The organism is Streptomyces sp. MAI_2237 (assembly GCF_054189285.1).
In genome coordinates this window covers 743,446-973,110 of the sequence record NZ_JAJPGQ010000003.1, presented here as the reverse complement: position 1 = coordinate 973,110, position 229,665 = coordinate 743,446, and the positions used below count along the sequence as shown (strand labels likewise).

Sequence of the window (229,665 nt, the reverse complement as noted above, 5' to 3'; positions counted from 1 at the left end):
AGTCGACGACCTGCACGTCGATCTTGGGCCCGTAGAAGGCGGCTTCGCCCGCGACGGCCTCGTACGGGACGTCGTCGGCGTCCAGCACCTCCCGCAGCAGCCCGGTGGCCCGCTCCCAAAGCCCCTCCCCGGCCACGTACTTGCCGCCCTCCCCGGGAAGCGAGAGCCGGAAGCGGGCCGCCCCGATGCCCAGATCGGCGTAGGCCCGCCGGATGAGCCGCAGAGCGTCCCGCGCCTCCTCGACGGCCTGATCCGGGGTGCAGAAGATATGGGCGTCGTTGAGCTGGATGGACCGCACCCGGGTGAGCCCGCCGAGCACGCCCGACAGCTCGGCGCGATACATGCCCCCCACCTCGGCCATCCGCAGCGGCAGTTCGCGATAACTGTGCGACCGGGACCGGTAGATCAGCGCGTGATGGGGACACAGACTGGGCCGCAGCACGACCTCCTCGCCGCCCAGCCGCATCGGCGGGAACATGTCGTCGCTGTAGTGGGACCAGTGCCCGGAGATCTCGTACAGCTCCCGCTTGCCCAGCACGGGCGAGTACACGTGCCGGTAGCCGGCGGCGCGCTCGACGCCGCGCACGTACTCCTCCAGCTCGTGCCGCACGATCGCCCCGTCGGGCAGCCAGTACGGCAGTCCCGCGCCCATCAACGGGTCGGTGTCGAACAGGTCCAGTTCACGGCCGAGACGGCGGTGGTCGTACATGGTCGCTCTCCTCACTTCAGCACGGGAGGGCGAGCGACCGGCCGACGAAGAAGCCCCGGGACTCACCCCGGGGCTTCGGACATCCGTATCAGCGCGCCGGGACTTTCTCCGGCGTCGTCGTGGAACACAAGGGGGCGCGCTGCATGAAAAAACGGTAGCGCCCACCGACAAGAGAACGCGAACCGTTTTGGAGGTAGCCCAGACGGACCGGCGCGCTGGTGGCACCGGCCACGGAGTGGTCCCTTGGAGAGGCAGCCGATCTTGTCCGCCCTCCCGGGAGGCCCCCGATGCCCCGCCCCCCCGCCCGCCTCCTCACCCCGTCCGCCCTGCCTGTGCTCTGCGCGGCCGCGCTGCTCACCGCGACCGCCTGCACGGCGGGCACCCCCACGGCACACAAGCCCCCCGCCTCCGCGCGACCGTCCGCCGCCACCTCGCCGCCGGCCCCCCGGGCCCTCACGCAGGCCGAGGCCCAGGCGGCCCTCGTCACCGCGACCGACCTCGGGGAGCCGTGGGCGCCGACGCAGGGGGCGGCGACCTGGCGGGACGGGCTGCTGAAGGCCACGACCGAGTCGCCCGCGTGCCGGCGCCTCCTGGACGCCCTGTACGCCGACGACCTGTTCGGCGGGGACGCGGGAACCCGGGCGGTGACGGGTCTGGACGACCCGCTGGACCAGACCCAGCTGCGCTATCAGGTCCTCGCCCTGAGCACTCCGGACGTGGACCGCACGCTGGGCTGGCTGCAGTCGGTGCCGCGCGACTGCGGGACGTTCACGGCGGTCACCGCCCACGGCGCCGTGCAGGGCGTGACCGTCAGGGAGGCCGACCTGCCGCGGCTCGGGGACGCCCGGCAGGGCTTGCGGGTGACGCTGAGCGGTGAGACGGCGGACGGCGACACGACGGTGCTCACGATGGACGTCGCCGCGGTCCGCGTCGGCGACGACACGATCGCGGTCAGCCTGGGCGGCCTGGGCGACGTCTCACCGGACGCGACACGAGCGGCGGTGGAGACGGGCGTACGCCGACTGGCGGAGGTCAGAAAGTCGGGCCGAGCACAAATCTAGTGACCCACCACCCACCACCCACCACCTAGCCCAGCCGATCCTAGAGACCGCCGTCGAACCTCGTCCTGCGCGCCACCACGTCCCGCGCCACTTCCAGGACCGTACGGCCGAGGACGAACGCGTGGCCGCGCAGCCGGTCCAGCGCCTCCGCCGCGTCGGCGCCGAGCTGCGCCATGATCATGCCGACGGCCTGGTTGATCTCGTCGTGGTCGGCGGCCAGCCCGCACACCCACGGCTCGTCGCCCCGCTCGGCGTTCTCCTTCCACGGGAGTGTCACCAGGGCCTCGGTGAGGAGCCCGGCCGCCCGGCGCGCGGTGCGCAGCTGCCGTTCGGTCAGCTCTCCGGGGGTGCCCCGGTAGAGCTCGAGCGTGCCGACGCACAGCGCGTCGACGCCCAGCGGAAGCGCGTACACGGCCGCGACCCCGGCGGCCGTCGCCTGGTGCGCGAACACCGGCCAGCGCTGTGCGTCGTGCCCGGCGGTGAGGTCGCAGGCGAGCACGGTGGCGCCGAGCCGGGCGGCCAGCATTCCCGGCCCCTCGCCGACGGTGGCCTGGAGTTCCGCGAGGTAGGAGGCCGCGTCGTCACTGGCGCTGATGCGTACGGGCAGCCCCTCGGACCGCAGGCAGACGCTCGCGCCGCTCACCGGCAGCAGGTCCACCAGCGCCGCGCACAGCCGGCCGGGGACCTCCTCGGGCCGGGCCCCGCGCAGCCCTTCGGCGATCACGGCCTCGGCCGGGGCGTGGTCGTCCCCGGGACCAGGAGCACCGCCGAAGAACCCTTCGCGGTCGTCGCCGGACCGCACGGCCACCGCCTCCTTCGGTCACAGCCGTACTGTGACCGTCCTCGTCTCGTCGCCTCTCGGCGGACGGGCCGAATCAGGGGCCCGGACTCTGGGCACGCCCGCGCGGGACTTTCCGCACTACCCGTGTGCGCACGCCCGAAACCCGGCCGCCCGTCCCCGCCAGGACCGCCGCACCGGCCCCACCCCGCACGACACCACCCACCCCCCCACGAGGCCACCCCGCGCAGGCCACCGCGGCCGTCGCACCGTCACAGCGGCGGCTGTGCGGGGGCCGGGCCGAGGGTGGTGGTGCCCGGCGCCGTACGGTGGCCCAGCCCGGTCCGGTAGGCGTCCAGGGCCGCCTCCACGCGCCCGGTCCGGCGCAGCAGGTCCCCCAGCAGCCGGCACAGGTCGGCCAGGTCGCCGGCCGCCCCGGCCCGCTCCAGCAGGCTGAGCGCCCGGACGTAGTGCTCCTCGGCGGTCTCGGTGTCGCGGGCGTCCTCGGCGATGATGCCGAGGAGGCGGTGGGCGGCGGCGGAGTGCAGCGCACCGCGTTCGGAGTTCAGGTCGTTCAGGGTGTCGTGGAGGAGGGCGGCGGCCTGCTCGGACTTGCCGCGGCGGTGCAGTACGTCGGCCAGCTCGACGGCGACCTGGCTGCTGTAGAGGGCGGCCCGCTTGGCGGTGAGCATCTCCAGGGCCTGCCGCAACTCCGCCTCGGCGCGCTCCAGTTCGCCGTTCTGGGCGCACACGTACCCGCGCATCCAGTGGCAGTTGGCGAGTTCGGTGCGGATCTGCAGGGTGCGGTACAGCTCGGACGCCTTGGCCAGCGAGGCGTCGGCCTCGGCGATACGGCCCTCGGCGAGCAGGGTGCGGGCGACCGAGCGGTGCATCCGGGCGACGAGGGCGGGGTCGCCGGACTGCGGCGCCAGGGCGAGGGCGAGTTCGGCGGCCCTGTGCGGCGCGGGCGTGGGCGCCCATGTCCATGTAGGGGCCGATGATGCCGGCGTAGAGCAGGAGCAGGGCGTCGGGGTCGTGCAGCCCGCCCCGGTTGAGTTCGTCGAGGGTGGACTCCAGCAGGTAGACGGCGTAGCGGAGCTCGCCCGCCAGGTAGTGGGAGACGGCGCGTCCGCGCAGGGCCGGGACGCGGGCGGGCAGCGGGGCGTCGGCGAGGGTCTTCTCCGCCCGCTCGAAGTACCGCCGGGCGTCGGTGAGTTCACCGGTGTCCAGGGCCGACTCGCCGAGCCCCAGCTGGGCGGCGGCCTGGACGTCGACGAGGTCGTGCCGCTCGGCCTCGGCGAGCAGCGCGGCGTACAGCTCGGCGGCCCGCTCGGCCTCGCCGCCGGCGAGCGTGCGCTGGGCCTCGGTGAGCCGGAGCCTGAGGTCGGTGGCGAGCCGGGCGGGGCGCCCGGTGGCCAGTTCCTCGTACGCCACCCCGAGCCGCTCGGCGATGTGCCGGAGCGCCTCGTCGGAGGCGCGCACCCGGCCGGCTTCGAGGGTGGAGATGTAGGCGGGGGTGTAGGCGGGCTCGGCGAGCTGCTTCTGCGTCAGTCCGCGGGCGGCCCGCAGCTGCTGCACCCGTCTGCCGATGACCTCCGGTTCGTCGCGGTCCGTCATCCCAACTCCCCCTGGCCCTCTTGCTGTTAGACCCCGTCCGCCCCTAGGTTAAGCCACGGATTAAACATGCTTAACCCGTTGCTGTAATCACCGCTGTCGCGAGGTCGCCGTGCAGGAACGCACCAGCCCCACCGAGCGCTACGCAAGAGGTTTCGCCGCCGCGCTGATCGCCGTGGCGACCCTGGTCCTGGCGGCGAACGCGGGACCGGCGAGAGCGGCGGACGATCAGCGGCCGGCGGCCCGGGTCCAGCAGGCCGCACACGCCGTCGCAAGGCCCTGACGCCGGCGGTCGCCGTGCGTACGCTGCGGGGATGACCTCTGCCGCCGCGCGCACCGCCCTCGACCTGACCGCCGACCTGCCGGTGACCGCCCTGGAGGACCTCTACCGGGACCTGCACCGCCACCCCGAGCTCTCGCTCCAGGAACACCGCACGGCAGGACGGCTCGCCGAGCGGCTGCGCGAGGCGGGCTACGAGACCGCCGAAGGCGTCGGCGGCACCGGAGTCGCCGGGCTGCTGCGCAACGGCGACGGGCCGACCGTGCTGCTGCGCGCCGACATGGACGCGCTGCCGGTCGTGGAGGACACCGGGCTGCCGTACGCCTCCGAGACCCCCGGCGTGATGCACGCCTGCGGGCACGACCTGCACGTCACCTGGCTCGCGGGCGCGGCCCGGGCGCTGGCGGCGGGGCGGGAGGCCTGGAACGGCACCCTGCTGGTGGTGGGACAGCCCGCCGAGGAGTCCGGGCAGGGCGCCGAGCGGATGATGGCGGACGGGCTCTACGAGCGGTTCGCGCGGCCCGACGTGCTGCTCGGGCAGCACGCGGCGCCGGGCCCGGTAGGGTTCTACGCCCACTCCCCCGGGCTGATCATGTCGGCGTCGACGGACGTCGACATCGTCGTGCACGGGCGGGGCGGGCACGGTTCGCGGCCCGAGACGACCGTCGACCCCGTCGTCACGGCCGCCCATCTCGTCACCCGGCTGCAGACTGTCGTCTCCCGCGAGATCCCCGCGAAGGACTCGGCGGTGCTGACCGTGGGCCGGATCGAGGCGGGCACCCGGCACAACATCATCCCGTCCGAGGCGCGCATCGCCCTGAACCTGCGCACCCAGTCCGAGGAGGTGCGGACGCGGATGCTCGCGGCGATCCGCCGTATCGCGGCCGGTGAGGCGCTGGCCGCCGGGTGTCCGCGGGAGCCGGAGATCACGGTGGGCGCGACCTTCCCGGTGACCGTGAACGACGCGGAGACCGACCGCCGGGTCGCGGCCGTGCACGAGGAGGTGCTCGGGGCGGGGACGGTCCTCGACTTCGGGCCGGTGATGGGCAGCGAGGACTTCTCGCACCTGGCGCAGGGCGACATCCCGTACGCGTACTGGTTCGTCACGACGACCCGGGCCGACGTGTGGGAGGCCGCCGAGGGGGCGGACCTGATGGAGAAGTTCCTCGCCGTCCCCAGCAACCACAGCCCCCACTTCGCCCCCGACCTCGCCACGGTCGCCCCGGGCGTGCGCACCCTGGTGTCGGGCGCCCTGGCCTGCCTGGAGGGGTAGCCCCTAGTCGGGCAGGGCCTTGCGCAGGGCCTCGTCGAGGGCGCTCGCGAGTTTCTCGTCGGTCGGCGGCCTGTCGCCGAACAGGGGGTCGAGCTGGGCGATGAAGGTCTGGGTGAAGGCGCCGTACAGGGGCGTGCGGGGGCGCTGGACGGCCTTCTGCAGGGCGGGCAGCAGAATCCCGCGGGCGTACTTCGGGCGGCCGTCGGCGTCGCGGGGCATCGGGTCGGTGCGCTCGCCCGTGGGCGAGGCGGAGGGCGCCGCGGTGCCCGTGGCGCAGTGCAGGCGGCGATCCCGGTAGGCGGAGGTGCGGGTGGCCGCGAACCCCGCGTCGAGCAGGCAGCGCTCGCTCTCGGCGCTGGTCAGGTAAGAGATCAGTTCGGCCGCCTTGTGCGCCCGCGGGGAGGAGGCGGTCACCGCGAGGTTCTGCCCGCCCAGCACCGCGGCACCCGGCAGCGGGGCCACGCCCAGCTGTTTCTCGGTGAAGGTCTGGAACAGGCTGCGGTAGCCGTAGGGCCAGAAGCGCAGGAACGCGGTGCGGCCGTCCGCGAAGTCGCTCATCGAGGCGGGCTCGTCGGAGTGCGCGGCGGCGGGCAGGAGGTAGGGCGAGGCGGTGCGCCGGCGCAGCTCCGCGATGCCCTGCGCCAGCTTGTCGACGTCACCGTCGTAGTGGCCCTCGGCGTCGGTGAGCCTCAGCTCGGGCACTTCCGTCGTGAACGCCTCGATCGCGTTGACGGTACGGCCCTCGTAGCCGGCGAGCTGTGTGGTCCAGCCCTTCTGGTAGCCCTTGGGGGCGAGGTCGTCGACGTCGCCGATCAGCGCGTCGATGTCCGTCCAGGAGGTGTTCGCGCTCAGGTCGGTCTCCTGGACACCGGCGTCGCGCAGCCAGTCGCGCCGGTAGAACAGCAGTCCGACGTCGCTGTTGAACGGCACCGCGTACACCTTGCCGTCCCAGCGGGCCGTGCTGGCGACGGAGTCGATGACGTCGTCGGGGATCAGTGAGCCGGGCAGCGGGCGCACCAGGTGGGCGGCGGCGAACTCCGGCACCCAGGTGACGTCCAGGTTCACCACGTCGTAGGAGGCGCTGCCGGACTGCAGGGCGCCGAGCAGCTGGCTGCGCTGCTCGTCGGCGCTGCCGGAGAGTTCGACCAGACGGGCGTGGTAGCCGGTCCCCGCCTTGTCCTGCGCGCGGTTCCAGGCCTCGATGAGCTGCTCGCGGATGCCGTTCTTGCCGGTCACGTCCCGGCCGCTGGCGATGACGATCTCGCCGGGCACCTCCTGCGAGGCGGACGCGCCGGTACCTCCCGTCCCGCCGGTGCAGGCGGTGAGCAGCAGCAGGGCGGCCGCGGCCGCCAGGCGCCGTAGAGCCATCAGTCCTCCCCCGTTCCGGTGCGCGCGACCTCGTCGGCCAGGCCCGTGCCGAGGTCGTCGTCGGCGTCCAGGCAACGGCCGCCGCTCGCCGCGGAGATCGCCGCGTCCGGCCTGCCGCGGTCGCAGCCGCCGCTGACCAGGGACACCATGGTCACCGGCACCCGCCCCTTGGCCGCGCGGGCCTTGTTCAGCACGTCGTCGAGGGCGGCGCCGGTCAGCCGGCCGTCGTCCTCGTCGTCGGTGATGAACACGATCAGCTCGGGACGGTTGTCGTCGGTGCCGCGGCGGTGCATCTCGTCGAGCGCGGCGGCCAGGGCGGCGTGCGGGTCGGCCTCGGCGTCCCGGACCCGCGCGCGGCCGACGGCCCGTTCGGCTTCCTTGCGCGTGTGGTGGCCATAGCGCAGGAGCGTGGTGTACGGCCGCTCGCCCAGTCCCGACACCGTCCACACGCCGAACTCGTCGCCGGAGCCGAGGCCGCCGAGCGACTGTCTCAGCAGTCCGGGGCCGCCGCTGGGGCCGTCCCAGAGGCCGCCCATGGAACCGGAGTCGTCGAGCAGGTAGAGCACGCGGCCGGGTCCGTTGGCGCCCCGGTACCGCTCCAGCGCCCGGTCCATCGCACCGCTCGCGGCGCCCTCGGTGTGCGGGGACGGGGCGTGCAGCACCCCGTCGGCGGCGTTCTCGCCGTCCAGCAGGGCCCGGTGGCGGGCGTCCCGGAACCCGTCGCGCGCGAACACCGCCCGGCCGCCGGGTCCGGCCAGCCAGGTGTGAAAGGCCTTCGTCGCCTCGTCGCGGGCGGCGCCGTCCCGGTCGCCGCGGTCCCAGCGCACCCGCACGAAGGTGGGCTCGACGGCGGGCACGTCGTCCGGGTACCGGGCGGTGCGCCGCTCGCGGGTCGTACGGTCGCAGCCGACGCCGGTCCTCAGCAGGAACTCCGGCACCAGGGCGGCGGTGGCGGCGTCCGCGGACGGGTCCTCCGGCAGCGCGCACAGCAGGTCGGCGGCGGTCCGGGAGGGCGGCCCCGCCTGGGCGACCAGTCGCTCGGCGCGGCCGGGGTCGGCCGGCTGCGCGGTGCCGGTGCCGTACAGGCCGGTCGTGGCCAGCAGCGCGGCGTCGGCGTACTCGGGGTCGGGCCGGCGCACCCGTAAGTCGGCGGTCCGGGCGGTCAGGGCGCCCAGCATCGCCGACAGCGGCCGCCCGGTGCGCGGTCCGGCGCCGGGGACGGAGTCGGGGACGGCGAGGACGACGGGCGAGTAGGCGAGCGGCCCGCCGGCCGGCACCAGGTGGGCCACGGCAGCGGTGTCCTGGCCCTCCTTGACGCGGTCGACGTCCGCGGGGGTGGCGGGGATCCACACGTCCGGCTGCGGTCCGACGTCCCGCTGCGGGTTGAGGTCCTCGTCGTGCGGCTCCCGCCAGTCCTCGGTCTGCCGCCGCAGTGCCGTGATCGCGTCGGCCGCGCCCGCGCCGTAGACGGTGATCCCGCTGCGCCGGCAGCCGTGGCCGTCGGTGTCGGCGTCCGAGGTGAGGTAGGCGTCGGCCGCCGCGGTGACCGTCGGCTCCAGGTCGGGGTCGGCCAGCACCCGCAGTTCGAGCGGCGGGGCGCAGGAGGCGGAGCCGCGCAGCAGGGCGGCGACGCCGACGGAGCCGGCGCCGAGGACGGCGAGCGCCAGGGCGAGGACGACGCCGGCCCGGGCGGGGCGGGACAGCCTTTTGAACCGGTCGAGGCCGCGCCGGGTCCGTGCGCGCAGGGCGGCGAGCGGGGCGGCGAGGGCGGTGCGGACGCGGTGGGGGAGCGGGCGGCGGCGGGCGGGCGGCAGCCGGGACTGGTCGTCGGAGGGGCCGGGGGTGTCCGTGGACGAGGTCGGGGCGCCGGGGCGGAGCGTGATCGGCAGCGTCGGCCGGGTGCCGGGCGGCTCCGCGGGGGCACCTCGCGCCGACAGCAGTACGTCCGCCTCGGCCTCCATCCTGCTGAACGGCCGCCACGGCCGGTCGCGCAGGGTCCGCAGGCCCAGGGCCTCCATCCGGGCGCGCACGTCCGCGGCGAGCCGGGCGAAGCCGACCTCGCCGTCCCGGCCGAGGAGGCGCACGAGTTCGGCGGTGAACGGGGTGGGGGTGGTGTCGTCGCCCGCGTCGATGCGGTGGTTGGGCTGCACGCTCATCAGCAGCAGCACGCGCCGGCGGTCCTCGAAGGGCTCCCACTGCTCCCAGACGTGGGAGGCGTTGCCCGCGTAGCAGCAGTCGAGGATCACCACGATCCGCTCGGCCCGGCTCGCGGCCAGCATGCCCAGGACCGTGTCGAAGGTCTCCGCGCCGGGGAAGACGGACGCCTCGCCGCGGTAGATCTCCGCTCCGCGCAGCTGCAGGAACAGCGGTTCGGCGGCGCTGGGCACGGCCGCGTGCCCGGCGAAGTACACCAGCAGCAGGCCCTCGGCGTCGTGCGCGGCCTCGCGCAGGGCGTTGTGGAAGGTGCCGAGGTCGGGCGAGGCCAGGGCGGTGACCTGATCGGCGCCGAACACCCGCCCGCCGCGCAGCGCCTCCTGAAGACCGGCCAGGTTGTGTGCCACGGCCGGCAGCGGCCCGGGCACGCCGTGCGGCGGATCGACGTGGTCGTACTCGGCGACGCCGACCAGCAGGGCCCGGTTCGCCTTGCCACGCGGGTCGAAGCGGTTCACGGCACTACCTGTCGTCGGCCGCACCGCCGACCTGTGCCTCGGGCGGATCGCCGGCCTCCACGCTGCGGCGGTTCTCCTGCCAGGCCACGACCGCGAGCCGCACCGCCACCATCAGTTCCTTGAAGGCGGCGGAGGCGGCCCCGCCGATCAGCACGACGACGACCTCCGTGCCGAAGCCCATCGGCGTACCGGGGTCCTCGTTCCTGCGGTCGCGCAGTTCGATCTGCAACTCGCCGCGCCGAAGGCCCTCGGCGAGCGGCTCCTCCCGCTCCAGCCACTGCCGCAGCGCCACCACGTCCCGGTCACCGGCGGTGCGGTCCAGGCGTACGCGTATCTCCTGGTCGGCCACTCCATCCCCCTCAGCCGTGAATCACCATCATGGCACCACGGTTGCTCAGAGGGGAGAGGTAGTCACCGTACGTCGCAAGGGAGTTGTCAGGTCTGCGTCTGCAACTGCCGCAGCTGGCGCTGCACATGGTCCAGCGCACCCTGCCGGCGCCCGGGCACCCGGGCGCGCAGACCGGCCAGCGCGGGCCCGATCCGGCGTGCCTCCTGCGCGTCGCGGATCTGCCCCCACTGGTGGTGCGCCCGGTCCACGGCCGCCTCGACGGCGGGCGCGTCCACGGGCTGCCCGGCCGACAGCCGGGCCAGCGCCACCAGCATCCAGGCCCGGCAGCTGCGCACCGGATCCCCGGCCAGCATGGCCAGGTCCGCGCGCACCTCCGCCCAGTGCAGGGCCTGTTCGGAGCCGGCTCCGTGGGCCTGTACCGCGGCCCGCTCGTGGTCGGCGGCGAGAGAGTCGGCGTCGGGGTGCCGGCCGGCCTGGACGGCGGCGGTGATGGCGGCGTGCGGGTCCGGGCGGGTCGCGGGGACCGGGGGGACGCTCACGACCGGTGGCCCCGCGGCCGTGAGGACGATGCCCGGACCCTCCTCGGCGATGCGTGCGAGGGCCTGCTGGTGCAGCTGCTCCACCGGCGGCCGCCATCCGCTGCGCAGGATGGTCGCCACGGCCTTCATGTACGTCGGCACCGCCACCGCCCGCCGCGCCGCGGGCGGCGCGACACGGCCGTAGACGGCGTTGTTGTGACCGGAGTCGAGGCGGTTCGCCGCCAGCCACGCCCAGGTCTCGGCGTCGGCGTGCAGGTCGGCGAAGAGCGTCGTCGAGCCGGCCGGGCGCAGGCGCAGCTCCTCCTTGAGCCAGTGCCAGGGAAGGCCGGTGTAGCGGACGGTGGAGGGGGTGGTGCGGGCCAGCGCCAGGTGCGGCAGCCGCTGGCGGCGGTCGAGCTGGAGCTGGCCGGTGACGAAGACGGTGAGCGGCCCGGGCGCGCCCGCGGCGGCCCGCAGCCGGGTCAGCACGGCCTGCGGTTCCAGGGGGTCGGCGAGCTCGACGACGTTCGCGGTGTCCGCGCCGGACAGGACGGCGGGCGGGACGGCCGCGAGGACGGGAAGCACGGACGCCGCGTCCACCAGACAGCCCCTGCCCGCCGGGGCGGCGGCGAGCAGCAGCACGGTTCCGGGCATCGTTCCCTCCCCATCCCCCGTCGATCACGTACGTCAGCACCGTAACCGCTGCGACCGCCGCGCGGTCACCGCAGGACCGCGAACCGTCCACTTCCTCCCCTCCCGCCGACTTGCCAGGGCCCTCGCCCAGGTGTGCCCTGGAAGGCAGGGGCGAGGAGAGAGAGGAGTCCTCTCATGGCTCATGCGGCACCCACGCGCGGCGGCGGAATGATGGGGAAGGTCCGCGCCAACCGGGCCGATCGGCCCACCCGCACACCCGACCTGTTCGACGAGCGCGTCCACACCGTGGGCCGGTACGCGATCCCCGTGGTGCTCGGGCTCGTCTACGGGTTCTGGGCGGCCTCCAACCGCCGCCACGGCGGCGAGGTCACCGGCTGGAACATTCTGTTCGGGTTCGTGACCGCGGCCGTGTTCATCGTGCTGTGCATCGCCGTCGCGACCTTCGCGCCGCTGCTGAAGCGGGAGTTGCACTCGCTGGTGAAGTCGGCCTTCGCCGGCGCGGCCGTCGGTTTCCTGTACAGCCAGACCGGGGACTCGATCATGCGGTCGGTGGCGCTGGGCGTCGGGGTGACGGCGGCCGTCTTCCTGGTGTTCTTCTACCGCTACTACACGCGCGAGGACGCCGAGGGGCACCGCATCCGCTGACGGGCGGACACGGACACGGGTGGGCCCCGGCCATGACGGCCGGGGCCCACCCGCTCCCTCACCTTCCGGTGGTCACGGTGACGGTGACGGTGGTGGTCACCGCCCAGGTGGCGCTCCAGCTCGGGTCGTTGTGGTCGGCGTTGGCCCAGTGCCCGTCCCGCCACCGCGGACAGGGGTCCGCGCAGGTCGGCACCCGGCGGCCGCCGGTGTCCACGAACTCGGCGCTGGCCCAGCCCCGCGCGCCGACGAGCCAGTACCAGTACGGATTGCGGTCGACGCTCTGCCCGCGGACCATGCACTGGACACGGTCCTGGCTGCCGGGCGAGAGCCGGTCGACGAGCGGCGAGTCGACGCTGGGTCCCGCCCGGACGTTCAGCGCGGTACGGGAGACGACGGTGCCCCAGATCGGACCGCCGCCGCCCCGTCCGTGCGAGTTCTGGGCCGCCGCTGACGTGCCCGTCGCGACGGCGACGAGGGTGCCACCGGCTAACAGAGCAGCGGTCAGGGTCCGCAGGGCCGGAGTGGTGCGCATGATCGGCCTCCTTCTCCCCAGCACCATGAGACACCCGTTCGGGTGAACCCTCCACCGGAGAGCGGAACCCCCAGTTCTGGCCTGCTTTCCCTCGCACAGCGCCCGTTCGGCCGCCCGCGTGCACCCGAATGCCGCGCTGATTCACCCGGATGCGGGCGCACCGCTCGCGCGCCGGGCCCGCCGGGCCTTGCCTGAGAGGGTGTCCATACGCCTCAGGAGCGCCCTGTCGGCCGCTCTCCTCGCCCTCGCCTGCCTCCTCGCGCCCTGCGGCGCGCTCGCGGCCTGGGCGGCGTACGACCTCGCCGACACCGGCCGCTACGTCAGCACCATGGCGCCGCTCGCCGGGGACCCGGCGGTGCAGGGCGCGGTCGCGGACACCGTGGGCGCCCAGGTCATGGACGAGGTCGGGGACCGCCCCGAGGTCCGCCCGATGCGCTCCGCCGTCGGCCCCTACGTGCACGACGCGGTCCGCTCCTTCACCCGCACCGAGACCTTCCGCGCGGCCTGGGACTCCGCCAACCGCGCCCTGCACGACGCCGTCCTGCACGCCCTGCGCGACGACCGCGAACGCGCGGTACGGGTGGACCTCGCGCCGGTCACCGCCCAGGTCAAGCGCCGTCTCACCGATCAGCACATGCCGCTCGCCGCCCGCATCCCGGTCGAGCACACGGCGGTCGACGTCCTCCCGGTCCAGGACCTGGACCGGCTCCGGAAAGGGTTCCACGTGCTGGAAGTCGCCGGTTTCTGGCTCCCCTTGGCGGCCGTGGTCTTCGCCGTCGCCGGGCTCGCGGTCGCCGCGTGCCGCCGCCGCGCGCTGACCGCGACCGGCCTCGGCACCGCGCTCGGCGGCGCGTGCCTCGCCGTCGCCGTCGCCGTCGGCCGCCGTCTCACCCTGGCCGACCTTCCCGAGGCGGCGCACCGCCCGGCCGCGGGCGCGGTCTACGACGCCCTCACCACGACCCTGCGCGAGGCCTCGTGGCTGCTGGTCACCGTCGGCCTGGCGGTGGCCCTCGCCGCCTGGCTCAGCCGCCACCTGCCCACGCGCCCGCGCAGACCCGGTCCGCCGACGGCCGTGTCACCGCTCCCCGACCTGAGCGCAGCCGATCGCCCGTCCGTGACGGGGATGAGCGCGCAAGCGTAGGCTCGGGACGCGTGGATCAACCAGCCCGTCCGGCGTTTGAGGACGAGGCCCGTTCAGGGCCGAAGCGGGGGCCCGGGGGCGGCAGCCCCCGGCGAGGCCCGCACGGACGCCGGGCTCCCGCCAGAAGGCTCGGTGCCTGGTCGGCCGGCGCGCTGCTGGCAGGCACCAGCACCGTCGTCGCCTGCCGCGCCGCTGGCACCGACGCCCTCACCCCCGTCACCCAGCTCCTGGCCTTCCTGCCCTGGCTGCTCGTCCCCACCGCGCTCGCCCTGCTCCTCGCCCTGCTCGCCCGCTGGCGGCCCGGCATGGTGTGGGCGCTGCTCGTCCTCGCGTTCCTGGCCTGGTTCATCGAGCCGTACGGCAGGGTCGACGAACCCGGCGGCGCCCCCCTCGCCGAGCTCACGGTGCTGACGTCGAACGTCGAGTTCGGGCGGGGCACGCCCGCCCTGGTCCCCGAGATCCGGCGGCACCGGCCGGACATCGTGTTCGTCGAGGAGTGCGAGTACACCTGCCAGGCCACGCTCCGCCGGGAGTTCGGCACCGGCTACCCCTACCGGCAGGCCGCCGTCGCGGGCGGCTCCGAGGGGTCGCTCGTCCTGAGCCGGCTGCCCCTGACCGGTACCGCCGGGGTGCGCGGCGAGATGGGCATGCCCGGCGCCGTCGCCGACGTGCGCGGCCACGCCGTACGGCTCCAGCTCGCGCACCCCATGCCCCCGCTGCCCGGCCAGGTCGGGGTGTGGCGCCGCGAACTCGGCCGGCTGCGCGAGGCGGCCGCCGCCCGCTCCGGTACGCCGATGATCCTGGCCGGCGACTTCAACGCCTCCCAGGACCACGCCGCCTTCCGCCGCATCCTGGACACCGGCCTGCGCGACACGGCCCGGCTCGCCGGCCACGACCGCACACCCAGCTGGCCGTCGCGCACCGCGCCCGCCTTCGGCACCCAGATCGACCACGTCCTCGTGACGAAGGACTTCTCCGTGAACGGCGCCCGCTTCCTGAAGCTCGCCGGCACCGACCATCGCGCGCTGCTCGTGAACATCACCCTGCACCGGCCCGGCTGAGGCGGGCCCCTGGGGGGACACAGAAACGGGTGCGGGCCGCCTCGTGCAGGAGAGGCGGCCCGCACCGTGTGGGGGGTGGGGTCAGGTCTCGGCGGAGGTCAGCCCTTGCTCAGGGCCTTGTCCAGGGCGGCGGCCAGGCCGTTCGCCCACAACTGGTTCACGCGGGCCCGCTCGTTGGCGTTCGGCTGGGAGTTGGTGCACGACGTCCCCGGGCCACCGCCCGACATCAGCTCGCTGCACGGGCCCGAGTAGTGGTCCGGCAGCCCCAGCACATGGCCGGTCTCGTGGGCGGTCACGCGCGTGGAGTCGTACTGCCGGTTCTGCGCGTAGTCGAGGAAGACGTAACCGCTGCCGTGGCCGTCCGTGGAGGCGTACGAGCCTCTGGAGTCGTTGCCCTCGCGGTAGCTGAAGTCGGCGTTCGACGACGAGCCCGACTGCAGCTTCACGTTCGACACCGCGCTGTTCCATATCTGGGCGCTGCGGGATATCTGCGCGCTGAACGACGGCGCGCGGGAGGCGTCGTAGACGACGGTGACGGCGGCGGCGCTGTCCGGCTGGGCGGCGCGCTTCTCGGCGACCGACTTCAGCACGGCGTCGAAGAAGGCGCGGTTCGCCTTCGCCTCGGCGGGGGAACCGGTGTAGCCGGAGTACGGGGCCGGGGCGGGGGCCGGTGCGGCGGAGGCCGGGACCGCCGTGCCGAGACCGAGGACCGCGAGGCCGAGGGCGGCCGCGGCCGCCGTACGGGAGAATGACAAAGTCATCGAGGACTCCTTGGTGGGGGGTGAGTCTCGATGTGAGTGTCGGCGCCTGTGGGGCGGCTGTGATGATGGCAACCGGCGATAGCACGGCCGTATCACCGCCCCGGTCCGGGCCCGATTCGCCTGTGCACGGCGGGATTTGTGTGTCTGGTGAAACCTTTGATTCCGCTTTACGCTCCGACGGCATGGAGCTTGAGGTGAGACACCTCCGCGCGCTGTGCGCCATAGCCGACACCGGCAGTCTGCACCGCGCCGCGCGCCAACTGGGCGTTGCCCAGCCGTCGTTGAGCACCCAACTGCGCCGCATCGAACAGGAGCTGGGCGGCACCCTGTTCGTCCGCGCCCGCACCGGCTGCCGGCCCACCCCGCTGGGCAGCCTGGTGCTCAGCCGCGCCCGCCCGCTGGTGGCCGAGATGCGCTCCCTGGTCACCGAGGCGAGGGCGGCGGCCACCGGCGGCCAGGAGTTCCGCGTCGGCTCCACCGCCAGCAAGGCCCTGGCGGGCTGGCTGCGCCGGCTGCGTGCCCGCGGCCAGGAGCCGACCCTGCACATGAACGTCTCGCCGAACGCCCTGCTGCGCATGGTCGCCGACGGACAACTCGACGTCGCCTTCGTGCACGAGGTCGAGGGCAGCCCGCTGCGCGTCCCCGACGGCCTGCGCGTACGCGTCCTCGTGGACCGCGAACCGCAGTTCGTCCTGCTGCCCGTCGACCACCCGGCCGCCGCCCGCCCGGCCGTCCACGTCGGCGAACTCGCCCACGACCGCTGGATGATCGACCCCACGGTGGACGGCGAGTGGGAGGCCGTGCAGCGCATGTTCCGCGCGGCCGGCATCAGCCCGCACGTCCTGCACGGCGACTACCACACGGCGGCCGCCCTGGTGGCGACCGGCGAGGTCGTCACCGTCTGCCAGCCGACCGCGCTCTCCCGCCCGGACATGGCGGTACGCCGCCTGCACGGCGACCCCCTCGGTGTACGGCTGCTCCTCGCGGCCCGCACCGAGACCGACCTCGACGGCGCCCTGCCCGCGCTGGAGGAGGCGTACCGGGAGGCGGCGCGGCAGGCGCCGGCGTACCGGGACTGGCTGGAACTGGAGGGTGCGGGGAGCACACCGCACCCCCGCACCCCGGTTCCCGCCCTGCCGTAGACGACTTCCGGCCGCCCGCGAAACGCTGGGGCGCCCCAGGTGCCCGAGGCGTCTCAGACGCCGATGTCGCGGCCGTCCCGGCGCCATACGGCGACCACGGCCGGCCGGGTGATCCTGCCGGGCCCGTCGGGCCAGGTGCTCGCGGGCTTCTCCACGGACGCCCCGTCGACCTCGCCCGGGTGCTGCACGGCGACGAGCACGCGCCGCTCCTGGATCACCGGCCCGCAGGTCTCCGCACCGGTCGGCACGGTGAGGAACTGCTTCAGCTCACCCCGCCGCTCGCCGCGCGTGGCGACGCCGAACAGACCGTCGTGCGAGCCGAGTTGGTTGCCGTCGGTGGAGATCCACAGGTTGCCGTGCGGATCGAAGGCGACGTTGTCCGGGCAGGAGATCGGGCTGACGGCGTCCTTGGGGAACCCGGCGAAGTAGGTGGCCGGGTCGTCGGGATCACCGGCGACGAGGAAGAGCGACCAGGCGAACTCGGCACTCTCCGGCCTGTTGTGACGCTCCGTCAGCTCCAGCACGTGGCCGTGCTTGTTGGCGTTGCGCGGATTGGCCTCGTCGGCCTTCGCGTTCGCGCCGACACCGCGGTTGGAGTTGTTGGTGAGGGCGACGTACACCTTGCCGGTGTGCGGGGAGGGCTGGATGTCCTCGGGCCGGTCCATCTTGGTGGCGCCGACCTTGTCCCCCGCGAGCCGGGTGAAGACGAACACCTCCTCGGCCGACATCCCCTCGACGTGCGAGACGGCGCCGTCCGCGGTGGCGGTGGCGAGCGGGATCCACCGGCCGCTGCCGTCGAACTCGCCGTCGGCGGGCAGCTTGCCGCTGCCGTCGATCTCGACCGCGGGGGAGTCACCGGTGAACCGGGCGACGTACAGCGTGCCCTCGTCGAGCAGGGACAGATTGTGCTCGCGCACGGCCCGGCCCGTCCCGTGCCGCATGCGCTTGCTGCCGACGAACTTGTAGAAGTAGTCGAACCGCTCGTCGTCGCCGGAGTACACGACGGGCCGCCCGTCGGCGGTGAGCCGCACGGTCGCCGCCTCGTGCTTGAACCGGCCGAGCGCGGTGTGCTTGCGCGGCGTGGAGGCCGGATCGTAGGGGTCGAACTCGACGACGTACCCGAAGCGATGGACCTCGTTGGGCTCCTGGGCGAGGTCGAACCGCTGGTCGAAGCGCTCCCACTTGCGCTCGGTCGCGCCCGTCGCGACGCCGTACCTCTTGTCCGTGGCCCGCGATCCGTTCGCGAAGTACTGGTTGAAGTTCTCCTCCCCGTGCAGGGTGGTCCCCCAGGGAGTGGTCCCGCCGGAGCAGTTGTTGAGGGTGCCGAGGACCCTGGTGCCGGTCGGGTCGGCGGACGTCCTGAGCAGCGGGCTGCCCGCGGCGGGCCCGGTGAGCCGGAAGGCGGTGGTGGCGGTGACGCGCCGGTTGAGGTGGTGCCGGGCCACGGCGGTCAGCCGCCCGGTCCTGCGGTCCTCCTCCACCACGACGGCGGACAGACCGTGCGCGGCCCAGGCGACCTCGACCTGCTCCCGGGTCGGGCGCTCGGCGTCGTAGCCGCGGAACATCAGGATCTCGTCCGTGTACTCGTGGTTGGCGACGAGCAACTGCCTCCCCCGCTCGCCCGGAAGGGGCAGCAGGGCGAGGAAGTCGTTGTTGTACCCGAACTGCCCGGCCTGCGCGGCGGCCGTCTGGTTCTCCGGGTCGAAGGCGGGGGCGCCGCGCAGGATGGGCTCGCCCCAGCGGATGACGACGTTCTGGGCGTAGCCGTCGGGCACGACGACGGCGTCCACCGTGTTGGGGGCGACGGCGCCGAACCGCAGCCCGCGGGCGCCCGCACCGCCCGGTTTCGGCTTCCCGTACGACCGCGCGTCCGCGGCGGCCGGGTCGGCGCCCGTGAGACCTGCCGTGCCGGCCGCGGCGGCGACGGTCACTACGGCGGCGGCCCGCATCAGCGAACGGCGGCCGATGGCGTCGGCGATGACATCGCCGACGTACGGGTTGGCGCTGGTGTTCGGCACCTCGTGGAAACAGGCGTCACCGCACCGGAACCGGCAGGTCAGGGCGGACCGCCCGCCCGGATGCGAGATGATCGGCAGCAGCTTGCGCACTTTGCTCTCCCCTTGCGATCCCTTGGTGTGATCGTGACGGTAGGGGTATACCCGCGCGGGGACGCTGCGACCGGGTGAACGAAGAGTGAACCCCGGGAAACCGAGAGGCCGTTGACAAAGACGGAAGCCCCGTCTAGTGCCCCTGCCCAAGATCGCCATGCGGGGCCGCTAACCTTACGTGTCCGTCCTGGCCAGTGATTGACGGTTTCAACTCACGCGAAGGGTTGCGCGCATGGGCATTCTCACTCTCCTTCGAAACGCATTCGGCAGGTCACGCAAGGGGCGTGCCGCCGAAGCAGAGGGTGCCGACCAGACCCCTTCGCAGCCGGCTCCCGAGCCGACGGCGTCCCCTCGGCTCCCGTCCCCCCGCACCGAATCGACCCCGGACGCTCCGCGCACCGACGAGCACGACCTGGTCGCGGCGGCCTTCGATAAGGTCTCGGTCCCCAAGCCCACGGACCCGACAGAGCCGGCCCCGGCCCCGGAGCCGAGGCAGGAAGTCCCGACCGAAGAGGCCCCGGCGAAACCGACCGAGGCGGAGACCGAGGTCAGCGCGGCCGAGCCGCAGGCCGAGGTCAGCGCGGCGGAGGCCTCGGCCGAGCCGGCGGCGGAGCCTGCCGTGACGGCGCCCGCCGAGCCGCGGGCCGATGAGCCTGCGGCGGAGGCCGCGACGGAAGAGGACGCCGAGGCCGAGAAGAAGGCCGAGGAGGCGGAGACCACCGCCCGGGAGGCCGCGGTGGCGGACGAGCCGGTTGCCGCGACGCAGCCCGAGCCGGTGGTGGAGGAGCAGGAGCCCGCCGCCCCGGTGGCCGAGACCGAGCCCGAGAACAGGCCAGCGACCGAGCGGCCGGTCGCGGAGGCCGTCACCGAGGACGAGCCGGCCCCGGCCCCGGAGAGCACCCCCGAGCCGGCGGCAGAGCCCGTCGCGGAGACGGCTCCCAAGCCGGAGCCCGAGCCCGTCACGGAGACGCCCGAGCCCGAGCCTGTCGCCGAGACCGCCCCCGCTTCCGAGACCGAGCCGGAGCCCGAGCCCGTCACGGAGACGGCTCCCGGGCCAAGGGCGGAGCCCGTCGCGGAGACGGCCGAGCCCGAGCCCGTCGCAGAGATCGCTGCTGAGCCGGAGACCGAGCCCGCCCCCGAGCCGGAGGCCGCCGTCGCCGACGAGCCCGTCGCCGACGCCGAGGCGAAGGACGAGCCGGAGGCGGAGCCCCTCGTGGAGACCGTCCCGGAGCCCGAGGCCGCCACGGACGTGGCCGCGGCCGCCGACGGCGAGGACACCCCACAGGAGGCACCCGCACCCGACGACGAGACCGTCACGGGTGGTGCGGGTGGGAACGACCAGCCCGCCGAAGGCGAAGCCGAGGCCGACACCACCCCCGCCTCCACCCCCGCCACCCCCGCCTCCACCGCCCTCGCCAAAGCCAACCTCACCGGCACCCGAGCGCAGCTCTACCTCGTCCTCGACCGCTCCGCGAGCATGCGCCCGTACTACAAGGACGGCTCCGCCCAGGCCCTCGCCGACCAGACCCTCGCCCTGGCGAAGCACCTCACGGACGACGAGTCCCCCACCGTCCACGTCGTCTTCTTCTCCACGGAAGTGGACGGCACCGTCGACCTCACCCCCGCCTCCCCCGAGAACGCGATCGACGAGGCACACGCGGGCCTCGGCCGCATGGGCCGTACCAGCTACCACGCCGCCGTCCAGGCCGTCCTCGCCCACTACGACGAGCACGTCACCCCCGGCACCCCCGCCCTGGTCGTCTTCCAGACCGACGGCGCCCCGGACGCGAAGACCCCCGCCACCCAGTCCCTCACCGACGCCGCGAAGTCCCACCCCTCGGTGTTCTTCTCCTTCGTCGCGTTCGGCGACCACGACAACAAGGCCTTCGACTACCTGCGCAAGCTGAAGACCGACAACACGGCCTTCTTCCACGCGGGTCCGACGCCCCTGGAGCTCACGGACGCCGAGCTCTACGACGGCGTACTGATCGACTGGCGCCCGTAGGCACCGCCGCCCCCACCGCAGCCCCCGTCATGCCGCCCGCTTCTCAACCAGCAGAACGAGGAGCGGGCGGCATACACATGTCGGCTACGATTTCAAGGTTCGCAATAGCAGCAACGAAACCGACCTGGGAGCAGCCCCCGATGGCTCGACACCTCATCACCAGCGCCCTTCCGTACATCAACGGAATCAAGCACCTGGGCAACATGGTGGGGTCCATGCTCCCGGCGGACGTGTACTCCCGCTACCTCCGCCAGCGCGGTCACGACGTCCTCTACATCTGCGCGACGGACGAGCACGGCACCCCCGCCGAGCTTGCGGCCAAGGAGCAGGGCCTGCCCGTCGCGGACTTCTGCGCGCAGGCGCACGACGCGCAGAAGGCGGTCTACGACGGTTTCGCGCTCGCCTTCGACTACTTCGGCCGCAGCTCCAGCGCGCAGAACGTCGAGATCACCCAGCACTTCGCCCGCCGCCTCAACGAGAACGGCTTCATCGAGGAGCGGGCGATCCGCCAGGTGTACAGCCCCACCGACGGCCGCTTCCTGCCGGACCGCTACGTGGAGGGCACCTGCCCGCACTGCGGCTACGACAAGGCCCGCGGCGACCAGTGCGAGAACTGCACCCGCGTCCTGGACCCGACCGACCTGATCAACCCGCGCTCGGCGATCTCCGGCTCCACCGACCTCGAGGTGAGGGAGACCAAGCACCTCTTCCTCCTGCAGTCCAAGCTGCAGCACGAGGTCGAGGCCTGGGTCGCCCGGCACGAGGACGACTGGCCGCAGCTGGCCTCCTCCATCGCCCGCAAGTGGCTGAACGAGGGCCTGCACGACCGCGCGATCACCCGTGACCTGGACTGGGGCGTGCCGGTCCCGGCGGACACCTGGCCGGAGCTGGCGGCCGAGGGCAAGGTCTTCTACGTGTGGTTCGACGCCCCGATCGAGTACATCGGCGCGACGAAGGAGTGGGCGGACCTCGACCCGGCGAACCGCGACTGGAAGTCGTGGTGGTACGACGTCGACACCGACGTCCGCTACACGGAGTTCATGGCGAAGGACAACGTCCCCTTCCACACCGTGATGTTCCCGGCCACCGAGCTGGGCGTGCGCGAGCCGTGGAAGAAGGTCGACTACGTCAAGGCCTTCAACTGGCTGACGTACTACGGCGGGAAGTTCTCCACCAGCCAGAAGCGCGGTGTCTTCACCGACCAGGCGCTGGAGATCCTCCCGGCCGACTACTGGCGCTACTTCCTCATCGCCAACGCCCCCGAGTCCGACGACTCGTCCTTCACGTGGGAGCACTTCACGGCGACCGTCAACAAGGACCTGGCCGACACCCTCGGCAACTTCGTCAACCGCGTGCTGTCCTTCTCCCGCAAGCGTTTCGGCGACGAGGTCCCCGCGGGCGGCCGGCCGGGCGAGGCGGAGACGAAGCTGGGCGGGCAGATCGCGGAGCTCCTCGCGGAGTACGAGACCCACATGGAGTCCCTGCAGTTCCGCAAGGCCGCCGCGGCCCTGCGCGCCCTGTGGTCGGCCGGCAACTCCTACCTGGAGGAGAAGGCCCCCTGGCTGGAGATCAAGACGGACAAGGACGGCGCGGCCCTCACCCTGCGCACCGCGATGAACCTGATCCACCTGTACGCGGTGGTCTCGGAGCCGTTCATCCCGGCGACGTCGGCCGCCATGCGCCAGGCGTTCTCCCTCGACGGCGACACCGCGTCCTGGGTCACCGCGGACGAGGCCCGTGCCCTCACCGCCGTCCCCGCCGGCACCCCGTTCACGGTCCCGCCGGTGCTGTTCGCCAAGCTCACGGACGAGGACCTCGAGGCCTACAAGGAGCGGTTCGGCGGCGAGCCGCAGCAGTAACACGCGGAGGAACCGTGGAAGAGGGGGCTCGGCAAGCCGAACAGCTTTCCGAGCCCCGTATTGTTCCGCCATGGCAGTGCCCGAAGTCGTCCCGATCGCCTACGAGCCCAGGAGCCGGACCGAGTCCATCGGCCGGTACTCCGAGGGGCAGTTCCTGGCGTCGCTCACGTACGCCTTCCCCGCCGGATTCCGTCTCGACCACGGCTGGGAAGAGCACAAACGTCTCTACACCGTCCTGCACACATTCGACTTCGAGGGCCGCTACCGCGACTCGGAGATCTGGTGTGCGGGCACCTGGGCCGAGCAGCTGCAGGATCCGGACGGTGACGCGTCGGTCCTCCAGCGCGCCCGCGTCCACCTGGCGAAACTCCTGCGCAGCCTGCCCCGCCGCTCCTACACGGACATCGCGATACGGCCGTTCCAGGTCACCGTCGACGACGTGGTGTTCGGCCTGGTGACCGGCGCGGACGAGGAGGGCAGCTGGGCCGAGCTCTACCCGGACCGCCTGTTCTTCTCCCCGCCCTGGGACGGCTCCTACGACACCTAGGACGGTGGTTCAGGCGGGCGTCCTCAGGCCCAGCGCCTCGCGGGCCGTCCGGACGTGGCGCAGGCCCTTCTGGGCCGTGCGGGTCGCCTGTTCGTACTGTGCGGTCGTCCGGGCCTCGGCCAGTTGGGAACGGGCGGTGCGGTGGCAGTCGGCGGCCTCGGTCAGCGCCCGGCCGGCCGTGTCGCCCGCGCTCGCCCAGCCCGTGGTGCCGGGCGGCATCAGGCTGCCGCCGAGCCGGAGCAGCCAGCGGTGGGCCTCGGCCTCGGCGTCCAGCCGGGAATCCTCGTGCCTGCGCCCGCGCCGCAGCAGGACGGCGGCGGCGACCGCCGCGGTGATCGGCAGCGCCGAGAGCGCGATCGCGTGGCCCATGGTTTCCTCCTCGCCCGGCGGCCCGCAGGGCGGCCTCTTCCTCGGGGTGACGTCCCCCATGAGACGGCAGGGTTCTGTGCGCCTCCTCCGGGGTCGCTGTGTGCCGCCGGTGAGGTTCCCCAGAGGGAGCGGGCAAGCGGAAGGGCCCGAGACCGGCGTCGGTCTCGAGCCCTTGGGGTCCGCTCGGGGTTACTTCGGCTGCGGCTTGCGCACCGACAGGTGCAGCTCCTTCAGCCGCGCCTCCTCCAGCTCCGTCGGCGCGCCCATCATCAGGTCCTGGGCGTTGCCGTTGAGCGGGAAGGCGATGGTCTCGCGGATGTTCGGCTCGTCCGCGAGGAGCATGACGATGCGGTCGACGCCGGGGGCGATGCCGCCGTGCGGCGGGGCGCCGAAGCGGAACGCGCGCAGCATACCGGCGAACTTCTCCTCGACGGTGTCGCGGTCGTAGCCCGCGATCTCGAAGGCCTTCAGCATGATCTCGGGCTCGTGGTTCCGGATCGCGCCGGAGGACAGCTCGACGCCGTTGCAGACGATGTCGTACTGCCAGCCCAGGATGTCCAGCGGGTCCTGGGTCTCCAGGGCCTCCAGGCCGCCCTGCGGCATGGAGAAGGGGTTGTGCGAGAAGTCGATCGCGCCGGTCTCCTCGTCCTTCTCGTACATCGGGAAGTCGACGATCCAGCAGAACCGGAAGACGCCCTCCTCGAAGTGCCCGGCGCGCTTGGCGGCCTCGACGCGGACCGCGCCCATGATCTTGGAGACCTCGTCGAACTCGCCCGCGCCGAAGAACACGGCGTGCCCGGCGGCCAGCGACAGGCGCTTGGTCAGCTCGGCGACGTTCTCCTCGGTGAGGAACTTCGCGATCGGGCCGGAGAGCGAACCGTCCTCGGCGACCCGCACCCAGGCCAGGCCCTTCGCGCCCTGCGAGACGGCGAAGTCACCGAGCTGGTCGAAGAACTTGCGGGGCTGCGCGGAGACGTCCGGCACCGGCAGCGCGCGCACGTGCTTGCCGGCGAAGGCCTTGAACTCCGAGCCCTCGAAGATGTCGGTGATGTCGACGAGCTCCAGCTGGGCGCGCAGGTCCGGCTTGTCGGAGCCGTACTTCAGCATCGCCTCGCGGAAGGGGATGCGGGGGAACGGCGAGGTGACGTGGCGGCCGTTGCCGAACTCCTCGAACAGCTCGGTCATCAGCTGCTCGATGGGGCGGAAGACGTCCTCCTGCTCCACGAAGCTCATCTCGACGTCGAGCTGGTAGAACTCGCCCGGCGAGCGGTCCGCGCGGGCGTCCTCGTCGCGGAAGCAGGGCGCGATCTGGAAGTAGCGGTCGAAGCCGGAGATCATCAGCAGCTGCTTGAACTGCTGCGGCGCCTGCGGCAGGGCGTAGAACTTGCCCGGGTTGAGGCGGGAGGGGACCACGAAGTCGCGGGCGCCCTCGGGGGAGGTCGCCGACAGGATCGGGGTGGCCATCTCGTTGAAGCCCAGCGCCGTCATCTTGTGCCGGATCGCCGAGATGACCGCCGTACGCAGCATGATGTTCTTGTGCATGCGCTCGCGGCGCAGGTCCAGGAAGCGGTACTCCAGGCGCCGCTCCTCGTTGACCCCGTCCTCGGCGTTGATCGTGAAGGGCAGCGGGGCGGCGGTGCCCAGCACCTCGACCTCGCCGACCTCGATCTCGATCTCGCCGGTGGGCAACTCGGCGTTCACGTTCTCGGTTCCACGTGAAACAACGCTGCCGTCGACGCGGACGACGGTCTCCTTGGAGAGCTTGTCCAGGGCCTCGTACGCGGGGGTGCCGGGACGGGCGACGAGCTGCGTGATGCCGTAGTGATCGCGCAGATCGATGAAGAGGATGCCGCCCAGGTCGCGCCGATTGTGCAGCCAGCCACTCAGCCGGACGTCGGTGCCGACGTCAGAGGAGCGGAGCTCGCCGCAGGTGTGGGACCTGTACCGATGCATCGTCGTTCATCGTCCTTCGTGGTGGGGTGGTGTGCGCCGGAAAGACCGCCGGCATGAACGGGCGCAGGGCCCGGACCTCCCAAGGGTACCGGCCGCCCCAAGCTCGGCTCCCCACCCTTTCGAGGCCGTCTTGACATACGCGTGACGCACGGCACTCCTCGGGCGGATCGGTGGCACTCCTCGATCACCTCTCCATAAAGTGGGGCAATGCGCACTGGCGAGCCCTTGCCGCCCGTGGGGGAGGTCCTCGCCACCCTCGCGACCGGCCTGTGGACCTGGGACACCGCCTCCGAGCTGGTCACGGTCGACGCCGAGGCGGCACGGCTGCTCGGGCTGCCCGCGGAGCAGACCACGCTCACGGAGGCGCAGGCCCGGGCCCGGCTGCACCCCGTCGACTGGAACGAGATCATCAGCGTGGTCGGTCTCGCCGTCGCCGAGGGCACCCTCGCCGAGGTCCGCATCCGGATCATGGACGAGTACGGCCGGGTGCTGCGCGTCGTCCGCTCCCGTTCCAAGCCGTCGTACGACAAGGAGCGGCACGCCTTCCAGCTCATCGGCACCCTGCAGGAGGTCACCGAGCCCACGCCGGGCACCCCGGCCGGCCGCAGCGCCGTCACCGGTGACTGGCGGCGCTCCCGGGAGGCGTTCCTGCTGGACGCGGGCCGGGCGCTGGCGGAGGCGCGGTCGACGGAGGAGGTGCTGCGGGTCGCGGCGGGCCTGTCGATGCCGGGCTTCTCCCCGGACGGCCTGGCGGTCTTCGGCACCGAGGGCGAGCGGGTGACCGTCATCGGCCTGCACGGCTACCAGCCCGGCGACGAGACCCCGTTCTCCGCGATGCCGCTGGACACGGACCATCCGGCGGCCGAGGTCATACGCACCGGCCGTGCCGTCTATCTGTCGACGCCGTCCGACTACAAGGCCCGCTACCCCGTGATGTGGCAGCTGGTGGAGAGCTTCGGCCGGCAGTCCTGGGCGTTCCTGCCGCTGATCGTCGCGGGCCGCACGATGGGCGCCTGGATGGCGTCCTTCGCCTACCCGGTCGCCTTCACCCCCGACGAGCGCTCGGTCCTGACCACCGTCGCCCGCATGCTCGCCCAGGCCCTCTCGCGCGCCGGCACCGCCGAGACCGAGCGCGCCCTCACCGACGGCCTGCAGCGCTCGATGCTGCCGACGCTCGGCCCGCAGATACCGGGCATGACCGTCGCCGCCCGCTACGTCCCCACCGGGGGCGGCCTCCAGGTCGGCGGCGACTGGTACGACATGATCCCGCTGCCGGGCGGCCGGTTCGCGCTGGCCATCGGAGACGTGCAGGGCCACGACGTGCGTGCCGCCGGGCTCATGGGCCAGCTCCGTATCGCCCTGCGGGCCTACGCCTCCGAGGGGCACCGCCCCGACGCGGTCCTCTCCCGCGCCTCCCGCTTCCTGCACGGCATGACGGACGGCGACGGCGAGCTGCTCGACCCGCGCTTCGCGACCTGCCTGTATGTCGAGGCCGACCCGGCCACCGGCACCCTCGACATCGCCCGGGCCGGCCACCCGGACCCGGCGATCCGGCTCGCCGACGGCACGGTGCTGGCCCGCCCGACCGCCGGCGGGCTGCCCCTCGGCATCGACCCGGACGCCGACTACCCCACCACCCGCTTCGCCCTCGAACCCGGCGAAACGATGCTGATCTGCACCGACGGCCTCATCGAGACCGGCGGACACGACCTGGACAGCGGCTGGCACCGCATCCGCGAGATCCTGGAGGACCACAAGGGGGACCTGGAGGAACTCGCCGACGCCCTGGTCCAAGGCGTGCACGGCCCGTCCTCGCACCACACCACGGGCCCGCTGGCCGACCGCCGCGAGGACGACATAGCGGTGGTGCTGCTGTGCCGGCCGGGGGAGGGCTGCGGCTTCCCGGTGCCGGCGGTGGCCCCGCAGGTCCGGCGCACGATGCTGTCCGTCGCCCAGGCCGAGCCGGAGCGGGTGGCGGTGGCGCGTCAGCATCTGCGCGAGCTGCTGCACGACTGGCGCTCGCAGGACCAGATCGACTCGGCGGTGCTGCTGCTGTCGGAGATGCTGACGAACGTGCTGGTCCACACCGACGCCGACGCCCTGCTGCTGGCCGAGGTCCGCGGCGAGGTGGGCAGCCGCCGGATGCGCGTGGAGGTCAACGACACCAGCGACGACCTGCCGCACAAGCGCCGCCCCGGGGAGCTGGCCTCCTCCGGCCGCGGACTGGTCCTGATGGAACTGCTCGCCCAGGCGTGGGGCGTCGACCCGCGGGGCGAGGGCAAGAGCATCTGGTTCGAGCTCTACGAGGCCGAGGAGGCGGTCACCCCGTAGGGTGTCCGCCTCCTCGGTGGCCGCCGTACCGGCTTTGCGGGCCGTGCGTCTTACAGGCCGCCCTCGGTCATCCCGTGCACGGCCGGGATGGTGCCCAGCCGCCCCTTCTGGAAGTCCTCGAAGGCCTGCTGCAGTTCCTCGCGGGTGTTCATGACGAACGGGCCGTAGTGGGCCATGGGCTCACGGATGGGCTGTCCGCCCAGCAGCACGACCTCCAGGTCCGGGGTGTGGCTGTCCTGCTTCTCGTCCGCGCGGACGGTGAGCGAGGAGCCGGCGCCGAAGACCGCCGTCTGGCCGAGGTGGACCGGACGCCGCTCGGTGCCGACCGTGCCCCGCCCGGCCAGGACGTACGCCAGGCCGTTGAAGTCCTCCCGCCACGGCAGGGTGAGCTCCGCACCCGGCGCGAGCGTCGCGTGGATCATCGTGATCGGCGTGTGGGTGATGCCGGGGCCCTGGTGGCCGTCCAGCTCACCGGCGATGACCCGCAGCAGCGCGCCGCCGTCGGGGGTGGTGAGCAGCTGGACGTTGCCGCCGCGGATGTCCTGGTAGCGCGGCGCCATCATCTTGTCCCTGGCCGGGAGGTTCACCCACAGCTGCAGACCGTGGAAGAGACCGCCGGACATCACCAGCGACTCCGGCGGGGCCTCGATGTGGAGCAGGCCGGAGCCGGCCGTCATCCACTGGGTGTCGCCGTTGGTGATGGTGCCGCCGCCGCCCTGGGAGTCCTGGTGGTCGAAGATCCCGTCGATGATGTAGGTGACGGTCTCGAAGCCGCGGTGCGGGTGCCAGGGGGTGCCCTTGGGCTCGCCCGGCGCGTACTCCACCTCGCCCATCTGGTCCATCATGATGAACGGGTCGAGGTGCTTGTAGTTGATCCCGGCGAACGCCCGGCGCACCGGGAAGCCCTCGCCCTCGAAACCGCTCGGCGCGGTCGTGACGGCGAGCACGGGACGCGCCACGGCGTCGGCCGGCGCGGCGACGCGGGGCAGGGTCAGCGGGTTCTCGACGGTCACTGCAGGCATGTCGGTACCTCCTTGTGCGGCCAGTTTAGTTGAGCGTTGAACTTTCTGCCACCCCACAACAGAAGGAGCCCGGAGGGCATTCCCTCCGGGCTCCACCCGTGCGCGGCGATCAGCCGTACATCCGTCTCATGGCGAACTCGACCATCTGCTCGACCGCCTTCGCGTCGAAGACCATCCGGTGCTCGCCCTCCATGTCCAGGACGAAGCCGTAGCCGGTCGGCAGGAGGTCGATCACCTCGGCGCCCGTGATCACGAAGTACTTGGACTCCTTGCCGGCGTACCGGCGCAGCTCCTTGAGGGAGGTGAACATCGGGATCACCGGCTGCTGGGTGTTGTGCAGGGCGAGGAAGCCGGGGTTGTCGCCGCGCGGGCAGTACACCTTGGACGTGGCGAAGACCTGCTGGAAGTCCTCCGCCGACATCTGGCCGGTGGTGAAGGCGCGCACCGCGTCCGCCAGGGAGGGCGGGGACGGCTCGGGGTACAGCGGCGGCTGCTGGCCGTACCCGCCCGGCATCTGCTGCTGCGGCGGGACGCCGTACTGCTGCTGGGCCCCAACGTTCTGGTCGTAGCCGTACATGCCCCACAGACTACTGACCCCGCACGAGGGCTCGGTCACAGATGTCCGGAACGGGGTTGCTTCTTATTACCGACGGGTAGCATCATCGGAGCTACTTGTTGGTACGTGAACTAGAAGCAGGCGCGAGGATCCACGTCAGTGCCTCGCCGATCTCTCTTACGGAGCTGTCGCCATGGGGCACTACAAGTCGAATCTCCGCGACATCGAGTTCAACCTGTTCGAAGTCCTCGGACGGGACCAGGTGTACGGCTCCGGCCCGTTCGCGGAGATGGACGCGGAGACCGCCAAGAGCATCCTCGAGGAGCTGACCCGGCTCGCGGAGAACGAGCTGGCGGAGTCCTTCGCGGACGCCGACCGCAACCCGCCGGTCTTCGACCCCGAGACGAACACCGCGCCCGTCCCGGCCTCCTTCAAGAAGAGCTACAACGCCTTCATGGAGTCCGAGTACTGGCGCCTCGGCCTGCCCGAGGAGATCGGCGGCACCACCTCGCCGCGCTCCCTGATCTGGGCCTACGCGGAGCTGCTGCTCGGCTCGAACCCGGCCGTGTGGATGTACGCCTCCGGCCCGGCGTTCGCCGGCATCCTCTTCGACGAGGGCAACGACGTGCAGAAGCACATCGCGAAGATCGCCGTGGACAAGCGGTGGGGCTCCACGATGGTGCTCACCGAGCCCGACGCCGGTTCGGACGTCGGCGCCGGCCGCACCAAGGCCGTGCAGCAGGAGGACGGCTCCTGGCACATCGAGGGCGTGAAGCGCTTCATCACCTCCGGTGAGCACGACATGGAGGAGAACATCCTCCACTACGTCCTCGCCCGCCCCGAGGGCGCCGGCCCCGGCACCAAGGGCCTGTCCCTCTTCCTCGTCCCGAAGTACCTCTTCGACTTCGAGACCGGCGAGCTGGGCGAGCGCAACGGCGTCTACGCCACGAACGTCGAGCACAAGATGGGCCTGAAGGCGTCCAACACCTGCGAGATGACGTTCGGCGACCGGCACCCCGCCAAGGGCTGGCTGATCGGCGACAAGCACGACGGCATCCGCCAGATGTTCCGGATCATCGAGTTCGCCCGCATGATGGTCGGCACGAAGGCCATCTCCACGCTGTCGACGGGCTACCTGAACGCGCTGGAGTACGCCAAGGAGCGCGTCCAGGGTCCGGACCTGGCGAACTTCATGGACAAGACCGCGCCCAAGGTCACCGTCACCCACCACCCCGACGTGCGCCGCTCGCTCATGACGCAGAAGGCGTACGCGGAGGGCATGCGCGCGCTCGTGATGTACACCGCCTCGATCCAGGACGCCATCCAGATCAAGGAGGCCAACGGCGAGGACGCCAAGACCGAGCACGCGCTCAACGACCTGCTCCTGCCGATCGTCAAGGGCTACGGCTCGGAGAAGGGCTACGAGCAGCTCGCCCAGTCGCTGCAGACCTTCGGCGGCTCCGGCTTCCTGCAGGAGTACCCGATCGAGCAGTACATCCGCGACGCCAAGATCGACACCCTGTACGAGGGCACGACCGCGATCCAGGGCCAGGACTTCTTCTTCCGGAAGATCGTCCGCAACCAGGGCGCGGCGCTGAACTCCCTCGCCGAGGACATCAAGAAGTTCCTGGCGCTCGGCACCGGCGGCGAGGAGCTGGCGGGCGCACGCGAGCACCTGGCGAAGGCCGCCGTCGAGCTGGAGGCGATCGTCGGCCTGATGCTGACCGACCTCGCGGCCACCGAGCAGGACGTCAAGAACATCTACAAGGTGGGCCTGAACACCACCCGCCTGCTCATGGCCTCCGGTGACGTGGTCGTCGGCTACCTGCTCCTCAAGGGCGCCGCCGTCGCCGCCGAGAAGCTCTCCTCCGCCTCCGCCAAGGACAAGGCCTTCTACCAGGGCAAGATCGCGGCGGCGAAGTTCTTCGCCGCCAACGTCCTGCCGGGCGTCACCGGCGCGCGCAAGCTCGCCGAGAACGTCGACCTGGACCTGATGGAGCTGGACGAGGCCGCCTTCTAGTCACCCCCACCCCCCACAAGGGCCCGCTCCCCGTACTTCCGGTACGCGCGGAGCGGGCCTTGTCACGTCGTTAAGGTGAACCCCATGAGCGAATCCCCCCGCTTCGACCGCGGCCACACCGACGACCTCATGTCCTTCCTGACGGCGAGCCCCTCGCCGTACCACGCCGTGGCGAGCGCCGCCGAACGGCTGGAGAAGGCGGGTTTCCGGCAGGTGGCGGAGACGGACGCCTGGGACGGGACGACCGGCGGCAGGTACGTGGTGCGCGGCGGCGCGATCGTCGCCTGGTACGTCCCCGAGGGCGCGGCGCCCCACACGCCGTTCCGTATCGTCGGCGCCCACACCGACTCCCCCAACCTGCGGGTCAAGCCGCTGCCGGACACCGGGGCGCACGGCTGGCGCCAGGTGGCCGTGGAGATCTACGGCGGCCCCCTGCTCAACTCCTGGCTCGACCGCGACCTGGGCCTGGCCGGCCGGCTCACCCTGCGGGACGGCTCGACCCGGCTGGTGAACGTCGACCGCCCGCTGCTGCGGGTGCCCCAGCTCGCCATCCACCTGGACCGTTCGGTCTCGGCGGAGGGCCTCAAGCTCGACAAGCAGCGTCATCTGCAGCCCGTGTGGGGGCTCGGCCGCGACGTGCGCGACGGGGACCTGATCGCCTTCCTGGAGGAGGAGTCCGGACTCGGCGCCGGCGAGGTCACCGGCTGGGACCTGATGACGCACTCCGTGGAGCCGCCCGCCTACCTGGGCCGCGACCAGGAACTGCTCGCCGGGCCCCGCATGGACAACCTGCTGTCCGTGCACGCGGGCGTGGCCGCGCTGGCCGCCGTGTCCGCCCAGGGCGCCGAACTCCCCTTCGTCCCCGTGCTGGCCGCCTTCGACCACGAGGAGAACGGCTCGCAGTCGGACACCGGCGCGGACGGGCCGCTGCTCGGGAACGTGCTGGAGCGCTCGGTGTTCGCGCGCGGCGGCTCCTTCGAGGACCGGGCGAGAGCCTTCGCCGGCACGGTCTGCCTGTCGTCCGACACCGGCCACGCCGTGCACCCCAACTACGCGGAGCGGCACGACCCGACGCACCACCCGCGGATCAACGGCGGCCCCATCCTCAAGGTCAACGTCAACAACCGCTACGCCACGGACGGTTCGGGCCGCGCGGTGTTCGCCGCGGCCTGCGAGAAGGCGGGCGTGCCGTTCCAGTCGTTCGTCTCCAACAACTCCATGCCGTGCGGCACCACCATCGGCCCGATCACCGCGGCCCGGCACGGCATCCGGACCGTCGACATCGGCGTCGCGATCCTGTCGATGCACAGCGTGCGCGAACTGTGCGGCGCGGACGACCCGTTCCTGCTGGCCAACGCGCTCGTGGCCTTTTTGGAGGGATAGGTCCGCCCGCTGTCCGCGCTCCCCCCACCGGCGTAGTATGCGCTCACTTTTCGGTGATCTTGCGTCTCGTGGGGGGACTGCACATGCGAAGAAAATGGCTGCCGGCCTGCGCGTTCGTCGCGGCCGGCCTGCTTCTCGGCCCGGTGTCGGCCGCGCACGCCGCGGTGGCGCCCGAGCTGTTCTGGGTGGGCTACGACCAGTCGCCGGCCAGCGGCCTGATGGCCCTGTCCGTCCAGTCCGACAGCGCCATCACGGCCGTCACGGCGCACCTGTTCGCGCCGGGCGCCGCGGCCGGGGACCCGGAGGTCGCCGAGGTCGGCGACTTCACCCTCCTGTCGGGCACGGCCCAGTCCGGCGTCTGGCACACCGGCACCCCGCTGCGCCTGGCGGACCTCGGCACCTACCGCGTCGTGGTCGACGTGACCGACGCCGACGGGGACACCACCACCGCCCAGGGCTCCTACGAGTACGAGCTCGAAGCCCATCTGACGGACCTGCAGGCCACGCCGCAGAACCCGGACTACGACCACCAGGACGTCACCGTCACCGGCGGCTTCACGGTCAGCGACCCGCGCACCGGCGACACCACGCCGGCGGCCGGCAAGGACGTGGACCTGGAGATCTCGGGTGGCGCCGACACGACGACCACCACCGGCGACGACGGCCGCTTCACCGCCACCTACAAGGTGACCGACGCCTCCATCGGCGACGTCAACGCCTGGCTGCGCCTGGCCGATCCCTTCTACCAGTCCCGGGCGAACGAGAGCGTCGAGGTCCGGGCCACGCAGTCGCCGACGCGCGTGACCCTGGACTCCACCGACGTCTACGTCAAGGCCGGTCAGCAGGCCACGGTCTCCGGCACGGCCGAGATCTACCTGGGCGGGGCGTGGGAGCCGCTGGCCGGAGCCGTCGTCGACGAGGTGTGGGACGGCGGCGACGGCGGCGCCGGCGGTGCCGCGGCACCGGTCACGGGCGCCGACGGCCGCTTCGGCGGAAGCCTGAGCGTGCCGCGGACCGGGCGGATCGACGTACAGGTGCGCACCGGGACGTACCTGAGGTACAGCGGGTATCAGACGGTCAACGTGTACGTCGCCCAGAAGACGTCCCTCACCGACTTCACCGCGTCCCTGAACAAGTACTCCGAGCTGACCGCCAAGGGCGTGCTGCACACCGGCTCCAGTGTCCCCGCGGGCGTCTACGACAAGGTGGAACTGCAGTACTCGGCCGACGGCCGGACCGGCTGGACGACGATGCAGACCGTCACCCCGGGCAGCAACGACCCCGAGTCCGGCGCGCCGTTCAAGGGCACCTTCGACGCGCCCTACAAGGGCTACTACCGGGCGCACTTCAAGGGCAGCAGCAGCTTCCAGGAGTCGTACAGCTCCGTCGTCCACGCCCAGCGCACCCCGACCCGCATCACCGACGGCAACGCCTCCCCGGAGCCGGTCCGCAAGGGCCGCACGATCACCTACAAGGGCAAGCTGCAGCACTACACCTCCGGCGCCTGGCGGGCCTACGGCGGCCAGAAGGTGAAGATCCTCTTCCGTCCCAAGGGCTCCAGCACCTGGTACGACATGGGCAACACCTACAGCCGCACCGACGGCACCTTCGGCAGGTCCTTCACGGCCTCGAAGGACGGCACATGGGTCGCGGTGCTGCTCTACCCGACCAGCACCCACCTGGTGAGTTCCGGCCGGGAGGACTACGTCGACGTGACGTGAGCAACGGCCTCCGCATGGTCAGGGGGCTTCCGGGTACACGGAGTTGACCGGAAGTCCGGAACCACCGGACCGGACAGGGAGGCGACACTCATGGGCCTCGGCGGATGCATCATCCTCATCGCCGCGGGAGCCATCCTCACTTTCGCGACCGACTGGCACATGCAGGGGGTGAACCTCGACCTGGTCGGCATCATCCTCATGATCGTCGGTCTGATCGGTGTGAGCACCTTCAGCAGCATCGCCCGGCGGCGCCGAGTGGTGGTGCCGCCCACGACGCCGGTCATCGACGAGGAGCGCGCCACGCACCGGCGCGACGGCTACAGCGACGGCTACGGCGTCTGACAAACGACCGTCACGGCGTCTGACAAGGGTCCGGTCGGCGGGGGCAGCCGACCGGACCCCGCTCAGCCCTGCCGGACGACGTCCTTGCCCGGACCGCCGGAGAGGGTGTCGCTGCCGGGGCCGCCGTACAGCCTGTCGTTGCCGCTGTTGCCGTAGAGCTTGTCGTTCCCGCTGTTGCCGTACAGGGCGTCGTCGCCCTTGCCGCCGTAGAGGCTGTCCGCGCCGGTTCCGCCGGTGACGGTGTCGTTGCCGTCGTCGCCGGAGAGGTACTGGGCGCCGTTCCCGCCGTGCAGCACGTCGTCACCGCGGCCGCCCTGCACGATGTTGTCGCCGCCGCTCGCGGTGATCGTGTCGTTGCCGTCCTGCCCCCAGGCCAGGCCCTCCGCTCCCACGGTGATCGTGTCGTTGCCGATGCCGCCGGAGACGTACGCCCCGTCGAGCCGGCCGGAGTCGGTCGCGCGGTCGTTGCCGCTGCCCAGCGTGATCCGGGCGTAGGTGTAGATCTGGTCGGTGCCGTTGGCGTACCTGAGCGTGTCGTTGCCGTCGCCGAGGTCCACGACCACGCCCGGGTAGGGGTCCTGGCTGTCCACGAAGGTGACGGTGCAGGAGACCTCGGTGAGGTCCGAGGCGGCGGGGTGGACGCAGTCGTGGCCCGCGGCGATCGGGACGACGTCGTCGATCAGGTACGTGATGCCCGTCCTGTCGGCGGTGAGCGACGCGGTGACGGTGGCCTTGTTGGCCTGGCCGGCGGCGGCCCGGTAGGTGAGCTGCCAGTCGTACTGGTTGACCGAGGCACTGGCCGACGCGGTCGCGGCGCCGGCGGTGCCCGGGAGGGCCAGCGGGACGGCCAGGGCCGTAGCGAGGACGAGAGCCGCCGCCGGGACGGTGCGGGTCACCCGGCGGCGGACGGGACGAGAGAGCATGTCGGGACCTCCGTGAGGAAAGTGCGGCGCTGTGCGCCCTGCCTCTGGTCCGACTCGGAGACCCCGCCTTCGGTTGGACAACTGCCGCGCATGCGAGCGAAGTTCATCTGCCGGACACCCCCCGGCCCGGTCGGGTACGGGGCCCGGTCAGGTCCCGGCGCGGCCGCGTGCGGCGCCGAGGGCCCGTCAGCCCGTCGGCCTACCGGCGGCGTTCCGGGCCCGCGGCCGGGGAAGGGGTGAGGACATGAGATTCCAGGTACGCGACCGGCTCCTCGGCTTCGGCGAGGACTACTGGATCGAGGACGAGCGCGGCGACAAGGCGTTCCTCGTCGACGGCAAGGCCATGCGCCTGCGGGACACCTTCGAGCTGAAGGACACCCAGGGGCGGGTCCTGATCGACATCCACCAGAAGATGCTCGCCCTGCGCGACACGATGGTGATCGAACGGGACGGCCAGGCCCTGGCCACCATCAAGCGCAAGCGCCTGTCCCTGCTGCGCAACCACTACCGGGTGTCCCTGGCCGACGGTTCCGAACTCGACGTCAGCGGCAAGATCCTCGACCGCGAGTTCGCCGTCGAGTACGACGGTGAGCTGCTCGCCGTCGTCTCCCGGCGCTGGCTGCACGTCCGGGAGACCTACGGCGTCGACATCGTCCGCGACGACGCCGATCCGGCGCTGCTGATCGCGGTGGCGGTGTGCGTGATCCACCTGGCGGAGAAGGAACGGGACGACTGACGGCCGAAGGGCCGCGTCAGACCCGGCGCGGGGGCGCCAGGCCCAGCACGCGGTCCTTCAGGGCCGGGAACAGCTCCCGGGTCGTGGCGACCTTCGCGGGGTCGAAGTCCACGGTGAGGACCTCCTCGCCGGCTCCGGCCTCGGCCAGCACCTCGCCCCAGGGGTCCACCACGATCGAGTGACCCGCCTGCGGAACTCCCGCGTGGGTCCCGGCCGTCCCGCAGGCGAGCACGAACGCCTGGTTCTCCACCGCCCGCGCCCGGGCCAGCAGCGTCCAGTGCGCCCGGCGGCGCTCCGGCCAGCCCGCCGGGATCACCAGGATCTCGGCGCCGGCGTCGACGAGGGCACGGAACAGCTCGGGGAAGCGGAGGTCGTAGCACGTGGCGACTCCGAGGGTCGTCCCGGGCAGCCGGACCGTCACCGGTTCGCTCCCCGCGCCCATCAGCACGGCCTCGCCCTTGTCGAAGCCGAACCGGTGGATCTTGCGGTAGGCGGCGGCCAGCTCGCCGGACGGCGAGAAGAGCAACGAGGTGTTGTAGAGCGGCCCCTCGGGGTCCCGTTCGGGGATCGAGCCCGCATGCAGCCACACGCCCGCGTCGCTCGCCGCCTTGGCCATGACCTCACAGGTCGGCCCCTCCAGCGGCTCGGCCTCGGTGCCGAACTCCTCGTAGGCGAAGGCGCCCGTGGTCCACAGCTCCGGCAGCACGACCAGGTCGGCCCCGGCCTGTTCCCGCACCAGGGACGCCACACGCCTGCGACGGGCTTCGACCGATTCGCCCTCTTCTACGGCGATCTGGATGAGAGAGGCGCGCACACTACCACCGTCCTGGCATTCGAGCCGCTGATACGGGCCTACGATCGTCACACGAAAGCACTGCCGGGGTGCCTCACAGCAGCGTAACTTGGGGGTCCCCCCGGTTCGAGCGCAGCCGAGAACGGGGGGAGTCTCAAGACCGCGCCGAGTGCAGCCACCTCCCACTGGCAAAGCCGCCACCAACCGCCCGTGTACCGACCGCCGAGGGGTCCCGTTCCGTGAGTCTGCATCCCACCCTCCAGCCCTACGCCGACGCCTGGACCCATTCCATCGAAGCGATATCCGAGCTGGTGGGGCCACTTGTGGAGGGAGAGTGGAACCGGCGGACGCCGTGCCCCGGCTGGTCGGTCCGCGACATCGTCTCCCACGTCATGGGACTGGACTGCGAGATGCTCGGCGACCCGCGGCCCATCCACACACTGCCGCGCGACCTGTTCCACGTCACCAACGACCACCAGCGCTACATGGAGATGCAGGTCGACGTGCGCCGCCACCACACGGCGCCGGAGATGACCTCCGAGCTGGAGTACGTGATCATCCGCCGCAACCGCCAGCTGCGCAACGAGTCCCGGGACCCGGGGACCAAGGTGCGCGGTCCGCTCGGCACCGAGCTGACGCTGGAGGAGTCCATGCGGTCCCACGCGTTCAACGTGTGGGTGCACGAGCAGGACCTGCGCGCGGCCCTCGGCCGGCCGGGCAACCTGGACTCCCCCGGGGCGCACATCGCGCGGGACTGGCTCCTCGGCGAGCTGCCCGTGGTCGTGGCCGAACGGGCGGACGCGCCGCGCAGTTCGGCGATCGTCTTCGACGTGCACGGTCCCATCGAGTTCCTGCGCACCATCCGGGTCGACATCCAGGGCCGCGGCACCCTGGAGACGGCCCCCGCGCTCGGCCCCGCCGCCTCGCTCACCCTGGACTGGGAGACGTATGTGCGCCTGGCCTGCGGCCGGGTGACGGCGGACGCGGTGGCGGACCGGGTGAAGGCGGAGGGCGACCCCCAGCTGACGGCGGCGATCCTGCGGAACTTCGCGGTGACGCGGTAGGACGACGCGCGGGGCCCGCCCCACCGGTACGGGGGGCTCCGGGCCGGTGGGGCAGGACCCCGCGGGTGGACCGTTGCGCGTCAGGCGGGCACGTGCACCGTCTCCACGCGGCTGGCCACCAGCCGTTCCCGCTCCCGCCGGGCCACCCGCCCGCGCAGCCGCAGGATCTGACCGACCCCCAGCGCCTGGAGCACGAACACCGCGGAGAAGGCGACGGTGTAGTCGTCGCCGGTCGCGTCCAGCAGGACGCCGATCAGGAACAGCGTGGTCATCGAGGCCACGAAACCGCCCATGTTGGTGATGCCGGAGGCCGTGCCCTGCCGCTCGGGCGGGTTGGCCGGGCGGGCGAAGTCGAAGCCGATCATCGACGCCGGTCCGCAGGCCCCGAGCACCGTGCACAGCACGACCAGCAGCCCCATCGGGGCGTGCTCGCCGGGCCAGGCCAGCGTGACCGCCCACATCAGCGCCGTCGCGCCGACCGTGCCGAGCGCCAGCGGCAGCCGGGCGGTGTGGTGCCGGGCGACGACCTGGCCGTAGACGAGCCCGATCAGCATGTTCGACAGCACGACCAGGGTGAGCAGTTCGCCCGCCGCGGCCCGGGACAGGCCCTGCGCCTGGACCAGGAACGGCAGGCCCCACAGCAGCAGGAACACCATCGCCGGGAACTGGGTGGTGAAGTGCACCCACAGGCCGAGGCGGGTGCCCGGCTCCCGCCAGGAGGCGGCGATCTGACGGCGGACGTAGGCCGCTCCCTGGTGCGGGACCGGCTCCGGCTCCTGGCCCTCGGGGTGGTCCTTCAGGAACAGCAGCATCAGCACCAGGACGACGACGCCGGCGAGGGCGCTGCCCGCGAAGGCGGCGGTCCAGCCGACGCCGTGCAGCAGCCGGGCGATGACCAGGGTCGAGACGAGGTTGCCCGCCATGCCGACCAGGCCCGCGAGCTGGGCGACCAACGGGCCGCGCCGGGCCGGGAACCAGCGGGTGCCGAGCCGCAGCACGCTGATGAACGTCATCGCGTCGCCGCAGCCGAGCAGGGCGCGGGAGGCGAGGGCGGTGCCGTACGAGGGGGAGAAGGCGAAGCCGAGCTGGCCCGCGGTGAACAGCACCACCCCGATGGTCAGCACCTTCTTGGTGCCGAGCCGGTCCACCAGCAGGCCGACCGGTATCTGCATGCCGGCGTAGACCAGCAGCTGCAGGATCGAGAAGGTCGACAGCGCGGAGGCGTTCACATGGAAGCGGTCGGCGGCGTCGAGGCCGGCCACGCCCAGCGACGTACGGAAGATGACGGCGACGAAGTACACGGAGACGCCGACCGCCCAGACGGCCATCGCGCGCCGGCCGCCCGGCGGATCACCCGGGAGGGTGGGGGTGGCGGAGGAGCGGCTCATCGGACCTCACCCCGGGCGAGGTGGGAGAACCAGCCGACGTGCCGGTGGACCACGGCGACCGCGGCCTCGGGGTCCCCCGACCGCAGGGCCTGAAGGATCTCCTCGTGCTCGGCGAGGGTCTTGGCGATCCGGTCCGGGTGGGAGTGCATGATCGCCACGCCCATGCGCAACTGGCGGTCGCGGAGCTGGTCGTAGAGGCGGGAGAGGATCTCGTTGCCGCCGCTGCGGACGATCTCGGCGTGGAAGCAGCGGTCGGTGACGGCGGCTCCGGCCAGGTCTCCGGCGGCGGCCTGCTCCTTCTGCCGGGCCAGCAGCCCCTCCAGTCGTTCGATCAGCCCGGCGGGCGCCGGTACGGCCTTGCGGGCGGCGTGCTCCTCGACCAGCAGCCGGGTCTCGACCACGTCCGCGATCTCCTGGGCGGAGACGGGCAGGACCAGCGCACCCTTCTTCGGGTAGAGCCTGATCAGCCCCTCCACCTCCAGGCGCAGCAGCGCCTCGCGCACCGGGGTGCGCGAAACTCCCACGGCCTCGGCGAGTTCGCCCTCGGTCAGCAGGGTCCCGCCCTCGTAACGGCGCTCCAGGACGCCCTGCTTGACGTGGGCGTACACGCGGTCGGCGGCGGGTGGCCGCTTGGTGGTCAGAGTCCCCGGGCTGGTCATGCGAACAGCATAGATACAACACGTACGCATGAGGATCTCCGTCCATCATGCGGACCCTTCTGTACCAAGGTCGTCACAGAAGGCAAACCCGGCTCAGCAGGCGCACAACCATCTGTGCTAATTACGTGTCACACATGTGCGGCCCCGCTCCCCCCTCCAACTCGGCCGCATTTCATGGGCATTCGACGTAATCGGGGTATTTGAGTTGAAAACCGCCATCAAGGGCTTCCGCGTCCGCAGAGCCGCAGCCGTCGCCGTCACGGCCGGCGCAGTGCTCGCCACCGGAGCTCTCACCGCGGCACCGGCGCAGGCTGTCACGACGCCCACCATCACCGCCAAGGGCGGTTACCTGATGAACAGCGCCACCGGCAAGACCCTCTTCACCAAGTCCGCCGACACGAAGCGGCTCACGGCCTCCACGACGAAGATCATGACCGCCAAGGTCGTGCTCTCGCAGTCGAACCTGAACCTGGACACCAAGGTCACGATCAAGAAGGCCGTCAGCGACTACATGGTCGCCAAGGGCTACCCCTCCTCGGCCCACCTGATCGTCGGTGACAAGGTCACCGTCCGTCAGCTGCTGTACGGGATGATGCTGCCGTCCGGCTGCGACGCCGCGTTCGCGCTGGCCGACAAGTTCGGTTCGGGCACGACGTCCTCGGCCCGCACCAAGAACTTCATCGGCAAGATGAACACGATGGCCGCGAGCCTCGGCATGACGAACACGCACTTCGACTCGTTCGACGGCCTCAGCAACGGCAACAACTACTCGACGCCGCGCGACCTGACGAAGGTCGCCCGCAGCGTGATGAAGAGCACCACGTTCAAGACCGTCGTGAAGACCAAGTCGTACACGGCGAAGACGATCACGAGCTCCGGTTCCACGCGCACGATGGGCACGTGGACGAACACCAACACGCTGCTCGGCTGGAACGGCACGCTCGGCATCAAGACCGGCTCGGGCCCCGACGCCCACTACTGCCTGGTCTTCGCCGCCACGCTGAACGGCGAGTCGGTCATCGGCGCCGTCATGACCGCCCCCTCCGCGACCGACCGCACGTCGGACGTGAAGAAGCTCATCAACTACGGCTATGCCAAGATCAGCTGACCCTTCGCTGTGACTGCGACGGCGACGGTGCGCGGGACCCCGAAGTGAGCGAGCCTTCCTATCTCGCCGCCGTCCGGGAGTCCTACGACACCGTCGCCGACGCGTATGCCGAGCAGGTGCCGCGGCCGGCGGACCTGGATCCGCTGTCCCGCGCCGTGCTCGGCATGTTCGCCGAGACGGTGCGGGAGGCCGGCCTCGGACCGCTCGCCGACCTCGGCTGCGGTCCCGGCTACGTGACGGCCCATCTGGCCGCCCTGGGCGCCCGCGTGTTCGGCATCGACCTGTCACCGAGAATGGTCGAACTCGCCCGGCGCACCCACCCGGACCTCCCCTTCGCGGTGGGCTCGATGACCGCCCTCGGCATCGGAACCGGGACCCTCGGCGGCATCCTCGCCCACTACTCCACCCACCACACCCCAGCGCGGGAACTCCCCGTCCTGTATGCCGAGTTCCACCGCACCCTCGCCCCCGGCGGCCTGCTGATGCTGTCGGGCCACGCGGGCGACGACGAACGCACCCGCCCCACACACGCCTACGGCGGGCACCCGGTCTCGTACGAGTCCCACCTGCTCCCCGCCGAACGCCTCACGGAACTACTGGAACGCGCCGGCCTGACGGTCACCGCCCGAATCGACCAGGACCCGGGAAAGGACACCGGGCGCACGTACGTGACGCTACTGGCACGAAAACCCGCGACGGTTCAAGCCGGATAGGCGAACTTCGCTCGCATAAGTGAACATCGTTGCGCCGACTGGCATATTCGAATTTCTCCGCCCTAGGTTCCGCAGCGGAGGTGGTTCACATGATCGAACCCAGCAAGCACCAGCCCAGCCCTCGGGCGCAGCAGGACGCCATCGACGTCAGTGACTTCGTCTACGCGGCCACCGGAGCCCGCGTCCGGAGGCTGACGATGCCGGACGGGACGCACTGGTTCCCGGCGGTGGACGTCTGCAAGGAGTTGGGCTACACGACTCCTCGGAAGGCTCTCCTCGACCATGTCCCGGACGAGCATCGAGAGATTCTCGAGACAGTGACTGGAGGTCACGGTCTCAGCGTTCCCGCAGGTAGGGAGTGGCGGCGAGATCTGAATCTCATCGATCTGCAGGGGCTGATCCTGCTCGTCAGCGCCTGTACCAAGCCAGAGTGTGCGCCCTTCAAGCAGTGGGTCGCCGAAGTGATCGAGACCGTGCAGCGAGAGGGTTCGTACAGTCTCGAGGAAGCCGAGGTGCAGCCGTCCGACCCGGGTGCGCCGACCGCGTACGTGATGCCCGAGCAGGTCGTGGAGGCCATCGTCCGGCTCGAGGCCCACAATCTCCAGCTGGACGAACGGCTCGCCGATGTGCAACAGCAATCTCTCGCCCTGCAGCAGGAGATGGCGGAGATGCAGCGGCAGAACCTCGTCGCCCAGCAGGCGATCGCTCACGCCATCGAGCGCATCGCCGACCGGCTCGACGTCCTGACGCTCGACCGTCCGGCACCCACGCCGAGCCTCTCCGCGCAGCCGACCACGGAATCCGTCCTGGCCGACTGGCGGCAGCGGCTGTCCGTGACGTCGGACGTCTGGGCCGTGGCCGTGGTCATCGCACCGGTTCTCGTGGAACAGGGCGAACTGCGGCAGCCGCTCGAGTCGATCGCCGCCCGGACCGGGCTCACGGTTCAGCGGGTCAATGAGTGTCTGCGTCTGCTCCGCAAGCACGCGTGCATCCATCCCCGGGGTGCGAGTGAGGACGGTGCGCCGGTGTATGTGCTCGACCGGCCCTGAGCCGACGGGCGATTCGGACAGATGAAGGGGCGGCCGCAACGAGAACTTGCGGCCGTCCCTTCTCCGTTCAACGTATACCTGGGCCGTGGGTCACGCCCAGGTGATCAGCCGCTTCGGCTGCTCCAGGACCGCGGCCACGTCGGCCAGGACCTTGGAGCCGAGTTCGCCGTCGACCAGGCGGTGGTCGAAGGACAGGGCCAGGGTGGTGACCTGACGCGGCTTCACCTTGCCCTTGTGCACCCACGGCTGGAGCTTGATCGAGCCGACCGCGAGGATCGCGGACTCACCGGGGTTGAGCAGCGGGGTTCCCGTGTCGACGCCGAAGACGCCGACGTTGGTGATGGTCACCGTGCCGCCCTGCATCGCGGCGGGCGAGGTCTTGCCCTCGCGCGCCGTCGACACCAGTTCGCCCAGGGACTGCGCCAGTTGCGGCAGCGTCTTGGCGTGGGCGTCCTTGACGTTCGGCACGATCAGCCCGCGGGGGGTGGCCGCCGCGATGCCCAGGTTGACGTAGTGCTTGACCACGATCTCCTGGGCCGCCTCGTCCCAGGACGCGTTGATGTCCGGGTTGCGCTTGACGGCGACCAGCAAGGGCCTTGGCGATCAGCAGCAGCGGGTTCACGCGCAGGCCCGCGAACTCCTTGTCCTGCTTGAGCTCCTCGACCAGCTTCATGGTGCGCGTGACGTCCACCGTCACGAACTCCGTGACGTGCGGCGCCGTGAACGCCGAACCGACCATCGCCTGGGCCGTCGCCTTGCGCACGCCCTTGATCGGCACCCGGGTCTCCCGGGCCGTGTCGTACGAGGCGGCCGGCGCGGGCGCCGCCGCGGCCGGCGTCTCCACCGGGGCGGGCGCGGCCGTGGGAGCCGGCGGTGCCACCGCGGCGTGCACGTCGTCCCGCGTGATGATGCCGTCCGGGCCGGACGGGATCACCGTGGCGAGGTCCACGCCCAGGTCCTTGGCCAGCTTGCGCACCGGCGGCTTGGCCAGCGGGCGCGGCCGCTCGTCCGGCACCGGCGGCGCGGCGGGGGCCGGGCCGTGGCCGTTCAGCTCGGTCTGGATCGCCGTGGACGCCTGGGCGACCGCGACCTCCGGGCCCTTGCGCGGGCGGCGCTTGGTGGAGGAGGTGGCGACGCCGTAGCCGACGAGGACCGGCTGGCGGCCCTCGGGCTTCTTCTCCTCCTCGGCGACGGGCTCGGCGCTCTGGGCCGGAGCCGCCTGCGCGGGCGCCGCGCCGCCGGACACGTCGACCGTGATGATCGCCGTGCCCACGTCGACCGTGGTGCCCTCGGGGAAGCGCAGCTCCCTGACCACACCGTCGTACGGGATGGGCAGTTCGACGGCCGCCTTGGCGGTCTCGACCTCGCACACCACCTGCCCGTCGGTGACCGTGTCACCGACCTGGACGTACCACTTGAGGATCTCGGCCTCGGTGAGCCCCTCGCCCACGTCCGGCATCTTGAACTCGCGCACGGATGCTTCCGTCATCGTCGTCACGACCCTCTCCTCAGTACGCCAGGGCGCGGTCGACGGCGTCGAGTACCCGGTCCAGGCCCGGCAGGTACTCCTCTTCCAGGCGGGCCGGCGGGTACGGGGCGTGGTAACCGCCCACCCGCAGCACCGGGGCCTCCAGGTGGTAGAAGCAGCGCTCGGTGATCCGGGCGGCGATCTCCGCGCCCGAGCCGAAGAACACCGGCGCCTCGTGCACGACCACCAGCCGGCGGGTCTTCTCCACCGACGCCTGGATGGCTTCGAAGTCCAGCGGCGAGACCGAGCGCAGGTCCAGCACCTCCAGGGACTTGCCCTCCTCGGCGGCCGCGTCGGCGACCTCCTGGCAGAGCTTCACCATGGGGCCGTAGGCCACCAGGGTGAGGTCCGTGCCCGCGCGGACGACCTGCGCCTTGTGCAGCGGGCCGGGGATCGCCTCGGGGTTGACCTCGCCCTTGTCCCAGTAGCGCCGCTTGGGCTCGAAGAAGATCACCGGGTCGTCGCTCTGGATGGCCTGCTGCATCATCCAGTACGCGTCGGAGGCGTTCGACGGCGAGACCACCTTCAGGCCCGCCACGTGCGCGAACAGCGATTCGGGGGACTCGGAGTGGTGCTCGACCGCGCCGATGCCGCCGCCGTACGGGATGCGGATGACGACCGGGAGCTTGACCTTGCCCAGCGAGCGCGCGTGCATCTTCGCGAGCTGCGTGACGATCTGGTCGTAGGCGGGGAAGACGAAGCCGTCGAACTGGATCTCCACGACCGGGCGGTAGCCGCGCAGGGCGAGACCGATCGCGGTGCCGACGATGCCGGACTCGGCCAGCGGAGTGTCGATCACCCGGCTCTCGCCGAAGTCCTTCTGCAGCCCGTCCGTCACGCGGAAGACGCCGCCGAGCTTTCCGACGTCCTCACCCATGACGAGGACCTTGGGGTCGGACTCCAGGGCGCGGCGCAGCGACTCGTTGATCGCCTTGGCCAGAGCCATCTTCTCGGCTGCCATGTCAGGCCCCCTCTCCGTCGGCGAACGACGCCTGGTAGGCGGCGAACTGGGCTCGTTCCTCGTCGACGAGCGCGTGCCCGTCCGCGTACGCGTTCTCGAAGATGGCGAAGTGGTCCGGGTCCGGCATGGCACGGACCGCCTCGCGCACTCGCTTGCCCAACGCCTCGGACTCCTCCTCCAGTTCCGTGAAGAATCCCTCGTCCGTGTGGTTCGAGGCCTCCAGGTACCGGCGCAGGCGCAGGATCGGGTCCTTCGCCTCCCAGGACAGGCGCTCCTCGTCGCCCCGGTAGCGGGTGGGGTCGTCGGAGGTGGTGTGGGCGCCCATGCGGTAGGTGTAGGCCTCGACCAGCGTCGGCCCCTCACCGCTGCGGGCCCGCTCCAGCGCCCACTTGGTGACGGCCAGGACGGCCAGGACGTCGTTGCCGTCGACGCGCACGCCCGGGAAGCCGTAGCCCTGCGCGCGCTGGTAGAGCGGGACGCGGGTCTGCTTCTCCGTCGGCTCGGAGATCGCCCACTGATTGTTCTGGCAGAAGAACACCACCGGGGCGTTGTAGACCGCGGAGAAGGTGAAGGACTCCGCGACGTCACCCTGGCTGGAGGCGCCGTCGCCGAAGTAGGCGATCACCGCGCTGTCCGCGCCGTCCTTGGCGACGCCCATGGCGTAGCCGGTGGCGTGCAGCGTCTGGGAGCCGATGACGATCGTGTAGAGCTGGAAGTTGTTGCTGTTGGGGTCCCAGCCGCCGTTGTTGACGCCGCGGAACATGCCGAGCAGGTTCGCCGGGTCGACCCCGCGGCACCAGGCGACGCCGTGCTCGCGGTAGGTCGGGAAGACGTAGTCGTCCTCGCGGGTGGCGCGGCCGGAGCCGATCTGGGCGGCCTCCTGGCCGAGCAGCGAGGCCCACAGCCCGAGCTCGCCCTGGCGCTGCAGCGAGGTGGCCTCGGCGTCGAAGCGGCGGGTGAGCACCATGTCGCGGTACAGCCCGCGCAGCTCATCGGGGGTGATGCCGGCGACGTACTTGTCGTACTCGGCGTTCTTGACGCGCTCGCCTTCGGGCGTCAGCAGCTGTACCAGCTCGGGCTCGGCGCCCGGCGCGGTGCTCGCCGTCGTTCGCTTGCCGGCCGTGCTCTTGGTCCCGGCGCTGCGTCGCGGCTTGCGCGCGGCAGTGCTCTCCACGGTCACGTGTGCTCCTCCGTCGGTCCGGCCACCCGGGTTCGCCGGGTGCCTGGGGGTCCCCCCGGCTCCGTTCAGGAGCCCGGGGGAGCGGCTCACCTGAAGCCCGGGGACGCACAGGGTGGGTGCGCCCGGTCGGGTACAGGCGTGACAGGTGCCCCGGCGAGCGCCCTGCAGAAGGCACGTTACCCAGTGCTCCACATTTCTGTGAAACCCCTCCTGACCTGGGATTTTGCTTGGATTTCCAAGTAAATCGCAGAAGGCGGGAACAAGTCCTGGTCACAGCCTTGCAGGGGGCCGGAACAACGGCACGTTATCCCGGTGACCCAGGTCACGGGAAGAGCCGACCTCGAGCGCGTCGTCTGCCCCCGTGTGAGACTGCCAACGTGCGCGAAGAGGGAAAAATCCGGGTATTTTCGGTTGACGACCACGAAGTGGTCCGGCGCGGGGTCCACGAGCTGCTGTCGGTGGAGGACGACCTCGAGGTCGTCGGCGAGGCCGGTACGGCGGCCGACGCACTGGCCCCCCCGGCCGCCCGGCCCGACGTCGCGGTGCTCGACGTACGGCTCCGGACGGCAGCGGCGTCGAGGTCTGCCGGGAGATCCGCTCCCGCGACGAGAACGTCAAGTGCCTCATGCCGACCTCGTTCGCCGACGACGAGGCCCTGTTCGTCGCGATCATGGCGGCGCCGGCGGCCACGTCCTGAAGGCGATCCGCGGCGCCGAGCCGCAGTCCGCCGTAAGGGACGTGGCGGCCGGCAGGTCCCTGCTGGACCCGGTCGCCACCACGCGCGTGCTGCAACGGCTGCGCGACGGAGGCGGCGCGCGGCCGGACGACGCGCTCGCGCACCTCACCGGGCAGGAGCGCGGGCTCCTCGACCTCGTCGGCGAGGGGCTCACCAACCGTCAGATCGGCGAGCACATGGGGCCGGCCGAGAAGACGGTCGAGAACCACGTGTCGAGCCTGCTGTCCAAACGCGGTAGGCAGCGGCGCTCCCAAGCCGCGGTCTTCGTGGCCGGCATGCAGGCGGAGAAGCACCGAGTGTCACCACGGGACAGGGACCAACGCCCCTATTGCCGTCTGTTTCCCTCACGCACAGTGAGTACATGCCCTCCGACGAACGACTCGCCGTCGAGCTCCTCGCCCGCGCCGATTACGGCCGCGTCGCCACCAGCATGCGCGCCCTGCCCTTCCTGGCCTTCGCCCGGCACATCGTGGCCGACGGCCGGCTGCTGCTGCGGCTGCCCAGGAGCTGCGGCTACCACCGGGCGTGCGCCGGCGGCGTCGTCGCGTACGGCTCGGACAACCTCGGCTCGGCCGCACCGGGCGAGGGCCTGTGGTCGGCACAGGTCGTCGGCCTGTGTGCGGCGTACGAGCCCACCGCCGAGGAACTGCGGCGGTTCGGGCCCGCGCCGAGCACCGTCGACGGCGAACCGTACGAGCCCGTCTTCCTGAGCGTGGAGCCGCAGTTCGGGACCGTGCACTCCACCGACGGTGCCTTGGATCGCCACTTCGAGCACATCCCGTGACCGATTGCGACTGCCTGTGACAATGCCCAGCTCACGGGCCCGGCTCGTGCCCTAGCATCTGGCGCGTGCCGCGCTCCCATGTACCACCCCTCGTGCCTCACGCGCCCCCGCTCGGCGCCCTGCTGCGCCAGTACGCCGCCGGCAGCGCCGTCGCCTGCGAACCCGTCGACCAGGGCCTGCTGAACCGCGGCTACCGCCTGTGCACGACCCGCGGCCGCTACTTCCTCAAGCACCACTTCGACCCCGAGACCGCCGACCCGGCCGCCATCGCCCGCCAGCACCGGGCCACCGAGCGCCTGGCCGGCCTCGGCGTCCCGGTCGCGCCGCCGCTGCCCGGCCGGGACGGGCGCACGGTCGCCGTGATCGGCGGGCACGCCTACGCCCTGCACCCGTGGATCGACGGCCGGCACCGGCACGGCGGCCAGCTCACCACCGGCCAGTGCGAGCGGCTGGGGGCGCTCCTGGGGGTCGTGCACGCGAGCCTGGAGCGGGTGATGCCGGCGCCCGCCCGGGCGGGCGAGAAGGCGTCGGCGGCGGCAGACAGCGCCGATCCCGCGGACACCTTCACCCTCATCGACGACCTGCTCGGCCGGGTACGGCGCCACCGCCCCGCGGACACCTTCGACGAACTGGCCCGCCACCGGCTGCTGGAGCGGCGCGCGCTGCTGGAGCAGCACGCCGACCGGCGTCCCCCGCGCGGGGGCTCGGTGGGCTGGGTGCACGGCGACTTCCACCCGTTCAACCTGCTCTACCGGGGTGACGCCCCCGCCGCGATCGTGGACTGGGACCGGCTGGGTCTGCGCCCGCGCGCCGAGGAGGCGGTGCGGGCCGCCGCGATCTTCTTCGTACGGCCCGTCGGCGCGCTCGACCTGCCGAAGGTGCGGGCGTACGCGCGCGCGTACCGGCGCACCGCCGGGGCCACGCCCTCGCAGCTCGCGGCGGCCGTGCACCGCGTGTGGTGGGAGCGGCTGAACGACTTCTGGATGCTGCGCTGGCACTACGAACGCGGCGACACCCGCGCCGACCCCCAGTTCCCGGCGGCTTCGGCGCTCGCCGTGTGGTGGACGCGGGAGTACGACGCGGTGTGCGAGGCGTTCGCGGGGTGACCCCCGGTCAGAGACCGCCCCCGAGGCCGGAGGTGCCGCCGTTGTCGGTGCCGGCCGTCGGGTCCGTCGCCGTGTCCGACGGGGCCGGCGGCGCGCTCGACGTCGGCGCCGAGGGCGTCGGGTCGCTCGTCGTCGGCTCGTTCGTCGGCTCGTCGCTCTTGGTGGCGGACGGCGTGGACGACGGGGTGTAGGACGGCGTGTAGTCGCCCGACCCGTTGCCCGAGGTGCCGTTGTCCGTGGACGTGTCCGTGGGCTGGTCGGTCGAGTCGTCGCTCGGCGTCTCGGAGGCCGTGTCGTCCTTGGTGGACTGCGAGGTGGTCGGTGACTTCGTGGGCTTCGCGCCGCCCTGGCCGCCGGTGTTCTGCAGGGCCAGCGCGACGCCCGCGGCGATCGCGATCACCGCGAGGACGGCCAGGATCCACAGCTTGCCGCGGCCGCTGCCCCGGTTGCCGTGCCCCTCGAAGCCGCCGTCGTCCCCGCCGCCGTAGCCCTGGGGCAGGATCTGCTGCGGGATCTGCGTGGTGCCCGCGCCGGAGTCGGCGGGGTGGGGCATCACGGTCGTACCGGCGAAGCCCGCGGCCGGGGTGTGGCGGCCCTCGTGCATGTCCACCGGGCCGGTGTTCCAGGTGCCGGTGTGGCCGCCCTGGTCGTAGAGCATCTGCAGGCCGTACTGGACCAGCCCGCGCATCTCCTCCGCGGTCTGGAAGCGGTCGTCGGGCTCCTTGGCGAGGGAGCGCATGACCAGGCCGTCCAGCTCCGGCGGACAGCCGCCGTTGGAGACCTGCGACGGCGGCACCGGGATGTCCTGGACGTGCTGGTAGACCACCGACAGCGGCGTCTCGCCGACGAACGGGGGCCGCAGCGCGAGGAGTTCGTAGAGCAGGCAGCCGGTCGCGTACAGGTCGGAGCGGTGGTCGACGGCCTTGCCGAGCGCCTGCTCCGGGGAGAGGTACTGCGGGGTGCCCATGACCATGCCGGTCTGCGTCATCGTCGTCGACGCGCCGTGCAGGGCGCGGGCGATGCCGAAGTCCATCACCTTGACGGCGCCGTTGTGGGTGATGATGACGTTCGCCGGCTTGATGTCGCGGTGCACGATGCCGTGCTGGTGCGAGTAGGCCAGCGCCTCCAGGACACCGGAGACGATGATCAGCGCCTGCTCGGGGCCCGGAGCCTCGGCGTTGAGCAGCAGGTCGCGGATGGTGCGGCCCTCGACGATCTCCATGACGATGTAGGGGACGCTCTGCCCGCCCACGTAGTCCTCGCCGGAGTCGTACACGGCGACGATGGAGTGGTGGTTGAGACCGGCGACCGACTGCGCCTCACGCGTGAAGCGGGCCTTGGAGACCGGATCCTCGGCGAGGTCGGCGCGCAGCAGCTTCACCGCGACGGTGCGCCCCAGACGCACGTCCTCGGCGGCGAACACCTCCGCCATGCCGCCCCGCCCGAGTCTGCGGGTCAGCCGATATCGGCCGTCGCCGACCAGCCCGCCGTTGCCCCACATCTCCGGCGCATCTGACATACCGCCGCCAGTCGCCTCGGGGTCGGACGGGCCCTGAGCGCGCTGCTGCTGCTCCATCAGTCCTCGCCGTCGTTTCTGCCCGCGGTGCGCGCGGTGTTGTTACGGTCTCCGTCGGCCACGCTACAGCCTCGACGCAAGCAGCCGGTCCGAGAAGGGGACCGGAACCGGCACGAGACGGACCGGCCATCAAACCGTCACCCGATGCCTGCGTGCAAATCCTGTGTACCGGCCGTACAGCCTCTGTAACGCTCGCGCGACGCTTCTTTCGCGTACGGTCACGGATCGGGCACCGCGCTTGACGTGTCAGTGCCCTGGGGCAGACTTGGCCGGGAATGAGCCATTCGATCAACAACGAGCGGGCCGGCGCCGGAAGGCCGATGGGGGACACGGACACATGAGCCAGGACGGCGCACAGGACCGGTACGCGGGTCAGTCGCTCGCCGGCGGCCGCTATCAGCTGCGCGACTTGCTCGGCCAGGGCGGCATGGCCTCCGTGCACCTCGCCTACGACTCGGTGCTCGACCGGCAGGTCGCGATCAAGACCCTGCACACCGAACTGGGCCGCGAACAGGCCTTCCGCGAGCGCTTCCGCCGTGAGGCGCAGGCGGTGGCCAAGCTCACGCACACCAACATCGTCTCCGTCTTCGACACCGGCGAGGACACCGTCTCCGACGCCACCACGCCGTACATCGTCATGGAGTACGTCGAGGGCCGCCCGCTCGGCTCCGTGCTCGACGAGGACGTACGGCAGCACGGCGCGATGCCCGCCGACAAGGCGCTCAAGGTCACCGCGGACGTGCTGGCCGCGCTGGAGATCAGCCACGAGATGGGCCTGGTCCACCGGGACATCAAGCCGGGCAACGTGATGGTGACCAAGCGCGGCGTGGTCAAGGTGATGGACTTCGGCATCGCCCGCGCCATGCAGTCCGGCGTCACCTCCATGACGCAGACCGGCATGGTCGTCGGCACCCCGCAGTACCTCTCGCCCGAGCAGGCCCTCGGCCGCGGCGTCGACGCCCGCTCCGACCTGTACTCGGTCGGCATCATGCTCTTCCAACTGGTCACCGGGCGGCTGCCGTTCGACGCGGACTCGCCGCTCGCCATCGCCTACGCGCACGTGCAGGAGGAGCCGGTCGCGCCCTCCTCGATCAACCGCTCGCTTCCGCCCGCGGTGGACGCGCTGATCGCCCGCGCGCTGAAGAAGAACCCGAACGAACGCTTCCCGAACGCCGTCGCCATGCGCGACGAGTGCCTGCGCGTGGCCGCCTCCTTCCAGCCCGCCCCGCCGAGCATCGTCACCGGCACGCCGAGCGTGAGCGGCGCCGGTGTCGGAGCCGCGGTGTTCCCGCCGGTCAGCCAGGCGACCCCGCCGCCCGGCCCGGTCCAGACGCCGTACCGGCCGACGCCGGTCCCCAACCCGTACGGCACGCCCGCGCCGGCCCCGTCCTACGGCTATCCGCAGCAGGGCGGCTACCAGACCCCGGCGCCCTACGCCCAGCACCCGCAGACCCCGCCGCCGTACAACCTGACGCCCCAGCCGACGACGAACGTCCCCTCGCCGGGCGACCGGGGCAACAAGCCGGTGATCGTCATCTCGATCATCGTCGGGATCGTCGCCGTCACCGGTCTGCTGGCGGCCCTGCTGCTCAACAGCGGCGGGGGCAACCACGACACCACGGGCGGCAGCGGCGGTTCCAGCGCCGAACCGACCACGTCGACCACGCACGCGGCGGACTACCGCGGACCGGACAAGACCAAGGTGATCGACAAGACGGAGTGCACGGACCCGCAGGAGTCGTACACCGACGAGAACAAGATCCAGATCCCGGACTTCCGGTTCAAGTACATCGACTCGGTGAAGGCCTGCCTGGACGCGGCGGGCTGGTCGTACAAGATCGAGAACTACGACGAGAACACCTTCGGCGAGGGCGCGGTCATCGACCAGGACCCGGCGGCCGACTCGGACGTCGACCCGGACAACATGCCGACGATCACGCTCCAGGTCTCGACCGGCAACCCGTCCTGACCCCACCCGCACGGACGAGGGGCCCGGCAGCCAACCGGCTGCCGGGCCCTGTTCCTGTACGTCTGAACAAGAGCGCGCGTCCCTACAGGTACGGTCCGCCCGAACGGCCTCCCGCGTGGCCGTCCTCGCCCATCTCGTTACCGCCGACGCCCGGCGGAAGGGCGCGGCGCATCTGCTCCAGCTGGGCCCGCGCGGCCATCTGCTGGGCGAACAGCGTGGTCTGGATGCCGTGGAAGAGGCCTTCCAGCCAGCCCACCAACTGGGCCTGCGCGATCCGCAGTTCGGCGTCGCTCGGGGTGCCCTCGTCGTGGAACGGCAGGGAAAGCCGCTCCAGCTCCTCGACGAGTTCCGGGGCCAGACCGTCCTCCAGCTCCTTGACCGAGCTGCGGTGGATGTCCTTGAGCCGGGCCCGGCTCGCCTCGTCCAGAGGAGCCGCGCGCACCTCCTCCAGGAGCTGCTTGATCATGCTGCCGATCCGCATGACCTTGGCCGGCTGCTCGACCTGCTCCGTCACCGGAATCTCGCGGGAGTCGTCGTCGCCTCCGCCGCCAATCGCCATGCCGTCCTGGCCCACGACCAGGATCTGTGGATTCTCCGGCGACCGTTCGTTCCTCGGCATCTCCATGCCGCCATTCTCTCGCACCCGTGCATCTCATCACCGTGGTGCCCCCCGTGAAAGGTGATCCACCGTTCAGGTGCGCGGGATTTCGTTCAGCCGCCGCCCTCCTTGGTGACCGTCAGCCGCAGCAGCCGGGTCTCGCAGTGCTCCAACCAGCGGATCTCGGCCTCCGTGTGGCAGATCAGCTGCTCCAGCACCAGCAGCCGGGCCACCTCGTCCGTCCGGGCGGGCGCCTGCGACAGCACCTGGGCCCGCTGCCGTACGTACTCGTGCAACGCGTCCGTCGCGTGCCGGCGCTGCGCCTCGACGACCTGCCGTATGTCGACGCCGGGCGTCCCCACCGCCATGGCCAGCTTGATCGCCAGCTCGTCGCGCGGCGGACTGGCCCGCTCCACGGGCCGGGCGAACCAGGCCCGCAGCTCGGCCCGCCCGGCCGGTGTGAGCGCGTACAGCACCCGCCCGGCCTCGTCCTCACCCTCCTGCACGACCATGCCGTCCCGCTCCAGCCGGCCGAGCGTCGTGTAGACCTGCCCGATGTTGAGCGGCCAGGTCGCCCCCGTGCGCTCCTCGAACTCGGTCCGCAGCCGCGAGCCGTAGCGGGGGCCGCGTTCCAGGAGCGCCAGGAGCCCGTGACGTATCGACATACCCGGATTGTGCAGCGAGTTCTGTTTGTTTGGCCGATCCCGGAATGCCGGACGGGCGCCACGGTGTGACGCTGGTCACGTGACTCGATGGGTGCGTGACGCGGGGGCGACGGGACTGCTGGTGGCGTTGGGCGTGCTGGGTGCGGGCGGGGTGTCGTCCGCGGGTGTTCCGGCGGCCGGGGACGGCGACGGATTCGGACATCCCGGGCCGTACGCCGCCGCGGGCCCGGGGCGCTCGGGCTCGCAGTGGGCCAGCGGCCGGGAGACGGGCGCGCCGGGGCCCGACCGGGCGCACGAGAGCGCATCGGCGCGGCCGGGAGCCCCCGAGCGCCCCGTCCCGTCGCACGAGGCCGTACGGCCGCCCGGCCCCGGGCCCTCCCGGGAGGCGTGGGCCGCCGAACCGTCACGGGCCGGGAGTGTGGCCGGGGAGGGGCGGCAGCGGCCCGGACGGCCGGAGGAGGAGACGCCCACGGCCGATCCGGCGGACCAGGAGCCGGACCAGGACCAGGCGACCACGGCCGATCCGGAGCAGAACGCGGACGACGGCGGCGCCGTCGAGAGCCCGGAGGCCGTCGGGTCCGCCCCGGCCGGTCAGGTCACCCCCGGGGCCTCGTCCGGAGCGGCCCGGCAGGCCGTCACGCGCGCCGTGGCGCCCGCCGAGCCCGTCCTGCGGATCCTGCCGCTGGGCAGCGGCCTGGTCCTGATCGGGCTCGGCCTGGGGCTCGCCTTCATCGGGCTGAGACTGCGCCGGGTCTAGGGCCTGGGGCCTGGGGGGCCTGGGGCCTCACACCACCAGCAGGACCTTCCCCATGTGCCCGCTCTCCTCCACCACGCGGTGCGCGGCCGCCGCGTCGCTCATCGGTACCTCGCGGTCGACGACCGGGCGGACGTGGCCCGCGGCCAGCAGCGGCCAGACGTGTTCGCGTACGGCCGCCACGATCGCCGCCTTCTCACCCAGCGGACGGGCCCGCAGCGAGGTCGCGCTGATGGCGGCGCGCTTGTTCAGCAGCGCGGCGATGTTCAGCTCGCCCTTGATGCCGCCCTGCATGCCGATGATCGCGAGACGGCCGTTGACGGCGAGGGTCTGGACGTTGCGGTCGAGGTACTTGGCACCCATGTTGTCGAGGATGACGTCGGCACCGGCCCCGTCCGTCGCTCGCGCGATCTCCTCGACGAAGTCCTGCTCCTTGTAGTTGACCAGGATGTCGGCGCCCAGCTCGGCGCAGCGGTCCAGCTTCTCCTTGGTGCCCGCGGTGACGGCGACCTTGGCGCCGACGGCCTTGGCGAGCTGGATCGCCATCGTGCCGATACCGCTGGAGCCGCCGTGCACCAGCAGCGTCTCGCCCGGCCGCAGGTGAGCGATCATGAAGACGTTCGACCAGACGGTGGACACCACCTCCGGGAGCGCGGCCGCCTGCCGCAGTTCCACGCCCTCGGGCACCGGCAGCAGCTGGCCGGCCGGAACGAGGACCTTCTCGGCGTAGCCGCCGCCCGAGAGCAGCGCGCACACCTCGTCGCCGACGGACCAGCCGGAGACGCCCGAGCCGAGCGCGGCGACCCGTCCGGAGCACTCCAGGCCCGGGTACCGGGACGCGCCGGGCGGCGGGTCGTAGAAGCCCTGCCGCTGCAGGATGTCGGCGCGGTTGACGGCACTGGCCACCACCTCGACCAGGACCTCGCCCTCACCGGGCTCCGGATCGGGGACCTCGTCCCACACCAGCGCCTCGGGTCCACCAGGTTCGGGAATCGTGATCGCATGCATGAAGGCGACGCTACCCCCCGGTCGCCTCAGTCCCGCGGTATGGGACGCACGTCCGGCGTGACCTTCGCGTCGGGCGTCGCCCGCACGATCGTGATCAGACGGTCCGTCAACTGCAGCGTGCCGACCGCGGGATCGTCGTATCCGAGCACCCGGTGCCCGCGTACGACGCTCACCACCAGGTCGTCGGTCTCCCGGGGGCCCCTGCCCACCTCGGCCTTCACGACCGGCCGTTCGACGATGTCGAGCCCGCTGCCCTGCTGGATGAGGTCCTCCATCACCATGCCGGCGGCAGGGCTGAGCACGGACAGGCCGAGCAGCCGGCCGGCCGCGCTGGCGCTGGTGATGACCGCGTCGGCACCGGACTGCTGCAGCAGCGGGGCGTTCTCCTCCTCGCGCACCGCGGCGACGATCTTCGCCCCTCGGTTGAGCTGCCGGGCCGTCAGCGTCACCAGCACCGCCGTGTCGTCGCGCTGGGTCGCGATGATGATCTGCCGGGCCCGGTGCACCTCGGCCCGCTTCAGCACCTCGCTGCGGGTCGCGTCGCCTATGACACCCGCGTAGCCGTCGGCCGTCGCGGCGTCGATCACCTTGGAGCTGGGGTCGACCACGACGACCTGCTCCTTCCGCAGCCCCGTCGCGCAGACGGTCTGGATCGCCGAGCGCCCCTTCGTCCCGAAGCCGACGACGACGGTGTGATCGCGCAAGGCGGACCTCCAGCGGTTCAGGCGCCACTCCTCGCGGGTCCGTTCGGTGAGGACCTCGAGGGTGGTGCCGACCAGGATGATCAGGAAGAGCACGCGCAGGGGCGTGATGACGAAGATGTTGGTGAGCCGGGCGGCGTCGCTGACCGGGGTGACGTCGCCGTATCCGGTGGTGGAGAGGGTGACGGTGGCGTAGTAGAAGGCGTCGAGCAGGTCGACCGAGCCGTCGGAGTTGTCGTTGTAGCCGTCGTGGTCGGCGTAGACGATGAAGGCGGTCGCGACCAGCACGAGCAGGGCCAGCGACAGCCGCTTGGCGACCTGCCGGATCGGCCGTTCGACCACCTTGCGCGGAAGTTTCACCCGATGGGTCACGAGATGTTCGTCCGCCTGGCGGGCGATCGCGTCATGGCCCGGAAGTTTCACGTGAAACACACTCCGATTCCGGCGGACGCCCAGGGCAGGTAGAGGAGTTCGAGCTCCTCACCCGCGCGGGCTCCGCCGGGCGGTACGACGGCGAGGGCGTCGGCCGCCGCGATGCCGCGCAGCATGGCCGGGCCGTTGTAGTGCAGCGGCACGGCCCGGTCCCCGCGCAGCACGACGGGGATGAGCCGGGTGTCGTACGGATGCCCGTGGGCCTCGTCCCGCAGCGGCAGCGTGTAGGTCTCCCGGTCGGGGCGGCCCGCGAGGGTGCGCAGCAGGGGCTCGGCGAGCGTGAGCAGGCCGGAGACGGCGGCCAGGGGGTTGCCGGGGAGGCCGACGAGATGCCGGCCTTCGGCGACGCGGGCCAGCAGCATGGGGTGGCCGGGGCGCACCTTGACGCCGTCCACGAGCAGTTCGGCGCCGATGCGTTCGAGGATGGGGTGGACGTGGTCGACCGGTCCGGCGGCGGTGCCGCCGGTGGTGACGATCAGGTCCGCGGTGGAGCCGGTGACGGCCTTGTGCAGGGCCTTCGCGTCGTCGCCGAGCCTGCGTACGGCGGTGACCTCCGCGCCGAGTGCCCGCAGCCAGGGAGGGAGCATCGGGCCGAGGGCGTCCCTGATCAGGCCGTCGCGCGGGCGGCCCTCGGTCAGCAACTCGTCGCCGAGGACGAGGACTTCGACCCGCGGGCGGGGGACGGCGGCGAGGGTGTCGTAGCCGGCGGCCGCGGCAAGGCCGAGAACGGCCGGGGTCACGACGGTGCCGACGGGCAGGAGCCGGTCGCCGGAGCGGCACTCCTGACCGCGGGGGCGGATGTCCTGGCCGTGGTGCATGTCGCGCAGGGCGTGCAGACGGCCCTGGGCGTCGGTGCGGCCGTGCTCGGTGCGCAGGACGGCGGTGGTGTCCGGGGGGATCCGGGCGCCGGTGGCGATAGGGACGGCCTCGCCGTCGGTGAGCCGCTGCGGTTCGGCGTGCCCGGCCAGCACGCCCTCGTCCCGTACGTCCCAGGGGCCGGGGCCGGCGACCGCCCAGCCGTCCATCGCCGAGGTGTCGAAGGAGGGCAGGTCGGTGAGGGCGTCGAGCGGGGCTGCGAGGACGAGGCCGAGGGCCGCGTCGAGGGGCACCGAGACCGGGCCGCGGCGTGCGGCGGGGCTGCCGGAGCAGGCCGCCCCCACGGCGATGGCACGGGCCTCGGGCCAGGGGGTGGTCCGGTGGTGGGCGTCCGGGGTGCCGGGACCGGCCGGGCGGGTGCGCTGCGCGGCGGGCGAGGGCACGTGGCCGCCGGGGCCGTTGTACTCGTTCACGAGCGCCAGCACCTCCTCGACGTCGAGGTCCTCGGCGTCCTCGCCGGTCCGGGTGGAGCGGGCGGTCATCCGGCGTCCGGCCGGGTGTCCGGCGTGGCGTCCGGGGCGGCGTCGGCCTTGGCGTCGGCGGCCTCCTCGGCCCAGCGCAGGGCCAGGGCGGCGGCCTTGCGGGACGCCTCGGCGACGGCGTCGGGGCCGCCCCCGGCCCGGCCGGCGGCGTAGCCGACGAGGAAGGTGGTCAGCGGTGCCGCGGGCCGGGCCACGCCGTGGGCGGCGTCGCGGGCGAGGTCGAGCAGGACGCCGGTGTCGACGTCGAGGTCGACGCCCAGCTCGTCCTTGGCTGCGGAAATCCATTCATCCAACACGTGCCCATGCTCCCTGATGCGTGCCCTGGCGGTGGCGATGTCGTCCCAGGTGTCGCAGTCGAAGGACGCGACGGGGTCGGGGACGCGGGTGAGGTCGAGGCCGGCGGTCAGCCGGCGGAGGGGAAGGCCGGTGAGGCCGGTGTGCTCCTCGGTGAGACGGGACAGCTCGCGGTGCAACGCGTGACTGCGGTAGGCGGCCACGAGGGGCTGGTCACGGCCGTCGGCGTCGGCGAGAAGGGCGCCGTCGGCGGTGCCCGCGCGCAGGTCCGCCAGCAGCCGCCGCACCGTCGGCGCGGCGAGGAACGGCAGGTCGGCGGAGAGGACGACGACCTGTCCGGCGGTGGTCCGGCGCAGCCCGGCGGCGAGTGCGGCGAGCGGACCGCCGCCCGGCGGGTCCTCGCGGGCCCACAGCACGGGCCGCGGGGTGGGGCGGGGGTCGGCCACGACGACGGTCGTGCGCGCGTCGGCGCAGGCGGCGAGCACCCGGTCGAGCAGCGCGCGCCCGCCGACGCGCACCCCGGGTTTGTCCGCGCCGCCGAGCCGCCGCGCGGCGCCCCCGGCGAGCACGACGGCGTCGTACGCCGTGCCGGGGACGTCCGAGCGCTCGTACGTGGTCACCCCATGAGTATGCGGGCCGTCGCGATCACAGGGAACGTGCGGGTGGCCCCCGCGTCACAGGGTGCGCAGGGGCGTCCTCCGCCGCGTCACGGGATGCGCGGGGGCGTCCTGCGCCGCGTCACAGGGTGCGCAGCAGCACCGCCGGCTGTTCCACGCAGTCCGCGACGTACCGCAGGAAGCCGCCCGCCGTGCCGCCGTCGCACACCCGGTGGTCGAAGGTGAGGGAGAGCTGGACGACCTGGCGCACCGCCAGCTCGCCCTCGTGCACCCATGGCTTGGGGACGATGCGGCCGACGCCGAGCATGGCGGCCTCGGGGTGGTTGATGATCGGCGTGGAGCCGTCGACGCCGAACACGCCGTAGTTGTTCAACGTGAAGGTGCCGCCGGTGAGCTCCCCGGGCGTGAGGCTGCCCGTACGAGCCGCCTCGGTCAGCCGGGCGAACTCCGCGGTGAGCGACTCGGCGTCGCGCGCGTGGGCGTCCCGTACGACCGGGACGACCAGGCCACGTTCGGTCTGCGCGGCGAAGCCGAGGTGCACGCGGTCGAGCCGGACGACCTCCCTGGCGGCCGTGTCCACCGTGGAGTTGAGCTCGGGGAACCGGGCGAGGGCGGCGGTGCAGATCCTGGCCAGGAGGGCGATCAGGGAGATCTTGGCACCGCCCGCCGCGTTAATCGCGGCACGCGCCCGCATGAGCTCGGTCGCGTCGGCGTCCACCCAGCAGGTCGCGTCCGGGATCTCGTGCCGGCTGCGGGAGAGCTTGTCGGCGACGGCACCGCGGATTCCCTTGAGGGGGATGCGGGTCTCTCCGGTGGCGGCCGGCGCGGTCATCTGGGCGGCCGGGGCGGGGGCCGGTGCCGTGGGACGTTGCGCGGCGGCCCGCAACGCGTGCTCGACGTCGGCGCGCAGGATCAGCCCGTCGGGGCCGGAGCCCGTCAACTCGCGCAGATCCAGGCCGTTCTCGCGGGCGAGGCGGCGGACGAGGGGCGAGATGACCGGTACGGGGCCGTCGGGCCTGACCGGGTTCGAGGCGACGGCCGTCGCCGCCGTGCCGTTGTGCCACTGCGGCCCCCGTCCCACGGCGGGCGCGACCCTGCCGTCGGCACCGTCGTCCGCGGGTCCCCCGGCCGGCCGGCCCGGCACCGTCTGCCGCACCCGCCGCCTGCGCGCCGGAGGCGCGCCCGTGCCGTATCCCACCAGCACGTTGCCGGACCCCTCGCCCTCGTCGCCGGAGGACTGCGGGCCCACCGCCACCGTCAGCAGCGGGGCGCCGACGGGCAGTTCGGTGCCCTCCTCGCCGAAGCGGGCGGTGACCACGCCGCCGTAGGGGCAGGGCACCTCGACCATCGCCTTGGCCGTCTCGACCTCGACGACGGGCTGGTCGATCGCGACGACGTCGCCGACCTGCACCAGCCAGCGCACGATCTCCGCCTCGGTCAGCCCCTCCCCGAGGTCGGGCAGCTTGAACTCCAGCACCTGTGCCATCAGCTCTCGGCCTCCCACTGCAGACGCCCGACGGCGTCCAGGATCCGGTCCACGCCGGGCAGGTGGTGACGCTCCAGCATCGGCGGCGGATACGGGATGTCGAACCCGGCCACCCGCAGCACGGGCGCCTCCAGGTGGTGGAAGCAGCGCTCGGTGACACGGGCCGCGATCTCGCCGCCCGGGCCGCCGAAGCCGCCCGACTCGTGCACGACGACCGCGCGCCCGGTGCGCCGCACCGACTCGGCGACCGTCTCGTCGTCGAACGGCACCAGCGAGCGCAGGTCGACGACCTCCAGGTCCCAGCCCTCGGCTCGCGCCGCCTCGGCGGCCTCCAGGCAGACGGGCACCGACGGCCCGTACGTGATGAGCGTGGCGCTCCGGCCCGGACGCCGGACCACGGCGCGGCCTATCGGCTCGACGGCCGCCGGTTCCTCGGGGTTCCAGGTGTCCTTCGACCAGTACAGCCGCTTGGGTTCGAGGAAGACGACGGGGTCGTCGGAGGCGATCGCGGCGCGCAGCAGGCCGTAGGCGTCGGCGACCGTGGCGGGCGTGACGACATGGAGCCCCGGAGTCGCCATGTAGTACGCCTCGGAGGAGTCGCTGTGGTGCTCGACGCCGCCGATGCCGCCGCCGTAGGGGACACGGATGGTGATCGGCAGGGGCATGGCCCCGCGGGTGCGGTTGCGCATGCGGGAGACGTGGCTGATGAGCTGCTCGAACGCCGGGTAGGCGAACGCGTCGAACTGCATCTCCACCACGGGGCGCAGGCCGTACATCGCCATGCCGACCGCCGTGCCGAGGATGCCGGCCTCGGCGAGCGGGGTGTCGGTGCAGCGGTCCTCGCCGAACTCCTTCGCGAGCCCGTCGGTGACGCGGAAGACACCGCCGAGGGTGCCGACGTCCTCGCCCATGACGTGCACGGACGGGTCGGCGGCCATGGCGTCGCGCAACGCGCGCGTGAGGGCCTGCGCCATGGTGGCCGGCTTGAGGGCGACGGTGGTCATCAGTGGCCGCCTTCCTGTTCCGCCGCGAGCTCGGCCGCCAGCATGGCCTGCTGCTCGCGCAGTTGCGGGGTGGGCTCGGCGTAGACGTGGGCGAAGAGGTCCATGGGGTCGAGCACCGGGTCCTGGTTCATGCGTTCACGCAGGTCGGCGGCCATGGTCTCGGCGTCCTCGCGGGCCTGGCGCACACCGTCCTCGTCGATGAGGCCGCGCGTCGTCAGCTCGTGCTCCAAAAGGGTGATCGGGTCGTGCGCGCGCCAGGCCTCGACCTCGGCGTCGCCCCGGTAGCGGGTGGCGTCGTCGGCGTTGGTGTGGGCGTCCATGCGGTACGTGATCGCCTCGACCAGCGTGGGTCCGCCGCCCTCGCGGGCGTGCCGTACGGCGTCGGTGAGGACCTCGTGCACGGCGGCCGCGTCGTTGCCGTCGACCAGGCGGCCGGGCATGCCGTAGCCGACGGCCTTGTGGGCCAGCGACGGTGCCGCCGTCTGCTTGGCGAGGGGGACGGAGATCGCGAAGCCGTTGTTCTGGACCAGGAAGACGACCGGGGCCTGCCAGACGGCGGCGAAGTTCAACGCCTCGTGGAAGTCGCCCTCGCTGGTGCCGCCGTCGCCGACCATGGCGAGCGCGACGACGTCGTCGCCCTTGAGACGGGCGGCGTGCGCGAGCCCGACGGCGTGCGGGAGCTGGGTGGCGAGCGGCGTCGACAGGGGCGCCACGCGGTGCTCGCGCGGGTCGTAGCCGGTGTGCCAGTCGCCGCGCAGCAGGGTGAGTGCCTGGACGGGGTCCAGGCCGCGGGCCACTGCGGCAAGGGTGTCGCGGTAACTGGGGAAGAGCCAGTCACGCTCCTCCAGGGCGAGCGCGGCGGCGACCTCGCAGGCCTCCTGACCGGTGGTGGAGGGGTAGACGGCGAGCCTGCCCTGCTTGGTGAGCGCGGTGGCCTGCGCGTTGTAACGACGGCCGCGCACCAGCTCGGCGTACAGGCGGCGCAGCAGCGCCGGGTCGGCCTTCGCCGCCCGCTCGGTGCCCAGAACGCGGTAGGGCTCCGCGTCGGGCAGCAGCGGCGCGGGGTCGGTGCGGGGCTGCCAGGCGGGCGGCGGCGATGGCCGATACGCGCCCCGCTGCTCCATGACCGTCATGACGGCACCTCCTCGTGGGAGCGGCTACGGGAGGCGCGTCGGCTGTGACCCGCCTCACCTACCGATTGTTCGGTCGTCGGCACATTTTGGCTACAGGCCCCTTCAGGCTGTGGACAATCGGTTCTGCACAACCTCAAATGAACGCAGTACGTCCATGGTAGGGAGGCGGGGGGACATGGCACCTGAACAAATGGCCGAGGGACCGCAGGACGCGGTCCCCCTGCCACCGCCTCGTCCCCTCGACGCGATCGATCTGGACATCCTGCAGATGCTCCAGGCGGACGGCCGGGCGTCGATACGTTCGGTCGCCGAACGGGTCCACGTCTCGCGCGCCAACGCCTACGCCCGCATCAACCGCCTCCTGGAGGACGGCGTCATCCGCGGTTTCGGCGCCCGCGTCGACCACGAGCGCGCCGGTCAGGGCACGTCGGCGTACATCACCCTGAAGATCGTCCAGAACTCCTGGCGCACGGTGCGCGAACAGCTCAGGCAGCTGCCCGGCGCCTCGCACATCGCCCTGGTGGGCGGCGACTTCGACGTGCTGCTCCTGGTGCACACCTCGGACAACAGGGCCCTGCGCGAACTGGTCCTGACCCGTCTGCAGGCCATGCCGGAGGTCCTGAGCACCCGCACGCTGCTGGTGTTCGAGGAGGAGGACCTGGAGCCGCAGGGCTGACCTCAGGGGCGGCGCAGCCCCGAGAACACCAGCTGCACGACGGCGTCCGCCACTTCGAGCTCGTTCATCCCCCGCCCGTCCGGGCGGTACCACTCCACGATGGAATTGATCATCCCGAAGACCAGCCGGGTGGCGAGGCGCACCTCCACGTCGCCGCGCACGTCCCCGTCGGCGGCCGCGGCCTTCAGCAGCTCGGCGACCCGGTGGTCGAAGTCGCGGCGGCGCTCCAAGGCCCATCGCTCGGTGTCGGTGTTGCCGCGCACCCGCAGCAGCAGGGTGACGTACGGGAGCTCGCCGATCAGCACCTCGACCATGCGCCGGACGACGTACTCCAGCCGGCCGGAGGCCCGCCCCACGCGCGCGTGCTCCTCGTCGAGGATGCCGAACAGCCCGTCCAGCGCGCGGCTGACGGCCCGGCGCAGCAGCTCCTCCTTGCCGGCCACGTGGTGGTAGATCGACGACTTGGAGATGCCGGCCGCCCGGGAGAGGTGCTCCATGGAGGTGCCGTCGTAGCCGCGCTCGTTGAAGACCTGCACGGCGACGGAGAGCAGCGTCTCCGGGGTGTACGTGTCGCGCTTGGCCGTGGTCATGACTGGCTGCCCTCCCGCTTGTCGGAGGCGTACGCGTGGCGGTACAGCGCGAGGGAGGGCGCGTAGCGGCCGGAGGGGTCGCGCAGGTGCAGGTCGTCGAGGAGGGCGTAGGCCCAGTTGCGGCCCAGCCTGCGGCTCCACTCGAAGGGACCGAGGGGGTAGTTGACGCCCAGGCGCATCGCCGTGTCGATGTCCTCCTGCGTGGCCACCCCCTTGGCGACCGCGTCGTGCGCGAGGTCGACGATGCGGGCGACCGTGCGGGCCACGATCATCCCCGGCACGTCCCCGATGAGGCTGACGTCCTTGCCGAGCGCCTGGAAGAGGCCGGTGGCCTCGGCGAGGGTCTGCGGGGCGGTGTCCTGGGAAGCGGACAGGGCGATACGGGTGGCACGGCGGTAGTCCAGGGCGAGGTCGAAGTAGACGACGTCCCGGAACTCGACCGAGGTCTGGCCGTCGGCGAGCGCCAGCTGGCCGCCGCCGGGCAGCACCAGCCGGGTGCCGTGGTCCTCTTCCTCCTCGCGGACCTGGATGCCCGCCTCCCGGATCAGCCCGAGCAGGTCGCCCGCGGGGCCCAGGTCGCCCTCGGCGACCACGTACGCGGGCGGCTGCGCCTTCTCCGCGGTGTGCGGTTCGGGGCGGTCGGCGCCGTCGGCGTAGTCGTACCAGCCGTGCCCGCTCTTGCGACCCAGCCGGCCCGACTCGACCAGGCGGCGCTGGGCGAGCGAGGGCGTGAAGCGGACGTCCTGGAAGAAGCTCTGCCACACCGAGTGCGTGACGGACTCGTTGACGTCCTGGCCGATGAGGTCGGTCAGCTCGAAGGCACCCATCCGGAAGCCGCCCGACTCGCGCAGGATCGCGTCGATGGTGGCGGGGTCGGCGCCCTGGGCCTCGTAGACCGCGAAGGCCTCGGCGTAGAACGGCCGGGCGATGCGGTTGACGATGAAACCGGGGGTGTCGGCGCAGGCGACCGGCGTCTTGCCCCAGGCGCGCGCCATCTCGTACGCGCGCGTGGTCGAGGTGACGTCGGTGGCGAAGCCGGAGACGACCTCGACCAGCGGCAGCAGCGGCGCGGGGTTGAAGAAGTGCAGGCCGACGAACCGGCCCGGATGGCGCAGGGCGCCGCCGATCGCGGTGACCGACAGCGACGAGGTGTTGGTCGCGAGCAGACAGTCCTCGTCGACGATGCCCTCGAGCGCCCGGAACAGGTCCTGCTTGGCGTCCAGCCGCTCCTGGACCGCCTCGACGACCAGGGAGCAGTCGGCGAGCTCGGCGAGGTCGGAGGCGGGCAGCAGGCGCTCCCGTGCGGCGTCGCGCTCGGCGCCGGTGAGCCGGTCCTTCTCGACGAGCCGGTCGAGGCGGGCGCCGATGGCGTCGGCGGCCTCCCGGGCCCGCCCGGCGAGGGCGTCGTACAACCGTACGCGGTGGCCGGCGACCAGCGCGACCTGGGCGATGCCCTGGCCCATGGTGCCGGTGCCGACGACGGCCACGGGGCTGCTGAGGTCCAGTGCTGTCATGTGCGCGATCCTCCCGCACGGGGATTTCCACAGATGCGGCGGACCCCCTTGTCCCGACCGATCGTTCGGTTACTCTAACCCTGACCGGCTGTTCCTGCCCCTATTTCTGCCCAGGTCATGAGCTCGACGGAGAGTTCACAAGACGAGGAGTTGGTCCCGCATGGCCGCCGAACTGACCGCGCACGAGCTGATCGCCGAGCACCGGCCCACCCTCGATCAGGCGCTGGAGGCGATCCGCACCCGCGCGTACTGGTCCCCGCACCCCGAACACCCCAAGGCCTACGGGGAGAACGGCAGCCTGGACATGGCCGCGGGCAAGGCCGCCTTCGACGCCGTGCTGGGCACGCGCCTCGACCTCGGCCAGCCGGGCACGGACGGCTGGGTGGGCGGCGAGGTCTCGCCGTACGGCATCGAGCTGGGCGTTCAGTACCCGCACGCGGACGTGGACGTGCTGCTGCCGGCCATGAAGGCGGGCCAGAAGGCGTGGCGGGACGCGGGCGCCGAGGTGCGCGCGGTGGTGTGCCTGGAGATCCTCAAGCGGATCAGCGACCGCACGCACGAGTTCGCGCACGCGGTCATGCACACCTCCGGTCAGGCGTTCATGATGGCGTTCCAGGCGGGCGGCCCGCACGCGCAGGACCGCGGCCTGGAGGCGGTGGCGTACGCGTACGTGGAGCAGGTCCGCACGCCCGACACCGCGGAGTGGACCAAGCCGCAGGGCAAGCGGGACCCGCTGGCGCTCACCAAGCAGTTCACGGCCGTCCCGCGCGGGATCGCCCTGCTGATCGGCTGCAACACCTTCCCGACGTGGAACGGCTACCCGGGTCTGTTCGCCTCCCTGGCCACCGGCAACGCCGTCCTGGTCAAGCCGCACCCGCGCGCGGTGCTGCCGCTGGCGCTCACCGTGCAGGTGGCGCGCGAGGTGCTCGCCGCGGCGGGCTTCGACCCGAACCTGGTGGCGCTGGCGGCCGAGCGGCCCGGCGAGGGCATCGCGAAGACCCTGGCCACCCGCCCGGAGATCCGGATCATCGACTACACGGGTTCGACGGCGTTCGGCGACTGGCTGGAGGCCAACGCCCGTCAGGCGCAGGTCTACACGGAGAAGGCCGGCGTCAACACCGTGCTGGTGGACTCGGCGGCGAACTACAAGGGCATGCTCGCCAACCTGGCCTTCTCGCTGTCCCTGTACAGCGGCCAGATGTGCACCACCCCGCAGAACCTGCTGATCCCCCGCGACGGCATCCGCACCGACGAGGGCCCGAAGACCTTCGACGAGGTGGTCGCCGACCTCGCGCGCGCGGTCGACGGCCTGCTCGGCGACGACGCGCGCGCGAACGCGCTGCTCGGCGCGATCGTGAACCCGGACGTGAAGACCCGTCTGGAGGCGGCGGCCGGTCTCGGCGAAGTCGCCCTCGCCTCACGGGAGATCGCCAACCCCGAGTTCCCGGGCGCGGTCGTGCGCTCTCCCGTGATCGTCAAGCTGGACGGCGCCAAGCCGGACGACGAGGCCGCCTACATGAGCGAGTGCTTCGGGCCGGTCTCCTTCGCCGTCGCCGTCGACTCCACCGCGGACGCCGTGGAGCTGCTGCGGCGCACGGTCCGGGAGAAGGGCGCGATGACGGTCGGCGCGTACACCACCGACGAGGAGGTGGAGCGGGCCGTCCAGGAGGTCTGCCTGGAGGAGGCGGCCCAGCTGTCGCTGAACCTGACCGGCGGGGTCTACGTCAACCAGACGGCCGCGTTCTCCGACTTCCACGGCTCGGGCGGCAACCCGGCGGCGAACGCCGCCCTGTGCGACGGCGCCTTCGTGGCCAACCGCTTCCGGGTGGTCGAGGTGCGCCGGGAGCACTAGATCAGCGGGCCCGGATCAGGGCTAAAAGCCCGTCAGGCTCCAGTGGTACAGCGTCATGGCCACGCTCGTCGCGAGGTTGTAGCTGGAGACCTGCGGGCGCATCGGCAGGGCCACCAGGTGGTCGGCCCGCGCGCGCAGTGCGGCTGACAGGCCGCTGCGCTCGGAGCCGAAGGCGAGGACGGCGTCGTCCGGGAGCTTGATGCCCCGGACGTCGTCGCCCTCCGGGTCCAGCGCGAACAGCGGGCCCGGCGGCAGCTCCTCGACGGACAGCCGCTCCACCGCCGTCGCAAAGTGCAGGCCCGCGCCGCCGCGCACGACCGTGGGATGCCAGGGGTCGAGCGTGCCGGTGGTGACGACCCCCGTCGCGCCGAAGCCGGCGGCCAGGCGGATCACCGCGCCCGCGTTGCCGAGGTTGCGCGGGTTGTCGAGGACCACGACGGGCGTGGTGCGCGGGGTGTGCGCCAGCTTCCGCAGGTTCGCCTCACGGGAGGGCCGTACCGCCAGCGCCGCCACGGCGGTGGGGTGCGGGCGCGGGACCAGGCTCCGGTACGCCGCCTCCGGCACCTCCGTCAGGAGCGCGGCCAGCGTCCCGCGTAGGTCGGGCGCCAGCTCGTCGGCGAGGGCCAGCGCCGCCTGCCGGTCGGCGGTGACCGCCACCGGGACCTCGGCGCCGAAGCGCACGGCGTGCTTGAGGGCGTGGAAGCCGTCCAGCAGGACGGCGCCCTCCGCGAGCCGGCGCCAGGTGCTCAGCGGGTCCGGGGCGGGGTCGGTCATGCCGTGCAGCCTACGTGCGCGCGTGCGGCGCTCACGCCGTGGAGTTCGCGGGCGTGGGTTCGGCGCTCTCCTCGGCCCGGGGTTCGGGCAGCGGCGTCCGGCCGGTTCGCGGCCGTATCCGGTCACGCGCGCGTGCCGCCGCTCCGCCCAGCAGGAGAAGGAAGGGCGTCGGCAGGAAGACGGCGTCCGTCGCGATCATCGCCAGCGAGAAGAACGGCAGTCCGAGAACCACGGCGATCACGGCGTGCTCGGTCATCATCACCGCGAGCAGGGCGTTCTTCAGCCGTCGGTTGAGCAGCGTGAACGGGAAGGCGACCTGCACGATCACGGTCCCGTAGGTCACGAGCATCACCATGGTGCCGCTGGACGACATCAGGTCGCCGAGGGCGGGCCAGGGCGAGAAGTAGTCCAGGTGGAGCGGGTAGTAGACGGCGGTGCCGTCCTGCCAGCGCGTTCCCTGGATCTTGTACCAGCCGGCCGTGGAGTAGATCATGCAGGCCTCGGCCATGATCACCAGCAGGGCGCCGTTGTGCGCGAGGTTGGCTACGACGTCCAGCAGGATGCGCGGCTCCCGGCTCTTCGCCCGGTGTGCCACGACCCACCACACGGCCTGCGCCACCCACATCACCCACAGGATGACGGGCACGGTCGGGTCGATCCCGTCGAAGCGGCCTCCGGCCGTCACCGCGACCAGCGCGAAGCCGAGCGCGGCCCACAGGGCGGGGCCGGTCCGGTCCACCACACGCTCCCCACGCGCGCGTGCCTCGTCGGCGAGGCGCCTGCGCCGCGCGTCCAGCGACCACACCTGGCCGCACCGGGTGAAGACCAGGTACACGGACATCAGGTGCAGGACGTTGTCGCCGCCGTCCCCCATGAAGACGCTGCGGTTCTGCAGCGAGATCACCCCGACCATGAACAGCACCGACATGGCCCGGGTGCGCCAGCCCAGCAGCAGCAGCGCGCTCGCCAGGACGGCGATCACGTAGAGCAGCTCGAACCAGATCTGGGTGTCCGACCACATCAGGGCCGTGAAGGCGCCGTTGAGGGTGACGAGTTCGTGGGCCAGGCCCCAGTTCCACGGGGCGTCGGGGCCGTACATCTCCTGCCGGTGCGGGAACTCGCGCAGCAGGAACAGCAGCCAGGTCGCGCTGAAGCCGATGCGGATCACGGCGGACTGGTACGGGCCGAGCGCCGACTCGGTGATGCGGGCGATGCCGGCGGAGACCGACAGGGCGAAGCGGTTCACATGGCACCCCCGGCGGTGTCGGCGGCCGTCACGGGCCACCAGGGCAGCATGCGGTACATCGGCTGGTTCGAGACCCTCTCCATGCTCCACGGCGGCGGTGGCACGTTCGTGGTGCTCGAACGGACCTGGACCTGGGTGATCGTCCCGCTCTTGCCGGCCGCGGCGTCGCGGTGCAGCCGCAGCACCACGATGCGCCGCATGTACGTCTCGGCGAGCGAGCCGCGCGTGCCCGTCGCCCGGTTGGAGGCGTCGTGCGTGGCGACGAAGAAGTCCCAGGCGCGGCGCAGTTCGTTCTGCTGGGTGTGGCTCGGCACCGGGTTGGCGTCGATGGCCCTGCCGTCCTCGGCGGACAGGTCGTACCAGCCGGTGGTGCGCACGCCGCCGTCCGCCGTCTTCACCTCGGCGCGGACCTGCACCGCGATGTTCTGCTGCAGCGGGTTCGGCGCGAACAGCTTCCAGTTCTGCTCGAACTCCGGGTAGATCCAGTCGTCGATCGCCTTGCCGTGCTCCCTGGTGAGCGTGTTCGACGGCGCGACGTGCAGGAACACCATGCCGATGTGCACGAACACGGTGACGGCGACGACGGCCACCGCCACCGCGGCGGCTATCCGATAGCGGAACGACAGGGCGGCGACGCCGCCGCGGGGTTCGGGAAAAGTGTCGGTGACGACGACGGTGAGCGGCCCGTCCGCGTGCTCGCCGGCCGCCTGGCCGTGTTCGCCCACGGAGGCCTCCGACCGGGGACCGGGCAGCCCGGCCGGCTGCTCCGCGCCGTCGCGCGTCGGTTCCGATCCACTGTCCGACCCGTCCGGGCCGGCCGGCTCCGACCCACTGCCCGACTCGCCTCGGCCCGCCGGTTCCGCCCCACCGTCCGACCCGCCCCGGCCCGCCGGTTGCGGTCCATCGGCCGGCTCGGGCGCCCCGCCGGGCCCGTCCAGCCCGTGCCGGGCGTGCGAGCCAGTGTCGTACGCGTCCATTCCGCCCCGTTTCCCGTTCCTGTCCGTCTTCCGGCTGTTCCGGCTGCCCGTCTTCCGGTCGGTCGGCCGCGGGCGCCGAGTCGCCCGTACGCGCCGCTCCACCGCAGTCGCACGGAACGGTACTCAGACCCGCTTGCGACGCACAGCCCCCACCCGCCCCAAGCCCATGGTCCACCGGGCCCGGCCGCAGGTTATCCACAGCGGTTGACACCTTACGGCGCCCGACCCACCATGGAATCGCACGGACCGAACGATCGGTCGGTAGACAGTTCCGGGCAGAGCCCAGGTCGAGGGGGCCATATGGCGACAGCAGCCGCGCACCAGACGTACGGCGCCGAGGAGGCGGGCGCCGGCACCACCGCGTACGAGCGCGCCTTCGACGCCGCCGTGGCCGCCGACGAGCGCATCGAACCGCGGGACTGGATGCCCGACGCCTACCGCGCGACGCTGGTGCGGCAGATGGCCCAGCACGCCCACTCCGAGATCATCGGCATGCAGCCGGAGGCCAACTGGATCACCCGCGCCCCCTCCCTGCGCCGCAAGGCCATCCTGATGGCCAAGGTCCAGGACGAGGCGGGGCACGGGCTGTATCTGTACAGCGCGGCCGAGACGCTCGGCACCAGCCGCGAGGAGCTGCTCGACAAGCTCCACGCCGGCCGGCAGAAGTACTCCTCCATCTTCAACTACCCGACCCTGACCTGGGCGGACGTCGGCGCGATCGGCTGGCTGGTGGACGGCGCCGCGATCACCAACCAGGTGCCGCTGTGCCGCTGCTCCTACGGCCCGTACGCCCGCGCGATGGTCCGTATCTGCAAGGAGGAGTCCTTCCACCAGCGCCAGGGGTACGAGCTGCTGCTCGCCCTCAGCCGCGGCACCCCGGAGCAGCACGCGATGGCGCAGGACGCCGTCGACCGCTGGTGGTGGCCGTCCCTGATGATGTTCGGCCCGCCCGACGACGAGTCGGCGCACTCCGCCCAGTCGATGACGTGGAAGATCAAGCGGCACTCGAACGACGAGCTGCGCCAGCGCTTCGTCGACATCTGCGTGCCCCAGGCGGAGTCGCTGGGCCTGACCCTGCCCGACCCCGACCTGAAGTGGAACGAGGAGCGGCAGCACTACGACTTCGGCCCGATCGACTGGTCGGAGTTCAAGGAAGTCCTCAAGGGCAACGGGCCGTGCAACGAACAGCGGCTCACCCAGCGCAGGCAGGCCCACGAGGAGGGCGCCTGGGTGCGGGAGGCAGCCGCCGCCTATGCGGCCAAGCACAACGACACCACGGGAGCGATGCAGGCATGACGAACACCGACTGGCCCCTGTGGGAGGTCTTCGTGCGCTCGCGCCGGGGCCTCGCCCACACCCACGCCGGCAGCCTGCACGCGCCGGACGCCGAGTTCGCCCTGCGCAACGCCCGCGACCTGTACACCCGGCGCGGCGAGGGCGTCTCCATCTGGGTCGTCCCGTCCGCCGCGATCACCGCGTCCTCACCGGACGAGAAGGACCCGTTCTTCGAGCCGGCCGCCGACAAGCCGTACCGGCACCCGACGTTCTACGAGATCCCGGAAGGGGTGAAGCACCTGTGACGGCAGCCCCGGCGACGCCCGTCCCCACGACCGCCGCCCTCGCCCTCGGCGACGACGCCCTGGTGCTCTCCCACCGCCTGGGGGAGTGGGCGGGCCACGCCCCCGTCCTGGAGGAGGAGCTCGCCCTCGCGAACATCGCGCTGGACCTGCTCGGCCAGGCCCGCGTGCTGCTGTCCATGGTCGGCGACGAGGACGAGCTGGCGTACCTGCGCGAGGAGCGGTCCTTCCGCAACCTCCAGCTGGTCGAGCAGCCCAACGGCGACTTCGCCCACACCATCGCCCGCCAGCTGTACTTCTCCACCTACCAGCACCTGCTGTACACCGAACTGGCCTCCGGTGACGGCCAGTTCGCCGGCCTGGCGACCAAGGCCGTCAAGGAGGTCGCCTACCACCGCGACCACGCCGAGCAGTGGACGCTGCGGCTCGGCGACGGCACGGACGCCAGCCGCGAGCGGATGCTGCGGGCGACGGCGGCCCTGTGGCGGTTCACCGGCGAGATGTTCCAGCCGGTGGACGGACTGGACGTCGACTTCTCGGCGCTGGAGGCGGCCTGGCTGGACGGCGTCGGGGGTGTGCTGCGCCGGGCGACCCTCACGGTCCCCGAGGGGCCCCGGTCCGGCGCCTGGACGGCCGGCGCGGGCCGGCAGGGCGTGCACACCGAGTCCTTCGGGCGGATGCTCGCCGAGATGCAGCACCTGCACCGCAGCCACCCGGGGGCGTCATGGTGACGGCCACCGCGACGACGGCGCTGGAGGCGGAGCTGCTGGGGATCGCCGGTTCGGTCCCCGACCCCGAACTGCCCGCGCTCACCCTGCGGGAGCTCGGCGTGGTCCGCGCGGTGCACTTGCGCGCCGCGGACTCGGTCGAGGTCGAGCTGACGCCGACGTACACCGGCTGTCCGGCGCTGGAGACCATGTCCCTGGACATAGAGCGGGCACTGCACGCGCACGGCATGCGCGAGGTCGAGGTCCGCACGGTGCTCGTGCCCGCCTGGTCGACCGACGACATCACGGACGAAGGGCGGCGCAAGCTGCGGGAGTTCGGGATCGCGCCGCCGCGCACCCGGGCGGCGGCCGGACCGGTCCCCCTGTCACTGGGCCCGATCCGGACCGCCGACGACGGCCCGGAGACCGGCTCCGCCCCGAGCCGGTCCCTCGACGCCGACCCCGTCCACTGCCCCCACTGCGGCTCCCCCGACACCGAGCTGCTCAGCCGCTTCTCCTCCACGGCGTGCAAGGCGCTGCGCCGCTGCCTCGCCTGCCGGGAACCCTTCGACCACTTCAAGGAGCTGTAGATGGCCCGCTTCCACTCGCTCCCCGTGGCGGCGGTCGAACGGCTCACCGACGACTCCGTGGCCCTCACCCTCGCCGTGCCGCCGGAGTTGCGCGAGGAGTACCGCCACGCCCCGGGCCAGCACCTCGCGCTGCGCCGGAGGGTCGACGGCACGGAGATCCGGCGCACGTACTCGATCTGCTCCCCGGCACCGGCCCCCGGCGACCCGGGTCCGGCCACGCTGCGGGTCGGGGTGCGACTCGTCGACGGCGGCGCCTTCTCGACGTACGCGCTCAAGGAGATCGACCTCGGTGACGAGCTGGAGGTGATGACACCGGCCGGCCGCTTCACCCTTGAGCCGGCGCCCGGTCTGTACGCGGCCGTCGTCGGCGGCAGCGGCATCACTCCGGTGCTCTCCATCGTCTCGACGCTGCTCGCGCGCGAACCGGGGGCCCGCTTCTGCCTGATCCGCAGCGACCGTACGGCCGCCTCGACGATGTTCCTCGAAGAGGTCGCCGACCTGAAGGACCGCTACCCGGACCGGCTGCAGCTGGTGACGGTGCTGTCCCGGGAGGAGCAGCAGGCGGGGCTGCCGTCCGGGCGGCTCGACCAGGAGCGGCTGACCGGACTGCTCCCGGCGCTGCTGCCGGTGGAGCAGGTGGCGGGATGGTTCCTGTGCGGGCCGTACGGGCTGGTGCAGGAGGCGGAGCGGACGCTGCGCGCGCTCGATGTCCCGCGCGCCCGCATCCACGAGGAGATCTTCCACGTGGACAGCGCCGCCCCGGCCGCCGCACCCGTGGCCGCCCCGGCCCACAGCTCGGTCACCGCGCGCCTCGACGGCCGCGGCGGCACCTGGCCGGTGCGGGAGGGCGAGTCCCTGCTGGAAACGGTCCTGCGCAACCGCCCCGACGCGCCCTACGCCTGCAAGGGCGGGGTGTGCGGGACGTGCCGGGCGTTCCTGGTCTCCGGCGAGGTGCGCATGGACCGCAATTTCGCGCTGGAGAAGGAGGAGACGGAATCGGGCTATGTGCTGGCGTGCCAGTCGCACCCGGTGACGGAGAAGGTGGAGCTGGACTTCGACAGGTGAACCCCGGCGCCCGTGGACGCCCGTTCCCGTGAACGCCTGCACCCCTGGACGCCGGTGCCGGCGGACGCCGGTACCCCTCGACACCTCCGGCCCGCTCGTGGCCGACGGGCCCGTTCCCTTCTTCTAGAACCTGTTCTATCTTGACGGTCCGTCAGATCAGCGGACCCTCCGGAGGGACAGGACCGTGGACTTCACCTTCACCGAGGAGCAGCAGGCGGCGGCCGAGGCGGCACGCGGGGTGTTCGCCGGGGTCGCCCCGGACGCGGTGCCCTCCCCCTCGCTCGTCACGGGCGCCGTCGCCGACGACTTCGACCGCGCGCTGTGGGCGAAGCTCGCCGAGGCGGACCTGCTGAGCCTGCTCCTCGACGCGCGGTACGGCGGGGCGGGTCTGGACGCGATCGCGCTGTGCCTGGTGCTGCGGGAGTCGGCGAAGCACCTCGCCCGGGTGCCGCTGCTGGAGAGCAGCGCGGCCGCCGCCGCGGTACAGGCCCACGGCGGCGAGGAGTTGCGGTCAGCGCTGCTGCCGGGGGCGGCCCGCGGGGAGCTGGTGCTGACCGTCGCCGCGCACGGCCGTACCGGCCACGATCCGGCCGAACTCGCCGTGAGCGCACGGCAGGACGGCGACGGGTGGCTGCTGGACGGTGTGCAGACCGCCGTGCCCTGGGCGCACAACGCCGACTTCGTGCTGCTGCCCGCCCGGACGGCCGCGGACCGGACGCTGCTGGCCGTGGTGTCGCCCGTCCACGAGGGGGTCTCACTCGCCGAGCAGGTCTCCACGTCCGGCGAGCGGCTCGGCGAACTGCGCCTGGACTCCGTGCGCGTCGAGGCCCGCGACGTCATGGACGCCGACGGCGCCTGGGACTGGCTGCGCGACCTGCTGACCACCGGGACATGCGCCCTCGCGCTCGGGCTGGGCGAGCGGGTCCTCGAGATGACCGGCGACTACGCGGGCAAGCGGGAGCAGTTCGGGCACCCGATCGCCACCTTCCAGGCGGTGGCCGTGCAGGCCGCCGACCGCTACATCGACCTGCGGGCCATGGAGGCCACGCTCTGGCAGGCGGCCTGGCGGATCGCCTCCGGCGCACCCGGTGCGCTGCCCGCCTGCGGGGACGTGGCCGTCGCCAAGATCTGGGCGTCGGAAGGGGTGCGCCGGGTCGTGCAGACGGCACAGCATCTGCACGGCGGCTTCGGGGCGGACGTGGAGTACCCGCTGCACCGGTACCACGCCTGGGCCAAGCACCTGGAGCTGTCGCTCGGCCCGGCGGCCGCGCACGAGGAGGCCCTCGGCGACCTGCTGGCGGCCCACCCGCTGGGCTGACCGCCCGCCGGCCCTCTACAGCACGAACCCCGGCTGGCCCTCGTCCGTCACGACGGGCCGGCCGGCGGCCGCCCACACCTGCATTCCGCCGTCGACGTTCACCGCGTCGATGCCCTGCTGGACCAGGTACATGGTGACCTGGGCCGAGCGGCCGCCGGAGCGGCAGATCACGTTGACGCGCCCGTCCTGCGGCGCGGCCTCGGTCAGCTCGCCGTACCGGGCCACGAACTCGCTGATGGGGATGTGCAGGGCGCCCTCGGCGTGCCCCGCCTTCCACTCGTCGTCCTCGCGGACGTCCAGCAGGAAGTCGCCGTCCTTCAGGTCCCCGACCTCGACGGTGGGCACACCAGCTCCGAAACTCATGCCCCGACGCTACCCGACGCCACCGGCCACGAAAGCGCCCGGCCGGCGGGAACCGGCCCGGTCAGCCGCCCAGCAGCTCGGCCAGTTCCCGCTCCCGCTGGGCCACGTCCGCGAGCAGCTGCTCGGCGATCTCCTCGAGGAGGCGGTCGGGGTCGTCGGGGGCCAGCCGGAGCATCGAGCCGATCGCGCCCTCCTCCAGATCCTTGGCGACCAGCGAGAGCAGCTCCTTGCGCTGGGCCAGCCATTCGAGCCGGGCGTAGAGCTCCTCGCTGCGGCTCGGGCCGCGCTCGGCCGGCGCCGGGCCCTTGGCCCACTCCTCGGCCAGCTCCCGCAGCAGCGTCTCGTCACCGCGGGCGTAGGCGGCGTTGACCCGGGTGATGAACTCCTCGCGCCGCTGCCGCTCGGTGTCGTCCGGGGCCAGGTCGGGGTGGGCCTTGCGGGCCAGTTCGCGGTAGAGCTTGCGGGCCTCGTCGCTCGGGCGGACCCGCTGCGGGGGCCGCACCGGCTGGTCGGTGAGCATCGCGGCGGCCTCCGGGAACAGCCCCTCCCCGTCCATCCAGCCGTGGAACAGCTCCTCCACCCCCGGCATGGGCATGACCCGGGCCCGGGCCTCGTCCGCCCGGCGCCGGTCCTCCGGGTCACCGGACCGCTCGGCCCGCGCCTCGGCGATCAGGGCGTCCAGCTCGTCCAGGCGGGCGTACATCGGGCCGAGCTTCTGGTGGTGCAGCCGGGAGAAGTTCTCGACCTCGACCCGGAAGGTCTCCACCGCGATCTCGTACTCGATCAGCGCCTGCTCGGCGGCGCGCACGGCCCGCTCCAGGCGCTCCTCGGGGCGCGGCGCACCCTCCTCGGGCGTCGCCTGCTCCTCGCCGGCGACCCCACCCTGCTCAGCTTCCGGGCTCGTCACCCGACCAGCCTAGGCCACGGCGGTGCCGGGCCCGCCCCGCGCGGTGCCTCAGGCCCGCACAGCCCTCGGCGCACGCCCCCGCACCCCAGCCGTCCGCGCACCCACGCCCACCTCGTCGACGTCCTCGCACGCCCGTCTCGTCCGCGTCCTCGCACGCCCACCCAGTCCGCGTCCTCGCTCGCTCACCCAGTCCGCGTCCTCAGACGCCCGTCTCCGCCGCGACCCGCCCCGACCGCACCGCCGCCACCAGATCCGCGTGGTCCGCCTCGGTGCGGTCGGCGTACGCGACGGCGAAGTCGGCGATCGCCTCGTCCAGCTCGTCGTTCTTGCCGCAGTAGCCGGCGATCAGCCGCGGGTCGGCGCTGTGGGAGTGGGCGCGGGCCAGCAGGGCGCCGGTCATGCGGCCGTAGTCGTCGATCTGGTCGGCGGCCAGGGCCGCGGGGTCGACGCTGCCCTTGCGGTTGCGGAACTGCCGTACCTGGAAGGGCCGGCCGTCCACCGACGTCCAGCCCAGCAGGATGTCGCTGACGACCTGCATCCGCTTCTGGCCGAGCACCACCCGGCGGCCCTCGTGCTCGACGGCCGGCGCCTCGAAGCCGGCGGTCACCAAGTGCGGGACCAGGGCCGACGGCCGCGCCTCCTTCACCTGCAGCACCAGCGGCTCGCCCCGGTGGTCCAGGAGCAGGACGACGTAGGAGCGGGTGCCCACGCTGCCGGTGCCCACGATCCGGAAGGCCACGTCGTGCACCGCGTGCCGGGCCAGCAGCGGCAGCCGGTCCTCGGAGAGCGTCCCCACGTACTGTTCGAGGGCCGCCGCGACCGCGGCCGCCTCCTCGTCGTCCACCCGCCGCAGCACCGGCGCCGCGTCCACGAAGCGGCGCCCGCCCTCCTCGGTCTCCTCCGTCGCCTTCGCCGCGAACCGCCCGCTGGTGTTGGCCCGCGCCTTCTCCGAGACCCGCTCCAGGGTGCCGAGCAGGTCGTGGGCGTCGGTGTGGGAGACGAGCTCCTCGTCCGCGATGGCGTTCCACGCGTCCAGCACCGGCAGCTTGGCCAGCAGCCGCATGGTGCGGCGGTAGGCGCCGGTCGCGTCGTACGCGGCCTTGCGGCAGCACTCCTCGTCCGCGCCGGCCTCCCGGCCCGCGAGCACCAGGGAGGCGGCGAGCCGCTTGAGGTCCCACTCCCAGGGGCCGCTGACCGTCTCGTCGAAGTCGTTCAGATCGATGACCAGGCCGCCGCGCGCGTCCCCGTACAGACCGAAGTTCGCGGCATGCGCGTCTCCGCAGATCTGCGCGCGAATCCTCGTCATGGGTGTACGCGCGAGGTCGTAGGCCATCAGGCCCGCCGAACCGCGCAGGAAGGCGAAGGGCGTGGCGGCCATCCGGCCCGCCCTTATCGGGGTGAGCTCGGGGATCCGGCCACGGTGGGACTCCTCGATCGCCGCGACGGCGTCGGGCCGTGCGGCGTCCAGGTCGAGCGCGGCGTGCGCGGCACGCGGGACCGGCCCGCGCAACGCCTTGCCCTCCTGCTTGGGCGACCCCTCCACGGGCCACTCGGCGAAGCCGCGCACCCGGGGCAACCGGCGCACGCCCCTCCCCGCAACACCTTCAGTCACACCGACCGCCTCCCCCGCACATCCGCGCACGCGCACCCACGAACATCAACTCGTGGAGACCGTACAGCCGGTGGCCGAGACGCGGCAGAGCCTGTGGACAACTCTCGTCTGTGGAAAACCCAGGCGGCCGGACCCCAGCAGGGCGACGACCATGTCGGCCGACCGGGACGCCGCCAGGGCCACGATTCGGTCCGGGCCGGCGACTTCGGCGATCAGCAGCCGGGCGAGGCGGTTCGACGCGAGGTCGAGGTCCCGGTAGGTCACGGCACTCCGTCGCAGTCCAGCACGGCCATTGCCGTGGGGGTGCGTGCCACCTGGGCGGCGAACAGTTCGGGCAGCGTGGTCTCGTGGTACTTGACGCGGTTGGCACGGGACTCGGCGAGCAGTTCGGCGCGCTCCTCTGTGGGCAGCCAGCTCTTCGGGCCGGTACGGCTCGGGACTTCCGACCAGGTCGATCCGCAGTCCGCGGCCGTCGGAGCGGTCGCATGCCGTGACGGAGAGGTCGTCGACCAGCCCCTGGGTGAGGTTGTGCGCGTGGGCCCGGTGCCCGGCGAACTCCAGGTCGTAGTCGAAGGACATGATGTTGACCTGGGCCGTCAGGAAGCTCTCCTGGGGATGGAGCCCGAAGGAACGGGAGAGGGATTCCCCCCGGTGGCGCTGGTGCCGGAGCAGCAGGCGGAACTCCCTGGAGACCTTGCGTATCAGGTCGAGTACCGACTCCTCCGGGCGCACTTCCGGGTGCAGCGGCAGGGCGCTGGAGAGCATGACCGGCACCGTGCGGAGTTCGGCGTCCGGCCGGACCGCCACCGGCAGGGTGAGGACCACGTGCCGCTCCCCTGTCATCTTGTGCAGGTAAGCGGCAATGGCGGCGATCAACAGCACCGACCCGTGCATGCGCGCCTGCCGCGCCGCGGTACGCAGCAGGGTCGTCTCTGCCGGGGTGAGCAGCCCCGTCTCTGGCGTCGGCCGACCACCGGCGCCGCGTGACCTGTGGCGCCGGGACATCCGGCGCAAGGGGGAAGAGCCACGGCACCGCCCGGCAGGCGGAGCCGCGTGGCATACGGCATCGACCGACCGTCGGTGCCGGTGACGTGAGCCACCGCAGGACCAGCGGTGCGAAGTGACATGTGGTGTCGTGTGCCCACCGATGCCGATCGACCCCCGGTGCCGGGGCGGGGCGCCCCGCCCCGGCACGCAGTCTCGCGCGGATCCACCACCGTTCCCGAATCGACCCGACCTGGACGTCGACCCACCTGGATGTGGACAGCGATGAGAGTTCCCGCGCGCTCGCGCGCATCGGAGGGCGCACCCCCGGCGGCGGGTGCACCCCTCCCGCCGGCCGTACGGATCAGTGCGCTGGCAGCCCTCGCGGCCGTGGCGGTGTACTGCCTGTGCTGCCTGGTGTACAACGCCCCCGCCTCCCCGTTGAAAGACCGCGTCAAGGGCCCCGCCACGGCCGTGATGGAGCCGTACTTCTGGCAGGACTGGCAGCTCTTCGGGCCCACGCCCGGCAGCAACGACGACCTCATCTGCCTGCGTGCCCGGATGAGGCTTCCCTCGGGCAGGATCGTGGAGTCGAGCCCCGTCGAGATCGAGCAGGCCATCGACAGAGCGCCGCAGGACTTCCCCGTGAACCCCACGAAGCTTCCCGGCGTCCTGCTCGCGTTCGACGCCGCGGCCAACCACTACGCGAGCATCGCGACCAAGTTCAGCAAACTGCCCGCGGCCGACCGCAAGGACGCCCGAGCACGCCTCGACCACCAGTTCGCATCGGACTTCGAGGAAATGCGGCGATTCTTCTCCGTCCAGGCGAAGGCGCTCTACTCGAACGCCCAGATCGTCGCCGTCCAGGCGACCTTCAAGAACCGTCCCATCGTCCCGTTCTCGGCCCGGTACGCGGTGCCCAAGCCGAAGGAGGACGAGCAGGGGCTGCTGGCGACGTCGTGGATGACCTACGTACCGGGGGTGGCCCAGTGACCCGCGTATCCGCTCTGCCAGCCAGGGCATGGCGAACCGGTACGGCAAGGCTGGACACGGCGCTGCTGCGCCTCGCGACCCGCAGGCACCGGCTCATCGGCATCGCGGCGCTCCGCGTCGTCATCGGCTTCGCCACGGTCCTGTACTGCCTGTCCGACTACTCCAGGCGCCGCTTCCTGTGGGGGCCGGGCTCCCACAACTCACTCTCCACGGCGAAGGACGCGCTGCCGCACTGGGGCTTCTCGCTCTTTCTGTGGAGCCACTCGACGCTCTGGTTCGAGATCGTCTTCTACGCCGTGATCGTGGTCGCCCTGGCCTTCATGATCTTCGGCGGGCGATGGCTCGCACTGGCCCAGGCCGTGATGAAGTGGTCGCTGCACAACCGCAACCAGTACGTGCTCGAAGGCGGCGACAACCTCGCCCAGATCCTCATCCTGTTCATGGTCTTCACCGTCTCCGACGCCTACTTCGCGCCCGGCGCCAAGCGGCGGCGCGCGCGGCTGAGGGAGCGGGAGCAGCCGGCGTTCTCCACCGTGCTGCACAACCTGGCCGCCTTCCTGATCGTCTTCCAGACCGCGGTGCTGTACTTCGCCGCCGGCTACTGGAAGATCACCGGGAAGGTGTGGCAGGACGGCGTGGCGATGTACTACATCAGCCGGATCACCGGCTTCGGGATGTCGGCCACGTACGCGCACCTGATGAACAACGCCTTCGTGGGTACCGTCCTCTGCTACTTCACGATCTTCATCGAGCTGGCGCTGCCCTTCGCGATCCTGTCCGCTCGCCCGTGGATCCGGAAGGCCAACACGGTGGCCCTGGAGGGCATGCACCTGGGCATCATCGCCTGCATGGGCCTGGTGTGCTTCGGGCTACTGATGATCGGCGCGGACTGCACCTGCCTGCGCGACGAGGACTACCGGTCACTCGCGCGGCGCTTCCGGTCCGTCAAGGAACGTGTAATGGGCTGGAGTTGGTCACGGCTGCCCGCGCGCGGCATGACCCCGGTGGCCATGACGGCGGGACAGGACGGTTCGGCCGATGCGTGACACGACCGACGAAGCGGCGAACGCCGCGCCGGACGCCCTGTACCGGTTCCTCACCGCCGAGCCCGCCGACCGGGAACGCCTGGCACCGCGCGTGGTCGCCGCCGTGGGCCGAGAGCGGCTCAACGAGATCGTGGACACCACGCTCGGACAGGTCGGCGAGGTCACCGGCGTGCGCGACAGCCGCGACGGACTGGTGATCGAAGGCACCGAGGGGCGGGCCCTGGCCTTCGCCGCCACCAGGGACGGCCTTGAGCTGGACGGGCTCCTGATCGCCCCCGGCGCACACCGTCCGGCACGCCTGCGCACCAACTGGGTGCGCCCGGCTCTGGCCTGGACCGTGCTGGTGCTGCTGTTCGTCGTGCGCATCGACGCCTGCTGGGAGGCCCCCTCCCGGATCGCCTGGTGCGGCCGCCTGCTGATCGTCGCGGCCGGATACCTGGTCGTGGAGGGCTGGCGTGCCCCGGCCCTGTTCCCGTGGTGGATACGCCGACCGCTGGAGGCCGGGGCGCTCGTCGCCCTCGCCTCCGCCTGGCGACTGCCCGGGCTGCCCACGTCGGGCGGTGCCCCCGAACTGGTCGTGGGGGCCGCACTGGTCGCCGTCCTCGGCGTACTCCTGATGCGGGCACGGCGTCACCGCTGGGGGACGGCCGTCTCCCAGACCCTCGTCTTCCCCTTGCAGGGCGGCAGTTGGTACGTGGGGCAAGGAGGCGGACGCAGCCTCAACCATCACTTCGCCGTCCCCGAGCAACGCGGCGCCCTGGACGTGGTCCAGGCCGGCCCGGGCGGGACGCGCGGGCGTCACCGCGCCCGCACCCAGGGCACCCACGGCAAGAACGAGCGCTACCTCATCTACGGGCAGCCCGTACACGCACCCTGCGACGGTACGGTCGTCTCCGCCGCCGATCACATTGAGGACCAAGAACCCGGCGCCGTCCGCTACCAACCCCTGTACGGCAACCACGTGTGGATCGACACGGGCGCAGAGATCGTCAAGCTCGCCCACCTGCGCCCCGGCACCGTGAGCGTGGCCGAGGGCGACACCGTGCGCGCCGGGCAGGTGCTCGGCGAGGTCGGCAACTCGGGCAACAGCTCCGAGCCGCACCTGCACATCCACGCCGAACGCGACGGCGTCGGCCTCGACCTGGAGTTCGAGGGGGTCCCGGGCCCGCTGTGCCGGGGCCGGACCGTCCGCTCGTAGACCACACCACGCCCGTCATCACGACAGGCAGCCCTCGGGCCCGCACGGACGACATGCCCGGGCCCGGGCCGCCTCGTCACGTCCTGCGCGTCCTCGGCACCCCCTCACCAGAAGGTCTTCACCCGTGCCCTTCCATGCCCCCATACGCCCGCTGCGCGGTCTGCGCGGCTCGGTGGTCGCGGCTTCCTGTGCCGCCCTGCTGTGCACCGCCGGGTTCCTGCCCACCGCCCACGCCGCCGACCGGCATCCGCTCATGGGATCCCGGCCCGCCTACGCGGGACCAGTGCCCGACGACCGGCGCGTCAGCGCCCGGCTCTACCTCAACTCCCGTGACCCGCAAGGCCTGGCGGCGTTCCTGCGCGATGTCACCGACCCCCGCAGCCCGCACTACCGGCACTTCCTCACCCCCGCGCAGTACCAGCGCCGCTTCGGGCCGGCCGACCGTCAGATCCAGACCGTCACGGCGTGGCTGGCCAGATCCGGGTTCACCGTCACCGGCCGCACCCCCCACTATCTGGGGATCAGGGGCCCCGCCCGCGCCGTCCGGCAGGCCTTCGGCACGAGCCTGCGTCGCTACCGCACCGGACGCGACACCATCGACGCCCCCTCAGCCGACCTCAGCGTGCCCGCCCCCCTCGGCTCCGCCGTACTTGGTGTCACCGGCCTGTCCCTCCCCGGCGCGGCCCGTCCGCTGTCCACCCCGGCGCCCGCCCTCGACGTACCCGCCGACGGTGCCGTCTGCTCCGGCCACTTCGGGCAGAAGCCCGCCACGAACCTGCCCAAGGCGTACGGCAGGACCTCCACCTTCGCGCCCTGCCCCTACACCCCCGCCCAGCTGCGCCACGCCTACGGCGCGGGCGGCAGGGGCAGCGCCACCGGCCGCGGCGCCACCATCGCCGTCGTCGACGCCTACGGATCGCCGGACATGGCCGCCGACACGGCCCGCTACGCCCGCGCCACCGGCGGCCCTCCTTTCCGGCCGGGCCAGTACCGCCAGCAGGTCACCCCCTCCCAGTGGCAGATCGGCGACGCGTGCGCGCCTCCGCGCACCTGGGCCGGCGAACAGGCTCTCGACATCGACCTCGCGCACGGACTCGCCCCGGACGCGAACGTCCTCTACGTCGGCGCGAACTCCTGCCTCGACAACGACCTGATGAACGCCGAGTCGTACGTCATCGACGGCCGCCGGGCGGACGTCATCTCGAACTCCTGGGCCGAGATCATCCACTCCGATCCGGGGCACCTCACCCCTGCCCTGGTCGCCGCGTGGAACCTGCTGTTCCAACAGGGCCGCCGCCGAAGGCATCGGGGTCTACTTCGCGGCGGGTGACTGCGGCGACTCCTCGCCCCAGGCAGCTCAGACCGGCGTCAACTGCGACCCGAAGACCACCCGTGCCCAGGCCGACTTCCCCAGCGGCTCCCCGTGGGTCACCTCGGTCGGCGGCACCACCCTCGCCCTGGACCGACACGGCGACTACGCCTGGGAGACCAGCATGGGCGACGAGGTGCCCATCCGCGCCGACAACGGCAAGGGGCCCTGGGGACCCGTCCCCGGCGTCTTCGCCTTCGGCGGCGGAGGAGGCGCGAGCGACTTCCCGCAGCCCTGGTACCAGCGCGACCGCGGCACCGGCGACACCAGGCACCGCACGACTCCCGACGTCGCGATGGAGGGTGACGGGGCACGGAGGAAGAGGCCCTCGTCGCGAAGGAGCGTCACCAGGATCGAGCGCACCCGTCAGCACCCAGTACCTGTTCCTGCCCAAGCAGGCTGCCGATGCCGAAGGCCACCGCCGCATGATGTGTCCCGCCCAAGCCGGCCGCGTCCAGTGCCCTCTCGGACCCCACCATGGGCAAGGGCGTCCACATCACCCTCGCCGACGTCCCGCCCGGTCCGGTCGAGCCGCGCAGCGTGTGCAAGAACCGCAGCGTGACCTTCCCGCCCGAAGCCGGCGCCCAGCTCTGGCAGCCCCTGCAGCACGGACGCGAAGACTGGCGGCGCATCTGCTTCCGCCTTCGCAACTCCGTCGAAGGCGTCAACGGCTTCGGCAAGGACCCCCTCTTCAAGACCAAGCCCCTCGGTGATTGGACCCCGAAGGGCTGTCTCACCAAAACGGACAACAATACCGAGACGGAACCGGATCAGTGAGGTAACCCACACCCCGAACCCAGCTGAAGATCCACAGCCCACAACACGACTGCCCGGCGGCCCACCAGCCGCCGGGCAGTCATATGTGTAAGAAGCGTCACACCGCATCCCACCTGCCTGGACATACAGAAGCGGGCTGATCGCTTTCACGATCAGCCCGTTTCGTCGGTGCTCCCTGGTGCGCGAGGGGGGAGTTGAACCCCCACGCCCTTGCGGGCACTGGAACCTGAATCCAGCGCGTCTGCCTATTCCGCCACCCGCGCATTGGGTGTGTCCTCCGGCTCGCGGCCCTCTCGGTCCGGCGCCTTCCGACACGCAGAACATTAGCACGCTGGCGGGGGTGGGTTCACATCCCTTACCCCGGGGCAGCCGCCGACCAGGGAGCTCTCCCGATCCGGCCCCGCCCCGGTCGATCATCGGAGCGCCCCGCTCCGTATCAAGGAGTGCCGGTTCTCGTATCAACCTCGTACCGGTACGGCCCGTCTCCACAGGAGCCGGGCCGGGTCCACAGTCAGGTGCGGGACACTTGTCTGCGGCCGCCTCTACGATCCTGGGCAGAAGGAGTTCGAGGGACGAGTTCGAAGGGGCGCTTCGGAGGGAACCTCCGGAGGGAACTTCGAGCGGCGTCGACACCCGTCGACGGGTCCGACAGGGGGAACCAGCCGATTACCCGGCGCGTGGATACGATCAGTAAGCAGTACCAGGCAGTGCGGTACCCGCAAGGCGGGAAGCAGGACGACAGAGACTACGGAGGAGGTGCCCCATGGGAGTCCTGAAGAAGTTCGAGCAGCGTCTCGAAGGTCTGGTCAACGGCACCTTCGCCAAGGTGTTCAAGTCCGAGGTCCAGCCCGTGGAGATCGCGGGCGCGCTGCAGCGCGAGTGCGACAACAACGCGACGATCTGGAACCGCGAGCGGACCGTCGTCCCCAACGACTTCATCGTGGAGCTGAGCACGCCGGACTTCGAGCGGCTCAGCCCCTACTCCGGCCAGCTCGGCGACGAGCTCGCCGGCATGGTGCGCGACTACGCCAAGCAGCAGCGCTACACCTTCATGGGCCCCATCAAGGTCCACCTCGAGAAGGCGGACGACCTCGACACCGGCCTGTACCGGGTGCGCAGCCGTACGCTCGCCTCCTCCACCAACCAGCAGGCTCCCGGATCCCCGGCCCCGGCGGCCCCGCCCGCTCCGGCCGCGGGCCGTCCCGGCGGTTACGGCTACCCGCCGGCCGCCGCCCCGGCGGGGGCCCCGCCCATGCCGGCCGCGCCGCCCCCCGGTGGCCGCGGCGGCAGCGCGCCCTACCTGCAGCGTCCCGCGGCGGCCCCGGCGGCCGGCGGACGCACCCGCTACTGGATCGAGATCAACGGCGCCCGCCATCAGATCTCCCGCCCGACGCTGGTGCTGGGCCGCAGCACCGAAGCCGACGTGCGGATCGACGACCCCGGCGTCTCGCGCCGGCACTGTGAGATCCGGACCGGAACGCCCTCGACGATCCAGGATCTCGGGTCCACCAACGGCATCGTGGTGGACGGGCAGCACACCACCCGCGCTACGCTCCGCGACGGCTCGCGGATCGTCGTGGGCAGCACCACCATCATTTACCGGCAAGCCGAAGGGTGAAGCGGGGGCAATGTCAGAGCTGACCCTCACGGTCATGCGGCTGGGTTTCCTGGCCGTACTGTGGCTGTTCGTGATCGTGGCCGTGCAGGTCATCCGCAGCGACCTGTTCGGAACGCGCGTCACTCAGCGCGGCTCGCGACGGGAGGCCAACCGGCCCCAGCAGGCCGCCCGACAGCAGCAGCAGGCGGCACCGCCGCCGCAGCGCCAGCAGGGCGGCGGCGGCCGACAGCGCCGCAACGCCCCCACCAAGCTCGTCGTGAGCGAGGGCACCCTCACCGGCACCACCGTCGCGCTGCAGGGCCAGACCATCACCCTGGGCCGGGCGCACGACAGCACGATCGTGCTGGACGACGACTACGCCTCCAGCCGCCATGCCAGGATCTACCCGGACCGCGACGGCAACTGGATCGTCGAGGACCTGGGCTCCACCAACGGCACGTACCTCGACAGGAGCCGGCTGACGACCCCCACGCCGATTCCGCTGGGCGCGCCGATCCGCATCGGCAAGACAGTCATCGAGCTGCGGAAGTAGTACGACAATGAGCGAGCGGAGCGAGCACGCAGCGGCGGCCCCCACGACGGGCCCCGGCGCGCTCCCGACCGGAGGGTGGGCACCGTGCGGATGTACCCGGAGCCGACGGGCGAGGTGCGCATGAGTCTGTCACTGCGCTTCGCCGCCGGATCGCACAAAGGCATGATCCGGGAGGGCAACGAGGACTCCGGATACGCCGGCCCGCGTCTGCTCGCGATCGCCGACGGCATGGGCGGTGCCGCCGCCGGCGAGGTCGCCTCCTCCGAGGCCATCTCCACCATCGTCGCCCTCGACGACGACGTGCCCGGCTCCGACATCCTCACCTCCCTCGGCGCGGCCGTGCAGCGCGCCAACGACCAACTGCGCTCGATGGTCGAGGAGGACCCCCAGCTGGAGGGCATGGGCACCACGCTCACCGCCCTGCTGTGGACCGGCCAGCGCCTCGGCCTGGTCCACGTCGGCGACTCGCGCGCGTACCTGCTGCGCGACGGCGTCCTCACCCAGATCACGCAGGACCACACCTGGGTGCAGCGGCTGGTCGACGAGGGCCGCATCACCGAGGAAGAAGCCACCACGCACCCCCAACGCTCCCTGCTGATGCGGGCGTTGGGCAGCGGCGAGCACGTCGAGCCGGACCTGTCGATCCGTGAGGTCCGGGCCGGCGACCGCTACCTGATCTGCTCCGACGGCCTCTCCGGCGTCGTCTCGCACCAGACCCTCGAGGACACCCTGGCCAGCTACCAGGGCCCCCAGGAGACCGTCCAGGAGCTCATCCAGCTCGCGCTGCGCGGCGGCGGTCCGGACAACATCACGGTCATCATCGCCGACGTCCTCGACCTGGACACCGGTGACACACTCGCCGGGCAGCTCTCCGACACCCCGGTCGTGGTCGGCGCCGTCGCCGAGAACCAGAACCACCTCCACCACGACCCCGGGATCATGCAGACGCCCGCGGGCCGCGCCTCCGGCCTCGGCCGCCAGGTGCCCGGACAGGGCGGCGGGGGCGGCGAGTTCGGCCCGCCCGGCTCCGGCGACACCACCGGCTACATCCCGGCGGGCAGCTTCGGCGACTACACCGACGACGACTTCGTCAAGCCCCGCAGGGGCCGCAAGTGGCTGAAGAGATCCTTCTACAGCGTGCTCGCGCTCGCCGTCATCGGCGGCGGTCTGTACGGCGGCTACCGCTGGACGCAGACCCAGTACTACGTCGGCACCAACGGCGAGCACGTCGCGCTGTACCGGGGCATCAGCCAGGACCTGGCCTGGGTCTCGCTGTCGAAGGTGGAGAAGGACCACCCCGAGATCGAACTCAAGTACCTGCCGCCGTACCAGCAGAAGCAGGTCAAGAACACGATCGCCGAGGGCGGCCTGACGGACGCCCGGAAGAAGGTCGACGAGCTCGCCGTCCAGGCCTCCGCGTGCAAGAAGCAGGCCGAGCAGGAGGCGGCGGAGAGCCAGAAGAACTCCAAGACCGGAGAAGGCCAGGCGGGCGGCACCACGGGAACCAGCAGCACCTCCCTCACGTCCAAGGCCACGTCGTCACCGACGCCGTCGTCGACGGCATCGTCGAAGCCGAAGTCCCCGAGCCCGAACCCGTCCGCGACCACCGCCACTCCCAGCCCCGGCCCCAGCCTCTCGGAGGAAGAGCAGAAGGTCGTCTCGATGTGCGGTAAGCAGTAGGCAAGCCGTGAGAGGCCCTGTCACACGATGAGCAGTACTACCAACACACCGACGCACCACACGTCCACGATCGGCGCGATCGGCGCACCGAGCAGACGGAACACCGAGCTGGCGATGCTGGTGTTCGCCGTCGTCATCCCCGTGTTCGCTTACGCCAACGTGGGTCTGGCGATCGACCAATCGGTGCCGGCCGGCCTGCTCAGCTACGGCTTGGGGCTCGGTCTGCTCGCCGGGGTCGCCCATCTCGTCGTACGGAAGTTCGCCCCGTACGCGGACCCGTTGCTGCTTCCCCTGGCCACGCTGCTCAACGGGCTCGGGCTCGTCGCCATCTGGCGGCTCGACCAGTCCAAGCTGCTGCAGTCCATCGGGGTCGCCGGCGGCAAGGCGACCAACCAGTTGATCTACACCGCGCTCGGCATCACGTTGTTCGTCGTCGTGCTGATCTTCCTCAAGGACCACCGCACCCTGCAGCGGTACACGTACATCTCCATGGCGGGCGCGCTCGTCCTGCTGCTGCTCCCGCTGGTCCCGGGCCTCGGCGCCAACGTCTACGGCGCGAAGATCTGGATCCACATCGGCAGCTTCACCATCCAGCCCGGTGAGTTCGCCAAGATCGTGCTGGCGATCTTCTTCGCGGGCTACCTCATGGTCAAGCGTGACGCGCTCGCCCTCGCCAGCCGCCGCTTCATGGGCCTGTATCTGCCGCGCGGCCGCGACCTCGGACCGATCATCGTCGTCTGGATGATCTCGATCCTCATCCTGGTGTTCGAGACCGACCTCGGTACGTCGCTGCTGTTCTTCGGAATGTTCGTCATCATGCTGTACGTCGCCACCGAGCGGACCAGCTGGATCGTCTTCGGTCTGCTGATGTCCGCGGTCGGCGCCGTCGGTGTGGCGAGCTTCGAACCGCACATCCAGACCCGTGTCCAGGCCTGGCTCGACCCGATGCGCGAGTACAAGCTCAGCCAGGCCGGCAGCCACGACGGCATCCTCCACTCCGAGCAGGCCATGCAGGCGCTGTGGGCCTTCGGCTCCGGCGGTACCCTCGGCTCGGGCTGGGGGCAGGGTCACTCCGACCTCATCCGGTTCGCCGCCAACTCCGACTTCATCCTCGCCACCTTCGGCGAGGAGCTCGGCCTGGCGGGCATCATGGCGATCCTGCTCATCTACGGCCTGATCGTGGAGCGCGGCGTGCGCACGGCCCTCGCAGCCCGCGACCCCTTCGGCAAGCTGCTCGCCATCGGTCTCTCGGGCGCCTTCGCCCTGCAGGTCTTCGTCGTCGCGGGTGGCGTCATGGGCCTGATTCCGCTGACGGGTATGACCATGCCGTTCCTCGCCTACGGTGGTTCGTCCGTCATCGCGAACTGGGCCCTCATCGGCATCCTCATCAAGATCAGCGACACCGCACGCCGCCCGGCGCCCACCCCCGCCATCAACCCCGACGCCGAGATGACCCAGGTGGTCCGCCCGTCATGAACAAGCCCCTGCGCCGGATCGCGATCTTCTGCGGTCTTCTGGTCCTCGCCCTGCTGATCCGGGACAACTGGCTCCAGTACGTCAAGGCGGACAGCCTCAAGGACGACCCGAAGAACCGCCGCGTCACCATCGCCCGCTACTCCACGCCGCGCGGCGACATCATCGTCGACGGAGACCCGATCACCGGCTCCACCGAGACGAGCAAGAGCGGCCTGAACGACCTGAAGTACAAGCGCACCTACAAGAACGGCCCCATGTGGGCGCCGGTCACCGGGTACGCCTCCCAGGCCTTCGGTGCCAACCAGCTCGAGTCCATCGAGGACGGCATCCTCACCGGCAACGACGACCGGCTGTTCTTCCGCAACACCTTCAACATGATCACGGGCAAGCAGCGGCAGGGCGGCAACGTCGTCACCACCCTCAACGCCGCCGCGCAGAAGGCTGCCTACAACGGTCTGAAGTCCCAGGGCGGCAAGGGCGCGGTCGCCGCGATCGACCCGGCCACCGGCAAGATCCTGGCGCTGGCCTCGTACCCGTCGTACGACCCCTCGACCTTCGCGGGCAACTCGACGTCCACGGACTCCAAGGCCTGGACGGCGCTGCAGAAGAAGAACAACGCGTCCGACCCGATGCTCAACCGGGCGCTGCGCGAGACCTACCCGCCGGGCTCCACCTTCAAGGTGGTCACGGCCGCGGCCGCGCTGGAGAACGGGCTGTACAACTCCGCCGACGAGAAGACCGACTCGCCGCTGCCCTACATCATGAAGGGCACCACGACCGAGCTGAAGAACGAGGGGAACATCCCCTGCAAGGACGCGACGCTGCGGGTCGCGCTGCGCTACTCCTGCAACACCGTCTTCGGCAAGATCGGTGCCGACCTCGGCAACGAGAAGATGCTCGATGAGGCGAAGAAGTTCGGCTTCGACTCCGAGCAGTTCACGCCGGTCCGCTCCAGCGCGTCGGTCTTCTCCGACAACATGAACTCCTCGCAGACCGCGCTGTCCTCGATCGGCCAGTTCAACACCGCCGCGACCCCGCTGCAGATGGCGATGGTCGCCTCCGCGGTCGCCAACGACGGCAAGCTGATGAAGCCGTACATGGTCGACAAGCTGCAGTCCTCCAACCTCGACACGATCTCGCAGACCGAGCCGCAGGAGATGAGCCAGCCCCTGTCGGCGAAGAACGCGCAGACCCTGCAGTCGATGATGGAGACGGTCGTCAAGCAGGGCACCGGCACCAACGCGCAGATCAACGGCGTCACCGTCGGCGGCAAGACCGGTACCGCCCAGCACGGTGTGGAGAACAGCGAGAACCCGTACGCCTGGTTCATCTCCTACGCCAAGCTCGCCGACGGCTCGAAGCCCGTCGCCGTGGCCGTGGTCATCGAGGACGACAAGGCCAACCGTGACGACATCTCCGGCGGCGGACTGGCCGCCCCGATCGCGAAGAGTGTGATGGAGGCGGTCATCGGCTCCAAGAAGTGACCCCGCTCACGTCGCCTTCACATCGGTGCACGTTGCGATACCGGTCCTGTATCGGGTGACGCACTTGGCCAGGTCACACAAAGCTAGCCGGGTACGGTAGGCCCGGACGGCAGCCTCCGACCGCACACCCGTGTCGGTCGGGACCGACGGAGAGGGCTGGTAGGAAGCATGGAAGAGCCGCGTCGCCTCGGCGGCCGGTACGAGCTGGGCCAGGTGCTCGGCCGTGGTGGCATGGCGGAGGTCTACCTCGCGCATGACACCCGGCTCGGCCGCACCGTGGCGGTGAAGACGCTGCGCGCAGACCTCGCGCGCGACCCGTCCTTCCAGGCCCGGTTCCGCCGGGAGGCCCAGTCGGCCGCCTCGCTCAACCATCCCGCGATCGTCGCGGTCTACGACACGGGCGAGGACTACATCGACGGGGTCTCGATCCCGTACATCGTGATGGAGTACGTCGACGGCTCCACGCTGCGCGAACTCCTGCACTCCGGTCGCAAGCTCCTGCCCGAGCGCGCGATGGAGATGACCATCGGCATCCTCCAGGGTCTGGAGTACGCCCACAGAAACGGCATCGTCCACCGCGACATCAAGCCGGCCAACGTGATGCTCACGCGCAACGGCCAGGTCAAGGTCATGGACTTCGGCATCGCCCGTGCCATGGGTGACTCCGGCATGACGATGACGCAGACCGCGGCGGTCATCGGCACCGCGCAGTACCTGTCGCCGGAACAGGCCAAGGGCGAGCAGGTGGACGCGCGGTCCGACCTGTATTCGACGGGTTGTCTGCTGTACGAGCTGCTGACGGTCCGCCCGCCGTTCGTCGGCGACTCCCCGGTGGCGGTGGCGTACCAGCACGTCCGCGAGGAGGCGCAGCCGCCGTCCGTCTTCGACCCCGAGATCACGCCGGAGATGGACGCCATCGTCCTGAAGGCGCTGGTCAAGGATCCGAACTACCGCTACCAGTCGGCCGACGAGATGCGCCTCGATATCGAGGCCTGCCTCGACGGCCAGCCGGTCGCGGCCACCGCGGCCATGGGCTCGGTCGGCTACGGCGGCTACCCGGACGACCAGCCGACGACGGCCCTGCGCGCCGACGCGGGCGCAGGCGCCACGACGATGCTGCCGCCCATGGGCGGCCCGGACGACCAGGGCTACGGCTACGACGACCGCGTCGACCGCCGCCGCCAGAAGAAGTCCAACACCTCCACGATCCTGCTGGTCGTGGCGGGCGTCCTGGTGCTGGTCGGCGCGATCCTGATCGGCAAGTGGGCGTTCGGCGGCGGGGGCGTCGGCAACGGCACGGTCCAGGTGCCCAACCTGGTGAGCCTGAAGCTGACAGACGCCGAGAAGCAGCTGACCAACAGCGACCTCAAGGTGGGCTCGGTCAGCAGGAAGCCGTGCGAGGCCCAGGCCAAGGGCACCGTCTGCTCCCAGGACCCCGCGAAGAACTCCGACGTGAAGAAGGGGACTTCGGTCAACCTGGTGGTGTCGACGGGGGCGCCGAAGGTCCAGGTTCCGGGCGTGGTCGGGCTCAGTCTCAGCGACGCCAAGCAGAAGCTCGAGGGCGGCGACTACAACTTCCAGGTCGAGGTGAAGACGCGGGAGTCCTCGCAGCCGGCGAACCAGGTCCTCGAGCAGAACCCGATCGGCGGCAAGGAGGTGGAGAAGGGATCCACGATCACCCTCACCGTGGCCAAGGCCCCCTCGACCGTCTCCGTCCCCGACGTCACCGGCAAGAGCTGCGACGACGCCAAGGCCGCCCTGTCCGACGTAGGTCTGAACGGCAACTGCGTCAACACGCCGACCACCGACGACAACCAGGTCAACAAGGCGATCTCGACCAACCCGTCGACCGGCACCCCGGTCAAGAAGAACACCACGGTGCAGATCAGCATCGGTCAGAAGCAGCAGCAGACGGCGGTCCCGGGTGTCGTCGGCATGCGCGTCAAGGACGCCAAGAAGGCGCTGCAGCAGGCGGGATTCAACAACATCCAGTTCGCCAACGGCAGTGACCAGAGCGACGACGCGTTCGTCATCCAGCAGGACCCGCAGGCCAACACCGGGGTCGACAACCCCGGGAACACGACGATCACCCTCGTGACCGTGGGCGGCGGCGGCGGAAACAACGGCGGCAACAACAACGGCGGCATCTTCGGCTGACGCCGAGGCGGTCGCCCGCCGACACGGAAGAAGCCCCGGTCCTCCGATGGAGGACCGGGGCTTCTTCGCTGCGTACCGTCGCCGCCTACCGCAGTTCCTTCGGTGGTGTCCGCTTGCTGTCCACCTTCTCCACCCGGACCAGCTCGCCCCACACCACGTACCGGTAGCGCGAGGTGTACACCGGGGTGCAGGTCGTCAGGGTGATGTAGTGGCCGGCCTTGTTGCGGCCGGACTCCTTGGGGACCTGGGTGAGGACCTTGACGTTGTACTTCGAGGTCTCGTCGAGGATGTCGTAGACCTTGTAGACGTACCACTTGTCCCGCGTCTCGAAGACGATCGGGTCGCCCTTGCGCAGCTTGTCGATGTTGTGGAACTTGGCGCCGTGGCCGTCCCGGTGGGCGGCGAGGGTGAAGTTGCCCTTCTTGCCCGTCATCGGGAGCGTCGCCTTGATCGGGTCCGTGTAGTAGCCGGCCACGCCCTCGTTGAGGACGTCCGTCGAGGTGCCCTTCTCGACCAGGACCTGGCCGTTTCTCATGGCGGGCACGTGCAGGAAGCCGACGCCGTTCTTGGTGTCCAGCGCGCCGGGACCGCTGGGCTCGTGCGCCCAGGTGTCGCGCACCTTGTCCGCCTGCTTGTCGGCCGCCCGGTCGGCGATGACGTTCGTCCACCACAGCGAGTAGACGACGAAGAGCCCGAGGATCAGGCCCGCGGTGATGAGGAGTTCCCCGAAGACACTCACCGCCATGGCGATACGGCCCGTGCCGCGCCGGCGCCGTTCCGGGGGCGCCGCGGGCGCGTCGGTGTTCTCGTGTGTGCCGTCGGTGGTCGCTGCCACGTTCATCTGCCCCTACTCGACGAGCGCATCCGGCTTGCCCTTGCTGCGCGGCCGTTCCTCGACCATCTTGCCCCAGACGATCAACCGGTACTTGCTCGTGTACTCCGGCGTACAGGTGGTCAGGGTGATGTAACGGCCCGGCTTGGTGAATCCGGACTGCGGCGGCACGGGGCTGATCACGCTCGTGTTGCTTGGGGACGTCACCGGCAGCATGGACGTCATCTTGTAGACGTAGTAGTCGTCCTGCGTCTCCACGACGATCTCGTCGCCCGCCTTGAGCTTGTTGATGTAGCGGAACGGCTCGCCGTGCGTGTTGCGGTGGCCGGCGAGCGCGAAGTTGCCGGTCTTGTCCGAGGGCATCGCCGTCTTCAGCCTGCCCTCGCTGTAGTGGCCGACCATGCCCTTGTCCAGGACCTTCTTGTTGCTGACGCCCTGGGCGACGGGCACGACCACGTCGAGCTCGGGGATGTGGAGGATCGCGAAGCCCTGGCCGGGCTGGAAGACCCCCGGCTCGCGCTTCCCGCTCGCCCAGTCCTTCTGCAGGCTGCTCGTCTCCTTGTCCGCCTGTGCGTGCGCCCGCACGTTCGTCCACCACAGCTGGTAGGACACGAACAGCAGCATCAGCACGCCGGTGGTGATGAACAGCTCCCCGACGGCCCGGCTGGCGATGACGCCCGGGCTCGGCTTGCGGGCGCGCGCCTGCCGACGGGCCTCGACGCGGGAAAGAGGCGCGCCGGAACCGGATGAATCGGGGGAATCGGATGATTCGGCGCTCTCCGTCGTCCCCGATGGCGCATGTGCGCCTCCATGACGCCCACCGCGGCGCTTGGCGGCCTTCCTGCGGGCCGCTCGTCCGCCCGGAGTGGTTCCGGATACTGGTGTTGCCGTTGAGGCCCCAGAGGGCGCCATGGACGCGCTCGGCGGCGGATCGGGGATCCGCAGCGCCACCGTCTCCTCGTCGATCGGCGGCAGATACGGCTCGTAGGGTTCGTACGGCTCCCGCGTCCCCGGCGCCGCGTACGGCTCCTCGGCCGGCGCCGCGTGTCGGCCCTGCCGCCCCGCCCGATCCCCGTACCACTCCTCGAACGCACCGGACGCCTCGTAGGGCTCCTGCCCGTACGAGGCGTCGGTCTCGCGCTCGGGGCGCAGTGCGGTCACGCCGTGGCCCTGCCCACCACCGGGGCGAGCCCCGCCGACCTCGCCACCGCGCCCTCGTCGCCGCACTCGACCAGCCAGTTGGCCAGCATCCGGTGCCCGTGCTCGGTGAGCACGGACTCGGGGTGGAACTGCACGCCCTCGACCGGGAGTTCACGGTGGCGCAGGCCCATGACGATGCCGTCCCGCGTGCGGGCCGTGACCTCCAGCTCGGCCGGCACGGTCAGGGGCATCGCCGCCAGCGAGTGGTAGCGGGTCGCGGTGAAGGGGCTGGGCAGCCCGGCGAAGACGCCCTTGCCCTCGTGCTCCACCAGCGAGGTCTTGCCGTGCAGCAGCTCCGGCGCGCGGTCCACGACACCGCCGTACGCCACCTGCATGGACTGCATGCCCAGGCACACGCCGAAGACCGGCACCCCGGTGGCGGCGCAGTGGCGGGTCATCTCGATGCAGACGCCGGCCTCCTCGGGCGTGCCCGGACCCGGCGAGAGCAGCACGCCGTCGAAGCCGTCCTGGGCGTGCGCGGTGGACACCTCGTCGTTGCGCAGCACCTCGCACTCGGCGCCCAGCTGGTACAGGTACTGGACCAGGTTGAAGACGAAGCTGTCGTAGTTGTCGACGACGAGGATGCGAGCGCTCACTGATTGTCCACCGTCACATCGTTGAAGGGGAGCAGCGGTTCGGCCCAGGGGAAGACGTACTGGAAGAGGACATAGACCACCAGCAGGACGAGTGCGAGCGCGATCAGCGCCCTCACCCACACGTTCCCCGGCAGATGCCGCCAGATCCAGCCGTACATGCCGTCCCTTCCGTTCCGCCACGGCTCCTGACTCACGCCGTATCCGCACCAGACTAACGGCGCAGCGCCGCCGGTTCGCCTTCCTCCACAGGCTGTGTGCTGTCCAGGTGCGCCCACACGATGAGCCGGTGACTGTGCCCCCACTCGGGATCGCAGGTGGTGAGCGTCAGGTACCGGCCCGCACGCGTATACCCCGACTTACGTGGGACAGGGTCGATCACCTCAACATCCGTGGGAACGGTTTTGTAGGGGCCTTTGTCGATCCGATACGTGAACCAGGTCGTCCCGTCGGTCAGGACGACGGCGTCGCCGGGCCGCAGCCGGGGGAAGTCCACGAACGGATCTCCGTACGTGCGCCGGTGGCCGGCGACCGCGAAGTTGCCCACCTGGCCGAGCCGCGCGGTGTGCGCGTAGTGCCCGAGGCCCTTCTTCAAGGTGCTCACCGCGGTGTTCTCCAGCACCGGTTTGTTCCACGTGAAACCGAGCCGCGGGATGTACATGATCGCGAAGGGTTTGCCCGCGACGTACGGGGCGGGCGGGGCGGGGGCGGCGGAGCTCGCGCCGGTGGCCCGGGCGGTCGACTTGGGCCGTGCGGTCTGCTTCGACCACTGGTCGTGCAGCACGTCGATCTGGTGGTTCATCGCGCCGTCCGCGCGGACGCCGGTCCAGAACAGCACGTAGACGACGAAGAGGCAGATCAGCGTCCCGACGGTGATGCACAGCTCGCTGAGGGTCCTGACGACAACGCGCACCGGCAGCTCCCGAACTGCTCAGTTCACTCCACGGGCTGGGCGTAGTGCAGATCCACTGTGCCCGAGTAGCCGGGAAGAGTCACCGTCCCGTCCTGCGTCACTTTCCAGCCGAGTCCGTAGACGTTCACGTAGACCATGTAGTTCTGGATCGCGGCGGAGTCGGAGAGCGCCTTGTTCAGCCGGCCCGGGTCCCCGATCGCGGTGATCTTGTACGGCGGTGAGTAGACCCGGCCCTGGAGGATCAGCGTGTTGCCCACGCAGCGCACGGCGCTGGTGGAGATCAGCCGCTGGTCCATGACCTTGATCCCCTTGGCGCCGCCCTGCCACAGGGCGTTCACCACGGCCCTGCAGGTCCTGCTGGTGGATGACCAGGTAGTCCGGCTGCGGCTCGGGATAGCCGGGGAGCTTGGCGGTGGCGTTCGGCGGGGCGTCGTTGAGCGTGACGGTGATCGCCGTGCCCCTGACCTTCTGCGTGCCCGCGCTCTTCTCCAGGGCCGACAGCTTCTCGTCCTGCGCCTTGCTGCTGCCGTCGTCGCGTTCGGCGAGCGACTCGACGTCACGGCGCAGTGAGGCGTTGGAGTCGTCCAGTCCCTTGTTCTTCCGGCTGCGCTCCTGGATGAGGTCCGAAAGCTTCAGCAAGGACGTGTCCGTCCGGATATTGGTGCCCTTGGCCGTATTGAAACTGGTGAAGAAAATGAGTCCCGCGAGGGCGAAGACCGCCACCGTGAGTACCCGCACGGGCCGGAAACGGCGGCCTGGGGCAGCACTGGATCCGGCCTGGGGGGAGTCGGCAGAATTGCTCAACGTACCCTTATCTCCTTCGGCACCGCGGAAGCACTACGCTAACGGACGCCCGGGGGAGCACTAAGAGTCCCCTTGTACGCTGCTCCGGAGCCAGCCCCAGTTCCCTGCGCGGCCACGCAGCGCATCGACAGGAGAGACCCTCGTGCCGAAGTCACGTATCCGCAAGAAGGCCGACTACACGCCGCCCCCGGCGAAGCAGGCGACCGCCATCAAGCTGACCAACCGCGCCTGGGTGGCGCCGGTGATGCTGGCCATGTTCGTCATCGGGCTGGCCTGGATCGTCGTCTTCTACGTGACCGACGGTTCGCTGCCCATCGACGCACTGGACAACTGGAACATCGTGGTCGGCTTCGGCTTCATTGCCGCCGGATTCGGTGTCTCCACCCAGTGGAAGTAGCTCTGCCCAGGGGTATGCGCTGAGTTATCCACAGCCAGAGAAATATCCACAGGAGCCCTGGGGATAAAGAACGACGATCTGTGGATAACCAGTCCGCCATTGACGCCGGTACGACTGTCGCACCCCTCTTCGCAAGCTTGTTCGCCCCCTGCCTGACCTGCGGGAACACCGCTCAGTGACAGGGGGCACAGCTGTTCCCGCGCATCATGCACAAGATTCGCCACACGCTGTGGACAACCGCGTACGTCAGGTGAGCTGAGCCGTCCTGAGCAGGGCGACGACCACCACGACGGCCAGCACGAGAGCACTCGTCCCGTACTGCACGAGGGCCCGGCGCTCACGCGGGGCGTGGACCATGGCGTAGCCCGTGACGACACCGGCGACCAGGCCGCCGATGTGCGCCTGCCAGGAGATGTTCATCCCCGGGCTGAACGTGAAGATCAGGTTGATGGCCAGCAGCGCGATGATCGGCCGCATGTCGTAATTGAGCCGGCGCATCAGCACGGCGGTGGCGCCGAAGAGGCCGAAGATCGCGCCGGAGGCGCCGAGGGTCTCCGTGTTCGGCGGGGCCAGCAGATAGGCCAGGGCACTGCCCGCCAGTCCGGAGACGAAATAGACCGTGAGGTAGCGGGCACGGCCGAGGGCCGCTTCGAGAGGGCCGCCCAGCCACCACAGGCTCAGCATGTTGAAGCCGATGTGCCAGATCTCCTGATGCGTGAACATCGAGGTGACCATGCGGTACCACTCTCCGTCGGCCACACCCATGGTGGGCTTGACCGGAGCGGGCGGCCAGACGCCGATGAGCGTGAGGTCGTGCAGCAGGGAGGGCCGCACGTGCACCGCGATGAACACGGCGACGTTGATGCCGATGAGGATCTTGGTGCACAGCCGTGGATCGGCGGTGACGGTGCCGCCGGCCACCGTGCGGGGCCGGGAGGCGGCCGGGGCGTGGCCCGTGCCGGAGTCGCCGCGGGCGCATTCGGGGCACTGGAAGCCCACGGACGCGTTGACCATGCACTCGGGGCAGATGGGGCGCTCACAGCGGGTGCAGCGGATGCCCGTCTCGCGGTCCGGGTGGCGGTAGCAGCCGGGCACGCGCTGGGCCTCCTGCGAGCTGCCTGCCGCGTGTTCCATGACATCCCCTAGGTCGTCGTCCGGGCGCCGGGCACGAATGCACCGCCCCGCCCATCTTTACGGATGAGCGGGGCGTTTGGTTCCTGCCGTGCGGGGACTCGCCCTGAGGGGAGTCGTCCCTCGCGGTCTCAGCCCTCGCGGGTCTCGACGACGACGGACTCGATGACGACGTCGTTGACCGGACGGTCGGTGCGCGGGTTGGTCTGCGCGGTGGCGATGGCGTCCACGACCTTCTGGCTCGCCGCGTCGGTGATCTCGCCGAAGATGGTGTGCTTGCGGTTCAGCCACGTCGTGGGCGCGACGGTGATGAAGAACTGCGAGCCGTTGGTGCCCGGACCGGCGTTGGCCATGGCCAGCAGGTAGGGCTTGTTGAAGGAGAGGTCCGGGTGGAACTCGTCCTCGAACTGGTAACCGGGACCGCCGGTGCCGTTGCCCAGGGGGTCGCCGCCCTGGATCATGAAGCCGCTGATCACCCGGTGGAAGACCGTACCGTCGTAGAGCCGGTCCGTGGACTTCGCGCCCGTGGTGGGGTTGACCCACTCACGCTCGCCCTGGGCGAGCTCGACGAAGTTCCGGACCGTCTTCGGGGCGTGGTTCGGCAGGAGCCGGACTTCGATGTCGCCGTGGTTGGTCTTCAGGGTGGCGTAAAGCTGCTCAGCCACGATCTGCCTTCCGTTGTCTTCCTGTGACCCCCCGATCCTCGCACGGGACGCGCCCCGCGTCGCCCGGCACCTGCTTCTCCGCGCGGATACGGGGTATCCGGTTGCGGAAAACCGGCCTGTACCCCCGGGTACCGGAGCGCTGCACGGCGATCCGTGGCATTGTCGACGACAAGCTCTGGTTGCCCCGTATTCATCCTCATGACCCGGATGCCCGCCCTCGCATGCCTGGTGATTCGTTGACAGGCATGATCCGTAAAAGGGTGGAAAGTCGAATTACCGTACGCCACCGAGGAGGAGGAACCCGTGACCCGCATCGACAGCGTGCGCGCCGCGACCGGTTCGGCGAAGGACAGCGTGCTGCACGCCGCGGAAGTGGTGGCGCCCTACGCCGAGACGGCCAAGGACAGGACCGCGCACTACGCACAGGAGGCCCGCGTACGGCTTGCGCCGGTAGTGACGCAGGCCGCCGGTCAGGCCCGCGTCCAGTACGGCGCCCACGTCGCACCGCGCATCGAACAGGCCCGTACGCATGTGCCGCCGAAGGTCGACCAGGCCGCTCAGGAGGCCGCCGCCCGTACGCGCAAGGCGGCCCGGCAGGCCGCCGAGTACTCCCGGCCGAAGATCGAGCAGGCCGTGGCCGCCGCCGTGCCCGTCAGGGACGAGGCCACGGCACGGGGTGTCGCCGCACTGGCGGCGCTGCGCGGCCAGGTCTCGCCGAAGGAGATCCAGAAGCTGGTCCGCAAGCACGAGCGGCGGGCGCGGGCCGGTCGGGTGGCGCGGGCGCTGCTGGTGCTCGGCGCCGTCGCGGGCGGTGCCTTCGCCGCCTGGAAGTGGTGGGACAAGCAGGCCAACCCGGACTGGCTGGTGGAACCGCCGGCGGCGACGGAGGTTCCGGAGTCGAGCCGGCTGACGTCGGTGGACGGCAGCGGCCAGTCGGCGCTGGACCCGGAGGTACAGGCCAAGGAGGCCGAGGAAGAGGCCGCTCGGCACGACGAGGGCAACTGACCCCGTTTCGCACAACGACGCCGTGGGGCGGGAGACTTGAGAGTCTCCCGCCCCACGGCGTCGTTTCACGTGGAACACCGCCGGCACACCACGCGTTCGCGATGACATTTGCAACGGCCCGTGCCCGACGGCGCCCCGCGCGACCTGCGCGGCGAGCGCGCGGACCAGGCGCGTCGATGATGTTTGCGCAAATCGACCGGACGACCACTCACCAGCCCACGTGACACACGTCACGCTCCGGGGCCGTACGGGTGGCCGGCCTCGGGCGGGCAGGGGCGCCGGGGGCGTGTCCGGGAGCGGAGGCCGAAGCCGGGCGAGTGCCGTTGTCCCACCGCGAGGCGCTAACGGCGCCCGAGTCGGCCGTTGCCGGTCGGCCGCGACCGGAGGCAGCCACACCCCGCGCCCCGCGGGCCACCGTGCGGCGGTCCGCGTTTCCTCCCGGCGGTGCGGACGGTGGCACGAAAAACCCCTCCGCCCGCGTCGTGCCAGGTCGGAGGGGTTGAAAGTGGAGCCTAGGGGAGTCGAACCCCTGACATCTGCCATGCAAAGACAGCGCTCTACCAACTGAGCTAAGGCCCCGTGAGCGTGACGCCCTGCCGGAAGAACCGCATACCGGAGGCCGCCGGGCACCAGAGTACCGGGTCACCCCCGGGATCTCGCAAAAAGATAGGGGGTCCCCGCAGGCGACCACGCTCCGTAAGATGCTCGGCGTGGTTCGCTACAGCGAACCACAGTACTTGGGGAAGCGATGGGGAGACGCAATGGACGCCGCACAGCAGGAAGCGACCGCGAGAGCGCGGGAACTGCAGCGGAACTGGTACGGGGAGCCTTTGGGGGCGCTCTTCCGTAAGCTCATAGACGATCTCGGTCTCAACCAGGCTCGTCTGGCGGGGGTACTCGGTCTGTCCGCTCCGATGCTGTCGCAGCTGATGAGCGGTCAGCGCGCGAAGATCGGCAATCCGGCGGTCGTCCAGCGGGTGCAGCTGCTGCAGGACCTGGCGGGGCAGGTCGCGGACGGCAGCGTCAGCGCCGCGGAGGCCACCGACCGCATGGAGGAGATCAAGAAGTCCCAGGGGGGATCCGTGCTCAGCAACACCACGACCACGACCAGCAGTTCGGGTGCGCCGACGGTCAAGCGGGTGGTCCGGGAGATCCAGTCGCTGCTGCGGTCCGTGGCCGCCGCGGGCGACATCATCGACGCCGCGGACACGCTCGCCGCGACCCACCCGGAACTGGCGGAGTTCCTGCGCGTGTACGGCGCCGGACGCACCTCCGACGCGGTCGCGCACTACCAGTCCCACCAGAACTGAGCCGGCGGCCCGGTCCGCCGAAGGGGGTTCGGCGGACCGGGTCACCGACGAGGCTATTGCCGATGTTCGATGCCGAGGAGTTCCGGAGCAGGGGGAGCGAGGGGGAGTCGTATCGCTCGTCGAGGGGGAAGCAAGGGGGACAGCCGCAGGGGGAGGAGCGACGCACAGTCATGGGTGAGGTCTTCGCCGGCCGGTACGAACTGGTCGACCCGATCGGGCGCGGAGGGGTCGGCGCCGTCTGGCGCGCCTGGGACCACCGCCGGCGCCGCTACGTGGCCGCCAAGGTGCTGCAGCAGCGCGACGCGCACTCACTGCTGCGCTTCGTGCGCGAGCAGGCCCTGCGGATCGACCACCCCCACGTGCTCGCGCCCGCCAGCTGGGCCGCCGACGACGACAAGGTCCTGTTCACCATGGACCTGGTCGGGGGCGGCTCACTGGTCCATCTCGTCGGCGACTACGGGCCGTTGCCGCCGGTGTTCGTCTGCACGCTGCTCGACCAGCTGCTGTCGGGACTGGCCGCGGTGCACGCGGAGGACGTCGTCCACCGTGACGTCAAGCCGGCCAACGTACTGCTGGAGGCGACCGGTACGGGCCGCCCGCACCTGAGGCTGTCCGACTTCGGCATCGCCATGCGGATGGGCGAGCCACGGCTGACGGAGACCAACCTCGTGGTGGGGACGCCCGGTTACCTGGCGCCCGAGCAGATGCTGGGCGCCGAACCGGACTTCCCTGCGGACCTGTTCGCGGTGGGCCTGGTCGCGCTGTATCTGCTGGAGGGCGCCAAGCCGGACACCAAGGCGCTGGTGGAGTACTTCGCGGCGCACGGGACGCCGAGCGCGCCCAAGGGCATTCCCGAGCCGCTGTGGCAGGTCGTGGCGTCGCTGCTGCAGCCCGATCCGCAGGCGCGGTTTCGTACGGCCACGGGGGCGCGCAAGGCGCTCGCCGCGGCCGCGGAGCTCCTGCCGGAGCCGGGCCCGGACGACGAGTTGATCGAGATATTCGACCAACTCGGTCCCCTGCCACCCGGTTTCGCCGACGACGGGCCCCTCAAACGGGCACCGGGCGTCGGGCCAAGGCCAGGAGCGACCTTCGCCACCGGGGACGTACGGAGAGAACCGGCGTCCCGGCCGGACGAGCGTCACCCGTCGTCCCGGGCTCCCGGAGCGGGGGCGGGTGCGGGTGCGGCGGGGACGGATACGGGTACCGGCTCGGGGGCGGGTTCAGGACCGGTCACCGACCCCCGTACCGGACCCGGTACCGGTACCGGGTCACGGCCGGAGGCGCACACCACCACCGGGCCGCCGAGCATGTCGGACACCGGCAGCTTCCATCTGCCGCCCCCGCAGGACACCGGCTCCTCCCCACGGACGCCCGCTCCTCCGGCACAGCCCCCGCAGCCACCGCCGTACGTCGCACCCCGGTCCCCCGCGCCGCAGGCCGCGTCCGCCCCGCCGCCGGTCCACTCCACGCCGTACGAGCCCACGTACGTCCTGTCCCCCTCCCCCCGGCCCGCGCCCCCGGCGCCCCATCAGCGCGCCGACGCCTCCACGGCGTCGTACACCGCCGAGGTCCCGCGGGTTCCCCTCTCCGCGCCGGAGGGCTCGGGCGGGGCCGGACGCCGGGACCGTCGCGCCGGCCACCGCGCCCGCCGGCCGGGCCCGCCCGCGAGCGTGGTCTTCCCGCTCCTGCTGCTGGCGCTGGCCTGTTACGCCGTGGGGTTCTGGGCCCTGGCCCGCATCTGAACCGCGGCCCGCCGCCGGGCCGTCAGCGTCCACACCCCGAGGACGGCCAGCAGCACGGTCCCCGCCCCGATCCCGCTCACGGCGAGGGCCCTCATGGCGTTGTCGCCGCTGCCGGTTCCCAGCTCCCCTCCGGCCGCGAGTTCCCGCGGACCGACCTGGAAGAGGTTCCGTGGGGCGGACTGTCCCGCGTACCCGGGGCCGTCCTGCGCCGCGCCCTTGATCCCTACCCGCAGCGTCAGTCCGAAGGGGCCGTCGCCGAAGTCGTCGGCGACCGCGGCGGAGAGATGGACGGTGAGGAAGTACGACCCCGCGAAGCGCATGCCCTTGACCCGGGGGATGCCGGTGTAGCGGTTGCGGTAGTCGACCGGTGGCACCGGGGCGAGAGCGGCCGCCCGCCGGGTGCCGTCGTAGCCTCTGTCGGCGTCCTCGACGGTGCCGCGCACCGGGTTGTAGAGGGTCAGGTCCAGGGCGTCGGCCGTGTATCCGCGGGTGTCGCCGCCGGTGGGGTCCAGTTCGGCCGTGGCCGACAGCTGCTGTCCCCAGTCGACGGGGACCCGGTAGAAGAGCGTCTGCCCGGGCGAGAGCTCGGTCCGCCAGACGCCCTGGCCCAGGAAGGCCGCCCGGGCGAATCCCGCGCCGCCGGGCAGGGGGCGGGCCTCGCCGGTGAGGGGAGTGGGCGTGGCGGAGTCCCACGACCGGGGCGCGGTCGCCTCCCCGGCCCTGCCGCAGGCCCGGCTCGGTCACGGCGGTCAGCTCCAGGTCCCAGTCGCCGGCCGGGGAGGTGGCGGTGCCGACGCGCTCGACGACGACGTAGTACGTACCGCCCTCCGTGCACAGCGGGGTGCGCGGGGAGGTGGTGCGCGCGCCCGACGCCGTGATGGGCTGCGGGCTGCCGGACGAGCCGAAGCGGGCGGTCTGGGTGGAACAGGAGTGGCCGTCGGCAGTCCGCACCGACACCTTGAGGCCGTCGCTCAGCGAGAGCTTGTCGTCCGTGCGGGGGACGGCCGTGGCGGAGACGTAGGCGTTGGAGTCGGCGTCGAGTGCGAGGCGGTAGTAGCGCGTCGCGGCCCGGGGGAGCGAGCTGCGGTAACTTCCGCCGAACTGCAGGGTGCGGGCCTCCGCGGGCTGCGTCGCGCCTTCGATCGGCCGGGCGTCCGGGGCGAAGCCGTAGGAGGAGGACGGCGAGGCGGACGATGCCTCGGAGGCGAAGGCCGATGTGCCGACCGCCGATGTGCCGACCGCCGATGTGCCGACTGCCGATGTGCACAGCACCGCTGCCACGGCCGCCGTACGCCACCCCATCTCGCGCCACCCCTCGTCGCCACGGCCCTCCGAGGCGGGGCCGTCGCCCATCCTGCCCCGCACGGACGCGTGGTACCCGCGCATTGCGTACGCGCGTCCGAAACACCCGCTTACAGGGGCTTCCCTAACGCCTCCGGCCGCTTACGGCAACACAAAACCCCGACCGTCGGACGGCCGGGGTTTGCTCAGAATCGGATGTCGGTGCTCAGGAACCCGTGGGCACGGAGTCAGTCGCCTCCGTCCACAGATCCTGCTCGGCGCGATCCGCCTGGATCTGGCGGTACACGAGGAGCCCGCCGATGGCGGCCAGTGCGACCAGGAGAAGCTTCTTCACCGCGCGACCTCGTCTTTCCTTGACGTAGGGGACCTCTGGCGCCCGACTATACACACCGACCGATACCGATCGGTGACCTGTGCACGCCCCTCAACTTCCCCCCTGGGGAACGCAGTAGAACCGGAGCCGACCGCTCCTATCTGAGGGTGATCACACCCGCACGGACGGTCACTTGATCCCTCATTGCGCGTTCTCCTCCACTTTTCTGCCGTCTTGAGCCCATCCGGGTGGTGTTCATCTGAACATCGACGCGCCATGGGCGTCGGTCCACCACTTCGCGAGCCTCATACACATCATGAGGAAAGTACGCAAATCGCCCAACCCGAAAGTGAGGGACCATGGCCCGCAACCAGGTCATGAAGCTCTGGACCGCCTTCGTCACCGCCTTCCTCGCGCTGTGCACGGCGCTCGGACTCGTCACGACCACCGCCCCCACCGCCGTAGCGCGGACCGAGGCGACCGGCAACACGGCCACCGGCACCGACGCCGGAGTCATGGGGCACCACGCGGCGATGCCGACGGCGTCGCACCAGTGGTCCTGGTCCCACACCGCCGCCCTGCCTCCCACGATGAAGCAGCGCATCGGCGCCGAGGCCCACGGCAAGTCCCCGAGCTGCCGCCACCGCCCGCTCGACGAGGCGGACGCGGCCACGCAGGACGGCTCGTCCGAGCCGGCGGCCGACGCCCCGTGCGCCTGACCCGGCGGACGCCACGGAACACGCCGAGGCTCCTCGCAGTAACCGCAGTAACCGCAGTAACCGCAGCACCTGCAGCACCCGAAGACGCAAAACACCGGCAGCACCCGAAGCAACCGCAGTACACGCACCACCCGAAGACGTGAGAACCGACGTGTCGAAGCAGCCGCACATGTACTTCACCGCATCGCCGACGCCCTCGCCCCCACCAGAACTTCCGCCGGGACCCCCGTCCGGGACAGGCCCCCTAGCGCCGGCCCGCCGCCAGCGCCAGCCAGTGGGCCACCCTGCGAACGGTCGTCTCGTCGAGCCGCTCGGCGAGAGCCTCCACCGCACCGAAGTCGTCCGGACCGAGGTCGTGCAGGCCCGCCTTGCCGAGGCTCGCCACCAGCACCTGTCGGCGTCGGCCGTCCATGCGTTCCGTGAGCCTGCTGGGCCGCTCCGGGCCTCCGGAAGAGGCCTCGGCCTTGGGAACCGGTGCTGTGGCCGTCGTAGCGGCGAAGGCGTCGAACCGTTCCCACGCCCCCGCTCTCGGACCCCACAGGGTGACCTCAAGGTCGCCCCCACGCGCGCGTACCGTGTGCGCCATCTCCGCGAGCGCGTACTGCACGGGTGAGCGATGCGGGGACTCCGCGCACACCGCCCAGGCTTCGGAGGACGGCTTGTAGACCATCGCGACCCAGCGGGGAGTTCCTGACGGCTGCGGACTCTGGGGACGTGTCGGCACTGCGCTCACCCCTTCGGAAGCTGCACGGCAGGGTGGACCATAACTGACGACCAGTCAGATGACCAGTGCGCGCCTCTGGGCATTTCATGCCGCGCGCTCTTGGTGTCGGGCGATCTTCGTGCCGCCCCTTACTTCGTCCCGCGCGCCCTCAGCCACGCGTTCTTCAGCCAAGCCTTCTTCAGCCGCGCCTTCTTCGGCCGCGGTCTCTTCATGCCGCGGCCTCTTCATGCCGCGCGGGAGACCCGCGTCGTTCGGCTCCGGTCCCTCCCCTCGTGGGGACCGGCGCCGAACGCTGCGGGCAGCCTCCTCATCCGACGCCAAGGACGCGGAAGGAGGAAGGACGGGATCCGTGGTCGGCGTGAGGGCGGCCCCGCCGGGACTCACTCCACGGATCTGCCGGGCTCGGACGGGCGCGGGCCGATGGCCTGCGCGAACGAAGCGCGTCGGGCGCGCTACGGCGCAGGATCCTGCCAGTTGTGGCGTGAACAGAGGAGATTCCGGTCCGGTTCCGGCCGCTTAACCCGCAGGTCAGGCGTATAGGGTGAGTTTTCCGGTCCGGATGTCCGACGGCGGGGGAAGTAAGGAGTGGAGGCCTTGCGTTCCGATTCAGTGGCACGCACAGCCTTCGCGGAGCGCCTCGCGCTGCTCTACAAGGAGGCCGGCAACCCACCCCTCGCGCGCGTGGCCGAGGCCGTCGTACAGCTGCAGCGGATGGACGAGCGGGGAAGGCCCGTACGGGTCTCCGCGCAGCGGATCAGCGACTGGCGGCGGGCGAAGAACGTACCGGCGCAGTTCGCCGCCCTCGCCGCGGTGCTGCACATCCTGATCCCGCAGGCGCGGCGCGCGCGGCCCACGCCGGTGTCCGCCGGGCTGTACGACATGGCGCAGTGGCAGCGCCTGTGGGAGCGCGCCGTGGCAGACCCGGCCGGCGAGCGGGCCGCCGCCGCGGACACGGAGGAGGCACCGCCGGCCGAGGGCGGGGTCTGCCCGTACCGCGGGCTGGCCTCCTACCGCCAGGAGGACGCCCGCTGGTTCTTCGGCCGCGAGCGCAGCACCCGGGCCCTGCTGGAGCAGCTGCGCGCGGCGGAGAAGAGCGGCGGCCTGGTCATGCTGGTCGGTGCCTCGGGCGCCGGGAAGTCCTCCCTGCTGAACGCCGGCCTGGTCAACGCGGTCCGCGGCGGCGCCCTGGGCGGCGAGAGCGACAGGCAGACCGTGCTGCAGCTCCTGCCCGGTGCCGATCCGCTCGCCGAGCTGACCCGCCGGATCCCCGAGCTCGCCGAGGCCGTCGCCTCCGGCGCCCGGCCGGAGGCCGTACGGGAGGCCGTCGCGGCGTGGGCCCGCCGGGAAGCGCCCTCCGCGGCCCGACCGGTGCTGATCGTGGACCAGTTCGAGGAGACCTTCACGCTCTGCGCCGACGAGACGACCAGGCGCACCTTCGTACGGGTCCTGCACGCCGCGTGCTCGCCCTCCGGGCCAAACGCCCTCGCCCCGGTCCTGGTCGTCCTCGGCATACGCGCCGACTTCTACGAGCAGTGCCTCGCCCACCCCGAATTGGCCGACGCGCTCCAGCACCGGCACATGGTGCTCGGCCCGCTGACCGCCACCGAACTGCGCGAGGCGGTGACCGGCCCCGCCAAAGCCGTGGGGCTGGAACTCGAACCCGGTCTCGCGGAGCTGATCGTGCGGGAGGTGAGCGCCGACGGACCGCGCGGAGCGCACGACGCCGGAGCGCTGCCACTGCTGTCGCACGCCCTGCTCGCCACCTGGCAGCGGCGCAAGGCCGGGCGGCTGACCGCCGCGGGTTACCGCGCCGCGGGTGGCATCCAGGGGGCCGTGGCGGCCACCGCAGAGCGCGCCTGGTCGGACCTGGACCCGGCGGCCCGTACGGCGGCCCGGGTGCTGCTGCTGCGGCTCGTACGGCTCGGCGAGGACACCCAGGCGACCCGCAGGCGCGGCACCCGCCGGCAGCTGGCCCAGGAGTCGGCCGACCCGGACAAGACGGAGGAGTCGCTCGAGGCCCTGGTGCGCGCGCGGCTGGTGACGCTGGACGCGGAGACCGTGGAGATCACCCACGAGGCGCTCCTGCACGCCTGGCCGCGGCTGCGCGAGTGGATCGACGAGGACCGCGGGGACCATCTGCTGCGCCAGCGGCTGGAGGAGGACGGCCGGGCCTGGGAGGAGTCGGGCCGCGACTCCTCCCTGCTGTACCGGGGGTCGAGGCTGGGGCAGGCCCACAGCTGGGCGAAGTCGGCCGGTGACACGTTCCTCACCCGCGGTGCCAGGGAGTTCCTGGCCGCCTCGGTCCGGTTGCGCCGGCGCATGGTCTGGATCGGCCGCGGCGCGGTCGCGGCCCTGGTCGCGCTGGCGTTGGTGGCCGGCGGAGCGGCCGTGATCGCGTGGCAGCAGCGCGACGACGCCGTGTTCGAGCAGGTGCTCGCGGAGGCGGACCGGGTGCAGTACACGGACCCCTCGCTGTCGGCCCAGCTCGATCTGGTCGCGCACCGGCTGCGCTCGGGGGACGCCGGTACCGACAGCCGGCTCATATCGATCGTCAACGCCCCGCTGGCCACTCCCCTCCTCGGCCACACGGGCGCCGTCTACCTGACCACGTTCAGCCCGGACGGCCACCTCCTGGCCACCGCGAGCGCCGACCGGACGGTGCGCCTGTGGGACGTGACGGACCGCACCCGCCCCAAGGCGCTGGGCAAGCCGCTGACCGGCCACACCAGCTGGGTGAGCAGCGCGGTCTTCAGCCCCGACGGCCGCACGCTGGCCAGCGCCTCGGACGACGGCACGGTCCGGCTCTACGACATCCGCGACCCGCATCACCCCCAGCCGCTCGGTACGCCCCTGACCGGCCACGACGGCACGATCTACCTGATCGCCTTCAGTCCGGACGGCCGCACCTTGGCCACGGCGAACGAGGACCACACCGTCCGCCTGTGGGACATGGCCTCGGGCAGGCCCCGCTCGCTCACCACGCTGACCGGCCACTCCGCCGCCGTGCGCTCCCTGGCCTTCAGCCCCGACGGCCGGACCGTCGCCGCGGGGGGCGACGACGACGCGGTCATGCTCTGGGACGTGCGCGACCGGCACCGTCCGAAGCGGACCGGCCCGGTCCTGACCGGGCACACGGGCACCGTGCACTCGGTGGCGTTCAGCCCCGACGGCCGCACCCTCGCCAGCGGCAGCGTCGACGACACCGTACGGCTGTGGGACGTGGCCGACCCGGCCCGGGCCAGGGCCCTCGGCTCCCCACTGACCGGCCACACCGGTCCCGTCTGGTCCGTGGCCTTCAATCACGACGGCACGATGCTCGCCGCGGGCAGCGCCGACAGCACGGCCAGCCTGTGGAACGTCAGCGACCCGGCGTACCCCTCCCAGGTCGGCGAGCCGCTGGCGGGCAGCAGCGGCGAGATGTACGCCCTGGGCTTCAGCCCCGACGGCAAGGCCCTCGCCACCGGCAGCGGCGACAGCAAGGTCCGCCTGTGGTCGATACCGACCTCGGACCTGATCGGCCACCGGGGCACCTTCCGGCCGGACGGCAGGGTCCTGGCCACGGCCGGGAGCGACGGCCGGATGCGCATGTGGGACGTGCGCAGCGCCGCCCGGCCCGCGCTGCTGGGCGAGCCCTTCATGGCGGCGGACGGCAGCGACCGCTCACCCGCCTTCTCCCCCGACGGCCGCACCCTCGCCGTACTGACGGGGAACCGATCGGTGGCCCTGTGGAATGTCGGCGACCCGGCGCACCCGGTCCCCGCGGGGCCCGACATCCGGCTGAAGACTCGCTTCATGGGCCCGAAGGCCATCGTCTTCAGCCCCGACGGCCGCATTCTGGCGACGCCCTACGAGGACCGCACGATCCAACTGTGGAACGTCGCGGACCCGTTTCACGTGAAACCACTCGGCAGGCCGCTCTCCGGCCCCAAGGGATTCATCGACTCCCTCGCCTTCACCCGGGACGGCCGCACACTCGCGAGCGGCAGCGAGGACGGCGCCGTACGGCTGTGGGACGTGACCGAACCGGCCCGCGCCAAGCTGATCGGCAAGCCGCTCAGGGGTCATCTGGGCCCGGTCAACGCGCTCGCCTACAGTCCCGACGGCCGCACCCTCGCCAGCGGCAGCGACGACGACACCGTCCGCCTGTGGGACGTCACCGACCCCCACGACGCGCGTGCGGCCGGCTCCCCGCTCACCGGCCACTCCGAGGCGGTCGTCTCGCTGACCTTCAGCCGCGACGGCCACACCCTCGCCAGCGGCGGCAACGACAGCACGGTCCGCCTGTGGAACGTCGGCGACCCGTCCGGCGCCGTCCCCATCGGCCAGTCGATGAGCCCCAACGCCAAGACGGGCAACTTCCTTGCCTTCAACCCCTCCACGCACATGCTCGGCGTCTCCAGCGGCTCGGACACGATCCGCCTGTGGAACCTCGACGTGGACGTGGCCATCCGCCGCATCTGCTCGACCACACGGGGCGTGCTGACGCCGCAGAAGTGGCACGAGTACCTGCCACGGCTCTCCTACGACCCTCCGTGCGGAACGCCGTGATCCGGATCACAACCCTCGACTCCCGCCGAACAGTTGGCTCCCGCCGGGCAACCGACCTTGTTACCCTTGGCCATAGCCTGACCGCTGGTGCATCCCCCGTCGCCAGCGGTCGGGTCTTTTCATGTGCGCTCAGGCGCTCTCGGGGCGCAGTTGACCAAGGACACAGAACTCGTTGCCCTCGGGGTCTGCCATGACGATCCACGACTGGTCGCCCTGACCGATGTCGACCCGCTTCGCGCCGAGGGCCTCCAGGCGCGCCACCTCGGCCGCCTGGTCGTCGGGCCTGAAGTCGAGGTGCAGCCGGCTCTTGGACTGCTTGGCCTCCTCGAGCCGGACGAAGTCCAGACCCGGCACACGATCCGGTGCCGGGCGGATCTCGAACTCGTCATCGGAAGAGTGGACGACGACCCAGCCGAGAGCGTCGGCCCACCACTGCCCCAACGCCACCGGGTCCGCCGAGTGAACGATTACCTGTTCCCATTCCAAGGTCATTCGCCGAGTCTATGCACCGTGATCACCATGCAGAAGGCCCCCGATCCATCCGGACCGGGGGCCTTCTCGCTGGTGGGGCTAACAGGATTTGAACCTGTGGCCTCATCCTTATCAGGGATGCGCTCTAACCAACTGAGCTATAGCCCCGCCGCGCTCTGCGGTGTGTGTCCCGCGCGCTGACTCCTGAAGATTAGCGCACGACGTGGGCAGTCCCAAAATCGATAGTCGCCGGAGCTCACTCGTCCTCGGCGAGCGTCAGCTCGATGCCCCCGACGAAGCCCGCGGAGAGGTTGTAGATGAAGGCGCCGAGGGTCGCCAGCGCCGTCGCGAGGACGACGTCGATGACCGCGATGATCGCGGCGAACATCAGCACGTGCGGCAGCGACAGGAACGACTGCAGGTCGAAGCCGTTCGACTCGTTGGAGCCGGTCGCCTCCGAGAGGGTGCCGCCCACCGACGAGAAGACGCCCATCGCGTCCATGACCATCCACAGCACCGCCGCGGCCACGACGGTGCAGATGCCCAGCGCGATGGAGAGCAGGAAGCTCATCTTCATCACCGACCACGGGTCGGCCTTCGCCACCCGCAGGCGGGCCTTGCGGATACGCGGCGCGGTGCGCGCGCCGGTACGGGGACGACGCACGGCACCGGTCGACGTCCGGTCCGGCCCCCCGACCGCCGGGTCGGGGTAGGCCTGCGGCGGGTGGTAGGGCCCGGCGGGCTGCTGCGGCCGGCGCTCACCGGGGAGCGGGGAGGCCGCCTGCTGCGCCGACGGGGTGGACTGCGCCGAGGGCCGGTCCCCCTGCGCGGGCGAAGCCGCCCCGCCCGGCTGCTGCGTCTGCGGACCTCGGGTGTCCGTCACGGTTCCCCCTTGGGATCCCTGGGAGTCGGCCGAGGGCGGACTGGTCGGGTCCGCCTCGACCTTGCGAAGTTGGGTCGTCTGCGGATCCGCCGCACGCGCGGCGGAGCCACGGCTGCCGCCGTCCGCATCCGTACCCGTCGGGGTACCGGCCGATCCGGCGCCCGTGGCTCCGCTCACGATGACTCACTCCTCGTGCTACTCGGCCGAGGGCGACTCACCCTCGTCCGTGCCGGTGGTCGCGGCACCTTCGGCGGTCTCGTCCACGATGTCCTCACCGTCGACCTCCTCCGCCTCGCGCCCCGCCTCGGCGTTACGTGCGATGCCGACCACGGCATCGCGCTTGCCCAGGTTGATCAGTTGGACGCCCATGGTGTCACGGCCCGTCTCCCTGACCTCGTTGACTCGCGTACGAATCACACCACCCGACAGCGAGATGGCGAGGATCTCGTCGGTCTCCTCGACCACCAGCGCGCCGACGAGCGAACCGCGGTCCTCCACGATCTTGGCGGCCTTGATACCGAGGCCGCCGCGACCCTGGACGCGGTAGTCGTCGACTGCGGTCCGCTTCGCGTACCCGCCGTCTGTGGCAGTGAACACGAACGTACCGGGTCGAACAACATTCATCGACAGAAGTTCATCGCCCTCGCGGAAACTCATGCCCTTGACACCGGAGGTGGCCCGGCCCATGGGACGCAGCGCCTCGTCCGTGGCGGTGAACCTGATCGACTGTGCCTTCTTGCTGATCAGAAGCAGATCGTCGTCGGCCGATACAAGCTCCGCTCCGATCAGTTCGTCATCGGAACCATCTTCCGTCTCACGGAGGTTGATCGCGATGACGCCTCCGGAACGAGGCGAATCGTAATCCTTCAGAGGCGTCTTCTTCACCAGACCCCCCTTGGTCGCCAGGACCAGGTAGGGCGCGGCCTCGTAGTCGCGGATCGCGAGGATCTCGGCGATCGCCTCGTCCGGCTGGAAGGCGAGCAGGTTCGCGACGTGCTGGCCGCGCGCGTCACGGCCGGCGTCGGGAAGCTCGTAGGCCTTCGCCCGGTACACCCGGCCCTTGTTGGTGAAGAAGAGCAGCCAGTGGTGGGTGGTGGAGACGAAGAAGTGGTCGACGATGTCGTCTTCCTTCAGCTTCGCTCCGCGCACGCCCTTGCCGCCGCGCTTCTGCGCCCGGTAGTCGTCCGTCTTGGTGCGCTTGACGTAACCGCCACGGGTGACCGTGACGACGATGTCCTCCTCGGCGATGAGGTCCTCCATGGACATGTCGCCGTCGAAGGGCACCAGCTTCGTCTTGCGGTCGTCGCCGTACTTCTCGACGATCGCGGCGAGTTCCTCGCTGACGATGCCGCGCTGGCGGACCGGGGAGGCGAGGATCTCGTTGTACTCGTTGATCTTCGCCTGGAGTTCGTCGTGCTCCTGGACGATCTTCTGCCGCTCCAGGGCCGCGAGCCGGCGCAGCTGCATCTCGAGGATGGCGTTCGCCTGGATCTCGTCGATCTCCAGGAGGTCCATCAGGCCGCCGCGGGCGATCTCGACGGTGTCACTGCGCCGGATCAGCGCGATGACCTCGTCGATGGCGTCCAGGGCCTTCAGCAGGCCGCGCAGGATGTGCGCCCGCTCCTCGGCCTTGCGCAGCCGGAAGCGCGTACGGCGGACGATGACCTCGATCTGGTGCGTCACCCAGTGGCGGATGAACGCGTCCAGGGAAAGCGTGCGCGGGACTCCGTCGACCAGCGCCAGCATGTTGGCGCCGAAGTTCGACTGCAGGTCCGTGTGCTTGTAGAGGTTGTTCAGGACGACCTTGGCGACCGCGTCCCGCTTGAGCACGATGACCAGACGCTGGCCGGTGCGCGAGGACGTCTCGTCGCGGACGTCCGCGATGCCGCCGATCTTGCCGTCCTTGACCAGGTCGGCGATCTTCTGCGCGAGGTTGTCGGGGTTGGTCTGGTACGGCAGCTCCGTGACCACCAGGCACTGGCGGTTCTGGATCTCCTCGACCTCGACGACCGCCCGCATCGTGATCGAGCCGCGGCCCGTGCGGTAGGCCTCCTCGATGCCCTTGCGGCCGACGACGAGCGCGCCGGTCGGGAAGTCGGGGCCCTTGATGCGCTCCATGAGCGCGTCCAGGAGCTCCTCGTGCGAGGCCTCCGGGTTCTCCAGGTACCACTGGGCGCCGGCCGCGACCTCACGCAGGTTGTGCGGCGGGATGTTGGTCGCCATGCCGACCGCGATACCGGCCGAGCCGTTGATCAGCAGGTTCGGGAAGCGGGCCGGCAGGACGGTCGGCTCCTGGGAGCGGCCGTCGTAGTTGTCCGTGAAGTCGACGGTCTCCTCGTCGATGTCGCGGACCATCTCCATCGACAGCGGCGCCATCTTGCACTCGGTGTAGCGCATGGCCGCCGCCGGGTCGTTGCCCGGAGAGCCGAAGTTGCCGTTGGAGTCCACCAGCGGCATCCGCATCGACCACGGCTGCGCGAGCCGGACCAGCGCGTCGTAGATCGAACTGTCGCCGTGCGGGTGGTAGTTGCCCATGACGTCGCCGACCACGCGGGCGCACTTGTAGAAGCCGCGCTCGGGACGGTAGCCGCCGTCGTACATGGCGTACAGGACGCGGCGGTGGACGGGCTTGAGACCGTCCCGGACGTCCGGCAGCGCACGGGACACGATGACGGACATCGCGTAGTCCAGGTACGAACGCTGCATCTCCGTCTCGAGCCCGACGGGCTCGACACGCTGGGCGATGACGCCGCCCTCTTCAGGGGTGACGGGAGTGTTCTCGTCGGCCATTGCTGGTGAAGATCCTTCCTGGTGCGGTCAGCTGAGACCGACTCAGATGTCGAGGAAGCGGACGTCCTTGGCGTTGCGCTGGATGAACTGGCGCCGGGCCTCGACGTCCTCGCCCATCAGGACCGAGAACAGGTCGTCGGCCTGGGCGGCGTCGTCGAGGGTGACCTGGCCGAGGACGCGGTGCTCCTGGTCCATGGTCGTCACGCGCAGCTCCTCGGCGTTCATCTCGCCGAGGCCCTTGAAGCGCTGGATCGAGTCCTCGCGCACCCGCTTGCCGCGCTGGCGGCCCATTTCGATCAGCGCGTCGCGCTCGCGGTCCGAGTAGGCGTACTCCACGTCGTCCCGGCCCCACTTGATCTTGTACAGCGGGGGGCGCGACAGGTACACGTGCCCGGCCTCGACCAGCGGCCGCATGAAGCGGAACAGGAAGGTCAGCAGCAGGGTGGAGATGTGCTGGCCGTCGACGTCGGCGTCCGCCATCAGGATGATCTTGTGATAGCGGAGCTTCTCGATGTCGAAGTCCTCGTGCACACCCGTGCCGAAGGCCGAGATCAGCGCCTGGATCTCCTGGTTCTGCAGGATCTTGTCGATCCGCGCCTTCTCCACGTTGAGGATCTTGCCGCGGATGGGGAGGATCGCCTGGTACTGCGGGTTGCGGCCGGACTTGGCCGAGCCGCCGGCGGAGTCACCCTCGACGATGAAGATCTCGCACTTGGTGGGGTCGTTCGACTGGCAGTCCGACAGCTTGCCCGGCAGGGACGCCGACTCCAGCAGGCCCTTGCGGCGGGTCAGGTCGCGGGCCTTGCGGGCCGCCACGCGCGCGGTGGCCGCCTGGATGCCCTTGCGGACGATGTCCGCGGCCTCGTTCGGGTTGCGGTCCAGCCAGTCCTGGAGGTGCTCGTAGACCGCCTTCTGCACGAAGGTCTTCGCCTCCGTGTTGCCCAGCTTGGTCTTCGTCTGGCCCTCGAACTGAGGCTCGCTCAGCTTCACCGAGATGATCGCGGTCAGACCCTCGCGGATGTCGTCGCCCGTGAGGTTGTCGTCCTTCTCCCGCAGCAGCTTCTTGTCGCGCGCGTACTTGTTGATCAGGTTCGTCAGCGCGGCGCGGAAGCCCTCTTCGTGCGTACCGCCCTCGTGGGTGTGGATGATGTTGGCGAAGGAGTACACGCCCTCGCTGTAGCCGCTGTTCCACTGCATCGCGACCTCGAGGGACAGGCTCTTGTCCTTGTCCTCCGCCTCCAGGTCGATGACGGTGGGGTGCACCACCTCTCCCTTGCGGGAGTTGAGGTACTTCACGAAGTCGACGATGCCGCCCTCGTAGTGGTACGTGACGGTCTTGACCTCGTCCTTGACGTCCGCGCCGGCCTCGTCCGCCCCGGTGGTCGCCTTCGCCGACTCACGCTCGTCCGTGAGCTTGATCGTCAGGCCCTTGTTGAGGAACGCCATCTCCTGGAAGCGCCGCGAGAGCGTCTCGAAGGAGTACTCGGTGGTCTCGAAGATGTCGCCGTCGGCCCAGAAGGTGACCGCGGTGCCCGTCTCCTCGATCGCCTCGTGCTTGGCGAGCGGGGCGGTCGGGACGCCCATCTTGTAGTCCTGCGTCCAGCGGTGGCCGTCGGTCCGCACCTCGACGGAGACCTTCGACGACAGGGCGTTGACCACGGAGACGCCGACGCCGTGCAGACCGCCGGAGACCGCGTAGCCGCCGCCGCCGAACTTGCCGCCCGCGTGCAGCACCGTCAGCACGACCTCGACGGCCGGCTTGCCCTCGGAGGGCACGATGCCGACCGGGATGCCTCGGCCGTTGTCGACGACGCGCACCCCGCCGTCGGCGAGGATCGTCACGTCGATGGTGTCCGCGTAACCCGCCAGGGCCTCGTCGACCGAGTTGTCGACGACCTCGTACACGAGGTGGTGCAGGCCTCGCTCACCGGTCGAACCGATGTACATGCCGGGGCGCTTGCGGACCGCGTCCAGGCCTTCGAGGACGGTGATGGCGCTGGCGTCGTACGAGGCGGTGACCTCGCCGTTCGACGAAGTCACCGCGGCGTTCTCGCCGGCGTCGGTGGACGGGATGTTCTCGTTGGGGTTGCCGGAATCGGCCACGAAGCGCCCTTTCTGGCACAGCACGAGCCAGGCTCGTCGGCGGGGTTGCCGGAGCGGCTGCGGCATGTTGCGTTGGTAAGCCTTGATCAGCGTTGCTCAGCTTTTCCCGGGCGTCCCCACGACTGGGGCGGGATTGGCTTCCAGTCTACCGGTAGCGCCGACAGTGATGGGGGTTTGCCGGTACCTGAGTCCGCATGTGCCGCCCTGAACCGGTCTTCTCCGGGTCCCCATATACGGAGCGGGGCTCCAAGAGGCTCACGGAGGCATTCAGCGCTTCTGGCTGTCAACCCTTGGCTACTTGGGAGTCAGGTCCCGATGCGCGACCGCGCGCGGCCGTACGACGGCACGCCGAACCGGTGTGCGAGCGAACCGCCCACAGCCTGTGGATGTGAGGTCTGTCACCCGTACGTATCGCCGGGTCCGGTGCTGCCCGGGGCACGCAGGGGGCCGTAGCGACGGACGGGTCCGGCGGGACCCTGCACCTTGATCACCCGCACCCGGCCGTGCCCCAGATCCTCGTTGAGACGGGCCACCAGGGTCGGGGCGAGCAGCCGCAGATTCGTCGCCCAGGCCGTGGAGTCGCACCGCACGACGAGCACCCGCTCGTCCTCGTCGTACTTCTCCGGCTCACAGTGCTTGGCCACGTCCTCGCCGACGATCTGCGGCCAGCGCCCCATCACCCCGCCGACCGCGGCCGGCGCCTCCCAGCCGCGCTCGGTGATCAGACGGTTGATCGCGGCGCCGAACGCCATCGGGTCGCGCCCGTCGGCCCGGGCACCGGAGCGCAGCCCACCGCGCCGCGCCTGCTTCTTCTGCTGCGCGGCGTCCCCACGCGCGCGTGCGGCCTCCTTCGCCGCGCGCAACGCCACGCGCGCGAGGTCGACGCCGCTGGGCTCGGGGGTCTTGCCGGGTGGGGGCTCCTGGTCCGTCATGCGCGCTCCACCGTCCCCTCCGACACCGTGTACCGCGTCCCGGTCAGCACGTGCGGTACGTCGTCGTCCACCGCGGCCGTCACCAGCACCTGCTCGCCGGGCGCGACCAGCTCCGCCAGCCGCTCCCGGCGTCGGGTGTCCAGCTCGGCGAAGACGTCGTCCAGCACCAGCACCGGCTCGTTGCCCTCGGCCCGCAGCAGGTCGTAGGAGGCCAGCCGCAGTGCCAGCGCGTACGACCAGGACTCGCCGTGCGACGCGTACCCCTTGGCGGGCAACTGACCCAGTTTCAGCAGCAGATCGTCCCGGTGCGGTCCGACGAGGGTGACGCCCCGCTCGATCTCGCTCTTGCGCGCCTCGGCGAGCGCCGCCATCAGCTGCTCGTAGAGGTCCTCCCGGGTGTGCGCCTCACCGGGGGCCGACGGCTTGTAGTCGAGGGCGACCGGCCCGCCGCCGGGGGCCAGTTGCTCGTACGCCTTGTCGGCCAGCGGCTGGATCGCGGCGATCAGGTCCAGGCGCTGGGCGAGCAACTCCGCGCCCGCGCGCGCCAGATGCTGGTCCCACACGTCGAGGGTGGACAGGTCCATGGAGCGGCCGCCGTGGCGCCGGGCCAGCGCCGCGCTTTTCAGCAGGGTGTTGCGCTGCTTGAGGACGCGTTCGTAGTCGGAGCGCACGCCGGCCATGCGCGGCGAGCGGGCGGTGATCAGCTCGTCGAGGAAGCGGCGCCGCTCACCGGGGTCGCCCTTGACCAGCGCCAGGTCCTCCGGGGCGAACAGCACGGTCCGTACGATGCCCAGCACGTCACGTGGCTTGACCTGCGAGGACCTGTTGATGCGGGCCCGGTTGGACTTGCCGGGGTTCAGCTCCAGCTCCACCAGCTGCTGCCGCTCGCCCTGTCTGACCTGAGCCCGGATCACCGCGCGGTCGGCGCCCATGCGCACCAGGGGGGCGTCGGTGGAGACCCGGTGGCTGCCGAGGGTGGCGAGATAGCCGACGGCCTCGACGAGGTTGGTCTTGCCTTGGCCGTTGGGGCCGACGAAGGCGGTGACGCCCGGGTCGAGCGGGACCTCGACCCGGGCGTACGAGCGGAAGTCGGCCAGCGACAGATGCGTGACGTGCATGGTCGGTCGCCGACCTCCCCCAGCTTGTGGACTGTTCTCGACAGCCCTGTGGATTACTTGCTCTCGACCGCGTGGCCGCCGAACTGGTTGCGCAGCGCCGCGATCATCTTCATCTGCGGAGAGTCCTCCTGACGCGACGAGAACCGCGCGAAGAGGGAGGCCGTGATCGCCGGGAGCGGCACGGCGTTGTCGATGGCGGCTTCCACAGTCCAGCGTCCCTCACCGGAGTCCTGTGCAAAACCCTTCAGCCTGTCCAGGTGCTCGTCCTCGTCGAGGGCGTTGACCGCGAGGTCCAGCAGCCAGGAGCGGATGACCGTGCCCTCCTGCCAGGAGCGGAAGACCTCGCGCACGTCGGTGACGGAGTCGACCTTCTCCAGCAGCTCCCAGCCCTCGGCGTAGGCCTGCATCATGGCGTACTCGATGCCGTTGTGGACCATCTTCGCGAAGTGGCCCGCGCCGACCTTGCCGGCGTGCACCGCGCCGAACGTCCCCTCGGGCTTGAGGGCGTCGAAGACCGGCTGCACCTTGGCGACGTTCTCCGCGTCGCCGCCGTACATCAGCGCGTAGCCGTTCTCCAGGCCCCAGACACCGCCCGAGACGCCGCAGTCGACGAAGCCGATGCCCTTGGCCGCGAGCTCCTCGGCGTGCTTCTCGTCGTCCGTCCAGCGGGAGTTGCCGCCGTCCACGACGACGTCGCCGGGCTCGAGGAGCTCCGCCAGCTCGTCGATCGTCGACTGGGTGGGGGCACCGGCCGGGACCATCACCCAGACCACGCGCGGGGCCGCGAGGCTCTCCACCAGCTCTTTGAGGCTGTGGACGTCCGCGAGGTCCGGGTTGCGGTCGAATCCGACGACGGTGTGGCCCGCGCGGCGGATCCGCTCGCGCATGTTGCCGCCCATCTTGCCGAGGCCGACGAGACCGAGCTCCATCAGAGTTGTTCCTTAGGTCGCTGTGTGGCGTGTGAGGCACGTTCGTACCCGTGTCCGAGCCTAAACCCGGACGCTCGCGCACACCTGTGGGCATACGCGCTCATACGTACGCCCTCACCTGCGGCTTCTCCCCAGAAGGGCGTCGGGTTGTCCACGTCCTGTGGACAACCCGACGGACGTCCGGCCGCGTCAGCCGCTCAGTCGCACCGGCATGATCAGGTACTTGTAGGCCTCGTCCGCCTCGGCGTCCAGAGCCGGCTTGCCGCTCAGCAGCGCGGGCTTCGTCGAGGTCGTGAACGACAGCTGGGCCACCGGGGAGTCGATCGCGCTCAGGCCGTCCAGCAGGAACGTCGGGTTGAAGGCGATCGAGATGTCGTCGCCCTCCAGCTGCGCGTCGACCCTTTCCACAGCCTGTGCGTCGTCGCTGGAGCCCGCCTCCAGGATGAGCACGCCCTGCTCGAAGCTCAGCCGCACCGGGGTGTTGCGCTCGGCGACCAGGGCCACACGCTTGACGGCCTCCACGAAGGGGGCGGTCTCGATCACGGCGACGGAGTTGAACTCGGTCGGGAACAGCGTGCGGTACTTCGGGAGGTCGCCCTCCAGCAGCCGGGTCGTGGTGCGCCGGCCGGCGCCCTCGAAACCGATCAGGCCCTCGCCCGCACCGGAGCCGGACAGCGCCAGGGTCACGCTGTCGCCGCTGGTCAGCGCCTTGGCGGTGTCCAGGAGGGTCTTCGCGGGCACCAGGGCGACCGCGGAGGCCTCCGGGTTCTCGGGCTTCCACAGGAACTCGCGGACCGCGAAGCGGTAGCGGTCGGTGGAGGCGAGCGTGACGGTGTCGCCCTCGATCTCGATGCGCACACCGGTCAGGACGGGCAGCGTGTCGTCGCGGCCGGCCGCGATGGCGACCTGGGAGGCGGCGGAGGCGAAGACCTCGCCGGGGACCGTGCCCGTCGCGTTCGGCATCTGCGGCAGGGCCGGGTACTCCTCCACAGGCAGGGTGTGGAGGGTGAACCGCGAGGAGCCGCAGACCACCGTCGCCCGTACACCGTCTGTGGAGATCTCCACCGGGCGGTTGGGCAGGGCGCGGCAGATGTCGGCGAGCAGGCGGCCGGAGACGAGGACCGTGCCCTGCTCCTCGACCTCCGCCTCCACCGAGACCCGCGCGGAGACCTCGTAGTCGAAGCTGGACAGGCTCAGGGCCCCGTCCTCGGGCTTCAGCAGGAGGCCGGCGAGGACAGGCGCCGGCGGACGGGCCGGAAGGCTGCGCGCCGCCCAGGCCACGGCCTCCGCGAGTACGTCGCGTTCCACCCGGATCTTCACTGTTGCCGCCTCCTGCTGTTGCCGGCGCTTCTCGGCCTGCGTGGCTTCGTCGTCTGTCTCGGTGCTCGTCCCGGTGTAGTGGGCCCCCTGTGCGGGGAAGGACACCGGGGAACAGTCTGACGCACCGCACTGACAGTAGGTGCCTCTCGGGGTCAAGTCGTGACGAGGGGCAGCCGGGAGCCGGACGGCGAGTTGTGCACAGGGCCCTCTTCGAAACGGACTTCCCACTCTCTCTAGTCGGGAGTAGTAGTAGGGCCTGTGGATACCGTGGATAACCCTGTTTTCCCAGCTCAGGTGCGAGATTTTGTCCACGGGCCCTGTGGGCGACGGCGGTGGACAACTCGAGGGTTCTGTGGAGAACAGAAAGTTCTGCACACCCCGTGCACAGGCTGAAGCGACTTCTCCCCAGCGTCGTCCCCAGCTTTACCCGCCTTTCCCACAGCCCAACCCGGCACCTTCGTGTGACGGCTTTCACTCGGCCCGGTGACCGGGCGGGTCGGGTTGCCGAACAGTGGACAGCCATGTGGAGAAGCTGGGGATCGCTGGGGACAACCGCCCCTAGCCTGTGGGTTGTCGGTGGACAACTTCGTGCACAGCTTGTGGATCAACCGTCTGTCCACAGTCTGTGGACATCCTTCGTCCACCAATCCACAACCGGCTGACCTGGTGCGACGCCCTTTCCCCAGCGTGCCTGTGGACCATGATCTGGACAACTCGGCAGTCCCCAGGATGTGGACGGAAGAAAGTCACCGAATCTGTGGAGAGAGGCCGTAACCAGGCAGGTAATCGAACAGGCGGCTACGGCGGCATGAAGAAGGGCGCCTCCGGGATCTCGTCCCCGGGGGCGCCCTCTGCGTCGTGAAGCGGCCTGCGTCGGCCTGAGCGGGCAGCCTGAGTCGGCCTTGAGTCAGCCGTTCTTGATGCGGTTCGTCAGCTCGGTCACCTGGTTGTAGATCGAGCGCCGCTCGGCCATCAGATTGCGGATCTTGCGGTCCGCGTGCATCACCGTCGTGTGGTCGCGGCCGCCGAACAGCGCGCCGATCTTCGGCAGCGAGAGGTCCGTCAGCTCACGGCACAGGTACATGGCGATCTGGCGGGCCGTGACCAGCGCGCGGCCGCGGGAGGTGCCGCACAGGTCCTCGACGGTGAGGCCGAAGTAGTCGGCGGTCGCGCTCATGATGGCCGTCGAGGTGATCTCGGGCGCCGAGTCCTCGCCACCGGGGATCAGGTCCTTCAGGACGATCTCGGTCAGGCCCAGGTCCACCGGCTGCCGGTTGAGGGAGGCGAACGCCGTCACCCGGATCAGCGCGCCCTCCAGCTCGCGGATGTTGCGCGAGATCCGGGAGGCGATGAACTCCAGCACCTCCGGCGGCGCGTTGAGCTGCTCCTGCACCGCCTTCTTGCGCAGGATCGCGATGCGCGTCTCCAGCTCGGGCGGCTGGACGTCGGTGATCAGACCCCACTCGAAACGGTTCCGCAGCCGGTCCTCCAGCGTGACGAGCTGCTTGGGCGGCCGGTCGCTGGAGAGCACGATCTGCTTGTTGGCGTTGTGGAGCGTGTTGAAGGTGTGGAAGAACTCCTCCTGCGTCGACTCCTTGTCCGCGAGGAACTGGATGTCGTCGACGAGCAGGATGTCCATCTCGCGGTAGCGCTTGCGGAAGCTGTCGCCCTTGCCGTCGCGGATGGAGTTGATGAACTCGTTGGTGAACTCCTCCGAGCTCACGTACCGCACGCGCGTGCCCGGGTAGAGGCTGCGGGCGTAGTGCCCGATCGCGTGCAGCAGGTGCGTCTTGCCTAGTCCCGACTCCCCGTAGATGAAGAGGGGGTTGTACGCCTTCGCCGGTGCCTCGGCGACGGCCACCGCGGCCGCGTGCGCGAAGCGGTTGGAGGCGCCGATGACGAAGGTGTCGAAGAGGTACTTCGGGTTCAGACGCGCGGTGGGCTCGCCGGGGCCGGTCGCCGGCGCGGGCTTCGCGGCCAGCGGGCCGGGGGCGCCGCTGGAGGCGGGCAGCTGGGAGCCGACGGGGCCGCCGCGGTGGACGTGCCCGGAGCCGGCAGGGGGCTCGGACAGCTCGCGTCGGCCGTCGCGCTGGTCGTAGTCCTGGCGTCCGCGGTCGTAGTCGGAGCGGGGTTTGTCGTAGTCGGAGCGGCCCTGGTCGTAGTCCGGGCGCTGGCCGTCGTAGGAGGGGCGCTCCATCGACTGCGGGCGGTAGTCCTGGGCCGCGGAGTTGCCGTACGAGTCCTGGGGGGAGCCGTAGGAGTCCTGGGACGGGGAGGCGTACGGGTCCCGCTCGGGGAAACCGAGGCGCTGCTGCTGCCAGCCGTAGTCGTCCTGCGGGGGACGCGGCCAGGCGCCGGGCTCGGGGCGCTGGTACTCGCCCGGGTAGGCGGGGCGGGCCGTGGGCAGCTGGTCACCGGGCGCGCCGGGGAGCTGGTCGGGCCGGCCGGGGCGGTGGTCGTCGGCGCGGTGGCGGCCGTAGCCGTCGTACTGGCCGTTGTCGTACCCACCGGAGGAGGGGAGTTCGGGTTCCTCGTAGCGCTGCTGGCCGCGGGCCGGGGGCGCCGGAGGGGCGGGGGGCTCGTTCGCGGAGTCGTCGACGGTGATCGCGATCCGGATCGGGCGGCCGCACTCGCGGCTCAGGGTCTCGCTGACGATCGGCGCGAGGCGCCCTTCGAGCACACCCTTCGCAAACTCGTTCGGTACGGCGAGCAGTGCGGTGTCGGCGACGAGCGCGAGGGGCTGGCAGCGACGGATCCAGTGCTCGTCCTTCGTCTCCACACCCTGCCCACGCCCCTCACCCAGGAGCTGCTCGAGTACTCGTGGCCACACTGCGGCAAGATCGGCAGGTACGTCAGCCACAGGGCACGCTCTCTCACAGGTCCCACGAACGTGTGGTTGTGGGACGGGTCGGGATTCACATGGGGTGGAGCCATGAACAAGGGTTCAAGGGAACGAATCGGAGTTCAGTCACGGTAGTCAGGGCGACGGGTGCGGTTCAAGTTGTTGTCCCCAGCCTGTGGATAGTGTCTCTCCGTGATCCTTGGTTTGACCGGATGGCGTAGCCGCGCGTACCGTAACCAGGTCGAGTTGTCGATGGCTGCTGCCGCCTGCCTCCGAAGGGCACAGATCGCGTCAGGTGATCGGGAAGCGGTGCACTCGGGCGTAACTGCGAGCTACTCGTGGGCGCACGGTGACAGCCAGCACGGCACCCGCAACCACCGATTTGATTTCTGGAGCCCCCGAGTGAGCAAGCGCACCTTCCAGCCGAACAACCGTCGTCGCGCCAAGACCCACGGCTTCCGCCTGCGCATGCGGACCCGTGCCGGCCGCGCCATTCTCGCGAACCGTCGCGCCAAGGGTCGCGCCAGCCTGTCCGCCTGATCCCGGTCAGGTCATGCCGTCGTGCTGCCCACCGAGAACCGGCTGAGGCGGCGCGAGGACTTCGCGACCGCGGTACGACGAGGGCGCCGGGCCGGACGCCCGTCCCTCGTCGTCCATCTACGCAGCGGTGCCACGGACCCGCACGCGCCTGGGGAGAGCGCTCCCCCGACGCGTGCGGGTTTCGTCGTGAGCAAGGCCGTGGGCGGAGCGGTCGTACGCAACAAGGTCAAGCGCAGACTGCGTCATCTGATGCGCGAGCGGGTGGCTCTCCTGCCCCCCGGTAGCCTGGTAGTCGTACGAGCGTTGCCCGGCGCGGGCGATGCCGACCATGCACAACTGGCCCGAGACCTGGATGCCGCCATCGAGCGGCTGCTGGGAGGGGGCGCGCGATGAAGTACCCACTGCTGGCTCTGATCAAGCTGTACCAGTGGACGATCAGTCCGCTGCTCGGGCCGGTGTGCAAGTACTACCCGTCGTGTTCCCACTACGGCTACACGGCCATCGACCGGCACGGCGCGATCAAGGGCACGGCGCTCACCGGCTGGCGCATCCTGCGGTGCAATCCGTGGTCGCTGGGCGGTGTGGACCATGTGCCGCCCCGCAAGCGTCCGCGATGGCACGAAATGCTGCGTGACGCCTGGCGTGCACGCAGGGGCGGGTCCTCCGCCGCCGCAACGGCCCCCGAAGAGAATCCTGTTTCGAGCACCGAAGAGAATCCTCCTTCGAGCCCGGCCGCAGAGACCTCGTCCCATGCCCAAGGAGCATGATTAGTGGACACGATTGCCAGCCTCTTCAGCTTCATCACGACACCCGTCTCATGGGTCATCGTCCAGTTCCACTCCGTCTACGGGAAGATCTTCGGTCCCGATACGGGCTGGGCCTGGGGCCTGTCCATCGTGTCCCTGGTGATCCTGATCCGTATCTGCCTGATCCCGCTCTTCGTGAAGCAGATCAAGGCCACTCGGGCGATGCAGACGCTCCAGCCCGAGATGAAGAAGATCCAGGAGCGCTACAAGAACGACAAGCAGCGCCAGTCCGAAGAGATGATGAAGCTGTACAAGGAGACGGGTACCAACCCGCTCTCCTCGTGCCTTCCCATCCTGGCGCAGTCGCCGTTCTTCTTCGCCCTGTACCACGTGCTCAACGGCATCGCGACGGGCTCCACGATCGGCGTCATCAACGAGTCGCTGCTCGCCAGCGCCCGTAAGGCGCACATCTTCGGCGCCCCGCTGGCGGCGAAGTTCACCGACAGCTCGGCGAAGGTCGAGTCGCTCGGCGCCTCCCTGACCGACGTCCGCGTCGTCACCGCGATCATGATCGTCATGATGTCGGCGTCGCAGTTCTACACGCAGCGCCAGCTGATGACGAAGAACGTCGACACCACGGTCAAGACGCCGTTCATGCAGCAGCAGAAGATGCTGATGTACGTCTTCCCGGTCATGTTCGCCGTCTTCGGCATCAACTTCCCGGTCGGTGTCCTCGTCTACTGGCTGACCACCAACGTGTGGACCATGGGCCAGCAGATGTACGTCATCCACAACAACCCGACCCCGGGTTCCAAGGCTCAGGCCGCCTACCTGGAGCGTCTGGCCAAGCACGTCACGCACCACGGCAAGGTCCGCCGGCGCAGCGAGAAGACCATCGTCAAGGCGATCGTCGCCAAGGGCCGCGACCGCAACGAGTTCGAGCGCAAGTTCATCAACGGTCTGAGCAAGGCCGGCCTCGCCGCCCAGACGGACGGCACCGTGGTGAAGAGCGACGCGGCCGTGGTCACGCAGACCGAGGACGGTACGCCGACCACCGGCACCGCCGCCCCCAAGCGCCAGCAGCCCAAGCGTCAGACCAAGGCCCAGCGTCAGTCCGGCACGACCAAGCCGGGTGATTCCGGACCGACCACGTCGCTGAGCAAGTCCGACGAGCCCGAGGACGCCAAGCCCGAGGACGCCAAGCCTGCCGCCGCTGCCAAGAAGGCCGCCTCGCAGACCGGCAGCGGCACCCGCAGCAAGGCCCAGTCCGGGCAGCGCAAGGGCCCGCAGCGCCCCAAGTCCCCGTCCAAGAAGTAAGAAGGAGCCCATCCCGTGACGGAAGGCACCACCTCCGCCGCTGCCGAGGGTGCAGACACCCTGACCCGCCTGGAGCAGGAGGGCGAGATCGCGGCGGACTACCTCGAGGGTCTGCTGGACATCGCCGATCTCGACGGCGACATCGACATGGACGTCGAGGCCGACCGCGCCGCTGTCTCGATCATCAGCGACACGGGGAGCCGAGACCTGCAGAAGCTGGTCGGCCGTGACGGTGAGGTGCTGGAGGCGCTTCAGGAGCTCACGCGCCTGGCCGTGCACCGGGAGACCGGCGACCGCAGCCGCCTGATGCTGGACATCGCCGGCTATCGCGCCAAGAAGCGCGCCGAGCTCTCCGAGCTGGGTGCCAAGGCCGCGGCCGACGTCAAGAACACCGGTGAGCCGGTGAAGATGAAGCCGATGACGCCGTTCGAGCGCAAGGTCGTGCACGACGCGGTCAAGGCCGCGGGCCTGCGCAGCGAGTCCGAGGGCGAGGAGCCGCAGCGCTTCGTCGTCGTCCTTCCCGCCTGATCGGTCCGTACGTTCCTCCGGCCCCGTCTGTAGCGCAGACGGGGCCGGACTTTGTCAGCCTGGTAGTTCTGGTGGTCGGCGCTCGGATGCGTCGATGCGGTACGGAAGGACGGTCCCCGTGACGGAGGCAGCGGAGCTCCCCCCTGCGCCCGAGCAGGCGCGTGAGGTGTTCGGTGATCGCTTCGCGGACGCGGTTCGCTACGCGGAGCTGCTCGCCGAGGCGGGTGTGCAGCGCGGTCTCATCGGCCCACGCGAAGTGCCCCGCCTGTGGGAGCGGCACCTGCTGAACTGCGCGGTGCTCTCGGAGGTCGTGCCCGAGGGCGTGACCGTGTGCGACGTGGGCTCGGGTGCCGGTCTGCCCGGTATCCCCCTGGCGCTCGTCCGGGAGGACCTGAAGATCACGTTGCTGGAGCCCCTGCTGCGGCGCACGAACTTCCTCACCGAGGTCGTGGAGCTGCTGGGTCTCGACCATGTGACGGTCATGCGGGGCCGGGCCGAGGAGGTCATGGGCAAGCTGCCGTCGGTGCACGTGGTGACCGCGCGGGCCGTGGCGCCGCTGGACCGCCTGGCCGCATGGGGCATTCCGCTGCTGCGTCCGTACGGAGAGATGCTGGCGCTCAAGGGGGACACCGCCGAGGAGGAGCTGAAGGCCGCCGGCACGGCCCTGAGCAAGCTCGGTGCTGTGGAGACGTCGATCCTGCACGTCGGTGAGGGGGTCGTGGATCCCCTGTCCACGGTGGTGCGGGTGGAGGTCGGCGAGAGCCCGGGCGGCGTGCGTTTCGCGGCCAAGCGAGCCAAGGCGGCTCGAACGGGCAGGACTCGTCGGCGTCGTTGATCTCGCCGACGTCGGCTCATTCGGCGTCGGCCTGATCCGTCCTGCCGACGAGACGTACTCCACACAAGCTGCCCAACCGATGCATGCCGGAGTGTCGCGGCAGTTCGACCCTCGTTGCGCTGCATCGTGTTTCACGTGAAACGTCGCTCACTGCTGCACGGCATCATCAGCCGGGGCCGCGCTGCGGCCGAACCCCGTGACCGCAACAAGCCCCTTGGTTCACTCGATGAGGGAACCGAGTTGTCCACAGAGGTGGATTTCTCCACAGAACCCCAGGCCTCACTGGTTCGCGACCCCGAAGACATGGGAGGCTCTGTTCATTGCGAGCCTGAAGTCGAGGAGAGTGAATCCTTGCGGTCCGACGCCAACATCGCGGGACCGATGACCGATCCGGTCCCCGGTCCCCGTACCGAGTCGATGGGGGAGGATGTTTCACGTGAAACACCGCCCCCGATGGACGACACTCCGATCGGTCGTGCTGCCCAACTGGCCGTGGAGGCTCTGAGTCGCGCGGGCGAGGGCCTTCCGAGGCCCGAGCAGACCCGTGTCATCGTGGTCGCCAACCAGAAGGGTGGCGTGGGCAAGACGACGACGACGGTCAACCTCGCCGCCTCGCTGGCCGTCCACGGAGGCCGGGTTCTCGTGATCGACCTCGACCCGCAGGGCAACGCGTCCACGGCCCTGGGGATCGACCACCACGCCGAAGTGCCGTCCATCTACGACGTTCTGATCGACAGCAAGCCGTTGGCCGATGTCGTCCAGCCCGTCCCGGATGTCGAGGGGCTCTTCTGCGCGCCCGCCACGATCGATCTCGCCGGTGCCGAGATCGAGCTGGTGTCCCTGGTGGCACGTGAGAGCAGACTCCAGCGCGCGATCCAGGCCTACGAGCACCCTCTGGACTACATCCTCATCGACTGCCCGCCCTCCCTCGGTCTGCTGACGGTCAACGCGTTGGTCGCCGGCGCGGAGGTCCTCATCCCGATCCAGTGCGAGTACTACGCACTGGAGGGCCTGGGCCAGCTGCTGCGCAACGTCGACCTGGTGCGGGGGCACCTCAACCCCGACCTGCACGTATCGACGATCCTGCTCACCATGTACGACGGCCGGACGCGGCTCGCGTCGCAGGTCGCGGAAGAGGTGCGCACCCACTTCGGCGACGAGGTGCTGCGGACGAGCATTCCCCGCTCGGTCCGTATCTCCGAGGCGCCGAGCTACGGACAGACAGTGCTGACCTACGATCCGGGGTCCAGCGGTGCGTTGTCCTATCTTGAGGCGGCACGAGAAATCGCGCTGAAGGGTGTCGGTGTCAGTTACGACCCGACGCAGGCCCATATCGGCGCCCAGAGCAACCCGAGCATGGTGGAGGGTATTCAGTGAGCGAGCGACGGAGGGGTTTGGGCCGTGGACTCGGCGCACTGATCCCCGCTGCCCCGACGGAGAAGACGCCGGCTTCGGCCGCGGTGGGAGGCGCGGGTGCCGCGTCCTCGTCGTCGGTACCAGTGCTGACGACCGACCGCGGAGTGGCCGCGGCGAAGGTGACAACGCTGCCGCCGGTTTCCCATGAAACCGAGCTGCCGTCGGTGAACGGTGTCGAGGACATTCCCGCGGCCCCGGTGGGGGCTCACTTCGCGGAACTCCCCCTCGACTCGATCACCCCCAACCCGCGCCAGCCCCGCGAGGTCTTCGACGAGGACGCGCTGCAGGAACTGGTCACCTCCATTCAGGAGGTCGGCCTTCTCCAGCCGGTCGTCGTCCGTCAGGTCGGATCCTCGCGCTACGAGCTCATCATGGGCGAGCGGCGCTGGCGGGCCAGCCGTGAGGCGGGTCTGGACGCCATCCCCGCGATCGTGCGGGCCACGGACGACGACAAGCTCCTCCTGGACGCCCTCCTGGAGAACCTGCACCGTGCGCAGCTGAACCCGCTGGAAGAGGCCGCTGCCTACGACCAGCTTTTGAAGGACTTCAACTGCACCCACGACCAGCTGGCCGACCGCATCGGCCGGTCCCGCCCGCAGGTGTCCAACACCCTGCGTCTGCTGAAGCTCTCGCCCGCCGTGCAGCGCCGGGTGGCCGCCGGGGTGCTGTCGGCCGGTCATGCGCGGGCCCTGCTGTCCGTCGAGGACTCGGAGGAGCAGGACCGGCTTGCTCACCGCATCGTCGCGGAGGGGCTCTCGGTGCGGGCCGTCGAGGAGATCGTGACCCTGATGGGGTCGCGTCCGCAGAGCGCTCAGCGGGCCAAGGGGCCACGAGCCGGCGGCCGGGTCTCCCCGGCGCTGACGGACCTTGCCACCCGGCTCTCGGACCGTTTCGAGACGCGGGTGAAGGTCGACCTGGGGCAGAAGAAGGGCAAGATCACCGTCGAGTTCGCGTCGATGGAGGACCTCGAGCGCATCCTCGGCACCCTCGCTCCCGGTGAGGGACCGGTCCTTCAGCAGGGCCTGCACGACGGCGACTCCGCGGAGCCGGAGGCGTAGAGAGGGTGGCCGCCCACCCGTCGGTGGGACGGTGACCGGCCCGGCGGGCCGTGTCCGGTGGTACCGGAACACGGCCCGCTCTTTGCTGTCGGTCGGTATCGATGCAATGGCATCGTGGATACGATGCGATCGGGTGTGGCGCATCCACCAGGCGACCTCTGAGGGGAGGCAGGGGCCATGGGCACGGTGAGCCGGACCGGATGGGTGAGCGCGGCCCTGGGGCTGGGGGCGGTCGGCGGCTTCGTCGGCAGCCTGCTGAGGGAACGGAGCTCTCTGACAGCCGCTCGCGACGCCGCGGGCGAAGGAAGCGAGGAACAGCCTTCATGGGGCGTCGGCTCGTACCGCTCACGCTGGACAACCTTCAGGACCTTCCCAACCGCTGCCGGTCTTGCGTCTTCTGGGAACTCGACCCGGTCAGCGGAGAGGCCGCGGTAAGGGCCGGTACGGCCGCCCTGGAGAAGGAGGCGTGGATCTCCGCCGTCCTGCTCGACTGGGGATCCTGCGGCCGGGTCGTCTACGTCGATGACGTGCCGGCGGGTTTCGTGCTCTACGCCCCACCCGCCTATGTGCCCCGCTCCACGGCGTTCCCCACCAGCCCTGTGTCACCCGACGCGGTCCAGCTGATCACCGCGTCCATCATGCCCGGCTATCAGGGACAAGGGCTGGGGCGCGTCATGGTGCAGACGGTCGCCAAGGACCTCCTGCGCCGCGGCTTCAAGGCGATCGAAGCCTTCGGAGACGCCCGGTGGAAGGAACCCGCCTGCGTTCTGCCGGCCGACCATCTCCTAGCCGTGGGCTTCAAGACGGTGCGACCGCACCCCGCCAACCCGCGCCTGCGGCTGGAGCTACGGACGACGCTCTCCTGGAAGGAAGACGTGGAGATGGCGCTCGACCGGCTGCTGGGAGCCGTACAGAAGGAACCCGCTCTCCGACCCCTGTGAGCGGTTCTCTGCAACGCGAAGGGGCCGACCCAGACGGGTCGGCCCCTGATGTTTCACGTGAAACGTCACTCGGCGATGAAGTCCTCGAGGTCACGGACGATCGCGGCCTTCGGCTTGGCACCGACGATGGTCTTGGCGACCTCGCCACCCTGGTAGACGTTCAGCGTCGGGATGGACATGACGCCGTACTTGGCAGCCGTACCCGGGTTCTCGTCGATGTTGAGCTTGACGACCTCGATCTTGTCGCCGTACTCCTTGGCGATCGCCTCGAGCGACGGAGCGATCTGGCGGCACGGGCCGCACCAGGCGGCCCAGAAGTCCACCAGGACGGGCTTGTCGCTCTTGAGGACGTCCTGCTCGAAGGAGTCGTCGGTCACGTTCTTCAGGTCGGCCACGGCGGGGGCTCCTTTTACTGGTGTGCGGTGGGGCGGGTGGACGGGGAGGATCAGACAGCGGTCTTCTCGGGCTCGGCCTGCTCCTCGTCCGCGAGGGCGGCGAGGAAGCGCTCGGCGTCGAGAGCGGAGGAGCAGCCGGTGCCGGCCGCGGTGATCGCCTGGCGGTAGGTGTGGTCGACGACGTCACCGGCGGCGAACACACCGGTCACGTTGGTGCGGGTCGAGGGGGCGGCGACCTTCAGGTAGCCCTCCTCGTCCAGGTCGAGCTGGCCCTTGAAGAGTTCGGTGCGCGGGTCGTGGCCGATCGCGATGAACAGGCCGGTGACCGCCAGGTCGCTCAGCTCGCCGGTCTTGAGGTTGCGCAGCTTCAGCCCCGACAGCTTCTGCTCGCCCTGGATCTCGGCGACCTCGCTGTCCCACACGAACTTGATCTTCGGGTCGGCGAAGGCGCGCTCCTGCATCGCCTTGGAGGCACGCAGGGTGTCGCGGCGGTGGACGATCGTCACGGACTTGGCGAAGCGGGAGAGGAAGGTGGCCTCCTCCATCGCGGTGTCGCCGCCGCCGATCACGGCGATGTCCTGGTCCTTGAAGAAGAACCCGTCACAGGTGGCGCACCAGGAGACACCGCGGCCGGAGAGCGCGTCCTCGTTCGGCAGGCCCAGCTTGCGGTGCTGCGAGCCGGTGGTGACGATGACGGCCTTCGCCTTGTGCACGGTGCCGGCGGTGTCCGTGACGGTCTTGATGTCGCCGGTCAGGTCGACGGAGACGACGTCGTCGGGGACGAGCTCGGCGCCGAAACGCTCGGCCTGGGCGCGCATGTTGTCCATGAGCTCGGGGCCCATGATGCCGTCCTGGAAGCCGGGGAAGTTCTCCACCTCGGTGGTGTTCATGAGCGCACCGCCGGCGGTGACTGCGCCCTCGAAGACCAGCGGCTTCAGCGACGCGCGCGCGGTGTAGAGCGCCGCCGTGTAGCCGGCGGGCCCGGAGCCGATGATGATCACGTTACGGACGTCGCTCACGGCTTGTTTCCTCGTCTCTGGACTGCGTCGTCGGACCGGATGGAAGCCCCTCTCAGAGCTCTCACCCCACCCAACGGATCCTAAGGGGCGTGCATTCCCGCTGTGTCCGGGCACACGGAGCGGCGGACAGGGGCGTGCTCCGGAGATGCCTCCGTGCCGGCTGCCACGCGGGGCGGAGTCGAAGCGTCGGCCGCTACGGCTTGGCGTAGGAGTGCGTCAGGAGAACCTTGGCCTTGACCGACGACGGGTGGGCCACGCAGGACGTCTCCACCAGGTAGGCGTTCACCTTGTTGCTGTCGGACGGGTCGGAGAGCACCACCAGCAGGACGTCGGCACCCTTGTACACGCCCTTCTCGGTCGCCAGTGCCGCGTCGTTGCGTCCGATGCCCTTCAGGACGCACGGGGGAACCGCGAGGGACCGGTCCAGCTTCGGCGACATGATGCTGGGGCCGCCCTGGACGCCGACGCTGTGGTGCGGGGCGATGGAGCCCCGCCCGGAGTCGCTGCCCTTGGAGAGAAGGTCCGAGACCTGGCGGCCCAGCTTCTTGTCGGAGAAGGTGTCCGCCGCGGTGGTCTGCCGACCGGACTCCCCGCTCGGCTTGCCGTCGTCGAACGTGGCGACCAGAACCGAACCGAGCCCGAGAGCGGCGACACCGAAGACGCCGCCGAGGACGGCGATCCTGCGACGCCCGCCTCGCTTGCGGTCCTTGCGGCCCGGCCCCGTCGACGACGAGCGTGCGTGACCGGACGGGCGGTCGGCAGCCACCGATGTTTCACGTGAAACATGAGCGCTCTCGTCCACGCCGGTGATCGCGTGGGACGCGCCGACGGACGACGAGAAGTCCCGCGTTTCGGGCGACGTGGCGTTCAGCAGTGCCTCGGCGGCGAGTGCGGCGTCGATGCGCCCGGCGACATCGGCGGGCATGCGGGTGGGACCGGGCAGCGTGCCGAGCAGCCCCCGGATCTCCTCCAGCGAGACATACACGTCCGTACAGAGCTCGCACTCGTCCAGGTGCTGCCGGATGTCCGCGGTCCGGGACGGCGGGAGCAGACCCTCGGCGAGGTCGGAGATCTCGGCGACGTCCGGGTGCCCGGCCATGTCCGTCGTGGAAGTCACGCTCGCCCACCTCCGCCCTTCACAGCAGCTGGATCACTCGGTCCGGTGTCACGGGGACCGACAGTCGGTGGTCCCGCTGCCGGTGGGACGGATGTCCCCTGAGTCCGGTTCCGCTCCTCGCCCCGTTCCTTTCCGCCACCGGCGCTTTCCGGTCGCAGATGAGTGAGGAGCGGCAGGAGTCTGGCTCGGCCGCGGGCGCAGCGGCTCTTCACCGTGCCGGTGGGGACATCGAGGACACGGGCCGCCTCGGCGACCGGGTACCCCTGCATGTCCACGAGGACGAGGGCGGCACGCTGGTCGGGCGGCAGAGTGCCGAGGGCCTCCAGCAGCTGACGGTGCAGATCGTTGCGCTCGGCCGGCGCCGAGGCCTCCTCGTGCGGCTCCAGCAGCTGCTCCAGCCGCTCGGTGTCGTCGACCGGGGAGGTCTTGCGGGAGGCCACCTTCCGGGCGCGGTCGAGACAGGCGTTCACCGTGATCCGGTGCAGCCAGGTCGTGACGGCCGACTGGCCGCGGAAGGTGTGGGCGGCCCGGTAGGCGGATACGAGGGCGTCCTGGACGGCGTCAGCGGCCTCCTCGCGGTCGCCCAGCGTGCGCAGGGCGACCGCCCATAGACGGTCACGGTGCCGCCGTACGAGCTCACCGAAGGCGTCCGGGTCGCCTTTCACATGGCGGGCCAGGAGATCCTGATCGCTCGCGTCGCCGTATGCGGTGTCATCTGCCATCGGACCCCCTCCCCCTGACGTGCTCAGCCGGTGAACTTCAGGTCGGTGATGGCCTGCTTGTAACCGGCGTTGCTGTAGGTGTCGCCCTGCGCGTAGGGAAGGGCGGTGAACCACACCAGCACGTACCGGCTCTTCACCGGCTTGGCGACCGTCACCTTGGCCGAGGTGCTCGTGGTCTTCAACGACCCCAGTTTCGTCATCGACGTGATCGGAACCGACGAGCTCATGGAATCGGTGGCGTACAGCGTGACCGTCGTGTGGTTGCCGCCGAACAGAAGCCCTATCGACGCGCCGGAGACCTCCTGCTCGGAGCCGAGGTCGTAGACGATGCCGACGCCCGGCTTGAAGGCCGGGTTCATGTCCGGGCCGTCCTGGTAGCTGGCGGTGCGCCAGTACGTGGAGCTCTTGTCGTCGTACGTCTTCCCGACGTCGCCCGGGTGCTGGGCGTCGCCCTTGGCGACGTACTCCTGAGCGTTCTGGATCTTGAGGGTTCGGACCGGCTTGGCCTTGCCGCTGTTCTTGTCGTTGCCGTCGGTCGTCTGCGTCTTGTTGGTGTCGTCGTTCTTGCTGCCGTTGTCCATGAGGACCTCGGCGAGCTGCCAACTGCCAAGACCCAGCGCGGCGATGAGGAGCGCCGAGACGGCCCACTTCAGTGCCTTGCCGGTGCGGCTCTGCAGGGGCGCCGGAGGAGCCGGGACGGGCTGGGTGGCACCCGGGTGCGCCGCCGGCCGGCCGTACGTGCCCTGCTGGTACGTCGTGCGCTGGTACTCCGGCGGTGCGGTGAACGTCGGCTCCGGCGGACGGATGCGGGGCATCTCGCCGATCGCCTTCACCAGTTCCTCCGGCGTCGTGCACGCCGACTCGTGCCGGGAGGCGGTCGCCCCGTCGTTGGCGAGGGCCCGCATGGACAGCTCGGACAGGCCGCGGTGGACACCGGCCCGCACCTGGTCGGGCGCGATCAGGCCGACGTCCTTCGGTAGCCCCGACAGCCCGTAGGCGTCGCTCTCGTACGGCCAGCGCTGGGTGAGCGCCGCGTACAGCAGAGCGCCGACGGCCTCGGTGTCGGTGCGCTGCGGGGTCTCGGAACTGATGCCGCGCAGGGCGGCGTTGACGGCGAGTCCGCGGATGCGCCACTGGCCGCTCGACGTCCGCAGCACGGCGTTGGGATTCAGCCGCAGATGGGCCAGCCCCTCGCGGTGCGCCGCGGCCATGGCAGCGGCGATCTGGCTGACCATCTGGTACGCGTCGTACGGCTCCAGCGGCCCGGAGGCGAGGAGCGTGGTCATCTCGGTGGCGTCGGGCAGCCACTCGTGGACGACGTAGACGAGGTCGTTCTCCTCGACGGCGTCGAGGACCTGGACGAAGCGCGGGTCGCCGAGCAGCGCCGCGGACCGGGCGGCCGCGAGGACGGAACGTGCCCGCGCGTGGTCCGCGGGCAGGATGTGAACGCCGACGGCGCGACGCAGTTTCTCGTCGACGGCCCGCCAACTGCTGAATCCGTCCAGACGGGTGACGCACTCCTCGAGCCGGTACCGTCTGGCGAGCTTGTGCCCGCTGTGCAGCTCGGGCGTCGAGGCCTTCCCGGAACCCTCGGTCCCGCCACTCCCCTGTGCCTCGTCGATGTCCGTGTCCCGCTCCCGGTTCTGGGCCACCCCGTCGGCCGTGGACTGGTCCGCCTCCGCGGTCAGCGGCTTGTCGCCGCTGTTGTCTGCCACGTCGACGGCAGCCGTGCTCCGTTCCGCCACCGTCGTCCCTGCCTCCCCATCCATCGCGCGCCGACCGACTTCCGTGCGCGCCGTCCGACGCCGAAACCAATTGTGCCCACAGTCCGCCGCTATGCACGACACGCGGTGGCGGACGATGGTTGTGCGCGTACCCCCGCGTCAGCGCCCCAGACGCCCGCGGACCATGCCGACCAGTGAGTTCAGTTCCTCGATCCGCATCTTGCGGGCGGCGACGAAGAAGACTCCGAGGAGAACCGCCCCGCCGACCAGCATTGCCGCGAAGGATCCGACGACGCCCTGGCCGAGCGTGTGGCCGATCCCGTAGCAGACCGCGCCGCTGAGGGCGGCGGCCGGCACCGAGGCGATGCAGAGCCTGGCGTACGTCCGCAGCACGCGGGCGCCGTCCAGGTCGCCGCCCAGGCGCTTGCGCAGCCGGTTCCAGGCCACTCCCACGCCGATCGCGTAGGCCAAACCGTACGCGGCGGCCATGCCGGCCACGGCCCAGCGGGCCGGCAGCACGAAGTAACACAGCGCCGAGGCACCCGCGTTGACCGCGGCCACGATGACCGTGTTGTAGAAGGGCGTCCGGGTGTCCTCGTAGGCGTAGAAGGCGCGCAGGACGACGTACTGCACCGAGTACGGGATCAGGCCGAGGCCGAAGGCCATCAGCATGTAGCCCATGTTGGTGGCGGCGCCGGTGCCCGAGGTGCCGAAGATGAGCGTGCACATCGGGATGCCGAGAGCCAGGAAGCCGAAGGCGATCGGCACGATGGCCACGGCCGTGGTGCGCAGGCCCTGGGAGATGTCGTCGCGGACCGCGCCCCTGTCGCCCTCGGCCGCCGAACGCGAGATGCGCGGCAGCAGGGCCGCCATCAGGGACACGGTGATGATCGCCTGCGGAAGGCCCCAGATCAGCTGGGCGTTGGCGTAGGCGCTGAAGCCGGTGCCGGCGATGTTCGTGTCCTTCACGGCCGCCGTCGCCAGCTGCGTGACGACCAGGGCACCCGCCTGGTTGGCGAGGACGAACAGTACCGTCCACTTGGCGAGCATCGCGGCCTTGCCGAGGCCGTGGCCCTTCCAGTCGAAGCGCAGGCGCAGCCGGAACCCGGTCTCGCGCAGGTAGGGGATCATTGCCAGGGCCTGGACGACCAGTCCGAGGAGAACGCCGATCCCGAGGAGCCGCTGGCCCTCCGGCGGGATGCTCGTGACCGTGATGTTCGAGTGCGCGGACGTGCCGTACACCCAGAGGAACATGCCCAACGTCACGATGATGACGATGTTGTTGAGGACCGGCGTCCACATCATCGCGCCGAACTTGCCGCGGGCATTGAGGATCTGGCCCATCACCACATGAATGCCCATGAAGAAGATGGAGGGCAGGAAGTAGCGGGTGAAGGTGACGGCGACCTCGTTGGCCGCCGGATCGCCCGCGACCTTCACCGAGAGCACCCGCACCAGCACCGGCGCCGCGAGGACCGCGACCGCGGTGAGCGCCGCGAGAGCGACGATCACCAGCGTCAGCAGCCGGTTGGCGAAGGCCTCGCCACCGTCGTCGTCCTCCTTCATGGCCCGTACGAGCTGAGGCACGAAGACCGAGTTGAGACCGCCGCCGACGGTGAGGATGTAGATCATCGTCGGCAGCTGGTAGGCGACTTGGAAGGTGTCACCGAGAAGAGCCGTGCCCAGCGCGGAGACGATCAGCGCCGAGCGGACGAAGCCGGTGAGGCGGGAGACCATCGTGCCCGCCGCCATCACGGCGCTGGACTTGAGCAGACCGCCGGCCTTCCCGCCCTTCTTCGCGGCGGGGGCGGGCGCGGGGGCCTCGGGGGCCGCGACGGGCACGGCACCCAGGTTCAGCGTCTGGTCGGCCCCGGGGGTGGGGGCGAGGTTCATGGTCTGTTCGCCCGCGGGCGCCGGAGCCATCGGCTGCGCGTACTGCGCCGCCGGAGCCTGCCCACCGGGGGCGGCGGCAGGGCCAGGCACCGACGGAGGATCCGTCGGGCGCCCGCTGCCCTGCTGCTGGTCCCGGAAGAGGTGCGCGAACGCGTCCGGCTCGTGGCGCTCCTCGCCGGCCTCGGTCACCAGATCGTCGACGCCCACGTACTGGGCCGTGCGCCGGTTGTCGCCGTAGGGCAGGTACTGGGTCGCGCCGTCCGGCTCCGGAGCCGGGGTCTGAGCCCACACCTGCGGGTCCGGGGCGTACGCAGACTGGGGCGGGCGGCCGTACTGCGGCTGCTGCGGCTCGTACGTGCCGGGGGGCGGCGGGGGGTGCGCGGCGCGGTCGTAGAGGGCCTCGGCGACCGGGTCCTGGGCAGCGAGGTCCTGCGCCCGGTAGGGGTCCTGGTCGTAGGCGTCCTGCAGGTACGCGTCGGCGGGCGGCTGCGGCGGCACCTGGCCGGGCTCGGGCGGCGGGCCCTCGGGGTGCCCCGAGCTGCCCACGGCCTGGCCGCGGTCACCGTCGTACGGCGCGTTCATGGTTACCCCACCTCATCGTCCCGGGCCCACCGGCCACGACTTCGCTCAACGGTCCACTCTCTCACCCGTGGCGGAGGGGTCGGCGCTTTCCACTGCGGTGTCCGGTGTCGGGTCACTCGGCTGCTGCGGGTCGCCTGCCCGGGCATCGGTGCCGGACTCCTCCTGGAGACGAGCAGTGGGGGCCTCCGGGTTCTCCGGTTCCTCGTTCGCCTCGCCCGGCTCGTCGTCGGGCTCGTTCTCCCCGGCCTGGCGGGCGGCCCGCTTGCGCTGCGTGTACATACGGAAGCCGGCCAGGACCAGCAGGAGGAAGCCGCCGCCGATGACCAGCATGACGGTCGCCGTGAACTCGGTGACCTTGACGTCGAAGCTGACGGGGTCGCCGTACTTCTGACCGTCCTGCGTGTACAGCTGGGCGACCACGGTGGCCTGGCCGTTGGCCTTGGCCGTCGTGGTGAACTTCACCGTCTGGCTGTGTCCGCCGGAGACCGTGATCGGCTGCTCGTCGAAGGCGTAGTCGCCGATCTTGAGGCGGTTGGGGCTGGTCGAGGTGAGGCGCAGCACCAGGTGCTGGACGCCCTGCACCAGGTTGTTCCGGACGGTGACCGGGATCGTGGCGCTGCGTCCGGACAGCTTGGTGTCGGACTTGTCGATCAGTTCGACCTGACGGGTCAGCTCGCCGAGGTGGTTCTCCACACCGGTGCGGAAATCCTCCGCGGCATTCGCGCGACCTCGCCACGAGGTGGACATGTCGCGGTTCATGGCCCGCCCGAAGGGGGTCACCACGCGCGAGTCGTTGGTCAGGATCACCTTGAAGTTGTCGAGGGTCTCCTGCGTCCGCGCGATCTGCTCGAAGGCGGTGCGCGGCAGCTCCTGCCTGCGCAGCGAGGACGGATAGGCGGAGGTCGACGGCAGCCTGGTGGTGGCGCCCGGATCCGGCTTGGCCTTGGCGGCCGCGGAGAGCTCCTGGGTCCGCGACCAGTTCCCGCTCTGCAGGGCCGACAGCGCGTCCGCCATCGTCTGCGCCTGGGAAGTGGTGGGCATGCGCTGCGGTGCCACGACGATGCTGCGCTGCTTGTCCGACTGAGCGTTGAGCGCCAGGCTCTGGGCCAGGAACCGCTGCACGGCGAGCGTGGAGGAGGAAGCCGTCGTCAGATCGCCCTGGAAGGCCGTCGACAGCCGTGCGTCCGCGACGACCGCCGTGGTGCCGCCGCCGATCGGACGGGCCGCGGAGGGCGTGTAGGGCAGGCCGCCGGTCTCCTGGAGGCTGTCGCTGCGGACGATCACCTTGTCGGCGCCCGCCGAGGTGGCGACCTTGACGATCGACGGGTCGACGGCGCCGTCCACGGGCCAGGCGAAGTCCGTGGCGGGTGTCACGTGCAGCACGGTCCTGACCGTGGTGGCCGCCACGTCGGTGGCCTCGTTCAGGTGGTTCAGCGAGCCGGTGACACCGGTGCCGTTGTGCGCCAGGGACGCGAGGTCGGGGTCGGCGAAGGGCAGGGCGACGACCTCCTGGTCCGCCACCGCCTTCTGCAGCTCGTCGAGCCACCGTTTGGCGACCGCCTGGTGGGTCCCGACCGTGGTGGTCCCGTCCTCGTTCTTGATCTTGTAGCTGCGTGCCATCGCATCGACGGAGGCGATCAGGTCGGGGTCGAGCACCCAGGTGACGTCGAGCCCCTCGCCGATGGTCAGCATCTCGTCCAGGCGGCCGCCGGGGGAGATCTCCTTGGCGAGGTCGTCGTTGAGGAAGACCGGCGTCTGCTGGTCGTTCGGTCCTGTCTCGGCGGTCAGGTGGACGGTCGAGACGAGCGGCCACAGGAAGGTCGTCTTCGTCTTCGTGTCCGCCCCCTCGGCCTGCCAGGGGAGGAAGGTCCGCTGGACGCCGAGGGTCTGGACCCAGGGCTGGGCGGCGGTCTGCCCGGACAGCGCGACGGCGAACTGGTAGATCCCGTCACCACCGAGGTCGAGCTTGTCGACCGGCACCGAGATGCTGAAGTGCTCGGCGACTCCGGGTGTGAGCTTGGCGAACTTCTCGGCGTACTTGCCGCCGACCTCGGGGCCGCTCGCCCCCTGGACGCTGTCGCTGCTGCGGGCGATGTCGTCGATGCCCGAACGCGTGCTGACCTCGGGGCCCACCCGCAGCCCCACGTGGGCGCCGGTGACCGGCTGCTTGCCGTTGTTGGTCACCGTGCCGGAGACGGTGAGCGTGTCGCCGTCCGTGGGCGCGGAGGGACTGAGGGAGTCCAGGGCCACGGACACCGAGCCGGTGCCGGAGGCGTCCCGTGCAGAGGTCTGCGTGGCCGCCCCTGCGGGCAGCTGCAGCAGACCTGCCAGTAGGGGCGCTCCGGCGAGCAGTGCTCCGGAGCGCCGCAGCCACCGGCGGGCAGGTGAGGGAGTGGTCCCCTGGAAGTCTGCCGCTTCGGCCACGCGCTCGCCCGTCCCTCGTCGTCGTCAGTGGTCGTCGCAATGTGCGTCCACGCATGGTAACGATGCGCGCTGAGGGTAAGTGCCGCGGTCTGCTCCGCAAGATCGCCAGGGGGCGGCGGTACGTCCTATATGTTCCCGTATCAAGCAGCGCGGTGTCTTACCTCACGAGCACTGCTATTGAGCGGGTATGGCAGCAGACGCCCCGGCCGGCTTGTGCGCATTCAATGGAGGCGCCCCGGGCCCCCTTGGACACGTACTCTCTTCTGTTGTGCCGAACGCCAACGAAGACAACCCCCGTGCCCAGAGTGAGGTGCCGCCCCGCATGTCGAGTGAGCAGCTGTCGGTGGCCCCCGTCGCCGACGACCTCGCCCGTCGCTTCCAGGAGGCCGCGTTCTCGCTCGCCCTGGTCGGCGGCTCGGTCCGGGACGCGTTGCTCGGCCGGCTCGGCAACGACCTCGACTTCACGACCGACGCGCGGCCCGAGGACGTCCTGAAGATCGTCCGGCCCTGGGCGGATGCCGTCTGGGAGGTCGGCATCGCCTTCGGCACCGTCGGCGCGCAGAAGGACGGTTTCCAGATCGAGGTGACGACCTACCGGTCGGAGGCCTACGACCGGACGTCGCGCAAGCCCGAGGTGTCGTACGGCGACTCCATCGAGGAGGACCTCGTCCGGCGGGACTTCACGGTGAACGCGATGGCCCTCGCGCTCCCGGAGAAGACGTTCATCGACCCGCACGAGGGGCGCGCCGACCTGGCGAGGCGCCTGCTGCGCACGCCGGGCACCCCCGAGGCGTCGTTCTCCGACGACCCGCTGCGGATGATGCGGGCCGCACGGTTCGCCGCGCAGCTGGACTTCGAGGTGGCTCCCGAGGTCGTGACGGCCATGAAGGAGATGGCGGGACGCATCGAGATCGTCTCGGCCGAGCGGGTACGGGACGAGCTGAACAAGCTGATCCTCTCCGCGAACCCGCGCAAGGGCCTGACGCTGCTCGTCGACACCGGCCTCGCGGACCACGTGCTGCCCGAGCTCCCGGCCCTGCGGCTGGAGAGCGACGAGCACCACCGCCACAAGGACGTGTACGAGCACACGCTCATCGTCCTGGAACAGGCGATCGCCCTGGAGGAGGACGGACCCGACCTGACCCTGCGCCTGGCCGCGCTCCTGCACGACATCGGCAAGCCCCGCACGCGGCGGTTCGAGAAGGACGGACGGGTCTCGTTCCACCACCACGAGGTGGTCGGGGCGAAGATGACGAAGAAGCGGATGACCGCTCTCAAGTACTCCAACGAACTGGTGAAGGACGTCTCCCGTCTGGTCGAACTCCACCTCCGCTTCCACGGATACGGCACCGGCGAGTGGACGGACTCCGCCGTCCGGCGGTACGTCCGTGACGCCGGCCCGCTCCTCGGCCGCCTCCACAAGCTCACCCGCTCCGACTGCACGACCCGCAACAAGCGGAAGGCGACGGCGCTCTCCCGCGCCTACGACGGCTTGGAGGAGCGCATCGCCCAGCTCCAGGAGCAGGAGGAACTGGACGCGATCCGCCCGGACCTCGACGGCAACCAGATCATGCAGATCCTCGGAGTCGAACCCGGTCCCGTCATCGGCCAGGCGTACAAGCACATGCTGGAACTGCGCCTGGAAAACGGCCCCATGGACGAGGAGACCGCCACACGGGCGCTCAAGGAGTGGTGGGCCGAGCAGAGCTGAGGCCACGAAAACGGGGTCATGTTTCACGTGAAACATGACCCCGGGGATGTGCCGAGGGGCGGTGTTTCACGTGAAACACCGCCCCCGGTCTGTCCGGCCTACTTCTTGTAGTCCTTCAGGCAGAGCAGGAAGTCGCTGCCGTCACCGCTCTGGGTGTACGAGTACTGGAAGTCCTTCGCGGCGGCCGTGCACTTCGTCTCGGCCTCGACCGAGGAGTACTTGCCGCTGATCTTGGCCAGCACCACGAACTGGGCCTTGGAGTCGCTGCACTTCACGACCTCGAGGTCCGGGTTGCTGTCGTTGGTGCTGCCACGGTGCATGCAGTCGCCGACCTTGGCCGTGTCGGCGTCGTCCTGGCTAGATATGATCTTGTAGATGCCGAAGCCCAGGCCGACGACGATGACCAGGATGATCCGGATCGCCTTGAAGCTGAGCTTGCGGCTGCGCTGCGGGGGAACCGGCGCGTAGGGCGCGGTGGGGAACCCGGGCTGACCCGGCTGCTGCGGGTAGCCGCCCTGGGGCGGGTACGGAGCCTGGCCCTGCGGTGCGGCCTGCGGCTGCTGTCCCTGTGCGAACGGGTTCTGACCCTGGGGCGGAGTGGACACGGTGGGTTCCCCCTGGAGAGTTGGTGAACGCTCTGTATAAGAGCGGCGTAAGACGCAGGTAAGTTACCGGCCACCACTGACACTCCCGTCACCGGGAGGGGCTCTGTGGCCTTGATGTGACACTTACCGGACACCAAAGCGGGCCATAGCCACCGCAACCGCCCCGTAGATGGCGGCGACCGCGATGACCAGCGCCGTTGAACGACCGTCCGGCGGCAGCATCAGGGCGGCCACCGCGGCGGCACCCACGAAGGCGACGTTGAACAGGACGTCGTAGACGGAGAAGATCCGGCCACGGAAGCCGTCGTCGACCGAGGACTGCACCACGGTGTCGGTCGCGATCTTCGCTCCCTGCGTGGTCAGTCCGAGGACGAACGTCGCGACCAGCATCGGGCCGGTGGCGAACGGGAGGCCGAGAGCGGGCTCCAGGATCGCCGCCGCGCCGGCGCAGACGACGATCCAGCGCCCCGGGCCGAGCGACCCCGCCGCCCAGGGCGTCAGCACGGCCGCCGCGAAGAAGCCGGCGGCGGAGGTCCCCAACGCCAGCCCCAGCAGCCGCAGTCCCTCCTCGGCGGTCGAGGAGAAGGCGTACCGGCACAGCATCAGCAGTGTCACCAGCAGGGCCCCGTAGCAGAACCGCATCAAGGTCATCGCGACGAGCGCCCAGGCCGCCTCCCGGCGCGGTGGGGCGGCGAGATGGCGTACCGCTCCGGCCAGGTCGCGTGCGGTGCCCGTGACCGCCGCGGCCAGCCGGGGCTGCACCAACTCCGGATCGGGGCCCAGCTGTTCGCGCCCCAGGCGGAGGGCCGCCAGCGCCCCGCACAGATACAGCAGCGCGCCCAGCAGCACCACGGCGGCGTCGGAGTCGGCCACCACCAGGCGTACGACGAAGGCGAGTCCGCCACCGGCGGCCGCGGCGAGGGTGCCGGCGGTCGGGGAGAGGGAGTTCGCGAGCACGAGCCGTTCGGCGTCCACGACACGGGGGAGGGCGGCGGACAGGCCCGCCAGGACGAAGCGGTTGACGGCGGTGACCGACAGCGCGGAGGCGTAGAAGAGCCAGTCCGGGGCGTGACCGAGGATCAGCAGAGCCGTCGCGGAGGCCATCAGGGCCCGCAGCAGATTGCCGTAGAGGAAGACCTGGCGGCGGCGCCAGCGGTCCAGCAGGACGCCGGCGAAGGGGCCCACGACGGAGTACGGCAGGAGCAGGACCGCCATGGCGGAGGCGATGGCGGCGGCCGAGGTCTGTTTCTCCGGTGAGAAGACGACGTAGGCGGCGAGCGCGACCTGGTAGACGCCGTCCGCGCCCTGGGAGAGCAGCCGTACGGCGAGCAGGCGCCGGAAGTACCGGAGGCGGAGCAGGACGCGCAGGTCACGGACGACGGGCATGGGGCACAGCCTCACACAGGGAAGGGTCCCCGGGTGGAGTACCCGGGGACCCTTCAAGCCCTGGCAGGAGCGTTTTCAGTGCGGGGGCGCGTGGTTAGCGCTCGACCTCTCCCCTGATGAACTTCTCGACGTTCTCGCGGGCCTCGTCGTCGAAGTACTGCACCGGCGGGGACTTCATGAAGTACGAGGACGCCGACAGGATCGGGCCGCCGATGCCGCGGTCCTTGGCGATCTTCGCGGCGCGCAGCGCGTCGATGATGACGCCGGCCGAGTTCGGGGAGTCCCAGACCTCGAGCTTGTACTCCAGGTTCAGCGGGACGTCACCGAAGGCGCGGCCCTCGAGGCGGACGTAGGCCCACTTGCGGTCGTCCAGCCAGGCCACGTAGTCGGACGGGCCGATGTGGACGTTCTTCTCGCCGAGGTCCCGGTCGGGGATCTGGGAGGTGACGGCCTGCGTCTTGGAGATCTTCTTGGACTCCAGGCGCTCGCGCTCGAGCATGTTCTTGAAGTCCATGTTGCCGCCGACGTTCAGCTGCATGGTGCGGTCCAGGATGACACCGCGGTCCTCGAACAGCTTCGCCATGACGCGGTGCGTGATGGTGGCGCCGACCTGGGACTTGATGTCGTCACCGACGATCGGGACGCCCGCCTCGGTGAACTTGTCCGCCCACTCCTTGGTGCCGGCGATGAAGACCGGGAGGGCGTTGACGAAGGCGACCTTGGCGTCGATGGCGCACTGGGCGTAGAACTTCGCCGCGTCCTCGGAACCCACCGGCAGGTAGCAGACCAGGACGTCGACCTGCTTGTCCTTGAGGACCTGGACGACGTCGACCGGCTCGGCCTCGGACTCCTCGATGGTCTCGCGGTAGTACTTACCGAGACCGTCGAGGGTGTGGCCGCGCTGCACCGTGACGCCGGTGGAGGGCACGTCGCAGATCTTGATGGTGTTGTTCTCGGAGGCGCCGATCGCGTCCGCGAGGTCGAGGCCGACCTTCTTGGCGTCGACGTCGAACGCGGCGACGAACTCCACGTCGCGCACGTGGTACTCACCGAACTGCACGTGCATCAGGCCGGGGACCTTCGACGCCGGGTCGGCGTCCTTGTAGTACTCGACTCCCTGCACCAGCGACGCGGCGCAGTTGCCCACGCCGACGACGGCTACGCGAACCGAACCCATTCCGGCTGCTCCCTGTGTGTACGAGTGAGGCCCTGACTGGGCGCTCACGTGGCGGTGTCGCCGGGCGTATCCGCGCCGGGGGTGTCCCCGGAACGGGGCAGGCCGCCCGTCGATCCATGTGTGGTGTCCTGCTGAGCGGGCCCCCCGGAGCCGGAACCGCGGAGGTCCCGTCCGGCCCGCTCGCTCTCGATGAGCTCGTTCAGCCAGCGCACTTCGCGCTCCACGGACTCCATTCCGTGGCGCTGGAGCTCGAGCGTGTAGTCGTCGAGTCGTTCCCGGGTGCGGGCGAAGGAGGTGCGCATCTTCTCCAGACGCTCCTCCAGCCGGCTGCGCCGGCCTTCCAGCACCCGCACGCGTACGTCGCGCGACGTCTGTCCGAAGAAGGCGAACCGGGCGGCGAAGTGCTCGTCCTCGTACGCGTCCGGACCGGTCTGCGAGAGCAGCTCCTCGAAGTGCTCCTTACCTTCCGCCGTCAACCGATAGACGATCTTGGCGCGACGTCCTGTGAGTGATGCGGCGAGCGCGTCCTCCGAAGAGGTCCCCGGCTCCTCGATCAACCAGCCGTTGGCGACCAGCGTCTTGAGGCAGGGGTACAGCGTTCCGTAGCTGAACGCACGGAACACACCGAGTGAGGTGTTGAGCCGTTTGCGCAGCTCGTAGCCGTGCATCGGGGACTCGCGGAGCAGGCCGAGGACGGCGAACTCGAGAATCCCGGAACGCCGGCTCATCCGCTCGCCTCCTCGCTTTATCTCGCTCCGATGTATCGACTCGATACATCATGACGATAGAACGCCCCTCCGCATGCGACAAGTGGGGGGATGGTGAACGGGATCACATCACTTATTCATCCGAGGCAAGTTGCCTGATTTGGGATGAACTTGTGTGCTCGGCGGGTTTTGACGGTGCGTAGTCTGTGCGCCATGCACACCACCGGGAGCCAAGTGACGTCTGGGGGCGTCGGCCTCCCGGAGTCGGTACGGATGAATGCGGGACCGACCACATCCGTACTTCGGGGGGACCGGAAACCAGCCGCCGTTTCCAGGCGCGCACGGGTGCGCCTGCCCGAGGAGTAGTCGTTCGATGAGCGAGCACCGTCGCAAACCGCCGCAGCCGCAGGGAGGCGGACGTGCCGCGGCCCGACGCGGCCAGTCCGGCTCGTCCTCCGGCCGCCGCGCGGCACCGCGAGGCGCCACCGGGTCCCCGGCCGATTACGGGCTGGGACAGCAGCCGGCCGAGGAGGAACGGTCGTACAGCGGCCGTGCCGATGCCCGGCGTGCGGCACAGAGAAGTACGGGTAATCGCCGCAGGGCGCCCGAGCCCGCCCGCGGAGGTCGACGCGGTGCGCCGCCCGGCGGTCCGGGGGGCCCTGGCCGGGGCAGGGGCCGCGCGGCCCCTCCCGGCAAGAAGCGGATCATCGACTATCCGCGCGCGGGCAAGTACGGCGCGGCGCGCTGGATGCCGTCCTGGAAGCTGGTGGCCGGCCTGTTCATCGGCTTCATCGGCAGCATGGTCGCTGTCGCCGGCGTCGGCTACGCGCTCGTGAGCATTCCCGACCCGGCCAAGACCGCGACCGCGCAGAACAACGTCTTCTACTGGTCCGACAAGAGCGAGATGGTCGCCACCGGTGGTGAGACCAACCGGCAGATCGTCAACATCTCCCAGATCCCGAAGGCGATGCAGCACGCCGTCGTCTCCCAGGAGAACAAGACCTTCTACACCGACAGCGGCGTCGACCCCAAGGGCATCGCCCGCGCCGTGTTCAACATGGCCCGGGGCGGCAACACGCAGGGTGGCTCGACCATCACCCAGCAGTACGTGAAGAACGCCCGCCTGGACGACCAGTCGCAAACGCTCACGCGTAAGTTCAAGGAGATCTTCATCTCCATAAAGGTGGGTGCCACGGTCTCCAAGGAGGAGATCATGGCCGGCTACCTCAACTCCGCGTACTACGGGCGCAACGCCTATGGCATCCAGGCGGCCGCTCGCGCCTACTTCAACAAGGACTCCGTCGACCTGAACCCCGGCGAGTGCGCGTTCCTGGCGGCCATGCTCAAGGGCGCCACGTACTACGACCCGGCGGGCGCGACCTCCATCGACCCGACGGCCACGGCGGACGCCAACAGCAAGCGTGCGCTGGCGCAGATGCAGGACACCCTCGACAAGATGGTCGAGTACCACTACCTGTCCGCCACGGACCGGGCCAAGTACACCAGGCTCCCCGCGGTGAAGAACCCGCGGTCCAACACCCAGCTCAGCGGTCAGATCGGCTATCTCGTCGACCTCGCCAAGGCGTACCTGGTCAACAACAAGATCATCAGCGCCGACAAGCTGCAGCAGGGCGGCTACTCGATCTACACGACCTTCGACAAGAAGAAGATCAACCAGCTCAAGGCCGCGGTCCAGAACGTCCAGAAAACCAACATCAAGCCCAAGCAACGCCCGAAGACGGACACCCACGTCCAGTTCGGCGGTGCCTCGGTGGACCCGGCGACCGGCGCCATCCGGGCCATTTACGGCGGTGAGGACGCGACCAAGCACTTCACGGACAACGCCGACTCGACCGGTGCCCAGGTCGGTTCGACCTTCAAGCCGTTCGTGCTCGCCGCGGCCATGAAGTGGGGTGTGCGCAACCCCGACGGCCCCGCGGAGCAACCGCAGGACGAACGCACGCAGGTCTCGCCCAAGAGCCTCTACAGCGGCAAGAACAAGCTCAAGATCAAGGAGTACAACGGCGACTTCTGGAAGGACGACAAGGGCAAGGAGTGGCTCCAGACCAATGACGGCAACGAGTCGCTGGGCAACCCGCCGAACTACCAGATCGACCTCCGCCAGGCGATGCAGTTCTCCGTGAACTCCGCCTATGTCCAGCTGGGTATGGACGTGGGCCTGGACAAGGTCAAGGAGTCCGCGATGGACGCGGGCATCCTGAAGGGCAGCCTCGCCGGCACCAACTTCCCCTCGTTCTCCATCGGTATCTCCGACCCCAGCGCGATCCGCATGGCCGGCGCGTACGCCACCTTCGCGGCCAGCGGCGAGCAGCGCGACCCGTACTCGGTGCAGAAGGTCACGAGTAAGGACGGCGAGGTCTTCAACCACAAGGTCGTCACCGATCAGGCGTTCACGCCGCAGGTCGCCGACAACGTCACGGATGTCCTGAAGACCGTGGTCGACAAGGGAACGGGTACCAGCGCCCGGCTGACCGGCCGAGAGGTGGCCGGCAAGACCGGTACCACGGACGGCAACAAGTCCGCCTGGTTCGTGGGCTACACCCCGCAGCTGTCCACCGCGATCACCATGTTCCGGCTGGACGACAACGAGAAGAACAAGAAGCGCGAGTTCCTCGAGATGTACGGCACGGGTGGCCAGGAGAAGATCCACGGTGCCTCGTTCCCGGCCGAGATCTGGCACGACTACATGGAGCAGGCCCTGAAGGGCTCGCCGCCGAAGGACTTCCCCACGCCGGAGCCCATCGGTGAGATCGTCAACGACGTGCCCAGCCCGACGCCGAGCGTCACGCCGAGTCAGACCACGACGAGTCCGACGCCGAGTCCGACGCCCAGCGAGACGCTGACCAGCCCGTCGCCCTCGCCGACGGAGTCCTGCAAGTTCAGCTGGCAGTGCAGCACCAACGGCGGCACGGACACCGGCGGGACGGACGGAGGCGTGACCTCGTCGCCGACGGCGACCGACACGACCGGGACCGGGAGCACGAGAGGGAATGGCAACGGGGGCCTCTTCGGAGGCACCGGCGGGTAGCCGCCAAAACGCCCAGTACGGGTGTTTCACGTGAAACGCGCATATGCGTTTCACGTGAAACAAGGGCCGCCGCACCTGAGAGGGTGAGGCGGCCCTCGGCGTATTCCCAGACATGTACGGCAGGATGTGCGACATGCCCAGCGCAGAATCGACGCAAGCGAGCGTGCACGAGCAGGACACGGTGCGTCCGACGCGGGAGGACCCGATCGCCCGGTCCGGCAGTGAGCTGATCGGCGGCCCTCTCGGCCGGCGGGCCCTGCTCGGGATGTCCTGGTGGACCCCCGTCCGGGTCGTCGCGCTCGTCGCGATCGGCATGTTCGCCCTCGGAATGATCCAGAAGGCGCCCTGCTACAACAGCGCCTGGTTCTTCGGCGCCAGCTCGCAGTACACGAAGGCCTGCTACTCCGACATCCCGCACCTCTATCAGGGGCGCGGTTTCGCCGACGGGCTCGTGCCGTACTTCGACAAGCTCTCCGGCGACATGCCGTACCTCGAATACCCGGTGCTGACCGGTGTGTTCATGGAGGTCGCCGCATGGCTCACACCGGGCAGCGGCAGCATCCAGGACCAGGAGCAGTGGTACTGGATGGTCAACGCCGGGATGCTGATGGTCTGCGCGGCGATCATCGCGGTCTGCGTGGCCCGGACGCAGGCCCGCCGGCCCTGGGACGGTCTGCTGGTCGCCCTGGCGCCCGCCTTCGCGCTGACCGCCACCATCAACTGGGACCTGCTGGCGGTCGCTCTGACGGCCGCGGCGATGCTGATGTGGTCCCGGGGCCGCTCCCTCGCCTTCGGCGTCCTCCTGGGCCTTGCCACGGCCGCCAAGCTGTATCCCGTGTTCCTGCTGGGCCCGCTGTTCTTGCTGTGCTGGCGGGCGGGCAAGTGGCGGGACTTCGGCAAAGCACTGGGCGGCGCGGTCGTCTCCTGGCTCGTGGTGAACGGGCCGGTGATGTACTTCGCCTGGGACGGCTGGTGGCAGTTCTACAAGTTCAGCCACGACCGGGGCGTCGACTTCGGCTCCTTCTGGCTGATCCTGGCCCAGCACTCGACCGACCCGCTGTCCACCGACACGGTGAATCACCTCGCCGCGTCACTGGTGGTGCTCTGCTGCGTCGGCATCGCGGTGCTCACCATGACGGCTCCCCGCCGGCCGCGCTTCGCCCAGCTCGCGTTCCTGATCGTCGCGGTCTTCATCGTCACCAACAAGGTCTACTCGCCGCAGTACGTCCTGTGGCTCGTCCCGCTGGCCGTCCTGGCTCGCCCCAAGTGGCGGGACTTCCTGATCTGGCAGGCGTGCGAGGTCGTGTACTACCTCGGGATCTGGATGTACCTCGCGTACACGACCAGCGGGGACGCCCACAAGGGGCTGCCCGAGGTCGGCTACCAGTGGGCGATCGGCGTCCATCTGCTGGGGACGCTCTACCTGTGCGCCGTCGTCGTACGCGACATCCTCATGCCGGAGCGGGACGTCGTGCGCAGGGCGGGGGACGACGACCCCTCAGGGGGCGTGCTGGACGGCGCGGAGGACGTCTTCGTGGTCGGTGCCGCGGCCCATCCCCCGCGGCACGCGGCCCACTTCGAGGGGCCGCAGGTGGAGTGGGGCGGCCAGGGGACGGCGCCCCCGACGGACGGTTCGCTCTGAGCGAACAGCCTCGGAAGGCCCATGCGAAAGGCCGTGCACGAAGCGCTCGTGTACGGCCTTTCGGCTGCTCGGGGGCTCTTGCTCAGCGGTCGACGATCCGGTCGAACTGCGTGGTGGTGTGCCGCAGATGGGCCACCAGTTCCTCCCCGACCTTCGGCTCGGGCGCGTCCGACGGCACGAACAGGATGGAGACCTGCATGTGCGGCGGCTCGGCGAACCAGCGCTGCTTGCCCGCCCAGACGAACGGAGAAAGGTTCCGGTTCACCGTGGCCAGGCCGGCCCTCGCGACGCCCTTGGCGCGCGGCATGACGCCGTGCAGCGCCTTCGGGGCCTCCAGGCCCACCCCGTGCGACGTACCGCCCGCCACGACCACCAGGAAGCCGTCCGAGGCCGCCTTCTGCTGGCGGTAGCCGAACCGGTCACCCTTGGCGACACGCGTGACGTCCAGGACCGCACCTCGGTACTCGGTGGCCTCGTGGTCCCCCAGCCACAGCCGGGTGCCGATCCGCGCGCGGAAACGGGTCTGCGGGAACTGCTGCTGCAGCCGGTGCAGTTCGTCGGCCTTGAGGTGGCTGACGAACATGGTGTGCAACGGCAGCCGGGCCGCCCGCAGATGGTCCATCCAGCCGATGACCTCCTCGACGGCGTCCGAGCCGTCCGTGCGGTCCAGCGGCAGGTGGATGGCGAAGCCTTCGAGGCGCACGTTCTCTATGGCGGCGTGCAGCTGCGGGAGCTCCTGGGCGCTGATGCCGTGGCGCTTCATCGAGGACATCACCTCGATGACCACCCGGGCGCCCACGAGGCCGTACACGCCGTCGATGGACGACACCGAGCGGATGACCCGGTCCGGCAGCGGCACGGGCTCCTCGCCGCGCCGGTAGGGCGTCAGCACCAGCAGGTCCCCGCCGAAGAAGTCCTTGATGCGCGCGGCCTCGTACGTCGTGCCGACGGCGAGGACGTCCGACCCCAGACGCGTGGCCTCCTCCGCCAGCCGCTCGTGCCCGAAGCCGTAGCCGTTGCCCTTGCAGACCGGAACGAGACCCGGGAACTGCTCCTGCACCTGCTTGTGGTGCGCCCGCCAGCGCGCGGTGTCGACGTAGAGCGTGAGCGCCATGGCCGGACCTGGAACCTTTCTGGTGGCTGCGGTGTCGCAGAGGTATGGGAGCTATTGAAGCGAAGGACGCGGCCTCAGCGGCGCGACACGGGAATTCAGCGGCGTGACATGTAGATGTCGAGCGCCTTGTGGAGCAGCTTGTTGAGCGGGAAGTCCCACTCGCCGAGGTACTCGGCGGCCTGGCCGCCCGTGCCCACCTTGAACTGGATCAGGCCGAAGAGGTGGTCGGTCTCGTCCAGCGAGTCGGAGATGCCGCGCAGGTCGTACACCGTCGCGCCGAGCGCGTAGGCGTCGCGCAGCATCCGCCACTGCATGGCGTTGGAGGGGCGGACCTCGCGACCGATGTTGTCGGAGGCGCCGTAGGAGTACCAGACGTGCCCGCCGACGATCAGCATGGTGGCCGCCGAAAGGTTCACGCCGTTGTGCCGGGCGAAGTACAGCCGCATGCGGTTGGGGTCCTCGCTGTTGAGGGCAGTCCACATGCGCTGGAAGTACGACAGCGGGCGCGGCCGGAAGTGGTCGCGCACGGCCGTGATCTCGTACAGCCGCTGCCATTCCTCGAGGTCCTGGTAGCCGCCCTGGACGACCTCGACGCCGGCCTTCTCGGCCTTCTTGATGTTGCGGCGCCACAGCTGGTTGAAGTTCCTGTGGACCTCTTCCAGGGAGCGGTTCGCCAGCGGCACCTGGTAGACGTAGCGCGGCTGGACGTCACCGAAGCCAGCGCCGCCGTCCTCGCCCTGCTGCCAGCCCATGCGGCGCAGCTTGTCGGCCACCTCGAAGGCGCGCGGCTCGATGAAGTCGGCCTCGATGTCGCGCAGCCGCTTCACGTCGGGGTTCTGGATGCCGGCCTTGATGGACGTGGCCTCCCAGCGCCGGATGATCACCGGCGGGCCCATCTTCACCGAGAACGCGCCCTGGTGCTTGAGGTGGGCGAGCATCGGTTCCAGCCACTCGGTCAGGTTCGGCGCGAACCAGTTGATGACCGGGCCCTCGGGCAGGTAGGCGAGGTAGCGCTTGATCTTCGGCAGCTGGCGGTAGAGGACGAGACCCGCGCCGACCATCTCACCGGTCCGCTCGTCGAACCAGCCCAGGCTCTCGGACCGCCACTCGGCCTTGACGTCGGCCCAGGCCGGGACCTGCATGTGGCTCGCCGACGGCAGGCTCTGGATGTACGCCAGATGCTGCTCGCGGCTGATCGTCCTCAGGGTCAGGCTCATGTCGGGGCGCTCCTCGGGCTGGTGTGTCCCCATGGGTACAGGGGCTCCGGCTCTGGGGCCGAAGCCTACTGCGCCTTGCACGCGCCCCGGCTGGGCGTACGGAACCCACGCCCCGGCTCATGGGCCGCCGGGGCGTTCCATTGTGCTTTGTGTCGAGTTGAGGGGACGTTGTCCCAGGCGTCAGCCGCCGATGACCCCGCCGAAGAGGCCACCGTTCGCCATGCCGAGGAAGAAGCCGACCCCGGAGGCACCGAGACCCAGGATGAGTCCGAAGCGCTCGCGTGTCGTCTCCGAGATCCACTGGCCGTACGCCCCGGTGAGGATGCCCACCAGGCCGGCCCAGGAGCTCAGCAGGTGCAGATGGTCGAAGAAACCCGTCACGAACGCCGTCACACCGAGCACCAGGGTGACCGCCAGCAGCGCGTCCTGGATGGGGTGGGACTTTCCGTCCGTGGCGAAGAGGCCTCCGGCGGTGTTGGGTCGCAATGCCTGTGCCATGGGGCACCTCCTGCGAAAGGCGGCGCATCGTAGCGCCATACACACCCGATGTGTACAGACTGACGGTCCCCCGGGCCGGATTTCAACCGGAAGCCGGTGTACGGGTAGTCTGTACCGTCTGCATTGGTGTCTGCCCAGGCCCGATCGGGTAAACCGCGAGGTCACCCCCGATTGTCAGTGGCGGCCGATACCGTTGCGTACGCATCACGACCCTCCTGCCACGGAACGACCGTGGCCGCTGAGTCCAAAGGAGGTGGGTTCCACATGCGTCACTACGAGGTGATGGTCATCCTCGACCCCGATCTGGAGGAGCGCGCTGTCGCCCCCCTGATCGAGAACTTCCTCTCCGTCGTCCGTGAGGGCAACGGCAAGGTCGAGAAGGTCGACACCTGGGGCCGTCGTCGTCTCTCGTACGAGATCAAGAAGAAGCCCGAGGGCATCTACTCGGTCATCGACCTGCAGGCCGAGCCTGCGGTCGTCAAGGAGCTCGACCGCCAGATGAACCTGAACGAGTCGGTCCTCCGGACCAAGGTCCTCCGCCCCGAGACCCACTGAGCTTCCGCTCAGCCGATCTCGGGATTCGAGTAGCAGCACAAGCAGCCAGCAGCAAACCCGCCGAGAGGTTCCCCCATGGCAGGCGAGACCGTCATCACGGTCGTCGGCAATCTTGTCGATGACCCCGAGCTGCGCTTCACCCCTTCCGGTGCGGCGGTCGCGAAGTTCCGTGTCGCGTCCACCCCCCGCACCTTCGACCGTCAGACGAACGAGTGGAAGGACGGCGAGAGCCTCTTTCTGACCTGCTCGGTCTGGCGTCAGGCGGCGGAGAACGTCGCGGAATCGCTCCAGCGAGGCATGCGCGTCATCGTGCAGGGCCGGCTGAAGCAGCGGTCCTACGAGGACCGTGAGGGTGTCAAGCGCACGGTCTACGAACTGGACGTCGAGGAAGTCGGCGCCAGCCTGCGCAACGCCACGGCCAAGGTCACCAAGACCGCCGGCCGCGGTGGGCAGGGCCAGGGCGGTTACGGCGGCGGTGGCGGCCAGGGTGGCGGCAGCTGGGGCGGTGGCTCCGGTGGCGGCCAGCAGGGCGGCGGCGGTGCTCCCGCCGACGACCCGTGGGCGACCGGCGCTCCCGCCGGTGGCCAGCAGGGCGGCGGCGGTGGCTGGGGTGGAAACTCCGGCGGCGGTGGCGGCGGCTACTCGGACGAACCCCCCTTCTAGACCTTCGGGTCCGGATCTCCGGGCCTGGCGGGTCGAGGGCGGGTCGTTACCCAAACTTCTTGATCACACAGGAGATACACCATGGCGAAGCCGCCTGTGCGCAAGCCGAAGAAGAAGGTCTGCGCTTTCTGCAAGGACAAGGTCACGTACGTGGACTACAAGGACACGAACATGCTGCGGAAGTTCATTTCCGACCGCGGCAAGATCCGTGCCCGCCGCGTGACCGGCAACTGCACGCAGCACCAGCGTGACGTCGCCACGGCCGTCAAGAACAGCCGTGAGATGGCGCTGCTGCCCTACACGTCCACCGCGCGCTAAGGAAAGGGTGACCGACACATGAAGATCATCCTGACCCACGAGGTCTCCGGCCTCGGTGCCGCGGGCGACGTCGTCGACGTCAAGGACGGTTACGCTCGCAACTACCTGATCCCGCGGAAGTTCGCGATCCGCTGGACCAAGGGTGGCGAGAAGGACGTCGAGCAGATCCGTCGTGCTCGCAAGATCCACGAGATCCAGACCATCGAGCAGGCCAACCAGGTCAAGGGCCAGCTCGAGGCCGTCAAGGTCCGTCTGGCCGTCCGCTCCGGCGACGCCGGTCGTCTCTTCGGCTCCGTCACCCCGGCCGACATCGCTTCCGCGATCAAGGCTTCCGGTGGCCCCGAGGTCGACAAGCGCCGCATCGAGCTGACCTCTCCCATCAAGACCCTGGGCGCCCACGAGACGTCCGTGCGTCTGCACCCCGAGGTTGCCGCCAAGGTCAACATCGAGGTCGTCGCGGCCTGACGCCGCTTTCGGCTTGAGCAGCTTCGGCTGAAGAGCTGGGAAGGGGCCGTACCCGTGGGGTACGGCCCCTTCTGCATGGTCGTGATGTTTCACGTGAAACGGTCAGTCCGGCCGACCCCGCGATGTTTCACGTGAAACCGTCAGCGAGTCGCCCCAGTCACCAGCCAGCGTCCGGAGCGGGCTCGCAGCCACAAGGTCAGCATCCGCACCGTCATCATCAGCGTCATGGCGGCCCACAGAGCGGTCAGTCCACCGCCCAGCACGGGGACGAGCAGGGCGAACGGGGCGAAGACCGCCAACGTGACCAGCATGGCCTTTGCCAGGTACGGCCCGTCGCCCGCGCCCATCAGGACCCCGTCGAGAACGAAGACGACCCCGCAGATGGGCTGCGAGAGAGCCACGATCACCAGAGCGGGCAGAGCAACGTCCTTCACCGCGGAGTCACTGGTGAACAGGGGCAGGAAGACCGGCCTGGCCAGCACGACCACCAAACCGAGGACGACGCCGACCGCCACGCCCCACTCCACCATGCGACGGCACGCCTGACGGGCACCCTCGGCATCGTCCGCCCCGAGATAGCGTCCGATGATCGCCTGGCCGGCGATGGCGATGGCATCGAGGGCGAAGGCGAGCAGGCTCCACAGGGACAGGACGATCTGATGGGCCGCGATGTCGGCGTCCCCGAGACGGGCGGCGACGGCAGTGGCGATCATCAGGATTGCCCGCAGTGAGAGCGTGCGAACCAGCAGAGGCGCGCCGGCCTGGGCCGAGGCCCTGATGCCGGCAGAGTCGGGCCGTAGGGAGGCTCCGTGCTTGCGCGCTCCGCGGACGACCACCACCAGATAGACGGCGGCCATCCCGCACTGCGCGATCACCGTGCCCCAGGCGGAGCCGGCGATACCGAGTCCGGCGCCGTAGACGAGGCCCACGTTGAGGACAGCGTTGGCGACGAAGCCCGCGACGGCGACGTAGAGCGGGGTCTTCGTGTCCTGCAGCCCTCGCAGGACGCCGGTCGCGGCGAGAACGACGAGCATGGCCGGGATGCCGAGGGCCGAGATCCGCAGATAGGTGGTCGCGTAGGGAGCCGCCGTGTGGGAGGCACCGAAGAGGTCCACGAGGGCCGGTGCCGTGGGCAGGATGACGGCGATCACGAGGGCGCCGAGGAGGATCGCCAGCCAGATTCCGTCCATGCCCTGGCGGATGGCCGCCGGGAGATCGCCCGCGCCGACCCGTCGCGCGACCGCTGCCGTGGTGGCGTAGGCGAGGAAGACGAAGACGCTGACCGCTGTGGTGAGCAGGGCCGAGGCGACCCCTAGACCGGCGAGCTGAGCCGTGCCGAGATGGCCGACGATCGCACTGTCGGCCATGACGAAGAGAGGCTCCGCGACCAGGGCGCCGAAGGCAGGGACGGCCAAGGCGACGATCTCGCGGTCGTGCTGTCGTCGGGTGTCCCGGGGGGTCACGGGCGCCTGTGTCATGTGCACCAATGTAATCGTCCACAGGTAAGAGATGCAAAGCGGCAGTGGCCATTACCTTCCGTCTCTTCGCGCGCTCATTCGCGCGGCGTTCGACACGATCTTGGCTCGACCGGGAAAGTTTTTCTTCTGCACAGCCGGTGGACGGCAAAAGTGCAGGTCAAGAGGGTTGCTCAACCTGAGGCGCGAGCTTGTTCACAGGGCTGTCCACCGTGTCGTGCACAGGTTTCGCGGAGTTCTCCACAGCATCCGGGCGGTCGTCCACATGGCCTGTGGATAACCAGATTGGCTGACGGTGCCCGCGGGCCTACCGTGGTCCGGCGCCCACTCCGTGCGTCGGCCGGGAAAGCAGCACAAAACCGACGCGCCTCAACCGGAGTTGGGCCTCTCATTTGTCAGTGCCGTGCCGTAGAACTATGGGCACGGCTAGGTCCGCTCGGCGGACGGGAGGAGGTGGCTCGGTGAGTATTTCCGAGCCCTTGGACGACCCGTGGGCCGACAGCGGCCCCAGTGATCGTCTGCCCGCCTCCCGCCGACGTAGTGACGGCGGCCGGAGCCGCGGCGAACAGCATGACCACGGCCGGGACGAGAGCGGCTGGGACGGCGGCGGAGGCACGGCCTTCGAGCGGGTGCCGCCGCAGGACCTCGACGCCGAGCAGTCCGTGCTCGGCGGCATGCTCCTGTCCAAGGACGCCATCGCCGACGTCGTCGAGATCATCAAGGGCCACGACTTCTACAAGCCCGCCCACGAGACGATCTTCCAAGCGATCCTCGACGTCTACGCCAAGGGTGAGCCCGCCGACCCCATCACGATCGCCGCCGAGCTCACCAAGCGCGGTGAGATCAACAAGGTCGGCGGCGCGTCGTATCTGCACACCCTCGTCCAGACGGTGCCGACGGCGGCCAACGCCGAGTACTACGCGGAGATCGTGCACGAGCGCGCGGTCCTGCGCCGGCTGGTGGAGGCCGGCACGCGCATCACGCAGATGGGATACGCGGCCGACGACGACGTCGACGAGATCGTCAACCGCGCCCAGGCCGAGATCTACGCCGTCACCGAGCAGCGCACCAGCGAGGACTATCTGCCGCTCGGCGACATCATGGAGGGCGCACTCGACGAGATCGAGGCGATCGGTTCCCGCAGCGGCGAGATGACCGGCGTGCCCACGGGCTTCACGGACCTCGACTCGCTCACCAACGGTCTGCACCCGGGCCAGATGATTGTCATCGCGGCCCGTCCCGCGATGGGAAAGTCCACGCTCGCGCTGGACTTCGCGCGCGCGGCCTCGATCAAGCACAACCTGGCCAGCGTCATCTTCTCCCTCGAAATGGGGCGCAACGAGATCGCGATGCGCCTGCTGTCGGCCGAGGCGCGCGTGGCCCTGCACCACATGCGGTCCGGCACCATGACGGACGAGGACTGGACGCGCCTGGCCCGCCGGATGCCCGAGGTGTCCTCCGCCCCCCTCTACATCGACGACTCCCCTAACCTGTCGATGATGGAGATCCGCGCCAAGTGCCGCCGGCTGAAGCAGCGCAACGACATCAAGCTCGTGATCATCGACTATCTGCAGCTGATGCAGTCCGGTGGGTCCAAGCGGTCGGAGAGCCGTCAGCAGGAGGTCTCGGACATGTCCCGTAACCTCAAGCTCCTGGCCAAGGAGCTGGAGGTCCCGGTGATCGCGCTCTCGCAGCTCAACCGTGGTCCTGAGCAGCGCACCGACAAGAAGCCGATGGTCTCCGACCTGCGTGAGTCCGGGTCCATCGAGCAGGACGCCGACATGGTGATCCTGCTGCACCGCGAGGACGCGTACGAGAAGGAGTCGCCGCGCGCGGGCGAGGCCGACATCATCGTGGGCAAGCACCGTAACGGGCCTACGGCGACCATCACCGTCGCCTTCCAGGGTCACTACTCGCGGTTCGTGGACATGGCACAGACCTGACCGGCCCCGTCGGCCCGGCGCAAACCAACTCGACGACCAGGCGTCCCGCGGGATGGACTGGGGCCATGACGACACCCCAGGAAGTGCTGCTCCCCGGCACCCGCAGGGCGCTGCTGCACCGCATCGCCGTGGCCCAGGCCGAAGGACGCGCGCCGTCGCTCGTGGCGACGGTGGTGCGCGGTGGGCAGGCCGTGTGGCACGGTGCGCGGACGTCGGTGGACGGGCACGGGCCGGACGAGAACGTGCAGTACCGCATCGGCTCGATCACCAAGACCTTCACCGCCGTTCTGGTGCTGCGCCTGCGCGACGAGGGGCTTCTCGACCTCGGTGATCCGTTGGAGAAGCATCTGCCGGGTACCGGCGCGGGGGAGGCGACCATCGCCGATCTCCTGGCCCACACGGGCGGGCTGGCCGCCGAGTCGCCCGCGCCCTGGTGGGAGCGCACTCCGGGATCCCTGCGGCCGGAGCTCGCCGACGTCCTGGGCGAAAGTCCCCTGCCGCATCCGGTGGGCCGCCGCTTCCACTACTCCAACCCCGGCTACACCCTGCTGGGAGCGCTCGTCGAGAAGCTGCGCGGAGCATCGTGGGACGAGGTGCTCCGGCGTGAAGTGCTGGAACCTCTGGGCCTGGACCGCACGAGTTTCCATCCGCGGGCGCCCCACGCGGGCGGCTGGGCGGTGCACCCCTGGGCCGACGTCATGTTGCCCGAGCCCAGCGAGGACCTGGGACGCATGGCCGCGGCCGGTCAACTCTGGTCCACCACGGGTGACTTGGCGAAGTTCGCGGTCTTCCTGGCGGCGGGGGACGACCGGGTGCTGAGCGCCGAGAGCGTACGGGAGATGCGGACGCCCGCCGCTCCCGCGGAGGCCGCGGACGTGATGGACGGGACGTCGTACGGTCTGGGGATGCAGATCCTGCGGCGGCACGGCCGGCTGCTCGTGGGTCACTCCGGCTCGCTGCCGGGCTTCCTGGCGAACCTCAGCATCAGCGTCGAGGACGACGTCGCGGCCGTCGTGCTGGCCAACTGCACGTCCGGCCCGTTGCTGTCCACGGTGGGAGCCGATCTCGTGCGCATCGTCGCCGAGGCGGAACCGCGCATCCCCGAGCCATGGCGGCCGGCGCGCGAAGTCGACGCGGACGTACTGGAGTTGGCGGGCCATTGGTACTGGGGCACGTACGGCTTCGCCCTGCGGCTGACGGCCGACGGACTGGCTTCGCTGGAGCCGCTGTCCGGTGCGGGGCGCCGCTCACGCTTCCGGCCGAACGGCGACGGCACCTGGACCGGACTGGAGGGTTATTACGCCGGAGAGCTCCTGAAGGGCGTACGGCGGCCGGACGGGACCGTGAGCCATCTGGACCTCGGCTCCTTCGTGTTCACCCGTCAGCCGTACGACGAGGGGGCTTCCGTGCCGGGTGGAGTGGATCCGGACGGTTGGCGGGGGATCGGATAGCGCGTCGGCGCGGTGCGGGTGCCCTGTTTCACGTGAAACAGGGCCTTCGCCCAACGTGTTCCGACAGGCCTCACAGGGGGAGCTTGAAGCCCACGTGTGACCCGGTGAAGCCGAGCCGCTCGTAGAAGCGGTGGGCGTCCGCGCGGGTGTTGTCGGAGGTCAGTTGCATCAATTGGCAGCCTTCCCGACGGGACGCGTCGATCGCCCACTCGATGAGCCGCGTGCCCAGACCGCCGCCCCGTTCGTCCGCGTGGATGCGGACCGCTTCGATGATCGACCGGGTGGCGCCGCGCCGGGAGAGGCCGGGGACGATCGTGAGCTGAAGCGTGCCGACGACGCGGTCCTCCCGCACGGCGACGACCAGGTGCTGGTTGGGGTCGGCCGTCAGGCGTTCCAGCGCGGCGAGGTAGGGAGCCAGATCGTCCGGTGACTCCCGTTGGGCACCGAGGGGGTCGTCCGCGAGCATCGCGACGATCTCGGGGACGTCGTCGGCCGTGGCGGGCCGTATCTCAAGATCTCCCATGGCAGGCACCCTATGCCGACCGGCAGGAGGCCTCAGCCCGCCGCGACCGTCAAGGGTGCGAAGCGCCTGGTCCAGTCCCCGGGCAGCTCCGGGACCCGGTGGGTCATGACCGCGTTGAAGGCGATCGAGGCCAGCCCCCGTTCCTTCGCCCAGGCCAGCAGCTCCTCGTGCCGCACGTCGATGTCGGTCCGCAGCGGACGGTCGCTGAGCGCAGCGAGTGAGGTGATGAGGGCCTTCGCCGTCGCCGCGTCGCGCGCGACCAGCGGACCGACGACATGGGTATCCATGTTGGGCCAGGCGGCCGCGTATCCGATGAGCCGGCCGTTCTCCTCGGCGACCCTCAGATGGTCGGCGAAGGCGGGGAGCCGGGCGATGACGTGCGTGCGATCGGTGCCGAAGACCTCCCCGTCCAGCCTGAGGACGGCGGCGAGGTCTTCAGCGGTCGCCGCGCGGGTGACGGCATCGGGCTCGGTCCCGTCGGGAACGAACCGGCCGCGCAGCATCTCGGCCCGGCCGGTCACCTTGAAGCCGAGCTCCTCGTAGAGGGGCTGGCCGTTCGGCGTCGCGTGCAGGGTGAGCGGGGTGGTGCCGGTCGTCGCGAGGACGTGCCGCATCAGATGTCGTCCCACGCCCTTGCGGGCATGCCGCTCGGCGACCAGCACCATGCCGATGGCCGCGAGGTCGGGACGGTCGGGCTGTCCGTATTCGGTGACGACACAGGCACTGACGAGACCACCGTCGGGATCGTCGATGCCGTACCCCTTTCCGGCCGTGAGAAGGAGGCCCCACTTGTGCTCCTCGCGTGGCCACCCCCGGTCTTCGGACAGGTCGGCGCAGGCGGTGAGATCGCGGAACGTCAGACGGCGGACGGGCAGGGCGGTGAGGGAAGGCATCGGCACGCAGGTCAGGCTGTCTGACCGCTGCCCTCCCCGTCCACCTCTTTCCGGCAGGACGAGGGAGCTTTTGGCCATGTCGTGGCCAACCGCACAGGGTGCCGACAGCTGCTGTTCGTTTCACGTGAAACGGCCGGTCGGCGGATCGGGGGTTCGCCCGTCGGTGGTGCGTCATCCGGCGATTAGCCTCGTACCTCATGGCGAGACTTCATCTCTTCGATCTGGACGGCACGTTGCTGCGCGGCACGACGTCGCCCGTGGAGATCTCACGGCAGCTGGGACTGGAAGCCGAGGCCCTGGCGCTCGACGAGGCGATCTCGGCGGGGCTGATCGGCCCGCCGGAGTACGCACACCAGGTCCACGCTCTCTGGTCCGGGCTGACCGAGGCTCATGTGACGGCGGCTTTCGACGCGGCCCCGTGGCTGGAGCGGATCCGGGAGGTCTGGGCCGAGATCCGGCGGCACGGCGGGTACTGCGCCGTCGTGTCCCTCTCGCCGTCGTTCTTCGTGGAGAAGCTCCTCGGCTGGGGTGCCCATGCCGCGTACGGGTCCCGCTTTCCCGCTGTCCCGTTCACCGAGCCGGTGGACCCGACCGGGGTCCTCAGCGCGGGCCGCCAAGGTCGAGATCGCCGACCGGCTGTGTGCGGAGTTCGGAGTGACCAGGGCCGACTGCGTGGCCTATGGGGACTCCCTGTCCGACCGGGACCTGTTCGGCGCGGTGCCGGTCTCCGTTGCGGTCAACGCGGACAGCCATCTGTCGGGTCTCGCGACCCACTCCTACCTGGGCGGCGATCTGTGGGAGGCGTACGAACTGGTGCGGTGAACCGGCGTAGTGGATCAGTGCTTCATCAGCGGTAGCTGACCGGTTCGGCGTCGGCTCAGCCCAGGTCCGGGGCGTGCATGGCGCGTACGCCCTCGATGTTGCCGTCCAGATAGTGCCGCAGCGACAGCGGTACGAGATGGACGGAGGCGATCCCGACCCGGGTGAACGGCACGCGGACGATCTCGTACTCGCCGGCGGGTTCGTCGACCTCGGGGCCGTGCCGCAGGTTCGGGTCCATGGACTCCAGACGGCAGACGAAGAAGTGCTGCACCTTCACACCGGTGGCGCCGCCGTCCTCGCCGATGTGCTCGACGGTGTCGACGAAGCAGGGCACCACGTCGGTGATCTTCGCGCCGAGCTCCTCGTACACCTCGCGGTGCAGGGCGTCGACGACGGTCGTGTCTGCGGGCTCGACCCCGCCACCGGGAGTGACCCAGTAGGGATCGACGCCGGGTTTCGTGCGCTTGATGAGGATCAGGTCGTCACCGTCCAGCAGAACGGCACGGGCGGTGCGCTTGACCACGGGTCGGACGGTCATGGGGGGAATGTGGCCCGGATGGTTCCACGTGAAACATCGCATGTCGTCACGGGGCGAGCTCATTCCGTCACTACCGCACCGACCGGCGAAAACCGCAGCTCAGCACCAGTCGGTCGCCTCCCGCAGCAGCCATTCGTGAGCGCGTGCGATGTGTGGCATCGCGAGGGTGCCGGTACGGACCACGAGGAAGTACGTCCGCAGCGGTGGTACTGCGGGCTCGTGCAGGGCCACGACCTCTCCTCGCGCCAGGTCGTCCGCACACAGATAGCGCGGCAGCACCGCGAGACCGGCGCCCGCGACGGCGCACGCCAGGACCGCGCGCAGGTCGGGGACGATGACCGTCCCCGGAGCGGCCGGGCGGGAGTCGAAGACGGAGGCCCAGTAGCGCGAGACGAAGGGCAGCGACTCGTGCACTTCGATCACGGGGACGTCCTCAAGGGCGGGCGCGCCTTTGCGGCGGGGCTTCCAGCGGCCGATCTTCTCGGCCCGCCCCGGAGAGGCGACCAGGACGTGCTCCTCGTCGCAGAGCGGAGTCGCCGTGAGCAAACCGCCCCGCGGACGGGCCGTACTGATGGCCAGATCGTGATGCCCGGCGGCGAGCCCCTCCAGGGTCTCCTCGGCGTTCCCGAAGGAGGCGCGCAGCGCGAACCCCTGGCCGTCCTCGCCGGTCAGCTCGGTGAGGGAGGGCAGCGCGCGTTCCGCGGTGAACTCGGGGGGACCGGCGAGATGCAGGGTCCGCAACGAGGATTCGTCGTCGAGGCCGGTCTCCGCGATCTCCACCAGAGCGTCGAGATGCGGGGCGGCCTTGTGCGCGAGCTCGTCGCCGATGGTCGTCGGGGTCACTCCGCGGGCCTGCCGCAGGAACAGGGGGCGCCCCAGCTGCCGCTCCAGCGTGCGTATCTGGGAGGTCACGGCCGGCTGTGACAGGCCGAGCAGGGCGGCGGCGCGGGTGAAGGAACCGGCCCGGTGCACCGTGACGAACGTGCGCAACAAGGCCAGATCCATGGTCCGCCCTCCCCTTTTCCCTGCCCCCGGGCAGGGCCCAACTATAAATAAGTCGATAGGTCTCTGTCGCTACTGTGATTGGACACTGACAGAGAGTCAACTAGCCTTGCTTGCGCGGTTCTTCGCGTGGAACCGAGGGCGGTCCGAGCCACGAGGGGGGAGGCTCGGACCGCCCGACATGCAGGGCGGAACGCCCGCTCGACGCCCGTAAGGCGGTCACCCGGCCGATTCCTCCAGCGCCCGCAGCACGTCCGCCAGCAGGTCCTCGGGGTCCTCGGCGCCGACGGAGAAGCGGATGAAGCCCTCCGGCACCGGGTCCCCGCCCCAGCGGCGGCGCCGCTCGGCCGTCGACCGCACGCCGCCGAAGCTCGTCGCGTCGTCCACGAGCCGCAGTGCCTCCAGAAAACGCTCGGCACGCGCGCGCGTGGGCAGCGTGAAGGAGATGACGCAGCCGTAGCGGCGCATCTGCTGGGCGGCGACCTTGTGCGAGGGGTCGTCGGGCAGCCCCGGATAGCGCAGCCCGCTGATCTCGGGCCGCTCCCGCAGCACTTCGGCGAGTGTGAGGGCCGTCGCGCACTGCCGGTCGACCCGCAGCTGGAGCGTGGCGATCGAACGGTGCGCGAGCCAGGGCCTCCATGGGCCCCGGGATCGCTCCGACGATCTTGCGCCAGCGGCGTACGGCGGCCATGGCCTCGGCGTCGCGCCCGACGACGTACCCGAGCAGGACGTCCCCGTGCCCCGTGAGCTGCTTGGTGCCGCTGGCCACGGCGAAGTCGGCGCCCAGCTCCAGCGGACGCTGCCCCAGGGGCGTCGCGAGCGTGTTGTCGACGGCGACCAGCGCACCACGCGCGTGGGCGGCTTCGGTCAGGCGCCGGATGTCGCACACGTCCAGCCCGGGGTTGGACGGCGTCTCGATCCACAGCAGCTTCGCGCCGTCGAGGACGTCGAGCTGGGCGTCGTTAGCCGTCGGGGCGGTGCGCACCTCGACGCCGTACGCCTCCAGCTGGGCGCGGACCATGGGCAGCACCTGGTAGCCGTCGGTGGGCAGCACGACCACGTCACCGGCGCTCACATGGGAGAACAGCACGGCCGAGATGGCGGCCATGCCCGAGGCGAAGGTGAGCGTCTCCACGTCCTCGACGCCGGGTGCCTCCAGTTCGCCGATGGCGCGTTCCAGCAGCGTCCAGGTGGGGTTGTCGTCGCGGCCGTAGGTGTAGGGGCCGCTGACGTCGCCCGGCAGGTGGAAGTGGGCGGCGAACACGGGCCCGGGCAGGGTCGGCTCGTTCTTGACCGTCTCGGGCAGTCCCGCCCGCACCGCGCGCGTGCCGTCACCGTCGCCCGAAGGCCCGCCCGTTGCGGAACCACTCATGCCGCCCGTCCTTCCACCTGCTCGCGTACCGCGGCGAGGAGACCCTCGCTCGCCGCCTCCACCATCTCAAGGCACTCCTCGAAGCCGTCCATGCCCCCGTAGTACGGGTCGGGCACGTCCAGGTCGTCGCCCGCGGCGGGGTCGTACGAGCGCAGCAGACGCACCTTCGCCGCGTCGTCCGGAGTCGGCGCGAGACGGCGCAGTGCCTTGAGGTGGCCGGCGTCGAGGGCGATGACGAGGTCCAGGCGGGAGAACCACGAGGGCTGGAACCGGCGGGCGATGTGGGCGCCGTCGTAGCCGTTCTCGCGGAGGACGGAGACGGTGCGCGGGTCGGCGCCGTCGCCCTCGTGCCAGCCGCCGGTGCCCGCGCTGTCCGCCTCGACCAGGCCGTCGAGCCCGGCCTCCCGCAGGCGGGTGCGGAAGACGGACTCGGCCATCGGGGAGCGACAGATGTTGCCGGTGCAGACGAAGCAGACGCGGTAGGTCATCGTCCGCTCAGTCCTCGTCCGGCAGGACGACGTGCAGCGCCCAGGAGACGATCGAGATGATCAGGCCGCCGAGGACCGCGGTCCAGAAGCCGTCGACGTGGAAGCTCAGGTCGAGCTTGCCGGCCAGCCACGACGTCAGCAGCAGCATCAGGGCGTTGACGACGAGCGTGAACAGACCGAGCGTCAGGATGACGAACGGCAGGGACAGCAGCTTCACTATCGGCTTGACCAGCCAGTTCACCAGGCCGAAGAGCAGGGCGACGAGGACCAGTGTCCAGGCCTTCTTGGCGGTGCTGTCACCCGTCAGGGTGATCTTGTCCAGCAGCCATACCGCGACCGCCAGGGCGCCCGCGTTGGCGATCGTCTTGACTACGAAATTCTTCATGTGTCTGATCGTGGCAGACCAGATCGGCTACGAGTATCGGGACGAGGACGGCAACGGCGATGAAGGTATTCCGGCTGGACGAACTGGAGGCGGAACGCGCCGCCAACGACGGCGCCTACCTGCAGTTTCTGCGGGAACGGAACATGTCCGTCGGCCTGTACGCGCTCGACGCCGGCGAGCATGATCCACAGAAGCCGCACAACCAGGACGAGGTCTACTTCATCGTGAGCGGTCGCGCCGCCGTCACCGTCGGCCTGGAGACGACCCAGGTGGCACGCGGCAGCGTGATCTACGTGCCGGCCGGCGTCGCGCACAAGTTCCACCACATCAGCGAGGACCTGAGGGTCCTCGTGGTGTTCTCTCCGCCGGAAAGCTGAGCCGCGGCGTCGGGGTTCCCTAGGGGTTCGATCAGGGGAGGACAAGGGATGCGAGGCCCCCGCCGGCCCCCCTCACGGCCCTAGCATCGATGGCAGGACAGAAGAAGGATCCGGCACAGAGCCCCGGGTCATCGACGGACCCGGCATAAGCGACGGGCGGAGAGAGAAGGACGAGAGCAATGGGAGAGATCTTCTCGGGACTGCCCTGGTGGGTGAAGTGGATCGCGGTACCGGTCATCGCCCTGGTCGTGTTCGGGGGACTGATCGCCTCGGTCGTCGGCTTCGTCATCGGGCTGCTGTTCAAGGCGCTGGTGTTCGTGGCGCTCGTCGGTGGACTGATCTACGTCGTACGGAAGTTCACGTCGAGCTCCTCGTCGCGCAGCGACTGGTGAGGGCCGCGGGAGACCGGTGACCGGTAACGGGGATCACCGGTTCCCTCGGGGGAGGGAAGTTTCCCCGGCAGACCGTCCGCAAGCGGTGGCGGGCGATTAGAGTCCGGAACTCGTCGCGGGAACGACCCCCGTGAGCGGCGCAACCCTCCCCGTGTTCCCCCACAGCACGGGCCGCCCCCCTTGTGCTTCGGGAGTGACCCTTGGCCACCGTAGACACCGCACTCACCTCCCCCCACGCGCCACCGACCCCGGCGTCCCTCGCCACCCCGTGCCTCCGGCCCCCGGAACAGCCCGGCCCCGGAACGCAGGGGCGCGCGGCCGGGGCGCCGGCGCCCTCCCGCGCACCCACCGAGGCACCGCGGGCGTCGCACACCACGCCTCCTGCCGCACAGCCGCAGTCCGGGACCCTCATCGGTTCGGTCCAGCGGGCGATGAGGCTGCTGGAATGCGTCGCGGGACACGCGCACGGTGCCCCCGCCAAGCAGCTCGCCCGGGAGACGGGTCTGGCGCTGCCGACGGCGTACCACCTGCTGCGCACCCTCGTGCACGAGGGCTATCTGCGCAGGGAGAAGGGCCTGTTCTTCCTCGGGGAGGCGGCCGAGCGGCTCGGCAGCAGCGGAGCCCAGCAGAAACGTCGCAGCACGATCGTGGACGCACTCGCGGGTTTTCGCGACGCGATCGGCGTGCCCGTGTACTACGCCGTGTACCAGGACGGCGAGATCGCCATCAGGTGTGTCTCCGACACCCCGGGCAATCCGGCGGTCGAGGAATGGGCGGACTTCCGTGAGACCGGGCACGCGCACGCGATCGGGCAGTGTCTGCTGTCCCAGCTGGACGAACAAGGCCGCCGCGATCACCTTCAGCGCCATCCGGTTCAGCCCGTCACCCCGTACACGGTGCCCGACGGCCCCAGCCTGCTGCGGCGGCTGGAGCGGACCCCGCGGATGGAGACCGTGACGGAGCGGCAGGAGTACGCGCTCGGGACGGTCTGCGCGGCCATCCCCATCACCCTGGGGACGACGGCCGCCACGATGGCGATCTCCCTGCCGTGCCACCAGGCCGACCGTCTGCTGTCGGTGGCGCGGCAGTTGCAGAGCGAGATCGGGCGTCTGCTGGGGTCTCTCGCCCTCTCTATCACTATGTGAAAACTCACTCCTTGTGATCTGTTGTGTACGTTCAGCAATATTTCACCTGTATCAAGGGATGATTCCCAGCCAGACGGCTACAAATGACGAGGTAGGCGATGCGCGAGTCGGTGCAGGCAGAGGTCATGATGAGCTTCCTCGTCTCAGAGGAGCTCTCTTTCCGTATTCCGGTGGAGTTGCGTTACGAGTCCTGCGATCCCTATGCCGTGCGGCTGACGTTCCATCTCCCGGGCGACGAGCCCGTGACCTGGGCTTTCGGTCGGGAGCTGCTGATCGACGGGGTCGGCAGGGCCTCCGGGGACGGCGATGTGCGCGTCTCGCCCGTCGACCCCGATGCGCTGGGCGATGTCCTGATCCGGCTTCAGGTCGGCCGGGATCAGGCGCTGTTCCGTTCGTCCACCGCCCCGCTCATCGCCTTCCTCGACCGCACCGACAAGCTCGTGCCGCTCGGCCAGGAGGGTGCGCTCGCCGACTTCGACGCGCACCTCGACGAGGCGCTGGACCGGATCCTTGCGGAGGAACAGAGCGCGGGCTGAGGACGGTACGGCCGCGGAGACGGCGGAACCCTCGGCGCGGGGCCGAAGGGACGCAGGAACGCTTCTCTCGCGCAGGTGAGGTGCCCCCTCGCGTACGTGTGAGCTGCCTCGTGCTCAGCACTCAGTGCTTGCGGCGGCGCCCCTTCCCCGAGCGCGCCGGAGCCGAAGACGGCGGCCCCGCCACGGCTGTGGCGACCTCCGGCCGGTCCGCCGAGACCACGAGCGCCGCCAGCAGCGTGGTCACCGGCACCGAGGCGACCAGGCCGATGGAGCCCACCAGCGTGCGCACGATCTCCTCGGCCACCAGTTCGCTGTTGGCGACCGTTCCCACACTGCTCTGCGCGATGGAGAAGAGCAGCAGCAACGGCAGCGCGGCGCCCGCGTAGGCGAGGACGAGGGTGTTGACGACGGACGCGATGTGGTCGCGCCCGATGCGGATGCCTGCCCGGTACAGCCCGCGCCAGCCCATGGCCGGGTTGGCCTCGTGCAGCTCCCAGACGGCCGAGGTCTGGGTGACGGTGACGTCGTCGAGCACGCCGAGTGAGCCGATGATGACGCCGGCGAGCAGCAGACCGCTCATGTCGATCGACGGGTACAGGCCGTGGATCAGACCGGTGTTGTCGTCGGTGTTGCCGGTCAGCGCGGCCCAGCCGATGAACTGCGAGCCGAGGATGCCGATCAGCACCAGGGAGATCAGTGTGCCGAGCACGGCCACGGAGGTGCGGGCGGACAGGCCGTGGCACATGTAGAGCGCGATCAGCATGATGGCGCTCGCCCCGACGACCGCCACGACCAGCGGGTTGGAGCCCTGAAGGATCGCGGGGAGGATGAAGAAGTTGAGGATCAGGAAGCTGATGGCGAGCGCGACCAGCGCCATGACGCCCCGCATCCGTCCGACGATCACGACGGCGACGGCGAAGATGCCGGCCAGCAGAGCCATCGGGAAGCCCCGGTCGACGTCGGTCACCGAGTACTGCAGGTTCTTCGGCGCCGAGGGCTCGTAGGCGACCACGACCTTCTCGCCCTGGTGGAGTTGCCGGGACTGGTCCGGCTGCACGATCTCGACGAACGTACGGCCCTTGTCGTTGCCGGTGTCGACCCGGACGGTGGCCTTCTTGCAGGTGCCCTTCTCCTCCTGCTGGGCGGAGGAGCCGCCGGCGGTGGAGGCAGCGCCCACCGAGCCCCCGCCGGAGGCGTTGACCGACTTGCAGCTGACCTCGACGACCCGGGTAACCGTCGCCCGCTGGCTCTGCCGGTCGAAGCCCACCCCGGTCCGCTCGTGCGCCGGGGCGCCGCCGGGCCACAGCACCGCGAGACCGACCACCACGGCCGCGGCGAAGGGGATGAGGATCGCCCCGATGACCTTGCGCAGATGCCGGGAGACGGGGGCCGCCGGGCCATGGCTGTGACTGTGGCCGTGACCGCCGCCGGAGCCGTGCCCCTGGCCGTCGCGCTCGGGGCCGCGGGGCGAGTGCCCGTGCCCTCCACGTTCGTGGTCTTGTCCCTGCCCGTGGCCGCTGTACTCGTGCCCGTGCTCATGGACCCCATGGGGGCCGTGGCCGTCGCCGCTTGCGGAGCCGGACCGGCGGGGCTGCTCCGGCGGATACGAGGGCGGTTGCGTCGTGGTCACCGCCCGATCATCGCAAGAACGAAAGAGGCCCCCTGTTCACCGCGCCCGAAATGACGCTAGCGTGGAGCCACCTTTGCACACGCGGGAGCTCGGAGCACCGGGCTGAGAGGGCGCTGACCTCCGTCCCCACGATGTTTCACGTGGAACATCACCGAACACGAGTGATGTTCGCCACGAAACGTCGCCAGACGGAAATCGCTGCGTCGACCGCCGAACCTGTTACCGGGTAATGCCGGCGTAGGGAGTAGGTCTCATGACCAACAAGGACGTACGCACGCCTGCCTCCAGCACGGACGAGCCGTCCGTTCAGGGCGATCAGTCCCAGGAGGCCGGGAAGTCCATCGGCTGGCACAAGGCATACGTCGAGGGCTCGCGCCCCGATCTGCGCGTGCCGGTCCGTCAGGTGCACCTCACCAACGGGCGGTCGGTCACGCTGTACGACACATCCGGCCCGTACACCGATCCACTCGTCGACACCGATGTCCGCAGGGGCCTGCCGCCGCTTCGGGAGAACTGGATCATCTCCCGCGGCGACACCGAGGAGTACGCCGGCCGTCCCGTCCGTCCCGAGGACGACGGGGTCAAGCACACCTCGCCGCGGGGTGGTCTGCGCAACCTGGACGCGGTCTTCCCCGGTCGGCCCCGTCTGCCGCGCCGCGGTCGCGGCGGCGCGGCGGTGACCCAACTCGCCTATGCGCGCAGGGGCGAGATCACCCCGGAGATGGAGTACGTGGCCGTCCGGGAGAACGTCTCCCCGGAGGTCGTCCGCGAGGAGATCGCGGCGGGCAGGGCCGTACTGCCCGCCAACGTCAACCACCCGGAGATCGAGCCGATGATCATCGGCAAGCGGTTCCTGGTGAAGGTCAACGCCAACATCGGCAACTCGGCGGTGACGTCCTCCATCGAGGAGGAGGTCGAGAAGATGACGTGGGCGACCCGCTGGGGCGCCGACACGGTCATGGACCTCTCCACCGGCCGCAACATCCACACCACCCGCGAGTGGGTGCTGCGCAACTCCCCCGTCCCCATCGGCACGGTGCCGCTCTACCAGGCGCTGGAGAAGGTCGACGGCCGAGCCGAGGAGCTGACCTGGGAGATCTACAAGGACACGGTCATCGAACAGGCCGAGCAGGGCGTGGACTACATGACGGTCCACGCGGGTGTCCGCCTCCCGTACGTCCCGCTCACCGCCAACCGCAAGACCGGCATCGTCTCGCGCGGCGGCTCGATCATGGCCGCGTGGTGCCTCGCGCACCACAAGGAGTCCTTCCTCTACGAGAACTTCGAGGAACTCTGCGAGATCCTCGCCGCCTACGACGTGACGTACTCGCTCGGCGACGGCCTCAGGCCCGGCTCGATCGCGGACGCCAACGACGAGGCGCAGTTCGCGGAGTTGCGCACGCTCGGGGAACTCAACACGATCGCCAAGCGGTTCAACGTACAGACCATGATCGAGGGCCCGGGACACGTCCCGATGCACAAGATCAAGGAGAACATCGACCTTCAGCAGGAGATCTGCGAGGAGGCTCCGTTCTACACGCTCGGCCCGCTGACCACCGACATCGCCCCGGCGTACGACCACATCACCTCCGGCATCGGTGCCGCGATGATCGCCTGGTGGGGCACGGCGATGCTCTGCTACGTCACGCCCAAGGAGCACCTCGGCCTGCCCAACCGCGACGACGTCAAGACCGGCGTCATCACCTACAAGATCGCCGCCCACGCGGCCGACCTCGCCAAGGGCCACCCGGGCGCACAGGAGTGGGACGACGCCCTGTCCGACGCCCGCTTCGAGTTCCGGTGGGAGGACCAGTTCAACCTCGCCCTGGACCCGGACACGGCACGGGAGTTCCACGACGAGACCCTCCCGGCGGAACCGGCCAAGACCGCCCACTTCTGCTCGATGTGCGGGCCGAAGTTCTGCTCGATGAAGATCTCCCAGGACATCCGCCGCGAGCACGGCGGCAGCCGGGAGGAGGTCGAGGAGGGCATGGCCCAGAAGTCGAAGGAGTTCGCCGCGGCCGGCAACCGCGTATACCTCCCGATCACCGAACAGCCATAACACCCGGGGGCGGCCCGTGCCTCACGACCGGGGCGTGGGCCGCCCTACTCCGCAGCGAGGTAGAGCCTCGCCAGCCGGGGCAGCCGCCGACGCATCTCCGGGGCGTCGTCGAAGTCGAAGTCCTCGCCCATGTCCTGGTCTTGGCGGCTCTCGCCATCTGCCGGCCTGTACTCGGCCCAGGCCTCGTAGAAGGCTTCCCGGTCTCCGGTGAGGCGTGCGAAGGCGTCCACAGCGGCGTAGTTCACGTCTTCGTAGAACAGCGCCTCGTCGCGGTGCGCGGGTGCGGCTTCGAGCACCGAGGGGTGCCCGGCCAGGCTGTCCGGCGCCAGCGCCGTGCGTTCGTACCAGTCGCGCCCCGCCGCGATGATCCCCGCGCGGAAGTCCATGAAGCTGTCGTCGGAGCAGCCGCCACCGATCAGGTAGGCCGCGGCCCACACGTCCCAGCGGTACAGGGCGTCCTGTGCCTCGTCGAACCGTTCCGCGTATTCGAGGATCTCCTGTGCGGGGCGAGCGGCGAGGCTGTCCACCAGTGACGTGGCGAAGGGGACACCGCTGACAGCCGCCGACGATCGCGCGGATTCGATGAGGTCCCAGAAGCGGTCCATGTGCATAGGGCAGCACTGTGCCATGCACCGGTGACAACGCGGTGCCTCGGGCAGGACGACCCGTCTGAGCGGCTTTCGTCCGTGTGCCCTGGACCGGTCTCCGGTCCGGGGGTTCGGCTTGCGCTCCCCCGGAGGGGGTCTGGTGGAGGGCGCAAGCCGGGGGTTACTCCGGCTGGTGTTCCGGGCCTCCGAAGTCCGGGCTGGTGTAGTCCGGGCTCGTGAAGCTCGGCCGGTGGCCGCGGGCCGGGCCGTCGTCCGGGCTGCTGAAGCCCGGGCGGTCGTAGCCCAGTTGTGGGATGCGGCTCGGGGCCGAGGGTGCCGTGCTGTTCAGGGCCGCCGCCGCGCCGGGATCGGCGAGGGCTTCGCGCAGGAACGGCACGACGCCACGCTCCAGCAGCGCCTCGCGCCACGCGTCCCTGGCGCGGGCCACCTCTTCGCTCAGTTCGCCGTACGGTCCGGCTTCGAGTGCCGGGCGGTTGCGCAGGGCGGTCAGGAGCAGGCCCACCGCGGCCACGAGGATGGCGGCCGCGGTCATCGCGCCGAACACCCAGCCGGCGGTGATCATGGTCTTGCCGAACATCTGTTTGGGTGCGACCGACCTGATGACGTATCCGACGAGCAGGAATATCACCGCGGCCGTTCCGGCGAGGACGGGGGTGAGGACGGCGGCGACGGCGACGGCGCCCGCGCCGGCGGGTTCGGCGGCTTCGCCGAGGGTGGCAGCGAGCCCCATCGCGTCCGCACCCGGCTCCGTGGAGCCCGACGCGCGGGTGGACGACGGGGTGGACGACGCCGGCTGGCGCAGTTCCTCGCGAACCTTCACGTAGTGCTGGTACTCGGTCGCCGCGGCCACCGTGATGAGTGCGGTGGCGTTCAGCGCCATGGTGCGCAGCTGTTCGGTGTTCAGCCGCTGTCCCACAGCGGCAAGTTCCGGGCGGTGTGGGGCGGAGCGCAGCGCCTCATCGAGGACCCGCTCGTACTCCTGGCGGTCCTCGCTCAGCAGGTGCTGCGGAACGCTGTTCATGTGCATCCCCCGATGCTCCGTAGGGCTTGGGGCTCGCATGCCAACGAGCCGTCGGGCAGAAACGGAGGGGAGCCTGCTACGGATAAGCCGATGGTAGAGCCGGGACGGTACGCGTCGACAGGGGGTTTCCGGAAATTGGGCCCTGGCCTGCGCCGTTCATCGTGCCTCCACCGCGGGGGGCGCCGGCCCTGTGAACGCTCAGACGTCCAGCGGTAGTTGCCGGACCAGCAGCTTTCCGGCCATGGTCACCCCGCCGTCCATCGCGATGGCGAGGCCCTCCGCGTAGACGTGCGGCCCTTCGACCACGGGTCCCGTGTCGTCCTCGCCCTCCTCGGAGCCGACCTCACCCGTGAGATAGGGGATCGGGCTGTGACCGTGAACGACGCGGGTGCCGCCGTACGTATCCAGCAGGGAGCGCGCGGCGTCCGCACCGCCCTCGTCGCGGAAGGAGAAGCGCTTGGTGAACTTGCGGAACAGATCCCAGCATTCGTCGGCGTCGTTGCGGGTGAGGGTCTCGCGGATCGTGTCGTTGACCGCCTCGATCGAGTCGCCGTAGTCGAGGTAGGCGGTGGTGTCCGAGTGCAGCAGCAGATAGCCGTCGACCTCCTCGACGGCGTCGAGGCGGGCCATCCACTGCAGGTGGTGGTCCTGCAGGCGGTCCATGTCGGTCTTCTGGCCGCCGTTGAGCAGCCAGGCCGCCTGGAAGGTGGCGGTGCCCGCACCGGAGTTCACGGGGGTGTCGCCGAACCGCTTGGCGCCGAGCAGCAGCAGCTCGTGGTTGCCCATGAGCGCCTTGCAGTAGCCGCCGGCCGCCGCAGCCTCGGCGGACAGCCGCATCACCAGCTCGATGACGCCGATGCCGTCGGGGCCGCGGTCGGTGAAGTCGCCGAGGAACCACAGCCGGGCGGTGCCGGCGCACCAGTTCCCGCCCGCGTCGATCAGGCCCTGCTCCTGGAGCGCGGCCAGCAGTTCGTCCAGGTAGCCGTGGACGTCGCCGACGACGTAGAGCGGGCCGACGCCGTCGTTCGGCTGCGGCACGACATGGGACGCGGGGTCCACCGGCACCTGGAGGGTGTCACCCCGATTGATGACGGGAAGGTCGCGCTCGGTCGGCGTGTAGCCCTCGGGATACGTCTCCTCGTGGGGCGGTACGACATCCCCGGGGTGCGTGCTCTGGCCGTACGGACCGGTCTCGTGGACGTACGCAGGCACCCGGAAGTCGCGCAACGTCGCCGTCCGCTCCGTCTCGGGTCCCTGACCGGCCCCCTGAGTCATCAGACCCCTCCACCATCGCGCCGCATCTGCACCGCTTCGGACTGCCTGGTCGCAGCGGCCCGCGGTGTCGTGGGCCCATCATAGGAATGCGGATCGCGCCATGTGATGACCCAGGGGTGGTGAATCGGCGCAAGAGTCCAGTTCACCGCGGCTTTCGCCCCGATTGGGCAGGGCTTCGACCGCTGCTGACAGCGCTTGTTTCACTCCTCTTCGGGTGAACGCGGCGGGCTGATCGTCGTACGCGGGGCACGCCGCTGCGACGAGGTGCGCACGATCAGTTCCGTCGGTATCACCTGCTCGACCGGTTGGTCCGATTCGACCCCCTCGATCGCGTCGATGAGCAGCTGCACCACCGCCGTGCCGATCCGGCGCGGCTTGAGTGAGAGTGTGGTGATGGGCGGCTCGGTGGTGGCGTACACCCCGGATTCGCTGCAGCAGACCAGAAGCAGGTCGTCCGGTACGCGCAGGCCGTAACGACGGGCGGCGGCGAGCAGATCGGTGCCGTTGGGGTCGAACAGGCCGTAGACGGCGTCCGGGCGGTCCGGGCGGGCCAGCAGCCGGTCGGCGGCGACGGCTCCCGCGCACGGATCGTGCGCCGGGTAGGCCTCGTACACCGGGTCCTGGCCGACGCGCTCGCACCAGCGCAGGTACGCGGTGGTCGACAGGTGGGTGTACGTGTCCGTCGACGTCCCCGTCAGCAGGCCGATGCGGCGGGCGCCGGCGTCGGCCAGGTGGTCGAGGATGCCGAGGACGGCGGCCTCGTGGTCGTTGTCGACCCACGCGGTGACCGGCAGGGCGCCGGCCGGGCGGCCGTCGGAGACCACCGGTAAACCCTGCCGGACCAGTTCGCTGACCACCGGGTCCTGGTCGGAGGGGTCGATGACGACCGTGCCGTCCAGGGCGACGTTCGACCACACGTCGTGGCGCGAGGTCGCGGGGAGGATCACGAGCGCGTAGCCGCGGGCGAGCGCGGCGGAGGTGGCGGCCCGCGCCATCTCGGCGAAGTACGCGAACTCGGTGAAGGTGAAAGGTTCATCCCCGTACGTCGTCACGGTCAGGCCGATGAGACCCGACTTGCCGGTACGGAGGGTGCGGGCCGCGGCCGAGGGGCGGTACCCCAGCCGGTCGGCGACCTCGCGGACATGGCGTCGGGTGGCATCCGGGAGCCTGCCCTTGCCGTTCAGGGCATCGGAGACGGTCGTGATGGAGACTCCGGCGGCGGCGGCGACGTCTCTGATGCCCGCCCGGCCCGGCCGGCTGCCTCGACGTGAGGTTTCCGCGCGGCTCACCTGGTGCTTCCCTGCTGCTGTCATGGCGAGCCGATAGTAGGGCTCATGCGGTGGGGTAGGGCGGACGCATATGCACGCGTTGACAGGCACGTTTCTGCAAGGTCATTTAGCCCCAACTACCTTTGAATGCAAGTCAGTTGAACGATCCAATGGCATTACGTGACTTGTCGGCACGCATGAGCCTGCCAAGTTCCCGATGTTTCGAAGAGGTCTCAACTCACCTGCACGGGTGATGCGCGCCAGGGCGTGAGCCACCGGCGCATAGATATATGTGACCGCGCCCCCTGGATTCGTCTGCCTTCGTGCGATGTTGCCCGTGATGCGTGTGGGACGCAGGAGGTCGGCCCGCACCAGTACGCAGCGGCGGGGAATCCTCATAAGGTGTGGAGTATTGGAAGCCGGCGACGCGGACGGGCCGCCGGTGGTCGCGAGGAGGACTGCGGTGAGCGAGACGAGCCCCAAGCTGCGAGCCGAGCTGGCGGGGATCCCCACCTACAAGCCGGGCAAGCCCGCCGCGGCCGGTGGTCCGGTGGCCTACAAGCTGTCCTCCAACGAGAACCCCTACCCGCCGCTGCCCGGAGTGATGGAGACGGTCACGGCCGCCGTCTCGACGTTCAACCGCTACCCCGACATGGCCTGTACGGGCCTGATGAACGAGCTCTCCGACCGCTTCGGCGTCCCGCTCTCCCACCTGGCCACGGGCACCGGCTCCGTCGGCGTCGCCCAGCAGCTGATCCAGGCGACCTCGGGCCCGGGCGACGAGGTCATCTACGCCTGGCGGTCCTTCGAGGCGTACCCGATCATCACGCAGATCAGCGGCGCGGGGTCCGTGCAGGTGCCGCTGACGGCCGGTGACGTGCACGACCTGGACGCGATGGCGGACGCCATCACCGACCGCACCCGTCTCGTCTTCGTCTGCAACCCCAACAACCCGACCGGCACCGTCGTGCGCCGGGCCGAGCTGGAACGGTTCCTCGACCGGGTGCCGGGCGATGTGCTGGTGGTCCTGGACGAGGCCTACCGCGAGTTCATCCGTGACCCCGAGGTGCCGGACGGCGTGGAGCTGTACCGGAACCGGCCGAACGTCTGCGTGCTGCGCACCTTCTCCAAGGCGTACGGCCTCGCGGGGCTGCGCGTCGGCTTCGCGATCGCCCACGAGCCGGTGGCGGCGGCGCTGCGCAAGACCGCGGTGCCCTTCGGGGTGAGCCAGCTCGCGCAGGAGGCGGCGATCGCGTCGCTGCGTGCCGAGGACGAACTGCTGGGCCGCGTCGGCTCGCTGGTCTGCGAGCGCACGCGGGTGGTCGACGGGCTGCGGGCCCAGGGCTGGACGGTGCCCGAGACCCAGGCCAACTTCGTGTGGCTGCGGCTGGGGGAGCACACCGTCGCGTTCGCCCAGGCCTGTGAGCAGCACGGCGTGGTGGTCCGTCCGTTCCCCGGCGAGGGTGTGCGGGTGACGGTCGGGGAGACCGAGGCGAACGACATCTTCCTGAAGGTGGCGGAGAGCTTCCACAAGGAGCTTTGAGACCCGTCAAGAAGCTGTGGCACCGGTGGGTCGGGCCTCTGCCCGGCCCACCACTGTTTCCCGGCGTACGGAGCCGCCGTCCCGTACCGTTGTTGGCGTCAGGCGTCTCCGCCCCCTGATCCCAGACCGCCTCGGTCCCGGTTTCACGTGGAACCGGTCGCGGACAGCGTGCCGCATGGCCCTGACGCCGGCCCCCGATGGCCCCTTCGCGGGACCCTCATGGCCCAGGTCGCCCGCCCTCATGGCCCAAGCGGGACCCCCTTTCGAGCTTCGATACTCAGTGCGTCATAATCTTCTTGTGAATGTGAACGCGTTCACAAGCGTGTCCCGGTTGCTCCGCTGATGTGTGTGACATAAGGGGCAAACTGCCGCTACCACGGCGATGTAAGGAGACTGCGACGTGGATTTGGCTCTGGCGCCGGAGACACTGGCGCGATGGCAGTTCGGCATCACCACCGTCTACCACTTTCTGTTCGTCCCGCTGACGATCTCGCTGGCCGCCCTGACGGCCGGGCTGCAGACCGCGTGGGTGCGCACGGACAAGGAGAAGTACCTCAGGGCGACGAAGTTCTGGGGCAAGCTCTTCCTGATCAACATCGCGATGGGCGTGGTCACCGGCATCGTGCAGGAGTTCCAGTTCGGCATGAACTGGTCCGACTACTCGCGGTTCGTCGGTGACATCTTCGGTGCCCCGCTCGCCTTCGAGGCACTGATCGCCTTCTTCTTCGAGTCGACCTTCATCGGGCTGTGGATCTTCGGCTGGGACAAGCTGCCGAAGAAGATCCATCTGGCCTGCATCTGGATGGTCTCGATCGGCACGATCCTGTCGGCGTACTTCATCCTCGCGGCCAACTCGTGGATGCAGCACCCGGTCGGTTACAAGATCAACAAGGTCAAGGGCCGGGCGGAGCTCACGGACTTCTGGGCCGTGCTGACTCAGAACACCGCGCTCAGCCAGGTCTTCCACACGCTGTCCGCGGCGTTCCTGACCGGCGGCGCCTTCATGGTCGGCATCGCCGCCTGGCACCTGTTCCGCAAGAGGCACGTCTCCGTGATGAAGACCTCGCTGCGGCTGGGCCTGGTCACGGTGGTCATCGCGGGCCTGCTCACCGCGATCAGCGGCGACACCCTCGGCAAGGTCATGTTCAAGCAGCAGCCGATGAAGATGGCCGCGGCGGAGGCGCTGTGGAACGGCGAGGACTCGGCCCCGTTCTCGATCTTCGCGGTCGGTGACGTCGACAAGGGCCACAACAAGGTGGCCATAGAGATTCCGGGCCTGCTGTCCTACCTCGCCAACGGTGACTTCGGTTCCCACGTGCCCGGCATCAACGACGTCAACAAGGCCGAGCAGCAGAAGTACGGGCCGGGCGACTACCGCCCCGTCATCCCCGTCACCTACTGGGGCTTCCGCTGGATGATCGGCTTCGGCATGGCGTCCTTCGCCATCGGTGTGGCCGGACTGTGGCTGACGCGCAAGAAGTTCATGCTGCCGCAGCACCTGAGGGTCGGTGAGGACGAGGTCCCGCATCTGGTCCTGTTCAAGAACAAGGCGCTCAGCCCCAAGCTCGGCAAGCTGTACTGGATGCTGGCCATCTGGACGCTCGGCTTCCCGCTGATCGCCAACTCCTGGGGCTGGATCTTCACCGAGATGGGCCGGCAGCCCTGGGTCGTCTTCGGTGTCCTGCAGACCCGCAGCGCGGTCTCGCCCGGCGTCGGTCAGGGCGAGGTCCTCACCTCCATGATCGTTCTCACCCTCCTGTACGCCGCCCTCGCCGTCGTCGAGGTCAAGCTGCTCGCCAAGTACGTCAAGGCCGGGCCGCCCGAGCTCACCGAGGCCGACCTCAACCCGCCCACGAAGATCGGCGGCGACTCCCGTGACGCCGACAAGCCGATGGCCTTCTCGTACTAGGCCCAGGGAGATCGAGACATGCAACTTCATGACGTCTGGTTCGTCCTCATCGCCGTTCTGTGGACCGGCTACTTCTTCCTGGAAGGCTTCGACTTCGGAGTCGGCATCCTGACCAAGCTGCTCGCCCGTGACCGGGCGGAGAAGCGTGTGCTGATCAACACGATCGGCCCGGTCTGGGACGGCAACGAGGTGTGGCTGCTCACCGCGGGCGGCGCGACCTTCGCCGCGTTCCCCGAGTGGTACGCCACGCTGTTCTCGGGCTTCTACCTGCCGTTGCTGATCATCCTGGTCTGCCTGATCGTGCGGGGTGTGGCCTTCGAGTACCGCGCGAAGCGGCCCGAGGAGCACTGGCAGCGCAACTGGGAGACCGCGATCTTCTGGTCCTCGCTCATCCCCGCGTTCCTGTGGGGTGTGGCCTTCGGCAACATCGTGCGCGGCGTGAAGATCGACAAGAACTTCGAGTACGTCGGCACCTTCTGGGACCTGCTCAACCCGTACGCCCTGCTCGGCGGTGTCGTCACCCTGACGCTGTTCACCTTCCACGGGGCGGTGTTCACGGCGCTCAAGACGGTCGGTGACATCCGCGAGCGAGCGCGGAAGCTGGCCCTGCAGGTCGGTCTCGTCACCGCCGTGGCGGCGCTGGTCTTCCTGCTGTGGACCCAGGTCGACAGCGGTGACGGCAAGAGCCTGGTCGCGCTGATCGTAGCCGTGGCCGCCCTGGTCGGGGCGCTCGCGGCGAACCAGGCCGGGCGCGAGGGATGGTCGTTCGCCCTGTCCGGGCTCACGATCGTGGCCGCGGTGGCGATGCTCTTCCTGTCGCTCTTCCCGAACGTCATGCCGTCGTCGCTCAACAGCGACTGGAGCCTGACGGTCACCAACGCCTCTTCGAGCCCCTACACCCTGAAGATCATGACCTGGTGCGCGGCCGTCGCCACGCCGATCGTGCTGCTCTACCAGGGCTGGACCTACTGGGTGTTCCGCAAGCGGATCGGCACGCAGCACATCGCAGAGGCCGTGCACTGATTCCCGTTTGGGGCATGTTTCACGTGAAACATGCCCCATGAGAAGAGAGTGTGTTTCACGTGAAACCGATCGACCCGCGTCTACTCCGGTACGCACGCGCCACCCGGCTGTTCATGGTGGCGGTCGTCGGCCTGGGGGCCGTCGGAGCGGCGCTGGTCATCGCGCAGGCGATGCTCATCGCCGAGACGGTGGTCGGTGCCTTCCAGTACGGGCTGTCGGTCGGTGAAGTGCGCACTCCCCTGCTGTTGTTGGCGGCCGTGGCGGGCGGCCGCGCCCTGGTGTCCTGGCTCACCGAACTCGCCGCCCACCGGGCGAGCGCCGCCGTGAAGTCGGAACTGCGGGGGCGGTTGCTGGAGCGGGCCGTCACGCTGGGGCCCGGCTGGCTGAGCGGCCAGCGGACCGGATCGCTCGTCGCCCTGGCCACCCGCGGGGTCGACGCCCTCGACGACTACTTCTCCCGCTACCTGCCGCAGTTGGGCCTCGCGATCGTCGTGCCCGTGGCCGTGCTGGCCCGGATCGTCACCGAGGACTGGGTCTCGGCGGCGATCATCGTGGGCACCCTGCCCCTCATCCCGGTCTTCATGATCCTCATCGGCTGGGCCACCCAGTCCCGGATGGACCGCCAGTGGCGGCTGCTGTCCCGGCTGTCCGGACACTTCCTCGACGTGGTGGCCGGGCTGCCGACGCTGAAGGTGTTCGGGCGGGCCAAGGCGCAGGCCGAATCGATCAAGCGCATCACCGGCGAGTACCGGCAGGCGACCATGCGGACCCTGCGGATCGCCTTCATCTCGTCCTTCGCGCTGGAACTTCTCTCCACCCTGTCGGTGGCGCTGGTCGCCGTGACGATCGGTATGCGGCTGGTCCACGGCGACATGGACCTGTACATCGGGCTCGTCATCCTGGTGCTGGCGCCCGAGGCGTATCTGCCGTTGCGCCAGGTGGGCGCGCAGTACCACGCGGCGGCCGAAGGGCTGGCGGCGGCCGAGGAGATCTTCGCCGTCCTGGAGGCCCCCGTGCCGGCGTCCGGCACGGCGGCCGTGCCGGACGGACGCATCGCCTTCGAGGGACTGACGGTCCGGTACCCGGGCCGGGCCGAGGACGCCGTGTCGGAGGTGTCCTTCGCCGTCGAGCCCGGGGAGACGGTCGCGCTCGTCGGGCCGAGCGGCGCGGGCAAGTCGACGCTGCTGCACGTGCTACTGGGCTTTGTGCCGGTGACCGAGGGCCGGGTGCGGATCGGCGGTATGGATCTCGCGGACGCCGACCTCGGGCAGTGGCGGTCGCGGGTCGCGTGGGTGCCCCAGCGGCCGCACCTGTTCGCCGGAACGATCGCCGAGAACGTACGGCTGGCCCGTCCGGACGCCGATGACGCCGCCGTGCGGCGGGCGTTGGGGGACGCCGGAGCGCTGGAGTTCGTGGACGCGCTGCCCGACGGGACCGACACCCTGCTCGGTGAGGACGGCGCGGGTCTGTCCGCCGGTCAGCGCCAGCGGCTCGCGCTGGCCCGGGCGTTCCTGGCGGACCGGCCCGTGCTGCTTCTCGACGAACCGACGGCCGCGCTGGACGGCGCGACCGAGGCCGAGGTCGTGGAGGCGGTGCGCCGGCTGGCCGTGGGACGCACCGTGCTGCTGGTCGTGCATCGCCCGGCGCTGCTGGGAGTGGCGGACCGGGTGGTGCGGCTGGAGGAGCCCGCCGTGCCCGCCGTCGCCGTGCCCGCCGTCGTCGAGGGGCGGCCCTCCGCGGCTCCGCGGGCCGGGCAGCCCGCCGTGGTGTCCGACACCCAGGGTGAAGCCGCGGCAGGCGAGCCGGCTGCCCCTCCCGGCGGTGTCCTCGCCCGGGTCCGTGCCATGTCCGGCCCCCGCCGCAGCCGCCTCGCGCTCGCCCTGCTGCTCGGCGCTCTCGCCCTCGGCAGCGCCGTCGGTCTGATGGCGACCTCCGGATGGCTGATCTCGCGGGCCTCGCAGCAGCCGCCGGTGCTGTACCTGATGGTGGCCGTGACGGCGACGCGGGCCTTCGGCATCGGACGGGCCGTCTTCCGCTACGCCGAGCGGCTGGTGTCGCACGACGCGGTGCTGCGCATGCTGGCCGACACCCGCGTCGCCGTCTACCGGCGGCTGGAGCGACTGGCCCCCGCGGGGCTGCGCCGTACCCGCCGCGGCGACCTGCTCTCGCGGCTCGTCGCCGACGTGGACGCGCTGCAGGACTACTGGCTGCGCTGGCTGCTGCCCGCCGGTGCGGCCGCGATCGTGTCGGCGGGCGCGGTCGGCTTCACGGCGTGGCTGCTGCCCGAGGCCGGTGCGGTGCTCGCCGCGGGCCTGGTGGCGGCCGGTGTCGGCGTCCCGCTGGTCACCGGTGCCGTGGCCCGCCGGGCCGAGCGCAGGCTCGCCCCCGCCCGGGGGGAGCTGGCGACGCGCGTGACCGATCTGCTCACCGGCACCGCGGAGCTGACGGTCGCCGGTGCTCTGCCCGCCCGTACCGACGAGGCCCGACGGGCCGACGGTGTCCTCACCCGGATCGCCTCGCGGGCCGCCACCGCCACCGCGCTCGGCGACGGACTGACCGCGCTGATCTCGGGCCTGACGGTGGCAGCTGCCGCCCTCGCGGGCGCCCAGGGCGTCGCGGACGGCCGTCTGAACGGCGTGGCGATGGCGGTCGTCGTCCTCACCCCGCTGGCGGCCTTCGAGGCCGTGCTCGGGCTGCCGCTGGCCGTGCAGTACCGGCAGCGGGTGCGCCGCAGCGCGGAGCGCGTGTACGAGGTGCTGGACGCGCCGGAGCCGGTGCGGGAGCCGGAGGTACCCCGGCAGGCGCCCGCCACCCCCTTCCCCCTGACCGTCACCGGTCTGACGGCCCGGCATGCCGGGCAGGACCGGGACGCGCTCGCCGGCCTCGACCTCACCCTCGACCAGGGCCGCCGGATCGCGGTGGTCGGCCCGTCCGGCTCCGGAAAGACGACGCTGGCACAGGTGCTGCTGAGGTTCCTGGACGCGGACGCGGGCTCGTACACGCTGGCCGGCGTCGACGCGTACGCGCTCGACGGCGACGACGTACGACGGCTGGTCGGGCTGTGCGCCCAGGACGCGCACCTCTTCGACAGCTCGGTGCGCGAGAACCTGCTGCTGGCGAAGAAGGACGCCACCGACAGCGAGCTGCGCGACGCGCTGCGGCGGGCGCGGCTGCTCGAGTGGGCGGACAGTCTGCCCGACGGCCTCGACACGCTCGTGGGAGAGCACGGGGCGCGGCTGTCCGGTGGCCAGCGGCAGCGGCTGGCACTCGCGCGGGCGCTCCTCGCCGACTTCCCCGTGCTGGTGCTCGACGAGCCGGCCGAGCATCTCGACCTGGTGACCGCGGACGCGCTCACCGCCGATCTGCTGGCAGCCACCGAGGGCCGTACGACGCTGCTCATCACCCACCGGCTGGCCGGGCTGGAAGAGGTCGACGAGGTCGTCGTCCTGGACGCGGGCCGTGTGGTGCAGCGCGGGGCGTACGCGGAGCTGGCCGCCGTGCCGGGGCCGTTGCGGGACATGGTGCGCCGGGAGGCCGAGGCGGAGTCGCTGGTGGGCACGGCGTAGAACGGTCGCGGTCAGGGCCTCGACCAGTCGATCTCGCGTCGGCCGGGCGGTCGGCGAACTCGACGTCACGATCCAGGAGATCCGCACCGCGGTCGTCGCGCTGGAGCAGGGACGGCCGAGACGCCCGCGGGCCTGTACGCGCGGGTGCTGCGGGAGATCGACACCGCTGCGGTCCCGCTCGGCTTCATGCCCTCGCATCGCTTCGTCGGTGCGGTCGGCGCCCTCGTGGGCGACCTCACGGGCAAGAGCCTCGTCGCGGCCCTGCGCGAGGCCCTCTCCAACGCCTTCCGGCACGCGGGGCCGGTCGGATCGACGTGGAGGTCGACGCGACGGCGACGCTGCCGGACGGCCGCCCCGGCGTCCGGCCGACCGTCGCCGACGACGGCGTCGGCATTCCCCCGGGCGGCCGGCGCAGTGGCCTCGGCAACCTCGAACGACGCGTGCGATCCCTCGGCGGCGACAGCCGGCACGGTCCGGGCCTCAGCGCGGACGGTGGCGGTACGACGGTGGTGTGGGAGGCGCCGTACTGAGTCGTGCGGGCTCGCCCGAACCCCGTCCGCACGACGCCGGCCGGGGCCGGGGCTATGCGCGCTGCGCCAGCATCCGTTCGATCACGACCGCCACTCCGTCGTCGTTGTTGGCGACCGTGCGGCCCGAGGCGGCGGCGATGACGTCCGGGTGGGCGTTGCCCATGGCGTACGACCGGCCCGCCCAGGTCAGCATCTCGACGTCGTTCGGCATGTCGCCGAAGGCGACGACCTCCTCGTGGGAGATGCCGCGCTCGGCGCAGCACAGGGCGAGCGTGCTGGCCTTGGAGACGCCGGGGCCGCTGATCTCCAGCAGGGCGCTGGGGCTGGACCGGGTGACGTTGGCGCGGTCGCCGAGGGCGAGACGGGCGGTGGTGAGGAAACCGTCCGGGTCGAGCGTGGGGTGATAGGCGAGGATCTTCAGCACGGGCTCGGCGGCACCGGCGCCGTCCGGCGCGAGCAGGTCCTCGGCCGGCGCGAGCTCGTCCGGGATCTCCATGTGCAGCTTGGGGTAGTCCGGCTCCTGGTGGAAGCCGTAGGTCTGCTCGACCGCGTACACCGTGCCGGGCGCCGCCTCGCGCAGCAGCCGTACGGCGTCCAGCGCGTTCTCCCGCGCCAGTTCCCGCACCTTGACGAACCGGTGGGCGCCGGGGCCACCGTGCAGGTCGACCACGGCGGCGCCGTTGCCGCAGATCGCCAGGCCGTGGCCGTGGACGTGGTCGCTGACGACGTCCATCCAGCGGGCCGGACGGCCGGTGACGAAGAAGACCTCGACACCCGCCTCCTCGGCGGCGGCGAGGGCGGCGACCGTGCGGGGGGAGACCGACTTGTCGTCCCGCAGCAGGGTGCCGTCGAGATCGGTGGCTATGAGCCGGGGCGGGACGGCTGCGGCCGGGGTCTCGGGCTGTCGAGTCGCTGAGGTCACCCGCCCATTCTCCCGCATATGCCCGCACGGCCGTGCGGGAGTCCGCGCAGGTGAGTGGTTACCGTCCTCACCTGCACCGTCACACCCTGTCGGCTCAGCCGAGGCGGCCCGCGGCCTCCATGGCGATCTGCTCGAAGACCTTCTCGTCGGCGGCGAAGTCCGAGTCCGGGATGGGCCAGTGGATCACGATCTCCGTGAAGCCCAGGTCACGGTGGCGGCCGGCGAAGTCCACGAACGCTTCCAGGGACTGCAGCGGGCGGGCGCGGTCCGGGGTGAAGCCGGTGAGCAGGATGCGGTCCATTCCGGCCACGTCCCGGCCGATCTCGGCGCAGGCGTCGGCCAGCTTCTCGGACTGTTCGCGAAGGGCCCGCACCGACTGCTCGGGCGTGCCGTTCTCGTACAGCCGGGGGTCGCCGGTGGTCACCCACGCCTGTCCGTGGCGCGCCGCGAGCCTCAGTCCGCGCGGTCCGGTCGCGGCCACCGCGAAGGGCAGCCGGGGGCGCTGCACGCACCCGGGGATGTTGCGTGCCTCGTGCGCCGAGTAGTAGTCGCCCTCGTACGACACCGCGTCCTCGGTCAGCAGGCGGTCCAGCAGCGGCACGAACTCGGCGAGCCGGTCGGCCCGCTCGCGCGGGGTCCAGGGTTCCTGGCCGAGCGCGGTGGCGTCGAATCCGGTGCCGCCCGCGCCGATGCCGAGCGTGACGCGGCCGCCCGAAATGTCGTCGAGGGAGATCAGCTCCTTGGCGAGGGTCACCGGGTGCCGGAAGTTCGGCGAGGTCACCAGCGTGCCCAGGCGCATCCGGTCGGTCACACCGGCCGCCGCGGTGAGCGTCGGCAGGGCGCCGAACCACGGGCCGTCCCTGAAGCTCCGCCAGGACAGGTGGTCATAGGTGTAGGCGGTGTGGAAGCCGAGTTGCTCCGCCCGCTGCCATGCCGAACGGCCGCCCTCGTGCCAGCGGCGGTGGGGGAGGATCACGGTGCTCAGACGCAGACTCATGAACCGAGCGTATGCGGCGCAAGGGGTTTCACGTGAAACAGTCACCGTCTGTCATCGCACGCGGCCGCTGAGCCAGGGGGTGAGGGTGAGCATCGGCAGGTACTCGCGGTGGGTGCGGTCCCGCGGCAGCGGTACGACCAGGAAGTAGCCGGGCGGAAACCGGCGAGCCTTGACGAAGGCCCGGCCGTCGAAGAGGGAGCGCAGGAAGGCCGGCACGTCGTCGCGGGCGACGTCCGGGCACTCGACGCCCTCGACGGTGATCAGGGCGTCGTCGTCCGGGTAGAGCCGGACGCTGACCCGGGGCAGGCCGCCGAACTCGGCGTAGGCCTCGTGCGGCAGGGAGCCGTCCGGGTCGGTGGTGACGCCGACGCCCGCGGCGCTGCGGCGGGAGGTCTGGTCGGCGCCGATGTCGTGGGTGACCTCGATCTCGCGGCCGTACTCCGTGGCGAGGGCGCGCAGCGCGGTGACGGCGGTCTCGGTGGTCGGGAAGTGGTCCATACCTCTGATCATGCCGGGGTCAGTGCGGTTCGGGGAACCGCAGGTACCGCGGCGGGACGGCGCGCGTCAGCCATACTCCGTTCGCGCTCACGTGGAAGACATGGCCGTCGCGGTGCATGGCGCCCGCGTCGACACTGAGCACGACGGGCACGCCGCGCCGGGCGCCGACGCGGGTGGCCGTCTCGCGGTCGGGCGAGAGGTGGACGTCGTGCCGGTTCATCGGGCGCAGCCCTTCGGCGCGGATCGCGTCCAGGTTGCGGGCGACGGTGCCGTGGTAGAGGTACGGCGGCGGGGTCGCCGGGGCCAGTCCGAGGTCGACGTCGACGCTGTGTCCCTGGCTGGCGCGGATCCGGGTGCCTTCGACGGCGAAGCGCTTCTTGTCGTTGTGCGCGACGACGTGGTCCAGTTCCTCGCGGGTGAAGCGGAAGCCGTGGGCGGCGGCCGCGGCGATCAGTACGTCGATCTCGACCCAGCCCGCCTCGTCGAGGCTCAGCCCGATCCGCTCGGGCTGGTGGCGCAGGTGCTTCGAGAGGTACTTCGACACCTTCACGGTGCGTCTTTCGTCCATCCGCTCAGGATGGCGGGAGAGACGCGGATCACGCAGACAATTTTTCGCTCGCAGGTTTGATCCACAACCAACTGTAGTTATCCACAGGCTACTTGGCGATTCTGTGGACAACTCCCGTATATGTCAGCCCTGTTCGTCAAGATCAGCAGGGGGCCGTCCCCTTGACGTGAGCGCGTCCAACTCCCTTGCCCGCACCTCCCGTTCGGCCGCCAGTGCCACGAACTCCGCGACCCGGTCCGCTCCAACCAGCCCTTCCACGGCCCTGATCGTCTCCTCCGGCAAGGCCACGGAGCGTGACGCCGGACGGGTCTCCGGCGTCTCCCCCGCGCCCAGCTGCCGGCGCAGCTGCCGCACCGCCAACAACCGCATGGCCCGCGCGAGTTCGGCGTCGACCGTCTGCTGGGCCAGGGGGCGCAGTCGCCGTACGAGCGAGGCCGCCTCGGCCGCGTCCGCGTCGGTCGGGCGGTGCGGTCCCTGGAGGTAGCGCGCGAAGACGTGCTCGGTGGTGAACTCCAGGAAACGGGAAGCGATGTGCTCGACCTGACCCCTCAACTCCCGCAGGTGACCGGCGATCGCGGACAGCGGCACCCCGGCACCGTGCAACTCGACTGCCACAGCCAGCTCTTGGGGGCTCGGCACGACGAAGCAGTCGTCGTCGCCGGGCGCCGGCTCCAGCACGCCGAGTTCCACGGCGTCGGCGACGGCCTCGTCGTCGGGGGAGCCGCCGAACCGTTCGTCCAGCTCGGCGCGGGAGATCCGCACGGCCTCCTCGTCGGTCCACGGACCGCCCACCTCGGCGACCAGTCCGAGGACCCCACCCAGGCCCCGACCGGTGTCCCATGCCTCCAGAAGCTCCTTGATGGAGGCCAGGCCGTAGCCGCGGTCGAGGAGGTCGGCGATCTGGCGCAGGCGGGCCAGATGGGCGTCGGAGTAGAGGTTGGCGCGGCCGCGGCGCTCGGGGCGGGGCAGGAGGCCGCGGTCCTGGTAGGCGCGGATGGTGCGGACGCTGGCGCCGCTGGCGTGCGCCAGGTCCTCGATCCGGTAGACGGCCGCCTCATTCACGGTGCGGTCCGGGCAGGCCGCTCGCAGGAGACGCCGGCGCCGCTCACAGCGGGGGTTCCAGCCGTGCGATCGCCCGCAGCGCGCGCGGGGTGAACCGGGACATGAGGTGGGCGCCGCGGGCCTCGGGGGTGACCGGGACGACCGCCTGGTTGCGTACGACGGCGCGCAGGATCGCGTCGGCGACTTTCTCCGGCGGGTAGTTCCGCAGGCCGTACAGCCGCGCCGTGCGCTTCTGCCGCCGCTTCTCCTCCTCGGCGTCCACGCCCGCGAAGCGCGCGGTCGAGGTGATGTTGGTGTTGACGAAGCCGGGGCAGATCGCGCTCACGCCGATGCCCCGGCCGGCGAGTTCGGCGCGCAGGCACTCGCTGAGCATGAGCACGGCGGCCTTGGAGGTGCTGTAGGCGGGCAGCGCCTTGGAGGGCTGGTAGGCCGCCGCGGAGGCGGTGTTGACGATGTGGCCGCCCTGTCCGCGCTCGGCCATCTGCCTGCCGAAGAGCCGGCAGCCGTGGATGACACCCCACAGGTTGACGTCGAGGACCTTCTTCCAGTCCTCCGGGGTGGTGTCGAAGAAGGAACCGCCCAGGCCGATACCGGCGTTGTTCACCAGCACGTCGAGCACGCCGTACTGGGTGGCGACCTTGTCGGCGAGCTTCTCCATGGCCTGCTCGTCGGAGACGTCCACGGTCTCCGCCCAGGCCTCGGAGGCGCCGATCAGCCGGGAGAGCTCGGCGGTGCGGGCGGCGGACTCGGCGTCCCGGTCGACGGCGATGACGCGCGCGCCGGCCTCGGCGAAGGCGAACGCCGTGGCCCGTCCGATGCCGCTGCCCGCGCCGGTGACCAGGACGAGCTGCCCGCCGAAGCGGTCGGCGTACTTGCCGGTGGGTTTGACCGTCTCGGGTGTGCCGTCCTCGACCGACCGCACGAACTCGGTGATCCAGGCGCTCAGTTGGTCGGGCCGGGTGCGGGGTATCCAGTGCTTGGCCGGAAGGGTGCGGCGGGTCAGCCGAGGGACCCAGCGGTCCAGGTCGTCGTAGAGCCGCTCCGAGAGGAAGGCGTCGTCGAGGGGCGTGATGAGCTGCACGGGCGCGTGTGCGTGGGCGTCGGGGCGCGGCCGGCGCAGCCGGGCGCGGACGTTGTCGCGGTACAGCCAGGCGCCGTGTGCCGCGTCCTGAGGGAGCGAGGAGGTCGGGTAGTCGCCGCGGGGGACCTTCTCGACGCGTTCCAGGATGCGCGGCCAGCGCTTGCCGAGGGGGCCGCGCCAGGCCAGTTCGGGCAGCACGGGCGTGTGCAGGGCGTACACGTACCAGGACTTGGCGCCCTGGCCGAGGAGCTGGCCGACGTGGCGCGGGGTGGGCTTCCTCAGGCGCTGGTCGATCCAGTGGCCGAAGTGGTCCAGGCAGGGGCCGGACATGGAGGTGAAGGAGGCGATGCGGCCCTCGGTGCGGGCGACGGTGACGAACTCCCAGGACTGCACGGAACCCCAGTCGTGTCCGACCAGGTGCACGGGCCGGCCGGGGCTGACCGCGTCGATCACGGCCAGGAAGTCGTCCGTGAGCTTCTCCAGGGTGAAGCCGCCGCGCAGGGGCTTCGGGGCCGTCGACCGGCCGTGTCCCCGGACGTCGTACAGGACGACGTGGAAGTGTTCCGCGAGCCGGTCGGCGACCTCGGACCACACCTCCTTGCTGTCCGGGTAGCCGTGCACCAGCACCACCGTCGGCTGTCCGGAGTCACCCAGCTCGGCGACGCACAACTCGATCCCGCCGGTCCGCACCCGGCGCTCCCGCGCACCCTTGAGCACTGTCACTTCTCCTTCGCCCAGCGCCGCACGTGCGGCAGGTCGTCGTCCAGCCAGAAGGCGCTCTCCTCGGGGTCCCCGGAGTCGGTGACGACGAGGATCTCCTCGAACTTCGCGCCGGTGCCCCGGAATCCGAGATGGGGTTCGACCGCCCACAGGCCCGGCCGCGGCGGGTGGTCGGAGAAGCGGTAGGGCGACCACAGCGGGGACCAGCCCTCGCGGTGGCCGTGCAGCGCGTCGCTCGCGAGCCCCTTCAGGGACTGCGCGCCGAAGCCGAACAGATGGGGGGAGAACCGGCGCTGCTTCACCCGGTCCACCTTGTGGGCGATGACGCCGAAGGGGTAGGCGCGGTGCCGGTTGGCGTATCCCTGCCGGACCATGAGGCGGTCCACGTCCTCGTAGATCGTCCGCAGGGGGCGCCGCTCGCGCACCTCGCGCAGGATCAGGTCGCGGTGTGCCTCCAGGTCGGCCATGAGCCGCTCCTGCACCGGGTTGGCGCCGAGCGAGCCGGAGTAGCCGATGTCCGCTGTGCAGCCATCGAGGACCGGGGCCATGTCGAGGATGAACGGCATCCTCGGCTCCAGCCGGCGGTCGGTCGGGAAGAACTGGAGCGGGACGCGGAAGTTCACGAACGCGGTGCGGTCCCCGAACCAGGCGAAGGGGAGGTGGAACCAGTCCCGCACGCCCCGCTCGCGCAGCCATGCCCGCTGCATGCGGGCCGCCTCGCGCTCGGTCACGCCCGGCCGCAGCCGGGCGGCGACCGCCTCGGCGCACTCGTAGGCGAGGCGCTGCACCTCGCGGAACCCGCGCAGCCGTGCGGAGAGTTCACCTGACAATGCCGTCGTCATGCCACCGCCACTCCCGTCCGCCGACTGCGGTACGTGCTCGTAACTTGACACTGGCGAATGTGACAGTTGTTAGAGGCTGCGTCAATAGGCGGGCTTCGGCCTGTGGACGACTCTCCGTGCCGTGTCACTGTGCGTAGCTCTCAAGTAGGGGGTACCCCTACGGTCCCGTACGTCTGGAGGCTGAGGCGAAGACAGCTCTGCGGTCTGACGTGTGCCGTGGTCCACGTCACTATCGTCGAACCTGTGACTGTGATCGCGACCGAAAGCCTGAGCAAGCGGTTCCCCCGGGTGACCGCGCTTGACCGGCTCTCCGTCGACGTCGGACCCGGTGTGACCGGGCTCGTCGGAGCCAACGGAGCCGGCAAGTCGACCCTGATCAAGATCCTGCTGGGTCTGTCCCCCGCCTCGGAGGGCCGTGCCGAAGTGCTCGGGCTCGACGTCGCGACCAAGGGCGCGGCCATCCGTGAGCGGGTCGGCTACATGCCCGAGCACGACTGCCTGCCGCCGGACGTCTCGGCGACCGAGTTCGTCGTCCACATGGCCCGCATGTCCGGGCTGCCGCCGACGGCCGCCCGTGAGCGCACGGCGGACACGCTGCGCCACGTCGGTCTGTACGAGGAGCGCTACCGCCCCATCGGCGGCTACTCGACCGGCATGAAGCAGCGCGTGAAGCTCGCGCAGGCCCTCGTCCACGACCCGCAGCTGGTCTTCCTGGACGAGCCGACCAACGGCCTGGACCCGGTCGGCCGTGACGAGATGCTCGGGCTGATCCGCCGCATCCACACGGACTTCGGCATCTCGGTCCTGGTCACCTCCCACCTGCTGGGCGAGCTGGAGCGCACCTGCGACCACGTCGTGATCATCGACGGCGGCAAGCTCCTGCGCTCCAGCTCCACCACGGACTTCACCCAGACCACGACCACCATCGCCGTCGAGGTCACCGACACCGACGAGCATCCGGACGGCACGCGTGCGATGCGCGAGGCGCTCGACGCACGCGGGGTGAGCGTCGAGGCGGGCAGCGGCCTGCCGGGCGCCGGCCACATCCTGCTGCTGACCGCGCAGGGCGAGGAGACCTACGACCTCGTGCGGGACCTCGTCGCCGACCTCGGCCTCGGCCTGGTCCGCATGGAGCAGCGCCGGCACCACATCTCGGAGGTCTTCACCAGCGAGGACGAGCAGCAGAAGGAGGCGGCCGTCCATGGCGGTTGAGCAGCCCATGCCGACAGCGCCGGGTGACCAGACCCGCATCCACAACATTGGCTACCGCAACTACGACGGCCCCCGGCTGGGCCGCTCCTACGCGACCCGCTCCCTGTACTCGCAGTCCCTGCGCGGCGCCTACGGCCTCGGACGCTCCATCAAGTCCAAGGTCCTGCCGATGCTGCTGTTCGTGGTGATGTGCGTGCCCGCGGCCATCATGGTCGCCGTCGCGGTCGCCACCAAGGCCAAGGACCTGCCGGTCGACTACACGCGCTACGCGATCATCATGCAGGCCGTCATCAGCCTGTACGTCGCCTCCCAGGCGCCCCAGTCGGTCTCGCGGGACCTGCGCTTCAAGACCGTCCCGCTGTACTTCTCCCGGCCGATCGAGACCGCCGACTACGTCCGCGCCAAGTTCGCCGCGCTGGCCTCGGCGCTGTTCATCCTCACCGCGGCCCCGCTGATCGTGCTCTACGTGGGCGCCCTGCTCGCCAAGCTGGACTTCGCCGACCAGACCGAGGGATTCGGGCAGGGGCTGGTCTCCGTGGCGCTGCTCTCGCTGCTCTTCGCCGGCATCGGTCTGGTCATCGCCTCGGTCACGCCGCGCCGCGGCTTCGGCATCGCTGCCGTGATCGCCGTGCTGACCATCTCCTACGGCGCGGTCTCCACGCTGCAGGCGATCGCCGACGCCCAGGGCAGCTCGAGCGCCGTCCCCTGGATCGGCCTCTTCTCGCCCGTCACGCTGATCGACGGGGTCCAGTCGGCCTTCCTCGGCGCGAGCTCGGCGTTCCCGGGCGCGGTCGGTCCCACGCACGGCGAGGGCGTGGTGTACGTCCTGGTCGTCCTGGGCCTGATCGCCGCCGCCTACGGCCTCCTGCTGCGCCGCTACAAGAAGGTGGGACTGTGACCACGCTCAGCATCGACCACGTCTCCCGCTGGTTCGGCAACGTGGTCGCCGTCAACGACATCACCATGACCATCGGTCCCGGCGTCACCGGCCTGCTCGGCCCGAACGGCGCGGGCAAGTCGACCCTGATCAACATGATGGGTGGCTTCCTGGCACCCTCCACCGGCTCCGTCACCCTCGACGGACAGCAGGTGTGGCGCAACGAGGCGATCTACAAGCACATCGGCGTCGTCCCCGAGCGCGAGGCGATGTACGACTTCCTCACCGGCCGTGAATTCGTCGTCGCCAACGCCGAGTTGCACGGTCTGGGCGCCAAGGCGGCCCAGAAGGCGCTGGCCACGGTCGAGATGGAGTACGCGCAGGACCGCAAGATCTCCACCTACTCCAAGGGCATGCGCCAGCGTGTGAAGATGGCCTCCGCCCTGGTCCACGACCCCTCGCTGCTCCTGCTGGACGAGCCCTTCAACGGCATGGACCCGCGCCAGCGCATGCAGCTCATGGACCTGCTGCGCCGCATGGGCGACGAGGGCCGCACGGTGCTGTTCTCGTCCCACATCCTCGAAGAGGTCGAGCAGCTGGCCTGGCACATCGAGGTGGTCGTGGCCGGACGGCACGCGGCCAGCGGCGACTTCCGCAAGATCCGCCGTCTGATGACCGACCGCCCGCACCGCTACCTGGTGCGCTCCAGCGACGACCGCGCGCTCGCGGCGGCGCTGATCGCCGACCCGTCGACGTCCGGCATCGAAGTCGACCTCGCCGAGGGCGCGTTGCGCATCCAGGCCGTCGACTTCGGCCGTTTCACCGTGCTGTTGCCGCGGGTCGCCCGCGACCACGGCATCCGGCTGCTGACGGTCTCGCCGTCCGACGAGTCCCTCGAGTCCGTGTTCTCGTATCTGGTCGCGGCGTAGGAGGCCGAAGATGTACGACCCCACAGTCGCCCGACTCACCTACCGGGCCCTGCTCGGCCGCCGGCGGGCCCTCATCCTGGGCGCGTTGCCGCTGCTGCTGATCGTGATCTCCGTGATCGTGCGCGCTCTCGTCGGAGCCGACGACCAGACGGCGGCGGACCTGCTGGGCAGCCTCGCGCTCGCCACCATGGTGCCGATCATCGGCGTCATCGCCGGGACCGGCGCGATCGGCCCGGAGATCGACGACGGCTCGGTGGTGTACCTGCTGTCCAAACCGATCAAACGGCCGACGATCATCTTCACCAAGCTGATCGTGGCCATCGCCGTGACCATGGTCTTCTCGGCGCTGCCGACGCTGATCGCCGGCTTCGTCCTCAACGGCAACGGCCAGCAGATCGCCGTCGCCTACACGGTGGCCGCCCTGGTGTCGTCCATCGCGTACGCGGCGCTGTTCCTGCTGCTGGGCACGGTGTCCCGGCACGCGGTCGTCTTCGGTCTCGTCTACGCGCTGGTCTGGGAGGCCCTGTTCGGCTCCCTGGTGCCCGGCGCGCGCACCCTCAGCGTCCAGCAGTGGTCGCTGGCCGTCGCCCACAAGGTGGCCGGCGGTGACCTGGTGACCTCGGATGTCGGGCTGACCACGGCGACGGTGTTCCTGGTCGCGGTGACGGTCCTGGCCACCTGGTACGCGGGGCAGAAGCTGCGCTCGCTGACGCTGGCGGGCGAGGAGTAGACGCCCTCTTTACTGACGGGGGCCTCACCTCTGTCCGGGCACACTGGGCAGTAGGGAAGGCCGGGCTGAGAGGAAAGGCGATGGCAGACGACTGGGACGACCTGGTCCTGGACGAAGATTTCATCCGGTCCGCCGGGACCGCCGAGCCCTCAGCCCGCGCCCGTATGCTCGCCGCCCGCTGGCGCGCCGAGGAGCCGGAGCCGCAGCCGTGGCGCTCCGACGAGCCGCCGGCGGGCTGGTTCTTCAGCAAGGCCCGGCGCCGCAAGTGGCGGCGCCGGTAGCCCGATCCTCGGCCCCGTTTAATCAGTGGCGTCCAACTCGTCGTACCGGCACGATGGTTGTGTCCACACCGCCGGAAACCGTGCGCAGGCACGGCGACTTCGGCGCCACGTTCTGGGAGAGGAGCCGGGCGATGTCCATGCACGACAGTACGTCCAGCTCCCGTCAGGGCAGTCCGGTGAGGACTCCGGTGTAGTTACCCACCGTCGAGTCACCCCCAGGAACTGTCCGGGGCGGCCGCTTCGAGCACGCGATGTCGCTCTCGCGTGGGCCGCCCACCCGGAGGATTGGCCGAGTGGTAAGGCACTGGCTTGCTAAGCCAAGGTCGGGCCTGAAAAGCCCGCGCACGTTCGATTCGTGCATCCTCCGCAGAGATACCGTGCACTCCCCGCCGAGAGCCCCCGAGAGCCCCCGAGCGGTCGGCAGCTCAGCCCAGCAACCGCTCCAGCACCACCGCGATGCCGTCCTCCTCGTTGGAGGCCGTCACTTCGTCCGCGACCGCCTTCAGTTCCTGGTGCGCGTTGGCCATCGCCACGCCCCGGGCCGCCCACGCGAACATCGGGATGTCGTTCGGCATGTCGCCGAAGGCGATGGTCTGCGCCGCCTTCACACCGAGCCTGCGGGCCGCCAGCGACAGCCCGGTCGCCTTCGACAGGCCGAGCGGCAGCAGTTCCACGATGCCCGCGCCCGCCATGGCGACGCTGACGAAGCCGCCCGCGGCCCGGCGGGCCGCCTCGGCCAGCTCGTCGTCGGTGAGCGTCGGATGCTGTATGTAGATCTTGTTCAGCGGGGCGGCCCACAGATCCGCCGCGTCCGTGAAGGGGACCGCGGGCAGCGAGCCGGTGACCGCATAACCCGGTCCCACCAGCACGTCGCCGTCCAGACCGTCCCGGCTGGCCGCCAGGTGCAGGGGGCCGACCTCCGCCTCGATCTTGGCCAGGGCGACGCCCGCCAGCTGCCGGTCCAGCGTCACGGACGTCAGCAGCCGGTGTTCCTTGGCGTCGTAGACCTGTGCGCCCTGACCGCAGACGGCGAGGCCGTCGTAGCCGAGGTCGTCGAGGATGTGCCGGGTCCACGGCGCGCCGCGGCCGGTGACGACGATGTGCGCGGCGCCCGCCCCGGCGGCCGCGGCGAGGGCGTCACGGGTGCGGCGCGAGACCGACTCGTCGGAGCGCAGCAGCGTTCCGTCGAGGTCGGTCGCGACGAGCCGGTAGGGGAAGTCGGTCACTTGGCGACCGGCTCCAGGACCTCCCGGCCGCCCAGGTACGGGCGCAGCACCGGGGGCACGTACACGGAGCCGTCGGCCTGCTGGTGGTTCTCCAGGATCGCCACGATCGTGCGCGGTACGGCGCACAGCGTGCCGTTGAGCGTCGCCAGCGGCTTGACCTGCTTGCCGTCGCGGAAGCGGATCGACAGGCGGCGGGACTGGAACTCGGTGCAGTCCGAGGTCGACGTCAGCTCGCGGTACTTCCCCTGCGTCGGGATCCACGCCTCGCAGTCGAACTTGCGGGCGGCCGAGGAGCCGAGGTCGCCGGTGGCCACGTCGATGACGCGGAACGGCAGCTCCAGCGAGGTCAGCCACTCCTTCTCCCACTGCAGCAGGCGCTGGTGCTCGGCCTGCGAGTCCTCCGGAGCGACGTAGGAGAACATCTCCACCTTGTCGAACTGGTGGACGCGGAAGATGCCCCGGGTGTCCTTGCCGTGCGAGCCGGCCTCGCGGCGGAAGCACGGCGAGAAGCCGGCGTAGCGCAGCGGCAGGCGGTCGGCGTCGAGGATCTCGTCCATGTGGTACGCGGCGAGGGGGACCTCGGAGGTGCCGACGAGGTAGAGGTCGTCGGCGTCGAGGCGGTAGACGTCCTGGGCCGCCTGGCCGAGGAAGCCGGTGCCCGCCATCGACTGGGGGCGGACCAGGGCGGGCGTCAGCATCGGCGTGAAGCCGGCCGCGGTGGCCTGGGCGATCGCGGCGTTGACGAGCGCCAGCTCCAGCAGGGCGCCGATGCCGGTGAGGAAGTAGAAGCGGGAGCCGGAGACCTTGGCGCCGCGCTCGACGTCGATCGCGCCGAGGATCGTGCCGAGCTCCAGGTGGTCCTTGGGCTCGAAGCCCTCGGCGCCGAAGTCGCGGATCGTGCCGTGCGTCTCGAGGGTGACGAAGTCCTCCTCGCCGCCGACGGGCACGTCGGGGTGGACGAGGTTGCCGAGCCGGAGCAGCAGCTCCTGGGTCTCGGCGTCGGCCGCGGCGCGCTCGGCGTCGGCGGCCTTGACGTCGGCGGCGAGCTGGCTCGCCTTCTTCAGCAGCTCCGCCTTCTCGTCCCCGGAGGCCTTGGGAATCAGCTTGCCGAGCTGCCGCTGCTCGGCACGCAAGTCGTCGAAGCGGACGCCGGAGGACCTGCGCCGCTCGTCGGCAGACAGGAGGGAGTCGACGAGCGCGACGTCCTCTCCACGGGCGCGCTGGGACGCGCGCACACGGTCGGGGTCCTCACGAAGCAGGCGAAGGTCAATCACGCGGTCAAGGCTACCGGTGCGGGGATACGCCTCACGACTCCATTCCCCTCCGTTCCGAATCGCGTCCTACGTTCGGTTACGCGGCACATGCGAGGTGTGTCAATAAAAGGCGTCCCCCTCCCCGGGGCGGGTCAGGTGACAGGCGCGGGGTTGACCCGATTCCCTTGTGCGGTACGGGACTTGGGCTGTGGTTGTCCACAGCGGTCCACACCGTCCGGAAAGTTATCCACAGCCTGTGTGGATGATCTGTGGATTGCGGAATTGATCACTCCGAAACGTGGCCGTGAACCGGAGTATTCCCAGGACAAACCTCGCTCACCCGCACTTTCGAGTGGAAACCGGTCGTCCCAAAGGATTGCGCAAAGGAAAAGACTGGACGAAGGGTGATGTGCACGGCGGTGAACCCAGGAGCGGTCCAGAGGCCGATTTGTCGACCGACTGACACGTTCTTGTCGACTTGTCCCCAGGTCGAGAAGCCAACCTGTGGATAACTCCTGTGGATAACGAAAATCTGCAGGTAAGACCGCGGTCACGGCCGGGCAGAGCCGGGCAGGGCCGCTCAGAACCTGCCGTCCTGGCAGCGCGCCACCCAGTCCGACGCCGCCACGAACTCCTCGTCCGACGTCCCGAGCCGCGGTGCGCTCACGTTCTCGACGGCCGCATCGGCACGCGGGTAGGAGCCGAGGAACCGCACCTCGAGGCAGATCCGCTTGAGCCCCATGAGGGCCTCGGCCACCCGGCGGTCGGAGATATGGCCCTCGGCGTCGATGCAGAAGCAGTAGTTGCCGATGCCCGCGCCGGTCGGGCGGGACTGCAGCAGCATCAGGTTGATGCCGCGGGTGGCGAACTCGCCCAGCAGATCGCGCAGCCCACCGGGGTGGTCGTCGCGCTGCCACAGCACGACGGACGTCTTGTCCGCGCCGGTCGGCGCCGCGGGCCGGGCGGGCCGGCCGACGAGCACGAAACGGGTCTGCGCGTTCTCGGCGTCGTGGATGCCGGTCTCCAGGGCCTCGAGGCCGTAGCGGGCGGCGGCGAACTCGCCCGCGAAGGCGGCGTCGTACTGCCCCTCCTGGACCAGGCGGGCGGCGTCCGCGTTGGAGGCGGCCGACTCCCAGTGGACGTCCGGGAGGTTGTTCCTGAGCCAGTTGCGCACCTGCGGCTGGGCGGCCGGGTGCGCGGAGACCGTCTTGATGTCCGACAGCTCGGTGCCCGGCCTGACCAGCAGCGCGAAGGTGATCGACAGCAGCACCTCGCGGTAGATCATCAGCGGCGCGCCCGCGACCAGCTCGTCGAGGGTGGTGGTGATCCCGCCCTCGACGGAGTTCTCGATCGGCACGAACGCGGCCTCGGCCTCACCGACGCGGACCGCGTCGAGTGCGGACTGCACCGACACGTACGGGATCAGCTCCCGTGTGGCCGCCTCGGGAAGCGTGCGCAGGGCGACCTCGGTGAAGGTGCCCTGGGGGCCGAGATAGGCGTAGCTCGCTGGCATGCCTTCACCCTAATGGCCCCAAAGCGGCCCGGCTCACCCTTCCAGCAGCCGCTGTCCCACGTACTCGCCCTTCGCCGCCCCGCCCGGTACCGCGAACAGTCCGCTCGCCTCGTGCCGGATGTACTTCGACAGGGCGTCACCGCGGTCGAGCTTGCGCTGCAGGGGGACGAAGCCGCGCAGTGGGTCCGCCTGCCAGCACACGAACAGCAGACCCGCGTCCGGCGCCCCGTCGGCGTCGATGCCGTCGTGGTAGGAGAACGGGCGCCGCAGGATGGCCGCCCCGCCGTTCTGGTCGGGCCGGCTGATGCGGGCGTGCGCGTTGAGGGGGACGATGAGATCGCCCTTGGCGTCGGTCTTCTCCAGGTCCATCGCGGTCGTCTCGGAGCCGCCGGACAGCGGGGCACCGTTGGACTTCCGGCGCCCGATGACGTTCTCCTGGGCGGTGAGCGAGAGCTTCTCCCAGTCGTCGAGCAGCATGCGGATACGGCGTACGACGGCGTAGGAGCCGTTCGCCATCCAGGCCGGGTCGCCGGAGCCGGAGGCGGGCACGAAGATCCGCTTGTCGAAGTCGGCGTCCGCCGGCTTGGGATTGCGCGTGCCGTCGAGCTGGCCCATGAGGTTGCGTGCCGTCATGGGGTGGGCGGTGGCACCCGGCGTGCGGTTGAAGCCGTTCATCTGCCAGCGGACCTTCGCCGCGCTGCCCGCGTCCTTCTGGATCGCGCGCAGGGCGTGGAAGGCGACGAGGGCGTCGTCGGCACCGATCTGCACCCACAGGTCGCCGTCGCTGCGGGCCTTGTCGAGATGGTCGGAGGAGAAGTCGGGCAGCGGGTCGAGGGAGGCCGGGCGCTGCTTCTCCAGGCCGGTACGGGAGAAGAAGCTGTGCCCGAAGCCGAAGGTGACGGTCAGCGAGGACGGCCCGGCGTCCCGCGCCACGTACGTGTCGTCGCTCGACGCGGACTCACCGGCCATCAGCCGTTCGGCCGTCGCGGACCAGCGGCGCAGCAGCGCGGCGGCCTCCTTGCGCCCGGCGCCCGGCGCCAGGTCGAAGGCGACGAGGTGGCCCTTGGCCTGCAGGCCGTCGGTGATGCCCGGCTGATGTTTCCCGTGAAACATTGCCATGTCCGCGCCGAGGGAGCTCAGCGGAGCGGCCTGGGAGGGCGCGGCGGCGTATCCCACGGCGGCGCCCGCAGCGCCGAGCACGAGGCCGGTGGCGCCGGCGGTGCCGAGCAGGGCGCGGCGCGAGACGCCGGGCGAGGAGGAGGTCTCCGGTGCGGCACCCGCGGGGGCGGGGGCCTGCGGAAGGGACTGTTCGGGCATGGTGCGGTTCAGCCGATCTGCGCGTTCTTGGAGACGGTCACCTGGTCGATGTCGGAGGTGCGCACGGTCACGGCGACCTTCCAGTCGCCCGCCATGGGGATCTGCACGTCGCTCGCCGCCCAGTGGCCGGTGGCGACGCGGTCGGGGGTGACGGGCAGCGGCCCGATCTTCCTGGCCTCCAGGGTGAAGGCGACCTTCACCTCGGGGATGTCGAAGGCGCGGCCGTTGGTCCGGGTGACGTAGACGTGCATCTCGTTGCCGCCCACGCGCGCGGGGTCGAGATCGACCGACACGACGCCCTTGCCGTCGGTGCCGCCCGTGTCGAAGGGCATGGTCAGCGTCACCGCCCCGGACGAGGAGTCCGCCGGCGACGAGGAGGAGGAAGAGGAGGACGAGGTGGCCGCCTTGGCCTCCTGCTCGGTACGGCCGGGTTCGGTCTGCGTCAGCACGGTGGTGACGGCGAGCAGGACGACGGCCACACCCGCCTCCGCGAGCACGGAGCGCCGTAGCCCGAAGCGGTCGGGGTCGGCATCGCGCTCGCGCTTCTGCCGGGCGGTGGCCACGGCGGCCCGCTGCCGGGCGAGCTGGGCGGCCCGCCGGGAGTCGGCGGGGGACTCGTCAGAGCCGCCGGTGGCATCCGCCGCACCGCTGTCGGCGATCTCGCCCGAGTCGTCGGAGGCCGCGGAGCCGCGGTCACCCTCCACCGCGGACCCCGAGCCCGATGCCGTCTTCGCGGAGCCGCCCGCCGCGCGAGCGGCCGCCGGCTCCTTGCGCCGCGGCGCGTCCTCGGCCGCCTCCTCGCGCCCGGCGTCCTCCTGGTCCCCGGACGTCTCCTGCTGCCCGGAGGCCACCTCACGCCCGGCCGGTTCGTCGGCCGATTCCTCCGGCGCCTCGGTCTCCCCCGTCCGCACGTCACTCCCGTCCGCCAGCCGTCCCGTCCAGCGGTGCGAGACCGACGCGATGCCGACGAGCAGCGCCACCAGCCCGATCTTGACGAGGAGCAGCTGCCCGTACGCCGTGTCGGTGAAGGCCGACCAGGAGCCGAGCTGGCGCCAGGACTGGTAGACGCCGGTCGCGACGAGGGCGAGGACACTGCCGAAGGCGAGCGTCGAGAAGCGCCGTACCGCGGAGGCCTCGACCGGTGCCGGCGAGCGGTACAGCGCCACGAGCAGCGCGCTGAGCCCGCCCAGCCAGGCCGCGACCGCGAGCAGATGCACCACGTCGACCGGCATCGCGATGCCGGGCTGCAGGCCGGTCGAGGCGTGCTCGGCCATCGCCCAGCTGGCGGCGAGACCGGCCGACACCACGAACCCGCCGATCGCGAGCCCGAACGTCAGGTCCCGCTTCTCCTCCTCGTCGCGCTTGTCGTAGGCGCCGAACAGGACGGCGATGAACAGCGCGGCCGCGGCGAGCAGCAGCAGCCGGGAGACCAGCGCCGCGCCCGTCTTGGTCTGCAGCACCTGCCCGAGCAGGCTCAGGTCGAAGACGTCGCCGACCTTGCCGGAGCCGGTGTAGGAGCCGCGCAGGAGCAGCAGCAGAAGGGTGGCCGAGGTGAGCGCCAGCCACCCGGAGACCACCAGCCGCTGCACGGCCCGCACGCCCGAGCCGCGCCGCCAGCAGGCCAGCACGAAGGCGCCGCCGCCGACCATGACGATGAAACCGGCGTACGACATGTACCGCCCGAAGCCGTACAGCCAGCCCACGACCCCGCCGCCGGCCGTGTCGCCGGAGACCGAGACGGTGGTCCGGGAGGGGGCGCCGATGGAGAAGGTGAAGGCGCCGGCGACGGGATGGCTGTCCGCCGAGACGACCTGCCAGGAGACCGTGTAGGTGCCGTCGGGCAGGCCGCTCTTCAGCCGCACGGCGTACGAAGTGCCGCTGATGTTGGCCGGTTTGCCGGTGTCGACGCGCTTGCCCTTGGGGTCGAGCACACGCAGCGAGTCGTCGGAGGTGGCGACCTTCTCGGAGAAGTTGAGGGTGACCTGGGTCGGCGCCTTGTCGACCACCACCCCCTGCGCGGGGTCGCTGCCGGTGAGCGCGGCGTGCGCGGAGGCCGGGCCGGCACCGGCGAGAAGGACGCCGATCACGGCCAGGAACAGCAGCACCAGCGCCCGTGTGCGGCGGGGGGTGATGGTCGGTGTCACGGTGGTGCCTCTCCCTCAGTGGCCGGTCGCAGGGTTGTACGTGGCCGACTTCACCGGCATCTCGACGGTGACGGGGTCGGACTTGGCGAAGTGCAGTTCGACGGCGACCTTCTCGCCCTGCTTCGGCTTCCCCTTCAGCTTCTCGAACATCAGGTGGTTGCCGCCGCTCTTGAACACGAGTTGACCGTGCGCGGGCACATCCAGGGAGGTGACCTCCCGCATGGACTGCCCGACGGTCTCGTGCATGGTGACGCTGCCCGCCGCGTCACTGGTGACGGAGGTCAGCTCGTCCTTGACGTCGCCCTTGTTGGTGAGGGTGAAGAAGCCGGCGGCCATCTCGCCCGTGATGGGCTGGGGCATGTAGGAGGCGCTGACGGACAGTTCGGGCCGGTCGTCGCCGGACCCGCCCGAGCCGCCGCAGCCGGCGAGGGCGAGGGCGCCCGTTATCGCCAGCGTCGTGGGAAGGAGTCGCCTCACGGGTTCTGCCCCTTGACGATCTTGGGGAGGTCCTTGGTGTAGTCGTCGACCGAGGCGTCCTCGCCGTAGAGGACGTAACCGGCGTTCGTCTTCGGGGAGAAGGCGATGACCTGGGTGCCGTGCACCGAGACGGTCTTGCCGGTCTTCTTGTCCTTGTGGGTCGGCTCGATGGAGATGCCCAGGGTGCGGGCGCCCGCCTGGACGGTGGAGAAGTCACCGGTCAGGCCGACGAACGCGGGGTCGATGCCCTTGAGCCACTTGCCGAGTTCGGCCGGGGTGTCGCGGGCCGGGTCCGTGGTCACGAACACCACCCGCAGCTTGTCCTGTTCGGCCTTGGGCAACTGCTTCTTGGCGACGGCGAGGTTGCTCATCGTCGTCGGGCAGACGTCGGGGCAGTGGGTGTAGCCGAAGTAGATCAGCGTCGGCTTTCCGGCCGTCTCCTTGCGGAAGTCGTACTTCCGGCCGTGCGTGTCGGTGAGCACCAGGTCCGGCTTCTCGAACGGCTGGTCGAGGACGGTGGCGGCCTTCCGCGCGGTGTCCTCGGAGACCACGGCGACCGGTGAGTCACCGCTGTCACCGCTGCCGCAGGCGGTGAGGGTCAGGGAGGCGGCGGCGAGGAGCGCGGCCGCGGCGAACGTCTTCTTGCGCATAGAAAAATGTCCCAGATGTGAGAGCTCCGGTGTGCACCGGGGGCGGTACGCCCCCGGTGCACAGGGCGGGGGAGGAACCTCAGGCGTCGGAGCGCCGACGGCCGGCCAGCACGCCGTAGGCCACGCCGAGCGCGCCGACGGCGATGCCGACGACGGCGAGCACCCGCGCGGTGGTGTCACTGCTGTCGGAGGACGCGGCGGAGTCGGAGGAGGCGGCCGTGGTGGTCTTGTCGGAGGCGTCCTCCGCGGCCGTCGAGCCGTGGTGCCCGTCCTCGGCGGCCGCGGACAGGGTCAGCACGGGCGCCGGGTTCTCCGGCTCCTCCTGGCCGTCCTGCTGGACCTCGATCCAGCGCACGACCTCCTTGTTGTCGTACGTCTGGACCGCCTTGAAGACCAGTTCGTCGGCGTCCTCGGGCAGGGCGCCCACGGAGACCGGGAACTTCTCGAAGTAGCCGGGCTCGATGCCCTTGCCGTCCGCGGTCCAGGTGATCTTGGAGACGGCCTCGGTGATCTTCTTGCCGTGCACCTCGAGCGGCTTGGCCAGCTCGGTCTTGGTGACCTTGATCTTCCAGCCGTCCATCGGCTCCGGCATCGCGGAGGCCAGCGGGTGGTCGGCCGGGAAGGTGACCTCCAGCTTGGTGGTCGAGGCGTTGTCCCGCTCGTTGGGGACCTTGAAGTCGACGACCGCGTAACCGCCCTTGGCGGCCGCGCCCTCGGGCTGCACGCTGACGTGCGCGGACGCGGGGCCGGACAGGGCGAGCACGGCGGCGCCGGCCAGGGCGCCGGAGGCGGCGAGACGAGAGACCTTCATGGCAGAGAGCACTCCACTTCGAGTGTGGTCACGGTGATGGGGTGCGCGCGCACGCGCGCGTGCCGCACGACGGCGGCCCCCACCCCGAAGGAGTGCGGTGCTCGCGTCGCGTCAGGCGGCGAGGAGGAAGGGCGCGGCGGCGGGCGGGCCGCGCCTGATCACCGTGTGCTGGAGTGCGGCGGTACGGGGTCCGGGCGATGCGAGCGGCGTCGTCCGCGGCACGCGCGGACCCGCCTCGGGTGCGCCCGGGAGCCCGGCACGCAGGGCGCTCACCAGGGCGAACGCGGAGCGCAGGGCTCGTACGAGAGTCCCGTCGGCCAGGGAGTCCGCGGACAGTTCGACGAGCCTGAGCAGCGCCAGGTCCCCGCGGCGCAGCAGCCAGCCGGCGGCGACCGCCGCGAGGACGTGGCCGAGGAGCATCGGCAGGGACGGCAGCAGGGACACCAACGACGGGGAACCGGCCGGGCGCACGGAGCTCATGTCCATGGTGGGCGCCGGCGCGATCCGGGCGTCGGTGAGGATGCGTCGGGCCTGGGCGGGGCTGATGGCCGCCGCGGCCGCGCCGCAGGTGATGCGTGCCGCCTGCCGGACCAGCGAGGCGTCGGACGCCGACGTCATGGACGCCATCGACATGCCGCTCGTGGCCGTGTGCTGACCCAGCCCGAAGAGCGTGTGCAGCACGGCCTGTCCGGCCGCGAGCAGCGCGGCGATCCCGGGCAGCGAGCGCTCGCGTCCGGTGAGCGGCACCGTGACCAGCAGGACCCCGAGGAAACCGGCGCCCAGCGTCCACGGCGGGACGGGGGCGCAGGAGGCCAAGGTGTGTCCGCCCGCGGCCAGCACGACGCAGACCGCGGCGAACACCGCGGCCCGCAGAATCCGGACGTCTCGTCCGGAGCGCGCCCTGCGCTGGTGGGGGGCAGTCATGGCGGGCTCATCATCCCACTGGCCCCGCCCACGCCGTACGGCAGGTCCACAAGATGACCTACGGGCAGAAGATCACTCTCTGGCACAAGCTGATCGGACATACACCGATAACGGACCGGACGCACCGCCCATATGGGCGGCGTCACGTCAACTCCGTGCTTACACACGCCTACGCGCGGCAATAAGAAACGGTATGTCGAGCCGCGGCCGGGAGGCTGGAGCATGAGCATCTGGTGGTCACTCCACTTGCGGCGGGAAGCCGCGAGCGTGCCGCTCGCCCGGCGGCTGCTGCTCGGCGCGATGGAGACGGCGGGGGTCGACCCCGACATCTCCTACGACCTCTCCGTCGCCCTCAGCGAGGCCTGCGCGAACGCCGTCGAGCACGGCGGCGGCGCCGAACCCGGCGCGTCCTCGGAGGAGTACCGGGTCACCGCCTACCTGGACGGCGAGAAGTGCCGGATCGAGGTCACGGACTCGGGCCCCGGGCTCGCTGGGCCCCCGGCGGCTCGCCCCGCGCGCGCCGACGCCGAGCACGGCAGGGGCCTGTTTCTGATCCGGGAGCTCGCCGACCACGTCCACATCGGCGACAAGCCCGGCCGCGACGGCACGGTGGTGAGCTTCGACAAGATCCTCAAGTGGCGGGAGAACGCACCGCTGTTGGCGGTGTGAGCGGTCCGGCCGACGCCTCACCGTGCCGGATCGGCCGACTCCAGCACCTTCTCGAGCACCTCCAGCGCCTCCGGGTACAACCGTTCCCGGGGCGTCCCGTACCCCACGACCAGCCCTTGCGGGTGTGCCTCGTCCGGGGTGTGCCAGTGGTCGCCGAGCCGCCCCAGGGCCAGGCCCTCCGCCTCGGCGCGTTCCAGCACCTCCGTCTCGTCGGCGACCTCCACGAGCGCGTGCAGCCCGGCCGCGATGCCGCGCACGTTGCGGCGGCCGCCCAGCCGGTCGAGGAGCTGGTCCCGGCGCCTGCGGTACCTCAGCCGGCCCGCGCGCACGTGACGGTCGTAGGCGTGGCTCTCGATGAGTTCGGCGAGCGCCAGCTGGCCGATGGACTCCGTGTGGTGGTCGCTGTGCAGCTTGACGTCGGCGACCGCGTCGACGAGGTGCGGCGGCAGCACCATCCAGCCGAGCCGCAGCGCGGGCCCCAGCGTCTTGGAGGCCGTGCCGAGGTAGACGACCTGCCCGGGAGCCATGCCCTGGAGCGCGCCGACGGGCTGGCGGTCGTAGCGGAACTCCCCGTCGTAGTCGTCCTCGACGATCAGTCCGCCCCGCGCGCGTGCCCAGTCCGTCAGTGCCCGCCGCCGCTCGGGGTGCAGCGTCACACCGGTCGGGTACTGGTGGGCCGGGGTGACCACGGCGGCCCGGCAGTCCCCGAGTTCCTCCGCTCGCACCCCCCGCTCGTCGACCCGTGCCGGGACGACACTGCCGCCGTTGCGCCGCACGACCTCCCGGTGGAACGCCAGCCCGGGGTCCTCCATCGCGATCTCGCCGCCCTCCAGCACGCGGGTCAGCAGCGCGAGCCCCTGCACGTACCCGGAGGTGATCACGATCCGCTCGGGCGGCGCGATCACGCCTCGTGCGCGCCCCAGGTAACCCGAGAGCGCCGTACGCAGTTCGATGCGCCCGCGCGGATCGCCGTAGTCGTACGCCGGCAGCGGCGCCGTCGCGATCGCCCGCCGCAGCGACCTGAGCCAGGCCGCCGCCGGGAACGCTCCCACGTCCGGGCTGCCGGGCCGCAGGTCGAAACGTGGCGTCCGCGCGCGTGCGGCCGTGCTCGGCGTCTCCGTCTCGGCCGAGGGCAGCTCCGCGACCTGGGTGCCCGAGCCCTGCCGGGCCGTCAGATAGCCCTCGGCGACGAGCTGGTCGTAGGCGGCCTTGGCGGTCCCCCGCGAGACCCCCAGCTCGGTCGCGAGCCGGCGCGTGGCCGGAAGCCGGGTTCCGGGGGCCAGCCGCCCGTCGCGCACCGCGTCGCGCAGCGCCCGTTCCAGCCCGACCCGCCGTCCTTCGCCGTCGTCGGTCTCCAGATGCAGATCGACACCGACGCCGGACCAGAAGTCGTCCACGACGACCCTCCCCCCAGGTTCGTGAATGCGGGCACATCAATGGCCGGGCACCTCACCGGTACCCGGCCATCCGTGTCGTATCAGCCCTTGAGCGAGGCCATCCAGGCCTCGACCTCGTCGGAGCGGCGCGGCAGCCCGGCCGACAGGTTCCGGTTGCCGTGCTCGGTCACCAGGATGTCGTCCTCGATGCGCACGCCGATGCCGCGGTACTCCTCCGGCACCGTCAGGTCGTCGGCCTGGAAGTACAGGCCGGGCTCGACGGTGAGGCACATCCCGGGCTCCAGCGTCCCGTCGACGTAGGTCTCCTGGCGCGCGGCGGCGCAGTCGTGCACGTCCATGCCGAGCATGTGCCCGGTGCCGTGCAGCGTCCAGCGCCGCTGCAGCCCGAGCTCCAGCACCCGCTCCACGGGCCCCTCGACCAGTCCCCACGCGACGAGCTTCTCGGTGAGCACGTGCTGCGCGGCGTCGTGGAAGTCGCGGTACTTGGCGCCCGGCCGCACCGCCGCGATACCGGCCTCCTGGGCCTCGTACACGGCGTCGTAGATCTTCTTCTGGATCTCGGTGAACCGTCCGCTCACCGGGAGGGTGCGCGTCACGTCGGCGGTGTAGTACGTGTGCGTCTCGACGCCCGCGTCGAGCAGCAGCAGGTCGCCGGAGCGGACCGGGCCGTCGTTGCGCACCCAGTGCAGCGTGCACGCGTGCGGGCCGGCGGCGGCGATGGTGCCGTAGCCGACGTCGTTGCCCTCGACGCGCGCGCGGAGGAAGAAGGTGCCCTCGATGTAGCGCTCGGAGGTGGCCTCGGCCTTGTCGAGGACCTTCACGACGTCCTCGAAGCCGCGCACGGTCGAGTCGACGGCCTTCTGCAGCTCGCCGACCTCGAAGTCGTCCTTGACCAGGCGCGCCTCGGAGAGGAAGACCCGCAGCTCCTCGTCCCGCTCGGCGGTGACCTTGTCGGTCAGGGCCGCCTCGATCCCGGCGTCGTAGCCGCGCACGACCCGCACCGGGCCGGTCGTCTCGCGCAGCTTGCCGGCGAGCTCGCGCACGTCGGAGGCCGGGATGCCGTACAGCTTCGACGCCTCGGTGAGCGAGTGGCGCCGGCCCACCCACAGTTCGCCTTGCCCGGAGAGCCAGAACTCGCCGTTCTCCCGGTCCGAGCGCGGCAGGAGGTAGATCGTCTCCTTGTGGCCGTCGCCGGTGGGCTCCAGGACGAGCACGCCGTCCTCGGTCTGGTTGCCGGTGAGGTAGGCGTACTCGACGGAGGCCCGGAAGGGGTAGTCCGTGTCGTTCGAGCGGGTCTTGAGGTTGCCCGCGGGGATCACCAGGCGCTCACCGGGGAAGCGTGCCGACAGCGCGGCGCGCCGCGCGGCGGTCTCGGCGGCCTGGGCGATCGGCTCCAGGTCGCGCAGTTCCGTGTCGGCCCAGCCGGACTTCATGTTCTCGGCCAGCTCGTCGGACACGCCCGGGTACAGGCCGTTCTTGCGCTGCTTGATCGGCTCTTCTTCAGCGGTCTCCGGCCCCGCTGCGGCAGCAGCAGGTTCCATAGAGTCCGGGAGCTCCTCCGCCACGGTCATCCTCCTTGTTACGGCACTGGACCCCCTCCATCGTACGGTCGTGCGGAAGGGGGCTCAGGGGCGAAGGACCTGTTACCGGGGGCAGCGGCGCGCGTGCGCGGGCACGCGCTCCCGGCTCACTCGAAGCGTGCCGCCAGCAGGACGACGTCCTCCTCGCTGTCGGCCGCGTCCATGCCGTCCGGCAGGACGGTGCGCAGCACGTGGTCGGCGATCGCGTCCGGGTCGTGCCGCAGCGCCCTGGGCACCCCGGCGGCCGCCGCGTGCAGACGCGCGAAGGCGCGGTCGGTGGGGTCGCCGGTGCGGTGCAGCAGGCCGTCGGTGTAGAGCAGCACCGTTTCGCCCGGCTCGGCCTGGAACTCCACGCTGGGCGCCTCCCAGCAGGCGAGCATGCCGAGCGGTGCGGACACCGACGTCTCGACGAACTCGGTGCGCCGCTCGCCGACCAGCAGCGGCGGGCAGTGCCCGGCACCGGCCAGCGTGATCTTGCGCAGGGCGGGCTCGCAGTAGGCGAACAGGGCGGTTGCGGAGCGGGCCGGTTCGGTCAGGCGCAGCAGCAGTTCCAGGTCGGACAGGACGGCGACGGGGTCCTCGCCCTCCATCACGGCGTACGCACGCAGGGAGGCGCGCAGCCGTCCCATCGCGGCGACCGCGCTCGGGCCGGAACCGGTGACCGAGCCGACCGCGAGGCCGAGGGCCGCGTCGGGCAGCGGCAGCGCGTCGTACCAGTCGCCGCCCCCGCGCGGGCCGGTGCGGTGCCGGGCGGCGAGCTGGACGCCGGCGACGCGGGGGAGCCGGGACGGCAGCAGCTCCTCGGCCATCGTCGCCATGCACGCGCGCGTGCGCTCCACCTCCACCAGCCGGGCCAGGTGCTCGCCGGCGTACTGGGTGTACAGCCCGACCAGGTGCCGCTGCCGCTCGCCCGGCTCCGCGGGCTCGTCGTACAGCCACACGGCGGCGCCGACGCGGCCCATGTGCTCGGCGGTCAGCGGGAGGGCGTAGCACGCGGCGTAGCCGAGGCGGGCGGCCACCTCGCGGTGGCGGGGGTCGAGACCGTCCTCGGCGAGCAGGTCGGGCTGGGCGATCTCGCCGTCGGCGCCCGGGAGTCCGTCGAGGATGCGGCCGTACGACATCGCGCTGCGCGGCACGGTCTCGATGTGCCCGAGGTCCGCGCGGGCCAGCCCCAGGCCGATCGTCGTGTCCGGCCCGAGCCCGTCGCCCGGTTCCAGTACGACGAGACCGCGCCGGGCGCCCACCAGGGCGGCTCCGGCGCGCAGCACTTCGGTCAGGGCCTCGGTCAGCACGTCCGTGCGGGCCAGGCGTTCGGTGAGTTCGTGCAGTGTCGTGAGGTCCGACACCCAACCCGCGAGACGGTCCTGGAGCAGTGCTCCGGGTGCGTTCGGCGGGGGGACCGGTGGGGTACCCGGGGTGGCCGGCGCGGGCGCGACAGTGTGTGCGGGCGACGGAACCGTTGAATCGATTCCAGCCACTTTCGAAGGGTGAGGGGCGTTCATGGCGTCCGGCTTTCCGACCGGTGCGTATTGCTCAAAAGCATCGCAAACCCCCATGTCATTCTGCGCCGCTAGCGGTGTCTCCACATGTACACGCACTCGTGAGGGGATGTCCAGCATTGTCCTGCGGGGATTCCTGGTGTCCGTGGGTAACTGGAGTAGGGTGTGCCGTTAAGCGAAGTTGGCCTAAAACAGCCTGGGGTAACGGGCTATTGCGGTCGACTGGGCTTGCTCCACAGAGCGTCACAGCGGTCGTGATGGGTACGTACTCGGAGAAGGCCAGGGGTGGTTGACAGCCACCCGGAACCTGGCGACCGAACCGGGCGTCCTATCCACCGACGACCGTGCCCCATCCTCCCGTGGTGGAGGCGAAGAGAAATACGCGGAACGCAAAACGCCAGACTTCGCCACCCCCCGCCAGGCCCATGCTTTTGATAGACGCTATGGGTGGCGAGGTTGCCGCGGAAGCAGCCAATGCTCGGCCCATAGGGGTTCCCCTTGCCTCCGGCAGGGGTGTGATGCGCCAACAGGTACGCACAGTGAAGTGATCGACACATGGTGTGATGTGGCCCCCACGGTGTTGCCAGCGGTGCAACGGAAAGGAACGAGCGCTCATGCGCGAGATCCTCGGAAGGCGACGCAGGCTCCTGTCCCAGCGCAGCGACGGAAGGCCTGAGTTGATCAGCGCGGCCCTGACCTGCGCGACGGAATGGCAGTGGCCCGTACTCCCGGGCGTGGCACCGGACCCGCAGGGGCGCTCCCGCTGCGCCTGCCCGGACCCGGAGTGCACGGTGCCCGGCGCGCACCCCTTCGACCCCGCCCTCCTCGCGGCCACCACCGACCCGCGCATGGTGCGCTGGTGGTGGACCAACCGGCCCGCCGCGCCGATCATCCTGGCCACCGGCGGCAAGGCGCCCTGCGCGGTCAGCCTGCCGGCCCTGGCCGCCGCGCAGACCCTGGCCGCCCTGGACCGCATGGGCATGCGCCTCGGCCCGGTCGTGGCCTCGCCCAGCCGCTGGGCGATCCTCGTGAAGCCGTACACCCTGGAGCAGTTGGGCGAACTGCTCTACGCCAAGGACTGCGTCCCCGGCTCGCTGCGGTTCCACGGCGAGGGCGGCTACCTCGCCCTGCCCCCGGCGGAGACCGGCGAGGGCGCCATCCGCTGGGAGCGCGCCCCGCTCCCCGGTTCCGCCTCCCCATGGGTCCCCGACGTCGAGCCCGTGGCCGACGCCGCGGTCGAGGTACTCACTCGTACGGGTGTGAGCGCCCCCGAGTTGTAGGGGTGTCCGGCGCGCGCGGGGCGGCACGCGCGTGCGTGGTCGTTATCTTCCGCCTTATGCCGCGTCATTCCCGGGGGCACAGCGCCCCCCAGCCGCTCCCCAGCGGGCGAGACCCCCGAAGGATCCGCCTGCTCGCCCTCACGGGCGTCGTGGTGGCGGCGGTCGTGCTGCCGCTGGCCGTGGCGTCGGCGGGGCCGGCGGGCGACAAGGGCAGTGCCGTCGTACGAGCCCCCGCGCGTCGGCCCGTCCAGTCCTCCCCGCCCCCCGGTGACGCCAAGGCGCCCTCCGCCGAACCCTCCGGCTCACCCCTGCTGCTCGGTCTGGGCCTGGCCACCGCCGCCCGCTGCGGCCCCTCCCTCACCTCACCGGACGGCATCGAGGCGCAGACGTGCGTGCTCACGCAGGGCGAGGACACCTGGGCGCGCACCTACTACCGCAACACCACCGGCGACGCCCTGGACGCCGTACTGAGTCTGATGGGGCCGGGCGGGCGCACGGTGCAGACGAATTGTGCTGTGGGCGCCGAGGACGAGCCGGGGATGTGCGAGACGCCCCGGGAACGGACCCGGGGGACGCCGGACGCCTACACGGCGGTGGCGGAGTTCGCGGCGAAGCGCGCCGACGGGCCGCTGCTGCTGCGCTCAGGGAGCAACTCCGAGCCCAGTCCGGGCAGTTGACGGACGAGGCCATTCCGTGTGGGAGCCGCGGGCATGAAAAGACCCGGTTGCTGGCGACGGGGGATGCACCAGCAACCGGGCTACTGGAACGGTAACAAGAGATCGGCGGTTCGCAAATTCGATCCGGGCTTTCCGGTCACGTATTTCCGTGTTCCTGACGGGACTTGTGAGCGGAGCCACCGCCTGCGGACGAGCCGGCTCGGCTGACCGGTCGGTCAGCCGGGGCCGATCCCGTCACGGCTCGTCAACTGAGCGTGACCTGCCGGTTGGTGAGACCGCCGCGCGCGCGACGCTCGTCGGCGGTCAGCGGCGCGTCCGAGGCGAGGGCACCGGCGAGCCGCTCGGCGAACTCGGCGGCCGGCTTCTCGATGTCCTCCGCCGTGACCTCGCCCGGCAGGTCCCAGACCGGCACGATGAGCCCGTGAGCCCGGAAGGACCCCACGAGGCGGGTGCCCTCACCGAGGGACGAGCGGCCCGCGGCGTGCAGGCGCGCGAGGGCGTCCAGAAGCCGCTCCTCCGGATGCGGCATGACCCAGCGCAGGTGGTTCTTGTCCGGCGTGCGGCACCAGTACGCCGCGTCCACGCCGGTCAGCTTCACCGTCGGGATCGCCGCGGCGTTGGCCCGCTCCAGGGAGGCGGCCACCTCCGGCGTCGCGTTCTCCGCGTCCGGCACCCAGAACTCGAAGCCCTCGTGCACAACTGGCTCGAACGCGCCTTCGGGGTCCAGCAGGTCCTGCAGCCGCGGGCCCTCGGCGGGGGCGCGCCGGCCCTCGACCGGCGTGCCCGGCTCCGCGGTCAGCGCGCGCCGGAGGGTGTCGGCGAGGTCGCGGCTGATGTCGCCCGACGCCGTGTCGTTCTGCAGTCCGAGCAGCACCGAGCCGTCGTCGCGGCGCAGCGCCGGCCAGGCCATCGGCAGCACGGTGGCGAGCGTGACCGACGGGACGCCCTCGGGCAGGCCGTCCTTCAGGGGCAGCTCGACCGTGGCCGCGGGCACCAGCTCGCGCAGCGCCACCCAGTCGCACTCCCCGGGCAGGCCCTCGAAGGGGCGCCGCACCAGCTCGGTCACCGCCTGCGCGGCGGCCCGTCCGTGGCAGGCCTTGTAACGGCGGCCGCTGCCGCAGGGGCAGGGTTCGCGGGCGCCGACGACCGGAACGTCCCCGTCAGCGACACCGGCGCGGGCTGTGCCGGTGTTCTGGGGCTGCTTGGCCTTCGTTGGGGGTCGCTTCTTGGCCATCGTGGGTGTCTCCCGGTTACGGCTCGTCTCGTACGGCGGGAGCCTAGCCGTTCACGCCATGCGTGACGGGATCCTGTGGACGAGCACGCCGGGCCCGGGCGGCGCTGCCCGGTGCCGGCGCGCTAGTCCAGCTCGTCGAACGCGTCCGCGAAGCCCAGGCTCGGCATCGCCGGGATCCGGGACACCGTCGGCGCGGTGACGCGCGTAGCGAAGTCGTCGCGGCGGTGCCCGGCATCGGGATCATGGACGTCCTCGTGGACCACGACCCAGACGGTGACCTCGCCGCGGGCGTCGTCGCGGACGCCCCAATCGTCGGCCAGCGCGGTGATGATGTTCAGGCCGCGGCCGCCGTGCGCGGTGACCGAGGGCGTGGCCGGAGCCGGGCGGGTCGGTCCGCCACCGTCCGTGACCTCCACCGTGAGCCGGCCGCCGCGGTCGATGCGCCAGGCCGCGCGGACGTCACCGTCCCCGGCCAGGGCGTCGCCCAGGGGCCGACCGTGTTTGCACGCATTGCTCAAGAGTTCGGAAAGAATCAGAACGGCATCGTCGATGACCGCTTCCGAGACGCCGCCCCTGCGCAGTTGCTCGCGCATACGGTGTCTCGCCTCCCCCACGCCCGCAGGGCCATGGGGTACGGCCATGCTCGACGACGTGGGCACCTCCTGTGCCACCACCAACGCCACCCCCGAGACCTCCTTTGCCCCACGCCACGGTGTGGATGCCCCATTGGCCTGTACCGGAAACCGGCCAATGCACGCGCGGTGACGCATTCGAAACGATCGAATACGGAACGAACGCGCCGGAGCACTCCCTGTAGTCGTGTGGCTGGTTTTCGACGGTGTCCGGAAACGGAGGATGGTGCCAAAGGGGTGGAAGGGTCAAGAGTTCTTCACAGGTCTTTACCAGTGACACACCGTCAACGGTCGAGTCGGCGCAGCACCGCGCGCGGCCGGTTGGTGATGATGGCGTCGACGCCCAGCTCCACGCAGAGGTCGACGTCCTCCGGCTCGTTCACCGTCCAGACGTGCACCTGGTGACCGTTCCGCTTGAGCCGCTCGACGTACGACGGCTGGTTGCGCAGGATGCGGATGGAGGGGCCCGCGATCCGGACACCCGCCGGAAGCCGTCCGTCGCGCAAGCGCGGCGAGACGAACTGCAGCAGATAGACCGTCGGCAGGGTCGGCGACGCGGCACGCACGCGATGCAGCGAGCGCGCCGAGAAGCTCATCACGCGCACCGGGGAGTCGGCGGCGGACGCGGGGGCGTCCAGGCCGAACCGCTTCAGGAGCACCAGCAGGCGCTCCTCCACCTGTCCGGCCCAGCGCGTCGGATGCTTCGTCTCGATGGCCAGTTCCACGCGCCGCCCCGCGTCCGCGACCAGCTCCAGCAGCCGCTCCAGGGTGAGCACGGAGGTGTGCTCGGGGCCCTCGGGGAGGTACTCCCAGTCGGGTTCCTCGTCGCGCGTGCGGAAGAACTCGCGCGTCCTGCGGGAGCCGAAGTCCAGGGTGGCGAGGTCGGCGAGCTCCAGCGCCGAGACCGCGCCGCGGCCGTTGGAGGTGCGGTTGACGCGGCGGTCGTGGACACAGACCAGGTGTCCGTCGGCCGTCAGGCGCACATCGCATTCGAGGGCGTCCGCACCGTCCTCGATCGCCTTCTTGTACGCGGCCAGGGTGTGTTCCGGGGCCTCCTCGGAGGCTCCGCGGTGGGCGACGACCTTGATCGTGTGCTGCCGTGCGTGGGTCACCGCGTCATGGTGCCACCGCACGGGGGTAGTCGTGCGATCGGAGGAGCAGAGATTGCATCCCTTTTGAGTGTCATGACCTATATAAAGAATGGCCGCGGACCCACAGGCACCGCTTATGGTGCCCTGACAGCTCATGGGAAAAGCTGACGGCATACAAAATGACATGCACAGCTGCAGCGCGCCGGACCGTCGACAACGAGAACGGGCGTGACCGAGTGCGACCGAGAAGAACAGCCGTGGATCGAGGAGAGAAGCTGTGAGCACCGAGAACGAGGGCACCGCGGTACCCCCGGCCCCGTCTGCACCCCCTGTGCCGGTGGACGCTCCCGCTCCCTCGGCACCTGCCACCCCCGAGGGGAGCGACCACCGTACGGCCCCGCTCCCGCCGGTGCCCCCGAGCGCCCCCGGCGCCCCGGAACAGCACCCGGTGCACGCGGGCCACGCTCCCGTGTACGCCTCGGCGGGTTCCGGCGGTGCCCAGCAGGGCTCCGGGGGATCGGCGCCGGACAGCTCCTGGCCGCCCCCGCCGCCCGCGACCCCCTCGTACTCGGACGGCGGCAGCGGCTCCGACTCCGGCTGGGGCTCCTCGTACCAGCAGCAGCCCTCGCCGAAGCCCAAGTCCGGCCGCGGCGGACTCGTCGCCGCGATCCTGGTGGCCGCGCTGGTCGCCGGCGGCCTGGGCGGCGGCCTCGGTTACACGCTGGCCAAGAACAACGACGACAACACCGGCTCCACCACCGTCTCCGCCTCCACCAGCGGCGGCGCGGTGAAGCGGGACGCCGGCACGGTCGCGGGCGTGGCCGCCCGGGCGCTGCCCAGCACGGTCACCATCGAGGCCGAGTCCAACAGCGGCGAGGGCGGCACCGGAACGGGCTTCGTCTTCGACACGCAGGGCCACATCGTCACCAACAACCACGTCGTCGCGGACGCCCTCGACGGCGGCAAGCTGACGGCGACCTTCCCGAACGGCAAGAAGTACAACGCCGAGGTCGTCGGCCACGCGCAGGGCTACGACGTCGCGGTCATCAAGCTCAAGAACCCGCCGTCGGACCTCAAGCCCCTGACGCTGGGCGACTCCGACCGGGTGGCCGTCGGCGACTCCACGATCGCCATCGGCGCGCCCTTCGGCCTGTCCAACACGGTGACGACCGGCATCATCAGCGCCAAGAACCGCCCCGTCGCCTCCAGCGACGGCACCGGCTCCAACGCCTCCTACATGAGCGCCCTGCAGACGGACGCCTCGATCAACCCGGGCAACTCCGGTGGCCCGCTGCTGGACGCCCAGGGCAACGTCATCGGCATCAACTCGGCCATCCAGTCCACCGGCAGCGGGGGCCTCGGCGGCTCCAGCCAGTCCGGCTCGATCGGCCTCGGCTTCGCCATCCCGATCAACCAGGCCAAGTACGTCGCCCAGCAGCTGATCAAGACCGGCAAGCCGGTGTACGCCAAGATCGGCGCCTCCGTCTCCCTGGAGGACTCCACCAACGGCGCGAAGATCACCGAGTCGGGCACCGGCGGCTCCTCCTCGGTGGAGTCCGGCGGCCCCGCCGCCAAGGCCGGCCTCAAGCCGGGCGACGTCATCATCAAGCTGGACGACAGGGTGATCGACTCCGGCCCCACCCTGATCGGCGAGATCTGGACCCACAAGCCCGGCGACACGGTCACCATCACCTACGAGCGGGGCGGCAAGTCCCACACGGTCCAGCTCACCCTGGGCTCCCGCACGGGCGACAGCTGACCCACCGATCCACGCGCGCGTACCTCCCCGGGTTCGCGACATCTGCTCCCCGCGCGCGCGTGCCAACCCGTTACTCTTGTCCCCGCGCCGCCGATCACCGGCGACGCGGGGAGGCGTGCCCGAGCGGCCGAAGGGAACGGTCTTGAAAACCGTCGTGGCAGCGATGTCACCGTGGGTTCAAATCCCACCGCCTCCGCGCTGAGAGCAATGAGAACGGCCCCCGACCTGGTGAGCAGGTCGGGGGCCGTCGTCGCGTGCCGCTCGGGTGCCCGGGCGATCAGTTGTTGTTCTTCATGGTGGAGCCGGTTCCTCCCGGCTCCTTCGGTGCCCAGCTCGGAGCCTGGGTGGCGTCCTTGAAATCGGTCGACTTCATCAGGACCCGCCAGTCCTCCTTGCCCGCAGCGCCGTCCAGCCGAACGGTGAACTCTTTGACCTGGTGCGTGTCCTGGAAGTACAGGACCACGACTTGGCGTGCTGAACCTCCGTCGTAGAAATCGCCCGTCACTTTGCCCCGGGCGCCCGCTCCGAAGCCCTTGATCCAGTTCTCGGCTGTCTTCTGGGCCACCGCATCGCTGCTGTCGTTGGTCGCCAGCTTCCGGAGCTCAGCCGCCTTGCCGTCGGCGATGTGCCACACGAGCTCTTGCATCACCAGCAAGGAGCCGGTGGAGGGGTAGCCGACCACGTGCAACGGCTCGTGGTCGGCGTACATCTGCTCGTACGACGCGCCCGGTCCGCTGGCATCAGCAGAGTTGTTGTCGAGAACAGCACATCCGGCCGTCAGCAACGCCGCTGCTGCCATCCAGCCGGCCGCTGCATGGCCCCGGTCCAACCTACGCATCTCTTGGTCCTCGTAATCAGCCGGTCGATCGGTGCGCTTTCGGGACTTGTTGACCATGAGGAGGGAGGGGCGGCTGCGCGGGTTCCCGGTTGATCGGTTTCGAGTGACCGCCAGGGGTCAGCTCTCGGGGTCGTACATGATCTCTCGGACCTCCTGTGCGCAGCGGCAGGCCTCGGCGATTTTCGCGGCCCATCGCAGCGCTTCCTCGCGGGACGGGACCTCGATGATCGAGAAGCCGCCGATGACCGCCTTGGTCTCGGGGGACGGTCCGTCCGTGACCGTGCCGTCGGTGGCCACGATGCTCGCCCGTTGACGCTGCAGGCCGGCGCCGAAGATCCAGACTCCTGCCTCCTTGGCCTCGCGGAGTACCCGGTGGGCCGCCTCGCCTACCTCCGGCAAGTCCTCCTCGGGGAAGTCCATCGATCCGTCGTCGAACGAGATCAGGTACCGCGCCATCGTGTTCGTCTCCTTCTTCGGTGACCCCTTGGTCTCGGTAAGACGGATACCGCGTCGCCTTCTCATCGGTGGGGCGCGAGCAGGCATGCGGGGTGGTGATATTGATTTGGGCATGACGGGTGAACAGCCGCAGCCGGTGGCCGGGCGGGTGCGATCGCCGTGGGCGCGCCGCGGGATGCAGTTCGGGTTGGGGTTGATACCGCTGAGCGCGGCCGCCTGGGGAGCCCACCGCTGGCTGGCGGAGTCATGGACCAAGGCCGCCGTGCTGGCCGTGTCACTGGCCTGCCTGGGAGTGGTCGCGCAGGAGGTCGCCGAGCGTCGGCGGGCGGGGCGTCGGCCGGCGCCGTGAGCGGTCGGCGGGAACGGTTCCGGCGCGTCCGCTGTCTTTGAGGTCATGACCACGGAGCATCGCCACCTCGCCCTCCTGACCTGCGCCCTCACGCTCGTACCGGCTCTGCTCCTCACCGCGTGCAGTGCGGGTGGTGGGGCAGGTGCCGCTCCTGCGGCTTCCAAGTCCCCGGCCGCGCAGCGGGAGAAGCAGCTCGCGGCGACGGCCCAGCGGGTCCTCGACACCACCTCGGCTGACGCCCCGCTGGTCTCCGGCCTGGACCGCGTGTCGGACAGCGTCCAGAACGAGCTCGGTCTGCCCCGCGGCGGCGGCTACCGCGTCACCGTGGTCTGCGCGGGCCGGGGGTCCGTCGAGGTCGGCTTCGTGCCGGCGCGCACGGCCCCCGCCGAGCGGGTGTCCTGCGACGGCGTCCCCGTCTCCGCGCGCTTCGCGGTGAAGGCGGCTGGGACCAGGATCGACGTGCGAAACGGCGGAGGGGCCTCCGGGATGTTCGCCTGGCGCGTCGACAAGGTGCGTCAGAGTTCGTAGTCGCGGGCCAGTTCCGCCCAGTCCAGCTCCCGGAGGTCCGCTTCCGCCTCGCACTCGTCCGGGACCTGGGTCGTCGGCTGGAACCAGACGACCGTGAGGCCCGAGCGGAAGAGGACCGGGTCGTGCGTGGGGTCGAGGGGGCCGGAGCGGAAGGAGCCGATGCAGGCCACCGGGGGCAGGATCTCCACCGGGCCGAAGGCGCCCGCGTACTGGTCGGGATATTCGCGCGAAGGCGCGACGAAGTGGATCGGGCCGCTGGGGAAGGCCAGTTCGGCGGCGCGCAGCAAACCCTTGATGCGCATGTCGTTGACCAGCTTGCAGGGGTAGCCCTCGAGCATGCCGCCGTACGTAGATGACAGCCGCACTTCGGTGAGGTCGACGGAGCGGCCGGAAGTGAGGATCACGCGGGTCAGCGACATGATCCGCACTCTAGGGCGGTGGTGCATCGAGGTCCTTGTGTTTTTTCCGTGCCGTCCGGAGGCCCGGACGGGCCGTCCTGTCAGGCCCGGTGACCCGTCATCCGGGCGGCCGACGCGATCGTCGCGCGGGCCTCGCGTTCGGACAGGCCGGTGTCGAGCGCCGCGTCGACCAGGGGGGCGACGAGGGCGGGGCCGATGCCGTTCTCGTAGGCGCGGCAGGCGGCCCAGAACAGGCGGGTGTTGCGCTGGCCCTCGTGCGCGGCGAGGACGAACTGGACCAGGCCCTGCCCGTGGTCGCCGGCCGAGGGGTGGGTCGAGGGATGGGTGGGCCGCGGAGGCGGCAGGAGCAGCCGCAGCAGCGCGGGCGGGCAGGCGGCCGGGGCGAGGTGGGCGGTGCCGGGAGCGGCCGTGTAGACGCCGTGGTCGGTGCGGGAGCCGGGCCCGACGAGGTAGCCGCCGGCGCCGCGGATGTCGATGCCGGGGGCCAGGCGGCCGGCGGAGTTGGGGACGGCGGTGCCGGGCGGTCCCGTAAGCCAGAGGTGGCGGCCGCCGCTGGGGGTGAGCACGACGACGGTGTCGGGGATCGTGAAGAGGTGGCGCAGGGCCAGTTCGCGCAGGGCCGCCGAGGAGTCGGTGCCGGACTTGGTGTCGAGGTCGATGCCGATCAGGTGGTGCGGCGGCAGGCCGCAGGCGATGCCGTAGCCCGTCGCCCAGGGGGCCGCGGCGAACAGTTCGCGGATGCGCGCGGGGTCGGCCGAGGCGTCGTACACCCCGTGGCCGAGGCGGCCGCACTCGCCGTGGCAGGGCTGGGGGTCGGGGTCGTCGCGGTGGGGGGAACGCAGGGCCGGAAGCTTCGTGCGGGACAGGGGGATGACGGCCAGTCCGCGTTCGGCGGCTGACAGGGCGTGTGCGAGGGCCAGCGTCGTGGCCTGCCGGTCGGTGGTGGCCATGCCTCTATGTTCGTACGTACGTTCGAAAAAGGGAAGGGGAGTCGGCCTCGACGCGCCGACGGTGAGGAGATTGGCCGGAAATCTGCCGGAACGGTTCGCCCCTTGTGCGCCATGAGTTCTGGTCATCATGTGATGCCCTGCTCTGAGACGGTAAGTGGCGAAAGGGGTTTATCGACTTGTCGTAGCACTTGAGTGGGAATCATGGCTTTCGGGGTGGTTCGCCGGGGATTCGGTGGGCAACTCTGGTCTCGCGACGTCGTGCACAACCGCCGGGGCGGTCGGCCAACTCCCCTGGCAGCAGCCGTACTTGATGTACCTGACGTACCTGACGTACCTGACGTACCTGACGTACCTGACGTACCTGACGTACTTCCGGCTAGGAAGCCGGGTTCTGGAGGAAGAACATGGCAAGCATCCGTACCGCCCGCGTCATCGCCGCCGTCTCCGCCCTTCCACTGGCGGCCGCCCTGTTCGCGGGCGTCGCGGCGGCGGACAACGGCGCCTTCGCAGGCGACGGATCGAACGCGGGCGTGGCGAGTGTCGTAGGCAGCGGTGTCGGCCACGACAACAACGGCAACTCGTCCACCACGCAGCAGAACGCGGTGGGCTCGGGCGCCTCGAACCAGAGCAACACCGCGCAGGTCAACGGCTCCGCGTTCACGGCCATCCAGCAGGGGAACGAGAACGTCGCCATCCGCTTCCGCCATCTGTGGTGAGCCGTCGGCTCTGACCCGGAGGGGGGTTCGGGGCGGGGGGCCCGGGGAGGGCCCGGGGAGGGTCAGGGGGCAGGGGAGGCTCAGGGGGATTCCGGGGGTGTGCTCCAAGGGTCGTGACACGTCTGCGCGGCGGTGCTTCGGTGCCGCCGCACAGGCGTGCCCACATATGGAAAAGCAACCTTGACACCGCATCAGATCTGACGGACAGTCAGAAACCTCTCAAGCGGCGAGGGGGGCGACGGTGGGCGAGGACGAGCTGAGCGCACGGCTGAAGGCCTACGAGGGACGGGCCGCCACCGTCGCGGGCGTGGGCAAGGACCCCGTCAACCTGCCCATGATCCGGCACTGGTGCGAGGCGATGGGCGACACGAACCCCGCGTACACGGGCCCGGACGCGGTGGCGCCGCCCACCATGCTCCAGGCCTGGATCATGGGCGGCCTCTCCGGCCACGGCGGGCACTCCCAGGCGTACGACGAGCTCAGCGCCCTGCTCGACGAGGCCGGCTGCACCTCGATCGTCGCCACCGACTGCGAGCAGGAGTACCTCCGGCTGCTGCGCCCCAGCGACGAGATCACCTTCGACTCGGTGATCGAGTCGGTGTCGGACCGGAAGACGACCAAGCTCGGCACGGGGTACTTCGTCACGACGCGCACGAACGTCCGCGTGGGTCCCGACCTCGTCGGCACCCACCGCTTCCGCGTCCTCAAGTACGCCCCCGCGCCGCGCCCCCGCAAGCCGCCTCCCCGTCCCCGCCCGGTGATCAACCGCGACAACGCCGGCTTCTGGGCGGGCGTCGCCGAACACCGGCTGCTCATCCAGCGCTGCACCGGCTGCGGCACGCTCCGCTTCCCCTGGCTGCCCGGCTGCAACCACTGCGGCTGCCCGGACTGGGACACGGTCGAGGCGAGCGGCGAGGGGACGGTGTTCTCCTACGTCGTCATGCACCACCCGCCCTTCCCGGCCTTCGATCCCCCGTACGCCGTCGCCCTCGTCGAACTCGCCGAAGGCGTCCGCATGATCAGCAACGTCGTCGGACTGCCCTGCGACAAGGTGCGCACGGGCCTGCCGGTCCGGCTGGAGTTCCACTCCTACGACGACGAGCTGACACTGCCCGTCTTCCGCGCCCTGGAGGAGGCCGTATGAGGCAGGAGGCCCCCTTGCGGGCCGGTGAGGAGCTCCCGCCGCTGGAGATCCCCGTGACCCGCACCCTGATCGTGGCCGGCGCCATAGCCTCCCGCGACTACCAGGACGTGCACCACGATCCCGAACTGGCCCGGCAGAAGGGCTCCCCGGACATCTTCATGAACATCCTGACCACCAACGGCCTGGTCGGCCGCTACGTCACCGACCACTTCGGCCCGACGGCCGTGCTCCGCCGGGTCGCCATCCGGCTCGGCGCACCCAACCACCCCGGCGACACCATGGTGCTGACGGGAACGGTCGAACAGGTCGACGGGGACACGGCGACGGTCCGGGTGGCCGGGGCGAACACGCTCGGCCACCACGTCACCGGCACGGTGACGGTGACCGTGCCGCCCGCGGCGCCGTCGGGGGGTGCCGGATGAGCGTGCGGGCCCGCGACACCCTCGGCGGTCGCGCGGCGATCGTCGGCATCGGGGCGACGGAGTTCTCCAAGGACTCGGGCCGCAGTGAGCTGCGGCTGGCCGTGGAGGCGGTACGGGCCGCGCTGGACGACGCCGGGCTGAGCCCCGCCGACGTGGACGGCATGGTCACGTTCACGATGGACACCAGCCCGGAGATCACCGTCGCCCAGGCGGCCGGGATCGGGGAGCTGTCCTTCTTCTCCCGCGTCCACTACGGCGGCGGGGCGGCCTGCGCGACGGTCCAGCAGGCGGCGCTCGCCGTCGCCGCGGGCGTGGCCGAGGTGGTCGTCTGCTACCGGGCCTTCAACGAGCGCTCGGGCCGCAGGTTCGGCTCCGGGGTCCAGCACCGCGAACCGTCGGCGGAGGGCGCGGCGCTCGGCTGGGCGCTGCCGTTCGGGCTGCTCACCCCGGCGTCCTGGGTGGCGATGGCGGCCCAGCGCTACCTGCACGTGCACGGGCTGACGCCGGAGGCGTTCGGGCAGGTGGCCGTCGTCGACCGCAAGTACGCGGCGACGAATCCGGCGGCCTACTTCCACGGCCGCCCGATCACCCTCGCCGACCACGCCGCCTCGCGCTGGATCGTCGAGCCGCTCCGCCTCCTGGACTGCTGTCAGGAGACCGACGGCGGCCAGGCGGTCGTCGTCACGTCCGTGGAGCGCGCCCGCGACCTGCCGAACCGGCCCGCCGTGATCGCGGCGGCCGCCCAGGGCGCGGGGCGCGGCCAGGAGCAGATGACCAGCTTCTACCGCGACGACCTGACCGGCCTGCCGGAGATGGGCGTGGTGGCCCGGCAGCTGTGGCGCACCTCCGAACTGACACCGGCCGACGTGGACGTGGCGATCCTGTACGACCACTTCACGCCGTTCGTCCTGATGCAGCTGGAGGAGTTCGGGTTCTGCGGGAGGGGTGAGGCGGCCGATTTCGTCGCCCGGGAGACGCTGCCGATCAACACTCACGGAGGACAGCTCGGGGAGGCGTACCTCCACGGGATGAACGGGATAGCGGAGGGCGTACGGCAGCTGCGCGGGACGGCCGTGAACCGGGTGCCGGACGCGGAAAGGGTCCTGGTCACCGCGGGTACCGGCGTTCCGACGTCCGGCCTGGTCCTGGCCGCGGACGGCTGAGTTCGACGCCGTCCGCGGGGCCGACCCGCAGGGGTCTTCCCGCAGTAGTCCCCACCCGCTCGTCCACCTTCAGGAGGTGGAGCCGGCCCCACCCCTACAACCTGAGGCGGACCCGGCTTCGGGACCTGCGGCCGATGAGCGGGAGGTGCACCCGCTCATAGCGTGGAGCCATGACCACACCCGTCTGCACCAGCGCCTCGACCGCCGCCGCCCCGGCGACGCAGACTCTGCCGTACCCGTCGTTCTCTTCGTACGTCAGGGCCCGGCAGCCGGTGCTGCTGCGCACCGCCCGGTCGCTCACCGCGAACCCGAGCGACGCGGAGGACCTGCTGCAGACCGCGCTCACCAAGACGTACGTCGCCTGGGAGCGGATCGAGGACCACCGGGCGCTGGACGGCTATGTGCGCCGGGCCCTGGTGAACACGCGCACCTCGCAGTGGCGCAAGCGCAAGGTCGACGAGTTCGTGTGCGAGGAGCTGCCCGAGCCGGAGCCGGTGCCCGCCGGGGACGACCCGGCCGAGCAGCAGGCGCTGCACGACGCGATGTGGCGGGCGATCATGAAGCTCCCCGACCGGCAGCGGGCCATGGTCGTCCTCAGGTACTACGAGGATCTGAGCGAGGTCCAGACGGCCGAGGTGCTCGGCGTGTCCGTGGGCACGGTGAAGTCGGCGGTCTCGCGTGCGCTCGGCAAGCTCCGCGAGGACCCTGAGCTGGGCCTGGTCCGCTAGGGCGGACACCGTCTGTCCGGTCGGTTTTCGCCACCGTGACCTGATCGATCACCGGCAGCTAGTGACATACCGCTCGGTATGTGCGCAGAATCAGCGCGAGCCCCCTACTACCGCGTTGGCAATGTCGCCCCGGGAGGACGCCGTGCTGAGCACCATGCAGGACGTACCGCTGCTGATCTCGAGGATTCTGACCCACGGGTCACGGGTCCACGGCACCTCACAGGTGACCACCTGGACCGGGGAGGGCGACCCGCACCGCCGCTCCTTCGCCGAGATCGGGGAGCGCGCGGCGCAGCTGGCGCACGCCCTGCGCGACGAGCTCGGGGTGGCGGGCGACGACCGTGTGGCGACCCTCATGTGGAACAACGCCGAGCACGTCGAGGCGTACTTCGCGATCCCCTCCATGGGTGCGGTCCTGCACACCCTGAACCTGCGGCTGCCGCCCGAGCAGCTGGTCTGGATCGTCAACCACGCGGCCGACAAGGTCGTGATCGTCAACGGTTCGCTGCTGCCGCTGCTCGCGCCGCTGCTGGACAAGCTGCCGACGCTCGAGCACATCGTGGTCTCCGGACCCGGTGACCGGTCCGTGCTCGCCGGCGCCCACGCCCGGGTCCACGAGTACGAGGAGCTGATCGCCGACCGGCCGCGCAGCTTCGACTGGCCGGAGCTCGACGAACGCACGGCCGCCTCCATGTGCTACACCTCCGGCACCACGGGCGACCCCAAGGGCGTGGTCTACAGCCACCGCTCCATCTACCTGCACTCGATGCAGGTCAACATGACCCAGTCGATGGGGCTGACCGACCAGGACACCTCCCTGGTCGTGGTCCCGCAGTTCCACGTCAACGCCTGGGGCCTGCCGCACGCGACCTTCATGACCGGCGTCAACCTGCTGATGCCGGACCGCTTCCTGCAGCCCGCGCCCCTCGCCGAGATGATCGAGAGCGAGAAGCCGACCCACGCGGCCGCCGTTCCCACCATCTGGCAGGGACTGCTCGCCGAGCTGACCGCCAAGCCCCGTGACGTCTCCTCCCTCGTCCAGGTCACCATCGGCGGCTCGGCCTGCCCGCCCTCCCTCATGAAGGCCTTCGACGAGCTGGGCATGCGGGTCTGCCACGCCTGGGGCATGACGGAGACCTCCCCGCTGGGCACGGTCGCCCGCCCGCCGGCCCACGCGGTCGGCACCGACGAGGAGTT

Annotated in this window: 203 protein-coding genes, 5 tRNA genes and 7 pseudogenes (2 of these 215 cut by a window edge); 99 read left to right on the top strand and 116 right to left on the bottom strand. The window is 70.8% G+C overall.

All coding sequences use genetic code 11. The features are described 5' to 3' along the window. Positions 1-724 carry the 5' portion of a threonine--tRNA ligase gene (gene thrS / locus LN251_RS14745; RefSeq protein ID WP_458244832.1) on the bottom strand. It extends 515 nt beyond the left edge of the window, so the window shows 724 of its 1,239 coding nt (coding positions 1-724); its start codon is at positions 722-724; its stop codon lies off the left edge, out of view. Positions 725-996: 272 nt separating this feature from the next. Here thrS and LN251_RS14740 point away from each other — a divergent pair, with 272 nt between their 5' ends. Then, on the top strand, positions 997-1,770 hold the full coding sequence (locus LN251_RS14740; RefSeq protein WP_458244831.1) for a hypothetical protein: 774 nt from the start codon (positions 997-999) through the stop codon (positions 1,768-1,770). A gap of 40 nt (positions 1,771-1,810) precedes the next feature. Here the strand turns inward: LN251_RS14740 and LN251_RS14735 are convergent, their stop codons facing one another. Beyond that, complete coding sequence (locus LN251_RS14735; RefSeq protein WP_458244830.1) at positions 1,811-2,572, bottom strand: GAF and ANTAR domain-containing protein; 762 nt, start codon at positions 2,570-2,572, stop codon at positions 1,811-1,813. Positions 2,573-2,820: 248 nt separating this feature from the next. Continuing rightward, a pseudogene (locus tag LN251_RS14730) lies at positions 2,821-4,165 on the bottom strand (helix-turn-helix domain-containing protein). A 109-nt stretch (positions 4,166-4,274) separates the two neighbouring features. Here LN251_RS14730 and LN251_RS14725 point away from each other — a divergent pair. Then, positions 4,275-4,445 carry a hypothetical protein gene (locus LN251_RS14725; RefSeq protein ID WP_458244829.1) on the top strand — a complete coding sequence of 57 codons (171 nt, stop codon included), beginning with the start codon at positions 4,275-4,277 and terminating at the stop codon, positions 4,443-4,445. A 31-nt stretch (positions 4,446-4,476) separates the two neighbouring features. Continuing rightward, positions 4,477-5,715, top strand: a complete 1,239-nt coding sequence (locus LN251_RS14720) for an amidohydrolase (RefSeq protein WP_458244828.1) — start codon at positions 4,477-4,479, stop codon at positions 5,713-5,715. A 3-nt stretch (positions 5,716-5,718) separates the two neighbouring features. Here LN251_RS14720 and LN251_RS14715 read toward each other — a convergent pair whose 3' ends face one another. The 4 genes from LN251_RS14715 to LN251_RS14700 all read right to left on the bottom strand — a co-directional run bounded on the left by LN251_RS14715 (position 5,719) and on the right by LN251_RS14700 (position 11,273). Then, on the bottom strand, positions 5,719-7,083 hold the full coding sequence (locus LN251_RS14715) for an extracellular solute-binding protein (protein ID WP_458244827.1): 1,365 nt from the start codon (positions 7,081-7,083) through the stop codon (positions 5,719-5,721). Then, on the bottom strand, positions 7,083-9,752 hold the full coding sequence (locus LN251_RS14710; RefSeq protein WP_458244826.1) for a substrate-binding domain-containing protein: 2,670 nt from the start codon (positions 9,750-9,752) through the stop codon (positions 7,083-7,085). The genes LN251_RS14715 and LN251_RS14710 overlap by 1 nt, the downstream gene beginning before the upstream one ends. A gap of 4 nt (positions 9,753-9,756) precedes the next feature. Next, complete coding sequence (locus LN251_RS14705; RefSeq protein ID WP_458244825.1) at positions 9,757-10,101, bottom strand: hypothetical protein; 345 nt, start codon at positions 10,099-10,101, stop codon at positions 9,757-9,759. An 86-nt stretch (positions 10,102-10,187) separates the two neighbouring features. Beyond that, positions 10,188-11,273 carry a hypothetical protein gene (locus tag LN251_RS14700; protein ID WP_458244824.1) on the bottom strand — a complete coding sequence of 362 codons (1,086 nt, stop codon included), beginning with the start codon at positions 11,271-11,273 and terminating at the stop codon, positions 10,188-10,190. A gap of 174 nt (positions 11,274-11,447) precedes the next feature. On the opposite strand from LN251_RS14700, the gene LN251_RS14695 reads away from it, so the two are divergent. Continuing rightward, entirely contained in the window at positions 11,448-11,918 is a 471-nt protein-coding gene (locus LN251_RS14695) for a hypothetical protein (protein ID WP_458244823.1), read from the top strand. A 58-nt stretch (positions 11,919-11,976) separates the two neighbouring features. Here the strand turns inward: LN251_RS14695 and LN251_RS14690 are convergent, their stop codons facing one another. After that, a complete protein-coding gene (locus LN251_RS14690) occupies positions 11,977-12,450 on the bottom strand; it encodes an SH3 domain-containing protein (RefSeq protein ID WP_458244822.1) in 474 nt (157 codons plus the stop codon). Positions 12,451-12,649: 199 nt separating this feature from the next. Between LN251_RS14690 and LN251_RS14685 the strand changes: the two genes are divergently transcribed. Together LN251_RS14685 and LN251_RS14680 are read left to right on the top strand one after the other, a co-directional pair. Then, the gene (locus LN251_RS14685) at positions 12,650-13,591 is read left to right on the top strand and encodes a hypothetical protein (protein ID WP_458244821.1); all 942 of its coding nucleotides are present in this window, start codon (positions 12,650-12,652) and stop codon (positions 13,589-13,591) included. Between the two features lie 152 nt (positions 13,592-13,743). Then, a complete protein-coding gene (locus LN251_RS14680; protein ID WP_458246725.1) occupies positions 13,744-14,652 on the top strand; it encodes an endonuclease/exonuclease/phosphatase family protein in 909 nt (302 codons plus the stop codon). Positions 14,653-14,750: 98 nt separating this feature from the next. On the opposite strand, the gene snpA is transcribed toward LN251_RS14680, so the two are convergent. Next, on the bottom strand, positions 14,751-15,413 hold the full coding sequence (gene snpA, locus LN251_RS14675; protein ID WP_458244820.1) for a snapalysin: 663 nt from the start codon (positions 15,411-15,413) through the stop codon (positions 14,751-14,753). Positions 15,414-15,595: 182 nt separating this feature from the next. On the opposite strand from snpA, the gene LN251_RS14670 reads away from it, so the two are divergent. Beyond that, a complete protein-coding gene (locus tag LN251_RS14670; protein ID WP_458244819.1) occupies positions 15,596-16,555 on the top strand; it encodes a LysR substrate-binding domain-containing protein in 960 nt (319 codons plus the stop codon). A 53-nt stretch (positions 16,556-16,608) separates the two neighbouring features. On the opposite strand, the gene LN251_RS14665 is transcribed toward LN251_RS14670, so the two are convergent. Further along, entirely contained in the window at positions 16,609-18,663 is a 2,055-nt protein-coding gene (locus LN251_RS14665) for a PhoX family protein (RefSeq protein WP_458244818.1), read from the bottom strand. Between the two features lie 232 nt (positions 18,664-18,895). On the opposite strand from LN251_RS14665, the gene LN251_RS14660 reads away from it, so the two are divergent. From LN251_RS14660 to LN251_RS14650, 3 genes are all read left to right on the top strand, one after another. After that, positions 18,896-20,668 carry a VWA domain-containing protein gene (locus LN251_RS14660; protein ID WP_458244817.1) on the top strand — a complete coding sequence of 591 codons (1,773 nt, stop codon included), beginning with the start codon at positions 18,896-18,898 and terminating at the stop codon, positions 20,666-20,668. Between the two features lie 140 nt (positions 20,669-20,808). Then, positions 20,809-22,527 (top strand): methionine--tRNA ligase, encoded by a 1,719-nt coding sequence (gene metG / locus LN251_RS14655; protein ID WP_458244816.1) that lies wholly within the window; start codon positions 20,809-20,811, stop codon positions 22,525-22,527. 70 nt (positions 22,528-22,597) lie between these two features. Then, entirely contained in the window at positions 22,598-23,074 is a 477-nt protein-coding gene (locus LN251_RS14650) for a hypothetical protein (RefSeq protein WP_362984141.1), read from the top strand. Positions 23,075-23,083: 9 nt separating this feature from the next. Here the strand turns inward: LN251_RS14650 and LN251_RS14645 are convergent, their stop codons facing one another. Both LN251_RS14645 and aspS read right to left on the bottom strand, forming a co-directional pair. Further along, a complete protein-coding gene (locus LN251_RS14645) occupies positions 23,084-23,443 on the bottom strand; it encodes a hypothetical protein (protein ID WP_458244815.1) in 360 nt (119 codons plus the stop codon). 189 nt (positions 23,444-23,632) lie between these two features. After that, on the bottom strand, positions 23,633-25,396 hold the full coding sequence (gene aspS / locus LN251_RS14640) for an aspartate--tRNA ligase (RefSeq protein ID WP_362984139.1): 1,764 nt from the start codon (positions 25,394-25,396) through the stop codon (positions 23,633-23,635). Between the two features lie 207 nt (positions 25,397-25,603). Between aspS and LN251_RS14635 the strand changes: the two genes are divergently transcribed. Next, the gene (locus LN251_RS14635) at positions 25,604-27,727 is read left to right on the top strand and encodes a SpoIIE family protein phosphatase (RefSeq protein ID WP_458244814.1); all 2,124 of its coding nucleotides are present in this window, start codon (positions 25,604-25,606) and stop codon (positions 27,725-27,727) included. 50 nt (positions 27,728-27,777) lie between these two features. Here the strand turns inward: LN251_RS14635 and LN251_RS14630 are convergent, their stop codons facing one another. Together LN251_RS14630 and LN251_RS14625 are read right to left on the bottom strand one after the other, a co-directional pair. Then, complete coding sequence (locus tag LN251_RS14630; protein WP_058924227.1) at positions 27,778-28,749, bottom strand: pirin family protein; 972 nt, start codon at positions 28,747-28,749, stop codon at positions 27,778-27,780. 109 nt (positions 28,750-28,858) lie between these two features. Continuing rightward, on the bottom strand, positions 28,859-29,326 hold the full coding sequence (locus LN251_RS14625; RefSeq protein ID WP_058924228.1) for an SseB family protein: 468 nt from the start codon (positions 29,324-29,326) through the stop codon (positions 28,859-28,861). A 172-nt stretch (positions 29,327-29,498) separates the two neighbouring features. Here LN251_RS14625 and LN251_RS14620 point away from each other — a divergent pair, with 172 nt between their 5' ends. The 4 genes from LN251_RS14620 (at position 29,499) to LN251_RS14605 (ending at position 34,771) form a co-directional block, all read left to right on the top strand. After that, positions 29,499-31,325, top strand: a complete 1,827-nt coding sequence (locus LN251_RS14620) for an acyl-CoA dehydrogenase (protein WP_458244813.1) — start codon at positions 29,499-29,501, stop codon at positions 31,323-31,325. An 84-nt stretch (positions 31,326-31,409) separates the two neighbouring features. Then, the gene (locus LN251_RS14615) at positions 31,410-32,708 is read left to right on the top strand and encodes a M18 family aminopeptidase (protein WP_458244812.1); all 1,299 of its coding nucleotides are present in this window, start codon (positions 31,410-31,412) and stop codon (positions 32,706-32,708) included. An 83-nt stretch (positions 32,709-32,791) separates the two neighbouring features. Next, on the top strand, positions 32,792-34,429 hold the full coding sequence (locus LN251_RS14610) for a hypothetical protein (protein WP_458244811.1): 1,638 nt from the start codon (positions 32,792-32,794) through the stop codon (positions 34,427-34,429). A 90-nt stretch (positions 34,430-34,519) separates the two neighbouring features. Beyond that, positions 34,520-34,771, top strand: a complete 252-nt coding sequence (locus tag LN251_RS14605; protein WP_058924231.1) for a DUF6458 family protein — start codon at positions 34,520-34,522, stop codon at positions 34,769-34,771. Between the two features lie 62 nt (positions 34,772-34,833). On the opposite strand, the gene LN251_RS14600 is transcribed toward LN251_RS14605, so the two are convergent. Continuing rightward, complete coding sequence (locus tag LN251_RS14600; protein ID WP_458244810.1) at positions 34,834-35,694, bottom strand: calcium-binding protein; 861 nt, start codon at positions 35,692-35,694, stop codon at positions 34,834-34,836. 244 nt (positions 35,695-35,938) lie between these two features. Between LN251_RS14600 and LN251_RS14595 the strand changes: the two genes are divergently transcribed. After that, the gene (locus LN251_RS14595; protein ID WP_458244809.1) at positions 35,939-36,430 is read left to right on the top strand and encodes an LURP-one-related/scramblase family protein; all 492 of its coding nucleotides are present in this window, start codon (positions 35,939-35,941) and stop codon (positions 36,428-36,430) included. Positions 36,431-36,446: 16 nt separating this feature from the next. On the opposite strand, the gene LN251_RS14590 is transcribed toward LN251_RS14595, so the two are convergent. Continuing rightward, complete coding sequence (locus LN251_RS14590) at positions 36,447-37,244, bottom strand: carbon-nitrogen family hydrolase (RefSeq protein ID WP_458244808.1); 798 nt, start codon at positions 37,242-37,244, stop codon at positions 36,447-36,449. Between the two features lie 218 nt (positions 37,245-37,462). On the opposite strand from LN251_RS14590, the gene LN251_RS14585 reads away from it, so the two are divergent. Further along, positions 37,463-38,287, top strand: coding sequence for a maleylpyruvate isomerase family mycothiol-dependent enzyme (locus LN251_RS14585; RefSeq protein ID WP_458244807.1), 825 nt, complete (start codon positions 37,463-37,465; stop codon positions 38,285-38,287). 80 nt (positions 38,288-38,367) lie between these two features. On the opposite strand, the gene LN251_RS14580 is transcribed toward LN251_RS14585, so the two are convergent. Then, positions 38,368-39,675 (bottom strand): MFS transporter, encoded by a 1,308-nt coding sequence (locus LN251_RS14580; RefSeq protein ID WP_458244806.1) that lies wholly within the window; start codon positions 39,673-39,675, stop codon positions 38,368-38,370. Further along, positions 39,672-40,334, bottom strand: coding sequence for a GntR family transcriptional regulator (locus tag LN251_RS14575; RefSeq protein WP_458244805.1), 663 nt, complete (start codon positions 40,332-40,334; stop codon positions 39,672-39,674). The genes LN251_RS14580 and LN251_RS14575 overlap by 4 nt, the downstream gene beginning before the upstream one ends. A 205-nt stretch (positions 40,335-40,539) precedes the next feature. Here LN251_RS14575 and LN251_RS14570 point away from each other — a divergent pair, with 205 nt between their 5' ends. From LN251_RS14570 to LN251_RS14560, 3 genes are all read left to right on the top strand, one after another. Further along, a complete protein-coding gene (locus LN251_RS14570) occupies positions 40,540-41,442 on the top strand; it encodes a D-alanyl-D-alanine carboxypeptidase family protein (protein ID WP_458244804.1) in 903 nt (300 codons plus the stop codon). A 44-nt stretch (positions 41,443-41,486) separates the two neighbouring features. Beyond that, entirely contained in the window at positions 41,487-42,155 is a 669-nt protein-coding gene (locus LN251_RS14565; RefSeq protein ID WP_458244803.1) for a class I SAM-dependent DNA methyltransferase, read from the top strand. 89 nt (positions 42,156-42,244) lie between these two features. Then, on the top strand, positions 42,245-43,204 hold the full coding sequence (locus tag LN251_RS14560; RefSeq protein WP_458244802.1) for a BRO family protein: 960 nt from the start codon (positions 42,245-42,247) through the stop codon (positions 43,202-43,204). A gap of 90 nt (positions 43,205-43,294) precedes the next feature. Here the strand turns inward: LN251_RS14560 and LN251_RS14555 are convergent. The 3 genes and pseudogenes from LN251_RS14555 to pdhA (LN251_RS14545) all read right to left on the bottom strand — a co-directional run bounded on the left by LN251_RS14555 (position 43,295) and on the right by pdhA (LN251_RS14545) (position 46,873). Beyond that, positions 43,295-44,702, bottom strand: a pseudogene (locus tag LN251_RS14555) (dihydrolipoamide acetyltransferase family protein). A gap of 10 nt (positions 44,703-44,712) precedes the next feature. Next, the gene (locus tag LN251_RS14550; protein WP_458244801.1) at positions 44,713-45,693 is read right to left on the bottom strand and encodes an alpha-ketoacid dehydrogenase subunit beta; all 981 of its coding nucleotides are present in this window, start codon (positions 45,691-45,693) and stop codon (positions 44,713-44,715) included. A 1-nt stretch (position 45,694) separates the two neighbouring features. Then, positions 45,695-46,873 (bottom strand): pyruvate dehydrogenase (acetyl-transferring) E1 component subunit alpha, encoded by a 1,179-nt coding sequence (gene pdhA, locus LN251_RS14545; protein WP_458244800.1) that lies wholly within the window; start codon positions 46,871-46,873, stop codon positions 45,695-45,697. A 377-nt stretch (positions 46,874-47,250) separates the two neighbouring features. Here pdhA (LN251_RS14545) and LN251_RS14540 point away from each other — a divergent pair. The 3 genes and pseudogenes from LN251_RS14540 to LN251_RS14530 form a co-directional block, all read left to right on the top strand. Then, positions 47,251-47,899, top strand: a pseudogene (locus LN251_RS14540) (response regulator); the annotation flags it as partial. A gap of 71 nt (positions 47,900-47,970) precedes the next feature. Beyond that, positions 47,971-48,393, top strand: coding sequence for a pyridoxamine 5'-phosphate oxidase family protein (locus LN251_RS14535; RefSeq protein WP_458244799.1), 423 nt, complete (start codon positions 47,971-47,973; stop codon positions 48,391-48,393). A 92-nt stretch (positions 48,394-48,485) separates the two neighbouring features. Continuing rightward, positions 48,486-49,499, top strand: a complete 1,014-nt coding sequence (locus LN251_RS14530; RefSeq protein WP_458246724.1) for a phosphotransferase — start codon at positions 48,486-48,488, stop codon at positions 49,497-49,499. 7 nt (positions 49,500-49,506) lie between these two features. Here the strand turns inward: LN251_RS14530 and LN251_RS14525 are convergent, their stop codons facing one another. Continuing rightward, positions 49,507-51,075, bottom strand: a complete 1,569-nt coding sequence (locus LN251_RS14525; RefSeq protein ID WP_458244798.1) for a protein kinase domain-containing protein — start codon at positions 51,073-51,075, stop codon at positions 49,507-49,509. A 337-nt stretch (positions 51,076-51,412) separates the two neighbouring features. On the opposite strand from LN251_RS14525, the gene LN251_RS14520 reads away from it, so the two are divergent. After that, on the top strand, positions 51,413-53,044 hold the full coding sequence (locus tag LN251_RS14520) for a protein kinase domain-containing protein (protein ID WP_458244797.1): 1,632 nt from the start codon (positions 51,413-51,415) through the stop codon (positions 53,042-53,044). Between the two features lie 82 nt (positions 53,045-53,126). Here the strand turns inward: LN251_RS14520 and LN251_RS14515 are convergent, their stop codons facing one another. After that, entirely contained in the window at positions 53,127-53,669 is a 543-nt protein-coding gene (locus LN251_RS14515) for a bacterial proteasome activator family protein (protein ID WP_458244796.1), read from the bottom strand. Positions 53,670-53,755: 86 nt separating this feature from the next. Continuing rightward, a complete protein-coding gene (locus tag LN251_RS14510) occupies positions 53,756-54,307 on the bottom strand; it encodes a PadR family transcriptional regulator (RefSeq protein ID WP_458244795.1) in 552 nt (183 codons plus the stop codon). 79 nt (positions 54,308-54,386) lie between these two features. On the opposite strand from LN251_RS14510, the gene LN251_RS14505 reads away from it, so the two are divergent. Next, the gene (locus LN251_RS14505; protein WP_458244794.1) at positions 54,387-55,064 is read left to right on the top strand and encodes a hypothetical protein; all 678 of its coding nucleotides are present in this window, start codon (positions 54,387-54,389) and stop codon (positions 55,062-55,064) included. A 27-nt stretch (positions 55,065-55,091) separates the two neighbouring features. Here the strand turns inward: LN251_RS14505 and LN251_RS14500 are convergent, their stop codons facing one another. The 7 genes from LN251_RS14500 to pdhA (LN251_RS14470) form a co-directional block, all read right to left on the bottom strand. Next, a complete protein-coding gene (locus LN251_RS14500; protein WP_458244793.1) occupies positions 55,092-56,069 on the bottom strand; it encodes an NAD(P)H-quinone oxidoreductase in 978 nt (325 codons plus the stop codon). Positions 56,070-56,095: 26 nt separating this feature from the next. Next, positions 56,096-57,193: a potassium channel family protein gene (locus tag LN251_RS14495; RefSeq protein WP_458244792.1), complete on the bottom strand. Its 1,098-nt coding sequence runs from the start codon at positions 57,191-57,193 to the stop codon at positions 56,096-56,098. Next, positions 57,190-58,560 (bottom strand): molybdopterin molybdotransferase MoeA, encoded by a 1,371-nt coding sequence (locus LN251_RS14490; RefSeq protein ID WP_458244791.1) that lies wholly within the window; start codon positions 58,558-58,560, stop codon positions 57,190-57,192. The genes LN251_RS14495 and LN251_RS14490 overlap by 4 nt, the downstream gene beginning before the upstream one ends. Beyond that, the gene (locus LN251_RS14485; protein WP_458244790.1) at positions 58,557-59,474 is read right to left on the bottom strand and encodes an NTP transferase domain-containing protein; all 918 of its coding nucleotides are present in this window, start codon (positions 59,472-59,474) and stop codon (positions 58,557-58,559) included. Before LN251_RS14485 ends, LN251_RS14490 begins: the two co-directional genes overlap by 4 nt. Positions 59,475-59,592: 118 nt before the next feature. Continuing rightward, a complete protein-coding gene (locus LN251_RS14480; protein ID WP_458244789.1) occupies positions 59,593-60,957 on the bottom strand; it encodes a dihydrolipoamide acetyltransferase family protein in 1,365 nt (454 codons plus the stop codon). Then, entirely contained in the window at positions 60,957-61,961 is a 1,005-nt protein-coding gene (locus tag LN251_RS14475) for an alpha-ketoacid dehydrogenase subunit beta (protein ID WP_458244788.1), read from the bottom strand. Before LN251_RS14475 ends, LN251_RS14480 begins: the two co-directional genes overlap by 1 nt. Beyond that, positions 61,961-63,094, bottom strand: coding sequence for a pyruvate dehydrogenase (acetyl-transferring) E1 component subunit alpha (gene pdhA / locus LN251_RS14470; protein WP_362984009.1), 1,134 nt, complete (start codon positions 63,092-63,094; stop codon positions 61,961-61,963). The genes LN251_RS14475 and pdhA (LN251_RS14470) overlap by 1 nt, the downstream gene beginning before the upstream one ends. A 175-nt stretch (positions 63,095-63,269) precedes the next feature. Here pdhA (LN251_RS14470) and LN251_RS14465 point away from each other — a divergent pair, with 175 nt between their 5' ends. After that, positions 63,270-63,770, top strand: coding sequence for an Lrp/AsnC family transcriptional regulator (locus tag LN251_RS14465; RefSeq protein ID WP_458244787.1), 501 nt, complete (start codon positions 63,270-63,272; stop codon positions 63,768-63,770). Positions 63,771-63,772: 2 nt separating this feature from the next. Here the strand turns inward: LN251_RS14465 and LN251_RS14460 are convergent, their stop codons facing one another. Both LN251_RS14460 and LN251_RS14455 read right to left on the bottom strand, forming a co-directional pair. Then, positions 63,773-64,360 (bottom strand): TetR family transcriptional regulator, encoded by a 588-nt coding sequence (locus tag LN251_RS14460; protein ID WP_458244786.1) that lies wholly within the window; start codon positions 64,358-64,360, stop codon positions 63,773-63,775. After that, positions 64,357-65,874: a 3-hydroxyacyl-CoA dehydrogenase gene (locus LN251_RS14455; protein ID WP_458244785.1), complete on the bottom strand. Its 1,518-nt coding sequence runs from the start codon at positions 65,872-65,874 to the stop codon at positions 64,357-64,359. Before LN251_RS14455 ends, LN251_RS14460 begins: the two co-directional genes overlap by 4 nt. A gap of 160 nt (positions 65,875-66,034) precedes the next feature. Here LN251_RS14455 and paaN point away from each other — a divergent pair, with 160 nt between their 5' ends. After that, complete coding sequence (gene paaN, locus LN251_RS14450) at positions 66,035-67,726, top strand: phenylacetic acid degradation protein PaaN (protein WP_458244784.1); 1,692 nt, start codon at positions 66,035-66,037, stop codon at positions 67,724-67,726. A 21-nt stretch (positions 67,727-67,747) separates the two neighbouring features. Here the strand turns inward: paaN and LN251_RS14445 are convergent, their stop codons facing one another. From LN251_RS14445 to LN251_RS14435, 3 genes are read right to left on the bottom strand one after another with little or no spacing between them, the layout of a single operon-like run. After that, entirely contained in the window at positions 67,748-68,500 is a 753-nt protein-coding gene (locus tag LN251_RS14445; RefSeq protein ID WP_458244783.1) for a TrmH family RNA methyltransferase, read from the bottom strand. Between the two features lie 31 nt (positions 68,501-68,531). Continuing rightward, positions 68,532-69,746, bottom strand: coding sequence for an HTTM domain-containing protein (locus LN251_RS14440; RefSeq protein WP_458244782.1), 1,215 nt, complete (start codon positions 69,744-69,746; stop codon positions 68,532-68,534). Further along, positions 69,743-70,723: a DUF5819 family protein gene (locus tag LN251_RS14435; protein WP_458244781.1), complete on the bottom strand. Its 981-nt coding sequence runs from the start codon at positions 70,721-70,723 to the stop codon at positions 69,743-69,745. The genes LN251_RS14440 and LN251_RS14435 overlap by 4 nt, the downstream gene beginning before the upstream one ends. A 300-nt stretch (positions 70,724-71,023) precedes the next feature. Here LN251_RS14435 and paaA point away from each other — a divergent pair, with 300 nt between their 5' ends. The 6 genes from paaA (at position 71,024) to LN251_RS14405 (ending at position 75,980) form a co-directional block, all read left to right on the top strand. Beyond that, a complete protein-coding gene (gene paaA / locus LN251_RS14430) occupies positions 71,024-72,019 on the top strand; it encodes a 1,2-phenylacetyl-CoA epoxidase subunit PaaA (RefSeq protein ID WP_458244780.1) in 996 nt (331 codons plus the stop codon). Beyond that, positions 72,016-72,303 carry a 1,2-phenylacetyl-CoA epoxidase subunit PaaB gene (paaB, locus tag LN251_RS14425; protein WP_058924264.1) on the top strand — a complete coding sequence of 96 codons (288 nt, stop codon included), beginning with the start codon at positions 72,016-72,018 and terminating at the stop codon, positions 72,301-72,303. Before paaA ends, paaB begins: the two co-directional genes overlap by 4 nt. Next, the gene (paaC, locus tag LN251_RS14420) at positions 72,300-73,031 is read left to right on the top strand and encodes a 1,2-phenylacetyl-CoA epoxidase subunit PaaC (RefSeq protein ID WP_458244779.1); all 732 of its coding nucleotides are present in this window, start codon (positions 72,300-72,302) and stop codon (positions 73,029-73,031) included. Before paaB ends, paaC begins: the two co-directional genes overlap by 4 nt. After that, positions 73,025-73,597: a 1,2-phenylacetyl-CoA epoxidase subunit PaaD gene (paaD, locus tag LN251_RS14415; protein WP_458244778.1), complete on the top strand. Its 573-nt coding sequence runs from the start codon at positions 73,025-73,027 to the stop codon at positions 73,595-73,597. Before paaC ends, paaD begins: the two co-directional genes overlap by 7 nt. Then, a complete protein-coding gene (locus LN251_RS14410; protein ID WP_458244777.1) occupies positions 73,598-74,662 on the top strand; it encodes a 2Fe-2S iron-sulfur cluster-binding protein in 1,065 nt (354 codons plus the stop codon). 184 nt (positions 74,663-74,846) lie between these two features. Continuing rightward, positions 74,847-75,980: an acyl-CoA dehydrogenase family protein gene (locus LN251_RS14405; protein WP_458244776.1), complete on the top strand. Its 1,134-nt coding sequence runs from the start codon at positions 74,847-74,849 to the stop codon at positions 75,978-75,980. A 15-nt stretch (positions 75,981-75,995) separates the two neighbouring features. Here the strand turns inward: LN251_RS14405 and LN251_RS14400 are convergent, their stop codons facing one another. The 4 genes from LN251_RS14400 to LN251_RS14385 all read right to left on the bottom strand — a co-directional run bounded on the left by LN251_RS14400 (position 75,996) and on the right by LN251_RS14385 (position 79,867). Continuing rightward, on the bottom strand, positions 75,996-76,325 hold the full coding sequence (locus LN251_RS14400; protein ID WP_058924269.1) for a rhodanese-like domain-containing protein: 330 nt from the start codon (positions 76,323-76,325) through the stop codon (positions 75,996-75,998). A gap of 79 nt (positions 76,326-76,404) precedes the next feature. Continuing rightward, positions 76,405-77,250, bottom strand: a complete 846-nt coding sequence (locus LN251_RS14395; protein WP_458244775.1) for a hypothetical protein — start codon at positions 77,248-77,250, stop codon at positions 76,405-76,407. 199 nt (positions 77,251-77,449) lie between these two features. Then, positions 77,450-78,862 carry a DUF2252 domain-containing protein gene (locus tag LN251_RS14390; RefSeq protein WP_458244774.1) on the bottom strand — a complete coding sequence of 471 codons (1,413 nt, stop codon included), beginning with the start codon at positions 78,860-78,862 and terminating at the stop codon, positions 77,450-77,452. A gap of 45 nt (positions 78,863-78,907) precedes the next feature. Further along, positions 78,908-79,867, bottom strand: coding sequence for a condensation domain-containing protein (locus tag LN251_RS14385; RefSeq protein WP_458244773.1), 960 nt, complete (start codon positions 79,865-79,867; stop codon positions 78,908-78,910). A gap of 264 nt (positions 79,868-80,131) precedes the next feature. On the opposite strand from LN251_RS14385, the gene LN251_RS14380 reads away from it, so the two are divergent. The 5 genes from LN251_RS14380 (at position 80,132) to LN251_RS14360 (ending at position 85,229) form a co-directional block, all read left to right on the top strand. After that, the gene (locus LN251_RS14380; RefSeq protein ID WP_458244772.1) at positions 80,132-80,839 is read left to right on the top strand and encodes a DUF5819 family protein; all 708 of its coding nucleotides are present in this window, start codon (positions 80,132-80,134) and stop codon (positions 80,837-80,839) included. After that, on the top strand, positions 80,836-81,885 hold the full coding sequence (locus tag LN251_RS14375) for a hypothetical protein (RefSeq protein ID WP_458244771.1): 1,050 nt from the start codon (positions 80,836-80,838) through the stop codon (positions 81,883-81,885). The genes LN251_RS14380 and LN251_RS14375 overlap by 4 nt, the downstream gene beginning before the upstream one ends. Continuing rightward, positions 81,878-83,083, top strand: a complete 1,206-nt coding sequence (locus tag LN251_RS14370; RefSeq protein ID WP_458244770.1) for a peptidoglycan DD-metalloendopeptidase family protein — start codon at positions 81,878-81,880, stop codon at positions 83,081-83,083. The genes LN251_RS14375 and LN251_RS14370 overlap by 8 nt, the downstream gene beginning before the upstream one ends. A 124-nt stretch (positions 83,084-83,207) precedes the next feature. After that, positions 83,208-84,413, top strand: coding sequence for a S53 family peptidase (locus tag LN251_RS14365; RefSeq protein WP_458244769.1), 1,206 nt, complete (start codon positions 83,208-83,210; stop codon positions 84,411-84,413). Positions 84,414-84,929: 516 nt separating this feature from the next. Continuing rightward, a complete protein-coding gene (locus tag LN251_RS14360) occupies positions 84,930-85,229 on the top strand; it encodes a hypothetical protein (RefSeq protein WP_458244768.1) in 300 nt (99 codons plus the stop codon). Positions 85,230-85,405: 176 nt separating this feature from the next. Here LN251_RS14360 and LN251_RS14355 read toward each other — a convergent pair. Further along, a tRNA-Leu gene (locus tag LN251_RS14355) sits at positions 85,406-85,492 on the bottom strand. A gap of 500 nt (positions 85,493-85,992) precedes the next feature. Between LN251_RS14355 and LN251_RS14350 the strand changes: the two genes are divergently transcribed. The 6 genes from LN251_RS14350 to pknB all read left to right on the top strand — a co-directional run bounded on the left by LN251_RS14350 (position 85,993) and on the right by pknB (position 94,176). After that, positions 85,993-86,847 (top strand): FhaA domain-containing protein, encoded by an 855-nt coding sequence (locus tag LN251_RS14350; RefSeq protein ID WP_058924272.1) that lies wholly within the window; start codon positions 85,993-85,995, stop codon positions 86,845-86,847. A gap of 10 nt (positions 86,848-86,857) precedes the next feature. After that, on the top strand, positions 86,858-87,379 hold the full coding sequence (locus LN251_RS14345; RefSeq protein ID WP_058924273.1) for an FHA domain-containing protein FhaB/FipA: 522 nt from the start codon (positions 86,858-86,860) through the stop codon (positions 87,377-87,379). A 120-nt stretch (positions 87,380-87,499) separates the two neighbouring features. Further along, a complete protein-coding gene (locus LN251_RS14340) occupies positions 87,500-89,059 on the top strand; it encodes a Stp1/IreP family PP2C-type Ser/Thr phosphatase (protein ID WP_383670418.1) in 1,560 nt (519 codons plus the stop codon). Positions 89,060-89,086: 27 nt separating this feature from the next. Beyond that, entirely contained in the window at positions 89,087-90,535 is a 1,449-nt protein-coding gene (locus tag LN251_RS14335; RefSeq protein WP_458244767.1) for an FtsW/RodA/SpoVE family cell cycle protein, read from the top strand. Continuing rightward, a complete protein-coding gene (locus LN251_RS14330) occupies positions 90,532-92,019 on the top strand; it encodes a peptidoglycan D,D-transpeptidase FtsI family protein (RefSeq protein ID WP_458244766.1) in 1,488 nt (495 codons plus the stop codon). Before LN251_RS14335 ends, LN251_RS14330 begins: the two co-directional genes overlap by 4 nt. A 168-nt stretch (positions 92,020-92,187) precedes the next feature. Further along, complete coding sequence (gene pknB, locus LN251_RS14325) at positions 92,188-94,176, top strand: Stk1 family PASTA domain-containing Ser/Thr kinase (RefSeq protein ID WP_458244765.1); 1,989 nt, start codon at positions 92,188-92,190, stop codon at positions 94,174-94,176. A gap of 85 nt (positions 94,177-94,261) precedes the next feature. Here pknB and LN251_RS14320 read toward each other — a convergent pair whose 3' ends face one another. From LN251_RS14320 to LN251_RS14295, 6 genes and pseudogenes are all read right to left on the bottom strand, one after another. Beyond that, complete coding sequence (locus tag LN251_RS14320) at positions 94,262-95,011, bottom strand: class E sortase (protein WP_458246723.1); 750 nt, start codon at positions 95,009-95,011, stop codon at positions 94,262-94,264. 12 nt (positions 95,012-95,023) lie between these two features. Then, on the bottom strand, positions 95,024-96,169 hold the full coding sequence (locus LN251_RS14315) for a class E sortase (protein WP_458244764.1): 1,146 nt from the start codon (positions 96,167-96,169) through the stop codon (positions 95,024-95,026). After that, the gene (locus tag LN251_RS14310; RefSeq protein ID WP_058924278.1) at positions 96,166-96,804 is read right to left on the bottom strand and encodes an aminodeoxychorismate/anthranilate synthase component II; all 639 of its coding nucleotides are present in this window, start codon (positions 96,802-96,804) and stop codon (positions 96,166-96,168) included. The genes LN251_RS14315 and LN251_RS14310 overlap by 4 nt, the downstream gene beginning before the upstream one ends. Next, positions 96,801-96,998, bottom strand: a complete 198-nt coding sequence (locus LN251_RS14305; protein ID WP_203237892.1) for a hypothetical protein — start codon at positions 96,996-96,998, stop codon at positions 96,801-96,803. The genes LN251_RS14310 and LN251_RS14305 overlap by 4 nt, the downstream gene beginning before the upstream one ends. A 17-nt stretch (positions 96,999-97,015) precedes the next feature. Beyond that, a complete protein-coding gene (locus tag LN251_RS14300; RefSeq protein WP_458244763.1) occupies positions 97,016-97,714 on the bottom strand; it encodes a class E sortase in 699 nt (232 codons plus the stop codon). 23 nt (positions 97,715-97,737) lie between these two features. Next, positions 97,738-98,518 (bottom strand): annotated as a pseudogene (locus LN251_RS14295) (DUF881 domain-containing protein). Between the two features lie 142 nt (positions 98,519-98,660). Here LN251_RS14295 and crgA point away from each other — a divergent pair. After that, entirely contained in the window at positions 98,661-98,915 is a 255-nt protein-coding gene (gene crgA, locus LN251_RS14290; RefSeq protein WP_058924281.1) for a cell division protein CrgA, read from the top strand. A 246-nt stretch (positions 98,916-99,161) separates the two neighbouring features. Here the strand turns inward: crgA and LN251_RS14285 are convergent, their stop codons facing one another. Beyond that, on the bottom strand, positions 99,162-100,049 hold the full coding sequence (locus LN251_RS14285) for a rhomboid family intramembrane serine protease (protein WP_458244762.1): 888 nt from the start codon (positions 100,047-100,049) through the stop codon (positions 99,162-99,164). 128 nt (positions 100,050-100,177) lie between these two features. Next, positions 100,178-100,711 (bottom strand): peptidylprolyl isomerase, encoded by a 534-nt coding sequence (locus tag LN251_RS14280; protein ID WP_458244761.1) that lies wholly within the window; start codon positions 100,709-100,711, stop codon positions 100,178-100,180. A 303-nt stretch (positions 100,712-101,014) separates the two neighbouring features. Between LN251_RS14280 and LN251_RS14275 the strand changes: the two genes are divergently transcribed. After that, the gene (locus tag LN251_RS14275) at positions 101,015-101,716 is read left to right on the top strand and encodes a DUF5324 family protein (RefSeq protein ID WP_458244760.1); all 702 of its coding nucleotides are present in this window, start codon (positions 101,015-101,017) and stop codon (positions 101,714-101,716) included. Between the two features lie 506 nt (positions 101,717-102,222). Here the strand turns inward: LN251_RS14275 and LN251_RS14270 are convergent. After that, positions 102,223-102,295, bottom strand: a tRNA-Ala gene (locus tag LN251_RS14270). Between the two features lie 182 nt (positions 102,296-102,477). Here LN251_RS14270 and LN251_RS14265 point away from each other — a divergent pair. Both LN251_RS14265 and LN251_RS14260 read left to right on the top strand, forming a co-directional pair. Then, positions 102,478-103,026, top strand: coding sequence for a helix-turn-helix domain-containing protein (locus tag LN251_RS14265; protein WP_142153643.1), 549 nt, complete (start codon positions 102,478-102,480; stop codon positions 103,024-103,026). A gap of 170 nt (positions 103,027-103,196) precedes the next feature. Next, a complete protein-coding gene (locus LN251_RS14260; protein ID WP_458244759.1) occupies positions 103,197-104,768 on the top strand; it encodes a serine/threonine-protein kinase in 1,572 nt (523 codons plus the stop codon). On the opposite strand, the gene LN251_RS14255 is transcribed toward LN251_RS14260, so the two are convergent. Then, positions 104,732-105,211 carry a hypothetical protein gene (locus tag LN251_RS14255; protein ID WP_458244758.1) on the bottom strand — a complete coding sequence of 160 codons (480 nt, stop codon included), beginning with the start codon at positions 105,209-105,211 and terminating at the stop codon, positions 104,732-104,734. The genes LN251_RS14260 and LN251_RS14255 overlap by 37 nt on opposite strands. 386 nt (positions 105,212-105,597) lie before the next feature. Between LN251_RS14255 and LN251_RS14250 the strand changes: the two genes are divergently transcribed. Continuing rightward, on the top strand, positions 105,598-105,789 hold the full coding sequence (locus tag LN251_RS14250; protein ID WP_458244757.1) for a hypothetical protein: 192 nt from the start codon (positions 105,598-105,600) through the stop codon (positions 105,787-105,789). Between the two features lie 486 nt (positions 105,790-106,275). Here LN251_RS14250 and LN251_RS14245 read toward each other — a convergent pair whose 3' ends face one another. Then, positions 106,276-106,404, bottom strand: a complete 129-nt coding sequence (locus LN251_RS14245) for a DLW-39 family protein (protein ID WP_003999697.1) — start codon at positions 106,402-106,404, stop codon at positions 106,276-106,278. A 338-nt stretch (positions 106,405-106,742) separates the two neighbouring features. Here LN251_RS14245 and LN251_RS14240 point away from each other — a divergent pair, with 338 nt between their 5' ends. Further along, complete coding sequence (locus LN251_RS14240; RefSeq protein ID WP_458244756.1) at positions 106,743-107,102, top strand: DUF6344 domain-containing protein; 360 nt, start codon at positions 106,743-106,745, stop codon at positions 107,100-107,102. Between the two features lie 244 nt (positions 107,103-107,346). Here LN251_RS14240 and LN251_RS14235 read toward each other — a convergent pair whose 3' ends face one another. Beyond that, the gene (locus tag LN251_RS14235; protein WP_458244755.1) at positions 107,347-107,826 is read right to left on the bottom strand and encodes a hypothetical protein; all 480 of its coding nucleotides are present in this window, start codon (positions 107,824-107,826) and stop codon (positions 107,347-107,349) included. A gap of 585 nt (positions 107,827-108,411) precedes the next feature. Between LN251_RS14235 and LN251_RS14230 the strand changes: the two genes are divergently transcribed. Continuing rightward, complete coding sequence (locus tag LN251_RS14230; RefSeq protein ID WP_458244754.1) at positions 108,412-112,374, top strand: nSTAND1 domain-containing NTPase; 3,963 nt, start codon at positions 108,412-108,414, stop codon at positions 112,372-112,374. A gap of 129 nt (positions 112,375-112,503) precedes the next feature. On the opposite strand, the gene LN251_RS14225 is transcribed toward LN251_RS14230, so the two are convergent. From LN251_RS14225 to dnaA, 10 genes are all read right to left on the bottom strand, one after another. Continuing rightward, positions 112,504-112,866: a VOC family protein gene (locus tag LN251_RS14225; RefSeq protein WP_458244753.1), complete on the bottom strand. Its 363-nt coding sequence runs from the start codon at positions 112,864-112,866 to the stop codon at positions 112,504-112,506. Positions 112,867-112,936: 70 nt separating this feature from the next. Further along, positions 112,937-113,013 (bottom strand) — tRNA-Ile (locus LN251_RS14220). Between the two features lie 88 nt (positions 113,014-113,101). Continuing rightward, complete coding sequence (locus LN251_RS14215; RefSeq protein WP_458244752.1) at positions 113,102-113,905, bottom strand: DUF3566 domain-containing protein; 804 nt, start codon at positions 113,903-113,905, stop codon at positions 113,102-113,104. An 18-nt stretch (positions 113,906-113,923) separates the two neighbouring features. Beyond that, on the bottom strand, positions 113,924-116,518 hold the full coding sequence (gene gyrA / locus LN251_RS14210; protein ID WP_458244751.1) for a DNA gyrase subunit A: 2,595 nt from the start codon (positions 116,516-116,518) through the stop codon (positions 113,924-113,926). Positions 116,519-116,560: 42 nt separating this feature from the next. Continuing rightward, positions 116,561-118,621, bottom strand: coding sequence for a DNA topoisomerase (ATP-hydrolyzing) subunit B (gyrB, locus tag LN251_RS14205; RefSeq protein ID WP_458246722.1), 2,061 nt, complete (start codon positions 118,619-118,621; stop codon positions 116,561-116,563). A gap of 398 nt (positions 118,622-119,019) precedes the next feature. Continuing rightward, positions 119,020-119,553, bottom strand: coding sequence for a DUF721 domain-containing protein (locus tag LN251_RS14200; RefSeq protein ID WP_458244750.1), 534 nt, complete (start codon positions 119,551-119,553; stop codon positions 119,020-119,022). After that, the gene (gene recF / locus LN251_RS14195) at positions 119,550-120,671 is read right to left on the bottom strand and encodes a DNA replication/repair protein RecF (protein ID WP_458244749.1); all 1,122 of its coding nucleotides are present in this window, start codon (positions 120,669-120,671) and stop codon (positions 119,550-119,552) included. Before recF ends, LN251_RS14200 begins: the two co-directional genes overlap by 4 nt. A 53-nt stretch (positions 120,672-120,724) precedes the next feature. Beyond that, positions 120,725-121,600, bottom strand: a complete 876-nt coding sequence (gnd, locus tag LN251_RS14190) for a phosphogluconate dehydrogenase (NAD(+)-dependent, decarboxylating) (protein WP_458244748.1) — start codon at positions 121,598-121,600, stop codon at positions 120,725-120,727. Positions 121,601-121,789: 189 nt separating this feature from the next. After that, positions 121,790-122,920 (bottom strand): DNA polymerase III subunit beta, encoded by a 1,131-nt coding sequence (gene dnaN / locus LN251_RS14185; RefSeq protein WP_458246721.1) that lies wholly within the window; start codon positions 122,918-122,920, stop codon positions 121,790-121,792. A 907-nt stretch (positions 122,921-123,827) separates the two neighbouring features. Further along, positions 123,828-125,780 carry a chromosomal replication initiator protein DnaA gene (gene dnaA, locus LN251_RS14180; protein ID WP_458244747.1) on the bottom strand — a complete coding sequence of 651 codons (1,953 nt, stop codon included), beginning with the start codon at positions 125,778-125,780 and terminating at the stop codon, positions 123,828-123,830. A gap of 384 nt (positions 125,781-126,164) precedes the next feature. On the opposite strand from dnaA, the gene rpmH reads away from it, so the two are divergent. The 9 genes from rpmH to LN251_RS14135 all read left to right on the top strand — a co-directional run bounded on the left by rpmH (position 126,165) and on the right by LN251_RS14135 (position 133,143). Beyond that, on the top strand, positions 126,165-126,302 hold the full coding sequence (rpmH, locus tag LN251_RS14175) for a 50S ribosomal protein L34 (RefSeq protein ID WP_015659252.1): 138 nt from the start codon (positions 126,165-126,167) through the stop codon (positions 126,300-126,302). A 21-nt stretch (positions 126,303-126,323) separates the two neighbouring features. Further along, positions 126,324-126,695, top strand: coding sequence for a ribonuclease P protein component (rnpA, locus tag LN251_RS14170; RefSeq protein ID WP_142153595.1), 372 nt, complete (start codon positions 126,324-126,326; stop codon positions 126,693-126,695). Continuing rightward, entirely contained in the window at positions 126,692-127,069 is a 378-nt protein-coding gene (yidD, locus tag LN251_RS14165; protein ID WP_458244746.1) for a membrane protein insertion efficiency factor YidD, read from the top strand. Before rnpA ends, yidD begins: the two co-directional genes overlap by 4 nt. 3 nt (positions 127,070-127,072) lie before the next feature. Beyond that, complete coding sequence (gene yidC, locus LN251_RS14160; RefSeq protein ID WP_458244745.1) at positions 127,073-128,365, top strand: membrane protein insertase YidC; 1,293 nt, start codon at positions 127,073-127,075, stop codon at positions 128,363-128,365. Between the two features lie 15 nt (positions 128,366-128,380). Beyond that, entirely contained in the window at positions 128,381-128,893 is a 513-nt protein-coding gene (locus LN251_RS14155; protein WP_058924301.1) for a Jag family protein, read from the top strand. A gap of 118 nt (positions 128,894-129,011) precedes the next feature. Continuing rightward, positions 129,012-129,728 (top strand): 16S rRNA (guanine(527)-N(7))-methyltransferase RsmG, encoded by a 717-nt coding sequence (gene rsmG, locus LN251_RS14150; RefSeq protein ID WP_458244744.1) that lies wholly within the window; start codon positions 129,012-129,014, stop codon positions 129,726-129,728. A gap of 303 nt (positions 129,729-130,031) precedes the next feature. Further along, entirely contained in the window at positions 130,032-131,105 is a 1,074-nt protein-coding gene (locus LN251_RS14145) for a ParA family protein (RefSeq protein WP_458246720.1), read from the top strand. Further along, positions 131,102-132,202: a ParB/RepB/Spo0J family partition protein gene (locus LN251_RS14140; protein WP_458244743.1), complete on the top strand. Its 1,101-nt coding sequence runs from the start codon at positions 131,102-131,104 to the stop codon at positions 132,200-132,202. Before LN251_RS14145 ends, LN251_RS14140 begins: the two co-directional genes overlap by 4 nt. Positions 132,203-132,525: 323 nt before the next feature. Further along, positions 132,526-133,143, top strand: coding sequence for a GNAT family N-acetyltransferase (locus tag LN251_RS14135; RefSeq protein WP_458244742.1), 618 nt, complete (start codon positions 132,526-132,528; stop codon positions 133,141-133,143). A 65-nt stretch (positions 133,144-133,208) separates the two neighbouring features. On the opposite strand, the gene trxA is transcribed toward LN251_RS14135, so the two are convergent. From trxA to LN251_RS14100, 7 genes are all read right to left on the bottom strand, one after another. After that, positions 133,209-133,538 carry a thioredoxin gene (gene trxA / locus LN251_RS14130; protein ID WP_058924306.1) on the bottom strand — a complete coding sequence of 110 codons (330 nt, stop codon included), beginning with the start codon at positions 133,536-133,538 and terminating at the stop codon, positions 133,209-133,211. A gap of 50 nt (positions 133,539-133,588) precedes the next feature. Next, entirely contained in the window at positions 133,589-134,557 is a 969-nt protein-coding gene (gene trxB / locus LN251_RS14125; protein ID WP_383668196.1) for a thioredoxin-disulfide reductase, read from the bottom strand. 193 nt (positions 134,558-134,750) lie between these two features. Then, positions 134,751-135,674, bottom strand: a complete 924-nt coding sequence (locus LN251_RS14120; protein ID WP_458244741.1) for an anti-sigma factor family protein — start codon at positions 135,672-135,674, stop codon at positions 134,751-134,753. Continuing rightward, complete coding sequence (sigM, locus tag LN251_RS14115) at positions 135,671-136,396, bottom strand: RNA polymerase sigma factor SigM (protein WP_458244740.1); 726 nt, start codon at positions 136,394-136,396, stop codon at positions 135,671-135,673. Before sigM ends, LN251_RS14120 begins: the two co-directional genes overlap by 4 nt. Before the next feature lie 23 nt (positions 136,397-136,419). Further along, entirely contained in the window at positions 136,420-138,141 is a 1,722-nt protein-coding gene (locus tag LN251_RS14110) for a serine/threonine protein kinase (protein WP_458244739.1), read from the bottom strand. Between the two features lie 138 nt (positions 138,142-138,279). Then, a complete protein-coding gene (murJ, locus tag LN251_RS14105) occupies positions 138,280-140,595 on the bottom strand; it encodes a murein biosynthesis integral membrane protein MurJ (protein ID WP_458244738.1) in 2,316 nt (771 codons plus the stop codon). 45 nt (positions 140,596-140,640) lie between these two features. Then, complete coding sequence (locus tag LN251_RS14100; protein ID WP_458244737.1) at positions 140,641-143,019, bottom strand: DUF6049 family protein; 2,379 nt, start codon at positions 143,017-143,019, stop codon at positions 140,641-140,643. A gap of 268 nt (positions 143,020-143,287) precedes the next feature. Between LN251_RS14100 and LN251_RS14095 the strand changes: the two genes are divergently transcribed. Then, positions 143,288-144,730, top strand: coding sequence for a CCA tRNA nucleotidyltransferase (locus tag LN251_RS14095; protein ID WP_458244736.1), 1,443 nt, complete (start codon positions 143,288-143,290; stop codon positions 144,728-144,730). A 98-nt stretch (positions 144,731-144,828) separates the two neighbouring features. Here LN251_RS14095 and LN251_RS14090 read toward each other — a convergent pair whose 3' ends face one another. The 4 genes from LN251_RS14090 to LN251_RS14075 form a co-directional block, all read right to left on the bottom strand. Next, positions 144,829-145,335, bottom strand: coding sequence for an LppU/SCO3897 family protein (locus LN251_RS14090; RefSeq protein ID WP_458244735.1), 507 nt, complete (start codon positions 145,333-145,335; stop codon positions 144,829-144,831). Positions 145,336-145,458: 123 nt separating this feature from the next. Then, a complete protein-coding gene (locus tag LN251_RS14085) occupies positions 145,459-146,721 on the bottom strand; it encodes an MFS transporter (RefSeq protein ID WP_458244734.1) in 1,263 nt (420 codons plus the stop codon). 94 nt (positions 146,722-146,815) lie between these two features. Beyond that, a complete protein-coding gene (locus tag LN251_RS14080; protein ID WP_458244733.1) occupies positions 146,816-147,898 on the bottom strand; it encodes an inositol-3-phosphate synthase in 1,083 nt (360 codons plus the stop codon). A 44-nt stretch (positions 147,899-147,942) separates the two neighbouring features. Then, positions 147,943-148,626 carry a PadR family transcriptional regulator gene (locus LN251_RS14075; protein ID WP_058924318.1) on the bottom strand — a complete coding sequence of 228 codons (684 nt, stop codon included), beginning with the start codon at positions 148,624-148,626 and terminating at the stop codon, positions 147,943-147,945. A 352-nt stretch (positions 148,627-148,978) separates the two neighbouring features. Here LN251_RS14075 and LN251_RS14070 point away from each other — a divergent pair, with 352 nt between their 5' ends. Both LN251_RS14070 and LN251_RS14065 read left to right on the top strand, forming a co-directional pair. Continuing rightward, the gene (locus tag LN251_RS14070; RefSeq protein WP_458244732.1) at positions 148,979-151,654 is read left to right on the top strand and encodes a transglycosylase domain-containing protein; all 2,676 of its coding nucleotides are present in this window, start codon (positions 148,979-148,981) and stop codon (positions 151,652-151,654) included. A 133-nt stretch (positions 151,655-151,787) separates the two neighbouring features. Then, positions 151,788-153,296 carry a glycosyltransferase family 87 protein gene (locus LN251_RS14065; protein WP_458244731.1) on the top strand — a complete coding sequence of 503 codons (1,509 nt, stop codon included), beginning with the start codon at positions 151,788-151,790 and terminating at the stop codon, positions 153,294-153,296. Between the two features lie 82 nt (positions 153,297-153,378). Here the strand turns inward: LN251_RS14065 and LN251_RS14060 are convergent, their stop codons facing one another. From LN251_RS14060 to LN251_RS14050, 3 genes are all read right to left on the bottom strand, one after another. Then, complete coding sequence (locus LN251_RS14060) at positions 153,379-154,410, bottom strand: alanine racemase (RefSeq protein ID WP_058924320.1); 1,032 nt, start codon at positions 154,408-154,410, stop codon at positions 153,379-153,381. Between the two features lie 95 nt (positions 154,411-154,505). Beyond that, entirely contained in the window at positions 154,506-155,627 is a 1,122-nt protein-coding gene (femX, locus tag LN251_RS14055) for a peptidoglycan bridge formation glycyltransferase FemX (protein ID WP_362983888.1), read from the bottom strand. Between the two features lie 180 nt (positions 155,628-155,807). After that, positions 155,808-156,125 carry a hypothetical protein gene (locus LN251_RS14050; RefSeq protein WP_458244730.1) on the bottom strand — a complete coding sequence of 106 codons (318 nt, stop codon included), beginning with the start codon at positions 156,123-156,125 and terminating at the stop codon, positions 155,808-155,810. A 264-nt stretch (positions 156,126-156,389) separates the two neighbouring features. On the opposite strand from LN251_RS14050, the gene rpsF reads away from it, so the two are divergent. From rpsF to rplI, 4 genes are all read left to right on the top strand, one after another. After that, the gene (gene rpsF, locus LN251_RS14045) at positions 156,390-156,680 is read left to right on the top strand and encodes a 30S ribosomal protein S6 (RefSeq protein ID WP_005482942.1); all 291 of its coding nucleotides are present in this window, start codon (positions 156,390-156,392) and stop codon (positions 156,678-156,680) included. A 75-nt stretch (positions 156,681-156,755) separates the two neighbouring features. Continuing rightward, positions 156,756-157,343, top strand: a complete 588-nt coding sequence (locus tag LN251_RS14040; protein WP_249835609.1) for a single-stranded DNA-binding protein — start codon at positions 156,756-156,758, stop codon at positions 157,341-157,343. An 81-nt stretch (positions 157,344-157,424) separates the two neighbouring features. Continuing rightward, positions 157,425-157,661: a 30S ribosomal protein S18 gene (gene rpsR / locus LN251_RS14035; protein WP_003949403.1), complete on the top strand. Its 237-nt coding sequence runs from the start codon at positions 157,425-157,427 to the stop codon at positions 157,659-157,661. 18 nt (positions 157,662-157,679) lie between these two features. Then, positions 157,680-158,126, top strand: a complete 447-nt coding sequence (gene rplI, locus LN251_RS14030) for a 50S ribosomal protein L9 (protein WP_058924324.1) — start codon at positions 157,680-157,682, stop codon at positions 158,124-158,126. A 140-nt stretch (positions 158,127-158,266) separates the two neighbouring features. On the opposite strand, the gene LN251_RS14025 is transcribed toward rplI, so the two are convergent. Beyond that, positions 158,267-159,604: an MATE family efflux transporter gene (locus tag LN251_RS14025; RefSeq protein WP_458244729.1), complete on the bottom strand. Its 1,338-nt coding sequence runs from the start codon at positions 159,602-159,604 to the stop codon at positions 158,267-158,269. Between the two features lie 458 nt (positions 159,605-160,062). On the opposite strand from LN251_RS14025, the gene dnaB reads away from it, so the two are divergent. Together dnaB and LN251_RS14015 are read left to right on the top strand one after the other, a co-directional pair. After that, positions 160,063-161,544, top strand: a complete 1,482-nt coding sequence (gene dnaB, locus LN251_RS14020; RefSeq protein WP_458244728.1) for a replicative DNA helicase — start codon at positions 160,063-160,065, stop codon at positions 161,542-161,544. Between the two features lie 65 nt (positions 161,545-161,609). Further along, entirely contained in the window at positions 161,610-162,995 is a 1,386-nt protein-coding gene (locus tag LN251_RS14015; RefSeq protein ID WP_458244727.1) for a serine hydrolase domain-containing protein, read from the top strand. 70 nt (positions 162,996-163,065) lie between these two features. On the opposite strand, the gene LN251_RS14010 is transcribed toward LN251_RS14015, so the two are convergent. Both LN251_RS14010 and LN251_RS14005 read right to left on the bottom strand, forming a co-directional pair. Continuing rightward, positions 163,066-163,518, bottom strand: coding sequence for an N-acetyltransferase family protein (locus LN251_RS14010; protein ID WP_458244726.1), 453 nt, complete (start codon positions 163,516-163,518; stop codon positions 163,066-163,068). A 32-nt stretch (positions 163,519-163,550) separates the two neighbouring features. After that, on the bottom strand, positions 163,551-164,417 hold the full coding sequence (locus tag LN251_RS14005) for a GNAT family N-acetyltransferase (RefSeq protein ID WP_458244725.1): 867 nt from the start codon (positions 164,415-164,417) through the stop codon (positions 163,551-163,553). Positions 164,418-164,608: 191 nt separating this feature from the next. On the opposite strand from LN251_RS14005, the pseudogene LN251_RS14000 reads away from it, so the two are divergent. After that, positions 164,609-165,233: pseudogene (locus LN251_RS14000) on the top strand (HAD family hydrolase). Between the two features lie 55 nt (positions 165,234-165,288). Here LN251_RS14000 and LN251_RS13995 read toward each other — a convergent pair. From LN251_RS13995 to LN251_RS13975, 5 genes and pseudogenes are all read right to left on the bottom strand, one after another. After that, positions 165,289-165,771: an NUDIX domain-containing protein gene (locus LN251_RS13995; RefSeq protein ID WP_249835615.1), complete on the bottom strand. Its 483-nt coding sequence runs from the start codon at positions 165,769-165,771 to the stop codon at positions 165,289-165,291. Between the two features lie 99 nt (positions 165,772-165,870). Next, positions 165,871-166,776: a LysR family transcriptional regulator gene (locus tag LN251_RS13990; RefSeq protein WP_458244724.1), complete on the bottom strand. Its 906-nt coding sequence runs from the start codon at positions 166,774-166,776 to the stop codon at positions 165,871-165,873. Between the two features lie 216 nt (positions 166,777-166,992). Beyond that, positions 166,993-168,145, bottom strand: a pseudogene (locus LN251_RS13985) (cystathionine gamma-lyase). Then, positions 168,142-168,633, bottom strand: coding sequence for a low molecular weight protein-tyrosine-phosphatase (locus tag LN251_RS13980; protein WP_458244723.1), 492 nt, complete (start codon positions 168,631-168,633; stop codon positions 168,142-168,144). Before LN251_RS13980 ends, LN251_RS13985 begins: the two are co-directional and overlap by 4 nt. Before the next feature lie 7 nt (positions 168,634-168,640). Beyond that, positions 168,641-169,018, bottom strand: a complete 378-nt coding sequence (locus tag LN251_RS13975; RefSeq protein ID WP_458244722.1) for a phage holin family protein — start codon at positions 169,016-169,018, stop codon at positions 168,641-168,643. Positions 169,019-169,077: 59 nt separating this feature from the next. On the opposite strand from LN251_RS13975, the gene LN251_RS13970 reads away from it, so the two are divergent. From LN251_RS13970 to LN251_RS13955, 4 genes are all read left to right on the top strand, one after another. Then, on the top strand, positions 169,078-169,395 hold the full coding sequence (locus LN251_RS13970) for a cupin domain-containing protein (RefSeq protein WP_458244721.1): 318 nt from the start codon (positions 169,078-169,080) through the stop codon (positions 169,393-169,395). A gap of 179 nt (positions 169,396-169,574) precedes the next feature. After that, positions 169,575-169,787, top strand: coding sequence for a DUF5326 family protein (locus LN251_RS13965; protein ID WP_058924335.1), 213 nt, complete (start codon positions 169,575-169,577; stop codon positions 169,785-169,787). Between the two features lie 410 nt (positions 169,788-170,197). Then, positions 170,198-170,932 (top strand): IclR family transcriptional regulator, encoded by a 735-nt coding sequence (locus LN251_RS13960; RefSeq protein WP_458246719.1) that lies wholly within the window; start codon positions 170,198-170,200, stop codon positions 170,930-170,932. A 98-nt stretch (positions 170,933-171,030) separates the two neighbouring features. Next, positions 171,031-171,468, top strand: coding sequence for an SsgA family sporulation/cell division regulator (locus tag LN251_RS13955; protein WP_458244720.1), 438 nt, complete (start codon positions 171,031-171,033; stop codon positions 171,466-171,468). A gap of 121 nt (positions 171,469-171,589) precedes the next feature. Here LN251_RS13955 and LN251_RS13950 read toward each other — a convergent pair whose 3' ends face one another. Beyond that, the gene (locus LN251_RS13950) at positions 171,590-173,098 is read right to left on the bottom strand and encodes a YibE/F family protein (RefSeq protein ID WP_458244719.1); all 1,509 of its coding nucleotides are present in this window, start codon (positions 173,096-173,098) and stop codon (positions 171,590-171,592) included. Positions 173,099-173,351: 253 nt separating this feature from the next. Here LN251_RS13950 and thiC point away from each other — a divergent pair, with 253 nt between their 5' ends. Next, the gene (gene thiC / locus LN251_RS13945) at positions 173,352-175,160 is read left to right on the top strand and encodes a phosphomethylpyrimidine synthase ThiC (RefSeq protein ID WP_458244718.1); all 1,809 of its coding nucleotides are present in this window, start codon (positions 173,352-173,354) and stop codon (positions 175,158-175,160) included. Between the two features lie 44 nt (positions 175,161-175,204). Here thiC and LN251_RS13940 read toward each other — a convergent pair whose 3' ends face one another. The 4 genes from LN251_RS13940 to LN251_RS13925 form a co-directional block, all read right to left on the bottom strand. Further along, on the bottom strand, positions 175,205-175,765 hold the full coding sequence (locus LN251_RS13940) for a DUF4240 domain-containing protein (RefSeq protein ID WP_458244717.1): 561 nt from the start codon (positions 175,763-175,765) through the stop codon (positions 175,205-175,207). Between the two features lie 163 nt (positions 175,766-175,928). Further along, a complete protein-coding gene (locus tag LN251_RS13935) occupies positions 175,929-176,795 on the bottom strand; it encodes a hypothetical protein (RefSeq protein WP_458244716.1) in 867 nt (288 codons plus the stop codon). Positions 176,796-176,987: 192 nt separating this feature from the next. Then, complete coding sequence (locus LN251_RS13930) at positions 176,988-178,064, bottom strand: metallophosphoesterase (RefSeq protein ID WP_458244715.1); 1,077 nt, start codon at positions 178,062-178,064, stop codon at positions 176,988-176,990. Positions 178,065-178,264: 200 nt separating this feature from the next. Then, on the bottom strand, positions 178,265-179,377 hold the full coding sequence (locus LN251_RS13925) for a LacI family DNA-binding transcriptional regulator (protein WP_458244714.1): 1,113 nt from the start codon (positions 179,375-179,377) through the stop codon (positions 178,265-178,267). 418 nt (positions 179,378-179,795) lie between these two features. Here LN251_RS13925 and hisC point away from each other — a divergent pair, with 418 nt between their 5' ends. The 5 genes and pseudogenes from hisC to LN251_RS13900 form a co-directional block, all read left to right on the top strand. Continuing rightward, positions 179,796-180,875 (top strand): histidinol-phosphate transaminase, encoded by a 1,080-nt coding sequence (hisC, locus tag LN251_RS13920; RefSeq protein ID WP_458244713.1) that lies wholly within the window; start codon positions 179,796-179,798, stop codon positions 180,873-180,875. Positions 180,876-181,275: 400 nt separating this feature from the next. Then, entirely contained in the window at positions 181,276-182,784 is a 1,509-nt protein-coding gene (locus LN251_RS13915; RefSeq protein WP_383668127.1) for a cytochrome ubiquinol oxidase subunit I, read from the top strand. A gap of 18 nt (positions 182,785-182,802) precedes the next feature. Continuing rightward, positions 182,803-183,807, top strand: a complete 1,005-nt coding sequence (gene cydB, locus LN251_RS13910) for a cytochrome d ubiquinol oxidase subunit II (RefSeq protein ID WP_458244712.1) — start codon at positions 182,803-182,805, stop codon at positions 183,805-183,807. Between the two features lie 59 nt (positions 183,808-183,866). Next, positions 183,867-187,373, top strand: a complete 3,507-nt coding sequence (cydD, locus tag LN251_RS13905; protein ID WP_458244711.1) for a thiol reductant ABC exporter subunit CydD — start codon at positions 183,867-183,869, stop codon at positions 187,371-187,373. 28 nt (positions 187,374-187,401) lie between these two features. After that, positions 187,402-187,903 (top strand): annotated as a pseudogene (locus LN251_RS13900) (sensor histidine kinase); the annotation flags it as partial. A 52-nt stretch (positions 187,904-187,955) separates the two neighbouring features. Here LN251_RS13900 and LN251_RS13895 read toward each other — a convergent pair. From LN251_RS13895 to LN251_RS13865, 7 genes are all read right to left on the bottom strand, one after another. Beyond that, entirely contained in the window at positions 187,956-188,843 is an 888-nt protein-coding gene (locus tag LN251_RS13895; RefSeq protein WP_458244710.1) for an HAD-IIB family hydrolase, read from the bottom strand. Positions 188,844-188,919: 76 nt separating this feature from the next. Beyond that, complete coding sequence (locus LN251_RS13890) at positions 188,920-189,822, bottom strand: LLM class flavin-dependent oxidoreductase (protein WP_458244709.1); 903 nt, start codon at positions 189,820-189,822, stop codon at positions 188,920-188,922. A 51-nt stretch (positions 189,823-189,873) separates the two neighbouring features. Next, complete coding sequence (locus tag LN251_RS13885; protein ID WP_458244708.1) at positions 189,874-190,320, bottom strand: hypothetical protein; 447 nt, start codon at positions 190,318-190,320, stop codon at positions 189,874-189,876. A 19-nt stretch (positions 190,321-190,339) separates the two neighbouring features. Then, positions 190,340-190,888 carry an RNA 2'-phosphotransferase gene (locus LN251_RS13880; protein ID WP_458244707.1) on the bottom strand — a complete coding sequence of 183 codons (549 nt, stop codon included), beginning with the start codon at positions 190,886-190,888 and terminating at the stop codon, positions 190,340-190,342. Between the two features lie 123 nt (positions 190,889-191,011). Beyond that, positions 191,012-191,950, bottom strand: a complete 939-nt coding sequence (locus LN251_RS13875; RefSeq protein WP_458244706.1) for a MerR family transcriptional regulator — start codon at positions 191,948-191,950, stop codon at positions 191,012-191,014. Between the two features lie 43 nt (positions 191,951-191,993). Next, positions 191,994-193,754, bottom strand: coding sequence for an SDR family oxidoreductase (locus LN251_RS13870; RefSeq protein ID WP_458244705.1), 1,761 nt, complete (start codon positions 193,752-193,754; stop codon positions 191,994-191,996). Then, positions 193,751-194,593: a M24 family metallopeptidase gene (locus LN251_RS13865; RefSeq protein ID WP_458244704.1), complete on the bottom strand. Its 843-nt coding sequence runs from the start codon at positions 194,591-194,593 to the stop codon at positions 193,751-193,753. Before LN251_RS13865 ends, LN251_RS13870 begins: the two co-directional genes overlap by 4 nt. Positions 194,594-194,842: 249 nt before the next feature. On the opposite strand from LN251_RS13865, the gene LN251_RS13860 reads away from it, so the two are divergent. From LN251_RS13860 to LN251_RS13835, 6 genes are all read left to right on the top strand, one after another. Further along, the gene (locus LN251_RS13860) at positions 194,843-195,805 is read left to right on the top strand and encodes an ABC transporter ATP-binding protein (RefSeq protein ID WP_458246718.1); all 963 of its coding nucleotides are present in this window, start codon (positions 194,843-194,845) and stop codon (positions 195,803-195,805) included. Continuing rightward, on the top strand, positions 195,795-196,703 hold the full coding sequence (locus LN251_RS13855; protein WP_458244703.1) for an ABC transporter permease subunit: 909 nt from the start codon (positions 195,795-195,797) through the stop codon (positions 196,701-196,703). The genes LN251_RS13860 and LN251_RS13855 overlap by 11 nt, the downstream gene beginning before the upstream one ends. Beyond that, a complete protein-coding gene (locus tag LN251_RS13850) occupies positions 196,700-197,611 on the top strand; it encodes an ABC transporter ATP-binding protein (protein ID WP_249835639.1) in 912 nt (303 codons plus the stop codon). Before LN251_RS13855 ends, LN251_RS13850 begins: the two co-directional genes overlap by 4 nt. A 10-nt stretch (positions 197,612-197,621) precedes the next feature. Then, positions 197,622-198,341: an ABC transporter permease subunit gene (locus LN251_RS13845; RefSeq protein WP_058924357.1), complete on the top strand. Its 720-nt coding sequence runs from the start codon at positions 197,622-197,624 to the stop codon at positions 198,339-198,341. 80 nt (positions 198,342-198,421) lie between these two features. Next, positions 198,422-198,622, top strand: coding sequence for an SGM_3592 family protein (locus tag LN251_RS13840; RefSeq protein ID WP_058924358.1), 201 nt, complete (start codon positions 198,422-198,424; stop codon positions 198,620-198,622). A gap of 279 nt (positions 198,623-198,901) precedes the next feature. Next, positions 198,902-198,989: transfer RNA gene (locus LN251_RS13835), tRNA-Ser, on the top strand. A 58-nt stretch (positions 198,990-199,047) separates the two neighbouring features. Here LN251_RS13835 and LN251_RS13830 read toward each other — a convergent pair. The 9 genes from LN251_RS13830 to LN251_RS13790 all read right to left on the bottom strand — a co-directional run bounded on the left by LN251_RS13830 (position 199,048) and on the right by LN251_RS13790 (position 208,937). Next, the gene (locus LN251_RS13830) at positions 199,048-199,848 is read right to left on the bottom strand and encodes an HAD family hydrolase (RefSeq protein ID WP_458244702.1); all 801 of its coding nucleotides are present in this window, start codon (positions 199,846-199,848) and stop codon (positions 199,048-199,050) included. Continuing rightward, positions 199,845-201,122 carry a serine--tRNA ligase gene (gene serS, locus LN251_RS13825; RefSeq protein ID WP_458244701.1) on the bottom strand — a complete coding sequence of 426 codons (1,278 nt, stop codon included), beginning with the start codon at positions 201,120-201,122 and terminating at the stop codon, positions 199,845-199,847. Before serS ends, LN251_RS13830 begins: the two co-directional genes overlap by 4 nt. A 559-nt stretch (positions 201,123-201,681) precedes the next feature. Beyond that, a complete protein-coding gene (gene pheA / locus LN251_RS13820; RefSeq protein WP_458244700.1) occupies positions 201,682-202,614 on the bottom strand; it encodes a prephenate dehydratase in 933 nt (310 codons plus the stop codon). A 33-nt stretch (positions 202,615-202,647) separates the two neighbouring features. Further along, positions 202,648-203,931, bottom strand: coding sequence for an iron uptake transporter deferrochelatase/peroxidase subunit (gene efeB, locus LN251_RS13815; protein ID WP_458244699.1), 1,284 nt, complete (start codon positions 203,929-203,931; stop codon positions 202,648-202,650). Between the two features lie 8 nt (positions 203,932-203,939). Further along, positions 203,940-206,075: a copper resistance protein CopC gene (locus tag LN251_RS13810; protein WP_458244698.1), complete on the bottom strand. Its 2,136-nt coding sequence runs from the start codon at positions 206,073-206,075 to the stop codon at positions 203,940-203,942. A 15-nt stretch (positions 206,076-206,090) separates the two neighbouring features. After that, the gene (locus LN251_RS13805; protein WP_458244697.1) at positions 206,091-206,552 is read right to left on the bottom strand and encodes a copper chaperone PCu(A)C; all 462 of its coding nucleotides are present in this window, start codon (positions 206,550-206,552) and stop codon (positions 206,091-206,093) included. Then, positions 206,549-207,202, bottom strand: coding sequence for an SCO family protein (locus LN251_RS13800; RefSeq protein ID WP_458244696.1), 654 nt, complete (start codon positions 207,200-207,202; stop codon positions 206,549-206,551). Before LN251_RS13800 ends, LN251_RS13805 begins: the two co-directional genes overlap by 4 nt. A 79-nt stretch (positions 207,203-207,281) precedes the next feature. Further along, the gene (locus LN251_RS13795) at positions 207,282-208,013 is read right to left on the bottom strand and encodes a YcnI family copper-binding membrane protein (protein WP_458244695.1); all 732 of its coding nucleotides are present in this window, start codon (positions 208,011-208,013) and stop codon (positions 207,282-207,284) included. Between the two features lie 111 nt (positions 208,014-208,124). Then, positions 208,125-208,937, bottom strand: a complete 813-nt coding sequence (locus LN251_RS13790; RefSeq protein WP_458244694.1) for a hypothetical protein — start codon at positions 208,935-208,937, stop codon at positions 208,125-208,127. A gap of 222 nt (positions 208,938-209,159) precedes the next feature. Here LN251_RS13790 and LN251_RS13785 point away from each other — a divergent pair, with 222 nt between their 5' ends. After that, positions 209,160-209,606 carry an ATP-binding protein gene (locus LN251_RS13785; RefSeq protein WP_458244693.1) on the top strand — a complete coding sequence of 149 codons (447 nt, stop codon included), beginning with the start codon at positions 209,160-209,162 and terminating at the stop codon, positions 209,604-209,606. A 17-nt stretch (positions 209,607-209,623) separates the two neighbouring features. Here the strand turns inward: LN251_RS13785 and pdxR are convergent, their stop codons facing one another. The 3 genes from pdxR to LN251_RS13770 all read right to left on the bottom strand — a co-directional run bounded on the left by pdxR (position 209,624) and on the right by LN251_RS13770 (position 214,202). After that, the gene (gene pdxR, locus LN251_RS13780; RefSeq protein WP_458244692.1) at positions 209,624-211,003 is read right to left on the bottom strand and encodes a MocR-like pyridoxine biosynthesis transcription factor PdxR; all 1,380 of its coding nucleotides are present in this window, start codon (positions 211,001-211,003) and stop codon (positions 209,624-209,626) included. 80 nt (positions 211,004-211,083) lie between these two features. Next, on the bottom strand, positions 211,084-212,574 hold the full coding sequence (locus LN251_RS13775) for an aminopeptidase P family protein (protein WP_458244691.1): 1,491 nt from the start codon (positions 212,572-212,574) through the stop codon (positions 211,084-211,086). Positions 212,575-212,690: 116 nt separating this feature from the next. Continuing rightward, the gene (locus LN251_RS13770) at positions 212,691-214,202 is read right to left on the bottom strand and encodes a PP2C family protein-serine/threonine phosphatase (RefSeq protein WP_458244690.1); all 1,512 of its coding nucleotides are present in this window, start codon (positions 214,200-214,202) and stop codon (positions 212,691-212,693) included. Positions 214,203-214,696: 494 nt separating this feature from the next. On the opposite strand from LN251_RS13770, the gene LN251_RS13765 reads away from it, so the two are divergent. Both LN251_RS13765 and LN251_RS13760 read left to right on the top strand, forming a co-directional pair. Further along, entirely contained in the window at positions 214,697-215,362 is a 666-nt protein-coding gene (locus tag LN251_RS13765; RefSeq protein ID WP_458244689.1) for a bifunctional DNA primase/polymerase, read from the top strand. 56 nt (positions 215,363-215,418) lie between these two features. After that, a complete protein-coding gene (locus LN251_RS13760) occupies positions 215,419-216,039 on the top strand; it encodes a hypothetical protein (protein WP_458244688.1) in 621 nt (206 codons plus the stop codon). 244 nt (positions 216,040-216,283) lie between these two features. On the opposite strand, the gene LN251_RS13755 is transcribed toward LN251_RS13760, so the two are convergent. From LN251_RS13755 to LN251_RS13745, 3 genes are all read right to left on the bottom strand, one after another. Continuing rightward, complete coding sequence (locus LN251_RS13755) at positions 216,284-217,273, bottom strand: DUF5926 family protein (protein ID WP_458244687.1); 990 nt, start codon at positions 217,271-217,273, stop codon at positions 216,284-216,286. 122 nt (positions 217,274-217,395) lie between these two features. Then, positions 217,396-218,043: an ATP-binding protein gene (locus tag LN251_RS13750; protein WP_458244686.1), complete on the bottom strand. Its 648-nt coding sequence runs from the start codon at positions 218,041-218,043 to the stop codon at positions 217,396-217,398. A 146-nt stretch (positions 218,044-218,189) separates the two neighbouring features. After that, entirely contained in the window at positions 218,190-219,017 is an 828-nt protein-coding gene (locus LN251_RS13745) for a glycerophosphodiester phosphodiesterase (RefSeq protein WP_249835655.1), read from the bottom strand. 256 nt (positions 219,018-219,273) lie between these two features. On the opposite strand from LN251_RS13745, the gene LN251_RS13740 reads away from it, so the two are divergent. Both LN251_RS13740 and LN251_RS13735 read left to right on the top strand, forming a co-directional pair. Then, positions 219,274-220,755, top strand: a complete 1,482-nt coding sequence (locus LN251_RS13740) for a S1C family serine protease (RefSeq protein ID WP_458244685.1) — start codon at positions 219,274-219,276, stop codon at positions 220,753-220,755. Positions 220,756-220,864: 109 nt separating this feature from the next. Next, positions 220,865-220,951 (top strand) — tRNA-Ser (locus tag LN251_RS13735). 81 nt (positions 220,952-221,032) lie between these two features. Here LN251_RS13735 and LN251_RS13730 read toward each other — a convergent pair. Continuing rightward, positions 221,033-221,650 carry a hypothetical protein gene (locus LN251_RS13730; protein WP_458244684.1) on the bottom strand — a complete coding sequence of 206 codons (618 nt, stop codon included), beginning with the start codon at positions 221,648-221,650 and terminating at the stop codon, positions 221,033-221,035. Between the two features lie 60 nt (positions 221,651-221,710). Beyond that, positions 221,711-222,049 carry a YciI family protein gene (locus LN251_RS13725; protein WP_458244683.1) on the bottom strand — a complete coding sequence of 113 codons (339 nt, stop codon included), beginning with the start codon at positions 222,047-222,049 and terminating at the stop codon, positions 221,711-221,713. Between the two features lie 112 nt (positions 222,050-222,161). Here LN251_RS13725 and LN251_RS13720 point away from each other — a divergent pair, with 112 nt between their 5' ends. Both LN251_RS13720 and LN251_RS13715 read left to right on the top strand, forming a co-directional pair. After that, a complete protein-coding gene (locus LN251_RS13720; protein ID WP_458244682.1) occupies positions 222,162-222,398 on the top strand; it encodes a hypothetical protein in 237 nt (78 codons plus the stop codon). 45 nt (positions 222,399-222,443) lie between these two features. Then, positions 222,444-222,926: a hypothetical protein gene (locus LN251_RS13715; protein WP_458244681.1), complete on the top strand. Its 483-nt coding sequence runs from the start codon at positions 222,444-222,446 to the stop codon at positions 222,924-222,926. Here the strand turns inward: LN251_RS13715 and LN251_RS13710 are convergent. Continuing rightward, a complete protein-coding gene (locus LN251_RS13710; RefSeq protein WP_458244680.1) occupies positions 222,914-223,345 on the bottom strand; it encodes a hypothetical protein in 432 nt (143 codons plus the stop codon). The genes LN251_RS13715 and LN251_RS13710 overlap by 13 nt on opposite strands. 80 nt (positions 223,346-223,425) lie before the next feature. Next, positions 223,426-224,295, bottom strand: coding sequence for a bifunctional DNA primase/polymerase (locus LN251_RS13705; protein WP_458244679.1), 870 nt, complete (start codon positions 224,293-224,295; stop codon positions 223,426-223,428). Positions 224,296-224,699: 404 nt separating this feature from the next. Here LN251_RS13705 and LN251_RS13700 point away from each other — a divergent pair, with 404 nt between their 5' ends. The 6 genes from LN251_RS13700 to LN251_RS13675 all read left to right on the top strand — a co-directional run. Next, the gene (locus tag LN251_RS13700; protein ID WP_458244678.1) at positions 224,700-225,011 is read left to right on the top strand and encodes a hypothetical protein; all 312 of its coding nucleotides are present in this window, start codon (positions 224,700-224,702) and stop codon (positions 225,009-225,011) included. 241 nt (positions 225,012-225,252) lie between these two features. Continuing rightward, positions 225,253-226,155, top strand: coding sequence for a bifunctional MaoC family dehydratase N-terminal/OB-fold nucleic acid binding domain-containing protein (locus tag LN251_RS13695; protein ID WP_458244677.1), 903 nt, complete (start codon positions 225,253-225,255; stop codon positions 226,153-226,155). 14 nt (positions 226,156-226,169) lie between these two features. Continuing rightward, positions 226,170-226,577 (top strand): MaoC/PaaZ C-terminal domain-containing protein, encoded by a 408-nt coding sequence (locus tag LN251_RS13690; protein ID WP_458246717.1) that lies wholly within the window; start codon positions 226,170-226,172, stop codon positions 226,575-226,577. Then, the gene (locus LN251_RS13685) at positions 226,574-227,740 is read left to right on the top strand and encodes a lipid-transfer protein (RefSeq protein WP_458244676.1); all 1,167 of its coding nucleotides are present in this window, start codon (positions 226,574-226,576) and stop codon (positions 227,738-227,740) included. The genes LN251_RS13690 and LN251_RS13685 overlap by 4 nt, the downstream gene beginning before the upstream one ends. Positions 227,741-227,910: 170 nt before the next feature. Continuing rightward, the gene (locus LN251_RS13680; protein WP_058924386.1) at positions 227,911-228,468 is read left to right on the top strand and encodes a SigE family RNA polymerase sigma factor; all 558 of its coding nucleotides are present in this window, start codon (positions 227,911-227,913) and stop codon (positions 228,466-228,468) included. Positions 228,469-228,589: 121 nt separating this feature from the next. Further along, positions 228,590-229,665 carry the 5' portion of a long-chain fatty acid--CoA ligase gene (locus LN251_RS13675; protein WP_458244675.1) on the top strand. It continues 604 nt past the right edge of the window, so 1,076 of the gene's 1,680 nt are visible here — the first part of the coding sequence; it begins with the start codon at positions 228,590-228,592; its stop codon lies off the right edge, out of view.

Bases quoted from the DNA above. Each gene is read 5' to 3' on its own strand.
- LN251_RS14740 (WP_458244831.1), top strand. From the start codon at position 997: ATGCCCCGCCCCCCCGCCCGCCTCCTCACCCCGTCCGCCCTGCCTGTG.
- LN251_RS14720 (WP_458244828.1), top strand. From the start codon at position 4,477: ATGACCTCTGCCGCCGCGCGCACCGCCCTCGACCTGACCGCCGACCTG.
- LN251_RS14715 (WP_458244827.1), bottom strand. From the start codon at position 7,083: ATGGCTCTACGGCGCCTGGCGGCCGCGGCCGCCCTGCTGCTGCTCACC.
- LN251_RS14700 (WP_458244824.1), bottom strand. From the start codon at position 11,273: ATGCCCGGAACCGTGCTGCTGCTCGCCGCCGCCCCGGCGGGCAGGGGC.
- LN251_RS14695 (WP_458244823.1), top strand. From the start codon at position 11,448: ATGGCTCATGCGGCACCCACGCGCGGCGGCGGAATGATGGGGAAGGTC.
- LN251_RS14690 (WP_458244822.1), bottom strand. From the start codon at position 12,450: ATGCGCACCACTCCGGCCCTGCGGACCCTGACCGCTGCTCTGTTAGCC.
- snpA (WP_458244820.1), bottom strand. From the start codon at position 15,413: ATGACTTTGTCATTCTCCCGTACGGCGGCCGCGGCCGCCCTCGGCCTC.
- LN251_RS14670 (WP_458244819.1), top strand. From the start codon at position 15,596: ATGGAGCTTGAGGTGAGACACCTCCGCGCGCTGTGCGCCATAGCCGAC.
- LN251_RS14660 (WP_458244817.1), top strand. From the start codon at position 18,896: ATGGGCATTCTCACTCTCCTTCGAAACGCATTCGGCAGGTCACGCAAG.
- metG (WP_458244816.1), top strand. From the start codon at position 20,809: ATGGCTCGACACCTCATCACCAGCGCCCTTCCGTACATCAACGGAATC.
- LN251_RS14650 (WP_362984141.1), top strand. From the start codon at position 22,598: ATGGCAGTGCCCGAAGTCGTCCCGATCGCCTACGAGCCCAGGAGCCGG.
- LN251_RS14645 (WP_458244815.1), bottom strand. From the start codon at position 23,443: ATGGGCCACGCGATCGCGCTCTCGGCGCTGCCGATCACCGCGGCGGTC.
- aspS (WP_362984139.1), bottom strand. From the start codon at position 25,396: ATGCATCGGTACAGGTCCCACACCTGCGGCGAGCTCCGCTCCTCTGAC.
- LN251_RS14635 (WP_458244814.1), top strand. From the start codon at position 25,604: ATGCGCACTGGCGAGCCCTTGCCGCCCGTGGGGGAGGTCCTCGCCACC.
- LN251_RS14630 (WP_058924227.1), bottom strand. From the start codon at position 28,749: ATGCCTGCAGTGACCGTCGAGAACCCGCTGACCCTGCCCCGCGTCGCC.
- LN251_RS14625 (WP_058924228.1), bottom strand. From the start codon at position 29,326: ATGTACGGCTACGACCAGAACGTTGGGGCCCAGCAGCAGTACGGCGTC.
- LN251_RS14620 (WP_458244813.1), top strand. From the start codon at position 29,499: ATGGGGCACTACAAGTCGAATCTCCGCGACATCGAGTTCAACCTGTTC.
- LN251_RS14615 (WP_458244812.1), top strand. From the start codon at position 31,410: ATGAGCGAATCCCCCCGCTTCGACCGCGGCCACACCGACGACCTCATG.
- LN251_RS14610 (WP_458244811.1), top strand. From the start codon at position 32,792: ATGCGAAGAAAATGGCTGCCGGCCTGCGCGTTCGTCGCGGCCGGCCTG.
- LN251_RS14605 (WP_058924231.1), top strand. From the start codon at position 34,520: ATGGGCCTCGGCGGATGCATCATCCTCATCGCCGCGGGAGCCATCCTC.
- LN251_RS14600 (WP_458244810.1), bottom strand. From the start codon at position 35,694: ATGCTCTCTCGTCCCGTCCGCCGCCGGGTGACCCGCACCGTCCCGGCG.
- LN251_RS14595 (WP_458244809.1), top strand. From the start codon at position 35,939: ATGAGATTCCAGGTACGCGACCGGCTCCTCGGCTTCGGCGAGGACTAC.
- LN251_RS14580 (WP_458244806.1), bottom strand. From the start codon at position 39,675: ATGAGCCGCTCCTCCGCCACCCCCACCCTCCCGGGTGATCCGCCGGGC.
- LN251_RS14575 (WP_458244805.1), bottom strand. From the start codon at position 40,334: ATGACCAGCCCGGGGACTCTGACCACCAAGCGGCCACCCGCCGCCGAC.
- LN251_RS14560 (WP_458244802.1), top strand. From the start codon at position 42,245: ATGATCGAACCCAGCAAGCACCAGCCCAGCCCTCGGGCGCAGCAGGAC.
- LN251_RS14550 (WP_458244801.1), bottom strand. From the start codon at position 45,693: ATGGCAGCCGAGAAGATGGCTCTGGCCAAGGCGATCAACGAGTCGCTG.
- LN251_RS14535 (WP_458244799.1), top strand. From the start codon at position 47,971: ATGCCCTCCGACGAACGACTCGCCGTCGAGCTCCTCGCCCGCGCCGAT.
- LN251_RS14525 (WP_458244798.1), bottom strand. From the start codon at position 51,075: ATGGAGCAGCAGCAGCGCGCTCAGGGCCCGTCCGACCCCGAGGCGACT.
- LN251_RS14520 (WP_458244797.1), top strand. From the start codon at position 51,413: ATGAGCCAGGACGGCGCACAGGACCGGTACGCGGGTCAGTCGCTCGCC.
- LN251_RS14515 (WP_458244796.1), bottom strand. From the start codon at position 53,669: ATGGAGATGCCGAGGAACGAACGGTCGCCGGAGAATCCACAGATCCTG.
- LN251_RS14510 (WP_458244795.1), bottom strand. From the start codon at position 54,307: ATGTCGATACGTCACGGGCTCCTGGCGCTCCTGGAACGCGGCCCCCGC.
- LN251_RS14500 (WP_458244793.1), bottom strand. From the start codon at position 56,069: ATGCATGCGATCACGATTCCCGAACCTGGTGGACCCGAGGCGCTGGTG.
- LN251_RS14490 (WP_458244791.1), bottom strand. From the start codon at position 58,560: ATGACCGCCCGCTCCACCCGGACCGGCGAGGACGCCGAGGACCTCGAC.
- LN251_RS14480 (WP_458244789.1), bottom strand. From the start codon at position 60,957: ATGGCACAGGTGCTGGAGTTCAAGCTGCCCGACCTCGGGGAGGGGCTG.
- LN251_RS14475 (WP_458244788.1), bottom strand. From the start codon at position 61,961: ATGACCACCGTCGCCCTCAAGCCGGCCACCATGGCGCAGGCCCTCACG.
- pdhA (WP_362984009.1), bottom strand. From the start codon at position 63,094: ATGACGGTCATGGAGCAGCGGGGCGCGTATCGGCCATCGCCGCCGCCC.
- LN251_RS14465 (WP_458244787.1), top strand. From the start codon at position 63,270: ATGGCACCTGAACAAATGGCCGAGGGACCGCAGGACGCGGTCCCCCTG.
- LN251_RS14460 (WP_458244786.1), bottom strand. From the start codon at position 64,360: ATGACCACGGCCAAGCGCGACACGTACACCCCGGAGACGCTGCTCTCC.
- LN251_RS14455 (WP_458244785.1), bottom strand. From the start codon at position 65,874: ATGACAGCACTGGACCTCAGCAGCCCCGTGGCCGTCGTCGGCACCGGC.
- paaN (WP_458244784.1), top strand. From the start codon at position 66,035: ATGGCCGCCGAACTGACCGCGCACGAGCTGATCGCCGAGCACCGGCCC.
- LN251_RS14445 (WP_458244783.1), bottom strand. From the start codon at position 68,500: ATGACCGACCCCGCCCCGGACCCGCTGAGCACCTGGCGCCGGCTCGCG.
- LN251_RS14435 (WP_458244781.1), bottom strand. From the start codon at position 70,723: ATGGACGCGTACGACACTGGCTCGCACGCCCGGCACGGGCTGGACGGG.
- paaA (WP_458244780.1), top strand. From the start codon at position 71,024: ATGGCGACAGCAGCCGCGCACCAGACGTACGGCGCCGAGGAGGCGGGC.
- paaB (WP_058924264.1), top strand. From the start codon at position 72,016: ATGACGAACACCGACTGGCCCCTGTGGGAGGTCTTCGTGCGCTCGCGC.
- paaD (WP_458244778.1), top strand. From the start codon at position 73,025: ATGGTGACGGCCACCGCGACGACGGCGCTGGAGGCGGAGCTGCTGGGG.
- LN251_RS14410 (WP_458244777.1), top strand. From the start codon at position 73,598: ATGGCCCGCTTCCACTCGCTCCCCGTGGCGGCGGTCGAACGGCTCACC.
- LN251_RS14385 (WP_458244773.1), bottom strand. From the start codon at position 79,867: ATGTCCCGGCGCCACAGGTCACGCGGCGCCGGTGGTCGGCCGACGCCA.
- LN251_RS14380 (WP_458244772.1), top strand. From the start codon at position 80,132: ATGAGAGTTCCCGCGCGCTCGCGCGCATCGGAGGGCGCACCCCCGGCG.
- LN251_RS14370 (WP_458244770.1), top strand. From the start codon at position 81,878: ATGCGTGACACGACCGACGAAGCGGCGAACGCCGCGCCGGACGCCCTG.
- LN251_RS14360 (WP_458244768.1), top strand. From the start codon at position 84,930: ATGGGCAAGGGCGTCCACATCACCCTCGCCGACGTCCCGCCCGGTCCG.
- LN251_RS14350 (WP_058924272.1), top strand. From the start codon at position 85,993: ATGGGAGTCCTGAAGAAGTTCGAGCAGCGTCTCGAAGGTCTGGTCAAC.
- LN251_RS14345 (WP_058924273.1), top strand. From the start codon at position 86,858: ATGTCAGAGCTGACCCTCACGGTCATGCGGCTGGGTTTCCTGGCCGTA.
- LN251_RS14340 (WP_383670418.1), top strand. From the start codon at position 87,500: ATGAGTCTGTCACTGCGCTTCGCCGCCGGATCGCACAAAGGCATGATC.
- LN251_RS14335 (WP_458244767.1), top strand. From the start codon at position 89,087: ATGAGCAGTACTACCAACACACCGACGCACCACACGTCCACGATCGGC.
- LN251_RS14330 (WP_458244766.1), top strand. From the start codon at position 90,532: ATGAACAAGCCCCTGCGCCGGATCGCGATCTTCTGCGGTCTTCTGGTC.
- pknB (WP_458244765.1), top strand. From the start codon at position 92,188: ATGGAAGAGCCGCGTCGCCTCGGCGGCCGGTACGAGCTGGGCCAGGTG.
- LN251_RS14285 (WP_458244762.1), bottom strand. From the start codon at position 100,049: ATGGAACACGCGGCAGGCAGCTCGCAGGAGGCCCAGCGCGTGCCCGGC.
- LN251_RS14265 (WP_142153643.1), top strand. From the start codon at position 102,478: ATGGACGCCGCACAGCAGGAAGCGACCGCGAGAGCGCGGGAACTGCAG.
- LN251_RS14260 (WP_458244759.1), top strand. From the start codon at position 103,197: ATGGGTGAGGTCTTCGCCGGCCGGTACGAACTGGTCGACCCGATCGGG.
- LN251_RS14240 (WP_458244756.1), top strand. From the start codon at position 106,743: ATGGCCCGCAACCAGGTCATGAAGCTCTGGACCGCCTTCGTCACCGCC.
- LN251_RS14225 (WP_458244753.1), bottom strand. From the start codon at position 112,866: ATGACCTTGGAATGGGAACAGGTAATCGTTCACTCGGCGGACCCGGTG.
- gyrA (WP_458244751.1), bottom strand. From the start codon at position 116,518: ATGGCCGACGAGAACACTCCCGTCACCCCTGAAGAGGGCGGCGTCATC.
- LN251_RS14200 (WP_458244750.1), bottom strand. From the start codon at position 119,553: ATGACGGACCAGGAGCCCCCACCCGGCAAGACCCCCGAGCCCAGCGGC.
- recF (WP_458244749.1), bottom strand. From the start codon at position 120,671: ATGCACGTCACGCATCTGTCGCTGGCCGACTTCCGCTCGTACGCCCGG.
- gnd (WP_458244748.1), bottom strand. From the start codon at position 121,600: ATGGAGCTCGGTCTCGTCGGCCTCGGCAAGATGGGCGGCAACATGCGC.
- yidD (WP_458244746.1), top strand. From the start codon at position 126,692: ATGAAGTACCCACTGCTGGCTCTGATCAAGCTGTACCAGTGGACGATC.
- LN251_RS14145 (WP_458246720.1), top strand. From the start codon at position 130,032: ATGGGAGGCTCTGTTCATTGCGAGCCTGAAGTCGAGGAGAGTGAATCC.
- LN251_RS14135 (WP_458244742.1), top strand. From the start codon at position 132,526: ATGGGGCGTCGGCTCGTACCGCTCACGCTGGACAACCTTCAGGACCTT.
- sigM (WP_458244740.1), bottom strand. From the start codon at position 136,396: ATGGCAGATGACACCGCATACGGCGACGCGAGCGATCAGGATCTCCTG.
- murJ (WP_458244738.1), bottom strand. From the start codon at position 140,595: ATGAACGCGCCGTACGACGGTGACCGCGGCCAGGCCGTGGGCAGCTCG.
- LN251_RS14085 (WP_458244734.1), bottom strand. From the start codon at position 146,721: ATGCCCGTCGTCCGTGACCTGCGCGTCCTGCTCCGCCTCCGGTACTTC.
- LN251_RS14080 (WP_458244733.1), bottom strand. From the start codon at position 147,898: ATGGGTTCGGTTCGCGTAGCCGTCGTCGGCGTGGGCAACTGCGCCGCG.
- LN251_RS14075 (WP_058924318.1), bottom strand. From the start codon at position 148,626: ATGAGCCGGCGTTCCGGGATTCTCGAGTTCGCCGTCCTCGGCCTGCTC.
- LN251_RS14070 (WP_458244732.1), top strand. From the start codon at position 148,979: ATGAGCGAGCACCGTCGCAAACCGCCGCAGCCGCAGGGAGGCGGACGT.
- LN251_RS14065 (WP_458244731.1), top strand. From the start codon at position 151,788: ATGCCCAGCGCAGAATCGACGCAAGCGAGCGTGCACGAGCAGGACACG.
- LN251_RS14060 (WP_058924320.1), bottom strand. From the start codon at position 154,410: ATGGCGCTCACGCTCTACGTCGACACCGCGCGCTGGCGGGCGCACCAC.
- femX (WP_362983888.1), bottom strand. From the start codon at position 155,627: ATGAGCCTGACCCTGAGGACGATCAGCCGCGAGCAGCATCTGGCGTAC.
- LN251_RS14050 (WP_458244730.1), bottom strand. From the start codon at position 156,125: ATGGCACAGGCATTGCGACCCAACACCGCCGGAGGCCTCTTCGCCACG.
- rpsF (WP_005482942.1), top strand. From the start codon at position 156,390: ATGCGTCACTACGAGGTGATGGTCATCCTCGACCCCGATCTGGAGGAG.
- LN251_RS14040 (WP_249835609.1), top strand. From the start codon at position 156,756: ATGGCAGGCGAGACCGTCATCACGGTCGTCGGCAATCTTGTCGATGAC.
- rpsR (WP_003949403.1), top strand. From the start codon at position 157,425: ATGGCGAAGCCGCCTGTGCGCAAGCCGAAGAAGAAGGTCTGCGCTTTC.
- rplI (WP_058924324.1), top strand. From the start codon at position 157,680: ATGAAGATCATCCTGACCCACGAGGTCTCCGGCCTCGGTGCCGCGGGC.
- LN251_RS14025 (WP_458244729.1), bottom strand. From the start codon at position 159,604: ATGACACAGGCGCCCGTGACCCCCCGGGACACCCGACGACAGCACGAC.
- LN251_RS14015 (WP_458244727.1), top strand. From the start codon at position 161,610: ATGACGACACCCCAGGAAGTGCTGCTCCCCGGCACCCGCAGGGCGCTG.
- LN251_RS14010 (WP_458244726.1), bottom strand. From the start codon at position 163,518: ATGGGAGATCTTGAGATACGGCCCGCCACGGCCGACGACGTCCCCGAG.
- LN251_RS13995 (WP_249835615.1), bottom strand. From the start codon at position 165,771: ATGACCGTCCGACCCGTGGTCAAGCGCACCGCCCGTGCCGTTCTGCTG.
- LN251_RS13990 (WP_458244724.1), bottom strand. From the start codon at position 166,776: ATGGATCTGGCCTTGTTGCGCACGTTCGTCACGGTGCACCGGGCCGGT.
- LN251_RS13980 (WP_458244723.1), bottom strand. From the start codon at position 168,633: ATGACCTACCGCGTCTGCTTCGTCTGCACCGGCAACATCTGTCGCTCC.
- LN251_RS13975 (WP_458244722.1), bottom strand. From the start codon at position 169,018: ATGAAGAATTTCGTAGTCAAGACGATCGCCAACGCGGGCGCCCTGGCG.
- LN251_RS13970 (WP_458244721.1), top strand. From the start codon at position 169,078: ATGAAGGTATTCCGGCTGGACGAACTGGAGGCGGAACGCGCCGCCAAC.
- LN251_RS13965 (WP_058924335.1), top strand. From the start codon at position 169,575: ATGGGAGAGATCTTCTCGGGACTGCCCTGGTGGGTGAAGTGGATCGCG.
- LN251_RS13955 (WP_458244720.1), top strand. From the start codon at position 171,031: ATGCGCGAGTCGGTGCAGGCAGAGGTCATGATGAGCTTCCTCGTCTCA.
- thiC (WP_458244718.1), top strand. From the start codon at position 173,352: ATGACCAACAAGGACGTACGCACGCCTGCCTCCAGCACGGACGAGCCG.
- LN251_RS13940 (WP_458244717.1), bottom strand. From the start codon at position 175,765: ATGGACCGCTTCTGGGACCTCATCGAATCCGCGCGATCGTCGGCGGCT.
- LN251_RS13935 (WP_458244716.1), bottom strand. From the start codon at position 176,795: ATGCACATGAACAGCGTTCCGCAGCACCTGCTGAGCGAGGACCGCCAG.
- LN251_RS13930 (WP_458244715.1), bottom strand. From the start codon at position 178,064: ATGACTCAGGGGGCCGGTCAGGGACCCGAGACGGAGCGGACGGCGACG.
- LN251_RS13925 (WP_458244714.1), bottom strand. From the start codon at position 179,377: ATGACAGCAGCAGGGAAGCACCAGGTGAGCCGCGCGGAAACCTCACGT.
- cydB (WP_458244712.1), top strand. From the start codon at position 182,803: ATGCAACTTCATGACGTCTGGTTCGTCCTCATCGCCGTTCTGTGGACC.
- LN251_RS13895 (WP_458244710.1), bottom strand. From the start codon at position 188,843: ATGCGGGAGAATGGGCGGGTGACCTCAGCGACTCGACAGCCCGAGACC.
- LN251_RS13890 (WP_458244709.1), bottom strand. From the start codon at position 189,822: ATGAGTCTGCGTCTGAGCACCGTGATCCTCCCCCACCGCCGCTGGCAC.
- LN251_RS13885 (WP_458244708.1), bottom strand. From the start codon at position 190,320: ATGGACCACTTCCCGACCACCGAGACCGCCGTCACCGCGCTGCGCGCC.
- LN251_RS13880 (WP_458244707.1), bottom strand. From the start codon at position 190,888: ATGGACGAAAGACGCACCGTGAAGGTGTCGAAGTACCTCTCGAAGCAC.
- LN251_RS13865 (WP_458244704.1), bottom strand. From the start codon at position 194,593: ATGACGACGGCATTGTCAGGTGAACTCTCCGCACGGCTGCGCGGGTTC.
- LN251_RS13855 (WP_458244703.1), top strand. From the start codon at position 195,795: ATGGCGGTTGAGCAGCCCATGCCGACAGCGCCGGGTGACCAGACCCGC.
- LN251_RS13845 (WP_058924357.1), top strand. From the start codon at position 197,622: ATGTACGACCCCACAGTCGCCCGACTCACCTACCGGGCCCTGCTCGGC.
- LN251_RS13840 (WP_058924358.1), top strand. From the start codon at position 198,422: ATGGCAGACGACTGGGACGACCTGGTCCTGGACGAAGATTTCATCCGG.
- pheA (WP_458244700.1), bottom strand. From the start codon at position 202,614: ATGCCAGCGAGCTACGCCTATCTCGGCCCCCAGGGCACCTTCACCGAG.
- efeB (WP_458244699.1), bottom strand. From the start codon at position 203,931: ATGCCCGAACAGTCCCTTCCGCAGGCCCCCGCCCCCGCGGGTGCCGCA.
- LN251_RS13800 (WP_458244696.1), bottom strand. From the start codon at position 207,202: ATGCGCAAGAAGACGTTCGCCGCGGCCGCGCTCCTCGCCGCCGCCTCC.
- LN251_RS13795 (WP_458244695.1), bottom strand. From the start codon at position 208,013: ATGAAGGTCTCTCGTCTCGCCGCCTCCGGCGCCCTGGCCGGCGCCGCC.
- LN251_RS13790 (WP_458244694.1), bottom strand. From the start codon at position 208,937: ATGACTGCCCCCCACCAGCGCAGGGCGCGCTCCGGACGAGACGTCCGG.
- LN251_RS13785 (WP_458244693.1), top strand. From the start codon at position 209,160: ATGAGCATCTGGTGGTCACTCCACTTGCGGCGGGAAGCCGCGAGCGTG.
- LN251_RS13775 (WP_458244691.1), bottom strand. From the start codon at position 212,574: ATGACCGTGGCGGAGGAGCTCCCGGACTCTATGGAACCTGCTGCTGCC.
- LN251_RS13770 (WP_458244690.1), bottom strand. From the start codon at position 214,202: ATGCTGGACATCCCCTCACGAGTGCGTGTACATGTGGAGACACCGCTA.
- LN251_RS13765 (WP_458244689.1), top strand. From the start codon at position 214,697: ATGCGCGAGATCCTCGGAAGGCGACGCAGGCTCCTGTCCCAGCGCAGC.
- LN251_RS13760 (WP_458244688.1), top strand. From the start codon at position 215,419: ATGCCGCGTCATTCCCGGGGGCACAGCGCCCCCCAGCCGCTCCCCAGC.
- LN251_RS13755 (WP_458244687.1), bottom strand. From the start codon at position 217,273: ATGGCCAAGAAGCGACCCCCAACGAAGGCCAAGCAGCCCCAGAACACC.
- LN251_RS13750 (WP_458244686.1), bottom strand. From the start codon at position 218,043: ATGCGTCACCGCGCGTGCATTGGCCGGTTTCCGGTACAGGCCAATGGG.
- LN251_RS13730 (WP_458244684.1), bottom strand. From the start codon at position 221,650: ATGGTCAACAAGTCCCGAAAGCGCACCGATCGACCGGCTGATTACGAG.
- LN251_RS13725 (WP_458244683.1), bottom strand. From the start codon at position 222,049: ATGGCGCGGTACCTGATCTCGTTCGACGACGGATCGATGGACTTCCCC.
- LN251_RS13720 (WP_458244682.1), top strand. From the start codon at position 222,162: ATGACGGGTGAACAGCCGCAGCCGGTGGCCGGGCGGGTGCGATCGCCG.
- LN251_RS13715 (WP_458244681.1), top strand. From the start codon at position 222,444: ATGACCACGGAGCATCGCCACCTCGCCCTCCTGACCTGCGCCCTCACG.
- LN251_RS13710 (WP_458244680.1), bottom strand. From the start codon at position 223,345: ATGTCGCTGACCCGCGTGATCCTCACTTCCGGCCGCTCCGTCGACCTC.
- LN251_RS13705 (WP_458244679.1), bottom strand. From the start codon at position 224,295: ATGGCCACCACCGACCGGCAGGCCACGACGCTGGCCCTCGCACACGCC.
- LN251_RS13700 (WP_458244678.1), top strand. From the start codon at position 224,700: ATGGCAAGCATCCGTACCGCCCGCGTCATCGCCGCCGTCTCCGCCCTT.
- LN251_RS13685 (WP_458244676.1), top strand. From the start codon at position 226,574: ATGAGCGTGCGGGCCCGCGACACCCTCGGCGGTCGCGCGGCGATCGTC.
- LN251_RS13680 (WP_058924386.1), top strand. From the start codon at position 227,911: ATGACCACACCCGTCTGCACCAGCGCCTCGACCGCCGCCGCCCCGGCG.